Source organism: Serratia sp. Res13-Sevr-LER1-36-b (assembly GCF_015673035.1).
GTDB classification, from domain to species: domain Bacteria; phylum Pseudomonadota; class Gammaproteobacteria; order Enterobacterales; family Enterobacteriaceae; genus Chania; species Chania fonticola_C.
In genome coordinates this window covers 171445-347957 of sequence record NZ_JADACK010000023.1, presented here as the reverse complement: position 1 = coordinate 347957, position 176513 = coordinate 171445, and the positions used below count along the sequence as shown (strand labels likewise).

Genomic DNA, 176513 nt, shown 5'->3' with positions numbered 1-176513 from the left:
AGGGAGAGGGAACCGAATGTGCCACCAATTTACTTCTATATCTGAATTCAACCTTGTATTGGCTGAGGTATGAAACGCGCCACATTCTACTCCTGCACCCGAACGCTGCTCCGGAACAGCTCCCTCTCCCTGTGGGAGAGGGTTGAGGTGAGGGGCCGCAAACGCCTCAAATTAGCTTAGAAGCGCACCTCGCCACCAAACAGATAAGTTCGACCGCGGGCGGTGTTGGCCGCAGTGGCCTCATCCCCTTGGATCGGCAGCATATTCAGCTTGTTAAGCGCATCGGAATAGCTTTTATCCATCACGTTTTGCACGCTGAATTTCAGCAATAGGTTACGGTTTATCTGATAGGTGCTGTACAGATCGATAACGGTGGGAATATTTGGCATCTCCTGTTTCATCAACTTCCCGGTTTGCTCACTCATTTCAAAATCAGGAGAAAGACGGCGAGCCTTGCCGGTATATTTGATGATGCTGCCCACGGTCAGCGCTTCGTCAAAGAAACGCAACCCGCTATCCAGCGTGAAATACATGTCCGGCAGTTCGTTGATATCTCCCGCACCAAAGTAGCTACTGGCGATAGAGGTAGGCTGGTCGGTATGCTGTTTGCTAAATGAGGCACGGGCAAAACCGCGGCCAGCATCATAGTTGGCTTCCAGCTCCACCCCGTGGGTACGCACCGGCGTCAGGGAATTGACGTAGATATACATGTTATCCGAGAACTCTTCGCTGGCATCGCTCCAGTCATTCTGCAAGTTCTCACCCAAACTACACTTGCGGCCATTTCGGCACACCATGTAAGACTCGCTGAAGATATAGTTTTTGATTTTACTGGTGTAAACCACCGCCTTAAAGCGCAGGGTATCCTGCTTGAACAACAGATCGTTGCCGCTGAGGTTAAAGCCGGCCTGCCAGGTTTCTGCACGTTCGCCTTTCAGGAACGGGTTCATCGAAGCGCCTCCGGAGTTAGAGAAGAACACTTCCTGGATGTTGGGGGCACGCATCGATTTGCTGTAGCTGGCAAAAGGTTGCAGCCAAGGCGTGACCTGCGCAGACAGCATCACCGAAGGGTTAAATCCGTGCTCCTTCAGGTCGATGTTGGCACTCCCCTGCGGAAAACACTCCACCCGCAAATCACAGGCCGGTTTAAAGCCAGTGAGCTTGTTGTTGGCATAATTGAGATTGAGATCGAGCTGGTAGATATCACGGTTGAGTTGCAAGCCAGTGTACAGGCTGGCGATACGCTGGTCGCCCGACGGGGCAAAGGTGTTGTTCTCGATCGCCTCATGCGCCGTCTGCGGATCCTCAATCTGCGATTCGACGTGCTTTTCGTACTGGTTGCGCATCAGTTTACCGCCGTAGGTGAACGCTACGTCGGTCTGCCACAGGCTAAAACGGCTGGTATTATTGATATCCAGGGCGTCGGAGCGGTTTTCCGCATTGGTATTAAAGAAAGTGAACAGTGAATCACTGTCATACTTCTGATTACCCTTGCTGTGGCTGGCGGTCATATTCAGATCCACCCACTCAGAAAATGGCGCGTAGTGATATTTGAGATAAAAATCGTTGCTGTCGATATCGCGGCGCGAGAATTTATTCTGGTAAGTTCGGGCGGATAATTCAATGCTGTGATATTCGTTGGGCTTGATATCCACCTTGAACAGCTGCGATTTGGGGTTTTGCTTCATAAACTCGTCGTAACCAAAATCTTCACTGCTCACGCCGTCGCCGTTGTTGAAGTTGGAATAGATGGAGCTGCCGCTAATGGCAGCCATCACGCCCAAGCTGCCGGTATCGGTAAACGCAGCCCCCTTGGCCCCAACGGCGATCATACCGCTGCGGCCAATGCCGTTACTGCCCACGGAGAACTTGGTGCGCACGCCAAACGGATTATCGGCAAACACCACATCATCCACGCCGATAGTGCGGAAGTTGGCGCTGCCAGCCAATGCGTTCACCCCAGATGCACCGCTGTTCTCGCCACGCGCCACGTCGACCCCAACAATAAAATTCGGATCGATCAGCACGCCGGATTGATTGTTGGTAGAACCATGGGACATCACGCCAGAGGTCGAGGTGCCAAAATAGCTCTGGGTAATGCCATCAACCATGGTATTTACCCGGCCAAAACCACTCATCCCACGGATATTGACGCTGACCGCCCCTTGGCTGGGATCGATTTGAGTGAAGGTGCCGGGCATGCTGCGCAGGATATTATCTATCGACTGTAGATTTTTATTTTCGTCGCGCGAGCTGAATGCCCCAGGATTTTCCAATGCCTCCTGTTCGCTGTTATTAGTCGCCGCCGAAACGTTCAGCGGGCTGAATAGCGCTTGGCCTTTATTTTCTGCAGCCAACAGCGGGCCAGACAACACCATACCGGTGCCAACCGCACCAATAAGCAGTTTAAATTTCATATATCCCCTAAAGTATTGCTATCAAAATCAGTGAGTGATCAATGCTCAGCAGAAAATACCGCCAGGTAGGCGGAAATTAATTATGGTTATTATCTGCCGCGCAGCCATTAAGCTGCGCGGCCAAGAGCCTTATTTTTGCGTTTTTTCGTCCATTGCTAAAATAAAGCTGTATTCCAGCGCGCTATTTTCCAATCGACTCAAGCGGCCCGATTTCCCCCCGTGGCCCGCCGACATATCCGTGGACAGCAATAACACCGCATCCCCCTGCTGGAATTGGCGCAGCTTCGCCACCCATTTGGCGGGTTCCCAATACTGCACCTGTGAATCATAAAGTCCGCTGGTGACTAACAGATTCGGGTAGCGCTGCGCGCGCACATTATCGTACGGACTGTAGGACTTGATCAGCGCATAGGGCTGCGGCTGATTGGGGTTGCCCCACTCTTCGTATTCACCGACGGTCAACGGAATGCTGTCATCCAGCATCGTCGTCAGCACATCCACAAAAGGCACCTGAGCCACCACCGCGTTATACAGTTGGGGAGCCTGATTGATCACCGCCCCCACCAGCAAGCCTCCGGCACTGCCTCCCATCGCGTAAACGCGCCCCGGCTGCCCGTATCCCTTATCGATCAGCGCCTGAGTGGCATCGATAAAGTCATTGAAGGTGTTTGGTTTGTTCGCCAGTTTGCCCTGCTGATACCAGTCTTGCCCAAGCTCACCACCGCCGCGTACGTGGATCAACGCATAGACGAAACCGCGATCCAACAGGCTAATGCGGTTGGCGCTGAACGCCGGGTCCATACTCATGCCATAGGCACCGTAGCCGTACACTACCAACGGACTTTTGCCAGGTTTGAATTTGGCGCTGTTGTATACCAGCGAGACCGGCACCTTTACTCCGTCGCGGGCGGTGATCCACAAGCGCTCACTGTGATACAGGCCTGGTTCTACGCCCTTCACTTCCTGTCGTTTCAGCAACTCGCGTTTACCGCTGTTGAGATCCCATTCATAGGTGCTGGTTGGCGTGGTCATGGCCGAATAGCCATAGCGCAGACGGTCACTTTCCGGGTCCGGGTTGTAGCCCAGCCAGGCCATATAGCTGGCATCATCAAACGCAATGCTGCGTTGCTCGCCCCCTTGCCAGGCAATCTGCCGTAAATGCACCAGGCCCTCACTGCGCTCTTTCACCACCAACCAGTCACGAAACAGGGCAAAGCTTTCCAGCTCACCGTTTTCCTGTGGAGCGATCAGCGGCTGCCATGGCTGGCTCGCGGACGCAGTCTGGTACAAACCAAAGTGCGGGCTTTGATGATTGGAACGCAGATAAAACTCACCGCGATAATGGTCGAGGTAATATTCGCGCCCAGTCTGACGCTGGGCAAAAAGTTGTACCGGAGTTTGCGGCCGGTTGGCGTCGAGCAGACGCACTTCGGAAGTGGTATTCCCGCTGATGGTGACAATCACGTAATCCCGCGAAGAGGAGAGACCCAAGCTCAGGTAAAATGCCCCATCGTTTTCCTGATACACCAGCTTATCGGCCGCAACCGGCGTACCAAATTGATGGCGGTAGACCTGATAGGGTGACAGCGTTTGGGGATGATTGCGCACATAGAACAAGCTGTTGCCGTCGTTGGCCCACACCATATTGCCCGAGGTGTTTTCAATCACCTCTTTGGCCCAAGTGCCGCTAGCCAGATCGCGCAGGGAAATGCGGTACTGCCTGCGCCCTTGAGTATCCTCCGCCACGGCCAGGCGGCGGTTATCTTCACTGACCGCCATTCCCCCCACGCGGTAATAATCTTGGCCCTGGGCGCGCTGATTGGCATCCAGCAACGTCTGCCAGGCGGAGCCATCCGCCACGGCCTGCCGCTGGTAGACGGCAAACTCCTTACCCGCATCAATGCGTTCCTGGTAGCGGTAGCCATTGAGCTGGTAGGGAACCGAGCGATCTTCCAGGCTCATGCGGCCCAGCATTTCGTGATACAACCGATCGCGCAGCGTCTGATACGGCTGCATCACCTGTTCGGTATAACGGTTTTCCGCCGTCAGATAAGCCAACACCTGTTTATTCTGGCGGCTATCATCGCGCAGCCAATAATAATTATCGATTCGTGTTTCGCCCAGGGCGGTTAATTTATGTGGAATAATTTCAGCCTGGGGCGGCTGCGCGGCCACCTTGGTGGCAAAGCTTAATACCCCCATAGAAATCAGTAAATAAGTCACCAAAGGCCTGCGGCAGCGAGCCGATTGAACAGGTAATGTCATAACCCCTCACAATAATTTGAGCGTAGCAACCCCCTCTCCTATTGCGTACAACAAGAGATAACGCCTGATGGGTAAATACTTTTTGGCTGGCTTACAACAACGCCAGGTTAAAATCCACTGCCATGGTCACGGCAATCTTGCCTTGGCGCAGCATTTCCGCTGGTGGCGAAGGTAACGGCTGCGCACGCAATATCACCGCCAGCGCTTCACGATCTAACGACGCGGTAGCGGAGGGCGTTTTCAGTACGACATCGGCCACTCGCCCCTGAGCATCCACCACAAAACTCACCACCGGTGCCCCCGAACGCTGACGCCGTTTGGCGTCTGCCGGATAGCGCTTCACTCGGTTGAGCATCCCTTTGACCTGGCTCTCCCAGGAAAGCTTGGCCTGTGCCTGCGCGGTAGAATCGCTGTTTAACGGAGCCGCCACGCGCTGTGCCAGGTTTTGCGCCTTGGGTGCCGCCGTGCTGGCTGCTGCGGAATGCGTGACGTCTTGCTCTTTCTCCATCGGAGTTGGCGGCTTTGGCGGCGCTTTACGCTGCTGCTTATGCGCATTTTTACTGCGCTCGGCCACCACAATTTTTGCCGCCTCGGCACGTGCCAGTTCGGGCATCTCCGGCTCCCGCTGCTGTTGCGCAGGCTGTGCTGCGGAACTGTCCGCTTGTTGCTGCAACCCCAGCGGCAACGGTTTAGGCTGGCTTGGCGCTTCGATCTGCGCCGCCCAACTGAGCATGATCGCCGGTGGCGGCATCAGCACCGGCGGCAACGAAGTTTGCGGCCAGTAAAACAGCCATACCAGCGCCAGATGAACGCCTAGCGCATACAGTAAACCACGCCCCCAGCGCGGCTGCGGCAGAGCAGCCGCCTGAGTGCTATAAGGCTGACTAAACATAGGGATAGTAGATTACCTAATTGCGAATGATTGCAGATCACATTTGCTAATGATAATCATTTGTAAATGTTAATGACAGATCTTTTCGCTATCCTGACGTAATCATTTTGCGGTTGGCGTGACCCACAGGTAATCCGCCAAGGGCCGATCGATTGCCACGCCCTGCTCTGCCAGCATCAACACCGTAAATTTGGCACCGGGCTGCAGATCCTGGATATGCAGCGGCACACCGACCGTTCTGGAGGCGTGATACCCCCCCACCATCAGCAGTGCAGGGGTGGGTGCAGCCAGTAAACTTTCGGCCATACGGCGATCGCGCTGCTGCTGAATAGCGAGCATGGCATGCAGCTGCACCTCATCAATTTTGCCGTCATGGGAATCACGGATGGTGGCAGCGAGCGCCTGCTGGACTTCTGGGCGCACGGAAAGCTGGCCTTTGGGGAATTCGGGCCGCTGATAAAACGCCATGATTTCGCTGCGATCGAGGTTGGCGGATAATAGAGGATAAGGTGCACGTATCGCCGCCATTACCACGTCACCATACAGTGACCACTTCCAACTGGTTTGCCAGGCTGTCAGTTCAGCTACGCGGCTATCACGTACCGTCGGTTCGGTTTGCAGCCACTGCTTTACTTCATCCACTTTGCCCTGCTGGCTGGGTGTGATCATCTCCATCAGCACGCTGCCCTGCGGTCTTAGCTTAGGTAATTGCTCTACCAGCCACAGTTCGATCAGGTGGTGATAAGGATTGTCGTGCTTTTCACCCACGATCACCCGTGGCTGATCTGCCAGGCGCGTCAGTAACTGCTGCGGCGTCAATATCTCGCCACTGCGTAAATCAACAATCTTGCCTAGCGTGGTAATGTCGCTTTTCGGGGGAGAGGTCGGCCCCTGGCTACAGGCCGTAAGCACCAACGTTGCAAACAATATCAGAAACTTCATGTTGTCTTTCCTTACACAAAAGTGGCGACATTATAGATAATAATTATCATTTGCATATAGAAATTGGCAGCACCTGGTGGCTGACACCTGTTTTTTCGTTACCGTGTTTTGAGTTACGTTGATTTCGCGTAATGGAACGGGTATAACTGATAGCCATTTAGACGTCTATACGGATAGAGTGTTATGCAACCTGCCGCTGAAGGGCAATTCAAACGCACCATGAAAGCCCGGCATTTGGTGATGCTGTCGCTGGGCGGCGTGATCGGTACCGGTCTGTTTTTCAACACTGGCTATATCATCTCCACTACCGGTGCACTAGGCACCCTGCTGGCCTATTTGATTGGCGCTGTCGTGGTCTATCTGGTCATGCTGTGTCTGGGGGAACTTGCCGTCGCCATGCCGGAAACCGGCGCATTTCACGTCTATGCGGCACGCTATCTTGGCCCGGCAACCGGCTATACCGTTGCCTGGCTGTACTGGCTGACCTGGACCGTCGCGTTGGGTTCCAGCCTGACAGCCGCCGGTTTCTGTATGCAATACTGGTTTCCACAATCACCGGTCTGGTTGTGGTGCCTGATTTTCTGTCTGGCCATTTTTCTGCTCAACGTCATCACCACCCGCTTCTTTGCCGAAAGTGAATTCTGGTTCTCGCTGATCAAAGTGATCACCATTCTGGCGTTTATCGTGCTGGGTGGTGCAGCCATGTTTGGCCTGATCCCGATGAAAGACGGCACGCCAGCGCCCTTCCTGAGTAACCTGACCTCATCGGGTTGGCTGCCCAATGGAACGTTACCAATTCTGATGACCATGGTAGCCGTCAATTTCGCCTTCTCCGGTACTGAGCTGATCGGCATTGCGGCGGGCGAAACCGAAAATCCGGAAAAAGTGGTGCCCTGGGCCATCCGCACTACGGTGGTCCGCCTGATGGTGTTCTTTATCGGTACGGTATTTATCCTGGCAGCGCTGATCCCTATGGAACAGGCCGGGATCGTGAAAAGCCCGTTTGTTCTGGTCTTTGAGCGTATTGGGGTGCCTTATGCCGCCGATATTTTTAACTTCGTGATCCTGACCGCCATTCTCTCGGCCGCCAACTCCGGGCTGTATGCTTCGGGGCGCATGCTGTGGTCGCTGGCCAATCAGCGCACCATGCCTGCCTATTTTTCACGAGTGAATGCGCGCGGGATCCCGATGAATGCATTGACGTTCAGCATGCTCGGCGGCGTGCTGGCCCTGTTGACCAGCGTGATCGCTCCCGATACGGTGTTTGTGGCACTGTCTGCCATCTCCGGCTTTGCGGTCGTTGCCGTCTGGCTGAGCATCTGTGCCGCCCACTACGTTTTTCGCCGCCGCTATCTGCGCAGCGGTCAACCGATTGAAGGGCTGAAATACCGTGCACCAGGCTATCCGCTGACGCCTATTGTCGGCTTTGCGCTGTGTTTATTAGCCTGTATCGGTCTGGCATTCGACCCAGAGCAACGCGTGGCACTGTATTGCGGCCTGCCGTTTGTGGCGATCTGTTATCTAGCCTATTACCTGACCCGGCGTTCCGGGCAGAAAAACCTACTGAACACCGGAGAAGAACATGTCGGTTAACAACCCTCTGGCCGCCTTGCTGGCCGATAACCGCACGTTGATTTTGGACGGGGCAATGGCCACCGAACTGGAGGCCCGAGGTTGCGATCTCACCGATCCGCTGTGGTCGGCAAAAGTGCTGATTGAAAACCCGGAGCTGATTTATCAGGTACATCTGGATTACTTCAATGCAGGAGCACAGTGCGCCATTACCGCCAGCTATCAGGCCACGCCCCAAGGTTTTTTACGCCGGGGCCTGGATGAGGCGCAATCGTTGGCACTGATCGCCCAAAGCGTCCACCTGGCACAGCAAGCGCGCGCCGATTATCTGGCCCAGCGCCCGCAGCAATTGCCTTTACTGGTTGCCGGTTCGGTCGGCCCTTATGGCGCCTACCTGGCAGACGGCTCTGAATACCGTGGCGACTACCATCTGCCGCAAGCAGAGATGATCGCGTTCCATCGTCCGCGTATCACTGCTCTGGCCAATGCTGGAGTGGATCTCCTGGCATGTGAAACGCTGCCTTCGTTCGCCGAATTACAGGCCCTGCTGGCGCTATTGGCGGAATTCCCAGCACTGGGTGGGTGGTTCTCTTTCACTCTGCGCGATAGCCAGCATCTAAGCGATGGTACACCACTGGCCGTCGTCATGGCTGAGCTTAACGATAACCCACAGGTGCTGGCAGTAGGCGTCAATTGTATCGCGTTGGAAAACGTCACCCCGGCGTTGCAGCAGCTTGCCGCGCTGAGCAATAAACCGTTACTGGTTTACCCAAACTCCGGCGAACACTACAACGCGGTGAGCAAAACCTGGCACAGCTGTGGTAACCACCAGCATCATCTGATTAATCAGTTGGCCGATTGGCAGCATGCCGGGGCCCGCTTGATTGGCGGCTGTTGTCGAACCACGCCTGCCGACATTCAGGCGATTGCCGAACGCTGCCACGCATAAAAAAACCCCCTGTGGCCGAAGCCGCAGGGGGTCTCTTTCACGCTATCACAGCGGTTGGGTTTGTGCTTCTACGACTGCCAATGCCACCATGTTGACGATACGGCGCACCGAAGCGATCGGCGTCAGGATATGTACCGGCTTGGATACGCCCATCAATACCGGCCCTACCGTTACCCCTTCGGAAGACGAGACACGCAGCAGGTTGTAGCTGATCCGTGCCGCTTCCATACTTGGCATGATCAGGATGTTGGCCGCGCCTTTCAGCGGGCTGTCCGGCATCAAATCGTGGCGGATACTTTCCACCAGCGCGGCGTCACCGTGCATCTCACCGTCGATCTCCAATCCTGGCGCCATCTGATTAACCAGTTCCAGCGTTTTACGCATTTTGCTCGCCGACGGGCAATTGGAAGAACCAAAGCTGGAGTGGGACAACAGCGCCACCTTCGGTTCAATCCCGAAGCGCCGTACCGTGTCTGCCGCCATCAGGGTGATTTCCGCCAGCTGTTCCGGCGTTGGGTCATCGTTGACGTAGGTATCGGCGATAAAGGTGTTACCACTCGGCAGCAGTAAGGCGTTCATCGCCCCTGCCACATGCACCCCTTCACGGAACCCGAACACCTTTTCCACCACGTCATAATGCTCGTGGTAGCTGCCGATGGTGCCACAAATCATCGCGTCAGCCTCACCACGGTGCAGCATGATGGCCGCAATCAGCGTCGGGTTACCTATCACCGCACGGCGAGCCTGCTCCTGGGAAACGCCACGGCGCTTCATGATCTGGTAATACTCCCCCCAGTATTCATTAAAACGCGGATCGGACTCGTTATTGACCACTTCAAAGTCTTTGCCCGGCGTCAGCTGCAGGCCGAGTTTCTTCAGGCGCATTTCAATCACGCTTGGGCGGCCCACCAGGATCGGGTAAGCCAGCCCCTGCGATACCAGCTCTTGGGTGGCATGCAGGACGCGCTCTTCTTCACCTTCGGCCATTACCACGCGTTTCACTTCTTTCTTCGCCTGGGAGAAGATCGGCTTCATAAACAGGTTGGTTTTGTAGACGAACTCGGTCAGTTTCTCCACGTAGGCATCAAAGTCTTCGATCGGGCGCATCGCCACGCCGGAATCCATGGCTGCCTTGGCTACTGCCGGGGCGATTTTGACAATCAGGCGCGGGTCGAACGGTTTGGGAATGATGTATTCCGGGCCAAAGGAGAGGTCCTGATCGCCATACGCCGAAGCCACCACGTCGCTCTGTTCTGCCAGCGCCAGATCGGCAATAGCGTGCACGCAGGCCAGCTTCATCTCTTCGTTGATGGTCGTGGCCCCCACATCCAGCGCGCCACGGAAGATGAACGGGAAGCACAGCACGTTGTTCACCTGGTTGGGATAATCAGAACGGCCGGTACAGATGATCGCATCTGGGCGCACCGCTTTCGCCAACGGCGGCAGAATTTCCGGTTCCGGGTTAGCCAGCGCCATGATCAGTGGATCTCTGGCCATGGTTTTCACCATGTCCTGCGTCAGCACGCCAGGGCCGGAGCAACCCAGGAAAATATCGGCATTGGGAATGGCATCCCCCAGCGTACGCTGGCCGTTATCCGCAATGGCATACGCCGCCTTGGTTTCTTCCATCTTGGCGTCGCGGCCCTGATAGATCACGCCTTTGGAGTCGCAAACGGTGATGTTCTGCTTGCTCAGCCCCAACGCAACCAGCAGGTTCAAACAGGCAATCGAGGCCGCACCGGCTCCCGATACCACCAGGCGTACGTCGGAGATGTTTTTCTTCACCACCCGCAGGCCGTTGAGCACCGCAGCGGTGGTAATAATCGCCGTGCCATGCTGATCGTCATGGAACACCGGGATCTTCATACGCTCACGCAACTTCTTCTCAATGTAGAAGCACTCGGGCGCTTTGATATCCTCCAGGTTAATGCCGCCGAAGGTCGGTTCCAGCGCAGCGATCACGTCAATCAGCTTGTCAGGATCGAGTTCATCGACTTCGATATCGAACACGTCAATACCGGAAAACTTCTTAAACAGAACCCCTTTACCTTCCATGACCGGCTTACCGGCTAGCGCACCGATATTCCCCAACCCCAGCACCGCGGTGCCGTTGGAGATCACCGCCACCAGGTTACCCTTGGCGGTATATTTATAAGCAGCCAGCGGATCGGCGGCAATTTCCAGGCAGGGAGCAGCCACGCCCGGCGAATAGGCCAAGGCCAGATCGCGCTGTGTAGCTAGCGGTTTAGTCGGCGATACCTGGATCTTCCCTGGGACCGGAAACTGATGGAAATCAAGGGCACTCTGTTTGAGCTGTTCGTCCATTATGGGTTCCTTTGCTTTCTTCTTTTATGTTGAGGTAAGGCTTTATCGCTGAACTAGTATAGTGAGAGAATCGTCACAAACTTTGAAGCGTGCCATAACCTTGGGCGAAACTTGTAAATAAAAGTTAAAAGGAAGTTAAGCGAACAGAAAAGCAGCAGTTTTGATCACCTCAGAAGTCACCGTTGACCGCTCAAGCCGGATAATCTTTGAACGGTAATTGGAAATGTGGCCCATCTTTCAGCGTTTTCCATCCCCCGCCCCACTCGACATCAACACCGCACTCCAACCCGGCACGCCGCACAGCCGACGCGATCTGGGCATAGTAATCCCATTCCCAAGACACCGCCCCTAAAGGCATCGCCACTACGTCAACCGCATGCCCGGTAAGATGGCGGCTTCTTAGCGTTTGGCTTTTCCCCTCACGCAGCAAATCCCGTTGGCGGGCCATGGAGCGCAATCCTTCGGTGACGGTGAACGGCACCAGCGAATAACGCAGCGCCAAACGCATCACCCGCACCAAATCGGGATGTACCCCGATCAGGTTTTTCTCACTGCGCGCGTTGAATTTAATCTCCGTATTTTCACTTATCATTGTTAAATCCCGTTTTTTTTCCAATAAATCGTTTAATTAAATCGCCAAGGTAATCCGCACCGAGAAAACCAATTAATACGCTGATGGCATTAGCCCATGCCAACTCCAACCCCATCAGCGATAACAGATCGCGAATGGTTAATGCCAACAAGGCACAAATACCGGCGTTTAATAACCGGCGGCGTGATGGCATATTCAGATAGGCGCCTTTCAATAACGCCATAGTGCCCGCTAAAAGGGCATTAAAGACCGGTTGCAGATATTCACAGACTCGCTGAATGATTGCGCCAACAGCGTCTGGCTCAAAGCTGGACATGGCTCCTCCTGGTTATTATTAGCCGCATGAGCTTTTCAAACGCTCAATAAAATTAGGCGACGTGAACTATCCAACCGAATGACTGGAATAGCATCAAATGCTATCGTTCTTTAATAATTGGATAATTCAGAAGGTCAATTATACCGACAACCTCAGCGCTGTCGTTTGCTTTGCGTTGTTAGAGCGCTCACCGAACAAGGGCCGGAGGTCAGTTTTACCAGAAGGGGGGAATCGCAAAGGGTTCAACCTGACGCAGTTAAACCCTTTTTTACCGTAGCGATTACTGTGACATATTAAGAATGGTGCGGATGTTGAGGGCACTGGTCGCGATAATATCGATCGCCCCGGTGCGCAGCGCGCCCAGAATAGCCAACGCTTTGGTATTCTCAGAGGCAATGGCGATCACACAAGGGATTTTCCGCAGTTCATCAATGCTCAGGCCAATGACGCGATCGTTCATCACCGTATCCACATGCATCCCCTGCGCATTGAAAAAGTCATAACCGGCGATATCACCGATCACTCCCTGATTCAGACTGGCATCAATGATCTCGTGGGGAGTAAACCAGCCAAGTTTTACCATGTAGCTGTTTTCATTCATATCACCAATGCCCACCAGAGCCACATCGGCCTTGCGCGCCCGATCCAGGGTTTCCTTGATGGTGCCGTTTTGCATAAACGCCTCTTTCAGCGCCCGGTTTTCAACATACGCCGGGGCATACAGCGTCTCGCTGCTACCACCAAACTTCTTCGCCAAACGGCGGCTGATGTGATCAGCATTTATAGCGTCACCAGGGCGATGCGTTCCCCCAATGCCACAGATAAATTTACAGCTTTTTGGTGCCACGCTGCCCACATGGTCGGCGATCGCAGCCACGTTACGCCCTTGGCCAACCGCCAGCACCATATTATCTTTCAATGACATAGCCAGATAACCGGAAACCAATGCTGCTACCTGACGCCGCTGTTCTTCCTCATCCTGATGATCCAGCGCGATTAATGCACGGCTGAGAGAGAAACGCTCCAGCATTTGCTGCTCCAGCCGGGTACTGAATACCGGATGATAACGGACGGTAATCTCAACAATGCCTTCTTCTTTGGCCCGCTTGAGTAGACGCCCGACCTTAATCCGCGAAATACCGAACTTTTTTGCAATCTCCTCCTGAGTGATTTCGTCCTGATAATAAGCCACGGCAATTTCAGTCAGCAGTTCGTTATCCTGGGATCCTGTTTTTTTTTCCATCCGTTACACGTTTCCCCACGGCAGATTGGTCTTTTTCAATAGAAAATGGGTTCAGCATGCCGAACCCAGCTTATCGCATTGCCCGCTAGTATAACCTGTTCAGGCGGCAACGGTATTCAAGCGTTGTTCTACCGCATCAGCCAGTTGGCATAAAAGTAGACAACAGGATACCGCACCGGCATCCAGCGCACCGCGCGAACGTTCACCCAACCGACTCGCGCGGCCAATCTTGGCAACCAGATCGCGGGTTGAATCACGCCCGACAACGGCAGCTCGTTTCAGCTGTTCCAGTGATTCACTGAAGCTATCGCCGCGCCGAACCGCCTGCTCAAACCCTTCGATCGCAGGGATCAACGTATCCATCAGACACTTGTCGCCTACGCCAGCGCTGCTGATGTCTTGCAGTTCAGTGAGTCCATTGCGTAACATAACCAGAAAAACCTGTTTATCCAGCACCGCTTTATCGCGCACGCCGTCGGCCATGCCCATGAACAGACTGCCATACAGCGGCCCCATCGAGCCACCAATCCCCTCCATCAGCGCGTCCGCTACCGCGTCGAAAGCCTGTGCCAACGACAGATTTTGGCCCTTGATGGCCTCGCCACATAAGGTGAAGCCTTTTGACATATTAATGCCGTGATCGCCGTCGCCAATCGCACCATCTATCTCACTGAGATACTCGCGATTGCTGACAATCACGCCAATCAGCGCCGTGACGATCTCATTGCCATACTGCGTCGAAATTTGTGTGGTCATGATTCACTCCACCTGGGTTAGGCCCAATGAATGAGCGGGCATATCAAGCAACGTTTTCAATTGGTCGTCGAGCTTCATCACGGTTAGCGTCACTCCCATCATTTCCAGTGAGGTAAAATAGTTACCCACATAGCGACGGTGAACCTTGATGCCACGCTCCGTCAGCCGCTTTTCAACCTCGGCATAATAGATGTAGAGCTCCATCACCGGCGTGGCCCCCAGGCCAGAAATCAGCAAGGCGACTTCCTGCCCCTTGTTCAACGGCATATCATTGAGCACAAAGTCGAGCATGGTGCCAGCCATCGCGGACGCCGACTGGATCGGTGATACCTCAATCCCAGGCTCGCCGTGATGACCAATCCCGATCTCCATTTGGCCATCGGCAATATGGAAGTTGGGCTTACCTACCGCAGGGATGGTGCAAGAGCTGAGCCCGACCCCGATCGAGCGGCAATTGCCAATTGCCTTTTGCGCAGCAGCGATCACTCCGTCAAGATCGTAACCTAACGCTGCGGCAGCAGCCCCGATTTTCCACATTAGAATTTCACCGGCGACGCCACGGCGCTTTTCAATTTCACTGGCGGGCGCAGAGGCAACATCATCATTTGCCACCACGGTTTTTACCGCGATACCGGCGGCGCTGGCCTTCTTCATCGCCATTTTGACGTTCATATTATCGCCAGCATAGTTGCCATACAGGCAGGCGACTCCTGCCCCGCTGTCCGCGGCCTTGAACGCATCTAGAAATGCCCCCGCCGTTGGCGAAGAGAAAATCTCACCGATGGCTACAGCATCGAGCATGTTCTTGCCAACATAGCCCAGAAACGCTGGCTCATGCCCCGAGCCCCCACCGGTAACAATACCTACCTTGCCTTTGATCGGTGCCGCAGGGTATTTGAGGACTCGTGCATTATCGGTCGCGGTGAAATATTCCGGATGAGCCTTCAGATAGCCCTGAATGGCATCTTCCACGACGTGATCGGGATCGTTAATGATTCTGTTCATCATGGCCTCTCTTTTGCCTGAGTATCGAGTTATTGAATGGTGTAACCGCCGTCAACCACCAGATTGCTGCCGGTGATCATGCTGGCCGCATCGCTTGCCAAGAACAGCGCGCTGGCGGCAATATCCTCGGGTTCGGCAAAGCGCCTTAGGGGAATTTTCTGCTTCATTTGTTCCGCAACCTCACCTGACCATGCTTTGCGCCCCAACTCGGTCAGCACCACCGTGGGCGAAATGGCGTTTACCCGCACGTTGTGCGGCCCCCATTCCAATGCCAGAACCTGGGTCAAACCAATCACGCCGGCCTTGCTGGCGCAGTAAGCCAGATGATTGGGTAAGGCGACTACACCGGCCTGCGAGGCCAGGTTGATAATGCTGCCACTGCCCTGACGAATAAAATAGTGACCCACGGCCTGACTGGTAAGGAACACCCCTTTCAGGTTCACCGCCATAGTGTTATCCCAAGCGTCTTCGGGCAGTTCTTCCGCCGGATACAGCGCGACGATCCCGGCGCTATTGACCAGCACATCCAGCCGCCCGAAATACGCATTGGCCTGCGCAACAGCCTGTTCTACCGAGGCTTTGTCGGTAACGTCCATCACGATGCCCAACGCCTGCTGCTCATCCAGCTGTTGGGCAATCTGCACCACCTGTGCAGCACGATCCAACAGCACAACCTGCGCACCGTTTTGCAGATAGCATTTGGCAATAGCCAGACCTATTCCCGCCGCGCCGCCGGTTATCAACGCCACTTTCCCTTGCAAGGCTCCCTTGCTTTGACCAGTAATCATAGAAAACTCCCTCAAACGGTTAGTTACGCCAAGCTGTGATGATTTTCTTCCACGGCGGCAGGCACGGCTTTAGGCAAGGTGACATATTTCATCAATACGCCGCTGAACAAATACAGGCCGGTGAAAATCCAAATCACCCCACTGCTCCCCAAGCTGCCAATAAACAACCCTACCACTGCCGGACCAACGAAGGTGCTCAAACCCGCACCGAGATTCAGGATCGACATGGCGGCACCTTTATTCTCCGGGGCCAACGTTGGCATAATGGCCGAAAGAGGCACAAAGGCGGCCAGGCAAGCACCGAATAGCCCGGCGGCCACGACGGTCAGCAGAAAATTGGGGCCAAGGAAATAAGGTACGTAATAGAACAACAGCGTGGTGACGGCGCAGCCGACGCAACCGAACCACATGACGACGTTACGCCAACCCAGGCCGTCGCTGATCACCCCAAAGATCAGGTTGAAGATAATGTTCACCGTCCACAGTGCCGCATACATCTGTAGCCAGTCAGTGCGGCTAAACCCGATATCCATCATGTACATCGGCATAAACACCACGAAGCCATACGCCGCAGAGGTATTGATGGTACGGACAATGCCACCCAGGCCGATTTTCGGGTTCTCAAACGCAATGGTGATCCCCTTTAGCACATAGCTGAGAGAGGCTTTTTGCTTGTCCCCCACGTCGCTATGGCCAGGGGTGCGGTTAAGCATCAGTGCGATCATCGCCCCGAGCACCACAAAGATTAATGCGCTCCATAAGGTGTGAATTTCCCCCAGGAACGGCAGCATGATGCTGGAGTAGAGCACGCCCAGTACGCTCAACCCACCGCTGTAGACAAACCAGAAAATCCCCACGGCGGAACCCAGCCTTTCCGGCGGGGCCTCATAAGCGACCCATACCAGAAAACCATAGGCAAACAGGGGGTAGCCCAGCCCGCGCAGAGCATAGGTCGGTATCATCACCGACAGGTTATTACTGGGTAATCCCCACACCAGAAAACACACCGAGCCCAGCAAGAACAGCAACAATCCAGCCAGCATGACGCGGCGAGCGGTAAAGATTTCTGCCAAAACGCCGGAAAACCAGGCGGAGATTGCCGCAGCAAAACCGTAAACGCTAAACAACAGCGCAGATTCCTGAATGGTTAAGCCTTTGCCGATCAAATAGGGTGAAAGCCAGCCTTGTTCCAGCCCCTCCCCCATCATAAAGACCAACACACCGGCATAACCGAGCATTAATTTTGGTGACAGACCAATGCGATGAATCAGTCCATTCAGCATAAAACACCCCAGCACATTGAATTGTGGAGGTGCAGGCTAGCCCGCACCCGAAGAATGATGCAGGCATTACAGATTTGGGTTGAGCACCACTTTGATTGAGCCGATGCCCCGTTTCATCATGGCGAAGCCTTCAGCAAACTGCTCGAGTGGCAACGTTTGAGTGACGACGCCTTTGGTGGGCAGATCGCCATTGCGTATCCCTTCAATCACCAACGGATAACAATAAGGACCCAGGTGCGACCCGAGCACGTCCAGCTCCTTACGATCGCTGATAATGCTCCAATCGACGGTCACCGGATCTTTAAACACCGAGAACTCGACAAAGGTGCCCAATTTGCGGATCAGCATCAGCCCCTGTTCGACAGATTGCTGCGCGCCGGTGGCTTCAATGTAGATATCGCAGCCGTAGCCTTCGGTCATGTCCTTAACGATCGCCATCACATCATCGCGCAGTGGGTTCAGCACGATGTCAGCACCAAATTCTTTCGCTAACGCCAGGCGCTCGTCAGACAGATCGAGCACCACCAGCTTCGATGGGCCAGATTTTTTAATCGCCCCGATCATCCCTAACCCCAGCGTTCCGGCCCCGGCCAGCACCACCACGTCACCCAGTTTGATATTGGCGCGCTGTACCGCATGGAAAGAACAGGCATAGGGTTCGATCAGAATGGCGTCCTCGATCGGCATATCCGCAGGAACGTGGTAATTGATGGCCTCTTTGGTGAACTTCATGTATTCCGCCATACCGCCATTAACGTTCTTCTGGAAGCCGTACAGATCGTGTTTCTCACACATCCAATACTGGCCACGGTTACAGAAGCGGCATTGCCAGCAGGGGACTATCTGTTCAGAGATCACCCGATCGCCCAGCTTAAATCCCTCAACGCCTTCACCATATCCCACTACGTGGCCGATAAACTCGTGGCCAGGGATCATCGGCGCTTTGATATAAGCCGGTTGTTTTTCATCCCCCCAAAAGCTGGCGGCCCCTTCAAACGCTTTAACGTCACCGGCGCAGATGCCGCAGGCTTCAACTTTCACCAGGATCTCTTTCGGGCCAATTTTCGGTACCGCCACAATCTCTAGGCGATAGTCCTTCGGGGCATAGGCCACCACCGCTTTCATGGTTTCAGGAATGCCTTCGGCCATGTTTGCCGCTGTTACGCAGTTCTGACACATAGTTCTATCCTCGGGTAGGGTTTATTTTTATGATCATAAGTACACACAAAGAACAAATAAACACTACATACTCTCAACATGTTTGCCCACCACCAACCTTTGAAATTGTGATCCTGCTCAAGAAGCCCCCTTAAAGTCATCAAAAAGGCCTTTATACCGATTTATTCGTGACGTTAATCACCTTTAGTGACCAAACACTCTTAATAAAAACAAAAACAAATGAACATCAATTGAACATTTGATAAATGATGGTTATGGTAATAGCCATGACGCGCCACCGGGGATCGTCAGCCTTACCCTTGACCAGCAGGAGATGTGTTATGCAGCCTATTGCGATTGGCGCCGATGATGCCGCCATTGAACTGAAGAATGTGATCGTTGCTTTTCTGCAACAACGCGATATTTCGGTCACCGACTACTCACCGGGAAGCGATACGGCCCCCGTCGGTTATCCCGATATCGCCTTTCAGGTGGCACAGGGCATTAAGGATGGGAAACACCTACGTGGCATTTTGCTGTGTGGCACTGGTATTGGCATGAGCATTGTGGCCAACAAGGTCCCGGGGATCCGTGCGGCACAGTGCCATGACACCTATTCGGCACAGCGCGCACGTAAAAGCAACGATGCACAAATCATCACGCTTGGCGCACGCGTTATTGGCCCGGAACTGGCGAAATCGATCGTCGACGCCTGGCTGGGCTCTGAATTTGAAGGAGGGGGATCGGCGCCCAAGGTGGCAAGAATAGGCTATTACGAACAGGTCGTTGGCCAACGCTGAACCCAATGCCGATAAAGCGTCAATGCGTGGGGGCCCGTAGCAAGCCTGCATTTGCGCCCCCCATTGTTTCTATCCATTGCAACAATCAGAAAAAGCGTATTTCATTCATCAGCCATATGATGCATGGTGTTAACCATAATGAAATACGTTCTCATTTACTGTTATGACTTTGGGCAAGGAGCTTATAAATGAATCAATTAGACGCACTCAAACAGTTGACCGTAGTCGTTGCCGACAGCGGTGATATCGAATCCATCCGCCAGTTCGAACCGCAGGATGCCACCACCAACCCTTCGTTAATCCTCAAGGCCGCGGCGCTGCCGCAGTATAAATCGCTGATCACCGAAGCGCTGGAGTACGCCCGCCAGCAAGGCGGCAGCAAAGAAACCCAACTGATTAACGCCAGTGACAGACTGGCGGTGAATATCGGGGTAGAAATTCTAAAAAGCGTGCCGGGCCGTATCTCCACCGAGGTGGATGCCCGCTTATCCTTCGATCGCGGTATGTGCGTGGCCAAAGCACGCAAGCTGATCGGCATGTATCAAAACCAGGGGATCGATAAATCCCGCATTCTGATCAAGCTGGCAGCCACCTGGGAAGGGATCAAGGCGGCCGAAGAGCTGGAAAAAGAAGGCATCAACACCAACCTGACGCTGCTGTTCTCCTTTGCTCAGGCCCGTGCCTGCGCCGAAGCCGGTGTCTATCTGATTTCGCCGTTCGTTGGCCGTATCTACGATTGGTATCAGGCCAGACAGCCGATGACCGATTACGATGCCGAGCAGGATCCGGGCGTGAAATCCGTACGTACCATTTATGAATACTACAAACAGCACCGCTATCAGACCGTGATCATGGGCGCCAGCTTCCGTAAAGTTGAGCAGATCCTGGCGTTGGCGGGGTGTGACCGTTTGACCATTGCGCCAAACCTGCTGGAAGAGTTGAAGCAAAGCAATCAGCCTATCGAACGTAAACTGACACCGTCTACCGAAGGATTTTATCAGCCTGCGCCACTAGCCGAGGCTGAGTTCCGCTGGCTGCATAACCAGGATGCCATGGCGGTTGAGAAGTTGGCCGAAGGCATTCGCCTGTTCGCCGTCGACCAGCAGAAGCTGGAAGATATGCTGATCGCACAGCTGTAAGACGATGATAGAAAAGTGAGATCGGCAAAGCAATTGCCCCTCACCCTAACCCTCTCCCACAGGGAGAGGGGACCGATCGAGTTCGTTGATTACTCTGTGTAATACCCTATCTTTCTTCTTCCTAATCCCTTACGTGGCTCGAAAATTCGGCGATACGCATTGGATTGGGGGTCGCTCGAGTTTGCTGAGATTATCTATTTACCTGCAAAAGAGCTGGGGCAAACAGCTCCCTCTCCCTATGGGAGAGGGTTGGAGTGAAGGAAACTACTCCATCACCCGGTGGATCTGCAAATACTGTAACAGCATGATGGTTTTACCATCTTTGAGGCGGCCGTCGGCGATCATCGCGATTGCCTCACCAAAGGGCAATTCCACCACTTCAATATCTTCATCCTCGATGCCACCACCGCTGGTTTGCCGTTCATCATCCTGGTACTCGGCAATAAAGAAGTGGAGTATTTCCGTCACGCCACCCGGTGACATGTAGGCCTCAAAGATCTTTTGCACCTTCGAAACCTGAAAACCGGTTTCTTCTACCGCTTCACGGCGGGCGCACTGTTCAGGCTGATCGTCATCCAGCAGCCCGGCGCAGGCTTCCAACAACATGCCCGTGGCATTGCCGTTGACGTAGGTCGGCATGCGGAACTGGCTGGTCAGCACCACGGTGCCCTTGGCGCGGTTGTACAGCAAAATGGTCGCCCCGTTGCCCCGGTCATAGACCTCGCGCACCTGTTCGATGGTTCCGCCATTTTTACGCTTTAACTCAAAGGTATATTTATTCAAAACGTACCAGTTGTCCGATAACAGCTGCTTTCTGATATTTTCAATTTTTGACGACATTTTCCCTTCTTCCGTTAGCCAACGCACTGCAACCTTTGGCCACTAGCAAAGCGCAGCCACGGCGGATTTGCAACAAAAAACCCCGCAGGCCTTGCAGGGCTGCGGGGTTGATATCCACCGGAGTTAGAATCCGTTAGGGATCCCGTGCATGTCCGGCAGTTTATGTGCGATCCCTTTATGGCAATCGATACAGGTTTTGCCTTCGGTGATGGCTTTATCATGCATCTTGGCCGCCACGGTTTTCTGCGCGGTGAAATCCATATACTCGAAGTTGTGGCAGTTACGGCACTCCTGCGAGTTATTGGCCTTCATACGCGCCCATTCGTTGCTGGCCATGGTCAGACGATGCTCTTCAAACTTCTGCGGCGTGTCGATAAGGCCAAACGCCTTGGCGTACAGCTCTTTACTGGCCTTCAGCTTACGCAGCATCTTTGGTGCCCACTCATGCGGAACGTGGCAATCCGGGCAGGTGGCCCGTACGCCACTGCGGTTGTTGTAGTGCACCGTCTCCATATACTCTTCGTAGACGTTTTCACGCATCTCGTGGCAGCTGATACAGAATTTTTCGGTGTTGGCCGCTTCCATACCGGTGTTGAAACCGCCCCAGAAAACGATCCCGGCGACAAAGCCCAACAGCAGCAAAGTCCCCAGGGCCAGCCTGCTCGGCCTGCGCCACCAGCGCCATAGACGGCGGATCGGTCCGGCCTTTTTCTCGGATGTTTCGTTCTTACGTTCGGCCATAGCTCCCCCGCTTAGTGCCCAAAGCCCTGCATAGGCTTGAAATCATTGCCGATGATAGGTGCAGCATCGGTTTGTGGTACGTGACATTGCAGACAGAAATAACGGCGTGGAGCGACTTCACCCAGCACCTTGCCATCACTGTCCATAAAGTGTGTCGGGCTGATACGCGGTGCGCCGGTGGTGCGATAGTGCTCCACGCCGTGGCACTGCAAGCAGCGGTTAGTGTTTTTGCTAATCTGGTAGCCGTCGACACTGTGCGGGATCATCGGCGGCTGGTTGACATAGTTTAGCGCCATCTTTTCCTGCTGCTTGGGCATTTTGATCTGCCCTTCAGCCGTGCCGGAAACCTCTGGCGATTGCTTGAGATCGACATCACTGGCGGCAAACGCGGCACTGGCAACTACCAGTGTTAACAGCGCGCCCCACAGGGAAAGCTGCTTTTTCAGGACATTGCTGGTCATTTTTTGGCTCCCGAATAATGAAATTTGCTCTTAATTTCGAATACGTTTTCTGCACAAACGTCGATACAACGTCCGCAGGCAATACAGGCATCACTGGCAACCCGTGGTGTACCTTTTTTTACTAATAACGGCTCACGCAGGATCTGCGGTTCTGGGCAAACATGAAAACAATCCATGCAGCGAGTACAGTTGTCACGCTTCTCCGCACTGATCTGCACCACACCCTGGCTACCAATGACGCCATACAGCGCTCCCATTGGGCAAAGATGGCCACACCAGCCGTGTTCGACCACCAGCAGATCGAACAGGAACAGCGCCACAATCAGCCAGATGCCTGCACCAAATGCGGCACCCAACCCTTTCAGCCAAGCTAACACGCCCTCCCCACTGCCGTGGATCAGCCCGCGCCCCATCAGGGCAACCGGATTAATCCATTCCCAGATCAGCGTGCCACTCACGGCACTGCCAACCAGTACGACAAGCAAGATGCCATAGCGCAGGGAACGAGGCAGGCTGGCCGATTGGCGCAAACCTAACTTGCGCCGTAGCCAGGCCGCCAGATCGGTCACCGGGTTAACCGGGCAAACCCAGCCGCAAAACACCCGATTACCGATCAGGCCATAGATCAGCACTACTACCGCGCCTACCCACACCAACCAGGCTGGCCAATGCCCGGCCAACAGGCTTTCCAGCATCATCAACGGATCCGTTAATGGAACCGTCTCCGCCAATAGGCTGGCGCTGTAGTTGCCCCGCAGGATCCAGATGCCCCACAGCGGCCCCGAGAGAAACATCAACAAGATCAACAGTTGGCTGCAACGGCGCAGGATCAGGAAGCGGTTGCTACGCAACCAGCCATGGCGCAGACGGGCATCACGCCCGGCTTCAGCGACTGGATTAGCCATCATTCACCTCCCTTTACGCCGCGTGCCGGCAATGTGAGGCCTTCCGGCACCAGTGAATGCCCTGCACGCTGCTTTTCCTGCCAGCCCCAGCGATAGTGTTCACCTAATTGACCACGCGCCAGTTCCATCGGTAACACCTTGATCGCCGCCTGCTCAAGCACACAAGCCTGCTCACACTTGCCACAACCGGTACAATCCTGGCTGTGAACCGTCGGCAGAAACATGGCGTGCTTGCCGGTACGCTCGTTGTGTTGCAGATCCAAGGTGATGGCCTTGTCGATCTGCGGGCAAACGCGGTAACACACGTCGCAACGCAGCCCCTGCCAGTTCAGACAGTTTTCATGATCCAGCAACACCGCCAGCCCCATCCGCGCCTGATCGATATCCGTCAGGTTCGGATCCAGCGCACCGCTCGGGCAGGCCACCACACACGGGATGTCTTCACACATCTCGCAAGGGATATCCCGCGCCACAAAGTACGGCGTTCCCGCCGCTCTCGGCGACAACAGCGTCGCCAGTTTCAGCGTCTGGTACGGGCAGGCTTGCACACACTGACCACAGCGAATGCAGGCGCTATCAAACGCCCCCTCGGCCAGTGCTCCTGGCGGCCGCAGGGCCAGGCCATCACGTGCCTGAGACTGCTTTTGTTGCAGCCCCAGCAGTACGCCTATCCCTGCCAATCCCGCCACACTGCGAGCCGCATCCCGCAGGAAGCGACGCCGAGCCGGTGTTTTATCTCGTTGCTGGCTCATTCCGTTGGCCTTATACCTTCTCCAGTTTTACCGCACACTTCTTGTAGTCGGTCTCTTTCGACAGCGGATCGGTGGCGTCCAGCGTCAGATTATTGACCAACTGCGCGGCATCAAAGAATGGCATATACACCAGACCTTTCGGCGGGCGGTTACGGCCACGGGTTTCGACAATGCTCACTACTTCACCACGGCGTGACAGTACCTTCACCTTGTCGCCACGGCGTAGATTGCGGCTCTTGGCGTCCAGCGGATGGATAAACAGCACCGCCTCTGGGAAGGCTCTGTGCAACTCTGGCACCCGGCGCGTCATCGAGCCGGTGTGCCAATGTTCCAGCACGCGACCAGTGGACAACCACAGATCGTATTCCTGATCCGGGCTTTCTGCCGCAGGTTCGAACGGCAGTGCGAAGATCACCGCTTTGCCGTCTGGCTTGCCATAGAAGCGCACGCTTTCACCGGCTTTCACGTAAGGATCGGTTCCTTCACGGTAGCGCCACAAGGTTTCCTTGCCATCCACCACAGGCCAGCGTAAACCGCGCGCCTTATGGTACATATCAAAGGCGGCCAGATCGTGACCATGGCCGCGGCCAAACCCGGCATACTCTTCAAACAGCCCTTTCTGGATGTAGAAACCGAACTCGCGCGACTCGTCGTTCAACTGGTCGGCCGGGATCTCTTCCAGCTTGTACTTGTTCACTTCACCATTGACGAACAGCACGTCGTACAGGGTTTTGCCACGGTATTCCGGCTTCTGGTTAATCAGCTCCGCTGGCCAGACTTCTTCCACCTTGAAGCGTTTGGCAAATTCCACCAACTGCCACAGGTCCGACTTGGCCTCGCCCGGTGCTTTCACCTGCTGATGCCAGAACTGAGTGCGGCGCTCAGCGTTACCGTAAGCCCCTTCTTTCTCTACCCACATCGCCGTAGGCAGGATCAGGTCGGCAGCCAATGCGCTCACCGTTGGGTATGGATCGGAAACCACGATAAAGTTGCGCGGATCGCGCCAGCCTGGCATGCGTTCTTCATTAATATTTGGCCCGGCCTGCATGTTGTTGTTACACATCACCCAGTAAGCATTCAGCTTGCCGTCTTTCAGCGCACGGTCTTGCGCAACCGCGTGCAACCCGACTTTTTCTGGGATGGTGCCCGCTGGCAGTTGCCATTTCTGTTCGGCAATCTGGCGGTGTTTCTCATTGGTCACCACCATATCTGCTGGCAGGCGGTGGGAGAACGTCCCCACTTCACGCGCGGTACCGCAGGCGGAAGGTTGGCCAGTCAGCGAGAATGGCCCGCAGCCTGGCTTAGAGATCTTACCGGTCAGCAAGTGTAGGTTGTAGCAAAGGTTATTAGCCCAGACGCCACGGGTATGCTGGTTGAAGCCCATCGTCCAATAAGACACGACCTTCACATTCGGGTCGGCATACAGTTTTGCCAGCGCTTCCAGTTGGTCTTTTGGCACGCCGCTCATTTCGGCGGTCTTTTCCAGCGTGTATTCTGCCACAAAGGCTTTGTAATCTTCGAAGCTCATCGGCTCCGAAGCATCGCTGCCTGGGTTCTTCGCCGCTTTCTCCAACGGGTGGGTTGGGCGCAGGCCGTAACCGATATCGGTCACCCCTTTGCGGATATTGACGTGCTGCTTGAGGAAATCCTGGTCAACCGCGTTGTTCTGAATAATGTAGTTGGCGATGTAGTTCATGATCGCCAGATCGGTCTGCGGGGTGAACACCATGCCGTTATCCGCCAGCTCGAAGCTGCGGTGTTCAAAGGTGGAAAGGACCGAGACGTTGACCTTGTCGTTGCCCAGGCGGCGGTTGGTAATGCGCGACCACAGGATCGGGTGCATTTCCGCCATATTGGAGCCCCACAGCACGAAGGCGTCGGCCTGCTCGATATCATCGTAGCAGCCCATCGGTTCATCCATGCCAAAGGTGCGCATAAAGCCGACCACGGCAGAAGCCATGCAGTGGCGAGCGTTTGGATCGAGGTTGTTGGAACGCAGACCCGCTTTGAACAGTTTGGAGGCCGCATAGCCTTCCCATACCGTCCACTGGCCGGAGCCGAACATGCCTACCGCCTCTGGCCCTTTTTCTTTCAGTGCCCCTTTGAATTTCTCTTCCATCACATCGAAGGCTTTTTCCCAAGTGATGGGAGTAAACTCACCTTCTTTGTCATACTGCCCGTTCTTCATGCGCAGCATTGGCTGTGTCAGACGATCCTTGCCATACATGATCTTGGGCAGGAAGTAGCCTTTAATACAGTTTAAACCCCGGTTAACCGGAGCATCCGGATCGCCCTGCGAAGCCACGACCCGGCCATTTTGGGTACCGACCAGAACACCACACCCAGTGCCGCAGAAACGGCAAGGTGCTTTGTCCCATTTGATTTCGTCACCGCTGCCGACCACGGCTTGGGCGACCGTTGGGATCGTCAGCCCGGCAGCTGCGGCAGCAGCCGCGGCAGCGTTCGCTTTCATGAAGTCTCGACGACTGAGTTTCATGGCATTACCTCACCTTGCTCATCCTGCTGGTGATAAACCAGCGACACTGCCAACACGCCTTCCAGATTGCGCGCCGACTCAATTTTTTCCAGCAACGCCTGGGAGCGTGCTGCTTGCATAACGACGACCAGCTTGCCCTGCTGTTGATCCTGTGCCGGAATTTCCGTATCAGGGATTGCCAGCAGCGCCGAGATCAGCGCCGGGAATTTGTCAGGCCGGGCCTGCACCATCAACCCGCTTACGTGCCATTCACTGCTCATTATTTTCACTCCGGGTTATTGCAATCGCCGAGGTCGGGCAGCCGGCAACGCAGGCACCACAACCATTGCACGCCGCCGCCTCGAGCGCCGGTTGGGCTATACCGCCTAACCGTGGCCGAAAACGGATTGCCTGCGTTTCACAACTGTCCTGACAGCTGCGACATTCTACCCCCTGCATCGCCAGGCAAACGGCCGAAAACGACGCCACTTGTTGCCAGGGTTGGTGCTGGGGTGGGTAAAACAGTGGGGCTTCGCAGGCATCTGCGCATTGTCGGCAAAAGGTACATTCCGCACGTTGGAAATCGATTTCGGGATAACCGCCACTGCCGCTGATCAATACACCGGTTTCGCAGGCGTTAACACAGGCCTGACACCGGGTACAACCCGCAAGGAAGAGAGGGGCTTCACGCGACCACGGGGGACGGATCGCATCAGTTTGATGACGCCATTGTCCGCTGAGCAATCTGCGTCGCGACAATTCGGCCATTCGGGTTATCCTTCAAAGTTGGCAACACGCGCGCGTGTAAAAATTATTTAGTGTGACTTTATTATTGTTTGTCTCGCACCTCGGGTAAGAGGCAAGGATAAAATAGGCTTATCGGAGGGGGTAGATAATCACCCTAAATAGGTAAAAGTAGGTATTACTTGCGCCAGATCAATCACTGATAGCCGATATAGGGCATTTTGCCAACGGTAGGCCGCCCAATCGCTATTTACTTGATTATATAGCGAAGATTGGTTTTGGCGGTAAATCGGCCGTTTGTTCAAAATCGCCATGCTTTTTGCCAGCAAAAGTTATAATTTGACGGCGCATAACACTCCGGCCAATAACCATAAGGACGCTTAATTGCTCGTAAAACGCTCAGTGACAGGCAGCCTGGCGAAGGCGCTGATAGCTATCGTGATCCTTTCCGTGCTGTCCACCGGACTGGCACTGACCACCGTGGCCGGCAGCCTGCAAGATGCCGAAGCGATCAATATCGCGGGATCGTTGCGCATGCAGAGCTACCGGTTGGCGTATGAGCTCACTAACGGTTCCGCTGAAGTGCAGCAGCACCTGGTACAGTATCAGCAGTCGCTGATGGCTCCGGCCCTGCTTAAACTCGATCGATTTTATGTGCCTGATGATGTGCGGCAAAAATACCTGACGCTGCGCCAAGCCTGGCTGGTACTGGAAAAACAGATCCTGGCCGGAAACCCGGAAAACTATCAGGCTAACGTGGCCAGCTATGTCAATCAGATCGATCATTTTGTCTTGGCTTTGCAGCGCTACTCTGAACAAAAGCTGACCATCGTAGCGACGATCAGCGTGATGGGCTATATCGCCATCATTGCCCTGGTGCTGTTCTGCATCCGCTTTATGCGCCGCCAAGTGGTCACTCCGCTCAAACGCCTGGTGGACGCCAGCCTGCGTATGCAACAACGTGATTTTAATCATCCGCCGCTCGACGTTTCATTGCCAAATGAACTGGGCGTCCTGTCGCAGACCTTCACCACCATGTCTGGCGAATTGGCGAAGCTCTACCAGTCACTGGAACAGAAGGTGCAGGAAAAAACCGAGCGGCTACAGCAGGCCAACCGCACGCTGGAGGTGCTCTACAGCTGCTCTCAGGCGCTGAGCGTTGGGCAGTTGGATCAGCGGGCGTTTGAGAAGGTCCTGCATATCATCAAGCTGAGCGAACAATTACATTGTATCCGGCTCAATGTGGAAGACAGCCTCAGCCAATGGCAGGTCAGCAGTGGCGAACCCGTGGCGGAGCTGGCCTGGCATTCGCAGGTGATTATGCAAGACAACAAACCCTTGGGTAGCCTGAGCTGGCAACATGAGCAACAGCCGCCCCACCCGCACCTGATGCAAAGCGTGACCAATATGCTCAGCCGCGGGGTTTACTTTAACCGCGCACAAAAGCAGCATATGCAGTTCCTGCTGATGGAGGAACGCGCCACCATTGCCCGTGAACTACACGATTCGTTAGCCCAGGCCCTCACTTTCCTGCGCATCCAGCTTACGTTGCTCAAACGTACTCTGACCGGTCATTCATCGCAGGCAGATGAGATCATTGATGATTTTGATCGGGCGCTGGCGGATGCCTATCGCCAATTGCGCGAACTGCTGGCCACCTTCCGGTTGAGCATTCAGGATGCCGATCTGAACGCCGCGTTGCAGCAGGTATTGGAACCATTAAAACTGCTGACCAGCGCACGGATTCAGTTACACTGTCGGTTAGCCTCACAGGCGTTGAATGCCCAACAACAGGTTCATGCGCTACAGATCGTGCGTGAAGCCGTGCTTAATGCCATCAAACACGCCGATGCACAGGAAATTGTGATCCATTGCGAAGTCTCCGCCAGCGGCGACAACGAGATCACCATTTGTGACGACGGCTGCGGCATCGACAGCCTGGATGAACCGGAAGGCCATTACGGGCTAACCATTATGAGCGAACGCGCATCGCGCCTGAACGGTACGTTACATATCAGGCGTGGCAATGCCGGGGGCACGGAGGTCTGTCTTAGCTTCCCGCCCTAAGGGCTAACAGCATTGCACGGCGGCCATTCGAGCCGAGCGACAATGCTAATTACTACTATATTTTAAGAGTCAGCTTTACTGCCGGCAGTACGCAGTGGCTTTACTCGCTACAGGGAGCAAGTTTTATTGTGATGAAAAATTACCGAGTAATGATCGTGGACGATCACCCGTTGATGCGCCGTGGTATCAAACAGTTGCTGGGGCTAGATCCTACTTTCACCGTGGTGGCAGAAGCCAGCGGCGGTGCTGAGGCGATCGCCCTGGCGGCTCAGTTCACGCCAGACGTGATCCTGCTCGATCTGAACATGAAGGGTCTTTCCGGGCTGGATACGCTGAAAGCACTGCGCGATGAAGGGGTAGATGCACGCATTATCGTGCTGACCGTTTCCGACTCCCGCAGCGACGTCTATGCGCTGATCGATGCTGGCGCCGACGGCTACCTGCTGAAAGACAGCGAGCCTGAACAGTTGCTGGAGCATATTCGCCAGGCCGCCGAGGGCCAGAACGTGATTAGCGATGCGGTCGCGGACTATCTCTCGTCTCGCAGCGAGCAACACGATCCCTTTGCCGCTCTGACCGAGCGTGAACTGGATGTCTTGCAGGAAGTGGCGCGCGGTATGTCAAACAAGCAAGTCGCGGCGCAGTTGCATATTTCTGAAGAGACGGTGAAAGTGCACATCCGCAATATGCTGCGCAAGCTCAACGTGCGTTCGCGCGTGGCAGCAACCGTGATGTATCTGGAAGCGAAAAGCCAGTAATGCTTCCCCGGCACGCCGGGGAACATTCAACCAATGGCCGCCAGCAGCATCTCATGATGCTGATTAATCCAGCTTTGGCTTAGCGGGCCCCAGTTTGCCAACTGGTAATAGCCATCGTTATTACGCTTCCCCTGCTGCACAAACTGCAACTCCAGGCCCAGGCCTGGCAAAGCTTTGAGTACATCCTGCAACGTACGGCGCGGCCAACCGGTCAGTTCCATCAGGCGCGGAACGTTAGGGCGCTCATTGCTGCTGATCAGCCAACACAGATAAAGACGACGAGCAAATACCGGGTTAATTTCCATGCTTAACTCCTGCTGAGGAAAACGTCCTGATTATTTCACCGTAACGCCATAAAATCGCCATAATGACGCATTTCGTGGTGGTGCAATGTGTAACTGTAGATTTCTACTACTGTTATTTACATTATCTCCTTTTTTTCTCCACGCTTTATCTGCGCTTGACGAGTAAAGTGCAGTGGCACCTTTGGGTACAATCAAATCCTGCGATAGCCCGGCCACCAGTCAGCGCCAGGCGTAAGCATAACTGATGCAGTCAAAAATAGAATAAGTCACAACGAGGTTCATGCCGCATGGCCAACTTTTTTATTGATCGCCCGATTTTTGCCTGGGTTCTGGCAATTATTCTTTGCCTGACGGGGACGTTGGCGATTTTTTCTCTGCCTGTCGAACAATATCCGAACCTCGCTCCGCCAAACGTGCGTATCAGCGCCTCCTATCCGGGGGCATCAGCACAAACGCTGGAAAATACCGTTACCCAGATTATCGAACAGAACATGACCGGCCTCGACAACATGATGTATATGTCGTCCCAGAGCACCAATACCGGCCAGGCCTCGGTTACGCTGACCTTTGATGCAGGCACCGATCCCAACGAGGCAATGCAACAAGTACAAAACAAGCTGCAGGCCGCCATCAAGCGGTTGCCACAGGCAGTACAGCAACAAGGCGTAACGGTGTCAAAATCGGGCGATACCACGCTGATGATGGTGGCCTTTGTCTCCAACGATGGCAGCATGGATAAGCAGGACATCGCGGACTACATCGTCTCCAACCTGCAAGACCCGCTCAGCCGTATTAACGGCGTGGGCAGCATGGATGTTTACGGTTCACAATACGCCATGCGTATCTGGCTGGATCCGAACAAGCTCACCAGCTACCAGCTCACCACTCAGGATGTAGTCAACGCCATCAGTTCACAGAACACCCAGGTGGCAGTGGGCCAGTTGGGCGGCTCCCCTTCTGTGGATCAGCAGGCGCTAAACGCCACCATCAATGCTCAATCCCAGTTGCAAACGCCGGAGCAGTTCCGCGAGATAACGCTGCGCGTCAATCGGGACGGTTCCCTGGTCACCCTCGGTGACGTTGCCACGGTGGAATTGGGCGGGGAAAACTATAACTACCTCAGCCGTTACAACGGCCTGCAGGCCGCCGGGATGAACATCAAGCTGGCTTCCGGTGCCAACGAATTGCAAACCGACCAGTTGGTGAAAGCCAAGATTGCCGAGCTTTCACAATATTTCCCGCACGGGCTGGAAGCCAAGATCGCCTATGAGACGACGCCGTTCGTGCAGGCGTCGATCCATGACGTGGTAAAAACCCTGCTGGAAGCCATTTTGCTGGTGTTTTTAGTCATGTACCTGTTCTTGCAGAACTTCCGCGCCACGTTAATTCCCACTATCGCCGTTCCGGTGGTGCTGTTGGGCACCTTTGCCATCCTTTCGGCCTTTGGCTACAGCATTAACACCCTGACGATGTTTGCCATGGTGCTGGCGATCGGCCTACTGGTTGATGACGCCATCGTGGTGGTGGAAAACGTGGAACGCGTGATGAGCGAGGAAGGTCTCTCACCCAGGGACGCCACCCGTAAATCCATGGGGCAGATCCAGGGCGCGCTGGTGGGGATAGCCATGGTGCTTTCGGCGGTATTTATTCCCATGGCCTTCTTCGGCGGCACCACCGGCGCCATTTATCGCCAGTTCTCGATCACTATCGTTTCCGCAATGGTACTTTCGGTGCTGGTCGCCATGATCCTCACCCCGGCCCTGTGCGCCACTATTCTCCAGCCGATCGCCAAAGGCCATCATCACGGCAAGCGCGGTTTCTTCGGCTGGTTTAACCGCATGTTCAACCGCAACACCGAACGCTATGAACGTGGGGTAGCGCGCGTGCTGCATCACAGTGTCCGCTACATGGTGATCTACCTGTTACTGCTGGCCGGTATGGCAGTGCTGTTTATCAAACTGCCGACCTCGTTCCTGCCGCAGGAAGATCGTGGCGTGTTCACCGTGCAGGTGCAGTTGCCTGCAGGCTCCACACTTCAGCAAACCACCAAGGTGGTGGAAAAGGTCGAGCACTACTTCCTGACCGAAGAGAAAGCCGACGTGCTGTCGGTGTTCTCCACCATCGGTGCCGGGCCAGGCGGCAACGGCCAGAACGTCGCACGCCTGTTCTTGCGCCTGAAGGACTGGGATCTACGCAGTTCGGGAGCCAATAGTTCGTTCGATATCATCGAGCGTGCCACCAAGGCCTTTAGCAATATCAACGAAGCGCGCGTGATCGCCAGCAGCCCGCCAGCGATCACCGGGCTGGGGAACTCTTCGGGCTTCGATATGCAGTTGGAAGACCACGCCGGGCTGGGGCATAGCAAACTGATGGAGGCTCGCGATCAATTGCTGCAGTTGGCTGGGAAAAACCCGCAGCTATCGCGCGTGCGCCATAATGGCCTCGATGACAGCCCGCAGTTGCAGATCGACATCGATCAGCGCAAGGCACAGGCACTGGGCGTGTCGATCGACGATATCAACAGCACCTTGTCAACCGCCTGGGGCTCTACCTACGTCAACGACTTTTTAGACCGCGGGCGAGTGAAGAAAGTGTACGTTCAGGCCGGAGCGCCCTTCCGCATGCTGCCAGAGGACATCAACAAGTGGTACGTGCGTAACAACAGCGGTGGGATGGTGCCCTTCTCCGCCTTTGCGACTTCCCATTGGGAATATGGTTCACCGCGTCTGGAACGCTACAACGGTAACTCCACGGTAGAAATCGTGGGCGAGGCCGCCTCGGGCGTCAGCACCGGTACCGCGATGGATGAAATGGAAAAACTCGTCAGCCAGCTACCGACCGGTTTCGGCCTCGAATGGACCGCAATGTCCTACCAGGAACGCCTGTCCGGTTCACAGGCACCGGCGCTGTATGCCATCTCGCTGTTGGTGGTATTCCTGTGCCTGGCTGCCCTGTATGAAAGCTGGTCGATCCCGTTCTCGGTCATGTTGGTAGTGCCGCTGGGGGTGATCGGCGCCGTTACGGCCACTTGGCTACGAGGGCTGGAAAACGATGTGTACTTCCAGGTGGGACTGTTGACGATTATCGGGCTGTCGGCCAAGAACGCTATCCTGATCGTGGAATTTGCCAGCGAGCTGAACAATAAAGGCCAGGATTTGATGGCGGCAACGCTGGAAGCTTCTCGCCTACGCTTGCGCCCTATCCTGATGACCTCACTGGCGTTTATCTTCGGCGTTCTGCCAATGGCCATCAGTTCCGGTGCAGGTTCTGGCAGCCAGCATGCGGTAGGCACCGGGGTGATGGGCGGTATGATTTCCGCCACCGTTCTGGCGATTTTCTTTGTCCCGCTGTTCTTCGTATTGGTACGCCGCCGCTTCCCTGGTAAAGCGCTGCCTCACCATCACGATAGCCAATAGCAGACGTAAAAAAAGCAGCTTCGGGAAACCGAGGCTGCTTTGCTAAAGACTTAATATTGTTACCCAAGGTGCTTTAAATAAAAACAAACCAATTAGCCTTATTCAAGCTTTAAACCCTACATGGTGTTAGTTAGTTACCTAACATCTCATCAATAAAGTCTTTCCAATTTGTTAACTCACGATCAACCATAATACTGACTACCTCCGTTTATTGGACGCAGGGATTCTACGCCGGTTTTTTGACCAAGTGAAGCCTTTTGGGAACGATGCCAGTCAAGAAAATCCAGGAGTGGAGCATATTTCCAGATTAATCAAAAACCTACCCTTTCTTTAACGTTCTGGAAGGTTTACGGGGTAGCGGATACCTACGTTAAGTTGAATTTATCCTACACAATCAACACGACAATTTTAATGTGCTACAAACAAGATCATTCCAATATAGTCACCTGCATCATCCTGTTATTGATACACTCCTTTATGTATGGCTTGAAATTGCACCTTAGATAGCTATCCTAACATTTCATTAATATGAAATAAGGATGGAACCCATGAAAAAAATAACTCATAAAAAGGCGGTCAACGTTATTGGCGGTAATCATTTGGTGTGTGGTAACACACGCTACTTATGGATAAGAAATGACGATGGCAGCGGCAACTATGTCTGCATGAAGAGGGATGAATGCAATATACCTGGTGATGACAAATTCGGTAACCCGCAAATCCACTTTAACAGAGTCGCCGCTTCATTCTGTGGGCGATAATTAACATCCGTTAATTTATCCGGCGTCTTTTTATAGACACCGGATGTTCAACGTTCAGCCTTACCCAAAAATGCGTGAGTGATTATTGATTTAAAGTAATCATGACGTGTCGCTATCCCTCTTTTTCCGGTTGCCTGCGCTTGAGAATACGCTGATACCATGGCTGAGGCACGGGGTGAACAATATGTCGCAGCGCTCGGGCGTAATCCATCACCAGCCCTGGTGTCCAGGCCATTGAGAGTGCCCTTCTGCGTACCTGCGCGGCAATCCACAGTTCCGGCATGGTCAAAATACGTAATGTGCCCAGCCAGCTTTTACTCTGTTTGGCAAGCACACCATCCAATGAGGCTTCCAAGGCATAGGCAACACTACTGGAGCAGTTACGCGACGTCAGATTGTAGATTTTAGTCAGCTGATAGCCGCTCCAAAAACGTAGCAGCGCCGAGCTGTTATAACGGTGAAACTGGATCTGCCGATTCGAATCGCACCAGTTGGCCGCCTCGGTAACATAGTCCGGCTGGAAAGTGCCGGGCACGTCATTTTCTCGCGTCGCCTTCAACACATTGAGAAACTCTGAAGGAGAACGATCGATATCTGCCGCTGGATACAGGCTGATATAGATGCTCGGTACCAGTTCCAATGCAGCATGTCCGGTGGAGATAACCCCTTGAGCATCCACTGCCGCGATATAGCGATTAATGACTGGCCGGGGGATTGGGGTCGCACTCGCCGTTCCTTCCGGGGTCCAGATATGGACGGTTAAAGGCTGTTTAAAATCAATGCTGGGGGCAACCACCTCGGCTGGCCGAGCCGCCGATTTCTTTCCAAAGACGTAAAATATCTCAGTAGGTACCAACAATTCAAACACCGAGGTGCCGTCCCTTAAAAGGTTGGCCCGCCTGGCTAATTGCAGGATATTGATGCCACTGACAACCATCAATGTGCCCAGGAAAAACGATATGGTGGCCTTGTAATGCACCGGATAGGGGCTAAATATGAGCATGGCGAACAGTATCTGAGCAATGCCGCTGACCAGCGCATTCTTCCAGCGCGGAAACCGCACGATCCAGGCAGAAGCGATCATAAACAAGCCAATAACGAAATAGGAGAAACCGAATATGATTGCCAGTAGCAAATTACTGTAGGGTTTGTTCGCCAGGATCAGCAGTGCGACAACACAAAAGATCCCGCCCTTGAAATAAAGCACCGCTTTCTGCGCCCCAACCCCGCTGGAGGCAATACTCAACGTGACCAGGCTCTCCAGAAGCATCAGGGCACCAAAAACCTGTAAGGGAAAATAGAGCACGCCATCAAGGCCATCGATAAAGATACCGATCCCCATAAGCCCCCAGATAATCCCGATTACGCCCAAAAATTTGGCTTTGGAGCGCACAAAATCAACGCCGAATAATAACAGGGCAATCTGGATCACTGCTGCAACTCTCCGCAATATGCAAATAATAGGTTCATTTAACTGTCCTGGTGATAATGGCTTGCTTGCCAGTTGCCGACAATAATGCTCTGTTCTTCCTCATCCAGCAGGACGCAGCTGTTATCCACCAACGTCAACCACTCGCCCTTTGGCATCTGGATACGGAATACCAACGGGGGACGGGGCTGCGGGCTATCATTGAGGAGCCAATGGTCACGCAGCTTGCCTTGATCATGCGGATGAACCCATTGCATGACGTCATCCATGGTGTCTAGCTTGCTGGGAACCTGCTGCTCAAACAAACTACCGAGCTCATCTTCCCAGTGCAAAATCCCGGTCCGCGGATTGAGGCTATAAATCACCCCCTTGCCGGTTATCCGGCCGGTATCTGGGTTAAAACTGTTGGTCGAGTGCTTCAACACCCTGATAAACACGATCAACAACGCCGTCGCGGAAAGGTAGCTCAAGGCTAATAACAGAGACTCATTGAGATGTAAGCCCTTTAGAAAAAAGGGTCCATGCTGATGATTGGTATAGTAAATCACTCCCAACCCAAGAGTGATAAGCGCGAGAGAGCCCCCGCGATTTCCCCAGGCCACAGAAAGCATAATCGCCAGAATAATGGGGAGGCATGCCAAGGCAAAGTAGAGCGCAGCAGCATTGTGTTGCAGCCAGAGAAGGGGGTAACCAAAGATAAACCAGATCGAAACACACAGCAGCAGCCAAAGTGCCCCACCCAGAAGGCCCGTTTGCAGATTGCAACTGGCAGGTTCCAAGCGCCGATTGACAAACCCCATAATAACGGTTGTGGCAAAGATAATGCCGGTAACATCAGCGATAAAGTTCTGCCAGAACAAGCTGAACAAAGGCTGCTGGTGGATTAGGGCATAACCCCCACCAATAATTAACGCATCCAGCCCGCTGAAGACCAAGGTTGCAGTGATACAGATTAAAATAGTATGGAGATCGTCATTAAGCCGTGCAAAGCGTCGAACGGCCCAGGCGACCGCTACGTTGGCTGGCATGGATAGCAGGGCATCGATCAGTGATATCAATGGTTTGTGCTGCCAGCCCTCCGTCAACAACAAGCTCGCCAACGTCAAAATGACGAACAGGGTTAAATAACTACGCCAGCGGGACAAAAGAAAGGCGGCAACCGCAACACCAGAGGGAAACCACACGATTGCGATCGGCGAGTTAGGGTCGTCAAATTTTAATGAGATCAATCCGGCGAGGTAATAGATTATCCCCCACAGCAGCAGGGTGAAAAGTTGTCGAACATACGATGGTACGTGGGGTGTCATTTTTTACTCACTGATATGCACGCAGGCATTTTGTGAAAAATATCACGTGTTGCCGTCAAGAAAAGCCTGATTAACTATAGGACATTCTACATCAGCATGATGTGAACGTACTATTTCAAACTCATCGGAGATCTATCCAGGTATATATTTCTTTGCGGATGAATAGCAGAGGAGTAACGTTGATGCAGGATTTAGCAAAACACCGTTGAAAGGGAAAATCATGTCTTCGAGTATCACCATCGAGCAGTTGAAACAGCAAGGCCGCTACCCGGAAGCCACTGAGCTGGCCCAACAGATGCTGCAACAGGCACCGTTGGATGGCCAACTGCATTACCAACTGGCATGCCTTTACGATGTGCAGGGCTTTGAGCAGCAGGCGATCCCCTGCTATCTCGCCGCCTTGCAGCACGGCCTGCCTGCACAGTTACGCCAGGAAGCCTGGTTGGGTCTGGGTAGCACCTATCGCGCATTGGGGGAATATCAGAAATCGCTAGCCGCTTTCGACGACGGGCTAAACGAGTTCCCGCAGGCCAAAGAGATCACACTGTTCCGCGCCATGACGCTCTACAATCTGGGGGAAACCAAACAGGCGGTGGCGGATCTGCTGATCCTGTTGGCTGAGACCTCTGCGCATACGGAAATCAGCAGCTACCAGCGTGCTATCCAGCAATATGCTGCGGATTTGGATCGTATTGGCTGAGGGGAAAATTATGGAGATCATCACCGATCCGCGTAAATGTCATATCGACTGGCAACAGTTAGGCGAGTTGCTGGCCGCTGCCGGGCTGGGTGAGCGTGATACGCAGGTCTTACAGAAGGTGTACCAAAATAGCCAATTCTGCTATTGGGGCTTTATTGAGGGAGAGCTGATGGCCACCGCTCACGCCATCAGTGACATGACCTCGGTAGCTTATCTGGCCGATGTCGCCATCCATCCGCACTTTCAAGGGCAAGGTTATGGTCAGCAGTTGATGGATCGCGTCATGCAAGATCTGGCCCCGTTAGGTAAAGTGTTTATTTATTCGGTGCCGGACAAATTGGCATTTTATAAGCGATATGGCTTCCACGATCTGACTACCGGTATGGTGTATGCCGATGGAAGCGCGCTGGAGCGGTTACAAAATAGCGGGTATGTGCGTTGAACATCAAACACCTAAATAGTGACTCCTAATAAGCCTGGCGTATGGATAGCATGAGTAACGATATTAAACACCACCCTCAAATCGATAGCATGAAAATGACTGAGCATAAGGATCACACGATGAAGTTTTTCATTCTGCTACCATTGGTAATATTAAGCATTACTAATGCAGTGCCTCCTCCATCCCACCTGAAGTGAAAGGTTCGCAATGGCAATACGTCGATGGGATTCCGATCGTAGCCTTGTTTTGATGGACGCCAAGAGAATAGCAAAAAGTACCGGCACTAGCGGAACCTATATCTTGCGCACGGTAACGATAAAGCCATACTATCTGGATGATGGCCGAAACTACAGCGACTCGTTAGAGCAATACCAGATAGAATGTCAGAGAAAAACTATCAACTTACTTTCTTACAGCTTATATCAGTTTCAATGCCTAGCTCACATTGACGTTTAGCATTTTCTCCTTAATGAAAAACCACATCGATTTAATATAGAACCTCATTGGTGTTATATAATATGATGGAATGATTAACATAAGAAACATGAAAATAATAATCCCTAATGCTGGGGCACCATTTTTAAGCGTGGTACTAATCGTGAAGATTGTTAATATCACAGTTAAAGTAACGCTCGTCCTGAATGTCCTTTTCCCTACATCCCTTACCGAATAGATAAAATCAAGGTTGAAGATTTTAGCATTGGCTTTTGCCTGCTTGATTTCATGCCGGGTAAAACCTGACTCCAGCAGCAATCTACTCGTCGTTTTAGTTTTTCTACTAATAGATTTCATTTCTAATACAGCTTTGGTTAATTAATGAATTAAAATAAATTACATTATAAGCTTATTTATGTAAAGTTTAGTGCTAAATCTTTATGGTGTAGCTGTACTGGCGAGGCCTCAAAGACAGATTTATCGCTCTGAGATCCTACACTAAATAACTTCCCCCATACCACTGAAGCCTGAGGCAATACTGTTATAAACGATAACTCCCCCACCCAATCAATACACCCCATGAATGTATTCGAACTAATTTAATTGCACGGCGAATACATAGCATGCTTTAGATACTGGATTTAAAATCAGATCCTATGTATTATAAATTTTTCTATACTTAATGTAAGGGATTTACATGGCTAATATAATTTACGGAACCATCCAGGGTGACAAGCAAGGGCTGATCTCTGCGGGGTGCTCAACTCCGGATTCAATAGGCAATAAGTATCAAAAAGGACATGAAGATCAGATCTTCATCCTCGAATTGCTCAATCTTATGACCCGTGAGAGTAACGTGCAACTCCACCCGTTGCAAATCAGAAAACCCATAGATAAAGCCACTCCACTCCTAGCCTTGGCAATGAACCAGAATGAACGTTTAACCTGTGAGTTTGTCTTTTACAGAATGAATGCATCTGGTGGGCTGGAAATTTTCTTTAAGATAAAACTAACGGGAGCGACGTTAACTGAAATCAGAATGTTTAGCCCTAACTCATTAACGCATAATGAGGTTCAATCTGATGAAAGTATTTCCATCAAATATGAATCTATCACTTGGGAACATGTTATGGCAGGAACAAGTGCTTATAGTATCTGGGATGATAGGGTGTATTAATTATGGGTACGACTGCAATAGCTCATTTAAAGTATGACTTAGATAGACATGCTGTGGACCTAAGACGTATTGCTACTTTAGCCTCTGCTTACTTTATGCCCGACTATCAGACAAGAAGAGAATACCTCAGGGAAGTTGAGGAGTTTATAAATAACATCAATCGTAGATTTAAGAATACATTTGATATCAATGAACGCATGAGATTAATTTATGAAATGCGTGCTGAAAGTGAGTTGGCCAGTCAAGAATATCAGATTTTAAGACAAGGTAATTATACAAAATACCTCATTACTGACATATACGAAGATCAGGGAGTTATCAAATATGCGAAAATAGGTTGGGGAGTCGCCACCGGTACTGGTCAAGCTGTGGGTGGTGCATTGATGGCCAATCTTGGTCGCAAGCTTCATTCAAGAAAACTGAAAGGCTATGGTGTTATATTATTTGCTCATGGTCTTAACAACGCATATGAGTCAATATCCCCTATCATATATGAACATGAGCATAAAGACTCTGGTTTTCTCAGAGATATCTATAGAAATGGAGCCGGATTAGTCGGTTTGAACCAAAAATATGGTGACTTAGCTTATAGTGCAGTTGATTTCACTATCACTGCATATGCAGGGTATCGCGGCTTAGTTTTGAAGAACCATGGTGATAGACTCGCAACAAGTGCGTTGTTTGAAAAGCCTGGTACCGGCATGATGTTCAGAAATCTCAAACCTGATTATAGACCCAAGTGGGATGGTAAAGGTACTCCAATGAGAATTGTCATGGTAGGTACATCCGTTGTTAAAGCAAAGATTCTATTTTTTGATGGTACATACGAGCTGAATGATGAATAATAACAAAATTCATTTATCAACGTATTCTACTTTTGGCGGTGACACTCGATATAAGAACATACGGAATCGAAGTCTAATCAATTTTGCTGTTAGCAAGAGACTTAGCTTCATTCCTCTGCTATTAATCCAGATATAAAACAAAATAAAAATAACGAACAATACTAAATAGAAGATAGCCTGATTTATATCATCACTAAAGAAGTAAGCTCCAAACATCATCACAAAAAAAACAGAGGAAAGAAATATCATATTTCCACCGCATAGCTCTGAAACTAGCAGAATGTAGTTTTTTAATGATTCATCATCAGTTGTTTTTACTCCTTTCCCATAGGTTTCATTCTTTTTATCCCTATACTGATTTTTTAATTTTAGTAGCTCTTGGTAAGTGAATCCATTCTTCAAAATTAATTCATTGATTTTCATAGTATTATTACTATCTTATTGTGACTGGCATTCTATTATTCTAACTTAATTGATTGCTATATAACAAGCAAAACCTAAAGTTTCAATTATGTTTTTTTAGAAATAAGCATTCATCATAATAGTCATTTATGTACAATAACCACATAGTATCAGTATAAAAACCTGTACCATACTGTAACTTTCGCTAACTGCGATACAGGTCGAACAATTCAGTAATAAGTACTGAGTGGAGCTTTACCTTTCACTCTAACAAACGAGTAAAAACTTGCCTAAACCAGACGTATTCTGTATGTATTGGCCTTTAAATACAAACCTCTCTCTGTCAATGATGAGCACATCGTTGTCTGGATCTATACCCCGTTTTCCCGCATTATCTGTGCTATCACCGTGCGGTATAAGTTAGTGATCTACTCTTGTGCCACTCAGTACAGATTTTGACGATTAAAAGGTAGCTTTTACGCCATGACAGACAAACCGCAGCACACCTCGCTGACCATGTTCGGCATCAAAAATTGTGACACCATCAAAAAAGCCCGCCGCTGGCTGGAAGAACAGGGAGTGGCTTACCAATTCCACGACTACCGCGCAGACGGCTTGGACGAGCAGCTGTTGCGTGATTTTGTCGCGCGCCTGGGCTGGGAACCATTGTTGAATACCCGTGGAACCACCTGGCGTAAACTGGATGAAGCCCAGCGCAATGCCTGCGACAATGCCGATGCCGCCATCGCCCTGATGCTCGAGCAACCGGCCATGATCAAACGCCCCTTGCTGGACGATGGTAAAGGACATGCCCTGCTAGGTTTCAGCAGCGAAAGCTATCAGCAATTTATTACCGAGGTTAACTCATGATCTGCCCTGTTATCGAACTGGCGCAACAGCTTATCAAGCGCCCTTCCCTCAGTCCGCATGACGAAGGCTGTCAGGAGCTGATGATCGCCCGCCTGAAAGCGATTGGCTTTACCGTCGAACCGATGAACTTTGGCGATACGCAAAACTTTTGGGCCTGGCGCGGCCAGGGCAGCACGCTGGCATTTGCTGGCCACACCGATGTGGTGCCAACCGGCGACGAGAAAAATTGGGATAACCCGCCGTTTGAACCCGTCATCCGCGACGGCATGCTTTATGGTCGCGGAGCCGCCGATATGAAAGGTTCCCTGGCCGCCATGGTGGTGGCCGCAGAACGCTTCGTTGCCGCCAACCCCAACCATCAGGGCCGCCTGGCGTTTCTGATCACCTCAGACGAAGAGGCCAGCGCCACTCATGGCACCGTGAAGGTGGTCGAAGCCTTGATGGCTCGCAATGAACGCCTTGATTATTGCCTGGTCGGCGAACCTTCAAGCACTGAGCGGGTCGGAGACGTGGTGAAAAATGGCCGCCGTGGCTCGATCACCGCCAATCTGCGTATCCATGGCGTTCAAGGACACGTCGCCTATCCGCATCTGGCGGATAACCCGGTTCACCGGGCTATGCCAGCGTTAAACGAATTGGTCACCATTGAGTGGGATCAGGGTAACGAATTCTTCCCGCCAACCAGCATGCAAATTGCCAACGTGCAGGCTGGCACTGGCAGCAACAACGTGATCCCCGGTGAAATGTTCGTGCAGTTCAACTTCCGCTTCAGCACCGAACTGACCGACACCCTGATCAAGCAGCGGGTGCAGGAACTGCTGGATCGCCATAACTTGAATTACAGCATTGATTGGTGGTTGTCTGGCCAACCTTTCCTAACTTCACGCGGTGCCTTGGTCGATGCCGTGGTGAATGCGGTGGAACACTATGCCGAGCTCACTCCGCAATTGCTGACTACCGGCGGTACCTCTGATGGCCGCTTTATCGCCCAGATGGGAGCACAGGTGGTTGAGCTGGGGCCGGTCAACGCCACCATCCATAAAGTGAATGAATGCGTACATGCGGCCGATCTGCAGTTACTGAGCCGCATGTATCAGCGTATCATGGAGCAACTGGTCGCATGATCAGCGCAGAAATGCTCACCGGGCGCTCGACGGAGCATCTCGCCGTGCTGAGCGGTAATCATCGGCTGCAACCCGCTGCGGTGGTGGCCTTTCAGGCCATGCAACAGGCGGCTAAAGCGGCAGGCTTCGATCTGCAACCGGCCAGCACCTTTCGCGATTTCGACCGGCAACTGGCGATCTGGAATGGTAAGTTCTGCGGAGAGCGGCCAGTATTAGATCACAATAGCCAGCCGATGGATATCCAGCCATTGTCCACCGCCGAGCGTTGCGAAGCCATTTTGCGGTGGTCGGCCCTGCCGGGTGCCAGCCGTCATCACTGGGGCAGCGATCTGGATGTTTACGATCCGTCGCTGTTGCCAGTTGGGCAAAAGTTACAGTTGGAGCCGTGGGAATATGAAGCTGGTGGTTATTTCCATCCGCTAAATCTCTGGTTGACTGCACATATGGCCGAGTTTGGTTTCTATCGCCCGTTTACCGCCGATCAAGGTGGAGTGGCGATGGAACCCTGGCATTTAAGTTATCGCCCGTTGGCGCAGGAGGCCGAGCATTTACTGACGCCCGAGCTGCTGCTGGCGGCCTGGCGAGATAAGGATGTTGCTGGCGCATCTTGGCTCGCAAGCCATCTGCCCGCGATATTCTCGCGTTTTGTTCGCCCTGAAGGAAAGGTGTAAACATGCATTGGTTAGCTGACTACTGGTGGATAATCCTGGTGATATTGGCAGGCATTATCATTAGCGGGATCAAGGAATTACGCCGCCTGGATCATCGAAAATTTCTGGCTAACAAGCCTGAATTGCCGCCCCACCGCGATAACAACGCCAAGTGGGACGACGAAGACGACTGGCCGAAAAAGCCATAACCTCAGGGCGCACATAGCGCCCTGCTGTTTATTTAAAGGCGATCAGATCGCCCCGTTTACCAAACATCGCCTCTTCCCAATAGCGCTGTGGCACGTAGTAATGCAAACGCTCCAGAGCAGCATTCATCATGCCCGAGCTGATTGCATGCCCGACGCCAGGCTCAATATCCAACGTCACGTCTGCGCCAACGGCCTGTAACTGAGCCTCAGCCGCTTGCGCATATTCCGCAGCAATAACGCCGTCCGTCTCACCATGGATCAGGTGTACCACGCTGTCACCAAAATCGGCTTGCGGTAACTGGGCAAAACGGCCGCTGAAGGCCACTACCCGCCCGGCCAGTTTGGCTTCGGCTTTCAACCCTTCCAGAGCCATAATCGAACCCTGCGAAAAACCAACCAGCGCGGTGCCCGCGTAGCTCACGCCGCTGTGTTGCTGCCAGTAACGCACGGTTTCAACAAAGGTTGGCATCACTTCGGCAATACGCTGCGCGCGGTTGTCTTCGGTGATCCCCTGAACCGAGAACCATTGACGACCCTCACCGTTACCAAAAGCGAATGGGCCACCAATGCTCACCACCAAGGCCTGTGGGAAATCTTTGGCGAAGTAACTGCCGATCTCCCCCATCGCCACCGGGTTATCCCCCACGCCATGAAACAGCAATATCAGTTGCTCTGCCGGTGTTGCGGGGCTTTGGACAACAAAATGCGAGTGTTTCATAGTGGACTCCTCAGGTTAGATACATCCGGGACTGACCCGGCAACTGCCCCTTACTATACGCCGTGGAGAAATCAGGAAAATCGGGTTTTATTGAACAACTCTTTCCATTTATTGCAACGACTGCGCCCACTCCTGCCAGTAACGGCAATGTTGCGCATTAAGTTGTTGCAACGCCTGCCCAGCCTCTTGTCGCCAAAGCCGCAGCAAGGCTTTTTGGCCACTCAGGCCATATTGGACAGCGCACTGGGCCATGGTTTGTTGTTGCTGCAAATGCGCGCGCAATGCCGCACAGGGCAGTGAGCTGGTCAACAGCAGACGTTGTAGCGCCCCCAGGCTGGCCTCCAAGGGCCGATGGGCAAAGGCAAAACCGGCCAGCTCGCGCCAATCTTCTTCATTTAATAGCGGATCGGTATCATCGTCGAGCTCTAGCAACAGATCGCTACGTTGCCGCAACCAGCGCCAATCCCGTGCCAGATGCTTATGCGCCGCATGGCAAAGCGCCTTCCCTTGCTCGCTGATGGCCAGCAACGCCATGGCGCTATAACAGCCGCTGCTGGCGTCCGGTTTGTTGCCAATCCTCACCAGGGTGAAACCACAAGATTGCCAGAACCGCCACAGCGGCTCGGTATAGCCGAAGCTGACGGAAAGAAAATCCAGCCCCTGCGAGACACGTTTTTGCTGTTCCACTAACCGGCTGGCGATCCCTTGCTGGCGTAACTCCGGCAACACGGCGATACGGGTAATGCGACGGGAACGCAGAGTGGGTGCCCACCATTGGCCGCTATGTGCCGCCAAAGATTGAGCGACCAGATTGCCACGTGGCCTTCTGCGCCCCGCCCACACCTCATGGGCCAGTTCAACCGATAAGCCGCCCTCATCCACCAGCCACAGTGCCCCGACCACCTCATCCTCCAGCGATGCCGCACTGAAGTGCATCCCGGGCGCATCCATCAGGCGGCGTAAATCCAGCGGAGAAGTTCGATAGTGTGCGCTACAGAGCAACGCATAGAAACGCCGTAACCGTTGAGGATCGGCACACAGTTCTGCCTGCTCAATAGCACCAAAAGTGGGTGACTGCCCGGCCACTGCCCATACTGGTTCCTCGTTGAACAGCAAGGCATGATCGATAATCCGCTCCAGGGCATCGCCCGCTGCCCAACGCATCGGTTGCTGCAAGCTTAGCGGCTGCCACTGTGGCAAGGTGGCGCAGAACTTCAGTAAAAAACCGCGCCCCGTTCCTTCATATCCCTGCACCGTAGTTGTCAGCAATACGCGTGGGAAATAGTCCATTAACTGTTGCAGTAAAGGTCCTGGGATCGCTGCGGCCTCATCCACCAGCAGCCAGCCAACACCCTCTGCACCATGTTCAGCACAATGCTGTAGCAAAGCATCCGTTGCCCAAAACTGGGCCCGTCCTGCGGCCCACTCGCTGGCAACGTCGGTTGCAGCTCGGCTCGGGCCGGTGATCCAACAGGTTAAGGTGCTGCTGGCCATCAACATACCTGCTACCGTCGATTTCCCCCGGCCACGCGCAGCGGTTAATACCCAGATCCCAGACTCGGCCGCCAACAAGCGGGCCAAAATGGCCTGCTGTTCCTCACTCGGATTACCCTGAGGAGCCAGCCACACTGGCCGTGATGGCAAGGGAGCCAGGCACAAGGGTTCACCTTGCCGCCAGATAGACACTTCGCTATCGGCCAGCAATTGTTGTTGCAGATGGTGGATAAAATGGGGCGTAGCGATCGGCTGTGGGCAATCGCTCCAGCGCAGGCTGTCACTATCTGGCTGCTGCGGCCAGCTTTGCCAAGGTGGCACCAGCAACAGTAACCAGCTACCGGCTTGTAATGTCCCGCATAGCTGGGCCAGCGCTTCAACGTCCAGCCCTACTGACGCATCAAACACCGCATGCAACCGCTCTTGCCCCAGCAAGGTTCTGACCGCGTGACTCGCCAACGCATCGATTCCTGCGGGCGCGTCATTACCGACCCAAGGCCAGTCACCCGGCAGCTGTACCGCCAGTTGCTGCGCCTGATCCCGGCACCATTGCGATTCGCCGCTGATCACCAATAGCCGCCGAATACCCTGCTGCTGCATGCGTTGTTGCATTTTTTGTAACATGAATATTGAGGCCTGAAAGCAGAGTGCCGGGCTCTAGGCACCGGCACTGAGTAATATCAACGGGAGGCGAAGGTGTTGCAGGTGTTAGGGTCGCCGCTATCGAACCCTTGCTTGAACCAGGTATAACGCTGCTGCGAGGTGCCATGCGTAAAGCTGTCCGGCACCACTCGCCCCTGGCTTTGCTGCTGCAAACGGTCGTCACCAATCGCCTGTGCGGCATTCAGCGCAGCTTGCAGATCGCCCGCTTCCAGCATCTGCTGTTTCTCGGCGTAATGGCCCCAAACGCCAGCGAAACAGTCGGCCTGAAGCTCCATTTTCACCGACAGGCGATTAACCTCTGCCTGGCTAGCGCCTTGCTGCATCTGGCGAACCTTGCGCTCAATCCCCAGTAGATTCTGCACGTGGTGGCCCACTTCATGCGCAACCACATAGGCCTGAGCAAAATCACCGCCCGCACCCAGCTTGGTTTTCATATCCTGGTAAAACGAGAGATCGATATAGACCGTATCGTCCGCCGGGCAATAGAATGGCCCCATTACCGATTGACCGGTGCCGCAGCCGGTTCGCGTCGCGCCCCGGTACATCACCAGCTTGGGATCCTGATAGTTTTTCCCCATCTGCTTGAAGATCCCCTGCCAGTTATCTTCGGTAGAGGCCAGCACCACCGAGGTAAACTTGGCCAGTTGATCGTCTTGCGGACTGATGCTGGCGCTTTGCTGTTGAGACTGTGGGGAGACATCTCCGCCATTCAGCAGCGGAGTCAGGTCTACCCCGTAGTAACCGGCAACCAGCACCACTACCAGAATGATCAGGCCACCTTTGCCGCCGATAGGTATCCGGGGACCACCACCGCCGCCCAGACCGGAAGATTGCCCACGGCGATCCTCGACATTGTCACTTTCTCGACGCCCTTGCCAACGCATAAATAAACTCCAGAGATGATTTTTAATAATCGTAGGAAACTTGCCCTGGTTACTATTATAAGGCGTTCGTGGCGGATGGAATGCAGTAATTTTCTGGAAAGTGGTGAATGAGGGATGAGAGGCTCGGTTCGATGCTTTGCCCCTTACTCTGCACTCTCCTACCGGGAAAGGGCTAGAGTGAGGGGCATTATTTAACGATTAGTCCAGCTTCACGCCGATACGGCGGGCGACTTCTTCGTAGGCTTCAATCAGGCCACCCAGGCTCTGGCGGAAGCGGTCCTTGTCCATCTTGGCCAGGGTATTCTTGTCCCACAGGCGGCTACCGTCCGGGGAGAATTCATCGCCCAGCACCACTTCGCCGTTGAACAGGCCGAACTCCAGCTTGAAATCTACCAGGATCAGGCCAGCATCGTCAAACAGCTTGCTCAGCACGTCGTTAGCCATGTAGCTAAGCTCGCGCATACGCGCCAGATGCTCTTTGCTCACCCAACCGAAGGTTTCGCAATAGGATTCGTTCACCATTGGGTCGTGCATCGCGTCGTTCTTCAGGAACAGATCAAACAGCGGTGGGTTCAATGGCAAGCCTTCTTCGATACCCAAGCGCTTGACCAAAGAGCCCGCAGCGCGGTTACGGATCACACACTCAACCGGTACCATCTCCAGCTTTTTCACCAGCACTTCGTTATCAGACAGCAGGCGTTCCATCTGCGTTGGGATACCAGCCTCTTCCAGCTTGCTCATAATGAAATGGTTGAACTTGTTGTTCACCATCCCTTTGCGATCGAACTGCTCAATGCGCTGACCATCCAGTGCTGACGTATCGTTACGGAATTCCAACACCAGCAGATCCGGGTTTTCGGTGGTGTAGACGGTTTTTGCCTTGCCGCGATACAGTTCAGCTAGCTTTTGCATCTTAACTTACTCCAATGAGATGGTACCTTCCGGCTGCCAGACAGCCTACTGGGCACAAAATTGACCTGATAAGTTCTTTGGTTTGCTGATAACTATTGTGCCAAATCTGTGACGCAAACGATACCGTATCAGCAAAACAAAAAGGGGCCGTAGCCCCTAGATGTATTTATTTAACGCTGGTTTTACTGAAAGCCGTCTGGAGCACCGCTACCAGCGCATCGTTCTGCGACTGGGTCAACGGCTTACCTTTGGAATCGATAAATTGCAAACTGGTACGGTTATTCAAATCACCGACCTGCAGTTTGTAATCACCCTCTTTCAGTTCAGGATCTTTCGCGCCCAACGCATCCCAATCACTGCTGCTCAGGGACTTGTAGGTTACGGCGACGCTACCCTGCGGACGGCTGCGGTCACCCACTTTCATCCCCAGTTTTTCCAGTGCCGGTGGCAAACGATCCCACACTACCGTGTACGGCGCACGTACGATCAGCGTCGGCAAACCGGTGTCATCCGCGCCGCTCTGCACGTCCAATACGCCAATACGGTTGGCTGACTGGCTGCTCGACAGGTTGTCCTGCTTGTCCAGGCCTTCAACGATGGTGTTCATCATCATACCGTTGTAGCGCTGAACTTCAGAAGGATCGGTAACCTTGTCGGTTTGCCCCTGCTGACGCAGTTCAAGGGTTTTCACCACCAACGCTTGCTGGTAACCCTGTTTCTGTACCGTGATCTGGTAGCGGCCTTCGTACTGGTTGTCTTCATCCAGACGGTTCCACTTCACCCAGTCGGTGGTCAGCGTTTGGCTGGCATCCGTACGTGAGGCGATCGGAATGTTTTTGCTCTGCAACAGGCTGGCTACGCGCGACCACAGGTTATCGTTCTGCGGGCTGCTTTCCAGCAGCAGCGTGCCGCTGTCACCCGCATATTGACCACGGGAACCGCTCAACAGCGCCAGCGGTTGTACCGGTGGCCGGATATCCAGTTGCTTGCCAACAGCGCCTTTCTGCGCGTTTGCCGGAACTTCATAATTACCGGTTTGTACCGGCAGGATCAGGCCGGACGGCGCACTCAGCGGTTTGAGCGGTGCGGCGTCAAGATAGGCCTCATCGCCGCTAACCTGGCGTTTGTAGCGCTGATCGGTAGAACAAGCCGCCAGCGTCATCACCAGCGCTAATCCCACGACCGTTGCTAGCGTCGACTTTTGCAATGAATAAGCCATCAAATCTCCCTAAGAGTTACAGCAAACCGGCGCTTTTCAACGCACGCTCCACGACAGGACGGGCAGCGTCGGTCAACGGCGTCATAGGCAGACGCATCGTATCGGTTGCCATCAATCCCAATGCCTTACAGGCCCATTTCACCGGAATTGGGTTTGCTTCTACGAACAAATCCTGATGCAAAGGCATCAAGCGCTGATTCAAACGGCGGGCTTCGGCAAAATTGCCTTGCGCCGCCAGGCGGCAAAGTTCGACCATTTCACGCGCTGCCACGTTGGCCGTCACGGAAATCACCCCTTTGCCACCCAGTTGCATGAAGTCCAGACCGCTGGCGTCGTCGCCGCTCAGCAAAATGAAGTCTTCATCATCAACCAGCACTTGGATCTGACTAACACGACTTAAGTTCCCTGTTGCCTCTTTAACGGCAACAATATTCTTAATTTTGGCCAAACGAGCGATCGTTGGCGGCAGCATGTCACAACCGGTGCGTGAAGGCACGTTATAGAGGATCTGCGGCAGATCGGTGCTTTCGGCAATGGCTTTGAAATGCTGGTACAGGCCTTCCTGGGTCGGTCTGTTGTAGTAAGGCGTGACCGACAGGCAGCCCACGACACCGGTATTGCTGAAACGCTGCGTCAGTGAGATAGCCTCGCTGGTAGCGTTGGCACCGGTGCCGGCAATCACCGGAATACGGCCTGCGGCCAGTTCCAGCGTCTGCAAGACCACGTCCACATGTTCGTCATGGGGCAGCGTGGCGGACTCGCCGGTAGTTCCTACGGAAACGATCGCCGCAGTCCCACTGGCTACATGATAATCAATCAGTTTTTTTAGGCTCGCACGATCGACAGCACCTTTGGTGTCCATCGGCGTAACCAGTGCAACAATACTTCCCGTAAACATTGGCCGTCCCCTTCACAAACAAGTTACCCATGGTACTTTTGTCACCTATCCAAAAGCAAGCAAACAACGTGTCTAAGCGCTTGGCAGGCGGTTTTTTTTGTGTTTACCATGGTAACCCCATTCAGTACGACAGGAAGCTGCATTTTGCCTAAGCCTGATGAACACTATCTGGTGATCACCGCACTGGGCGCCGATCGCCCCGGTATCGTCAACGCCATCACCCGCCACGTCAGTAGCTGCGGGTGCAATATCGAAGATAGCCGTCTGGCCATGCTGGGTGAAGAATTCACCTTCATCATGCTGCTTTCAGGTAGCTGGAACGCGATTACCCTGATCGAATCCACTTTGCCGCAAAAAGGCGCCGAGCTGGATTTACTGATCGTGATGAAACGCACAAACTCGCAAGAAAGACCGCCAATGCCAGCTACAGTTTGGGTACAGGTTGAGGTAAAAGACTCCCCGCATATCATCGAGCGGTTTACCGGCCTGTTTGATTCGAGCCAGATGAACATTGCCGAGCTGGTGTCACGGACTCAGCCAGCAAAAGGTGAGCAGCCCTCGCAGCTCTATATTCAGATCACCGCCCACAGTTCCGGTGGCCAGGATGCAACAAATATTGAACAAGCCTTTTATCGCCTATGTACAGAATTGAATGCGCAAGGCAGTATTAGCGTGGTGAACTATCCACAGCATGATGAGAGAGATGGAGAGTAGTTATGAGCCCATTGAAAGCCGGTGATACAGCGCCGAAATTTAGTTTACTCGACCAGGATGGCGAGGAAATTAATTTGGCCGACTTCCAGGGACAACGAGTACTGGTTTACTTTTATCCCAAAGCCATGACGCCAGGTTGCACCGTGCAAGCCTGTGGGTTACGGGATAACATGGATGAATTGAAAAAGGCGGGCGTCGAAGTGCTGGGCATCAGCACCGATAAACCCGAAAAGCTCTCGCGTTTTGTTGAGAAAGAACTGCTCAATTTCACGCTGCTATCCGACGAAGATCATCAGGTAGCTCAGCAGTTTGGCGTTTGGGGCGAGAAAACCTTCATGGGCAAAACCTATGACGGTATTCACCGTATCAGTTTCCTGATCGGCACCGACGGCAAGGTTGAAAAAGTGTTCGATGATTTCAAGACCACCAATCACCACGAAATCGTTCTGAACTACCTGCAGCAGTAAAGGGTAAAGCGCAGCAGCATCGGTTGCTGCGCTTTATTTTTCTCACTTCACCTCATCACCCACATCCACCAGCATGTCATCCGGCCAGGCGTGGATCACGGCTTTCACCAGCGTCGCCAACGGGATGGCGAAGAATACGCCCCAGAACCCCCACAGACCGCCGAAGATAATCACCGAGAGAATGATCACCAGCGGATGCAGGTTAACCGCCTCGGAGAACAGGATCGGCACCAGCAGGTTGCCATCCAACCCTTGCACCACCAGATAAGCGATAATCAGCGTCCAGAAGTCGGCACCAATGCCCCACTGGAACATGGCCACCACCACCACCGGGATCGTCACCAGCACCGCGCCGATGTATGGGATCAGCACCGAGAGGCCGACCAACACCGCCAAGAGCAGGGAATAACGCATATCCAGGATGAAGAACACCAGATAGGTCGCCACCCCGACGATCACCATCTCCAACACCTTGCCGCGAATATAGTTGGTGATCTGCTGGTTCATCTCGATCCATACCTGCCCTGCCAACCCACGGTTGCGCGGCAGCACGCGGCGTACCGCATTGATCATCTGCTCTTTGTCCTTCAGCAGGAAGAACGCCATCAAAGGGACCAGGATCAGATAGATGGCCAGAGTCAGCAGCCCAACCAGTGAGGCCAGCGAGAATTTCACCACCGATTCTCCCATGCCCGACAGGCGTTCACGCAGGTTCTGCGCCATCATATCAATGATGCCCGCATCCACCAGCGCCGGGTAGCGTGTCGGCAAGGTCGCCGCATAGTTGTAGAACTGATTGAGCATGCCCGGTAAATCGGTCATCAGGTTGATGCCCTGCTGCCAGGCGGTTGGCGCGACCACGAAGACCAACAGCATGGCAATACCGCCAAACACGATCAGCATGATACTTGCCGCCCAGGTACGCGAGCATCCCAGGCGCTGAAGGCGCGCGGTAGGCCATTCCAGCAGGTAAGCAAGCACCAACGCAACCAGCAAGGGGGTCAAGATACCGTGCAAAAAATAAAGGATGCAGAACCCGGCAACCAGGATCACCAGCAACGCAATAGCCTGCGGATCGGTGAAACGACGTCGGTACCACTGTAATAACAACTCCAACATCAGAGATTGCTCCTTATGCCATCAATGGGGGGGTGAGGCTCGCTAATCCCTGTGCAGCCGAGCGGGTATGACATGATTTTTAAATAATTTTAGCCCGGTTATCACCGCGCAGGCGTTTCAATGTGGGTTGTGGCTGGCTATGATGTGATAGCGTTTTTGCCGCTTAAGCGCACAACCCCTGAAAATGTATTTTTGTGAGCCAACGCACTTTCGCGATGATTGTACTGGAGAGTCTGGCATGGAAGAAGAACTCTTATCTGATGCTGGCGTCTTAGTTGATGACTTTATTGAGGGAATGACCTGACTATGACCATCCGGTTGACTAAAACAGCGCTAACAGTCCTGCTGCTCGGCTCGCTTTGCACCTCTGCGTTGGCTCCGGTTAACGCCCAAACGCAAGACCAACTGCCGGATATGGGGACTTCCGCAGGGGGGACGTTGAGCATCGGCCAGGAACTGACCATGGGCGATTTTTACGTGCGGCAGCTACGCGCTAGCGCCCCGTTGATCAACGATCCGCTATTGACCCAGTATATCAACCAGTTGGGTAACCGGCTGGTCGCCAGCGCCTATTCGGTACGCACCCCGTTCCACTTCTTTCTAGTCCGTAACGACGAGATCAACGCCTTTGCCTTCTTCGGCGGCAACGTGGTGCTGCACTCGGCCCTGTTCCGTGAAACCGACAACGAGAGCCAACTGGCCTCGGTCCTGGCGCACGAAATCTCACACGTGACCCAGCGCCACCTGGCCCGCGCAATGGAAGACCAGCAACGCAACGCGCCACTGACCTGGGTGGGCGCACTGGGCTCTATCCTGCTGGCGATGGCCAACCCAACCATGGGTATGGCGGCGCTGAGCGGTACGCTGGCGGGAACGCAGCAGGGGATGATCAGCTTTACCCAAGCAAATGAACAAGAGGCCGACCGTATCGGTATTCAGGTATTGCAGCGCGCCGGGTTCGATCCCGAAGCGATGCCAGACTTCTTGCAAAGGCTGGCCGATCAGTCCCGCTATGCCTCAAAACCCCCGGAAATGCTGCTGACGCACCCGTTGCCAGACAGCCGGCTTTCGGACGCCCGCAACCGCGCCAACCAAATGCCACGCCATCTGGTGCAATCCAGCCAGGACTATCTGCTAGCGCGGGTACGTACGCTGGGCATGTACAGCTCGGAAGGCTATGGTCTGAGCCAAGACCTGCTGGACACTTACAGCAAAGGCAACATTCGCGAGCAAATAGCCGCCAAATATGGCCGGGCGATCCTGTTCTATGAAGCCAAGAAATACGACGAAGCGCGCAATCTTATTCAGCCGCTGCTGGCAAAAGAACCGAAAAACGTCTGGATGCTGGATCTGCTGACCGACATCGATCTGGGTCAGAATAAGGCCGCTCAGGCCATTGCTCGCCTTGAGGCGGTCAACGCGGCGCAAAGCAATAACCCGGTGTTGCTGCTCAACCTGGCGAACGCCTACGTTGAGGGCAATCAACCCGCTCAAGCGTCAAAAATTCTCAACCGTTATACCTTTGCCCATCCGGACGATCCGAACGGCTGGGATCTGTTGGCTCAGGCCAGTGCCGCCCAGGGCCTACGTGATGAAGAACTCTCCGCTCGGGCAGAAAGCATGGCGCTGGCTGGCCGTCTGGATCAGGCGATAGGCTTGCTCAGTAACGCCAGCTCATTGCAAAAGCTGGGCAGCCTGAAACAGGCTCGCTATGACGCGCGGATTGACCAACTGCGTCAGTTGCAAAAAACCTTCAGCAAGTTCCAACGCACTTGATTTGAACAAGGAAAGAGAAAAGTTGAAAAACGTCACTATTTATCACAACCCACGCTGCTCAAAGAGCCGTGAGACATTGGCACTGCTGGAACAGCACGGTGTCGAACCGCAGGTGGTGCTGTATCTGGATACACCGCCTTCCGTCGCCGAGCTGAAAAAGCTGTTGCAAGAGCTCGGTTTCACTTCAGCCCGCGAATTGATGCGCAAGAAAGAAGATCTCTACAAGGAGCTGAAACTGGCGGATGAAACCCTGAGCGAAGAGCAACTGCTGCAAGCGATGGTGAGCAATCCGAAACTGATCGAACGCCCAATCGTGGTCAAAGGCGGCAAAGCCCGCATTGGCAGGCCACCGGAGCAGGTGCTGGAGATCTTGTGATCCCGTGACGGCAAGCCGGGCGTTATTCGCCCGGCGGCTTTATTTACAAAGGTTTATGCGCTGTTTCCCGGGCAGCGAGCAGCGCCCACAAGGTAATTAGCAGTGCCAGCACAACGTAAGCCGAAATGGCCAGCGTGCTGTTAAAAGAAGTGAATAACGAAGCAATGATCAACGGCGCAAAGCCACCACCCACGATCCCCGCCAGAGTATAAGCCAGCGAAGAACCAGCATAGCGCACCCTGGTCGGGAACTGTTCGGTGATGAAGGCCGCCTGCGGGCCGAACATCGCCGCATGGATCAGCAAGCCAATCACTACTGCGGTACAAATCAACACCGGTTGACTGCTATCGAGCAACACGAAGAAGGCAAAAGCCCAGACTATCCCCGCAAGTGCCCCGCCGATATACACTGGTCGGCGGCCTAAGCGATCGGATAAGGCGCCAAACATCGGTACGGTAATCGCGTTGCCGATCGCCCCCAACATGGTGGCAGTCAGGGCCAGTGGCCGTGGCAGGTTCAGCACCGTAGTCACGTAAGTCAGGGTAAACACCACCACCAAGGCGTACAACACGTCGGAGCCAATGCGCGAACCACCGGCGATCAGCAGCGAACGTGGGTGTTGGGTGAAAACCTCGCGGATCGGCGAATGGGTAACATCCTTCGACGCCTCCAATTTCAGGAACGCCGGTGTTTCCCCGACCCCACGGCGCAACCACAGGCCAAAGACCACCAGCACCAGGCTCAACAGGAACGGAATACGCCATCCCCACTGTTGGAAATCGTCTGCCGACATCGCCATGGTCACCAACGCGATCAGCCCGGTGCCAATTAGCGAACCGCAAGAGGGACCAACTTGCGCAAATGAGGCGTTACGCCCACGCTGATGTGGCTTACCGTGTTCCATCGAAAGCAGCACGGCTCCAGCCCATTCCCCACCCAGCGCAATGCCCTGGATAAAGCGCAGTGCCACCAGCAACAGCGGGCTCCAAATCCCCCAACTTGCATAGCCGGGCAGTAATCCCATCAGGGTGGTAGTCACGCCCATGATCACCAGCGTGGCAACCAGCACAAAACGCCGTCCCAGTACGTCACCAAGATGCCCAAAAACGATGCCGCCGATGGGCCGTGAAACATAGCCGACCGCATAAGTGGAAAACGCCAGAATGGTGCCGACCAACGGATCGAATGACGGGAAGAAAACATGGTTGAAAATCAACGCCGCCATGATGTTGTAAACGGTGAAATCATACCACTCCAGCGCGGTGCCTATCGAACTGGCTGCCGCCAACCTGCCGGTTTTAGGAGGATCGACGGCGTGATCTTTCACCGATAAGTCCACAATCGGCGTTTCAGAGGTGGACGTATTCATGATGCCAGCTCCTGTGAGGTCAGTTGCCAGCCAAGTGCGTAATGCACTTCCTCGCCAGCAGGGATTTTCAACGTGTGGCAAGCCAGCTCACTCAACCGCTGCCCCGCCTCTGCGCTACTGCTTTCGATCAATACCATCGGTAACAGCTGACGATTTTCCCGCGACTCTTGCGGAAGCGGTGAACTGAGCTCGGCGTTTGGCAACAGCAGGCTGCTGCGCACAAAACCCGGCTGTTCAGCCAACAAGGAACCCAGGTGCTTAACATCGTTTTTCAGAACATCCTGCTCACTCACTGCCAGCGTGATGATGCTCAGATGGCTACCACTGCCCTGGCCGGTGACGGCTTCAACCGTGCAGACCCGGCGCATGGGATCGCGCATCTTGCCCAGGCAGGCAACCGACCACGGCGTCTGTTGGGTAAAAGCGTTGCGATAGGCCTGGGAGGTAAAACTGGCCAGAGAGGCGGTTTTATACAGCCCGAGGTATTTGCGCCCACCCTGTAGCGCCTGATAGCGCGTACCGGATAGAAAACCGGGAACACGCACCCGCTCTTCCACGTGTTCACGGTCGTACCACTGATTGAAATCCGCCTCATCCTGCGCGGCGACATCCGTTGCAACAAACAGCATTCCGTTCGGGGAACCGATCATGGGTATTCTCCTGGTAGAGTCAGTAAGGCAAGGTGGCACCCTGCCGAAAAATCACGCGCCGGCAAGGCAACGTTCGATTGCCAGCGCCCAACCCAGCAGCGCCTGGTCATGCATGGGTAACCCGGCCACCATCAGGCCGACGGGGGCCTCACCTGGCCGCTGGCAGGGTAGTGATAACGCACAGCCGTCGAGGAAGTTGATGACGGAAGGATTACGCAGCGCGGCACCGTTGGCACGAAAGTAGGCTTCGTCGTCCTCTGCCAGTTCGGCAATGGTTGGTGCTATCAACGGCGCGGTTGGCATCAGCAAGGCGTCAAAACCCTGCACCTTGGCTGTCACCCGTTGTTGCCAACTGGCACGCAGCTGCCGTAGCTGCTGAAGATCGCTCTCGCCCAACGGCTGGCCACGGCGAATGCGTGACAGCACCCGGGGGTCATAACCCTCGGCATATTCGGCAATCAACGGCTGGTGCCAATGCCAAGACTCCAGTGCCGTAAAACCACCGGCACCATTGATCTCTGCCAATTCTGCGAATTCGCTGCAAGGGATAGCTTCAATCTGCGCACCGGCCTGGGCCAAACGTTTCAAGGTGCGCTCAAACGCCGCTGCAACCTCTTCGTCCAAGCTATCCAGCACTAACGTTTGCGGGACGGCAAAACGTGCACTCTCCAAGGATTGTGACTCAGGCCGTAGCGCTTGCTCGGCGATCGCCGCATCCAGTGCGATACAGCTGGCAACGTCATGAGCAATCACCCCAATAGAGTCCAGCGACGGCGACAACGGCAGCAGTCCACCGCTGGCCATTCGACGGGCGGTAGGCTTATAACCGGTCAAGCCACAGAAAGCGGCCGGAATACGTACCGATCCCCCGGTATCACTGCCAACAGCACCGCAGCACATACCGTCAGCTACCGCGACCGCCGCACCGGAAGACGATCCACCGGGGATACGGCGGGCGGCCCGATCCCAGGGATTTGCAGGGGTACCAAAATGCGGATTGAGTCCCAGCCCGGAGTAGGCGAACTCGGTCATGTTGGTTTTACCGATCACCACCGCTCCCGCCTGCAACAGACGCTCCACTGTCGCAGCGTGCTTCTTGGCCACCGCAGCATCAGCCAGCACCCAAGAACCGGCGGTAGTCACCTGCCCGCTCACGTCAAACAGGTCTTTGATCGAAACCGGCACGCCATCCAAAGGGGACAGCGGTTTGCCTACTGCACGACGTTGGTCAGCCGCCAGCGCCTGCTGTTGTGCCCAATCGGCATACACCTGAGTAAAAGTACGCTCCCCTTCCCCTTGCGGATCGGCGATCTGCGCCAAGGCACCGGCGATCAACTGCCTGGAAGTAAACTCTCCACTGGCCAACCCGGCTGCGGCCTGCACAAGCGTTAACTTAGCCATCACGCCACCACCGGCAGTTCGATACTGCGATAGCTATGGGCGATGGTGCGCCCCAACACCTCATCCACCAGTTCCATACGGAATTCGGCTGATGGTCGGATCCCCCCAATCGCCGCGACCGTGCCACAGGTCATTGCCAGCCCGTCACTCGGTAGCAGGGGAAGCGCCATGCCGCTTTCTGGCAGTTGCTGCCCACCAAGATAGCGTTCGAGCAAATCACCGGGAGTGCGCAGGCTGGCGAGAGTCCCCTGCTGATAAAGCTGAAACGCGCCATTTTCCTTAACCCATGAACGCAGGATCAAGGAGTCCCAGTGATCGCTCACTTCGTGTAACGGCCAGGCAGCACGCGCTACCGGTTTAACGCAGATCTGCTTGGACAGTGCTACGCTGTGTACTTCCAACTGACGATCGGTATGATCGGACGCTAATGAGACATACAGCTCGCCGCCATGGCTGAAAATGAGCGGTTCCGCTTCGCCGGAGGTCGCCTCGCCGATCACTTCGATGCAATCGCCTTGGCTAAGTTGATTAACCGCCACACGGTAAAACAGCGGGACGCTGCTGGGTTGAGGGACACCCAGTTCGGCAAGCTCCTGGATATGATGTTGAATTGCCTTATAATCACGACCGGTCCAGCCAGCGATGACCAGATGATCGATGTCAGCATCCAACGTCTTGGCACTACAGGTTTCTGGTAAAGTAAAGGTCAGCCTCATGGCAATTGTGTCCCTTTGGTTAAAATGGTGTGAAATTTCACTATATCTTCAGTTAACAACTAAGCGACTGTCATGTGACGTTTTTGTGTACCATGTCTAAAAATTTCTTCTTGCAGGAGTAGTATGTGAAGACCATTGACGCAGAAGATCGAGGGTTCCCGGTAGCAGAGGAAGCCGGTTTGTCGCTCAATGAAGTGGCTTACCGCCGCTTCAAGCAGGCATTGGTGACGTTAAGTTACAAACCGGGTGAATACCTCAATACCGCGCAGGTAATGGGTGAGCTGGATATGGGCAGAACGCCGATCAATCAGGCGATCCACCGTCTGGCGAATGAGGGCTTGCTGCAGGTGATCCCGCGCAAAGGGGTGATGGTCTCGCCGCTGTCGATAGACGATGCGTTAGAGTTGATTGATGTCCGGCTGGCCAATGAAATGCTGTGTATGCGCCTGGCCAGTGCCAAGATCACCCAGCCACAGGTTGCCGCGCTGAACGCGCTGAACCAGCAGATCGAAGCCGCTTGCTTGGATCGTGACCGGGTGAGGATGATGACGCTGGATCATCAGTTCCATCAGGAGCTAGCGCAGATTGCCGGGAATAACATGTTGACGGATATTCTGAGCGTACTGCACGCCAGAGCTCAACGTTTCTGGGCCAGCACGCTGTCGCGAGAAGGGCATATGCAGGAAGTTATCGATGAACACCGGGCGATTATCAGCGCGTTGGCCGCACAGGACAGCGACGCCGCCGCCAGCGCTGCACAGGCTCACATCCTGTCATTCCGCAGCGCGTTATTGCACGAAGGCTGAATAATCTAAAGCGTGGTGACGGGCTACAACCCCAGGATTTCCTTCACAAACGGAATGGTCAGCTTGCGCTGTGCCGTGATCGACGCGCGATCCAACTGATCGAGCGTCATAAACAGCGTGCGCATTTCACGATCCAGACGCTTGAGCAGGAAACGGCCCACGTCTTCCGGCAGCTCGAAACCACGCAGTTTGGCGCGCAACTGCAACGCCTGTAGTTTCTCTTCGTCCGACAGTGGCTGTAGCTTGTAGATCTGCCCCCAATCCAGGCGCGAGGCCAGATCCGGCAAATGCAGATTTAGCTGGCGCGGCGGACGATCGCCAGTGATAAACAGGCGGGTGCGGCCAGTTTCCAGAATGCGGTTATAGAGATTGAAAATCGCCATTTCCCATTCCTCATCACCGGCAATGCATTCGATGTTATCGATGCAGACCAACGCCAGCTGTTCCATGCCGTCCAGCACTTCGGGCACAAAATAGGCGCGCTTATCCAGGGGCACATAGCCTACCGCTTCGCCACGCTGCGAGAGTTCGGCACAGGCCGCATGCAGCAAATGGCTGCGTCCCCCGCCTTCGCGTGACCAGAAATAGATGTAGCTACCATGCTCCTGACGGACTGCGGATTGGATCGCGGCTAACAAGGATGGGTTCTCACCCGGATAAAAACTGGCAAAAGTTTCATCATCGGGTAGATAAAGTGGCAGTGAAAGCTGTGCCGGCGTATTCAGAAAAGCACCTCAACCAAAACTGGCAGGAAAACGCGAAGAGTCTACCACAGAAAGCAACCGCTGTTGAACCCGCCATGAGAACAACGCAATTTAGTTGCCAAATTTGTCTTATACGGCAAAGCTGTTCTAAGATAAATCGCACAAATTGAAGATGACCGAAAGGAGTTAGACCGTGAAAGCGTGGAATAAAGTGCTATTGGCCTCAATGGTAGGTTTACTGCTGGTGGGCTGCGATGATGCCAAGGTCGATTCCCATCTGGATAAGGCCAAAGACAGTGCCGAACAAATGAAAGATGCGGCGGAAAAGAAAGCGGATCAACTGACCGACGATGCCAAGGCTAAAGCGGAAGAGATCAAACAGGCCGCGGCGGCCCAGACAGAACAGTTGAAGGACCAGGCTTCCGCCATTAAAGATGACGCCGCCAAGCAGGCAGATGCCCTCACTGATGATGCCAAGGCCAAGGCCGCCGCGATCAAACAGGATGCAGACAAACAAAGCCAGCAGTTGATCGATCAAGCCAAAAACATCAAGGCCGATGCAATTAACGGAGCGAACGATCTGGCGCAACAGGCCAAGGCAAAAACCGAGCAGCTCAAGAACAGCATGGACAATAAGGCTCAACAAGCCGACGGTAAACCCGAACAACCGGCCCAGCCCGCCAATCAATAAACAGAGTTGCTCTGTATGGGCGCAGCATTTACTGCGCCCGCTTGGCTACCCGCCTAAGTTGTCTATCAGCGTGATGATGGATAATTTAAAGTCTTTTGGGACACGCCGACTTAGTCAGCAGAATATGCATTTGCGAAAGCAGAGCAAAACGGGGGCTTCCAGTATCAAGATCGTACTTTGCATGTAGCGCAGGGGGGAATGCTCAGGACGTACGTCGCCAGTCAGAATACTTCCGAGTAACCGACACTAAACCCGCTCGGATTTTTCATCTTATATGCCCCCCGCATTGGGCAATGAGTTTGCGGCGGATTATACTAAATCGGGATAAGACTTTACATGCGCTGGGAATAATCCTATCCTTATGGGTGGCATTCATTACTCAGAGGATTGAGATGGTTGGTTACTATTTGATAGATAAAAAGATAGTTTACAATATTGATCACGGGGAAGTTTTCAACCTTAATGAGCCAGAAGTAAAAGTAAAGCTTTCTAACCCTGCGGCTAAATGTTTACAAAAACTCATTGATGCCGAACATCAAATTGTCTCTCCAGATGAGCTTATCGATGATATTTGGGGACAGAAAGGCGTTATTGTAGGCACTAATACTCTATATCAGCACATCTATATCCTGAGAAAACACCTTTGCTCACTAGGGTTAGATAAAAATATTATTAAAACAACTCCGCGCTCCGGGTTCAATATCCCGCAAGAATTTACTATTGAGCCCTTTCAGGATGAAGTTGAATACGTAAAACAAGAAGATCATCAAGAACAACAGCAACAGGTGGAAGAACAACCGGTATTAATAATCAATGAGTTACCAAAGAAAAAAACCGGTTTTATAAAAAAACGCAGCATCTATTTTATGGCGATGGTTTTCATCCTCATTATTGGCTCATCAATTTATATTTACAACGCCAAAGAACCTTTAGAGGTCGATTACACATTAATAGGGAAGTATCAACATTGTGATATTTATGGAGAAGATGGGAAACTCACTCTCTCATATATCAAATCAAGAATTGACACTCACAACATACAGTGCAATAACGTAGAGAGCCAGTCTTTGTATTATTTTGTAAATACCGAAATAAAAAGAGAATCAATTTTCTTATGTGATAATCGCATTGATGGTAATGCTAGAAGTAATTGTAAATCATATCATTGGACTGGCTATGAAAACTAAATTCATTATTCCATTAGTAATTTTGACCAGTGCTATTTTGGCCGCTGCGTATTACTTATTTTATTTGGAAAACAAAACAGAAACTATCTCTTGCGAAACTAAACTTTATTACAAATTTTACAAACCCAACCCCGAAGTAGTCGCCAACTACAATATAATTATAAATTTAAAAGGCGACAGCGATAAAGATGATGGAAGAGGTAAGTTCTCAATAACTGCAAACTTTAATGATGGGAAGAACACTTACTTTATCAGACGTGATATCATCGTCAGCTACCAAGTTGACGATAATGGTTTGTATTTTTTTAAAACCCTCTATATCAATAAATATGCCAGAGACACCATCCCTGAAAATATCGAAAAACGCATTGTGCCAGATGTTTTTTCTAAAATAAACAGTTTGTCAGGCTACACCATACGCCCGGCAGGTAAGCAAGGGTACTTTATCTATGAAACCGATATTCCGGTTTTTTACTGTAATCGGTTATAACCAGGCAACCGTTGGCAGAAGTACTTGCCTGTTGCCCAATTATCCGTGCCTATAGCCTGCAGCAAGCAGGCTATAGTGGACCTAGAAGCACTCAAGAAACATCGCCTGGCCATGAAGCCAATATTCCCACCGTTAAGGTGAATAATATTGGCACAATCATCAGCAGGCCCGCTCTATCAGCAAGCTAATAGAGCTTTGCCGATTATTTTTGGTCCAGTCGCTCTTCTGGCACATCGATCACTTCTTCTTCCTTGCGGTATAGGCTAATCAATTTGAACAGCAGGCTTAGACCGATACCGACGATGGTCGCCAATGCCATACCTTTCAGCTCCGCTGCACCGATATGCACTTTCGCGCCGCTAACGCCGATAATCAGGATCACCGAGGTCAGGATCAGGTTCTGCGCCTTGTTGTAATCCACCTTGGACTCGATCAATACGCGGATACCCGAAGCGCCAATCACGCCATACAGCAACAGGGAAACACCGCCCATTACCGGCACCGGTACCACCTGGATCGCCGCCGCCAGCTTGCCTACGCAAGAAAGCAGAATGGCCAGAATTGCTGCTCCACCGATCACCCAGGTGCTGTAAACCTTGGTAATGGCCATGACACCGATGTTCTCACCATAGGTGGTGTTAGGCGTAGAGCCGAAGAAGCCGGAGATCACGGTGGAAATCCCGTTGGCAAACATTGAGCGGTGGAGGCCAGGATCGCGCAGCAGATCTTTTTTAACGATGTTTGCCGTGACTACCAGGTGACCAACGTGCTCAGCAATTACCACCAATGCCGCAGGCAGAATGGTGAAGATGGCAAACCACTCAAAGCGCGGCGTATAGAAGGTCGGCAAGGCAAACCAGTGTGCGTCACGGATTGGCGTCAGATCCACCACGCCCATAAAGAACGACAGCGCATAGCCTACCAACACACCAATCAGGATCGGGATAATCGCCAGGAAACCGCGGAAAAGCACCGAGCCTAATACGGTAACACCCAGCGTCACCAGTGAAATAGTGATGGTCGTGCTGTCTGCGGAGGTGCCTTCCGCCGGTAACAGCCCGGCCATGTTGGCCGCCACGCCCGCCAGCTCCAAACCGATGACGGCAACGATTGCGCCCATCGCCGCAGGCGGAAACATCACATCCAACCAGCCGGTTCCGGCCTTCTTGACGATCAGCGCGACCAGGCAGAACAGCACGCCGCACATGATAAAGCCACCCAGTGCAACCTCATACCCCAGCGGCAACAGCAGCAACACCGGTGAAATAAACGCAAAGCTGGAGCCCAGATAGGCCGGTATCTTGCCCTTACAGATAAACAGATATAGCAATGTCCCCACGCCGTTAAACAGCAGTACCGTCGCCGGGTTGATCTTGAACAGGATCGGCACCAGCACGGTGGCCCCGAACATGGCAAACAAATGCTGGAAGCTGAGTGGGATGGTCTGGAACAGCGGCGGGCGTTCACTAACGCCGATGGCGCGACGGGTCATGGGGTGTTTTTCCTCTGAGTTAATATCAGTTGTGTTGGCTTGGTGATCAATGCTCAATGGATTGTCAGGGTTGGCAATCCAAAGGGCATTAAAAAGCCGACTCTCAGGTCGGCTTATTTATTATTTGGTACCAAATATCTTATCGCCTGCATCACCCAGGCCAGGCACGATGTACCCTTTGTCATTCAGACATTGATCGATCGAAGCGGTATACAACTCAACATCTGGATGCGCTTTCTCCAGCGCGGCGATCCCTTCAGGAGCGGCGACCAGCACCAGCACCTTAATGCTGCTACAACCGGCTTTCTTCAGGAGGTCGATAGTGGCGATCATCGAACCACCGGTAGCCAGCATTGGGTCAACCACCAGCGCCATGCGCTCGTCAATGTTGGAAACCAGTTTCTGGAAATAAGGGACCGGCTCCAGGGTTTCTTCATCACGATAAACCCCAACCACGCTGATACGAGCGCTCGGTACGTGCTCCAGCACCCCTTCCATCATGCCCAGACCGGCACGCAGGATTGGCACTACGGTAATCTTTTTCCCTTTAATCTGCTCAACTTCAACCGGCCCACACCAACCTTCGATGGTAACTTTCTCTGTCACCAGATCGGCGGTCGCTTCATAGGTCAGCAAACTACCCACTTCAGAAGCCAGCTCACGAAAGCGTTTGGTGCTGATATCGTGTTCGCGCATCAGACCAAGCTTGTGCTTAACCAGCGGGTGTTTCACCTCAACGATCTTCATCATTTTTCTCCTATTAAGGTGGTTGACGGCCAAAAAAATCGCCGGATTATACCGCCTTTTGCTTCCGACGCCACTACCAATAGCCGGATCGAGATCAACAAAAGCGTGATCAACAGTATAGAAGACGAAAAGTTCGAGCGGGCTCACATGGTTCTCGCAAACGTTTGCTTGCGCTGTTAGAATTGCCGCGCCTGGTTCCGGCACCACCGCCGGAAGCACCGTTCTCAAACCGCAAACCGTCGTGGGGATCGCGCAGTGACCGACAAAACCTCTCTCAGCTATAAAGACGCAGGTGTCGATATCGATGCTGGCAACGCATTGGTAGACCGCATCAAAGGTGTAGTGAAACAGACCCGCCGCCCGGAAGTGATGGGTGGACTGGGCGGTTTTGGCGCCCTGTGCGCGTTGCCGCAAAAATACCGCGAGCCGATACTGGTTTCCGGCACCGACGGCGTGGGTACCAAGCTGCGTCTGGCGATGGATTTAAAACGCCACGACACCATCGGTATCGATCTGGTGGCGATGTGTGTTAACGATCTGGTGGTTCAGGGCGCTGAACCCTTGTTCTTCCTCGATTACTTCGCTACCGGCAAGCTGGATGTGGATACCGCCGCCAGCGTGATCACCGGGATTGCCGAAGGGTGTAAACAGTCCGGCTGTGCGTTAGTGGGTGGCGAGACCGCCGAAATGCCCGGCATGTACCACGGTGAAGACTATGACGTCGCTGGTTTCTGCGTGGGCGTGGTTGAGAAATCCGAAATCATCGACGGCAGCAAAGTACAGTCCGGCGATGCGCTGATCGCTCTGGGCGCTTCAGGCCCGCACTCCAACGGTTATTCGCTGGTGCGCAAGATCCTCGAAGTGAGCAAGACCGACCCCACCACCACTGACCTGGCAGGCAAACCGCTGGCAGATCATCTGCTCGAGCCGACCAGGATTTACGTCAAATCGGTACTGGAATTGATCGAGAAAGTGGAAGTGCACGCGATTGCTCACCTGACCGGTGGCGGCTTCTGGGAAAATATCCCACGTGTGTTGCCAGAAGGGATGCAGGCGGTGATCGACGAGTCGAGCTGGCAGTGGCCTGCCGTGTTTAGTTGGTTGCAGCAGGCAGGCAACGTGAGCCGTCATGAAATGTACCGTACCTTTAACTGCGGTGTCGGTATGGTGATTGCGCTGCCACAGGAGTCGGTAGAAAAAGCCATCGCAATATTGACCGCCGCGGGTGAAAAAGCCTGGCAGATTGGTAAACTGACCGCTTCTTCTGACGAACAACAAGTGGTCATCCAGTGATGAAAAAGATTGTGGTGTTGGTCTCCGGCCAGGGGAGTAATCTCCAAGCACTGATCGATGCCTGCCAACAGGGCCGGATTGCCGCCACTATCGTGGCGGTATTCAGCAATAACGCGCAGGCTTATGGCCTGCAGCGTGCCGAAGAGGCTGGCATTGCCGCTCAAGCGCTGGATGCCAAAGCCTTTGCCGATCGCGAAGCCTTTGACGCCGCGTTGGCGCAGGCTATCGACCAATACCAACCCGATCTGGTGGTGCTGGCCGGTTATATGCGCATTCTCAGCAACGCCTTTGTGCAGCACTATGCCGGGCGCATGCTGAATATCCACCCTTCCCTGCTGCCGAAATACCCTGGGTTGCATACCCATCGTCAGGCTATCGACAACGGCGACGCCGAACATGGCACTTCGGTGCATTTCGTCACGGAGCAGCTCGACGGTGGCCCGGTGATCCTGCAAGCCAAGGTACCGATCTTCCCCGGTGACGAGGAAGATGAGATCATTGAGCGGGTGCAGACCCAGGAACACACCATATATCCTCTGGTGGTGAGCTGGTTTATCGAAGGGCGGCTGGCAATGCGCGATAACGCCGCCTGGCTGGACGATGAACGCCTGCCAGCGCAAGGTTATGCCGCCGACTGATCCGCAATTTAACCGCAATCTAAACGGTGCCTTTCACGGCGCCGTTTTTTTTCGCCTTGAATCTGCTCCTGGGGTTATACTTTTGCCAGATTACTGATACCTAGGAGAATGTATGTCGAGTACCACCAACGTCAGGCTGCGCCCGCTGGAGCGGGAAGATCTGGCGTTTGTTCACCAGATGGATAACAACGCCAGCGTCATGCGCTACTGGTTCGAAGAACCTTATGAAGCCTTTGTCGAGCTCTCCGATCTGTACGATAAACACATTCACGATCAGAGCGAACGGCGTTTTATCATCGAGCATGAAGGGGCCAAGGTCGGGCTGGTTGAACTGGTAGAGATCGACCATATCCACCGCCGCGCCGAATTCCAGATCATCATCGATCCGGCGCATCAGGGCAAAGGCTACGCCAGCACCGCCGCCAAACTGGCGATGGACTACGGCTTCTCGGTACTTAACCTGTATAAGCTGTATTTGATCGTCGATAAAGAAAACCCGAAGGCGATCCATATTTACAGCAAGCTGGGCTTTGAGGTCGAAGGCGAATTGATTGACGAATTCTTCGTTAGCGGTGCATACCGCACCGTGCTGCGCATGTGCATCTTCCAGCCGCAGTATTTAGCGAAGTTCAAGACGGCCCAGTCTGGTGATAAGCCATTGATCAAATAACAGCCAATCGGGGAGATATTATTCTCCCCGAAAGATGCAGAATTACTTCGCGCCCAGATAATCCCATTTCCCCACTTCCACACCCTGATTACGCAGGATGTTATAGGCGGTGGTCAGGTGGAAATAAAAGTTGGGGATGGCGAAAGTCAGCAGGAAATCTTGCGCGGTGAAGTGGAAGTCACGCGTTTTGCTTTTAATCTCAATATTGCGGTCATCGGCCTCGGCAAAATCTGCCGCCTGGAAGCCCTGCACATAGGCGATGGTTTTTTCGATACGCTGGTACAGTTCGGCAAAGCTGGCTTCGTTATCCGGCATGGACGGTACTTCCTGCCCGGCTAATCTGGCCACTGCGCCTTTGGCAGCATCGCTGGCAATTTGTACTTGCCGCAGCAGTGGAAACATATCTGGCGCCAGTCGAGCTTCTAACAGCACGCTTTCAGCCTGCTGCTTCTGCTGCAAGAACTGCTCACCTTTTTTCAGTAACGCCGACAGGATCTGCAAACCACGGACAAACTGTAATGGGGAATGGGCATAAATCGATAAAGACATACAACCTCCAGATGTGAGTGACCAGCCATCTTACGCCGGTTGCCGGAGTAATGTCGTTCAGTTGTTTGACAGAGTGTGTCCGCACCCCCATATTCATGCAAAAAATCTATTTAACATTAAAAATCATATAAATAGTCAATTTTTGTGACCCTTTGAGAATATCCTTGGTTGGCCAAGCGAGTGGTGAATTAGCTCGCATTATTAGGTATCATCACTCGCTACTACGGATAGCCCTGCAGGAACCGTCACGCTGGCTGCCGCCTGGCATCCCGCACTTTCGCGGCGAATGGACTTCTAACGGCCTGAAAAACATGCGTAATTACAACTTATTATGGTGTATATGGGGATTATGGACACTGTCCATCGTTCTCTGGCTGACAGGGATCAGCTTCACCGGTATCTACTTAAAACGCGCGCTGCTGGCCGCCTTGGTCCTGGCACTGTTGGCTACGCTGGCGTTTATCTACAAAATAACAAGGATGGATCAAATGCTGTCATTCAATAAGAAAAATAAAGCCGTTAATGAGGAAAAAGCGCAGGAGCTGATCGATCAGCCCGTGCCTCAGCCGGCTGCTCACTCTGAGCCAAACGCCCTGCCTGAAGTTGCCGACGCCATCAAGCCAATCCGTGCCAAGAAGGACACCTTTATCTCCAATGGTGCGCTGTTCACCGGTGTGATCGAAGGCGATGGCAATATCATTGTCGAAGGCCGGGTTGAGGGAAACATCATTTGCAGCCACATGGTGCGCATTGAAACCAGCGGCCATGTCAAAGGCGAGATCCGCGCCCAGCAAATCATGATCAATGGCCCCGTTGAAGGCCGTTGCTTCGCCGACTCGCTGTCAATCCAGCCGAAGGGCAGCATGCGCGGTGATATTTTCGCCGACGAAATCTCCATCGAGAAAGGCGGCCTGTTTATTGGCCAATCGCAGTTGATGCAAAAAACGCCTCCACAGGCCCAGCCCGCTCAGGCAAAAGTGACCGCACTGAAAAAGGTTGAACCTGAACAACAGGAACAACCGACCCCGCAGTCGAGCAAGCATGCCAATTAAGCTCCTCGCCCGTCAGCCATAGCGGCCAGTAATGTAATCCTCTGTACGGCGTTGGCGTGGCGAAGTGAAAATCGCGTCGGTATCGTTATATTCCACCAGCGTCCCCTGGTGGATAAACGCCGTATAGTCGGAAACCCGCGCGGCCTGCTGCATGTTGTGGGTCACCAGCACCACGCTGTAGCGCTGTTTCAGCACCGAAATCAATTCCTCGATGGTTAAGGTGGAAATCGGATCCAGCGCAGAGGTCGGTTCATCGAGCAGCAACACTTCCGGTTCAACCGCGATCGCCCGTGCAATCACCAACCGCTGTTGTTGGCCGCTGGATAGGCGGAACGCATTTTCCCGTAACCGATCTTTCACCTCATGCCACAGCGCGGCGGCACGTAAGGATCGCTCCACGGCTTCATCCAGAATGCGCCTGTCACGGACGCCCTGTAAGCGCAGGCCGTAAACCACATTTTCGTAGATCGATTTCGGGAACGGGTTTGGCCGCTGAAATACCATGCCCACGCGCCGCCGCAAAGCGGCAACGTCAATCTGCGGGCCGGAAATGGTTTCGCCATTAAGTTGCAGTTCGCCGTCAATCCGGCAGCGATCCACCAGATCGTTCATGCGATTAAAGCAGCGCAACAGCGTCGACTTGCCGCAGCCAGAAGGACCGATCAGCGCCGTCACCCGGTGTTTGGGAATACGCAGCGAAATATTGTGCAGCACCTGCTTGTCACCATAAAACAAATCCAGGCCGTTGACCGCCAGCGCGGTATGCTCATCGGCAAGATGCTGGACGTCCAACCGAGGTAGGCTGCCCGGCGTTATCAGACTCATTTGGCACTCCCCAAAAGATTTAACCTTGTTATTGCGACCATGCTTTATACCGTTCCCTTAGCGAATGCCGGATACCCATTGCCGTCAGGTTCAACCCAACGACAATTAACACCAGCAGGAATGCCGTGGCAAACACCAGTGGCCGCGCTGCTTCTACGCTGGGGCTCTGAAATGCCATATCGTAGATCTGGAAGCTCAGGTGCATGAATTTACGTTCCAGGTGCAAATAGGGGAAAATATCGTCCACCGGCAGCACCGGTACCGATTTCACTACGCCAACCAGCATCAGCGGTGCCGTTTCCCCCGCCGCACGTGCTACGGCCAGGATCAGGCCTGTCATCATCGCCGGTGCCGCCATCGGCAGCACGATCCGCCAGAGAGTTTCCGCCCGGGTGGCTCCCAGAGCCAATGATCCCTGGCGCAACGAAACGGGAATACGCGACAACCCTTCTTCAGTAGCGACAATCACCACCGGCAAGGTCAGCAATGCCAGGGTCAATGCGGCCCACAGTACGCCCGGTGTGCCGAACGTCGGGTTCGGCAAGGAGTCGGCATAAAACAGCCGATCGAGCGACCCCCCTACCATATAGACAAAGAACCCCAGACCAAATACGCCGTAGACGATCGATGGCACCCCCGCCAGATTCACTACGGAGATGCGGATCAGCCGCGTCAGCAGATTATTACCGGCATACTCGTGCAGATAGACGGCGGCAATCACGCCAAACGGCATCACCACGATCGACATCAGGATCACCATCAACACGGTACCAAAGATCGCCGGGAACACGCCCCCTTCGGTATTGGCTTCCCTCGGGCTGTCGGTCAGGAATTTTTGTACTTGCTTGGTCCAATGCGCCAGCTTCTGCCCGCTGCTCATGTCGTTCGGATACCAGGCATCGCGCACCTGGCTCAGGGGAATGGTATGAACCTGCCCATGCATGTCGCGCAGCAGCAAGGCATCACGCTGGCGATCGCGTTCCAACCCTTGCAGTTTGCCTGCAAGCTGGCGGTATTGGCGTTGCAACTCCTGCCGCTCGGCACGGATAGAGGCTTGCCAGCGCGCATCCAGCTTATTCTCACGCTGCAGACTCTTTTCATGCAGGCGTAAATGCTCAAACTGTTCGTTAATCCGTGCCATGTCGCGGAACTGAATATCACGCGCCTGTCGCGTCAGCGCAGCAATCTGCGGCAAGCGCTGTTGCAACGCCTGGCTCAGATCGCTGCCGGTCAATGGTTGACCATCTTCCAGTAAGCCAGCCAGGTAGCCGTACGCGGTGCCATTGCTGTTACGCTCCAACACCAATAAATCGCGAGGGGTAGTCATTCTACTGACGTCACTGGCCAGCAAAGTACGGAAATCCTGCCCTTCGCTTTCCCGGTTCCCCACTTTGATCAGGTAGCGGATAAAGCTCTGAGCTTCCCCTGGTGGCAACGCAACACCGGCGTCTTGCAATTGCTGGCGCGAGATCGTCTGCCGTTGATATAGCTCACCCACCACCGATACCGGGCCTGCGGCCGTCTGATTCAGCTCGAACTGATAGACTGGGCTGGGCCAGAAATAACGTGTCCCCTGCCCGGCCAGCAGCAGTAAAATGCCGATCAGCGCCAGCAGGCTGATGGCCACCGATGCCGCCGTCAGCCAAATCCACGGGGAGCCGCTTTTCACCCAGCTTCTCATGGTGTCTCCTGGTTCAGCGTATAGCGCTTACGCAAGCGTAAACGTACCGCCTCCGCCAGCGTGTTAAACACAAAGGTAAAGATAAACAGCACCAGCGCGGTCAGGAACAGGACCCGATAATGGCTGCTGCCCGTGACGGCCTCTGGCATTTCGATGGCGATATTGGCCGCCATCGCCCGTAAGCCCTGGAACAGGCTGCCGTCGATCAGCGGCGTGTTGCCGGTGGCCATCAGCACGATCATGGTTTCCCCCACCGCGCGGCCAAAACCGATCATCAGCGCAGAGAAAATACCGGCGCTGGCGGAAGGCAACACCACGCGCAATACGGTTTGCCACTGGGTGGCCCCCAGGGCCAATGAACCCCGGCTAAGCGAGGCTGGCACGCTGAACAACGCATCCTCTGCCAGCGAAAAGATAATCGGCACCAGTGCGAAGCCCATCGCCACGCCCACCACCAACGTGTTGCGCTGATCGAAGTCCTCACCCAACCAGAAATGCAGCGGTTCAGCAAACAGCTTAAGCTCCAGCCAGGGTCCTACGGCAAGCGCCAGCCAAACGGTCAGCACCACCACCGGTAACAGCAACAGTAAATCCCAACCCGGTGACCAAGGCCGCCTCGTAAATCGGTTAACCAGCCAACTGCATAACAGCACGCCCCCTGCCAACAAGAACGGCAAAGCCAACACGGCCAGCAGATAACGCTCGATCATCGGTGCCAGCCAGATACCGGCCACCAGCCCAATCACCACCGTTGGCAACGCGCCCATCACCTCGACCGCCGGTTTGACGACCCGCCTTAACCCTGCCGACATAAAGCAGGCGGTATAAATCGCCCCGGCCAACGCCAGCGGGATGGCGAATAACATGGAGTACGCCGCCGCCTTGAAGGTGCCAAAGATCACCGGCATCAGGCTGAATTTAGCCTGGTAGCTATCTTCACCCGAGGTGGATTGCCACACATAGGCCGGCTCAGGGTAGTTCTCATACCACAGCCGCTGCCACAGTGAACGCCAGGTGACGTCTGGATAGAGATTATCCACAGCATAATGCTGCCAACCCTGGGCCGTTTCCAGCAACAGACCGTCGCCACGCGGGGCAAACGCCATCTGTTGTACGTTGGCGGGAAGCTTGTCCTTGAGCAACGGCTTGGACTGAATACTGGAAAACAAGGCGAACTCGCCCTGCGGCTGCAAGGTGGCGAATACCCGCCGATACGGCTCGGCGACCAACAACTCCTGCGTGGTAGTCTGATGGGCAAATTGCTGTATCGGTGCTAACTGGTAGCGCTGGTTTTTCTCCACGTCAAACCATTCACGCAGGCTACCGTCGCCAGCCTGGATCAATAATGCGCTCCCCCCTGGCAACGCCGTCAGGCGATAGGGAAGATGTTCACCCAAGGTTCGCGTCTCTCGCAGCTGCGGCTGTGCCCCTTCAATCTGATAGCGGGCCAGTTGGTTGCCGGTTAACAGATAAAGCTGGCGGCCATCCGGCGTTAGCAACAGTTGTTGTGGCGCGGCTTCCAAAGGGATTTCCGTGGGGTGGCCCTGAAGCGTCGGGCTGAAACGCCCAAACAGCAACCGGTTGTCGTCCGTTACCGCCGCCAGCAGGAAGTTGCCGCGGCGGACTTGTGCCAGGCTTAGCAATGTCAGTGCATGCCCATGGGGATCAAACGCCAAGGGCTCCTGCCCCAGCGGAAAGCGCCACTGCGGTTCACCACCGCCCGCCGGTGCAAAATCGGCCTGGGCAACCATCAATCTGCCATCCGCACGCGCCAGAGCAAACAGGTCACGCTCTCCAACCGCCTGGGCCAATAATGTAGGCTGGCTCAATAGCGTTTGCTGTGCAGGGTTATTGCTCGGTGCCTGCAACGGATAAAAATGCCCTTCCCCCTGGCGATCGATGCGATAACCAATACGCTGCTGAACGTCCATCCCGATGGCCAGCGCTGGGGAGCTGTAGCTCATTGGCAATACGCGCGAAGTGCCTAGCGAGGCCGGTTTAAACAGCGGTAAAACCGAAAGCAAGAGATAGACAAAGATCAGCATCAGCGTCATCAATACCAGCAGCCCGCTGACGGTCACGGCCCCTTGTACGCCACGATCAACGTGCGCACGCAGGCGATCCCGGGGATGTTGGTTAAGCGTTGTCTGTGCCATTTGCCTGTCGTCGGTTCCGTTGTCGGGCTTGCACCCAAAGATAACCGGGCATCTTATGTCAGTTTTGTGACGTTTGCATGACAAAGTTACCGGGTGCCATGATGGAGGAATAACAATTTGCGGCGGGCAATGCGGCGGGATAACTCCGCAGATATGTTGGACATTGTTGTCAATCTCTCGCAATAATGAAGAAGGACACTAGAGCGGTATTCGGCGATAAGTCCGATCCTTTTCTAAAATTGAACTGGAGTAGCAATGGGTCAGGAAAAGCTCTACATCGACAAAGAATTAAGCTGGTTATCCTTTAATGAACGCGTGTTGCAGGAAGCCGCAGATAAGAGCAATCCCTTGATTGAGCGCATGCGATTTCTGGGCATTTACTCCAATAACCTGGACGAATTCTATAAAGTCCGCTTTGCCGATCTGAAACGGCGCATCTTGATCAGCGAAGAACAGGGTTCAGGTGGCGCTTCACGTCATTTGCTGAAAAAAATTCAGGCCAAGGTGCTGAAGACCGATCAGGAGTTCGACAGCCTGTACAACGATCTACTGCTGGAGATGGCGCGCAACCAAATCTTCCTGATCAACGAGCGCCAGGTGTCAGAGAACCAGCAAATCTGGCTGCGGCAATACTTCAAGCATCATTTGCGCCAGCACATCACGCCGATCCTGATCAATCACGACACCAATCTGGTGCAGTTCCTGAAGGACGATTACACCTATCTGGCGGTGGAGATCATTCGCGGTACGCGCATCGATTATGCGTTACTGGAAATTCCGTCCGACAAAGTGCCCCGTTTCGTCAATCTGCCGCCGGAAGCCCCCCGCCGACGCAAGCCAATGATCCTGCTGGATAACATCCTGCGCTATTGCCTGGACGACATCTTCAAGGGCTTCTTCGACTATGACGCGCTCAACGCCTATTCGATGAAAATGACGCGCGATGCAGAATACGATCTGGTGACAGAAATGGAATCCAGCCTGTTGGAACTGATGTCGTCGAGCCTGAAACAGCGCCTGACCGCCGAGCCGGTACGCTTTGTGTATCAGCGCGATATGCCCAACGAGATGGTGGAGCTGCTGCGTAACAAGCTGGGGATTTCCAACTACGACTCGGTGATTGCCGGTGGCCGTTACCACAATTTTAAAGACTTCATCAGCTTCCCGAACGTCGGCAAGGCCAATCTGGTCAACCGCCCGCTACCGCGCCTGCGGCATATCTGGTTCGATAAATTCCGCAACGGCTTCGATGCCATCCGCGAAAAAGACGTGCTGCTGTACTACCCATACCACACCTTTGAACACGTGCTGGAGTTGCTACGCCAGGCGTCGTTCGATCCCAGCGTGCTGGCGATAAAAATCAATATCTATCGGGTAGCCAAAGACTCTCGCATTATCGAATCGATGATCCATGCGGCGCATAACGGCAAGAAAGTGACCGTGGTGGTGGAGCTACAGGCACGCTTCGACGAAGAGGCCAACATCCACTGGGCCAAACGCTTGACCGAGGCCGGGGTGCACGTGATCTTCTCCGCGCCGGGGCTGAAAATTCACGCCAAACTATTCCTGATCTCGCGCCGTGAAGGTGACGATATTGTGCGCTATGCTCATATTGGTACCGGCAACTTTAACGAAAAAACCGCCCGTATCTACACCGACTACTCGCTGCTGACCGCCGATTCACGCATCACTAACGAAGTACGCCGGGTATTCAATTTTATTGAAAATCCGTACCGGCCGGTCTCCTTCGACAACCTGATGGTTTCGCCGCAGAACTCCCGCCGCATGCTGTACGATCTGATCGATCGTGAAATTGCCAACGCATTAGCCGGTGAAAACGCCGCTATTATGTTGAAAATAAATAATCTGGTGGATAAAGGGCTGGTAGATCGGTTATATACCGCTGCCGCTGCCGGCGTGAAAATCCGTCTGTTGGTGCGCGGCATGTGTTCGCTGATCCCCAACCTGCCGGGAATAAGTGACAATATTCAGGTTATCAGCATCGTCGACCGTTATCTGGAACACGATCGGGTGTACGTTTTCGAAAACAAAGGTGACAAACGGGTTTATCTCTCTTCCGCCGACTGGATGACCCGTAACATAGATTACCGTATCGAAGTAGCAGTATCGCTGCTGGATCCGGCGCTCAAGCAGCGCGTTCTGGATATTCTGGAGCTGCTGTTTAGCGATACGGTCAAGGCCCGTTATATCGATAAAGAACTGAGCAACCAGTATGTACCGCGTGGCAATCGCCGTAAGGTACGTGCACAGGTGGCCATTTATGAGTATTTAAAAGCTCTGGAACAACCGGACAACTAGGCCAGCCACTATGCCGCTAAAAAGCACTGCAACCAATAATAAGCCACAGGAAATCGCTGCCATCGATCTTGGCTCGAACAGTTTCCATATGGTGATCGCCCGCGTCGTTAACGGCGCCTTACAGGTGTTAGGCCGTTTAAAACAGCGGGTACACCTTGCCGATGGATTGGACAGCGAAAACGTGCTCAGTGAAGAAGCCATGGAGCGGGGCCTGGCCTGCCTGGCGCTGTTTGCCGAGCGATTACAGGGTTTCCCGGCGGATAACGTTACTATAGTGGGTACCCACACCCTGCGTCAGGCGGTGAATGCCGAGGTGTTCCTCAAGCGGGCGGAAAAAGTGATCCCTTATCCAATCGAAATCATCGCCGGGCAGGAAGAGGCCCGTCTGATTTTTATGGGGGTCGAACATACTCAGCCGGAAAAAGGCCGCAAGCTGGTGATCGACATCGGCGGTGGCTCTACCGAACTGGTGATCGGGGAGGATTTCGAGCCTCTGCTGGCAGAGAGCCGCCGCATGGGTTGCGTGAGCTTTGCCCACCTGTTCTTCCCTGAAGGGGAGATCAGCAAAACCAACTTTAAGCGGGCACGCCTGGCCGCCGCACAAAAATTGGAAACCCTGGCCTGGCAATACCGCATCCAGGGCTGGCAATATGCTTTGGGGGCATCTGGCACCATCAAGGCCGCTCACGAAGTTTTGGTGGCCATGGGTGAAAAAGACGGTTTGATTACCCTTGAACGGCTGGAGTTGCTGGTTGAGCAGGTGTTGCAGTTTAAAAACTTCAGCGCCCTGAGCCTGCCGGGCCTGTCGGAAGATCGTCAATCGGTATTTGTGCCGGGGCTGGCGATCCTGTGTGGGGTATTTGATGCGCTGGCAATCCGCGATCTGCGTCTGTCAGACGGTGCCCTGCGAGAAGGCGTGCTGTATGAAATGGAAGGCCGCTTCCGCCACCAGGATATTCGCAGCCGCACGGCCAAAAGCCTGGCCGATCACTATAATATTGACCGCGAGCAGGCCAAGCGCGTGCTCGATACCACCGAGCTGTTGTACGCTCAGTGGATGGCGCAAAATACCAAACTGGTGCAGCCACAGTTGGAAGCGCTGTTGAAATGGGCCGCCATGCTGCATGAGGTGGGGTTGAGCATCAACCATAGCGGTATGCACCGCCACTCCGCCTATATTTTGCAAAATACCAACCTGCCGGGCTTCAACCAGGAACAGCAGTTGCTGCTGTCGGCGCTGGTGCGCTTCCAGCGTAAAGCGATCAAGCTCGAAGAGTTACCCCGCTTGAACCTGTTCAAGAAGAAATATTATCTGCCGCTGATCCAGTTGTTACGCCTCAGCACCCTGCTTAACAATCAGCGTCAGGCCACCACTACACCGGAAACTCTGCGCCTGACAACCGATGATAATCACTGGACGCTGCGCTTCCCGGTAGGCTATCTGACACAGAACAACCTGGTACAGCTCGATTTCGAGCGTGAGCAGGAATACTGGAATGACGTGGTTGGCTGGAAACTGGTGATAGAAGAAGAAGGCGAGCAGGACGCAGACACAAAACCTGCGGCGTAACCCACACCGTATTCAGTACGTTTTGATTGAGCTCCTAATGAAGTATCCAGCCGTTTGTTCCCCTCACCCCAACCCTCTCCCACAGGGAGCGGGTTGGGGTGCTAGGTTGGCGTGTGCTGCTTCGGTATCTACGGAGTAAGAAGAACGAGGATGGAGTATGGCGCAGAAAAATCAGCGTACTCGATCGGTCCCCTCTCCCTGTGGGAGAGGGTTAGGGTGAGGGGCATACTCTCAGTCAGACTCCTCGTCTTCCGGCAGTGCCTCCATCGGCACTAGAGACGCCAACAACTGGGGTTTACCGATAAAGTAGCCCTGCATATAATCCACGCCAAGACTTTTAAGCGCATCGCGCTGCTCGGCCGACTCGACGTATTCCGCCACAATCGACAACCTCCTCATCAGCGCCACCTTACAGATTGACGAAATGATCTGGTAATCCACCTTGCTGGTCAGCATGTCCTGCACAAAACTGCCATCGATCTTCAAGATATCGACATGCAGCTCCTTCAGGCGATCGTAGGTGGCATAGCCGGTGCCAAAATCATCCAGGGCAATGCGACAACCTAACTGACGCAGCTCTTTCAGCGAGTTCTTGGCATATTTCACATCCTGCACCAGATGAGACTCCGTCACCTCCAGCACCAGTTGATAAGGCTCAATCTGGTATTGCCGCAGGGCATCGCGCACGTCTTGGCACAGGCTTGGGCGACATAGCGAGGACGGTGACAGATTCACTGCAAAGCGCGCGCTAGGCATACCTTCGCGATGGAGCTGCATAAACTGCAGGGTTTGGCGCAGTACCCACATATCCAACTGGTAAGCCAAACCAAATTCATGCACCACCGGTAGAAATTCGTTGGGAGGAATGACGTTACCTTCATCATCCAGCATACGCAGCAGGATCTCATGGTAAGAATCGCCGCGAATCCCGACAATCGGTTGAGCCATCAACATGAAACCGTCGTTATCTAGCGAGCGTTGCACCCAGTGTAACAAAGCGACTTTGCGCTTGATTTCATCCTGCACCACATGATGACCATTCTGCACGTTTTCAGGCCGGCCGCTGGTCAGCGACATTTCCGCCAACGAGCTCAATTCCCCCAGTAACAGATGCAGGTGTTCCACTTCCGAATAGACTCCACAGTAGCTAATTCCCAGCGGTGGATGGATTGGCAGACCGTTCCACACCAGACGAAACTTCTCCAGCGTACTCTGGATTTTGGCCACTCGGGCCTCACCGTCAGAACCGTTGAGCCGCAGCACCAGATCGTACCCCGGCAGATGATAGACGTCTTCCCCTTCCTCCAGCACCGTGCGCAGGCTACTCGCCAGCTTCTGTTTGAAGCGGATGCGCAACTGCATGCCATAGTTCCGGCTGAGCAAATCCAGCTCGGAAATCCGCAGGAAGCACAGCGTAGAACGCGGCACCTTGGCCAGATCGCGCTTCAATGCGCGCAGGTTGGGTAAGCCGATGACCGGATCTTTCAGTGAGGCATTTTGCGCCTTGGCATGATCCATCCGCTGGCGAGTATGCACTGCAGAAGTCAGCAAAATACTGAGAGTGAACGCCAGCATCATTGACGAGATCATGGTCAGGTTATGCAGCAGGCTGTCCCATTGCACATAACCCGGATAGTTAAAGAACAACACCAGCAGGGTTGCTGCCCAGATAATACAGTTGAACAGGTAACCAAAGCGCATAGCGCTAAACAGCATCACCGGCAGTAACAGCGTCAGGCTGTAGTCGGGCACCTGCATCGCGTTGGTATCTGCCGTGTGGTAGGCAAGTACCACCACCAAGGCAATCAGCACCACCAACCACAGTTGCAGTTCACTCTTTTTGACCGACGGCGCCATCTCACGGCGGACCCTTCCCAACAGTACGCGGGCAAATTTGGGATTCTTGATGATCCGTAAGGCGAAATAGAACAACTGCATGGAAGACAGGCAGCCAATCAGGATGGCCTGGAAATTGATCAGTGCGTGTAGGTGATTACCGCTACCGGAAAGCATGCCGAGCTCGTCCGGCAACAAATCGAGACCGATAACCAGCTGTAAACCAAATATAAACAGCACTGGCGGCATCAGGACCAGCCAAATCAGCCGGTATTTACCCAGCTTCAACTCGGTGAGCCCCACACACCAGCGGCGCTGCGACTGGCAGCGATAGCCCCACCAGCAAATGCTCAGACATCCCACATACAGCAACGTCATGATCACGTCGACATCATTGCCGGAACGGTTGGAGTAGCGGATAAGGATAGCCAAAGCGATGCCTGGCATGGCACGCCAGTCATAAACCATCAGCAAAGAAAAACAGACCGCCAGCGGTAGATAGACCAGATACACTTTGCCATCAGGCAGCATCAGGCGTGGCGATAGCCAGCCTGCAAGCGGCACCAGTAGCAGGCTCAGCACTATTGGCTGCCCCCACCAACGGTCACGTAAATTATTCCAGAACTTTAAAATACCCATCAAGACACTGTATCCGCTAAGGCGTGATTCACTTCGTCGCTTAAGCGTTTTAAATCGCAGAAAAGGCAGGATCCGATCCCACCACAAAACCATTCGGGGAACAAGCTGAGACATCCGGTTCCAGCATCAAGAATGGCTGTGAATTCTATTCTCTGCGATAGCTTAAGATTTGACCACGATCAATTAATAGAGAAAAGGCTAAGAAAAATCCATACAACACTCAATAGGCCGATAATAACCTATTAATACACAACAAAAAATCAGACAAAATCTATATCCCGTCCATTTCGAGTGACCGCTTAAAAAGTGGTGGACATAAACCCCAGCTAAATTGCTCAGTCAAACGCACGGAAATAAATGGACATCTTTTGTCATCAGAGCCTAGAATTCCATTTACAATTTAAATCAATGTTAGCTATGGCAGGCATGCGTCAAACAACGGTAATCGCTACCATCATTTTCCAGGGGCAGCCCCAAAACGGTGCTTGAACAATGCCAATGGGAAAAACCGACGGGCTCAATCAACCATGAGAAAGACCACAACCGGTCGCATGACCAAAGTCGTGCTGCTGATCAGTTTCATCATTCTAGTCGGTCGCCTGCTGTATGCTGCCATTGCCGCTATTCCCCATCATCAGGAAAAAAGATCGCTGCCTGAACCGCAGACCCAGGAAGCCCGCGTGGATAATCGGTGATTATCTTGCCCTACCAAGCGACCCTCACCCTGAGTCACTGGCACGCCAAAGCTGCTGACCCTGCACCATCAGATTGATAAAAATCACGCCAACTGCCGCTATGCTCTATCTTTTAAAGATAGTCTAAAAGGAACCCGGTGTGCCAAGTCAGCGTTAAGGAATTCCATGTCCGCCGCAACACATAACGTCAAAAAAGTCGCTGAGTATCGTCAGCGCATTCTAAGCCTACTGTTAAATAATACCCCTTTGGTTGACGGCATTCTTGGCCGCTCAGGGGATGAAAAACAACTCAGCGAAGGCGAACTGCTTAATCATACCGCCGAAATCACCCACTTGCTGCAAGATATGCACGCCGCTGACCTCGCGGACCTGCTAGAAGCATTGCCACAAGATGAACGCCTGGCGCTGTGGCGGCTGGTAGATAACAACAAGCGCGGCCAAACCCTGGTAGAAGTTGCCGAACCCGTCTGGGATAGCCTGATCGAAGAGATGAGCGATAAAGACCTGCTCAAGGCGATCAAAACCCTGGATGTCGATGAACAGGCCTATCTGGCGCAATACCTGCCACGTAACCTGATGGGCCGCCTGCTGACCTCACTGGAGCCAGAGCAGCGTGAGCAGGTGCGCGAGATGGTGCATTACGGCAAGGATACCGTCGGCTGGATGATGGATTTCGAGCTGGTCTCGGTACGCCCGGATGTCTCCTTGGGGGCCGTACACCGCTTCCTGCGTCAACGCAAAACCATCCCGGACGCCACCGATAAGCTGTTCGTCACCGATCGCAAAAACACCCTGTTAGGCGAACTGCCGCTGACCGCGATCCTGCTTAACGATCCACAAACCCCGGTGTTTAAGGTGATGGACAGCGATCCCACCACCTTCCAGCCGGAAGACAAAGCCGAAGCTGCGGCCAGCGCGTTCGAACGTTATGACCTGATCAGCGCGCCGGTGATCGATGCCAAAGGCAAACTGATGGGGCGGTTAACCATCGAAGAAATCGTTGACGTGGTTAACGAAGAAAGCGACACCACTCTGCGTCGTATGGGGGGGTTAAGCCCGGAAGAAGACGTGTTTGCCCCAGTCAGCAAGGCGGTGAAAACCCGTTGGGCCTGGCTGGCAATCAACCTCTGTACCGCCTTTATCGCCTCCAGGGTTATTGGCCTGTTTGAACACACCATTTCACAATTGGTAGCGCTGGCCGCCTTGATGCCCATCGTCGCCGGTATCGGCGGCAATACCGGCAACCAGACCATTACCATGATCGTGCGCGCGCTGGCGCTGCATCAGATCGAAGAGGGCAATATTTCGCGCCTGTTGTTCAGAGAGCTGGGCGTAGCCATCATCAACGGGATCGTCTGGGGTGGCATCATGGGGCTGGTTACCTATCTGCTGTATGGCGACCTGGCAATGGGGGGCGTGATGACGCTGGCCATGATGCTCAACCTGCTGGTCGCCGCGCTGATGGGGGTGATCATACCGATGACCATGCTCAAACTGGGCCGCGATCCTGCCGTGGGCTCCAGCGTACTGATCACCGCCCTGACCGATACCGGCGGCTTCTTTATCTTTCTGGGGCTGGCGACCGTGTTCCTGCTTTAGTCAGTGTCGCCGATAGCTAGCGCGGGTTTCCCTTGCGGAGGAAGTGCCGAATCGCAACGGTGTGTCTTGATAGAGGTTGGGTATATACTTGGATAGGTCTTCCTCGTCCGCTGTACTTCCCTATGGCGGCAGGGTTTAGTGGTCGATAGCACAAAGTGAAGGTTACCGATGGATCTCAGCGCAGCGCAGCACCCACTCAAAGCTAAAGGTTCCTTGTTCACCCACTCGTTGCTGAGCGCACTGATTGTGTTTCTGCTGGCCTATCTGTGCCTGACGCTGTCAGCAGAATCCAGCCACTTTACCCCGCTGTGGTTCCCGACTGCCGCCGTTATTATGCTGATGTTCCACCAGCCACCGCGCAATTGGCCATTGCACTTGATCCTCAGCGGGATCGGCATGTGTATTGCCAGTTTCCTGCTGTTCGGCCTCAGTTGGTTCCCGGTCAAACTCACGCTGATTAACCTGCTGGAAGCCACCGTCTGTACCCTGCTGTTACGGCGAATACTGCAGCCGAACGATCCGTTAAACGACTTGGCAAGCTGGTTGAAATTTGTTTTCTGCGCCGTGATCTTCATGCCTATGTTCAGCGCACTACTGGCGGCCACAGTAGCACCGGAGCCAGGAGAAACCTTTTGGCAGCCCTTCAGCACCTGGTTTATTTCCGAAGCGATTGGCGTACTGGCTCTGGCGCCGATCGGGCTGGTTTATCGCCGCTCAATGTTAAGAACGCTAAACCTGTTTGAACTGCTGCTGGTATCGCTGGGGACACTGGTCTTCAGCTATCTGGCACTGCTCAACCTTCCCTTCCCGTTTACCTTTATCATCCTGCCGTTGCTGTGGGCAGCGATCAGCCTGCCGCGGCTCGAAGCCTTTATCATCTGTTTTACTACGACCCTGATGATTACGGTGATGATCTCGCTCGGGCTGTTGCATTTTCAGGATAGGGGGACGTTTTTAAGCGATGTGACAATCTACCTGCCACTGATGTTGATCCTGATCCCGGCACACTCCATGGCGATGGTGATGCATGCTTTCCGGGTGGAAAAAGAGCATATCGTGGAAAGCGAAGCGCGTTTCCGTAATGCGTTGGAGTATTCGGCCATCGGCATGGCGCTGGTATCACCAGAAGGTAAATGGTTACAGGTTAATCAGGCGCTGTGCAAGCTGCTGCGCTATCCCCCAGAAACCCTGCGCCACCTGACGTTTCAAGAAATCACCCATCCCGATGATTTAAATGCCGATCTGACACAGTTACAAGACCTGCTTGATGGGCACATCAGCAGCTACACCATGGAAAAACGCTATATCCGTAGCGACGGTGAGAGCGTCTGGACACTGCTGGCGGTATCCCTGGTGCGCGATCCGCAGGGCCAACCGCTGTACTTTATTTCTCAAGTTGAAGATATCAACGAACTAAAGCGTACCGAAGCGGAGAACCGCAGCCTGGTGGAGCGCATAACGCTAGCCAATCAGGCTGGCGGGATCGGCGTGTGGGAATGGATGCTGGCTGGGGATAAACTCACCTGGGATAAACGGATGTTCGAGCTGTACGAACTGACGCCGGATCAACCACCCACCCTGGCACTGTGGAAGTCATTGCTGCTGGAGGAGGAGCGTGAGCGCATCGGGCGGCAAATGGCAACGCTTACCGACCAGCACCGGCCGTTTGTGATGGAGTTCCGCATCAAGACCCGGTTGGGGGGAATACGCCATATTCGCGCCCAGGGTAATACCATTTTCGATGAGCATGGTGAGCCAAAGCGGATGATCGGTACCAATATCGACATGACGGAAATCAAATCGCTGGCCGAAGCGCTGCACGAAGAGAAGGAACGTTTGCACATTACGCTCGACGCCATTGGCGAAGGGGTGATCTCCACCGACCGCGAAATGCGCATCACCTTTATGAACCCGGTAGCGGAACAAATGTGCGGTTGGCCGCTGGAGATGGCGCTCGGTATGCCGATCAACGGCGTGGTGCGGATGACCAACGGCAAGGATGGCCCAGAGATAGAAAATCCGGTGAAAAACTGTCTGCAAGAGGGGCCCCCTCTGCCAGCAGAATACGCGCTGGTACTGCACAGCCGCGACGGCCGCCGTTTCGATGTACAGGAATCGGTATCTCCGCTGAAAACCATCGAGGGCGGAGTGATGGGGGCAGTGATGGTGTTGCAGGATGTCAGCGCCTCGCGGGAACTGATGAAAAAGCTCAGCTACAACGCCTCACACGATGCGCTGACCAACCTGCAAAACCGTACCAGCTTCGAAAAGCGGCTGAAGGGCGCGATTGCCAGCGCGGCCGAAAACCAGCAACAGCACTCGCTGGTGTTCCTCGATCTCGACAGGTTCAAAGCGGTTAACGATAGCGCCGGACACGCGGCAGGCGATGCCTTGCTCAGGGAGATTGGCCAGTTGATGCAACGCCAACTGCGTAACAGCGACTGCCTGGCACGGCTCGGTGGCGACGAATTTGGCCTGATCCTGTTCGACTGTTCGTTGGAACAGGCCAAGTTGCTGATGCAACAGATGATCGAGCAGATCGGCGAACACCCATTCTGCTGGGCAGGCAAGATTTATCATGTCGGTGCCAGCGCGGGTATTACACCAATCGGGGCCAGCAGCGGTAAGAGCAGCGAGCTATTGGCACAGGCCGATATCGCCTGTTATACCGCCAAGCACCAAGGCCGCGGCCAGGTTTATATCTATGAAGCCCGGCAAAAACAGCAGATGGAGCGGCAGCATGAGCTGCTAACGCGCCAGGAAGTGCTGAATATTATCGATAATCAGCAATTGCTGTTACGCGTCAGGGCAGCCTCGCCGCCTAAAACGCCGCAGGCGGCCTGCTTCTATCAGTTAAAGCTGCACGTTCGCCCCCCCGATGACCGCCTGCTGGCCTCCGAGTCCTTCTTGGCAGCTGCCCAGCTCTACGGTTTGCTGCCAGATGTCGATCGCTGGTTGGTAAGCCAGGTACTGGAAAGACACGCCGAAGCTCTACGCCGCAAGGGGCTGGCCATTGCGCTGCCATTGGCCACCGACAGCGTACTAGATAGTGATTTTCAAAATTATTTGCTGGAATCACTGGCGGCTTCCGTGCTGCCGGCCAGCGCGCTGTATCTCATGGTGGACGAGACTATCGTGCTCGATCACCCAGAGGATGGCGGTGCCTTTATGCGCCGTTTGCAGCAGATGGGCTGCAAGCTGATCGTCAATGGTTTTGGCCGCAACCTGAACACCTTCGATCAGTTAAACGGCCAGACTATCGATTACATCCGCATTGACGAACGTTTTATCACCGACGTCCACTGCAATCAAATGGATGAGCTGATGGTTTCAATGATCCATGGTGCAGCACATCGTGTAAATGCCCAAACCCTGGCTGGACCAGCACATCAACAGGTTACGCTAAGTGCGCTGATTGCCATCGGGGTCGATCTGGTAGACGGTGACACCATTGCACTGGAGCTACCGCTGAGCGATTTACTCAGCGGCGGCTACTTCGGTATTCACTGAAGGTGTCCAACGATCGTTATGCCACAGATGCAAGGTGGCGTAGGACCGCCAAGGCCGCCAGCGTTCGGCATAGCGCTCAATCTGGCGCGGCGTCATGCCGGGGAAACGCTGTTTGATCAGATAGTCCCCCGCCAGAAAAACGTCCGGCCATGACCAGGCCCGCATAGCAATATAGCTGGCGGTCCAACTGCCTATCCCCGGCAGTGCGGTTAACTCTTTGATACCCTGTTCGATATCCAGCACGTTATCCAGTTGCAAACGCCCTTCTGTCACCCTGCGCGCAATTTCAATCAGCGCCGCCGCACGCTTCAGTTGTACGCCCAATGGGCGCAGCTCTTCCGGTTGCAGTTGGGCAATCCGCGCCGCCTGCGGAAAAATATGAGTGATATCGCCATACGGTTGCTCCAGCGCCGTTCCCCAGCGTTCGGCCATCCGTCCGGCAAAGGTAGCCGCCATCTTGACGCTGACCAACTGACCCAATACTGCACGCGTAGCCTGCTCAAAGCTGCTGACGCAGCCTGGCAAACGTAAACCGGGCGCATCCGCCGCTAGCGCGCCTAACGCCTCGCAAATGCGGTCCGGCGCGGCATCCAGATCGAACAGTTGGCGAATGCGCCGTAGGACTTCGGTCGTCACTCGGCTAAGTGACGGAGCAATTTCCACCCGCACCCGGTTTCGCGCCTCTTCCGGCTGGACGCTCACCCAACCGCAATATTCGACGCCCCCCTGATCCACCGCAATCGAACGGCAGTATTGTTGACCGATAACGCTTTCCACGCCGCTGACCGCACGCGTCTGTAAGAACCCCAGCATACGCGGCCAATCGTAAGGTGGCCGATACCCCAGATGAAACACCAGCCCGCTGGTGGCGGCACGCTCACTACGGCCAGCAGTGCTGCGCAATACCGAAGGGATCAGGCGATAACGGGCTTTAAACAGCTCATTGAAACGCCGCAGGCTGCCAAATCCTGCGGCAAACGCCACCTCGCTCAAGGGTAAATCGGTATCCGCCAGCAGCCGTTTGGCCTGCAACAGACGGTGCGACTGGGCGTAATCAATGGGGGAAGCGCCGAACTGCTCGGCAAAAATGCGCCGCAGATGGCGATCGGAAATCCCCAGTCGGGTAGCCAGTTGTTCACAGCTGTGCTCTGAAAGATAGCCCTGCTCGATCAGTTGAACCGCAACCTGAGCATAGCGATTGCCCAGATCGATCAGCGCCAGCCCTGGAGCCAATTCAGGGCGGCATTTCAGGCAGGGGCGAAAACCGGCCAGTTCGGCGGCGGCAGCGCTGGGGTAAAACGTACAATTTTCGATTTTCGGCGTCCGGGCGCTACATACCGGCCTGCAATAGATACCGGTGGAGGAGACACCGACAAAAAATCGTCCGTCAAACTTACGGTCACGCGCACTCAGCGCGCTATACAGCGCCTGTTGTTGATTCTTCATGGCATCGCTCGGAGTCAGTTTTTTGTTCATTATGGCGTTCGGACCTGTGGCTGACGTGCGGGAATCGGACATTAACCTGTTTGATATCGCTGCCATCAAGTTAACCATGCCGCCGCGATTGCCGCTAAATTTTTCGCCAGTTAGCCGCCCACTCGTTGCTCGGCAGACCAGTCTCGGGTAAAGTCGCCCCCCTTCATCGGCATGGGGAACGAAAAATGTTTATTGGCTTCGATTATGGCACTGCCAACTGTTCTGTCGCCGTTATGCGCGAGCAGGGCCCTGAATTACTGACGTTGGAAAACAACGAACCGTATCTCCCTTCGATGCTGTGCGCACCGACGCGTGAGGCGGTGAGTGAGTGCCTGCATCGCCACTGGCAGGTGCCAACCGGCAGCGAGGAAAACCAGCAGTTGCTGCGCCGCGCCATCACCTTCAACCGCGAAGAAGATATTCCGGTCAACGGCGACAGCGTGCTGTTCGGCCTGCAGGCGCTGGCTCACTACATCGAAGATCCGGAAGAAGTGTATTTTGTCCGCTCGCCGAAATCCTTCCTCGGGGCTAATGGCCTTAAGCCACAGCAGATTGCGCTATTTGAAGATCTGGTGTGCGCCATGATGTTCCACATCAAGCGCCAGGCGGAAGGCGTGTTACAAACCAGCATCGATCAGGCCGTCATTGGCCGCCCGATCAACTTCCAGGGCACCGGCGGTGAAGAGGCTAACCAGCAGGCGCAGGGGATTTTGCATCGTGCCGCACAACGGGCCGGTTTCAAAGAGATCGAGTTCCAGTTCGAACCGGTTGCCGCCGGGCTGGACTTTGAAGCGACGCTAAGCGAAGAGAAAACCGTGCTGGTGGTCGATATCGGCGGCGGAACCACCGACTGCTCGGTGCTGCTGATGGGGCCACAATGGCGCGATCGTGCCGAACGCCAACAGAGCCTGTTGGGGCACAGCGGTTGCCGCGTGGGCGGTAACGATCTGGATATCATGCTGGCGTTCAAACAGTTGATGCCGCTGTTCGGTATGGGCGGTGAAACCGAGAAAGGGATCGCCATGCCTGCATTGCCTTACTGGAACGCGGTAGCGACCAACGATGTCCCGGCCCAAATCGATTTCTACAGCACGGCCAATGGCCGTATGCTGCGCGATCTGATCCGCGACGCTGCCGAACCCGAGAAGGTGAAACGTCTGTTGAAAGTACATCAGCAGCGCCTGAGCTATCGGCTGGTACGTGCGGCGGAAGAGAGTAAAATTGCGCTATCTGGTCAGGCAAGCATCAGCGCCCAACTGGATTTTGTGCAGCCGGAGCTGGCAGAGATGATCAGCCAGGAGCAGTTGGCCGATGCCATTGCCCAACCTCTGCTACGTATCCAGGAACAGGTTAGCGCAGCCTTGGCCACCAGCCAAAGTAAGCCGCAGGTCATTTACCTGACCGGTGGTAGCGCGCGCTCACCGCTGCTGAGAACTGCACTGCAACAGCAGTTGCCAGGGATCCCGATCGTCGGTGGCAACGATTTTGGCTCGGTCACCGCCGGGTTGGCACGCTGGGCGCAGACGCTGTTTCGTTGATTAACGCAGGGGCGGCTAACGCCCCTGACAATGGAGCATTATGGCTATCATCACTGGTGAAACACCCAGATTGCTGCTGCGCAGTTGGCAAGATAGCGATCTGCCCGCCTTTGCCGCGCTCAACAGCGACCCTGAGGTGATGAAATACTTCCCGGCAACGCTAAGCCACGCTGAAAGCGACGCTCAGGCCAATCGCATCCGCCAATTTATGCAACAGCACGGCTGGGGATTGTGGGCCGTCGAGGTGAAGCATCAAGCCGCCTTTATCGGCTTTGTCGGGCTAGCCATTCCTGGCGACGATTTGCCCTGCTCGCCCTGCGTGGAAATTGGCTGGCGGCTGGCGCAGGAGCATTGGGGCCAAGGCTATGCCAGCGAAGCGGCTCGTTGCGCGCTGGATATCGCTTTCAATAGGCTGCAACTGTCAGAAGTCGTGTCCTTTACTGCTGAAATTAATCTCCCTTCCCGCCGAGTGATGGAGCGCATCGGGATGACCTTCAGCGGTGAAACCTTCGAGCATCCCCGTTTACCTCTGGGCCATCCACTACGCAAGCATGTGTTGTATCGTAAGCTGTCGCCAAACACGTGATGGTGATGATAACGCATTGAATAATATTTGATGTCAGGTGTCTTACCAGGCACTTGCCTCATCCAGCGTCTTGATATCCTCGGCGGCCAATTGCAGCCGTGTGGCACTCACCAACTCATCCAGCTGCGTTAACGAGGTGGCGCTAACGATTGGTGCGGTGATGCTTGGCCGAGCAATCAACCAGGCCAACGAGATCTGTGCGGGCGTGGTCTGGTGTTTCTCTGCCAGCAGATCGAGGGCCGCCAGAATGCGGAAACCGCGCGGATTCAGATAACGCGACACAATGGTATCCCCACGCTGACTCTTACCCACATCCTGTGCGCTACGATATTTGCCAGTGAGGAAACCACTGGCCAGTGAGAAGAAGTTGATCACCCCCAACCCCTGTTGCTGCGCCACCGCTTCCAGCGCCTGCTCATAACCTTCACGGGCATACAGATTGTATTCCGGTTGCAGGGTTTCATAGCGCGCCAGTCCGTTTTCCTTGCTGACTTTCAGCGCTTCCACCAGCCGGTCTGCCTGATAGTTGGAAGCGCCAATGGCTCGCACCTTCCCGGCCTTGATCAGTTCATCAAACGCCGCCAGCGTTTCCGCCAGCGGGGTGTCCTGATCGTCATCATGGGACTGATAAAGATCGATATAATCGGTTTGCAGGCGGCGCAACGAATCCTCTACGGCCTGACGAATATAGCGTGGTGACAAGCCTTGCTTGCCCTCACCCATCGGTTTTCCCACCTTGGTAGCGATGATCACCTGGTCGCGTTTGCCGCTTTTCTTCAGCCAGTTACCAATCACCGTTTCTGATTCACCGCCTTGATTGCCCGGCGCCCAGCTCGAATAGACGTCGGCGGTATCGATAAAATTCAGCTGATTGGCTACCAGAGCATCCAGCAGGCTGAAAGACGTGGCTTCGTCTGCCGTCCAGCCAAAGACGTTGCCGCCAAAGGTCAGTTGCGGGACCTGAATGCCTGAACGGCCCAACGGTTTCTTGCTCATGATGTGGCTCCTGAGGGAAAAGAAAAAATTCGCCCTAAATTATTAGCGCGAAAACGGCTGGAACGCTAAAACGAATCGGTTATATGTCAGAAAATGTCTAGCTAAGCGTTGTTTGGGTTAAATATACATTCTCCGCCGATAAACCTGACGCTTCCTCCATATTTCCTTCATTTTTACACCGTGGCGGCTCGCTAAACTAGTATCCTGTAAGGAGTATCACTTTTGGCAACTGATTGCCCGCACGACTGTCTCTGGAGAGAATGCCCAACGCCATGAATACAAAACCCAAACGCCGCTCATTGCTCCTGCGCCTGCTAGCCATAGTTATCGTGGTGCTTGCCGCCATTCTGATCTGGCGTCACTTTAGCGCGCCACAGGCTACCGATGCAGTGCCGGGTGCGCAGCAGGCAGGTTCAGGCCCAGCAGGAGCCGCAGGCAGAACCGGTAGTAGACGAGGGGTTCCTATGTCCCCAGTACAGGCCGCCACCGCCACAGTGCAGAGCGTGCCGCGTTTCCTTTCGGGATTGGGCACCGCTACCGCGGCCAACACCGTGACCGTCACCAGCCGCGTCGATGGCCAACTGATGGCGATCCACTTCACCGAAGGCCAACAGGTCAAGGCGGGAGACCTGCTGGTTGAGATCGACCCACGCCCTTACGAAGTGCAATTAACTCAGGCTCTGGGGCAGTTAGCCAAAGATCAGGCGACGTTGGCCAATGCCAAACGCGACCTCGCCCGTTACCAACAGTTGGCAAAAACCAATCTGGTATCGCGCCAAGAGCTGGATACTCAGGAGTCATTGGTTCGCCAGACCGAAGGGGCTATCAAGGCCGATCAAGGGGCGGTGGACAGCGCCAAACTGCAAATAACCTACAGTAAGATCACCGCACCGATTGATGGCCGCGTGGGCCTTAAGCTGGTTGACGTGGGCAATTACATCGCCAGCGGCAGCACTACCGGCATCGTGGTGATCACCCAAACACATCCGATCGATGTGGTTTTCACCCTGCCGGAGAGCAATATCGCCGATCTGGTGAAAGCGCAGAAAGCTGGCCCCGTGAGCGTAGAGGCTTGGGACCGCACCAACCAACAACTGTTAACCACCGGTGAGTTATTGAGCCTGGATAACCAGATCGATACCGCGACGGGCACCATCAAACTGAAGGCTCGCTTCGACAATCAGGACGACGCGCTGTTCCCGAATCAGTTCGTTAACGCCCGGCTGAAGGTTGCCACCCTGCAAAATGCGGTGGTGATCCCTACCGCCGCGCTGCAAATGGGTAACGAAGGCAACTTCGTCTGGCTGCTGAGCGCAGACAATAAGGTCAGCAAACATCGGGTTACCGCCGGTATTCAGGATAGCCAGCAGGTGGTCATTAGCGCCGGTGTCAATGCGGGCGACCGCGTCGTCACCGACGGGATCGACCGCCTGACCGAAGGCATGCAGGTTGAAGTGGTGGCGCCTCATCAAGCGGCGGCCACCACGACTACAGAGCAACCGAAACACCGCGCTAAACCTCAGGGGAATTCCTGATGCAGTCGATGTCCCCCCATAGCGGCGGTGGGCCTTCCCGCCTGTTTATTCTTCGCCCGGTAGCCACCACGCTGTTTATGCTGGCTATCATGCTGGCCGGGATCATTGGCTATCGTTCACTGCCAGTTTCTGCCCTGCCAGAAGTGGATTACCCAACCATCCAGATCGTCACGCTCTACCCTGGCGCCAGCCCGGATGTGGTTACCTCGGCAATCACCGCGCCGTTGGAGCGGCAGTTCGGCCAGATGTCCGGCCTTAAGCAGATGGCCTCGCAGAGTTCCGGTGGAGCCTCGGTGATCACCCTGCAATTCCAGCTTGAACTGCCGCTGGACGTTGCCGAGCAGGAAGTGCAGGCGGCCATCAATGCCGCCACCAACCTGCTGCCCAACGATCTGCCCTACCCGCCGATTTACAGCAAGGTTAACCCGGCCGACCCACCGATCCTGACGCTGGCCGTGACCTCAACCGCCATGCCGATGACCCAGGTAGAAGACATGGTGGAAACTCGGGTGGCGCAAAAGATTTCGCAGGTTACCGGGGTCGGTCTGGTCACCATTTCCGGCGGCCAGCGTCCGGCCGTACGGGTGAAGCTCAATGCCACGGCGGTGGCCGCCTATGGGCTGGATAGCGAAACCATTCGCACCGCCATCAGTAACGCCAACGTCAATTCGGCCAAAGGTAGCCTGGATGGCCCGACGCGTTCGGTTACGCTCTCTGCCAACGATCAGATGAAAACCGCTGAGGATTACCGTCAGCTGATTATCGCCTATCAGAACGGCGCAGCCATTCGCCTGCAAGATATCGCCACCATTGAGCAAGGCGCGGAGAACAACCGCCTGGCAGCATGGGCCAATAAAGAGCAGGCCATCGTGCTGAATATTCAGCGCCAGCCAGGCGCCAACGTGATCACCACCGCCGACAGTATTCGCGAGATGCTGCCAGAGCTGATCAAGAGCCTGCCAAAGTCGGTAGATGTGAAGGTGCTGACCGATCGCACCACCACCATCCGGGCCTCGGTCAGCGACGTACAGTTTGAGCTGCTGCTGGCGATCGCCCTGGTCATCATGGTGATCTACGTCTTCCTGCGTAACGTACCCGCCACCATTATTCCGAGCGTGGCGGTGCCGCTTTCCCTGGTGGGCACCTTTGCCGTCATGTATTTCCTCGACTTCTCCATCAACAACCTGACGCTGATGGCGCTGACCATCGCCACCGGCTTTGTGGTGGATGACGCCATCGTGGTGATCGAGAATATCTCGCGCTATATCGAAAAAGGTGAAAAACCGCTCGATGCGGCGCTGAAAGGGGCTGGAGAGATCGGCTTTACTATTATCTCGCTGACCTTCTCGCTGGTGGCGGTGCTGATCCCGCTGCTGTTTATGGGCGATATCGTTGGCCGTCTGTTCCGTGAGTTTGCGGTGACGCTGGCAGTGGCGATCCTGATTTCCGCGTTGGTGTCGCTGACGCTGACGCCGATGATGTGCGCCAGGATGCTTAGCCACGAATCGCTGCGTAAGCAAAACCGTTTCTCCCGCGCCTCCGAGCGTTTCTTTGACCGGGTGATCGCCCAATACGGCGTGTGGCTGAAAGTGGTGTTGAACCATCAGTGGCTGACGTTAGGCGTCGTCTTCGGCACCATGGCGCTGACCGTGTTGCTGTATCTGCTGATGCCGAAAGGCTTCTTCCCGGTGCAGGATAACGGCATCATTCAGGGCACGCTGGAAGCGCCGCAGAGCGTTTCGTTCAGTAACATGGCCGAGCGCCAGCAGCAGGTGGCAGCCGAAATCCTCAAGGATCCGGCGGTAGAAAGCCTGACGTCCTTTGTCGGCGTGGACGGTAGCAACGCTACGCTCAACAGCGGCCGTTTGCAGATCAACCTTAAACCGTTGAGCGAACGTAGCGATCGCATTCCGGCGATCATTACCCGCCTGCAGCAAAAAACGGCGCAGTTCCCCGGCTTGAAGCTGTATCTGCAACCGGTGCAGGATCTGACCATCGACACCCAGGTGAGCCGCACGCAGTACCAGTTCACCCTCCAGGCGATGTCACTGGATGAACTCAGTTTGTGGGTGCCTAAGTTGATGGCCGAATTGCAGCAGGCGCCGCAACTGGCCGAAGTGACCAGCAACTGGCAGGATCAGGGGCTGGTAGCCTATGTGAATGTCGACCGAGACTCGGCCTCGCGCCTTGGCATCACCATGAGCGATGTTGATAGCGCACTGTATAACGCCTTCGGTCAGCGCCTGATCTCCACCATTTACACCCAGGCCAACCAATATCGGGTGGTGCTGGAACATGATGTCTCCACCACGCCAGGGCTTTCCGCGTTAAACGATATCCGTTTGACCAGCAGCAACGGCACCATCGTGCCATTAAGCACCATCGCCAAAATAGAAGAACGCGTTGGCCCGCTGTCGATCAACCATCTCGATCAGTTCCCGTCGGCCACCGTGTCGTTTAACGTGGCCGGTAATTACTCGCTCGGGGAAGCGGTAGAGGCGATCACTCAGGCTAAGAAAGACCTCAATATGCCCAAAGACATCACCACCCAGTTCCAGGGGGCCACGCTGGCATTCCAGGCTGCCCTTGGCAGCACACTGTGGCTGATCCTGGCGGCGGTGGTCGCGATGTATATCGTGCTGGGCGTGCTGTATGAGAGCTTTATCCACCCGGTGACCATTCTTTCGACCCTGCCCACCGCCGGTGTCGGGGCCCTGCTGGCGCTGATGCTCTCCGGCCATGAGCTGGATGTGATCGCCATTATCGGCATCATCTTGCTGATCGGCATCGTGAAAAAGAACGCCATCATGATGATCGACTTTGCGCTGGCCGCCGAGCGTGAGCAAGGGATGACGCCGTACGATGCCATCTATCAAGCCTGTCTGCTGCGTTTTCGTCCGATCCTGATGACCACGCTGGCGGCGCTGCTGGGGGCATTGCCACTGATGCTGAGTACCGGCGTCGGAGCCGAACTGCGCCGCCCGCTGGGTGTCTGTATGGTCGGTGGCCTGGTGATGAGCCAGATCCTGACGCTGTTCACCACGCCGGTGATTTACCTGCTGTTTGATAAATTGGCGCGCAATACCCACCGCCAGCCAGAACCGCAGGAGCTGTCGTGAAATTCTTTGCCCTGTTTATCTACCGGCCGGTTGCCACAACGCTGTTGACGCTGGCGATCACCATCGCCGGGGTGATTGGCTTTCGGCTGCTGCCGGTTTCGCCGCTGCCGCAGGTGGATTTCCCCGTCATTCTGGTCAGCGCTTCGTTGCCTGGCGCCGATCCAGAAACCATGGCCTCCTCGGTGGCTACACCGCTGGAACGGGCCCTGGGTCGGATCGCCGGGGTGAATGAAATGACCTCGACAAGTTCACTTGGCAGCACCAGGGTGATCCTGCAGTTCGATCTCGATCGCGATATCAACGGGGCTGCGCGTGACGTACAGGCAGCGATTAACGCCGCCCAAAGTCTGTTGCCTACCGGGATGCCAAGCCGCCCCACCTATCGCAAGATCAACCCATCCGACGCGCCAATCATGATCCTGACGCTGACTTCGGATACCTACAACCAAGGGCAGCTGTATGACTTCGCTTCCACGCAGCTGGCGCAAAAAATTGCCCAGACGGAAGGCGTAGGGGATGTCTCGGTCGGCGGCAGTTCTCTACCTGCGGTACGCGTGGAGCTTAATCCCGGCGCCTTATTCAATCAGGGGATTTCACTGGATGCGGTAAGGCAAACCATCGCCAACGCTAACGTGCGCCGCCCGCAAGGCGCGGTGGATGACCCACAGCAGCGCTGGCAGATCCAGGCCAACGACGAATTGAAAACCGCGGCGGCTTACCAGCCGTTGGTTATTCACTATAACAACGGCGCGGCGGTACGCCTGAGCGACGTGGCCAACGTCATCGATTCGGTCCAGGACGTTCGCAACGCCGGGATGACCAACGCCAAACCTGCCATCATTCTGACCATCAGCCGTGCTCCCGGTGCCAATATCATTCAAACCGTGGATCGTATCCGCGCCGAGTTGCCCGCGTTGCGGGAGAACATCCCCGCCTCGATCGAACTGAGTATTGCCCAGGATCGCTCACCGACGATCCGTGCCTCGCTGGCCGAGGTGGAGCAATCTTTGGTAATAGCCATCGGGCTGGTGATCCTGGTGGTCTTCATCTTCCTGCGCTCTGGCCGCGCAACGCTGATCCCGGCAGTGGCCGTACCGGTTTCCCTGATCGGTTCCTTCGCCGCCATGTATCTGTGCGGCTTCAGCCTGAACAACCTGTCGCTGATGGCGCTGACCATCGCCACCGGCTTTGTGGTAGATGACGCCATCGTGGTGCTGGAAAACATTTCGCGCCACGTCGAGGCCGGGATGAAACCGATCAAAGCCGCCCTGCAAGGGGTGCGAGAGGTCGGCTTCACAGTGCTTTCCATGAGCGTATCGCTGGTGGCGGTGTTTATCCCCTTGCTGTTTATGGCCGGCTTGCCAGGCAGGCTGTTCCGTGAATTTGCCGTGACGCTTTCGGTGTCGATCGGGCTTTCATTGCTGATTTCACTGACGCTGACGCCGATGATGTGCGCCTATCTGCTGCGCTACCAGCCACCGCGCGAACAGCGGCGTATTCGGGGTTTTGGCCGCATGTTGCTGGGTTTGCAGCAGGGCTATGGCCGCTCGCTCAACTGGGTATTGGGCCATTCCCGCTGGGTAATGGCTGTGTTCCTGGCCACTATTGCCCTCAACGTCTGGCTGTACATCAGTATTCCAAAAACCTTCTTCCCCGAGCAGGATACCGGCCGCCTGATGGGTTTTATCCAGGCCGACCAGAGCATTTCATTTCAGGCAATGCGCAGCAAACTGCAAGACTTTATGAAGATCGTGCGGGAAGACAAGGACGTGGATAACGTCACCGGTTTTACCGGCGGTTCGCGCACCAACAGCGGCTCGATGTTTATCTCCCTCAAACCGCTGTCGGAACGTACCGATGATGCCCAGAAGGTGATCGCTCGCCTGCGTGCCAAACTGGCGAAAGAACCGGGGGCTAGCCTGTTCTTGATGGCGGTACAGGATATCCGCGTCGGTGGGCGGCAGGCCAACGCCAGCTATCAATACACGCTGTTGGCCGACGATCTTGGCGCACTGCGCGAATGGGAGCCGAAGATCCGCACCGCGCTGGCAGCGTTGCCGGAGCTGGCGGACGTCAACTCCGATCAGCAAGACAAAGGCTCTGAAATGGATCTGACCTACGATCGCGAGACCATGTCGCGACTGGGCATTTCGGTCAACGACGCCAACAACCTGCTCAACAACGCTTTCGGACAGCGCCAGATTTCCACCATCTATCAGCCGCTCAACCAATACAAAGTGGTGATGGAGGTGGCTCCGCCCTATACACAGGACGTGAGCTCGCTGGACAAAATGTTTGTGATCAACAGCAGCGGCCAGCCGATCCCGCTGTCTTACTTTGCCCAATGGCGGCCAGCTAACGCACCGCTGGCGGTGAACCATCAGGGGCTGTCGGCAGCCTCCACCATCTCATTCAACCTGCCGGACGGTGGCAGCCTGTCCGAGGCGACGGCAGCCATCGAACGGACCATGACGCAATTGGGAGTTCCCTCCACCGTGCGAGGTTCGTTTGCCGGTACCGCACAGGTGTTCCAGGAAACGTTGAAATCACAGCTGTTCCTGATCGCTGCGGCCATCGCCACGGTGTATATCGTGCTGGGTATACTGTATGAGAGCTATATCCACCCGCTGACCATCCTGTCTACTCTGCCTTCTGCCGGGGTCGGGGCACTCTTGGCACTGGAGCTGTTTGACGCACCGTTTAGCCTGATTGCGCTAATCGGTATTATGCTGTTGATTGGTATAGTTAAAAAGAATGCCATCATGATGGTCGACTTTGCCCTGGATGCGCAACGCAACGGCGGGATCAGCGCCCGTGAGGCGATCTTCCAGGCCTGCTTACTGCGTTTTCGCCCCATCATGATGACGACGTTGGCGGCGCTGTTTGGCGCCTTGCCGCTGGTTCTGACCAGCGGCGACGGGGCAGAGCTGCGACAGCCGCTGGGGATTACCATCGCGGGTGGGCTGCTGATGAGTCAATTGTTGACGCTGTATACCACGCCGGTGATCTATCTGTACTTTGACCGCTTACAGATGAAGTTCCGTCGCGGTAAAAAACTGACGCCGCTGCCTCACTGATCGGCAGCAACGCGGGAGATAAAGGGCCTATAAGATGAACATCAAACCCAGCGCCCCGCCAGGATCCACCTCGGTGCGATGGCAGCTGTGGATCGTGGCTTTCGGCTTCTTTATGCAGACGCTGGATACCACCATCGTCAATACCGCGTTGCCCTCCATGGCGGCCAGCCTGGGGGAAAACCCGCTGCGCATGCAATCGGTGATTGTTTCCTATGTGTTGACGGTCGCCGTAATGCTACCTGCCAGCGGCTGGCTGGCGGATCGGGTTGGCGTCAAACGGGTGTTCTTCAGCGCCATCGTGCTTTTCACGCTCGGGTCGATCCTGTGCGCCCGTTCGGAAACCCTGAATGAGCTGGTGGCCTCCCGCGTGATACAGGGCATCGGCGGCGCGATGATGGTGCCGGTCGGCAGGCTGACGGTGATGAAAATCGTCCCGCGTGAACAGTATATGGCGGCGATGACCTTCGTCACCCTGCCCGGCCAGATAGGCCCGCTGATGGGGCCTGCATTAGGGGGCTTTCTGGTGCAATACGCCAGTTGGCACTGGATCTTCCTGATCAACATTCCCGTGGGGATCGCCGGAGCGATTGCCACCGCGCTGCTGATGCCCAATTACACCATGCAGACCCGGCGTTTCGATATCAGCGGCTTTATCATGTTGGCGATCGGCATGGCTACGCTGACGCTGGCGCTTGACGGGCATAAAGGCATGGGGCTTTCCTCTGCCACCATCGCCGGGCTGGTGGCAATGGGTTGCGCTGCGCTGGCTGGCTACTGGTTGCACGCCCGTGCTAACAGCCGGGCACTGTTCTCACTGCGGTTATTCAAGACGCAAACCTATCGCGTCGGCCTGACCGGCAGCCTGTTGGGGCGGATTGGCAGCGGTATGTTGCCCTTTATGACCCCGTTATTTCTCCAGGTGGGCATGGGTTTTTCCCCTTTCCACGCCGGGTTGATGATGATCCCGATGATCATCGGCAGCATGGGCATGAAGCGCATCGTGGTGCAGGTGGTTAACCGCTTCGGTTATCGTAATGTGCTGGTGGCCGCCACGCTGATGCTGGCGCTGGTCACCCTGAGTTTTCCGCTAGTGGCGATGCTGGGCTGGGTTTATCTGCTGCCAGTGGTACTGTTCTTTCAGGGCATGGTTAACGCCCTGCGTTTTTCCGCCATGAATACCCTGACGCTGAAAGATCTGCCCGATCGGCTGGCCAGCAGCGGCAACAGCCTGCTGTCGATGGTGATGCAGCTATCCATGAGCCTGGGCGTCAGCATTGCCGGGATCCTGATTGGCAGCTTCGCGCATCATCAGGTGGTGGCCGATAGCCCGGCTATCCACAACGCCTTTATCTACAGCTATGGCTGCATGGCGCTGATTATTGCCCTGCCGGCGCTGGCTTTCGCTCGCGTACCGACCGACATCGCCCCCAACCGCACGTTGACCAAAGAGCCGGGCACCGGCTCCACGAGGACACAATGAGAATTGGCATAACCGGCAAGCTGTTTATGGCGATCTTCGCCACCTGCATGTTGGTGTTGATCACCATGCACTGGGGCGTACGCGTCAGCTTTGAACGGGGTTTTATCGATTACATCAAGCACAGCAATGAGCAACGCATCAGCATGCTCGGCGACGCGTTGGAAGATCAGTATCGCCGCCACGGCAACTGGGAATTTCTGCGTAACAACGATCAGGTGGTGTATCAGATCATGCGTTCGTTTGAGCAGAACAGCGACAGCAGCCACAATCTGCCCCCCAAGGGCTGGCGCACCCAATTCTGGGTGGTGGACAGCCAGTATAACCGGCTGGTGGGTCATTCCGGTCCGATCCCTAAAGAGAGCACCCGCCACCCGATCCACTACAACAATCAGATCGTCGGTTGGGTGGTAGCTACCCCGCCGGAAAAACTGACGCGCAATGCCGACATCAACTTCGATCGCCAACAGCGGCGCACCAGTTGGATGATCGTTGGGTTATCCACCTTATTGGCAGCGGCAGTGACCTGGCTGATGTCGCGCGGCCTGCTAGCACCGGTTAAACGCCTGGTGGGCGGCACCCATCGGCTGGCTGCGGGTGATTTCAGCGCTCGGGTAGCGGTTAGCAGCCAAGATGAGCTGGGCCGGTTGGCGCAGGATTTCAACCAGCTTGCCACCTCGCTGGAAAAGAACGAACAGATGCGGCGGGCGCTAATGGCGGATGTTTCCCACGAGTTGCGTACCCCACTGGCAGTATTGCGTGGCGAGTTAGAAGCGCTGCAAGACGGCGTTCGCCAACCCACACCGGCTTCACTTAGTTCGCTACAGGCGGAAGTCTCAACCCTCACCAAATTGGTGGACGATCTGCACCAGTTATCACTCTCCGATCTCGGTGCCCTCGCCTACCGTAAATTGCCGGTGGATTGCGTGCATCTGGTGCAGATCGCAGTGGCGGCCTTCCGTGAACGTTTTCATGCCAAGCAGTTGGAAATCGTCACCTACCTGCCGGAACAGATGCCACTGTTTGGCGATCCTGACCGACTGCTCCAGTTATTCAACAACCTGTTGGAAAACAGCCAACGCTATACCGATGCCGGTGGTCGGCTGGAGATTGGTATCGAACGCCTGCCGGGAACGGTGCGGATTTACTGGCAGGACAGCGCCCCAGGAGTGAACGACGAGCAGTTGGCTCTCATCTTCGAACGCTTTTATCGCACTGAAGGTTCCCGGAACCGCGCCAGCGGCGGTTCGGGGCTAGGGCTCTCCATCTGTCAGAACATTGTGGAGGCACACGGCGGCGAGATCCGTGCACAACACTCGCCTTTAGGCGGCGTGCGCATTACAGTAGATTTCCCCATCTCTGGTGAATAATAAGGTTGTTTGATGGAAAACCAAAATCAGCCACTACAGATCATGATTGTGGAAGATGAACCCAAGCTGGGCCAGCTGTTGGTCGATTATCTGCAGGCGGCTGGCTACGCCACCCGCTGGCTGAGCAACGGCAGCGAGGTGATCCCGGCGGTGCATGAGCAGCCACCGGCGCTTATTTTGCTGGATTTGATGCTGCCAGGCTGCGATGGCTTAACCATTTGCCGTGAGCTACGGCGCTTTACCGACATCCCCGTCATCATGGTGACCGCCAAAATCGAGGAGATCGACCGGCTGCTGGGGTTGGAGATCGGGGCGGATGACTACATCTGCAAACCTTACAGCCCGCGCGAAGTGGTTGCCAGGGTGAAAACCATTTTGCGCCGTTGCTATCGGCCCCAGGAACATAGCGATGATGATTCACTGTTGCATATTGATGAGCCACGCTTTCAGGCCAGCTATCAGGGCCATATCCTGGATCTGACACCGGCGGAATTCCGCCTGCTGAAAACCCTGGCCTGCCAGCCGGGCAACGTGTTTTCACGCGAACAGTTGCTGAACAATCTGTACGACGATTACCGGGTGGTAACCGATCGCACCATCGATAGCCATATCAAGAATCTGCGCCGCAAGCTGGAGCTGATCGACGGCGACAAGGCGTTTATCCGTTCGGTTTACGGGGTGGGCTACCGCTGGGAAGCCGAACAGTGCCGGTTGGTCAATGGGTTGTGACGCTTACTGCGTCCAGTCTTCCACCTCAAGCTCCGCGACCATAGTGAAAGCCCGATCGCTAGTCACTATGGTTGCACCACCGCTTACCGCATGTGCGGCAATCAGCTGATCCAGCGCCCCCAGCGGTCTGCCTTGTTTTTCCATGCTTGCGCGCATGACTCCATAGCAATGTGCCGCCGCAGAGTCCCAGGAGTAAACGGTGACGGCGTCCAGGAACATCATCACCGTCTGTTTTAGCGCCATGTTCTGCCGCTTGGCTACGCCATAAAGCAGTTCTGCCTGGGTGATGCTGGAAATGCACACCGACGATGGCGGTACCCGCCCCATCGCCGCAAGCAGCCGGGGATGTTGACGAAAAAGCAGGCTCACCGTGTTAGTGTCGAACATATTTTTTATTCGCATAAGGAATGCGGATATCAGCCACCCTATCCTCTCAACGTAGCAAAATCATCTGCCGTCGAACGTTTTGTGCCAACGATGCGAACCGTTACGCAATCGCCAATGCAACCAGGGCAACCTGCCCCCAGGCCAACCTGGCCAGGAGCACAAAAAGCCCCCCATTTCTGTGCACTGGTACGCATTACTTCACCGTTAAAAAAACGCTTGCTGAGACATTAGCTACACTTATCTCACTTATTGGCACTAATCAGGAGCAGGACCATGGCAAGCGGACATTATGAGCTGACAAAATCGAGCAACGGGCAGTATCACTTCAACCTGAAGGCCAGCAATGGCGAGATCATTCTCTCCAGCGAGATGTATGCCAGCAAAGCCTCGGCGGAAAACGGGATTGCGTCCGTGCAAACCAATTCGCCTCATGAAGCGCAGTTTGAAGTGAAAGTCAGCAGCAACAACAAACCCTATTTCGTGCTGAAAGCCAAAAACCATCAGGTGATTGGCACCAGCCAGATGTACAGCTCGGATAGCGCAGCGAAAAGCGGGATTCAGTCGGTGATCAAGAATGGCCCTACAACAGACGTGCGTGATTTAAGCGTATAAATCTCATCAGGCCTGCGCGCGGTATCCGCTACCGCGCGGTTTTTCTGATGATGAAGATCAATCTCCCTTTAAAATTTCCGGTTAATTGCTGATTTCTTGGCGGGCTGCCGCTACAATCCCCCGCTTTCACTGCGCCATTGAGTGGCGCGGTGCTGACCTGAAATCAGACCGAGAATCACTATGTTTACACCAGAACTCCTCTCCCCGGCGGGAACGCTGAAAAACATGCGTTACGCCTTTGCCTATGGGGCCGATGCGGTTTACGCTGGCCAGCCGCGTTATAGCCTACGGGTACGTAATAACGAATTTAACCACGAGAACCTGCAGCTTGGGATTAACGAAGCCCATGCGCTAGGCAAAAGGTTCTACGTGGTGGTTAACATCGCGCCACACAACGCCAAACTGAAAACCTTCCTGCGTGACCTGAAACCGGTGATCGACATGGGCCCGGACGCGCTGATCATGTCCGACCCCGGTTTGATCATGATGGTGCGCGAAGCCTTCCCGCAGATGGACATTCACCTCTCGGTGCAGGCTAACGCGGTGAACTGGGCAACGGTGAAGTTCTGGCAGCAGATGGGCTTGACGCGAGTGATCCTTTCCCGCGAGCTGTCGCTGGATGAAGTGGCGGAAATCCGTAGCCAGGTGCCAGAAATGGAGCTGGAGATTTTCGTGCATGGCGCACTGTGCATGGCCTATTCCGGCCGTTGCCTGCTTTCCGGTTACATCAACAAACGCGATCCCAATCAAGGCACCTGCACCAATGCCTGCCGCTGGCAGTACAAGGCAGAAGAAGGCAAGGAAGACGATACCGGCAGCATCGTGCATCTGCATGAGCCTATCGCGGTGCAAAACGTTGAGCCGACGCTGGGCATTGGCGCGCCAACCGATAAAGTCTTTATGCTTTCCGAAGCGCAAAAACCCGGCGAGTACATGAGCGCGTTTGAGGACGAGCACGGTACCTACATCATGAACTCAAAAGATCTGCGAGCCATCCAGCACGTAGAGCGGCTCACCCAGTTGGGCGTACATTCGCTGAAGATTGAAGGCCGTACCAAGTCGTTTTATTACTGCGCCCGCACCGCACAGGTTTATCGCCGTGCCATTGACGACGCCGTTGCCGGTAAACCCTTCGATCCTAGCCTGCTGACCACGCTGGAAGGCCTGGCTCATCGTGGCTATACCGAAGGTTTCCTGCGCCGCCATACGCACGATGCCCACCAGAACTATGATTACGGCTCCTCCATTTCCGAACTGCAACAGTTTGTCGGGGAATTTACCGGGGTGCGCCGTAACGGCTGGGCGGAAGTGGATGTAAAAAATAAATTCCTGGTCGGCGACAGCGTAGAGATGATGACGCCAGGGGGTAACGTGTTGTTTACTCTGGAAAGCCTGCAAAACAAGAAGGGCGAGACGATCGATGTCGCGCCGGGCAACGGCCATATCGTTTATTTGCCGATCCCCGAGGATATCGACCTCAATTATGCGTTATTGATCCGCAATTTGCCGCAGGACGATAGCCAGAACGGTTAAGATGTTTATCGCCACCCACCTGGGTGGCAATTTTTGGCAAATATTAGAATCAGATCACATCAATTAGCGCGCAGCTTGGTTATTATCAGGCTGCTTAAAACTAATAACGAAAATATTTGCATAGCAATACTAGGAACCACCTCCTTAGCCAGCCCAATCTCCCTTGGGTTGGCCTTTTCTTTTTTATCCCCTTTAATTTCAATCAGCTGCAAATTTCATTGGTATTTTTAGGATATTTCTTGCATTACGCCAAGCGGCGTATCATTTTCCCTGCAATATATAAATTATTCTATAGCGATTAATAAGGTCGTTAATACCAACGCTTAACTCGGGTGAGAGAAAAGTATTACCCCCATTGGGCATTGACTATATAAATACCCTGTAGCAGCCAAACTCGGCATTACCTGAATATTCTTATGGCCCGCCGCTGGCTTGTGGTTTATCGTTAACGGCTTGGGTTAGGGGTTTAGCTACATGGCAACCCATCTGGCCACCCTTTGACAGCCGATTCGTTTTTCGCCACAAGGATCAGGAATGCACCAATATGCACCAGCACTGCTTATCATCAATGGTAAAAGTTCCGGCAACGAGGAAGTTCGCGCAGCGGTGAACCAGTTGCGTAATGAGGGCCAGACCCTGCATGTCCGCGTCACCTGGGAACTGGGGGATGCCGCTCGTTATGTCAAAGAGGCTAGCCAACTGAGGGTTGAAACCGTGATCGCCGGTGGTGGCGACGGCACCATCAACGAGGTCGCTGCGGCATTGGCACAACTCCCCGCAGAATCTCGCCCAATACTCGGCATACTACCGCTGGGGACCGCCAACGACTTTGCTACCGCCTGCTCTATTCCCCTACAGCCAGATTTGGCCTTGCAGTTAGCCATCAAGGGCCGAGCGGTGCCGATCGATCTGGCCAAAGTCAATGACGAGCGCTATTTCATCAATATGGCAACCGGCGGCTTTGGCACCCGCATCACCACCGAAACCCCGGAAAAACTGAAGGCTGCGCTGGGGGGCGTTTCTTATTTCATCCATGGGCTGCTGCGTCTGGATGCACTGAAAGCCGACAACTGCGAGATCCGCGGGCCAGACTTCCATTGGGCCGGAGAAGCGCTGGTGATCGGTATCGGCAACGGCAGGCAGGCCGGGGGTGGGCAGAAGCTTTGTCCTGGCGCGCTGATCAACGATGGTTTATTGCAGGTTCGCCTGCTCACTGCCGAAGAGTTGCTGCCTACGCTGGTCAATATCTTGTTTAGCGGTGAGGAAAACAGCAACGTAGTTGATGCCTCATTGCCATGGCTGGAAATCACCGCGCCACATGAAATAACCTTTAACCTTGATGGCGAACCGCTGAAAGGTCGTGATTTCCGCATTGAGGTGCTGCCTAATGCTATCGAGTGCCGCTTACCGCCAAATTGCGATCTGCTAGGATAAGCAAATAAGCCGCGTGCTCAGATCGAGCAGGCTTTAGCCCGACGTAACTCCCCTCACCCTCTCCACAAGGAGAGGGGACGGTACGTGCTACAAATCAGCATCCACACCTGACCTTATCACCAAATCAGCTCCCTCTCCCTGTTGGAGAGGATTGGGGTGAGGGGCTGGTGCGACAAATTAACTTCCGCTCCTGAACACACCTGCGAACCAACTTCCCTCTTTTTACCTCAAGATAAAACCACCTCCCCATGCCTGCGATCCACCAATAAATGTGATCTTCAGCGGCAATTCTCACAAATCATACTTGTATGGTAGTTAGTTCAAGGTTAATTTCCGCCCATACGTTATCAGCAACAACAGGATGTGGAAGTCATGAAAATTGTTAAAGCCGAGGTGTTTGTCACCTGCCCTGGGAGAAATTTCGTCACCCTGAAGATCACTACCGACTGCGGGCTAACCGGGATCGGCGATGCAACCCTGAACGGCCGTGAACTGCCGGTCGCGTCTTACCTGGAAGACCACGTCTGCCCGCAGTTGATTGGCCGCGATGCTCACCAGATCGAAGATATCTGGCAGTACTTCTACAAAGGTGCTTACTGGCGCCGTGGCCCGGTGACTATGTCGGCAATCTCTGCGGTGGATACGGCATTGTGGGATATCAAGGCCAAAGCGGCCAATATGCCGCTGTACCAGTTGCTGGGTGGTGCTTCACGTACCGGCGTCATGGTGTATTGCCACACCACCGGCCACTCGATTGACGAAGTGCTGGACGATTATGCCAAGCACAAGGAGCTGGGCTTCAAGGCGATCCGCGCTCAATGTGGCGTACCTGGGATGAAAACAACCTACGGCATGGCCAAGGGCAAAGGCTTGGCGTATGAGCCTGCGACCAAAGGTAACTGGCCGGAAGAGCAGCTGTGGTCAACCGAGAAATACCTCGATTTCACCCCTAAACTGTTTGAAGCCGTGCGTGACAAATTCGGTTTTGACGAACATCTGCTGCATGACATGCATCACCGCCTGACGCCGATCGAAGCGGCCCGCTTTGGCAAAAGCGTTGAGCAATATCGCCTGTTCTGGATGGAAGATCCTACCCCGGCCGAAAACCAGGAGTGCTTCCGCCTGATCCGCCAGCATACCGTGACCCCGATTGCGGTCGGTGAGGTGTTCAACAGCATCTGGGACTGCAAACAGCTGATTGAAGAGCAACTGATCGATTACATCCGCACCACCATCACCCACGCCGGGGGCATCACCGGCATGCGCCGTATCGCCGATTTCGCTTCGCTGTATCAGGTGCGTACCGGCTCACACGGCCCTTCCGATCTTTCACCAATCTGCATGGCGGCGGCGTTGCACTTTGACCTGTGGGTGCCGAACTTCGGCGTGCAGGAATATATGGGCTACTCCGAACAGATGCTGGAAGTGTTCCCACATAACTGGACGTTTGACAACGGCTATATGCATCCAGGCGAAAAACCAGGGTTGGGCATCGAGTTTGACGAAAAACTGGCTGCCAAATATCCCTACGATCCAGCCTACCTGCCGGTAGCGCGCCTGGAAGACGGCACCCTGTGGAACTGGTAAACCGAGGAATTACTATGAAAAGCATTACTGTTCAACAGCCAGGGCAATTGGTGATTGAAGAACGCCCGATGCCCTCACCGCAGCAGGGTGAAGTCCGGATCCGTGTGGCTAGCGCCGGGATCTGCGGTTCCGACGTGCATATCTACCGTGGTCATAACCCGTTTGCCAAATACCCGCGCGTGATCGGCCATGAGTTCTTTGGCCATATCGACGCTATTGGCGAAGGTGTCGACCCGTCACGCATCGGCGAACGCGTGGTGGGCGATCCGGTCGTCAGCTGCGGCCATTGCTATCCCTGCTCGGTGGGCAGGCCAAACGTCTGCACCGAACTGCAGGTCATTGGCGTGCACCGTGACGGTGGATTCAGCGAATATGTGACGCTACCGGCTCAAAATGCCCATCGGGTGCCGGACAGCATTCCAGACAACGAAGCCACGATGGTCGAACCCTTCACCATTGCTGCCAACATCTGTAGCCAACTGCAACCGGGCCCGTTAGATGTGGCATTAGTGTATGGTGCCGGGCCGATGGGCCTCACCTCTATTCAGGCACTGCGCGGCGTTTACGGCGTTAAACAGATTGTGGTGGCTGACCGTATCGATGAGCGTCTGGCTATGGCCACCGCCAACGGCGCGGATGTGGTAATCAACAACAGCCAGCTTGATTTGACCAACGAGTTACAAAAACTCGGCATCCGGCCAACGCTGATCATCGATGCTGCCTGCCACCCGGCCATTCTGCCGGAGGCGATCGGCTTGGCTTCTCCCGCCGCACGCATTGGCATTATGGGCTTCTCTGCCGAGCCCTGCGTGATCAGCCAGCAAGCCATTACCAGCAAAGAGATCTCGATTTACAGCTCCCGCCTCAACAGCAACCGCTTCCCGCAGGTGATTGCCTGGATGACGCAACGCCAGATCCAACCAGAGAAGTTGATCACCCATCAGTTTGCGTTTACGCAAGTGCTTGAAGCAATGGAGATCTTCGAAAAAGACCAAAAGCAGTGCTGTAAGGTTTTACTGAAATTCTGACCTGACCACTTTCCAGCTATGGCCTGCTGTAGCTGGAGAGAAACAGGGGCTTCTGACCCTAATCTTTGCCGTCCTTACAACAACAATTTGCAGAGAACAGAACAATGATGAACGCAAAAATTGACAACACTCAGCCGGAAAGAAGTACCTCGGATCTGATCAAGGCGGCCGTTTCCGGCTGGCTTGGTACCGCACTGGAATTTATGGATTTTCAGCTTTATTCGCTAGGGGCAGCATTAGTCTTCCATGAAATATTTTTCCCGGAACAGTCTGCCGCCATGGCGTTAATCTTGGCGATGGGAACCTACGGCGCGGGTTACATCGCCCGTATTGCGGGTGCCTTCTTCTTTGGACGCATGGGGGATACCATCGGCCGTAAAAGGGTGCTGTTTATTACCATTACCATGATGGGGATCTGCACCACCTTAATCGGCGTGCTGCCAACCTATGCGCAAATCGGTATTTTCGCCCCTCTATTACTGGTGTTACTGCGTATTATTCAAGGGCTGGGTGCCGGTGCGGAAATATCCGGAGCCGGAACTATGTTGGCGGAATATGCGCCTAAGGGTAAACGCGGGATTATCTCTTCCCTGGTTGCCATGGGCACCAACTGTGGCACGCTGTCGGCAACCGCCATCTGGGCCGTCATGTTCTTCTTCCTGTCTAAAGAAGAGCTGCTGGCCTGGGGCTGGCGCGTACCTTTCCTGGCCAGCGTGGTCGTCATGCTGTTCGCCATCTGGCTGCGTATGAACCTGAAAGAGAGCCCGGTGTTTGAGAAGGTTAACGACGACAGCACCACCGCAACATCGGCACACGCCGTGGCTGACAATACCCATTCGCTGTCGGCGATGTTCAGCAGTAAATCCTTCTGGCTGGCTACCGGGCTGCGTTTTGGCCAGGCAGGCAACTCCGGTCTGATCCAGACCTTCCTGGCCGGTTATCTGGTGCAAACCCTGCTGTTTGAGAAGGCTATCCCAACCGACGCCTTGATGATCAGCTCCGCCATTGGCTTTATTACCATCCCGTTCCTTGGCTGGCTCTCCGACAAGATCGGCCGCCGGGTGCCTTATATCCTGGTCAATATCTCCGCCATCATTCTGGCTTACCCCATGATTTCGATGATTGTGGATAAGACCAATGAGGTGAACGTGATTATGGCCTCGATCATTATTATCCATAACGTCGCGGTGCTGGGCCTGTTTGCGCTGGAAAACATCACCATGGCGGAAATGTTTGGTTCACGTAACCGTTTTACCCGCATGGCGATCTCCAAAGAGGCCGGTGGTTTGGTGGCGGTCGGCTTCGGCCCGGTATTGGCCGGTATCTTCTGCAATATGACCGACTCCTGGTGGCCAATCGCCGTCATGATGATCGTTTACTCCGTTATCGGCTTGCTGGCAGCGATATTGATGCCAGAAGTCAGAGACCGCGATCTGAGCCTGGCGGAAGATGCTGCAGAAACCCCAGCGCTGCCGATAGCCCAACGCGTCAGCAGTCATTAATCCCCTTCAATTCTCTGCCGCAGAGAAGGTTCTGCGGCAATCAGACCATTACACAGTGAGTTTTAACATGGATACCAAGCTGTTAGCCGCCAACGCCATTGTTCCGCAGTACGATCGTAGCAAACTGGTTCCACGCCTGGTTCATCTGGGCTTTGGTGCCTTTCATCGCGCCCACCAGGCGCTATACGCCGATATCCTGGCACAGGAGCACGGCAGCGACTGGGGATATTGCGAAATCAACCTGATCGGTGGCGAACAGCAAATCGCCGATCTCAAACAGCAAGATATGCTCTACAGCGTGGCAGAGATGTCAGCCGATGCCTGGCAATGCAGAGTGGTGGGCGTAGTAAAACAGGCGCTACATGCGCAAGTTGACGGGCTGGACGCCGTATTCCAGGCCCTGGCCCAGCCCGAAGTGGCGATTGTGTCCATGACCATCACCGAAAAAGGCTACTGTCATTCCCCCGCCACCGGCCAGTTGCAGCTGGATCATCCGTTGATTATGCGGGATCTGGCTAATCCGCATCATCCGCAGAGCGCCGTTGGGGTCATCGTCGCAGCCTTAGCTCAGCGTAAAGCGGACGGGCAACCTGCGTTCAGCGTAATGTCTTGCGACAATATGCCGGAAAACGGCCATGTCACCCGTAACGTGATCACCGCCTATGCCAAAGCGCTCGATCCGGCGTTGGCAACGTGGATCGAAACCCACGTCACCTTCCCTTCCACCATGGTCGATCGCATCGTGCCAGCCGTGACACCAGACACCCTGGCCCAGGTCGCACAGCAAACCGGCGTGCAGGATCCGGCAGCCGTAGCCTGCGAGCCGTTCCGCCAATGGGTGATTGAGGACAATTTTGTCGCGGGCCGCCCGGCATGGGAACAAGCCGGTGCCGAACTGGTCAGCGATGTTTTGCCGTTCGAAGAGATGAAGCTGCGTATGCTGAACGGTAGTCACTCGTTCCTGGCCTATCTGGGTTATTTAGCCGGTTACCAACATATCAGCGACTGTATGCAGGATGCGCATTACGTCAATGCCGCCCGCCATCTGATGCTGGCTGAGCAGGCTCCCACGCTGAACACCCCGGGCACCGATCTGGAGAAATACGCCGATTCCCTGCTGGCACGCTATCGCAACACGGCGTTGAAGCACCGCACCTGGCAAATCGCCATGGACGGTACGCAAAAGCTGCCGCAGCGCATGCTGGACTCGGTGCGCTGGCATCTGGCCAACGGTAGTGATTTTGACTGTCTGGCGCTGGGCGTAGCGGGTTGGATGCGTTACGTCGGCGGTAAGGACGAACAGGGTCAACCGATCGACATCAGCGATCCATTGCGTGAGGAAATTGCCCGTCAAGTCGCCAACAGTGCTGAAGGTGAGCCTCGCGTGATGGCGTTACTGCAAATGACCTCGGTATTCGGACGCGACCTGCCGGATAACCAACGTTTCGTCAATGCCGTGACCAACGCTTATCTGGCGCTGTTGGCGCGGGGAGCGAAAGCAACGGTGGCAAGAGTGCTGGCGCGCTAAGAGCAAAGCATAGAATGCGGGTGGATTTATCCGCCCTCTTTCACGGGTTAATCTGCTAGTATGGTGGCATTCACTACTACTCTCATATATTGATTATCGCCATGTCAGAATCGTACGTCCTCACGAATAATGTCCCGGTCAATCAGCAGATCTATCGTTTCCTGCGCAAAGATATCGTCGATTGCACCATCCCTCCGGGCACGTTGCTTTCCGAGAAAGAGATCTCCACCCGTTTCAGCGTTTCACGCCAACCGGTGCGCGAGGCCTTCATCAAACTGGCTGAAGCGGGGCTGGTGCAGATCTTGCCGCAACGCGGTACCTTCGTGATGAAAATTTCCGCCAAACGAGTGGCCGACGGGCGCTTTATCCGTCAGGCGGTGGAATGTGCCATCGTGCGGCGAGTTGCCACCACCATCACCCCCGAGCAGTTGATGACGCTGGAGCATAACCTGCATCGCCAGGAGCTGGCGGCACAGAATAATCAGATCCGTGAGTTTTTGGCGCTGGACGACGAATTCCACCATCTGCTGACGCAAATGGCCAACTGTGCCCTGGCGTGGGAAACCATCGAGACCATCAAAGCGACGATGGATCGGGTGCGCTTCCTCAGCCTGAGCGAAGTGTCACCGCCGGAGAATCTGATCCACCAGCATTACCGTATTTTTGAGGCGCTGAAAGCCCAGGATCCAGATGCGGCGGAGCGGGCTATTCACGAGCATTTACAAGAGATGATCTATTCGATCACCCCGATTGCCCTGCAAAACACCGACTGGTTTGAAGCCGAGTAAGAACTGTTCCCCTCTCCGACCAGGAAAGGGGACACCATCAACAAGCGCTCACTCGCAAATTTTGCCTTCTAAATAGCATTTCTTCTCAATCGCATCTATTGTCTCTTCGCATCATCAGGTTTTGATTAGTATCTTTTGCATAGCTTCAATCACCGCTTTTGACTACGCCGGTGGCCAAATACCCAGAGTTACCGGTGTATAGGAAGCTTTAACGGGAGTGAATCATGACGGATATTGCACAATTGTTAGGTAAGGAAGCGGAAGACCTTCTGCAACACCGCTGCACCACCATCCCTGCGGAAAATCTGTACCTGCCCGGTGGCGACTTTGTTGATCGGGTGATGATCGACAACAACCGCCCAAACAGCGTGCTGCGCTCAATGCAAACCTTGCTCAACCATGGCCGCCTGGCGGGCACCGGTTACCTATCGATCCTGCCGGTCGATCAAGGCGTGGAGCACTCTGCCGGGGCCTCGTTTGCCGCCAACCCGCTCTATTTTGATCCGAAAAATATCGTTGAACTGGCGATCGAAGCCGGGTGTAACTGCGTGGCATCCACTTACGGCGTGCTGGCTTCGGTCTCCCGCCGCTACGCCCACAAGATCCCGTTCCTGGTCAAACTGAACCACAACGAAACCCTGAGCTATCCAACGCAATACGACCAGACCCTGTATGCCAGCGTTGAGCAGGCATTCAATATGGGCGCGGTGGCGGTTGGTGCAACCATTTACTTCGGTTCAGAGCAATCACGCCGCCAGATTGAAGAGATCTCGATCGCCTTTGAGCGCGCTCACGAACTGGGCATGGTGACCGTTTTGTGGGCCTATCTACGTAACCCTGCGTTCAATAAGGATGGCGTCGATTATCATTCCAGCGCCGATCTGACCGGCCAAGCCAACCACATTGCGGCCACCATCGGTGCCGATATCGTTAAACAGAAAATGGCCGAGAACAACGGCGGCTACCGTGCGGTGAAATTCGGTTATACCGACGATCGCGTCTATGACAAGCTGACCACCGATCACCCAATCGATCTGGTGCGCTACCAGTTGGCAAACTGCTATATGGGCCGTGCCGGTTTAATCAACTCTGGCGGCGCGGCAGGGGAAAATGACCTGCAAGAGTCAGTGCGTACCGCCGTGATCAACAAGCGGGCTGGCGGGATGGGTCTGATCCTGGGGCGTAAAGCGTTCAAGAAATCGATGAAGGATGGCATCGCCCTGATCAATGCCGTGCAGGACACCTATCTAGACAGCAGCGTCACCATCGCTTAATCATTATTTATCAAATCATTAGTCTTCAAGGCTCAGCTCTGCTGGGCCTTTTTCATGTCCTCCCCCCTTTCTTCTTTCATAATTAATTACTTTTCTTTCATCTTTAACTTTCACAATAAAATATTTATCTTTCAAAGTGTGATCCATTTAAAACAAAAACCGCAGCAAAGTGGTTACTGTAAGACCCATGGCGACAGAGCCGCACGTCGCTCCAGGCCATAGCATCCATCACAGGAGAAAAAAATGATTGAGCTAATAACCCACGGAGCCGAATGGTTTATCGGCCTGTTCCAAAAAGGCGGGGAAGTGTTTGTCGGTATGGTGACCGGCATTTTACCGTTGTTGATCAGCCTGTTAGTTATCATGAACGCGTTGATCAACTTTGTTGGCCAGGAACGTATCGAACGTTTGGCACAGCGCTGTGCCGGTAACCCGGTTTCACGCTACCTGCTACTCCCCTTGATCGGCACCTTTGTGTTTTGTAATCCGATGACGTTGAGTCTCGGACGTTTTATGCCAGAGAAATATAAACCCAGTTATTACGCCGCAGCCTCCTACAGTTGCCACTCCATGAACGGCCTGTTCCCCCATATCAACCCTGGCGAACTGTTCGTTTACCTCGGAATTGCCAGCGGTTTGACCACGCTTGGCCTGCCGTTGGCTCCTCTGGCAGTGAGTTATTTCCTGGTTGGGCTGTTCACCAACTTCTTCCGCGGTTGGATCACCGATCTCACCACCAGCGTGTTTGAACGCAAGATGGGCATCCAACTGGATCGCCAGGTTCAACTTTAATTTGTGGAGCGCAGCATGAGTGCTTATATCCGTATTGAGAAAGGTGCTGGCGGCTGGGGTGGCCCACTGCAGTTACCTATCGAGCCAGGTAAGAAAATCGTCTATATCACCGCCGGTACCCGCCCGGCGATCGTCGACAAACTCAGCGATTTAACCGGCTGGCCTGCGGTAGACGGTTTCAAAGAAGGCGAACCACCGGCGGAAGAGATTGGTCTGGCGATTATTGACTGTGGGGGGACGTTGCGTTGTGGCATCTACCCTAAACGCCGCATCCCGACCATCAATATTCATTCAACTGGCCGTTCTGGCCCGCTGGCGCAGTTTATTCTGGAGGATATTTACGTTTCCGGCGTACGGGAAAACAACATCAGCCTGATTGAAGTTGCACAAGGATCTGAAACTCCTCCGCCCACCGAAAAACAGCCACAACCAAAGGTGCGTGACTACGATACCAGCAAAAAAATCACCGAACAGAGCGATGGCCTGTTGGCAAAAGTCGGGATGGGTATGGGGTCAGTTGTAGCGGTGTTTTTCCAGGCCGGACGTGACACCATCGACACCGTGTTAAAAACCATTTTGCCGTTTATGGCCTTCGTCTCGGCGCTGATCGGCATCATCATGGCCTCTGGTCTGGGTGACTTTATCGCCCACGGCCTGACGCCGCTGGCCAACAGCCCAATCGGCTTGGTGACATTGGCGCTGATCTGTTCCTTCCCCCTGCTTTCACCGTTCCTCGGCCCTGGCGCCGTCATCGCTCAGGTCATCGGCGTGTTGGTGGGCGTACAGATTGGTCTTGGCCATATCCCCCCTCAGTTGGCGCTCCCGGCGCTGTTCGCCATTAACGCCCAGGCCGCCTGCGACTTTATCCCGGTGGGTCTGTCCCTGGCAGAGGCCAAGCAGGATACGGTGCGTGTCGGCGTCCCTTCGGTATTGGTTGGGCGCTTCCTCACTGGCGCACCTACGGTACTGATCGCCTGGGCCGCATCGGCCTTTATCTACCAATAAATTGCCCGGAGGAAAACCATGAGCACCATTTTCCAGACCACGATCACCCAGATTGGCGGCTGCGCCCGTGACGCACTGTTGGACAACATGCTGATCACCTTCCGCGAAGGCGCACCGGCAGATATTGAAGAGTACTGCTTCATCCACCAGCACGGCGAGACCGCCGGTGAATTACAAACCGGGGGCGTAATGGAACTTGGCGACCGGCGCTACCCCATCACCGCTGTCGGAGAGGTTGCCACCCAGAACCTGCGCGAATTGGGCCATATCACCGTACGTTTTGATGGAGAAACTCAGGCCGAATTCCCTGGCACGATCCACGTAACAGGCAGCACGCCCGCTGATATCCCGTTAGGCAGCACACTGAAATTTATCGCATAAGGAGTAGATCATGTCTGAAGTAGCTGTAGTGATTGGCGGTGGCCAAACGTTGGGTGCTTTCCTGTGCCATGGCCTGGCTGAAGCGGGTTATCGCGTTGCGGTCGCCGATTTGAATGCCGACAACGCCAATCTGGTGGCACAGCAAATCAATCAGGAGTTCGGGGCCGATCGCGCCATCGGTTTCCAGGCCGATGCCACCGATGAGACCAGCGTTATCGCGCTGGCTGGTGCGGTTGACCGGGCTTTCGGTCAGACAAACCTGTTGGTGTACAGCGCCGGGATTGCCAAAGCCGCGCCGATCACCGATTTTCCACTGGGGGATTTTGACCGCTCCTTGCAGGTGAACCTGGTGGGTTATTTCCTGTGTGCCCGCGAGTTCTCTCGCCTGATGATCCGCGACGATATCGCTGGGCGCATCATTCAAATCAACTCTAAATCCGGCAAGGTCGGCAGCAAGCATAATTCAGGCTACAGCGCCGCCAAGTTCGGTGGCGTTGGATTGACACAGTCGCTGGCGCTCGATCTGGCCGATTACGGGATCACAGTGCACTCCCTGATGCTCGGTAACCTGTTGAAGTCGCCGATGTTCCAGTCGCTATTGCCGCAATATGCGCAGAAGCTGGGGATCAAGCCTGAAGAGGTCGAGAAGTATTACACTGATAAGGTTCCGCTGAAACGCGGCTGTGACTACCAGGACGTGCTGAACACGCTGCTGTTTTATGCCAGCGATAAAGCCTCTTACTGCACCGGCCAGTCGATCAACATTACCGGTGGCCAGGTGATGTTCTGATTTACGGGTTGGGAATAAGGGCTAACTAGAATATATACCTAACAGCCCCTCCCCCCCCCTCTCCCAATGATAGACCAGAGGCATCATGGACACTTGCTTGGGGGAGAGGGAGCCAGTTCGGTGTCGCGGTAAGGTGCTGGAGATCATCTGTGGCATAGGCTCAATGGCTAGGTACGAAAGTTAATTCGTAGCACGTACAGTCCCCTCTCCCTGTGGGAGAGGGTTAGGGTGAGGGGACGATCACCGGACTCTCACTTTTATTTTCACACAGGAGAACAACCGTATGACCAGCGCACTAGTTACCTTCGCCGTTATCGCCTGGCTGATGCAAATCGCCCTGGGTTGGTGGCAGCTCCAACGCTTTAACCGCGCGTTCGAGAGCCTGTGCCAGTTGGGCAGCGTGGGCGTTGGCCGTTCTGGGGGCAGGTTCAAACCTCGCGTGGTATTGGCGCTGGCGTTTGATGCCCAACAACGAGTCTGTGGCAGCATGCTGATGCGTGGCCTGACCATCTTCGCCCAGCCGAAACAACTCACGCAGTTACATGGCATGCACCAACAACAACTCTGCCCAGATGTGATCTTCCCTGAGGATCGGGCATGTCAAACTGCACTATCGTTAGCGATCGCACCGAAATCATGATATTTTCACATTAAAAGACATTACCTTTCATAGTGAACTATATCACCGAGAGGAATGGTCAACTCTTGTGAACAGGGATCTCTATGAAACCAAAGCAGCGGCAAGCCGCTATCCTCGAATACTTGCAGCGGCATGGCAAAACGGCAGTGGATGCCCTGGCAGAGCATTTCTCCACGACCGGCACCACCATCCGTAAAGATCTCACCTTGCTGGAAGAAGAAGGCGAGGTGATCCGCACCTATGGCGGCGTGGTGCTTAGCCGTGACGATGGCGATCAGCCCATCGATCGTAAAACCCATATCAACACCGAAAAGAAACGCCAGATCGCCTATGCGGCCATCAAGCTGATAGACGATGGTGATTCACTGATCTTTGACGCTGGCAGCACGGTATTGCAGATGGTGCCGCATTTGGCGCAGTTCAATAACATCACCGTGATGACCAACAGCCTGACTATCGTTAACGCGCTGGTGGAACTGGATAACGATCAAACCATCCTGATGCCCGGCGGCACCTACCGGAAAAAATCCGCCTCCTTTCATGGCAGCCTGGCGGAGTCGGCATTTCAGCAGTTCAGCTTCGACAAGCTGTTTATTGGGGCCGACGGTGTCGACCTCAATGCGGGTGTCACCACCTTTAATGAGGTGCATAATGTCAGCAAGGCGATGTGTGAAGCCGCCAGCCGCATTGTATTGCTGGTCGATTCCTCGAAGTTTGGCCGCAAAAGCCCTAACGTGGTGTGCGATCTGAGCGTCGTGGATACTCTGATCACCGATAACGGCATCAACCCGGATTACCTGGCTGCGCTACAGGCCAAAGGTATCAATATCATACTGGTAGGAGACCCCCTTGATGAGTAATGCCACTGCCCTGCTCAACTTTGCCCGTGAAACGCTGGAAATTGAGCTGACCGAAGCGCAGCGCCTGCTGATACGCCTGGATGACAACTTTGTCCAAGCCTGTGAACTGCTGCTCAACTGCCGTGGCAAGGCGGTGATTTCCGGTATTGGTAAATCCGGCCATATCGGCAAGAAGATTGCCGCTTCATTGGCCAGCACCGGCACCCCGTCGTTTTTCGTCCATCCGGCGGAAGCCTTGCATGGCGATTTGGGGATGATCGGCGCCGAGGATGTGGTGATCTTCATCTCCTATTCCGGCCGCGCCAAAGAGCTGGATCTGATCCTGCCGCTGCTGGCAGAGAGCAAGATCCCAGTCATTGCCATGACCGGTGGCAAAGAGTCGCCACTGGCGCTGGGTGCTGCCTGTACGTTGGACATCAGCGTTGAACGTGAAGCCTGCCCGATGGGCCTGGCACCAACCTCCAGCGGAGTGACTACGCTGATGATGGGGGATGCATTAGCGATGGCCCTGATGCGCCAGCGTGGTTTTAATGCCGAAGACTTTGCCCGCTCCCATCCAGGTGGCAGCCTGGGTGCTCGCCTGCTAAATCGCGTCCATCATTTGATGCGTACTGGCGATCGCCTGCCGATGGTGCAAGAAAGCGCCAACGTGATGGAAGCCATGCTGGAGTTGAGCCGTACCGGACTAGGCTTGGTAGCCGTATGTGATGCACAGCAAAAAGTGGTGGGCGTGTTTACCGACGGTGACCTGCGCCGCTGGTTGGTGAAGGGTAATAGCCTCAATGATAGCCTCAGCCCGGCGATCACTCGCCCCGGCTACCGCTTGCCAGAACAGTGGCGTGCCGGGGAAGCCCTGGAAGCGCTGCACGAACAGCACATCAGCGCCGCTCCGGTGGTAGATATCGATGGTGTACTGGTAGGGGCAATCAACCTGCACGACCTGCATCAGGCCGGGATCGGCTGATAGTAGCAAACCTCTCAAGCAGGGGCGTAGCATGCTACGCCCGCTTAACGGCCTTGGCGCGTAGCTTTGCCCCTCAGCAGCGTTACTTCCAGTCTGGATTACCCTCAAACTGTTTCTTCAGCAACGCTTTCATCTGATCATCCGGTTTACCCAACCATTGATATTTGGCGTATTTCTTCGGATGGTCAATGGCCTGCGGCTTATTGGGCACTTCAACCCGCACGCCCCAAGCCTGGGACTTGTCTGCTTTAAAAGCCACAATCATAAAGTTATTGGCGCAGTCATGCGGCTTGCAGATGTTACCGATCTGGTAGCTTTGCCCTTGCCAGGTGACGGTTTCGGCTGGTGTGGAAGTGCCGATCCCTTTGCGCGCCCAACCCGGTAACTGTGCCTGGCCCTTCACCATATTTTTCCAACTGGTTTGGTAGCCCGGCTGCTGGATCAGATCTGAAGCAGTGATAATCTGTTCGGCAAAACTGCCGGTGCCAAATCCAAGCAGGGCCGCAACCAGGGCTTCCAGCAACCTCTTTTTTCCTATCATGGTCTTCTCCCTCGGTAAATCAAAAGCGTAGCTCCAAGTAGCTCAGACCACAATTAAACGGGAAAGTTGGCCCAGCGTTTTTCGTCAGACAACCTGCCAGTACCCTTTTTTGGTTGCCCCAACCCTGATTAACCGCTTTCCTTCTTGGAGCACCTTGAGGCTTCGCTCAATGGTACGGCTGCTCATCGCCAATGTTTCCGCCAATTGGGCAATGGTGACAGAGGGGTTGGCAGCAATAATGGCCAAGATACGTTCAGTCGTTCGGCTAAGCGGTGGTAAATTTTCTTCCGACATTTCTTCCGACATTTCTTCCGACATTTCTTCCGACATTTCTTCCGACATTGTGGCAGGTTTCCCCTTCTGCCCGCCAATACCTTCAGCTAATGCCGCCACCAGTTTCTCCAGCATGAAGTCAATAAATGCGGTGCAATCGCTAGCCCGATCACAGACTCCCAGGACTCGGTAATAGTCCTGCTGCTGATTATGGATCAGGGTTTCAACCGGTAACCATGCTAGCTCTGAACGCCATTCACTGAGGATCAACGTTTGCCATAAACGCCCCATTCGCCCATTGCCATCGGCAAACGGATGAATAAATTCGAATTCATAGTGAAAGATAGAGCTGGCGATCAGTGGATGAATATCGGTGTGCTTTAACCACGCCAGCAGATCGCCAACCAAACGCGATAGTTGGTTGGCAGGTGGTGCCATATGGATAAGTTGCTTATCCCTATATACCCCAACATTACCGCTGCGTAGCTGCCCCGGAGCATCGACCAGCCCTCCCATTAAAAAGCCATGTGCCACCAACAAATCCTCAAGACGATGGCTTTGCCAGCTTGGCAATTTTTCATAGGTAAGAATGGCGTTACGGACTTCCTGAATATCTTTTGCCGGTGCCAACACCCGCTTACCGTCCATAATTGCAGTCACCTGCTCAGTAGACAGGCTATTATGCTCAATGGCCAATGACGCCTGGATGGTGCGGATACGGTTCTCTTTGCGTAACAAAGGTGAAGATTGTCCAGCCTGTGCAGCCCAATGCCCCAATAGCTCACCCACCTCAATCACCTGATTCAGGATAGCTGGCGTAATGGTATAAGGTGGTTGATAACCAGCCATCTTGCTTCCCTTTGTTAGCACAAATCAATCAGCCTGGGCCCCATTGGGCTTGGTTCCCGATCATGGGGGGCTTGGTGGAAAATATCAAGCAATTGACCAACTAGCATCGGCTAATGGAAAAGTTGGCTCACCACCAGGCATGGAAATGATGCACCGGCCCAATACCCTGCCCCACCTCCAGGCTATCGGCCTGCTGTAAAGCCAGTTGCAGGTAGTTTTTTGCCGCTGCCACGGTATCGGCCCAGCTCTGGTGGCGCGGGCGCAAGGCTGCCAGTGCCGCAGATAAGGTGCAACCGGTGCCGTGCGTATGCCTGGTCGCTATGCGCGGCGCACTAAAGCGCTGCTCAAAGCCGGGAGTAAATAACCAGTCTGGGCTTTCCTCTTCACTTAGATGCCCCCCCTTCATCAACACCGCCTGACAGCCCATCGCCAACAATGCCTGGCCCTGCTCACGCATTTGTGATTCGTTTTGTGCCGGAGCGCAGGCCAGCAAAGCAGCGGCCTCTGGCAAGTTCGGCGTGATAATGGAAACCAATGGCATTAGCTCATGGCGGATGGATTCCACCGCTTCCGGTGCCAGCAGCGGGTCACCACTTTTAGCCAGCATCACCGTATCCAGCACCACATAAGGCAGCTTGTAATGGCGTAGGCGCTCGGCCACTGCCCGCACGATATCGGCATTAGCCAACATGCCGATTTTAGCGCTATCGATACGCACATCGCTGAGTACCGAATCCAACTGGGCAGCCACAAATGCCGGTTCGATATGATATACCGACTGTACGCCACGGGTGTTCTGCGCCACCAGCGCGGTGATCACGCTGGTGCCATAGGCCCTCAACGCGGAGAAGGCTTTCAGATCGGCCTGAATACCGGCTCCGCCGCTAGGATCGGTGCCAGCGATGGTGAGTGCGTTAATTCGTTTCATAGCAGATCCTCCCTCCGCAGTTGGTAGAGGGCATCCAGAAAGGCGGCAGTAAAGCTGCCAGGGCCAGAACACTGCGCCGTGGCCCTTTCACCACATAGCGCCATCACGCGGCAAGCGGTGGCAACGTTATCCAGCCGATCGCCCGGCAAACTGCAAAATGCTGCCACAACGGCAGAAAGCGCGCAGCCCGTACCCACCACGCGCGTCATTAATACATCACCCCCCGTGACGGCCCAGTCTCGCTCGCCATCGGTGATGTAATCTGTCTCTCCGGTGACGGCCACAATGGCCCCGCAATTACGCGCCAATACCTGTGCTGCGGGTAATGCCACCAGCGAGTCATCCTGGCTATCTACGCCACGGGCGCTGGTCTGCAGGCCGCTCAATGCAATGATTTCCGACGCGTTGCCACGGATCGCCGCTGGCCGCAAGGTGAGCAAACGGCGGGCGAAGGTAGCGCGATATTCCAATCCCCCAACGGCAACCGGATCCAGTAACCAGGGTTTTTCAGCACGATTGGCAGTCTCTATGGCGGCTAGCATTGATTCTGCTCGCGATGCGTGCAGGGTGCCGATATTGATCAACAGCGCATCGGCCATGCGGCTGAACTGCGCGGCCTCTTCCGGCTCCACCACCATCGCGGGGGAAGCACCAAGCGCCAGCAGCACATTGGCCGTCAGCTCTTGCACCACTTCGTTGGTCAGGCAGTGGATCAATGGAGGTTGGCGTTTAAATTGGTTAAAACAGGCCGCGGCACGGGTGCCGGGTAACACATCAGGTCGAGTAAACATAATGCTCCCAACCGGCGTTCAAGAAGGCGGGTACCGGCTGAGATACCGCGACATCCCTACGCTGGCATAATCCAGATCAAGTCATTTGGCGTTGTCTCATTAAACACCAATACGTCTCAAATACCAACAAAATCAATACTAAAACAGATAGATACTACATCAATATGTCTCATGAGAACTCTAACAATCCCAACAGCCTTTTGGTATAATTTGGGTACATAGGAAAAACTGGATTATACCAATGCTAAAAACAAAAACCGAAGTTCAGCGTTTCTCTGTTCCAGAAAGCAAAACCATGAAAAAGGAAAACGTGTTCAACAACGGGCTAACAGGTTTGTATCTGGTCGCTCGCCGAAACCCCTCTGGCGTTATCACCAAAAGTTGGAGATACATTCATGGCAAGTTCGACATTACGTTAGGCACCTTCCCTGCCAATACTCTAGAGGACGCTCGCCAATGGCACTGCCTACAAGTTGCTAAAGTGAAACGAGGCATAGCTCCGGGCAGAGGAGACGCTAGTGTACCAGTAGACATGAATGCTCTCTTCACTGACTGGTTGAAAACAAAATGCCCAGAAGCCTCGAAAGCAAATAGGCAATCCATCTGGAACAAGCACTGTAAACCCCTTTACGATCTGCCACCTAACAACCTGACCTATCAGCATGTGTACTCGCTGCTCATCGCTCTGGGGCCAACCAATGCGGCACATAGAGCATGCCAGATTGTTCGTGCCATGATGTTATACGCCTTCCAAGCTCATGGTATAGAAGGCCAACCAGGGCAGCCAGTATACGTTCCTCAGAAATTATCTGAAGTACATGATCGAAAAACCGTGGCTGCCGTTATCGGTAAAATTCGTGAAAACTGCCTGAGTACAAAACAGTACCATACTCTCTGGCACAACCTTGGCGATACTCCATCACATGCAGCAATGCGTTTTCTGATGGTCACGGGGGCCAGGAAAAGTGAAGTAACGAAGATGACATGGTCCGAGCTGGATCTGGACGCTCAAATCTGGACTCTGCCCGCCACGAGAACAAAAACCCGGCAAGAACGAATCTACCCTCTTCCTGTGGTGCTGATTGAGTTGTTAAAGGAATGGTCTTGGACTCGAAAAAACAGCGATAGCCTTGTTTGGAGTTACATTGGTGAGACAACGATGGCACATTCAGCAGAACGCTTACGCCCTATTGTTGGCAATGATTTCACGACACATGATATTCGTCGTAGTGCCGCGTCGTTGATGAGTGGTGAGGCAGGCATTGATCCGATGGTTGTTGATCTACTGCTGGGGCATAGCGTTAAGGCGGTAACGTCCAAGATTCTTGCGACTTACCAACCTAAGGCTTTTCAGGAAAATGTGAACGCTGCCTGGCCTGTTTGGTTTAAGTGGTTTCAGCGGGAGATTATTGGTTAGGAAGTAACTTCATTCCGAAGAGATGATGCATTGGTGTGTTAATGCTGATAATTAACGATTATTTATTGAAAAAAGGAAAAAGTTGTTAACCATGATATGCCCTGCGGAGGCGGCAGCGTCATGGGAAGAGATAGACGTTGATAACAAGCTTTGGACTATCCAAGCATCACGGATGAAGATGAAGCGTGAACACGCGATTCCTCTCTAACCACAGGCGTTAGCAATTCTGAAAGTGATGAAACCGATTAGCGGGCATAGAGAGCATGTGTTCCCAAGCATAAAATCACCGCACACCAAACCAATGAACAGCCAGACGGTCAACGCAGCGATTAAACGTGTTGGTTTTGCTGGTCGCCTGGTAGCACACGGATTCCGTTCGATTGCATCAACAGCGCTAAACGAACAAGGTTTTCCACCTGATGTGATTGAAGCAGCTCTCGCCCATATTGATAGCAATGAGGTTCGCCGTGCATACAACCGAGCAACCTACTTAGAGCAACGGCGCGAAATGATGGATTGGTGGGGTGAGTTTGTTGCATCAACTGTTGAGAAAAGAATCGGATAACCCTCATAATTGGGAGTTGAAAATGAGTATAATCACTACTTAGAGCGCTTTAGCACTGTATATAAAAACAGATAAAAATTAAAAATTTTGCTTGTTAATTACTCTATTAGTACTTTGCAAGATAAGTTTCGTTTGGTATTGTTATTGTCAAAGAAAGCTTATAAGTATGGCAAACTGCTCAACGCACCGGCCAATACCAAAGGGAAGTTTATATGGATATCTTTGATAAAACTAGTGCAGATAAAAAGTCCATCGGTTTTTTTTATCAGGACTATGTAGCTTTAAAATATTTATTAGAACTTAAACCTGGAGAAAGTATAGGTATAGAAGTATTTGATGACATTCATCTTGAAAATATATCTGGTGATAAAATATTAATTCAAGTGAAACACACTATAGATTACACCAATAACCTTACCAATAAGGATGGTGACTTATGGAAAACCCTATATAATTGGTCGGAAGCTATAAAGGTAATCAACGACAGAGCGGTTAGCCTTATTTTTTATACTAATAAAGCACTGACACAAAGAGATGGCATAGTCCAACTATTAGCGCAAAGCCAAAAAGATATAGAGAAAATAAAAAAAGAGGTCAAAATAATAAAAGAATCATATAAAGGCAAGAGTGATGAACTATATAAACACCTGACAGCCATTGATTCATTAACCAATCTACAAGCAGAAAAACTTTTTAAAAGCATAACATTCATTCATAGTGATCTAGAAATAATTGAGCAGATAAAAACATTACTTCAAATGTTTTCCATCCCAGAAAATAAAATCGATGATACATTTCATAGTATTTCCGGGGCACTTGCAGAGTATAAATACAAACTCATAAAAAACAATAACAAAGTCATCATCTCATATGATGACTTCAGAAAAAAAACAGGTGCCGACAGGATAATTCAAATATCAAGAAACTGCATCAATAACTTTGACCAATATTATAATTTTGAATCTGCGTATCCAACCGATTTAGATAAAAGGACCTCATACAAACAACTTCAAGATATAAACTTCAACTCTAACAACGCAGTGCAATTCATTAATTACATGGCAAAAACAGATGCATTCTTCCAAAGTCTAATTAATGATGGTGAACTCACGAAGAAAGAGCTTGAGTTAATATATCAAAAAGTATTTTCTGAGTGGCAGGTTAAACATGCATTAGAATATTTAGGTAGTGATTACAGTGTGATATGTGATTCACACATTGATATTGCCACGGCGTTATATAAAGAACTAATAAAGTGTAATATCTGCATCGAGAATAATGACTTACCAAGAGAAATGGTAATGGGTTCATTCTTGAAGTTATCGGACAAACCAGATATAGGATGGCTTCAGCACTGGGAGAGTTTATATAAATGAATATATATAATAATGAATTATTAGGGATGCTCTCTTTACAGGAGGTTATATCTATAACTGGCGGTTCTAAATTATCAAATGCAATGCTAATTTTACCCATTATCTTTCATAAAAAAAGCTTGAATTATTTAGCACATAAGCGTACAAAAACAATATCCTTTCAGGATTTATTATTAACCAAGCCTGATATTTTAGTCTCTTTAAACAAAAGGTATTTCAATTTCTTACCCACCACAATAAATTGCATATCTCTATCTATAGAAAATGGCATTCTTGAATTAAAAGATGGTGAACTATTATTTCTTAGTCGATTAATTGATGAGAATGCATTCTCCCAATTGGGTAATAGAGCAATTAAAATACAATCAGCTTCGAAAAACTTAGCGACAATGTTAATGGATTCATCTAGCAATATATATGACTTATGTGGGATTAAATTATAATGCAAATTACTAATATATTAATATGGCAAAACGATAATATCTTACGCAACTTTGAATTGGAAGAAAATAAAGTTAATGTGATTACTGGTGATTCAGGAACAGGCAAGTCATCTATACTCGCCATTATAGACTATTGCTTGCTATCATCTAGTTCAGATGGGATATCAAAGACAAATGTAGATAATTATGTCAGTTGGTATGGCGTAAGATTTAAAATCAATGAAAACCATCTAATCATATGCAGAAAGGCCACCCATCTTGAAGATGATGGTCTTGTATATTTCGATAAAAATGGTAAGATTCCAAGCCACCCTGAAAATAACATTAAAATTGACTCTTTAAAGAATCAATTAAACTACGAATTTGGCATCAATAGCTCATTAAAGATACCTTATGGGGGAAGTACTATTCAGCAAGGCTCAAAAGTATCATTCAGATACTTCATCCCTCATTGTCTCATAAGTCAAAGTACATTGACCTCTGATGAACATTTATATTGGAGAATTTCAGACTTAAAGATAAAAGAACGCATTGACAGAACTTTTGATATGTCAGTAGGCAGTGAAAATGCTGAAACAATGATAATTCGAACACGAATAGAAGAATTACAAAAAAAACTGGCAAGATTAGAATATAAGCAATCTAGTAGTCAAGAATCATATCTAAATTTCGAAGATGAAATAGAGAGCTTATACACTATATCTTACCGACTTGGATTAATGGAAGAGAGAAAAAACTCACAGTTAACCATAGCTGATAAATTTAACTCCTTAAAAACTGTTTCTAAGTACAAAGACCTTGACGAAATACCAAAAGTTAATGAAAAAGCCAGATTGGAAAAAGAATTATTTTTACTTAAGAGTGAACTAAAAAGTATTAATGAATTCATTAGAAATAGCGATGAGTATAAAAAAAGCCTAAAAGAAGGACAGGACTCTTTATTAATAGCTAAATATCTAGATGAGAATTACAACCAAATAATATATAGCAAAAACATATATGATATTGTTAGTTCATTACTCTCTCAAAGCCTTGAAATAAAAAAATCCATAACACAAAAAGGTTCTAACTCTCTAATATCAAAAACGAAAGAGAAGAAAAAAGAGTTAGAGATAAATATAAAAAAAATCCAAAATAGAATAAACGAATTCAATCCAAATGAAAAACCTTCATCAAGTGAGATATATAGATTTATTGGCCATTTGGGTGCGGAAATAAACAGAGTAAATATAAATCCAAAGCAGGACTTTACAGATGATATTGAAAAAATCAATAATCAAATTGAGAGTTTGAGTAGTAAGACGAACGATAATGACATATATAAAGCATTTACTATAAACACTCTGAATGATAATATAAAAAACATACTCACTAGAATGCCTTTAAAAGGGTTTGAACACGCCATTCCAATGTTCAATAAAAGTAGAAAAACTGTTGATTTAATCAATAAAGGGCAAGTGGAAAAGATGATTGATATAGGTAGTGCATCTAACTTCATGTATATACATGTAGCTTATTTCCTTGCCCTTCATCAATTAGCTAGAGAAAGAACAATTGCATGGATGCCGAAATTTTTAGTTATAGACCAACCAAGCACACCATATTTTAGTACCAATGGTAAAAAGTCAAACGATTTTGACAGTTTAGATGCAGCCTTGCACGAGTTAAACTTATTTATAGATAGTATGAAAATTCACGGCGGTTTCCAAATAATTCTTTTGGAACACATTGAAGAAAAGTATTGGCTTGACAGAAAATTACATAACTTCAGGCTGGTAGATAAAGAATTCCGAAAAGACTATGGATTAATCCACCACGCAAAATAATTAATATGGCCGATTTTCAAATCGGCCATATTAAAAAATATTGCGCACATTATTTTTTTGCCAAAAAGCAATAACGCCGTTCCACTCCAAAATCGTTATCTATCCGGTGGTAGTTACGTTGCGGATAGCAGCTTTCCCGATGCCGTAGATAGATTTTAGCAACTAAATACCTACGCCAAATAGTAGATCACTGCAGGGAACTCAATCCGGTTTGAGCGTTCTGATCAATCGCCAAAAAGAAACAAATCACCAACCGGACTGAGCGATACCGATCTTTCAGGAAGAAAACCTGACAGGTACGAAATGAGTCCAAACACGCAATAACCGAAGGTGTAGTTGAAAGGTTTCACCCAGTGATACCATTACCCAGTTGTAGTAAAAAGGCTCTCGATAGTCCCGTCTGTTAGCGCAGGCGGGATTTTTCGCGTTCAATTTTTTACTGATTTCGTATTCAAATGTAGACCACAAACTGGAATGCTCCAATAGGCGCTTCACAGCCTGGATATTGCGATCTGGGGACTTCATCATGTTGGTAGCCATCGTATATCGGAAGCGTTGGGGACTGACAACAAAACGGCACTCTTTGGAAATACGGCGGAAAAAAGCACGGATAGGGTAAATCCCCATATCTGTCATTTCCCCTTCCCATTTTGCCCCACGCGCCACATCAAAACGGTTTACGTTGAACAGTTGTTCTACTCTACACGGAGAAAGAGCAATTCGTATTTCCTTCACGAATAAGCCATAAACCCGTTCAGCAGTCTTCGCTGACCCTTTTTGCTAGCAAGTTGCGTAAAAAAGGAAAAATGCTTGATATCCCCCACTGGACGCCACGCGACCTACACCGAACAGTTCGTACAGGCTTGGCTCGTCTTAAATGCCCCAGTGAAGTCGCAGAGGCTGTTTTAGGCCATACTCGCAAAGGTATCGAAGGCACCTATGACCTCCACCGCTACGAGGATGAGTGTAAGACCTGGCTGCAAAAATGGGCTGACTACCTCGATACCTTGAAGGTATGATTTTTCAATTCTGAGTATCTTCAGATCGTTTCCTGGTATAGAAATTATTCATCGTTTGCTTGTTGACTTGAACATGGCGACGGCTACGCTGCCATGCTATCCAAGCCACCAATTCTTCGTACCCTTGCTGCTTCATCGTCAACGCAAAGCTATCTCGCCAACGATTGAGTAACAACATTTGTACCCCTAGTTGGCGTTGAATATCCGAAATGGTATCTCCCCGTACCAGGCAATCGACATAAGATGACCAGAGTCGCATATGATAGTGCTTTCTCAGCGGTGTATTGGCTAGCAGGTTGAAGCCTTGCTGACAGCCTGTGCAATAGAACTGCGGGCGGGCATGGATACGGTAGCAAGATTGCCCACACTCCGAACAATCAGCCGTTTGGCTGAACTCAAGTTCATTTAGCCAGGCTTTGAACTGTTCACACTGCTCATTCACCTTGTCGGGTGGTTCAACAAATTCCCGCTGCTGACGTGGGAACCACCACGCATACAACGCGGGATAGTCCACACGCATTATCTCGGCGATGACATTATCACGATGGTAAACACCAGCTATCGAAATATTCAGGCGTTCACTCATCTTGGCGGTGGTCATCCCTGAAAGGCGATAAGCAGCAATATGGGGCCACAAAGGAATAAACTCCTGCCGACATCTTGCTAGTGGCGTTCCATACAAGCGATTAAATCCTCCATCACAGCTTTTACACCGATAGTTTTTGATGGTTTTGTCTCGTTTGCTCGCCCGGTTGTCTACCCGAAACGACTTGTGGCCGCACTTGGGGCAGCACTCCGGCGTTTCAAACGGGAAATGCTTCAGATAGTGGATCAGGCGATCGGCCTCTTGATGTAGAGACTCTGGTAGATAAAGGTAATAGTTGATCTCGGTTTCATGAATCACGTTACAAATCTCGTTTATTCTTTACAGCTATGGCCTACCGAGGGGATAGCTACGGGAGCGTAATACCCCCGTTATCCCGAATGAGTTGTACTATGCCGACTAGCTATCAAACGTGCTCCACAACTGGTTTGGTCTCCTTCACGAGCGACATTTTTCCCACTAACGCTAAATCCTTGAGCATGACCGACAATGACTGTTGAGCCATGTTGCGGGCACACGACGGTATCTCCTTCACAGGCGACCATGGCCCCCTGATTTTTAAAGCCTGAACAGGCAGTAGTAACAACTCCGCCATGATCAGTTTTATCGCCAAGTACAATCAATGGTTTAGACATGATAATCCTGTTCTCTGAGTGATTTTTCTACGGATAGGTATGAACCGGGTTTCCAACAAAGGTAAGTACTTTCCCATCACGCTATTTGATTTGATCATTGCATGAAAGATTGTTGGAGATGATAAACCCTCAAGGAGATCTCTTTTGCCGCCAAGCAGTTGTGCCAACGTGGGCGTAGAGGATCATTGAAACAATAAGCCCCATCATAATATTGGGCAATGGTTAGCAGTAGGTGGGCATGAGCATCGCCGTTTACTGGCAGGGCTTGAGTACTGATCTTGTGCAAAGCCTGATACATCGCAGAGAATTCTTCGAAATCAACGGGCATATAGCTTCTCCCTTCTGCGACAAAAAGTTTATTGATTGCCAGAGAAGGCTCGTGCCACTGAGGTTGGTTGGTATCTGGCTGATGTTGGGGTACCACAATGCTGAGGATCAGTGACATTTGTTCCTCAAACCAATCCCGAGTCCAATCTTGTTGATACTCAATCAGATAGCTATGGATCGGATCATCATCGGCTAAGTAGAGAGCATTCAACTCTTGAAGGACAATCTGTTTTAAAGTGTGAAAACGACTATCTTGCATGAAGAAAGAACCAAAACAGAGCCTGGCTGAGCATACCCGCATTGCCAACAATTGGCTTGGGCGGCCATTGTCCTCAGTCCACTGATAACTCTGTGTGACTGCCTGTGCCAGAGCCTCCTCGGTGATGTTATGCATGGCTATCAAGGCCGAGAAGTTAGCCGAGAGATTTTCTACCCCATTGGTAACGAAATCCCGCGTTCGATTGTCATAAATAGTGTCATGCATAGCAGACGTTATTTTCATTTTTCGTTACCCCCCGGTAGCTGTTGTAAGGACCGTTAAGTCAATTACTTAAATAAATCAGGCAAGAAAGCCAACGCTGGATTAGCTTCTTTTAATTTATCCATAACAGGCTGGAACCACTCCGGTTTATGCCACTGGCTGAAATCGGGGCGATGATCAATAGCCATCGGGGTTTTCAACAACGGGTGATCAATTTCTGGTGTGGTTAACCCATGACGTGCCCGGAAGTTTTTTACTGCCTGATATTCGAAAGGCCAAAGTAATAACACTGGCTGTTCAATCTCATGGCCGGTAATGCTGCTTTTATTGTTATCCAAAAATAATGACGACCATTTTAGATGGTTATCACAAAGCTCCATCAACCATTCTTTAACAATATTCTCATCTTTTTCATAAAGCGCTTCTTGACAGAAACGCACATAGAAAGGATCTGTTGGAATATTAACTGAATGCCAGTCAATGGTTTGTTTATGCTCGCTAGCCATCATTTCAATAGCAAGAACACCTAATCTTTGAGGCGTTGGCGGAACAACATTTCCTTCACCATCCCCTCCCCACGCCAATGATTTACTCATTTTACCATTTAACAGACTTTCCTTGATTTTCGGATAGCAATGTTCGATTAAATTAAATCTATTACAAGCAAATGACATCAACAGCATTTCACCTTGATAGGCCAAGCCATTATTGAATCGTTCATTTTTATTGTTATAATAGTCACAGCAAATACCGGAAATTGATGTCATGTAATATTTGCATAAGAATTCATTTGATGTGCTATTTGGGGGTGTAAATACATCACTAAGGTAAACCGTACCATAAAGACTTTTACCTAAATCTAATGAAGTTGCAGTGAATGATAAAATCTTCTCCTTTCCTGAGTCCAAACTATCTTGAATGTCATCAACGATATCACTTTCAATATTATTGATGTATTCATCTTTTTTTTCACTCTTTACAACCTGTCCGATGATTACATATTTTTCAATTTCATTTAAATTAGGCATTGTTATTCCCCTCACTCTTATTTTATCTCATTACAAACAATCATTGTACTATATTTTTTATTTGCTGCGAGATTAAAACCTTCTATCAAACCGACATTTGCAACATATCCTTTTAGTTCCAATGGATTATTGCCTATTTCTTTTATGATTTTTCTAAACTCCTTAAATTGTTCTGGTGTGAGATTATAGCGATTAAGGCCGCGGAAGTCAGAAGTTGCATCCTTTAAATGTTTTAATAAGTTTGTGAAAGGATCTTTCTGTTCATCACTCAACGATGGTCCCTTTGGTGTACCATGATCAGTAAACCCTCCTCTTAATGTTGCTTTGGCATCCAAGGTGATCCACCGTGGGGGCGGAGGTGTTGGGATGACTTCACAAAGAAAATCCACACCGTGTCCACTTTTATTTTGTATTGCCCAAACTTTATCTTTCAGTATCGTTTTACCACTAAAGCTTTTAAATGATTGCGCAGTAGCTCGACCTCCGACCTTAAAGAACATTTTATCATGTAATACACCTTGAAGGGCAAAGTTCATGATGTGCTGTTCTGCAATATAACCCGTGTACTGGTTTAATTTAAGTGCAGCAAGGCCTTGGTAAAACTCTTTTTTCTGCACATACTCCATCAGTTCTTTACCCGACAGATTTATTTCTACATGCGCTTTTAACAGCTTTCCTTCTTGAGTCAGCTCTTTAGTGTTGGCCAAGATACGCATCACCGTTGAGCCATTGGGAAGTGGGCCTAAAAATTCAATCTTTGCTCCACGCACATTCTCAGTGAAAAATTTAGTGATAGCTCGCATCGAAGGATGATGCTGTAATCTTAATCGTTCAGCAACAGCATGGTTAGCAGCCTTCTCTTTATTCACTATTTCCATGATGACTTTTGGTGTTGATGCCATAATTCGTTATCCCTTATTAACGAGTTTAGAGCAGGCTATTGCCCGCCTAAAGAGGCTGCTTTTTCATAAGACTCTACTGGTTTTTGCGTCAACGTCCCGCTTTGTAATACATAAGTCATGCCTCCCCCTGCGATACCTGAACCCAGCGTTGTCAAAATTTTCGTCGACGGACGTTTGCCGAAAGTCATCATCATGTTCAAACCGTGAAACGTGTATTCAATCATACGGCTGTTATTGCCCGTTTGTTTATCAAGCATTTTGGCGGCTTCTAACAGCGGGTTGTAACCTTTTTCGCGAACGCCTAAAAAACGCACAGCCGCATCGGTGGCATTACTGCTTTCCAGAATGATCATCCCTATATAGGCAGCGCGGATCAGTTTTGCGCCCCCTGCAACGACCGCTCCGACGCCACTGACAATAGCTGCAACAGTGATGAGGATTTCAACCGCGGTTAATGTTTTGTCTGTCCACCAATCAACGGTATTGTTTAGATCCACCGTTTGATAGATTGTATCGATCAGCAAGTCGGCCAGTTCATCAAGCGTTTTCTTCGATACGGGTGAGGGCTTGCCGACATAAAGTCCGCTCATGACCGTTTCGGTAAATTCTTGTGCGACAACGATTTCAAAATTGTCATTACAAAATGTTGATCCGCGCCGAAACACATTATCACCGTACTCTGGCGCTACAGGTGACCTACCGACAACATAAACAGTATGGTCAAGTCGCTGATGGAAAGTCACCTTGAACTGGGCGCTCTTCATAGGCACTTGTTTGCCATTCAGGGTCACATTCCATTTTCCTTTGTTATCTTCCGTGCGGCTAGCCAGTGAGAACAGGGCTAAAAACGTGGCAAACTCTTTTTCACCCACTTTTTGGCGCACTTTGTCAAACAACAGATCCATATTACTGATTTCTTGCGCAACCATGTGTATTGCCTCTGGCTTCGAGGCTTGGCTGTTATTCTTTATATGCGCCATCAGTGAGCTGTAGGATGCGCCCATGGGCAAGGCTTCTTCTTGCGCCAATTTAGTGGGATCCTGTGGGTCGGGGAGCTCTTCCATGACCATATCCAGTGGGCTGGCTATGTTTTTCAATGCCTGCTCCGCCTCCTTTTTATCATCAATTTGCATGATAAAATCCAGTACCTGACAAGGTGCTGTCTGAACCTGTTGGCTGACAGGCTCATCTGGGAAACTTGCGGTGGTTACAGCCGCTGGCTGCTGGTAGTTTTGCAGCCTTGGAAAGGACGGTTTTTTTACATAGGTATTGTCAATCGCAGTCTTTTGCCAAATTGGCTTTGGTTCCAGTCCCATAACGTATGCTCTCCTAGCGTGGCGTACTGACGGGCAGTAATATTGCCCGATTCATATCAAGTGCCTTGTCCCCTACTGGACTCAGATAATCACAATCTGCCTGCCATCAAGATCTTCCGCAATCACCCGAGTGAGTCCATCAGTAAACTCAATAAAGGTTTGGGCAGGTAAAAAAGGCAGCAGGGTTTTCACCGTATTGGGGGCGTAGTAGCGGAACATAAGCCAACGCGCCTGAACCTCGTCATAGACCTGATTGAATTTTCTCAAGTGGTGACTTACTACGGGTAATGGTAAGTAGCTGCGCAGAAAAATCCCCCAGTTTTTGCCCCATCCTTCAGCCAGTAACCATTGGGTGAAGTCACTTTCTGGTTCCAGGCGAACCAGATAAGGGGCATGAAAGGCAAAACGTTCTGCGCTGTCTCCCTTCCATAAGCAGCTCCATTCTGTTTCATAAGCCTCCAGCAGGACGGCAATATCTGAACGTTGCAACGCATCAATCACTGCGTAGGTATGACATGGGGCCGAGGAAGATGCACTGATCACTTCCCTACCCTGAGAAGAGAAGGGGGCCACTGCTCCAAACAGTGTTTCTTTGATTATCGCTTGTGCTTCGTTGGCATCTTCAGGCAACGCTATGCGGCGCAATCGTTGATTGTTACTGACCATTTTTAGCTGCCTCTTCTGCCGCTTTCTTCGCTTTGGCACAAATCTCGCAGAATGGCGCACCTTCCTGCACCATCGCGGTAAGTGCTTCTATCTGATCCGCACCGCCAGATTTAACTTCTACATTGGGGGCAGCCAAGATAATTTGCTTCCCTTTGAGGGTAATGCCACTGGAATCAATAGTGATACTGCCTCCGGGGCCTGCCAATGTGATAGTTTGGTCGGCATGCATAACGTAAGTAGGAGAGCGAGAGAAGATTTTGCTTTTCACTATCTCGTCGTAGACGCCTTCAATTTCAAGCCGGCTGTTACCCCCAATCTGCTCAATGGAGTCGGCGTAGATAACGTTCTTTTTCGAGCTGTTGACGACCAAAGTACGGTTATTCTCTACCTGTATTTCCTGATCTTTCATTACCCTGATAACAGCGTTATTACCTATGGTTTCAAAATGATCTCGCCCTACGTTAGTGCGTTTGTCCTGGCCGATTTCTTCCTGTTGGTCAACGCCGACAGATTTGGTACGGTTGTGGCCGATAGAGTGGAACTGGTCGTTGAGAATTTCTGTACGGTGATCTTTTTGCGCATGCATGTAGATCTCTTCCCGCGCTTTCTCATCCTCAAAACGCAGTTCGTTGAACCCTTCACCTTTATGGGTTTTGGACCGTATCGTCATTTGGGTTTTTGTTGCGGGTAAGTCACCGGGGGTCTGATTGTTGACATGATAAGTACGCCCGATAATCACCGGTTGATCGGGATCACCGTTCAGAAACTCCACGATAACTTCATGACCAATGCGCGGAATGGCTGACATTCCCCACTTTGTGCCTGCCCAGGGTTGAGACACACGAACCCAGCAGGAACTGGTATCATCTGTTATGCCTGAACGATCCCAAAGAAAACGCACCTTGACCCGGCCAAGCTCATCGCAATAGATTTCTTCAGAGGATGGACCCGTGACAATAGCAATCTGTGCACCATCAATGCGTGGTTTGGGTAGTGAAAGCGGACGCCACGTCTGGTCATTGGGAATAAATGCAAACTGGCTGGTTATGGTTGTACCTTGCCCTCCCGAGACAGTCTCCAGAGCCTGAGGTTGTTGCCCGGTATGGATGGCCTGGGTGATTTGCCAACGGGTATTCAGTGTGTCTAGCGGATGGTTTTCCAGGGTAAAGCGCACACCGGGTTGCAGGGCAGGACAATTACTCGCCCCTTCGCCCTGATGGGCGTCATTGCGCAATGCCTGAATGCGCCACTGGGCAAACTTTTCCCCGCTCGGACCGGTATTTTTATAGCGACCAGGGTAATCATAATGCAGATACTGGGTGGACTGGTGTTCATCATCTCGAGCATAGTCGCGATACTCTGCTGCCCATTCGGGATTTTTGAAGGTGTAATCTTTCAGCAACACGTCCGAAGGGCGCACACTTTCCCGGCGCTTGAAGGTGGTGATACAAGGCTCATCGAGTGAGGTTTGTGGCTGGTCTGGGTAGTAGGGGAGCGTCGGCCCATCATTCACGATAATGTTATCATCGGCAAAGACCAGCGTGTGCTTGCCATTCTCATGCTCAAAGAAATAATAAATGCCTTCTTCTGCCGCCATTCGATGAAGGAAATCCAGGTCGTTTTCGTTATATTGGACACAAAACTCTCGGGCTGCGTGCGTGTAACGAAAAGCATGAGCATAGTCAATGATGTTATTTTCTTTCATCAAGGTTTCCAGAATTTCTTGAAAACCCTGTTGCTGGAAAATGCGGGAATTTTGCCTTAACCCTGCTCGCCAGAGCGCGGGGCGCACACTGAGCCGGTAACGGGTTTGATGAAGTCCGGTATCGCCTTGCTCAACGGAAGTGACAATACCATTAACGATACGCTGCACTTCCGTTTCACGCCAAATGGTCAGCGTAGCGGTTTTGTCCAGAATTGAACGAAATTCCACACTGGGGCTGGCACTGGCAACATCAAGTTCGAGTGTGAAGAGTGTTGAGAATTGCTCGTGCAACGTAAAACCCGCTACCACGAAGGTTTTAGGCGGCAGGTCCCCCACACTCACAGTAAACCGCAGGCCACTCGCATCCATGTTCATATTTCCTTATTGATGGCGTGAATACATCCCGAACGATACAAATAAAATACTTATGATATATAAGACATTTTAATGCATGGAGAAAGCAGCAACAACCTGTATCTACGCATTCAGTGAGACCTGTCTCGGTTATATCTCGTTATAACCGAGAGGATAGCGTGGTAGGCAGGGACCTCTTCTACTGGTGAATGGCTTTATTCTTCAAGACAATCTTCAAGAATGGATGCTGCCAATCCCCCTGATAAATTTTTGTGGAAGATACAAACCCATCATGCTCTAACGCGCAAACAAGCCCCGGATGTTCGCGTACAAACTGATAGACGGCCCGACTTTCCAGCCCTTGCAACATATGAGCCAGTAGCTTGCGGCGCATCGCGTCACTCCGCCAACGCTTGCCAACCTTAAGGTCTTTATAAGTACAATTGAAGGTCTGGCCCACTGCGTTAGTGACACATTTCCCGTAGCGGTTCGTCCGGGCTGTTGCCTGGTAGTGATCGAGTAACCTTGCCAAATCAGCTTTGAGTGGCTCTAAGTGCTCACGCCAGCGCAACAGAATACGTTTGGCTTTGGACGGTCCGAACGCCTTTCTCAGCAGGCGGACAGTCGCGCTTTTGAATGAGAGACTAACATACCCAGCGTTGAACACGCTGGCATAGCGGAACTGTTTAACCAAAGCTTCTTCTACCTTCAGAACCTTGCAGATCACCTCTGTGTCAAGAAGCTGTAAGTTGCGGTCCGAAACGCCAATCGACTGTAGTTCACGGCGGAGGAGCTCAAGCTGGCACCCCTTAATGTCGTAGTTGTAACCCCGCGCAAGACAGGTCCACTTCATGCCGGATGGCAGGCTTTGGAAGCCAGTACCCACCTCGAACGAGCGTCCGCCAATCTTGGCCGCTTTATACGATTGCCTATATGCAACAACCAAAGGCGTGTGTGTAATCAGCTCTACGCCCACCTCTGCCAAATGAGACAGGAAATTGCGATAAAACATCATATTAACGCTGGAATGGTGCTCGTCTACGTACTGCCGGAGTGCATCAAGATTGATATGCAGCGGTTCTACATTGCCCCACACGGTTTTCAAGAGGTTCCTGAATGGCTCGTTCGGGATATCGCGCTTTGACCATTGATGCTTCACTGCCTGGCAGCCACGGCTAATGGCTTGTCCGATCAATTCATCAAAAGAGTAGGTTTTGCGTTTATTGAAAATATTCGTCAAGTAACTTAGGCGATCAGTCCGGCTGAGATACTCAGCGCGATCCTTGGTGAATAAGCTGTGCAGGAACTGCTTAGATACCGCGAACTCCCTGCATTTACGCCCAGAATGTGTATAGTCAATGATCTTGACTAACCTGGCTTCCTCAATCAACTCCAGAGCACGAGTATGCGGCAGATCTTTTGGTTGCTTAAACACACGCGGAAGCTCACGTTTACCGAGAGTCTCTGCTGGCAAGGGTACAGAATAAGTCCAATCTTTGTCACCTTTGAAGCGAGCCTTTTTACGGGTATTCCGGCTGACCGTAGAACAACAAATAAGATGTTCAAGGAATCGGGCAATATCACCGTAATAGGGTCGCCGTAAATGTTTCGGCCCATAAAAAGGAATGTTGAATACAGCCTTAATAAATGCCTCTAGCGTATACAGAGTTACCAGGATATTATTCTTAGTGAGATATGCTTTCATATATAAACGCCTGCTGATTGAAGGAAAGCGGGTGAGCTAACGCCACTTATTTACAGTTGGTAATTACGCAGGCAAAAAAATATGATAATGATAATGTTATGATGATAGATAATGGAGGCTCAGCCTCCTACACAGCTTAAGGCTGATATAACGCCAATGCTGGATAATGGCTATAGTATGGGGAAGCCATATATATGATACATACTGTTATATGCATCTATAGAGTATGTGCACGTATCTATATACCACCTAGATACAAATATCAGACAAATAACAACCAGCTTATAATGGGACTAGATAATACCCCCCTTAAAACCCTTTGTAGATATATCTACTCTCAGAGTTAGATAGCCTACCAAGCTTATAGAACCCCATTATTTCTGATGTTTACCAATTTTAAGATCGCTATTTCGCTTAAAACCGCGATTTGACGCATTTACAGGGAAATTATGATCTTTGTGAGCGAAAAGAAATGAATCTCCGGTTTTCCCTAGCCATTGTACGAGATGCCGATTTACTGCTCATCTGATGGGTGATTTGACCAGTCTGCAAGCAGAGAACATGCATCAAATCGCCGAGTTGAAGCACCATTTTTTGCCAGATTAAATAAAATAAGAACTCATATTGGCTTCTAAAAACTGTAGATAGCTGGGTTCTATCGGATGATATCAATCTGGGTGGGTATGTAAGAGAGTGAGATCTAGCTGCCCAACCAACAGGCTGTCCAGCGGTCTAATAGGCGAGTTGATGACGATACGTTGCGCTTTAAGCACCGTATTTTTGCAGATCACAAAAAGTGATTCTGAGTGGAGAGCTACGAAACTGCGTCCTGCGAACCGCTTCTGCTGGTACACGCCAATCACTCAATCACTTTTTGACTATGCCCAAAATGCAACGGACAGCCAAGCAGCAAGCTCTGAGTAGTGTTGATCTACCTACTACTACCAATTGATAAGCTTAATGTCTCTGCGCTACATTTACTGGCTTCTTCCCTCGATCTTGGCTAAAACCTCGTTAACAAACCTTGTTGCAGGCCATGAACCTTACTTGTTAAAACAGCAGCCGTTTTAGTCTGCAATCATCGGAGAGTTGAATCTGTAACACAGCGCTGGCAGTGTGGTATTTTTGAATCCTGGGCGAATCACTTTGTGGGATACCAATGAACAAACTTATTTTTCACCGCTATCATGGGCTAGGTAATGATTATCTAGTATGCCGACGTAGTGTGGCGGATCGTCTGAGCAATCAACAAATACAACGTATCTGTGACCGTCACTATGGACTTGGCTCTGACGGGTTACTTATCGATATCGACGATCTTGATGTTCCCACGTTACGTATAATCAACCCCGATGGCTCCGAAGCTGAGAAGAGCGGTAACGGTCTGCGGATCTACGCCCGCTACTTGTTTGACATAGGTCGAGTCAAGCACTCCCCCTTCTTTGTGAATACTCTCGGTGGTCAGGTGCGTTGTGAAGTTACAGAAGGTGCGCATCAAGTTATCGTTGATATGGGGCAAGCCAATTTTACCCCTGCTGCGTTACCTGCTTCGGTAGAGGGAGAAGAAGTGCTGGCATTACCACTACTGATTGATGGGCATAAGCTGACTGCATCCTTGGTGTCGATGGGCAACCCGCATTGCGTTATACAGGTGAAAGAATTGGATCTTGCTTTAGTGCAGGAAATTGGCGGAAAAATTGAAACAATGCCCATCTTTCCTAAACGCACGAACGTTCAGTTTGTAGAGGTTCAGGATCGCAGTAATATTCGCATTGGCATATGGGAACGCGGTGCTGGTTATACATTGGCATCGGGAAGTAGCAGTTGTGCCGCTGCCAGTGCAATGCGTAAACTCGGGCTGGTTGATGATAACGTTACCGTACATATGCCCGGTGGGCGGTTGGCTATCAGTTTCAGTGGCTATTTTCAGGTTAAAATGTGCGGCCCGGTACAGAAAATATCAACCTCTATGCTTGATGAAGATTGTTTTTTTGATATGCAACCAGACATAGGACAACAATGAAAATACCCCTCCTGTTTCATGTTAATTAAGCCAAACAAAAAGATGGAGTAGACAATCTACTCCATCGGCCAGCATTTTATTTAGTCATTCAATAAATCAATGAATTTGTCATAGACAAAGCAATAACGACGGTCAATAACTTCGTCTCCATAACGAATTTGTACTGTACTGTATTCTTTTTGGCTATCAGACAGCAAAACACCTCGCTGAGTCAAAGCCTTGAGTACAACCTTACGTGATTTAAGGCTCATGGTGTCATTAATCAATTTAGCATCAACCGCAAGTACTGTTTTCCCTTTCACCTGACAAAGAACCGCTGATGCACCTTTAATCAAGTCTTTACTTAAGTCACCATTTTTGATCAAATTCAATTGTCCCCCTGATTTCAGAATGCTAATAACATCAGGTGGTAACAGCATTGAAAGAGCTGGCTCCGGTGAGCATGGCATATTCATTGAATCAAGATAGCATTTTGAGATACCCTGCATCACATCACTTTTATCAAAAGGCAAGATCTTATATTTGATAGCCAAACAACCGCTAACGTAGGCCAGAGCAAAGCGTTTGGCGATACGCATATCAATACCAGAGTTACGGTTTACCTTATGTTTATTCAGAAAGAATTCGATCCCTTTTTCTAAGTACGCTTCAAGTTCATCATGATCATTCTGAATATCAGCAACCAGACGCTTCAGGAACGCGGGTTTAGCTGCCCCATAATAGCGATGAGTGACATCCTTAACCATGTGTGCAAGTTCATTGCTGGAAGTCATACCTTCTGGTAATGACTCGAAGATCCCCATACTACGACCAGCATCAGCAGGAACATCGATCATACGCACATTCTCACCCTCTAAGCGCTCAATTTTACCGATTTCAGTATGTTGAGCAAAGCTAAGTTCACCCGTGCTGAAAACACCCAATCTCCATTCAGCTACGTTATTCGCGTAAAGTGGCGAACGTGCTTTGCCTTTACCCTCTGTCAACATGTGAACACGGTTTGTGATGATTTTAGCCGTCGTGATCAAATCTTTATCCAACAGTTTGCTTTCATCAAGGATCAACGTGCTGTCATTGTGAGCCACAGCAATTTCTTCAAGACTTTTGTCAGTATTGTTCCAGGACGTAACAATAAAGTTTGGTGCACCTGCAACGGAAGCTAGAATGTAAGTAGGAGAGCTTTTATCCATGTTGCTTGTACCCCAGAGATGGAAGCCGCCTCCTGCCATATCCAGAAGTTTGAGCAATAATCCTGAAAATGCGCTACAAATAGCTAACATGATACGGGTGCTATTTAATGCATAGACAGCGACATTAATTTTCCATTCTTTCAACGTACCTTGCTTAGTTTCGTTCGGTAACTGCTTTTTCGCATCAGGGTGCAGTACAGGCTTATCTCCCTTAATTTCACCAATCACTTTATCATTGACACGCAAGTAAACATCACCGCAATAACCGGGTTTATAACGCAACAAGATAAACTTATCTATTTTCTTGGTAACCTCTTGGAAAATAAGTTCCATTTTCTTTTTCGACAAGCTAGGATCACATCCTGCTTTGAGCAATAGCTTTTTCAGTTCATGCTCACTTACCAAAGATGCTGCTGGAATGACAATCAAAATACTTTTACCGCTATTCACGCTACGTATTTTAACTAAGCGAAACGCAGTATCTGAAGGAGATAACATTCGAGACTTGGCTATTAACTGTACATCGATTTTTACTTCATCATTATTAAATTTGTTTTGTTTATTCTTCACTGTTTATTCCTCTTTATTGATTATTCACGCACTCACCCAATCATTTTCATTGTTTAAGTGCGTGACAGTTCATCTACTCAATTAATCTGAATAGTGTTATATCTATTTCAATCCAACAGTAGGTTTAACGCGTCTGCATAACGGTTATTACTATCTATGCGGGGTTATTGCGTTTAGCTCATTAACAAATGGTCACCATACTTCCTTACTTTATACATAAAGGTTAACCCTGCCATTCCGATTGCATCCAACATTATCAGAGAATCAGTATGCTGCTTACTTAATAATCTGTATTTCCTAGTCCAGCGTTTTCTTTTCCTCTCTTTGCCATCTAGTATATAGATATCATTATATTGGATAGATTCAACACGCCACCAAATGGCTTTAAATCGATAACTTATCTGACACTCAGGCTCCTTCAATTTACTTGATAGCATCGGGCGGTTGATCACTCCCTCTCGTATATTCATGTTCTTTTTGTTTTTCAACTTAATGCGAAGCTTTTTGATGGCCTCTTTATCATTGGGAATAATCAAGTGGAAGTGTGGCATCCACTTCTGAATATCCTTATGGAAATCCATTTCGAACCCACCGATTACCATTCCTTCAAAGCCACTTTCTTTGAGCCAACGCCGGAGTCGTGCTTTTAAAGCGTCTGGTCTCCATTCCAGTAATTCACCATCACTGATTGCATCTTGATAAAAGATTAATGTTAGTCCCCTCCATCTTTTTCTCTTCTTACATAATTTCATTACCTCCCTGATCATTATAAGCCGATGACGTCTGAAACATTCAGGACAAGCGGCACTGCCACATGGATAACGTGGTTCGCATTCCCATAGTTTCTTAAACAATACTTGGTAGATTTTGTCTTTACGTTTCTGTAATGCCTTCTCTCTTATAAGCCTCTCGGCGTGTACCTCCTTTACTGTTTCGAATTTTGGGATTGTCTTGGCGAACTCTTCAAGTTCATCATTCAATTTTGCCAATGGCATTATTCGACGTATTTTCATCCAGTTCCTTATTTACTAACCGTTGGCCGCTCCTCAATCCAGCGTTGTACATCCTCTTCCCTCCAAGCAATCGCCCGACTCCCTGTCAATGACACTTGATAAGGGAAGCGTTTTGCCTCGATAAGACGGTACAAAGTCGCCCTTGAGATGGCACAACGGTTTAAAACTTCCTTTATTTTTAGTAACTTGCTCTCTCTCATCTCTTCCCCCTTGTTCGCTGATGAGGAGATAATAACGATATTTTACGAATGGTCAATCTGGGCTACCAGCTAAAAACAAGGTGTGCTTCTCACACATAATATTAATTAATTGTGGAAATATCACCAAGATAGAATATACTTACAAAGATGTGAGAAGCACATGATAAAAAAACAAAATTAAAGTATATAACTCTAAGCAAGGGAAATATCACAGGGTATGACAATGAAAAATCCCGTTAAAAATAGAATCACGGTCAAAAGTGTCACAAAAAAAACCAATACTAGTTTCAAGCCAACTGCCAAGATCATTGATACACGGGGGAGGAACGCTAGTTACAAACGAAAAACTGAGGAGGTTTATAAAAAATCAGGATTTACAGCCACCAAGCTACGACTGGGTAAGGATGTCATGGATAAGCTGGGTGAAATCTACGAAGACCTGCTTGGCGAAGAGATCGATCTAGAACATAAAGATCTTGAAGCTCTGAGCAGAGTGGTTAGCTACTGCATCAGCAAGTGCTATAAAGAGATGCACATAAAGAAGGGCAAAGGAGAGTTGCCAGACATCACTCCTGCGAAAACGAACAAGGCACAACAATTATATGACTTGTATCAAGCGGTTTCTTTTCAGGAAGCTACCGGCCATTCTTTAGACGAGATATCCAGAGAGATGACGTCGTGGAAAAGAGAGCAGTTTTCCCCCCGTGTAACAAGATCCGGACAAGGAAAAATTGGCAATGAATTCGAATGGTCTCGTCAGAAAATAGAACCACTGCTTGATATTCATAGTGTGAATGATTTAATAGAAAAGTTTAACAAAAGGAAAGTAAAAAAAATCACCAACATTTTAAGCGCTGAGAAGCCATGATTTTGGCCCCATCGCCACGGTGATCGTATCGGGCAGTGGTCGATATCTCGCTGTGACCAGCCAATTGACGCACAGTATTGATATCAACTCTCTGCTCCAGCAGTTGAGTAATGAACGTACGACGCAAGTCATGGGGTGTAAACTCAGTCACGTTGGCGGTGGTTCTCAGTTGTTCCAGGATCGCCGTCAATCCTGCTGTGGTTAACGCACTGACTGCCGGCTGTCCAGATCGATACACTTTAGTGAATAGGGCGTCCCCCTCACCTTTGGCGGCTATCCATGCTGACAGTGCCTTGGCTACAGCAGGAGCCACATGAATTTCCCGGTACTTGCGTCCCTTCCCTTGTCGGACAATCAATAGACCATCCGCATAGTCACCCTCCTGAAGTTTGACCAGTTCGCCAGCGCGTAATCCAGCCCCGCACAAAGTCAGCAGGATAGCTGTATCTCTACATCTACGAGCGGGTTCACCGTGGCTTTTGGCCGCTTTCAGAAGTAGCCGGACCTCATGCCTACTTAACGCTCTTCCCTGCCGTATCGGATCGCCTTTAACGCGTTTGACAGCCTTGATACGTGCTAGGGTTTCCGCATCCAATCGATGCAAGTTGAATGCTGTCTGTGCCAGTGATCGCAATGCTGCCAACGCCATATTGACCGTTGCAACGGAGTAACCTTCATCCAGCAGGCAAGCGCGTATTTTAGCCACCTTGCCATAGTCTAGTTGTTCCCAAGGGTAAGACTGCGCGGAAGATCGTTTGCTAAGTATACGAGCACTACGATTGAGCAAACTGGTGATACCGCCACGGCCTGATATCGCTAAGCTGTTGATGTAGGCATCAAACACGGTGGTCGCTGTATTTCTCTGATTAACGTTCAGTTTAAGCTTGAGCATAGCTAACTCGTGATAACGTACATTAAACCAAGTAACCGGACTGCCTACAGCAGCAGCCCACGCTCTGCCATTGAGACGGTTTGTGTACCGGCAACAATGAAGTGGTCTAGCACCCGCACATCAACCAGTTCCAACGCAGATACAAGCCTTTTGGTGATCGCCAAGTCTGCCTGGCTGGGTTCCGGCTCACCGCTGGGATGGTTGTGGACGAGTATCAACGCTGCTGCATTATGTCGCAGACATAGCTTCACCACTTCTCGGGGATAGACGTTAACGCCGTTGATAGTGCCCCTGAACAGCTCCTGGTAAGCCAGAATGCGTTGCTGGTTATCCAGCAATACACAGCCGAATACTTCATGCTCTAGTGGTGCCAGTTTGAGCATGAGGTAATCCCGCACATCTATCACCGACAGCAGTTGTTGCCCACGAATATAGCGGTTCTCGATGATGGCTTGTGCCTGCTGTAGGATCAGATCTTCATTGCAGCGATTAGTCATATCAGAACTCCCGTTCAACAAAGTAGATACAGTCAGGGAAAAGTTGGCGTGCGCTGTTACCGGGCTTGAGTGACCAACTTTTTCGTGATGATTTTCGTTTGCCGCTGCTATCGAAGAAGTAGAGGTATTGACTGTCTATGCGGGTGATGACTGACCAGTGATGTTGATCGCTAATCAGGATGAGGCGGGAAAAGTCACTGTGGTTGAGGTATTCGGCTATCTCGGTGAGGATGCGCTGGGTGGTTAATCGCTTAAGTTCTCGGAAGGGCTGGCTGATTGTGGTGGGGAAGTGCTTGTGGTAGTACCCTTGCCGCAATACCCGGTCAATCAAGTAATCCATTCGGGTTTCATCAAGGCCGTGGGTCAGCCATTCCTCTAACGGCCATTCATAACTGTATTCCCGCAACAGGGCGCGCATCAGTGGTTTTCTCTTCACTCTGCCATCAAATAGGTAGCCCATCATATTCACCAAGCTGTACGCCCCACACAAACAATCCAGGTCACCCTGTTGGGATGCACAGATCCCTCTATCCTTGACCACAATAGATACCCCAAATGGATTCAATTAATTTAGATTTCCCAAAGGAACTGGACAGTATAAACGTCCATGTCGTAATACTGAATAAAGTTGGATTGCCATAATTCAAATAGCTCGCAGCCAGCTTTATGCCCGAGGTCGCCTAACCCAGCATGGAATGCATATTGTTGCGACCAGCTAAAATCAATTTCCTTTTCCAGTTCAGGGTAAACCCGGCCCATATAACCAAAGTCAGTAACGTAATCAAAAAACCAGCGTTCTTCTTTTCTGATTAGCCGGATTTCCACTGGATGATAGCCACCAAACTCGGCACTGTAGTCGGGGTCTCTAAAAATAAATGACGCAGCTTTCAATTCTTGCTTTATTGGCGGAGCCTTGTCCATTTCTTTAAATAATAGTTCAATCAACTTTTCATTAACGGGAAGCCTATAGCCTTCCTGATGGATAATATTCATAAAGTTTCCACTTAAGTTAAAATAGTCGATGAGTCGAATTAGAAATACAGTTACACCTCCCGTTAAGGATTAATTAAATATTATTGGTTTGCGTGGCTGGAAATAATCACTTTACCACAATGACATTTTATCAAATAATACGTGTCATGGCAAATAGTTTCAATGTGAAACTATTAATTAAATAATGACTTGGGAAGGGGCTAAATTAACTATTCAGACCAGATTAGGCGTGTGAAATAGAGGTTAAAAGTTGCTGGCGCTGTTCCTCAGAAAGCGTCATCAACTGACGTGCCAACATCATCACTTCTGGCTCCATATTAGTGGTTAACATCAAATCATCGGCTACCTGTTCCAATGCCTGCTTTAGCAGCCTGTCACGGGATTGTGGCTTCATGGTCTTGAACAGTTGCACCCAGAGGTTAAGTTGCTCATCGCTGCCATAGGGTGAGGCTATTTGCGTTTTCTGCTGCTGCTCCACACGTTCACTTTGCAACGACATGCCCGCCGCACGGATATGATACTCAAAGCCCTTATGTCCAGTTCTCTTTCTCTTGATGTCAGGGTGCATAGCCGCCAGTTTTTCCAGACGCAAGCGGCAACCTTTTGCGGTGCCTGGCATACCCGGTTTCCCGACAAATGCGGGTGCTGAGAGCCATTGATCATCATCCAAGTGGGTTTCTTGCGGCAAATTATTTTCCATAAACTTTAATCCAGATATCAATGCGTTAAAAAGAATCGGCAAAATAACTCACAAAAGGAACTTGATAAGTATCTTTTATTCGCATTTAATGTCCATGTACTGATACAGAGGAGTTAATATTGTGAATAACCACGTAGCATCGCAAAAAAAGTCCCCTAAGGGAAGGCTGGAGGATTGGCATCGGGCTGACATTGTGGCGGCCTTGCATAAGCGGGGAGTGAGCCTGTCGCAGTTATCACGCGAGCAGGGATTGGCTCCCCGCACACTCAATAATGCATTCAGCCAACACTATCCCAAGGCGGAACGCCTGATAGCCGGGGTATTGGGCATGACACCTGAACAGTTGTGGCCCAGTCGTTATCTCAACAAGGCACCCTCGATTCATGCCAAAAAGGGATAGCAATGGCGACCACAATCACATCGGTAACTGAGAGCTTTGAATACTTCTTCCACTCGCTATACCGGCAAGAGTTTGTCAAAACACTTCGTCTGAATGAATGCAGCGAAAGAGAACTACTTCCCTTGGTTCGTTGCTACCTATTAGGGTACTTTGCCGATGCGGTATCACCTGAGGTGCAGGGGAAGCTACCGGGGACGATAACAGGGAATGGCTACATTGATTTTGTGATTGATGATGTGGCGGTTGAGTTTGCGGTACGCAAGCCCATGGCGGCGAAATCCACCGTATCAGCCACCGTCAACAGCACGGAAATGAAGAAGCTAATGAAATATCCCGGCAAGGCGTTACTGGTCTTGTTCGACTTCTCAACCACACCCTATACAGAAGCTCAGATAGAAGCTTTCCGTGATTGGCCCTCACTGGGGAAAGGCAACCATAAGAAATCAGCTTTCAACGTGGCTTACTTTTATGTGGAGAAACGCAAGCCGCTGACACTGGGGAGATTCGTTAAAAACATCCGTATCAACTGACAAGGAAGCACGATGAAAAACATGATATTAGCGGTCTTGGCTGGCAGCTTGTTTTGCAATATAGCGGTAGCCGCCAAAATGGAAGGTAAAACCTTTATCTACCAGAAACCCGATGGTGAAATCAGGCTGTCGGCAGTACCGGGTAATGGGCAACAGGCAAAATTCTCGATTAACACCAATGTGGATATGCAAGTTTGTGAAGTGGAAGGGATCGCCACTGCTATTGCTGAGACAGCAGAGCATACTACCTTGCAATGGCGAGATAAAGAGCAATGTTTGATTACCCTGACATGGGGCCAGAATCGCGTTAATGTCCAAGCTACAGAGGAATGCAATAGCTATTGTGGCATGAATGCCGGGAACTCATTGTCTGGCGTCTATAAGTAAACTCATTTTTCAAATGGCAATGTGTAATTAATTACTTATGCAAACCAGCATTTTATATGAGGGGTCATGCCAACTGACTTAAATAAAGACTCACTATTAGATCCACTTTATGACCAAGCACTTAATATGCTCGTCAGTGGTGAGTTGGAAAATAAAATCACAGCCGTTCAACATCACTTCAAGATTGGGTATAACCGGGCGGCTAATCTGGTTGAGAAAATCAGGCAGGATAACGTTTTATTAATTAAGGATAGATAATGTCTTTTATCGATAAACTAAAAGAAAATCAGAAAAAGAATGAAGAGGCAGGCCGTAATGATCTTAATGCGGTCAGACAAAAGCTACTCAGCGGCGACTATGGACTAACAAAGACAATCTGGCTATGGTGGTTTATTCCTGCCGTGTTATTGTCAGTGATGGAGTACTTTTCTGAATCAGCAGGGACAATTCTCAGGATCGACATTGCGATGTTGGTTTGGAGTGGTCTGATGTTCTTTTGCATTATGAGAACAACAGCTAATAAACTGTGGAAAGTGTTGGCACTACTAGTTACCGGTGTTGATTGCCTGTTTTCTCTATTAGGCGTGGCATCATTCTTCCTGTGAGCGTTCTGATGAAACTGAGACTACTCTTCTCATGCATTGCCTTGATTAGCCTGTCTGGCTGCGATTCAGGTACACCAAAGTGCAACAGTGATGAGGCTAAAAATCTGGTGGTTGATATTGCCACCAAGGAAGCGGCTAAGACGTATTACAAACTGGATGGTGTGACAATCTCGGTGGAGAATGTCAGAACCGTAGAGCACCAAAGTAAGCTTGATGTGTACCAGTGCGCTGCCGATTTAAAGTTCGCCAATGCTGAAAAAGCCAACTCAATCCCCATCACTTACCGCATTCAAAAGACCGATGACAATAACGGTCAGTTTTATATTAACGTATTCGGTTTATAACGTATAGGCGGCTGTCCATTGGATGGCCGTCAGATCATTTATACCCACCTGTATTTTACCTCCCCCCTTCTAATTATATGAGAACAGCCACATGAAAACCTATTATGTAGAAGGCAATGTTTGCTATTTATATTTTTTAGTGCCTCCATTACTCGAAATGCCTGAGCACGATCTCGAAGTGAATATATTTACATGTAACCCGGAAATGATAGATGAAAGTAAGTTACCCGGTTTCGAAGATGAGGTTTTATATAAAAAGATATCTTCCGCAGAAGAGTATGAATTACCTGATCGCTACGTAGATTTAAATGTTATCATTATAGACAGCAAAGAAAGTGAAGAGTTTATTGATATTGCCAGCACACTAAAAGCCATCAATTTTGTTCTGGTGCATCCAGACTATCATTTGACAAGAGACATTCCAGACGCACATTTTATCCCGTGCTGGGATAATCCACCTCGTGTATTGTATCATGTGATTTGTGCTGCATTTTATACCGGTGTGCTTTGTAACGCTTCTAATACTAATTAAGGTGGTACGTAATGCCCTCAATAAAATTAAAGATAATCATCACAGCTATCATCACGATTATCATTGCTGTTCTTATCTGGTTGTTTACGCCCGAAGAGAGGACACCAGAAACGCCATCCAAAGCTAATACCCTTTACGTCCAATCGAGTTTACCGGGTGAATGCCGGGCAATCATTACCCCTATCTTGGATAACGTAGCATCAAAACCCAGCGAGATCTCTTGCAAAGTGCAACTGCGTTCAAATGATTAACTAATTGTATTTAAATAAAATACAGGTGGCTTTTTATGACCACCTGTTCTTGGCATTTTATTTTAATCTGTCAGATCTGTGCTTTTTTATTTTCAAAAAGACCATCTTTCTTGCATCATACGTGATTAGTAAAGAAATAGTCTGAGTAAAGAGAGACGTGACGAAAAATAAAAATATCACACTAAATATGCCAAATGCCCATCTTTGTTTTGCTACTAAGGTATCGATGTATTCTAATGACCTTTGGCTATTAAAAGATTCACAAATTATATCTATAGTTTGGGGCGGTAGTTTTATGACTATGTCAGTTTTCTTCTCGCATTCTTGTGGTGTTATAACCCAAGAGTTTTCCCTGCCACCTAAAACGTTATACTCTATTGCCTCTTTTTTATTAAACCAAAACCAACCTGTATTATTGATGTTTATTAATCCTGCTGGTTTAATAGCTACAACCAGTGCTGCAAAGAAAAGAAAGAGGGGGAGGAACAGAGATAAAAAAGTTAGTGTTGGTATTACTTTGTTGATTTTCTTTATCTTCAATGTATCGATTATAAGATTTCGTTTAAGTTTTGCGATGATTCTGAAGTTTAACTCATACTTTTTAATCCAATCCTCGAACTTTTTCTTTTGTTTTATCGATACAGCATCAGTATTGTAGTGGTAATTAAATTTTTCTATTTCAATTATGTCATTAATGAAGTCATGTTTGCTTTCTTTTTTATAGCCAAGCCAAAAGGCCCAAAATCTATTTACTATGGAAAAACCTGATTTCGCTTTACGCTTAATGTAATAAAGAGATGATATCATCATTATAAAGATGAATGGAAATAGAATGAACTTGTTATCTATAATTGATAATAAAGGGGAAATAAACGTATCGAACTGTGTATTCACAATGCTATATCCTTATATAATATGAGATGTGGCAATATTCTAACTCCTCTTGGTTCCAAAACTGGGTAGTGTTGATCGCCCATTCTCCTCAACCAACAGAGTTAACCCTTCGACATGCCATACAGATGTTATCTCGGCCCGATCTCTTTTGGAACCTCATTGATAAATGTTCAACGTTAAGGCGTTAAACATGATATCACCGCACCAGACCTGGTCAGGCTCCGTTACTGCGAACTGACGCTCCAGTCTATTTGGCAGACTTATGTGCTCCTGAGTCGATTTTCTGTAGGCATGTTTTCCCGGCTGGCAGCTACTCAGACCCAGCGCTTTCATTATCTTGCTTGCCCGGTACCGGCTTAACGCAAGTCCCTACGGAGCTGTCTTGCCCATGATTCGAGTGCCGATGTGCTGACATTCATGGCTTGGCTAGCTGCGCGGAATGAGTAGCCCTGGTCAAGGATAAGTTGAGCGCATTCAAGTTTAAATTCAGCAGAGAAAGTCCGCCTCGTTTTGTTAGTCATTTTGTCACCTGTTTAGTGGTTGAGGTGATGATATCACCTCTATTCAGGTGGCCAAATTCACTATGCCACTACAATCACCATGTCGACGTCGTTATTCTCAGGTGCAACCCGCCGTGCAGGAATAAAGGCAGCAGGAACAGCAACGGTGGCGTCATCTTGATGATGTTTGAGCCAGTAATAAAAGGTAGCGATATTCAGGTCATGCAGCCGAAAATAGTGTTTTTTAGACATTCCACTCTGTTGCCAGGCGTCAAGATGTTGCTGCCGTTCACTGCGAGAATACCGTATTGTCATCGTTCACCTCAGGTAGATTGTATCGATGAGGTCAGCATGCAATAGCGGAATGTCGTTAACAATGTGAGTTCACCGTCCGGTTACCGTCAAAAGGCCCTTATGGGGTTCCTACGCCATGAATGAAAAGTGCATAATAACGTCAGAGGGCGTAGGCTGGACGGGAATAGTAATGAGCGCAAACTAATTCGAATTATAAATCAGTTCAGTGTACAATCCTTTAAGTCCATCAAGCGATAAAAACTGAGACGGCCTAGCCTTCTTTAATTCATTTTGAAAGTTGTATCTCTCACTCGAATTAACTAAAACAACGCATTTTTTAGCACGAGTTATACCAACATAATGCAGATTTAGGCACTGCTCATAATTTGTAAACACCTCATCATAAGAACCCTTTATAAACTCACGCCTAGGCAAAATCCAGTCGTAAAGATCAAGGTGAAACACATAATCAAACTCCAGACCTTTTGATTTATGCAAAGTCATTATCTGCAACTCATCATCTCTCACCGGAAGATAATTATTAATCATCATTTTGCTAGCTATGATTTCATTAATTGCATCGATATGATTAGAGTATATTTCGCATCCAGTTAATTCTTTAATAACGGCTCTAATAGCCGGAATCAAATTTTCATACTCAACAGTTCGTACATTCCCAATAGATCTTCTTAAGGACTTCATCTCCAACTTGCTTAATATTTTATTTTTTGTACCATCTATGATGCCTTGGGCTGTCGCATTATTATTATAACGGTACATCATAAGGTATTTTATCAAGGCTGATGTGTCACCGCTAATTTTAGATAACGAATCATCTAAATAAGCTCTACTCTTAGTTTTAACTAAGTTAGAAATCATGCTGACTGAACCATTAGTCGCTAATAAGATAGCAATTTCGCTTTCTTTTTTTATTTTAAACCTCACTTTAATACCCTCTATTTGTGAGTCAATCCATGATGCAATCTGACTCTGATTGCCGTTTATGCATATTCTCTCAACAAAATTGCCTTCACTTTTCAGCAATGGACAACCCTTATCAATAAGTCTACTCGCGTAATTAACTATAGAAGAGTGAGATCTATGATTTAAAGTTAGCTTAAATGGTTCAAAACCGCTCCCCTTACCAGTAAGTTCAATGAGGTATTCAGAACTTCTTCCTGCGTAAGAGTAAATAGCTTGATCAACATCACCTACAGCCGTTGATCTGATACTTAGACTTGAAAGATATAAAAATATAGCATGTTGTACATAGCCTGCATCTTGATACTCATCTACATATAGAGATATATATTTTGAAGAAAAACACCGATTACATGCTAATGATTTAATTAAAATGTAATAGGCAAGTAATGGGACGAACTCCAAAACTATAAATCCCTTAAGGTATAGATTCTGCATTTTAGAAAAGTCATAATTACCGATATCAGCGCAGATTGATTTCATATCACAATACTCAGATAAATACTTCTGCCAATCTATTGACAAAGCATCAAGCTTAATAGTGTTTATGGTTTCTACTTTCCCCCACAAGTGAGAAATATACTTATATATTATCTCAGTTAGATAAAACTTATCCATAGTTCCAAAGAAACTTGACTTAATATTCGATAAATATTTGCCACATCTTTTTTTTAACTCATCACTTGCTTTATTTGTATAAGATATTGCTATGACACCTTGATAATCATTGCAAGATGAAAGGTCATTGATAATCCTCTCAATAATAACTGCTGTTTTCCCACTTCCAGGACAAGCAGTCAGCACCATATGTCCTGGATGATCAATAGCATTTTTTTGTTCATTCGTGAGCTCTATTTTCATATCTCCTCCTTAGCTAAACTTACCGCTAATTGTAATGGTTTTATGAGCTCACCATCTCTTAGCCTTTTAAGGCTATCACTATTTCCTTTTAGGAACTCCCTCATTCTAATTGCTTTTCTTCCTCTAAGATATTTTGCAGCATCTTCATCATTATCGACTCCTGCATAGTCCCTTAACTCTTCACCAAGCTCGATACTAACATCATGCTCCAAATCGATATGTGATACAAATACATTCCTTACATTCAATAATTCATTATATTTCTCTCGCTCACTCAACAATTGCGACTTAGTAATTACCACATTGCTTGGTAATAATTTAGTTGAACCAATAAGTGACAGCGCACGGTTTAAACCTGCATATTGCCATTCTTGTTTTTTAGGGATTTTAGAGCAATCATTATCTGTTCTTACCACCCAATCTATTTCAAATGCGTCGAGTATTTTTTTATAAACTTCAAACTGGATACCATCAACCGATAACAAGCTTACATTATAAAAATCCAGATCAATTTCATTTGATGAGGCCAATTCTTGGTAGAATAACAATTCAGAGGGACCTTCCACTAAAAAAACCACTTTAGAAAAGAAGGCTTCAGCAGGTATTATGCTTATTCTATAGCCCATTCCATCCCATGCATTACTTATGCAATTAGAGCACCCCTCACTAGCAGCATATGATTCACCGTCTTTATGATTTATCTTAATTATCGAATCAGGTTTATAATTCACAGCTATTTGTGGCGAATGCGTGGTTACTATTGATTGACCAGGCAATTTATTAATTAGGTATTCTGATATCTTTCTCTGCTGGTGAGGATATAAATGAGATTCAGGTTCTTCAACACAATAAATAACCACTTCATTCTCAACATCATGTTCACGAACACTTTTTGCTTTCCAAAGGGCTAACAATATCTGATTATTAAACCCATCGCCACCTAGCATAACTTTTTTACCATTAGAGTTTGAGCTCAACTCTAATTTTTCAATAAACTGATCAATTCCTATAGCCCCAGAGTCTAATTGTACTATATGTTTCTCGTTGTTATATGAAAGTTTTTTCAACTCATCGTTGAGCTCTTGAGTTGCCATAGAAACATAACTAATCTCTTTGACTTTATTATTTACATTATCCAACAAACCGGTTAATTCTGAAAGTAATCCTTCATCCTTTTTTGATTGTTCTTCGCTCCTACTTTCTTGGGCTAATCTTAGTAAGTGTTTTTTTTCGGTGGAGATATACTTTAATAAATCCCTCTGGGAATTAACATATCTCAAGTTAAGATGCTTCAAATAAAAACGACTATTAACCTCGTTAAAATCATCAAGTTTGTGACCAATGTATAGTTTATAATCTAACTTTATCCTGCTAGCAACATATCTTATAAATGTTTTTCCATCATCGCTTACGTAACCACCTAATCTTGAAAGAACAGCGTCTTCTTTCACATCTCTAAATTCAATAGTAATTTCAAAAAATTCACTTTGCTCACCTTTACTATTAATATGAAAATCGCTACTTTTTGGTTCAATATCTAGCTCTGATAAACTTTTATCCAAAAGTATCCTTAATGAATATATTAAATTAGTCTTCCCAACATCATTACTACCAATAATTAAAGTCGACTTGTTGAATTTAATATAACTATCAGAATAGTTCCTAAAAGACTTCAAATAAACATTATCGATGTACATTTAATTTCCCTCAAAAAATGTTGAATACCATTGAAACATTTCTCTTCGTTGTTCTAAATACTGAGCATGATTGTAGGTACCGCGAATGCTATTTTTATCCACATGCGCCAACTGCATTTCAATCCAAGCAGTGTTGTAACCTTGTTCATGCAAAATAGTAGATAAAGTATGCCTAAAGCCATGACCGGTAACACGCCCAGCATAGCCAATGCGTTTGATGAGTTGATTAATGCTTGCCTCACTCATCGGCTTGTTCGGATCGTTCCGCCCCGGAAATACATAACGATAGTTCCCTGTCATCATTTGCAGTTCATTCAGTATATCTAACGCTTGTTGTGACAAAGGTACAAGATGAGAGGGGCGCATTTTCATTCTTTCGGCTGGAATTTCCCAAATAGCGTTAACTAGATCAAATTCTTGCCATAATGCAGCTCTCAACTCTATGGTTCTAACCCAGATAATCATTAGTAATTTAGTTGCTAATTGAACTAATTTGCTACCTGAGTAGGCTTCCAGTGCAACGAGAAAATCAGGGATTTCACTGGCGGCCAAGAATGGAAAATGGTTGGATTGGTGAACTTCTAATGCACTGGAGAGATCGGCGGCAGGATTAAAATCGGCACGACCTGTCGCAGTTGCGTAGCGGAAAACCTCAGAACAACGCTGCCGAACTTTGCGCATTTTCTCTAATGCACCACGGGCCTCTATCTTACGAAGCACATTAAGCAGCTCAAGAGGCTTTATTTCTGATATGGGCCTTTGTACTACATAAGGGAAAATATCGTTTCTGAAGGCTTCCATGATGTCAGAGGCATATCCAGCCGACCATCCGGCCGACTTCAATTGATGCCATTCCTTAGCAATCACTTCGAACGTGTTTCCATCCCCTACTTGTTGAGCCAGTTTCTGCTCTTTGCGGACTTCACTCGGATTGCGTCCCTCGGCAACTAGCTTTCGAACTTCATCATGTTTTGTTCGCGCCTCAGCCAGTGTGACAGTAGGATATACACCGAAGGAAATCATCTTTGGTTTACCGGCAAAGCGCTAGCGGAAACGCCAGCTTTTGCTGCCGTTGGGTTCAACTAAAAGAGATAAGCCCAGACCATCGCCAAGTATATAAGATTTGGTATCTGACTTGGCACGACGTATCTGCATATAATTAAGGCGCATGTGTATAGAATTTCCAGACCGAACAGAGTTATACACGATCCTACACACATTTAACTCTGGATTCTACCGAGCACCCTCGGATACATACGGACAATAAAACCAGCATCAACATGTTTTAAATGGTTTTTTGACTTATTCGGATACTCTAGGATGTTGAGATGGTGCCGACAATAGGAGTCAAACCTACGACCTTTGCATTACGAATGCTAGCCAAATCAAAAAATGAGTACACATATGAGTACAAACATAAAACAATATAGAATCAATGGCATGATAACTAAATCATAGTCCAACACCCAACTTTAACACTAAACAAATCAAGTAATCAGCCCACACCTGTAATCACTCCTCGCACTTAGAACTGGTTACATACCTCCCCACACAACCACATACATTTCCTGTTTTGCGCGTCAGCACCTGCCATATAGCCCTTTCCTGCGAAACCAAAGAGACCCTTTTACTGGGTAAGTGACCTGAAAAAAGCAAAACATGCAGGTTAATCTGTATAAAATCGCTCTGGGTACGCAGGTGGGTACATAGATCACCTTCCCCTTGCAGGTACTAGCTGAAGCATAATCCAGATCAGGTAATACGGGTAATTTCTCAGCCCCTAAGGGCACCCCGAGTCGACGTTTGCCATTATTAGCGCTGCCGCCAGTGAGGTCAATCACGCGATAGTGTCAAAAAATAAAAAGGAGACGCCGTCCCCCCCGGATAATGTATAGTTTGCGTTTGACGGGGAAACCATGCTCACTCACTCATCTATCCGCCTGAACAAATACATTAGCGACAGCGGCATTTGTTCTCGTCGATCTGCCGACCGCCACATCAAGCAAGGCAACGTTTTCATCAACGACAAGTTAGCCTCCGTGGGCGCTCAGGTATTGGTCGGGGATGTGGTGAAAGTTAACGGCCAGCCGATCGAACCGCGTGATGCGGGCGATCTGGTGCTTATCGCTCTGAATAAGCCTGTTGGCATCATCACCAGCATGGGGAAGCACGTGCGGGATAACATTGGTGATTTCGTTAATCACAGCAGACGCGTCTTTCCCATCGGACGCCTGGATAAAGACTCCCAGGGGCTGATTTTCCTGACCAATGACGGCGAACTGGTCAATAAGATCCTCCGTGCTGGCAACAATCACCAAAAAGAGTACCTGGTGACCGTCAACAAACCGGTGACCGATGAGTTTATTCAGGGCATGAGCGCAGGCGTCCCCATCCTGGGCACGGTGACTCAAAAATGCCTAGTGGAACAAGAAGCCCCGCAGGTGTTTCGCATCACCCTGGTGCAAGGGCTTAACCGCCAAATCCGCCGCATGTGCAAATATTTTGGTTATGAAGTCACCAAGCTTGAGCGCGCACGTATTATGAACATCATTCTGAAAGGGTTGCCGCTAGGCGAATGGCGGGATTTCACCGCTGAGGAACGGAGCGAGCTATTTAAGCTGATTGAACACTCCTCGTCCGAGGATATTTTCGCCCAGAGGGTCGGCGGCCAAGCATAACCGCCTCATCATCATTCAATTGCGGGAAAGCACCCGGCACCACCCAGTTGTAATGCGGTGCAAGTGAATCCCTGACGAAAATTATTTATGCGTAACAACCGGCGTACAGCTTGGTGCGCTCAGCGTTGGGGCCGACAATAGAAGACCCGGCATCATCATCGAAGAGCAGTCAAAAATTCGCCCTTTCTCAGTAGTAGCTCGGTAAGAAAGTTTCTGTCCACCCAAGGCATCAGGTTGGGCGCTATTAACATTGGTCACGGTAATTTCATCCGATGATCCCAGACCCAGCATTTTAGCTGTTTCCGCCTGCAACAGCGGTATTGCCTGATCGGTTTTCAATGTTGAACAACCCGCCGCCAATAGCGTAACAGTTAAAGCGATAAACATTCTTTTCATAAATCATCCTTTAAAACCAAACAGAATCCTGATGGGTCTCTATGTTTTTCAGCGTATGAACTCCCGCGTAATATATTTCTCCGCCATAAATAAAGGAACCCTCCTAAGGTAGGGTATGCTCACGCTATATTGTGTGATGGGCGAGCAACTGATCTTGCGGCAATCGTTGATTAACCTGATACAAAATACACTGCGTTACTCCAGGAATGGGGCGTACTGATAGCGATCCGTCCTCACTTAGCGGGTCTGCAATTTTCTTGAAAATCTGCACCTTCCTGCCTTTACCTCTCCTTGCGTTCGAAATTGCAATCAACCTCTCAAAACAGCCGATAATTATCAGTTGATCTTGTTTTCATTCGGCTCTATCTTCTCGCATCCGGGTACATGAAGCGGCTCGCTGGATGCGGTCTATCCCTCCTCCCCTTTCCGTCTACCAAACGGATTTATGACTCTTTTCTTGTCAGAGTTACCACACGGCATTTGATAACTTTCGGTAAACATGAACTCAACGGTTAAAGATACCCTGGCAGCACGTGACGTCACCCTCACCCCGTGGACAGGCTTTTACTTCCTGCAGTCGCTGCTGATCAACTTCGCCCTCGGCTATCCATTTAGTCTGCTGTATGCCGTGGCCTTCGGCTGTGTGTTACTGCTGCTGTGGCGTCTCAGCCCACGCTTGCAAAAGAGTGTGATCGGGCTGTTTAGCCTCATCGCTGCCATGTACTTCCCGTTTGCTCAGGCCTATGGCTCGCCCAATTTTAATACCCTGCTGGCGTTACACTCGACCTCGGTGGAAGAGTCCAGCGAGATATTGACCATCTTCCCATGGTACAGCTATCTGGTGTCCCTGTTTATTCTGGCTCTGGGCATTATCGCGTTGCGCCGTAAGCCAACCCCAAAAGGCGCTTGGAACACCTTCAACAGCTTATGTCTCACCATCAGCGTGGTCTGCTTTTTTGTCACGCCAGTACAGAATCTGGCGTACGGTGGCGTGTTTAAATTGACCGATTCTGGTTATCCCGTGTTTCGTTTCGTCAGGGATGTGATCGTCAATAACCAGGAAGTGATTGATGAAAAAGCCCGTATGCAGGCGTTTTCGCAGCTGAAAGATTCCTGGAACGTGCTGGCGGTGAAACCGAAATATCACATCTACATGGTAGTGATCGGCGAAAGCGCACGGCGAGATGCCTTAGGTGCGTTTGGTGGGCACTGGGACAATACCCCCTTTGCCAGCCACGTAAACGGCTCGCTGTTGCTTAACTATATTGCGGCCAGCGGATCAACACAGAAATCGCTCGGCTTAACGTTAACCCGTGTCATCAATGGCAAACCGCAGTATCAGGATAACTTCGTCACGTTGGCCAATCGGGCAGGGTTTCAGACCTGGTGGTTCTCAAACCAAGGCCAAATTGGTGAATATGACACCGCTATCGCCAGCATTGCCAAACGTGCCGATGAAGTGCAGTTTCTGAAAAACGGTGATTTTGAAGCGGATAAGAATACCCATGACGAAACGCTGCTCAAGATGACCGCCCAGGTTTTTGCCGCCCCACGCAGCACTAACCCGCAGTTGATCGTCTTACACCTGATGGGTTCACATCCGCAAGCCTGCGACCGGACTCAAGGGAAATACGTGGACTTTGTGCAGTCCAAAGAAACCTCCTGCTATCTTTACACCATGACGCAAACTGACAGCCTGCTGAAACAGCTCTATCAGCAGTTACGCGATACCGGGGAAAGTTTCTCAATGGTCTACTTCTCCGATCACGGCCTGGCGTTTAAAGAGCGCGGTACCCAGGTGCAATATCTGGCGCACGATGACCAGTTTCAGCAAAATTTTCAGGTCCCCTTTATGGTGCTTTCCAGCGATGACACCGAACACCGCCTGATTAAAGCCCCGCGTTCAGCCAATGATTTCCTGACCTTTTTCGCCTCGTGGACCGGGATAAAAACCAAAGAGCTAACGCCGAAATATTCGTTTCTTTCCGAGCAAAAAGCCGCCCCCATCTATATCACCAACTTTAAGCTCAAGAAGGTGGACTACACCCATTTGCAGACGGATATCTTTGAAACCCAAACGCGCTGAAGTGTAACAAGGTAGCCTTTGCATCTCGGGCCACTTCGTCTGTAATATGAGGCAGTTAAAATGAAAAGAGCCTGTTGACCAATGAAAAAACTGACTTTTCTACCCCTCACTTTCCTGACACTGGCGCTGGCGGGTTGCACCAGTGACTACATTATCACGACTAAATATGGCGATATCCTACAGGCCCATGGTGAACCTGACACTGACCGCAATAGCGGTATGACCAGCTATACGGGCATGAACGGCGACTATCATCTGATCAATACCAATGATATTTCAGGGATAGTCAAAAAATAGCCTTTCCTGCGGCTGCATGACTTTCACGCCCACTATGCGTAAAGCCTTGCCATGGATTGCAGCAGTTGCATTTTTTATACAGGCCCTTAGAAACTAGCGACCTGTTCGTTGTTAACGCCCCCGATAAAGGTTATACCCCATCTGCTGGGCAACAGCCGCAACCATTTTTTGCCCCCGTACGCTGTTACCAACGGGATCAAGAGGGGGTGAGAACGCGGCAATCCCCATTACGCCGGGCACCACGGTCAAGATACCGCCTCCAACACCACTTTTACCTGGTAAACCAACGGTATATGCCCAATCGCCAGAACTGCCATACATCCCTTCCATCGTCATTTCTGCCAAGATAAAGGGCGTGTTAGACTCTGTCAGCACTCGCTTTTTGCTGACGGGGTTGATACCACCGGCGGCAATTGTCGCCCCCATCGTGGCCAATTCAATGGTATTAAGCAGCGTTGAGCATTGGCGGGTATACACATCGCAGGCTTCCATTGGATCGCAGTACATCGCATCAGCGCTATAGAGTAACCAGGCGATCGCACGGTTATGGAAGTTGGTCGTTTGCTCTGAATCATTCACCTCGTCAGAGAGTGCGATCTGTGCCCCCGCTAGCCGCTGTTGCATATCAAGAATACGCAACCAGCGGTTTTCCCGGTCACTCGCTTTCACTAAGCTCACCGTTGACATTGCCCCGGCATTCACCAGCGGTGAGAGGGGTTTACCTTTATGTAGCTCCAGAGCAATCACTGAGTTAAAGGGCAAGCCAGTGGGATCGGCACCAATCTTGTCCTGAACCTGTTGTGGGCCAACATCTTCCAACGCCAAGGCGAGCGAGCACACTTTGGAAATTGACTCCAGCGCAAAGCGAAACTCCGCATCCCCCTGAGAAATGATATCCCCGTCGACGGTCACAATCGCCAAGGCGGCTAAATGGCTTGGCACGCTCGCTAAAAAAGGGATATAGCTGGCATTCTCGCCGCCACTCAATGTGGAATACTGCGCATAGGCATCCGATGCCACCTGTTGAAGACGTTGTAAATCGATAGTCATGTTGTTGCCCCCCAGACTGAATTTGCGGAGTTGGGAGATAATACTCCCAACCCTTGAAAGAAATATTAAGGTTTTGGCACCTGAGCGGCTGTTACAGCAGGCTCAATAGTTCTCATCACGCCAATGGCTATGCAAAGCCACCATCAGGCCCAGCCATTCTAGGCCCGCCCACTTAAACATAGCGTAATAGGCAACCAATGAGCTCTGGGTGAGGTTGATATCGGGTTGAGGGCCCCAAAAAACCGCTAGCGTGCCTAGCACAAAGGTTACCCACTGCTGCTAACATAATGGCGATAGGATAGTTTCAATAGCGATGTGACCAGCTCTACCGGCATAAACGGCAATTATCATCTGATCAGAGTGAAAAAATAGCGGCTGTCTGAGTTTTTATCTTCTCAACCGTAGCGGCTTTCTTGTTTATTCGAGTTAACCAAACAAATAGAACTTTCGCTAACCAGGCTTGAATAAGCCTGGCTGCGATAATGTTGAAGCGATATCCGCCCTTATTTAGCCGCCAGCTTACACAGCGTTAACGCCACGTTATAGGAAGCCTCGAACGACTTAAGGGGTAAAAACTCGAACCGAGAATGGAAGTTGTGCGCGCCGGTAAAGAAATTGGGTGTTAATAACCCCTTGGCGGACAACGCAGCACCGTCTGTACCGCCGCGCATCGGGATGACTTTAGGCTCTATGTTCAACTCGGCCAGTGCGGCAAAAATCAAATCTATGGCCCGGCGGTCATCGGTGATGGCATTGCTGATATTGCTGTAGGTATCGGTGATGTGATACTCCACGCGGGCAGTAGGATATTGCACAGCAATCTTCTCTGCTACTTCACCAATCTGCTGTTTGCGGCGCTCAAAGTTCGCCAAATCGAAATCACGGATATTGGCTTTCAGCAGCGCTTCGCTTTGCGATGCCTGCATGCCGTTAAACCAGATATAACCTTCGCGCCCTTCGGTATGCTCAGGAGTCTGCTGGCGATCGAAGTGGCCGATGTAATCCATCGCCATCAGCAGCGGATTCACCAGCACACCTTTAGAGGACATCGGGTGACTGGTCACGCCGGTAAAGCGCAGTTCGGCGCTGGCGGCGTTGAAGTTTTCATACACCACTTCACCCAATTCGCAGCAGTCGATAGTCCAGGCAAAGTCGACGTCGAAACGCGCCAGATCCAGCGCTTTGGCGCCACACAGGCCAATCTCTTCGTCCGGTACAAACGCCACCACGATATCGCCGTGTTGGTCCTCTGCGGTAAGGTTTTCCAACACCGTCATCACTACCGTGACGGCCGCTTTGTTATCCGCCCCCAACACGCTGGTGCCATCGCTGAAAATAATCTCTTCCCCCGGATAGGCTTTGATTTCCGGGTGTTCAGCGGTGCGTAGCCAGATATCTTGCTGCGCGTTCAGGCACAAGTCCTCACCGGTAAAACGCAAGATTTGTGGATGGATGTCCGGCGATAAACCAACGTCTACGGTATCAATATGGGTGATGAATCCGATACGTGGCGCACCGGGTACGTTGCCTTTTTTCACTGCGGTGACGGTGGCATGTTCGTCAATAACCACATTATCCAGGCCGAGTTGGCGTAGTTCCTCAGCCAGCATCTCCGCCATGGCGAACTGACCAGGAGTGCTGGGCAAAGTACTTACCGCTGGGTTGCTCTGGCTGGTGACGGCCAGGTAGCGGAAGAAACGTTGGGTTAACTGCGTGGCGAGCGGTGAAGACATTATGTTGTGTATGAACGCATCCCGTTTGCAAGGCTTCCATGGCTAGGATCACCAGAGCAATCTTTCAGAATTCACCCTTTTGTTAGAGTTTATTTTTGCCAACTACTGCCTTTACCGAGGCTAGCGTTGACCTCATTGTTATCGTTCGATGTTGTTTGCTGACAATGTAAATTTAATGTTATTTATTAAGCGCTTTAGTACAAGCTTTATTTTTCAGTGGTAGGCTCACCAACAGGAAGATAGTGATGATAATTAAAATTACAAAGCTTGCGCTGGCCATAGCAGCGCTCTCAATAAGCTCTGGGGTAGCAGCAAAAACGTTAGTCTATTGTTCAGAAGGTTCACCAGAAAACTTTAACCCGCAACTCTACACCTCCGGGACCAGCGTCGATGCCAGCGCGGTGCCGATCTATAACCGACTGGTGGATTTCAAAGTCGGTACCACCGAACTGCAGCCTAGCCTGGCAGAAAGCTGGGACGTCAGCGAAGACGGTAAGGTGTACACCTTCCATTTGCGCCAAGGAGTGAAGTTCCAGAGCAACAAATATTTCAAGCCAACGCGCGACTTTAACGCCGATGATGTGATCTTCTCGTTTATGCGCCAGAAAGATCCAAACCATCCCTATCACAACGTTTCCAACGGCAACTACTCCAACTTCGAAAGCCTGGAGTTCGGCAAGCTAATCACCGCCATCGACAAGGTTGATGACCATACCGTGCGTTTCACGCTGGCCCATCCGGAAGCGCCGTTTGTTGCCGATTTAGGCTGGTATTTTGCCTCAATTCTCTCTGCGGAATACGCCAATAGCATGTTGAAGGCGGGCACGCCAGAGCGTGTGGATATGGAGCCGATTGGCACCGGGCCGTTTGAATTGAAGCAATATCATAAAGACTCCCGCATCCTGTTTACCGCCTTCCCTGATTACTGGCAGGGCAAAGCGAAAATCGACCGTCTGGTTTTCTCCATCACGCCGGACGCGTCGATCCGTTACGCCAAGCTGGAAAAAAATGAATGCCAGGTGATGCCGTTCCCTAACCCGGCAGACCTGCCACGCATGAGGGAAAATAAAGACATCAACCTGATGCAAAAAGCGGGCTTGAACACCGGCTTCCTGGCGTTTAACACTCAAAAGGCCCCGCTGGATAACGTGAAGGTCCGTCAGGCATTGGCGCTAGCCATTAATAAACCGGCAATCATCGAGGCAGTATTCCAAGGTACTGGCACTGCGGCGAAAAATATACTGCCTCCGGGCGTGTGGAGTGCCGATGCGGATTTGAAAGACTACGATTACGATCCGGAGAAGGCCAAAGCCCTACTGAAAGAAGCTGGTTTCGCCAACGGTATGACCATCGATCTGTGGGCAATGCCGGTTCAGCGCCCGTATAACCCGAATGCCAAGCGCATGGCCGAGATGATCCAGGCCGACTGGGCGAAAGTGGGCGTAACGGCCAAAGTGGTCACCTTTGAGTGGGGCGAGTACCTGACACGGGTGAAAAACGGCGAGCACCAGGCCGCACTGATGGGCTGGACCACGGCAACCGGCGACCCGGATAACTTCTTTGGCCCGCTGTATAGCTGTACGTCAGCCAACGGCGGCTCTAACTCGTCGAAGTGGTGTTATCAGCCGTTTGATAAGCTGATCCTGGAGGCTCGAGCCGAAAGTAATCACCAAAAGCGCGTTGATCTGTACAAAGAAGCCCAACAGATGATGCACGACCAGATGCCTGCGGTGATGATTGCCCACTCGACGATTTTTGAGCCGGTGCGCAAAGAGGTCACCGGATACGAAATCGACCCGTTCGGCAAACACATTTTCTATCAGGTCGATGTGAAATAAACGCTGACGCTTGAACGATGACTCAGGGCTTCAAACCGAGAGGGATGAAGCTTTTTTTTGGCGAAAAGCTCATTCAAGGTATGTTGCCTATTAAGCCCCAAAAAACTCGAATAGTATGATGTTTGAAGAATAAAACCGCCATCGCCTGTGATCCAGAACCTATATTTAATTAATGAGGCCTGCCTTTTTCGGCCAGGGTTCCACAGGGAGAAAAGTATCAACCACTTATTCGGCCACCAATGGCTGCTGGCAATGACGTTGATCACCAGCGCCAATGCGGCTCCCACAACGCCACCGGATCCGATTGTTCTGGCGCAGGAGCAATTGGCCCAGATTGCTGCCTACCAGTGCAGGATCGACTCCCGTTCGGCACAAGGCGATCGTACCCTGATGCGTTACAGCTACCGTAAGCCGGGCTATGTGCGGATGGATTTTAGCGAACCTCATCGCGGTGCCGTGCTGATCTATGATCCCGACAGCGGTAAGGTGCGCGTATGGCCATTCGGTATCGGCACTCTGCCAGTGTTGAGCCTGTCCCCCAGCAACTCGTTGGTACAAGGCCCTAATGGCCATCGCGTAGACCAATCGGACGTCGGCACCTTGCTGCGTAATATTCGCCACCTCCAGCAAAGGGGGAAAACGACCGTGATCGGCAAGGAAGCCCTGGCAGGCCAAGCCGCTTTACATGTCACCATCCTTGGAGCGACAGGGGTTAGCATCGATGGCGTTCACCGTTATGAGGTTTGGCTAGAGGATAGCCACGGCTTCCCAACCAAGGTGGTCAGCTACGATAGCAACGATCGAGAAATGGAAACCGTGATGATGGATGCGCTGGTGTTCAACCTGCATTTTCCCGCTGACTTCTTTACCCCTTAAGGCAGAACCTGATATGGCCGAATACCAGTTAACCACCCTCTGGCGCATCAAAGCCCCGTTACCAACGGTATGGGAGGTGCTTTATCATCCCGATATCTGGCCAAGCTGGTGGAAAAACCTGTTACAGGTGATTGAGATAGGCAAAGGCGATACGCTCGGCATCGGTGCGTTGCATCGTTATACCTGGCAAGGCGTACTGCCTTACCGCATCACCTTTGATATGCATATCGTGAATATTGTGCCGTTACAGTTACTGGAGGGGCAAGCCAGTGGCGAAGTAGAAGGGGTCGGCCAATGGCTGTTAAGTTCCGATGGGGTTTATACCCTTGCGCGTTATACCTGGCATGTCCGAACCACTACGCTCTGGATGAACTGCCTGGCACCGCTGGCGGCACCGTTATTTCGCTGGAACCACGATGCGGTGATGCGGGCCGGAGCCAAAGGATTGGCGCAACGGCTGGGTACCAGCGTTGAAATGAGTTGATTGTCAGCTATAGTGCTAGCAAATCATCAGGAACCGCCATGCACATAAGACCTTACCAAGAGGCCGATCGCCCTTTCCTACGCAGCCTGTATCTGACCGCCCGCCAAGCCACCTTTATCTGGCGTGATACGCGAAATTATCGGCTGGAAGATTTTGATCGCTCAACGATTGGCGAAGAGATCTGGGTAGCCGAGCAGGACGGCAAACTGCTCGGCTTTGTCTCGATTTATCGCGCCGAAAATTTTATTCATAATCTGTATGTCGACCCCCTGTTGCCGCCACAGGGCGTGGGCAGCGCGCTGTTGCATGCCGCAGAGCAGACGTTTACCTCAACCGGCTCGCTCAAGTGCCTGGTGAAAAACGACAAGGCGCTGGCGTTCTATCACAAACACGGCTGGCAGATCGTCTCCACCGGTGGTGACGGCGGCGAAGAGTATTACCTTTTACATTCACCGAAAGGATAGCGTTGTTCTTAAGCTTGCGGTTTCAGCACAATGGAACAAGCGTATCTGTCCGCCGGATGGATAGACACCGTCGTTTCGAACGTTTCACCATGGCGATCAACGTAACGACGAACAATCCTCAGTGCGGGTGAGCCGGGTTCAACGCCAAGCACTTTGGCAATTTTCGGCGATACGCCAACGGCGGTGATGGTCTGCCGAACCTCTTCACTCTTGACCCCATAATGTTTTTCAATCAGCTCGCTGATCAATGCGTAGGGATCGCTGCGCACCAGGCGACGTATCTTGTCATAAATAAGTCGGGTATAGCTGTCTGTCCAGCAGATGGGGGCGTCTTTCTTTGCGCCGTCTTCACGGATACTGGCGATATGTAACCAGCGCGATCCTGGCGCACCACCGATCACTTGAGATAGCTCCTCATCAGCCACCACCTCATCAATCTTTTTCACCACCCGAAGGTTATTGTTGGCCAGGAAAAGCAAATCTTCCAGGCTGGCCAGCGGGTGATTCATAGCGCTGTCTGATTTTTTTTCCACTATCAGCGTGCCAATCCCCTTACGCCTGACGATCAACCCCTGCTCGGTGATATCACGCAAGGCTTCACGAATGGTATGTCGGCTGACATCAAACTGTTCGCACAGCTCCATTTCAGGTGGCAACAGCGTACCTACCGGGTACTTACCCGAGGCAATGCTTTGCACCAGCTCACGAGCAATACGTTTATAAAGAGATTCTTTCATAGCGGTCTGGCCGTTACTCCCGAAAAATTTTCAGATCAACATCACAAAGTTGTAGCAAGACAGCTTTGCTCAAATGTCCGTACATTATATATTGTCCGTACATATCAAATGTACGGACATTTAAAGTAACCTGAACAGCAAGAGTCCTCGTTTCCTCGCGCCTCACGAGCTGCTGTTTAGCCACCTGTCCCTATATGACATATGAAATAAATCTTACCACCATTCTTACACTCAGGGAGGCAATATGGCTTCTAATGTTCTTGATTCTATTCTGTTCCGTGACGCTTTTGGTACCCCGGAAATGCGTGCCATTTTTGATGATCGCGAGTTGGTGCGCAAGTACGTCGAGGTGGAGGTCGCTCTGGCCAAAGCCGAAGCCCGCTGTGGGGTGATCCCAGTGGAAGCCGCAGAGGAAATTGCGGCCAGCTGCAGTGCTGACACGCTGGATTTTGACCTACTGCGTCATGAAACCGAAATCGTTGGCTATCCCATTTTACCGTTGGTGCATCAGATATCGAAGCAGGCTGGCAGCTCAGGGGGATACGTTCACTGGGGGGCAACGACACAAGATATTATGGATACCGCAGTAGTCCTGCAAATCCGCGATGCATTCGAACTTATCGAAACCGATATCAACGAACTACGCCGCATTCTGGCTGACATGGCACAGCGCTACCGAACCACCCCAATGGCCGGACGCACCCATTTGCAGCAAGCCTTGCCGATCACCTTCGGCTATAAGGCAGCAATATGGCTCAATATGTTTGATCGGCACGCCGAACGCCTGGCGCAAGCCCGCCCGCGCGTCCTGGTAGGCCAATTCGCCGGAGCCGCCGGGACGTTGGCATCGCTGGGGGATAAGGGGCTGGTTGTGCAGCAGGCGATGATGGAAGAGCTGAGGTTGGGCACTCCGGACTCCACCTGGCATGTAGCACGCGACGGTTTTGCCGAAGCCGTTAACCTGTTGGGCCTGATCACCGGATCGTTGGGCAAAATCGCCTATGACGTCATGCTAATGGCCTCAAACGAATTCGGCGAACTCTATGAGCCCTTCGTCAAAGGCCGTGGTGCCAGCAGTACCATGCCGCAAAAACGCAATCCCATATCCAGTGAGCTTATGCTGGCCTGCGCCAAAGGAGTTCGTCAGCAGGCTGGGTTGATGTTGGATGCGATGGTCCAGGATCTGGAGCGCGCTACCGGGCCCTGGCATGCCGAATGGATAGCCATCCCAGAAAGCTTCATTCTCAGCGCCGGTGCACTGAAGCAGGCAAGATTTATGCTCGGTGGGCTGATTGTGGATGAAGCTGCCATGGCAAAAAACCTGGACATGACGAATGGGTTGATCGTAGCCGAAGCCGTGATGATGGGGCTTGCACCTTATATTGGCCGCCAGGATGCCCATGATGTGGTGTATGACGCCTGCCGCATTGTCAATGAACAGGGAGGACGCCTCGCCGATGTGCTGAACGCGTTACCGGCCATTGCCAGTCGTCTGCAGCCAGAGCTGATTGAGCAGCTTACCGACCCGACCAATTATTTGGGTATGGCACCGCAAATGGTGGATCGGGCAGTACAGCAATCAGCCAAACAGGGCTAACGCATCCGCAGGAAATTCAATCCTTGTATAAGGAGATAATTATGTCAGCAGGATCACCCGACAGAAAGAAAAAAGCTATCGCCACCCTGATCCCACTGCTTTTAGGCTTGGCGATCTGGCTTTACCCGGTCCCCGAGGGATTAACACCGCAGGCTTGGCAGATGTTCGCCATCTTTGCAGCAACTATTGCGGCTATTCTGACTCAACCACTGCCCTCCGGGGCAGTCATGCTGGTCGCGCTTTGCGTAGCCATTTTTACCGGAACCCTGACGGAGGCTAAAGCCTTATCCGGCTTTGCCAGTGGGACAGTATGGCTGATTTTCTGTGCTTATATCCTGTCACTGGGGTTCGTTACCTCCGGCTTGGGCAAGCGTATCGCCTATAAAATGCTGTCACTATTTGGTGGCAGCAGCCTGGGGATTGCCTACTCGCTAGGGGTATCCGATCTGATTATGGCTCCGGCCATGCCATCGGTAACCGCCAGATCGGGAGGCATCATCTTTCCCATCGTACGCTCTATCAATGAAGTCTTAGGATCAGCTCCAGGTAAGAGCGGTAAAAAGATCGGCGACTTTCTGATTATGGTGTGCTTCCAGTTCACCCCCATTACCGGGGCCATATTTCTGACGGGTATGGCGGCGAACCCACTGGTGGGCAGCCTGGCAAAAGATTCGTTGGGGGTAGAAATAACCTGGGGTGGCTGGTTCGTGGCCGCGGTCGTTCCCGCCATGGTGTGCTTTTTCCTGATGCCACTGCTGGTCTATAAGATCTTGAACCCGGAACTTAAAAAGACCCCGGAAGCGAAAGACATGGGACGCCGTGCTCTCAATGAGCTGGGCGCTATGTCAGGCGTTGAAAAAAAGGTCGCGCTGGGTTTTATCTTGGCGCTGCTGGGCTGGGGCACCAGTCTGCTGACAGGATTATCGGCCACCACGGTAGGGCTGGGGTTGGCTGCCTATCTGTTTGCTACTCATGCCGTGAGTTGGAAAGACCTGCTTAAAGATCAGGCCGCGTGGGATACGGTGATCTGGTTCAGCGTCATCATCAGCCTGGCGGGCGGGCTATCCAGCCTCGGTTTTATCAGTTGGATGACCACCAAGCTCGAAACCACTATTAGCGGTTTTGGCGCAATGCAGACGTTTGTCATTCTGGGGATACTGTATATTTATGTGCATTATCTGTTTGCCACGGCCTCCGGCCATGTCGCTGCACTGTATGCACCGTTCGCGGCTACCGCTATCGCTGCTGGCGCGCCACCGATGATGGTTGCCATCTGTTTTGGTATTTTCAGCAATTTGATGTGGGGAAATACCGAATATGGCGGCGGCCCTGGCCCCATTTACTTCGCTCAGGGATATTTTGAACGGCCACGTTTCTACAAAATCAACTTTTGCGTGGTGACGTTCAACGTCATTCTGATCTTCGTTGTCGGCCTCGCCTGGTGGAAATTGCTAGGGTACTATTGATTACTATTACCGAATCAGGCGTCATGGGCATAGCGCCTGATTCATTCAGTGCATTCACTCCCCATAACCAACCAAGGAATAGCCATCGTGGATCCGGCTGGCGTCAATACAGGGATAGACACCTACCGCGCACAAACAAAGCGCTACGTACATCTGCTTTTTGCCCTTCAGGCGATAGGTGCATCCTCACCTGCGATTATCATCTCACTGGGCGGATTGGTGGGTGAGACATTAAGCAGTAATAAAGCCTTATCCACGCTGCCGGTCAGTCTCTTCAACATTGGCCTGGCCTTGTCCGTGTTACCTGTAGGAGCCCTGATAGCCCGCTTTGGGCGCGTTAACGCCTATACCCTTGGTGCGCTCAGTGCGTTCATCGGTGGGATAATAGCTGCATGGGGCGTCATAAACGGCTCCTTCATCCTGTTCTGTCTGGGCTGTCTGATGGCCGGGGGTTACGCGGCGTGCGTGCAAAGCTACCGTTTTGCGGTAACGGATTATGTCACCAAACCTGAGCAACCCGTGGCGATCTCCCGGGTTATGCTTGGCGGACTGTTGGCAGCAGTGATTGGCCCACAACTGGTGATCTGGACGCAAAACCTGTTGCCAGTTCCCCTGTCGGCCAGTTTCCTCGGGCAGTCTCTGCTGGCGTTGATTGCGTTGCTGCTTTTATGGCAAATGCGGCGCATGACCGCTCGCTTGGCGGCTCAACAAAACCCGCTTTCCGACCCCGTTCAAACAACATCAACAGATAAAATTCGCTCTCTGGGGGAAATCGCTGGTTCATTGCGCTTTATCACCACCGCAGTGGCAGCCTTGGTCTCTTATGGGCTGATGACGTTTATGATGACCGCAACGCCGCTGGCGATGATCCATCACGGACACAGCCTGTCTACTGCCACATTAGGTATCCAATGGCATATTCTGGCCATGTACGCGCCGGCGTTTATCACTGGCCGGCTGATATCGCGTTTCGGGCCACGTAACGTCTGCGCCAGCGGGCTATTGCTGACGGCCTGCGCCGCTGCGGTTTCCATGATAGGCACCGAGGTCATCTGGTTCTGGGGAGGATTAATTCTGCTTGGCGTCGGCTGGAACTTTGGCTTTGTCAGCGCGACCGTCATGCTGAGCGCTTGTTACACACATCAAGAACGGCTGAAGGTTCAATCACTGAATGACTCTTTTGTCTTCGGCACCACCGCATTAGCCTCTCTGTTATCTGGGCAGATGATGCATATTCTCGGCTGGTTCTGGCTGAATATGCTGGTGTTTATCCCAGTCGTCATTGCGTTGGGATTGTTGTTTATCCAGGGTATGGCGGAAAAAAAAGCGGCAGCATAACCCTGCGCTGGCGTATGGAAGGGTCAACGGCAATATTTCAGCGTGCGCCACCAAAACAGCAATGCCACCAGGCTTACCGAGCCGCCCAGCCAGCATACGCCATGCCACCCCGCCCACGCATAAATATGGCTACCGGCAAACGCCCCCAACCCACTGCCGACGGCATAAAACAGCATGTAGCACCCAACCAGACGACTGTGGGACTGCGGATGCGCAGTGAAAATCATACTCTGGTTGAGGACATGGATTGCCTGCCCGGCCAGATCCAGCAAGATGATACCGCCAATCAGGTACGCCATTCCTCGCTCCATCAACCCAAGCGGCAACCAAGCGATCATCAGCAACAACAGGCACATCCCGCTAGCTAGCTGCCCCCAGCCTTGGTCAGCTAGATGCCCGGCCCTCATCGCCGCCAGCGCACCAACTGCCCCTACCAACCCAAATGCACCAATGGTCGAATGAGAAAAAAGAAATGGGGGCTGGCTCAAGGGGAGAACCAGCGTGCTCCAGAAGATGCTGAATGCCGCGAACATCAGCAACGCCAACATACCGCGTACCTGCAAAATCCGGTCATGGCGCAACAGGCCCAGCATTGAGCTCAGCAGTTGCCAATAGCTTAACTTCAACTCGCAAGCTGGCTGCTTTGGCAATAAACGAGCCAGAACAGGAAGCAATATCAGGGTAATCGCCGCTGAGAAAAAGTAGACCGTTCGCCAACCGCCGATATCCGCCAGTAACCCAGAGAGAGTGCGCGCCAGCAGTAAACCCATCACCACTCCGCCCTGAGCGGCCCCCACCACGCGTCCACGTTCCTGCGGGGAGGCCAACGTAGCGGCAAAGGCGATCAATCCCTGCGTCATCGCGGTTCCCAACAGCCCCACCAGCAGCATGGCCGCCAGTAGTGCCAGACTACTACTAGACACAACAACCATCAGCAAAGCAGCAATCAACAGTATTTGCTGCACCGCCAGCAGGCGATGGCGATCCAGCAAATCCCCCAAAGGAACCACCAATAACAGCGCACAGGCACAACCGATCTGGGTCGCCGCGATCACCATCCCTACCCTTGCCAGGCTGATATTAAAATCCACCGCAATGGCATCAAGCAGCGGTTGCGCGTAATAAACATTGGCCACGCTGAAAGCGCAGGCTGCTGCCAACAGCAGCACCAGTGACGAAGGTAAAAGCTCAACAGATTGCGAGCGGAAGGCTTCCAGCGGTTTATCACTCATCAAGCGCCTCATTAAAAGTGGTTTCATTATTAAACTCAATGCACTTTAGTGAAAGAGGTTTTATAATGCAACCAGAATAATTCTGGAGCCGCAGCATGAAACGAAAAAGCCTTGAGGATGCTCAATGCCCGGTAGCACGAACCTTGGATGTGCTGGGTGACTGGTGGTCACTGTTGATCATCCGCGACGCCTTTGACGGTATTAGCCGGTTTAGTGAGTTTCAAAAGAATCTGGGGATGGCAAAGAATATTCTTTCCACTCGGCTACGCACGCTGGTCACCCAGGGGATTTTGCAAGTGAGCCCTGCCGCCGATGGTAGCGCCTATCAGGAGTATTTGCTGACCGATAAAGGCCGCGAAATCTTCCCGATTATCGTCGCACTGCGCCAATGGGGAGAGGATCATCTTTTTGCGGCAGGAGAGGACTATTCACGCCTGGTGGAAAACGACAGCGGCCAGCCAATACCTCGCATGACGCCAATCGGCCATGCAGGGCAAGAACTCAACCTACGCAATACCCGGGTTGTCAAAGTAGATGAGAAATAAAAATGCTGAAAGTCATTGCCGAAGATTTTATCAAGGTTGAAGCGATAGAAACGGTGTTACCGCTTTATCAAGAGTTGGTTGAAGCCACCAAGCAGGAACCCCGCTGCATAGCCTATGATCTGTATGTCGATCAAAAGGATGCCGGGCACTTTATCTTTATCGAAGAGTGGCCCGATCGCGCGGCGTTGGAGGCTCACTGCGCGAGTGAACACTTTAAACGCCTGGTGCCGCTGATTGATCAGCATACGCGTAAAGAGGCGACCTATATATTGATGGATCCCTTTGTCTAACAGCATGATTACAGCCCATGTGCTCCTTTGGCTAGTTATTCGTACAAAAATAAAGTTAAGCAGACCAACAATATGCCAATTGGCAATACCGTCAAAAATACCGTCAACAGGTGTGAGTTAGTCAAAAGTCATAATAGAGAAAAAACAAAACCCCCTGTAAAAACAGAGGGTTAATATCAAACTAAATGTTTCAGTGCAGGGAGGAAATCGACTGAATCATTCCCATTCGATCGTCGCCGGTGGCTTCCCGCTGATATCATAAACCACACGGGAAATACCGTTGACTTCGTTGATGATACGGTTAGAAACACGGCCAAGGAAATCGTACGGCAGGTGTGCCCAATGCGCGGTCATAAAGTCGATGGTTTCTACCGCACGCAGAGAGACAACCCAATCGTATTTACGGCCATCGCCCATCACGCCAACGGAACGCACCGGCAGGAACACGGTGAACGCCTGGCTGACCTTGTTGTACAGATCGGCTTTGTGCAGCTCTTCGATGAAGATCGCATCGGCACGGCGTAGCAGGTCGCAATACTCTTTCTTCACTTCGCCCAATACGCGCACGCCCAGACCTGGCCCTGGGAACGGGTGACGGTACAGCATGTCGTACGGCAGGCCCAGCTCCAGACCAATCTTGCG

162 protein-coding genes, 5 pseudogenes and 1 riboswitch (1 of these 168 running past the window's edge) are annotated in these 176513 nt (G+C 51.7%); of the genes and pseudogenes, 84 read left to right on the top strand and 83 right to left on the bottom strand.

Going from position 1 to position 176513, the window contains the following annotated elements; translation table 11 throughout:
- Positions 1-176 precede the first annotated feature (176 nt).
- From IMQ33_RS19250 to IMQ33_RS19235, 4 genes are all read right to left on the bottom strand, one after another.
- A complete protein-coding gene (locus IMQ33_RS19250) occupies positions 177-2378 on the bottom strand; it encodes a TonB-dependent receptor domain-containing protein (RefSeq protein ID WP_370571851.1) in 2202 nt (733 codons plus the stop codon).
- Positions 2379-2546: 168 nt separating this feature from the next.
- Positions 2547-4682: a S9 family peptidase gene (locus IMQ33_RS19245; RefSeq protein WP_196061702.1), complete on the bottom strand. Its 2136-nt coding sequence runs from the start codon at positions 4680-4682 to the stop codon at positions 2547-2549.
- Between the two features lie 91 nt (positions 4683-4773).
- Entirely contained in the window at positions 4774-5574 is an 801-nt protein-coding gene (locus IMQ33_RS19240) for an energy transducer TonB (RefSeq protein WP_161712087.1), read from the bottom strand.
- 102 nt (positions 5575-5676) lie between these two features.
- Complete coding sequence (locus tag IMQ33_RS19235) at positions 5677-6516, bottom strand: ChaN family lipoprotein (protein WP_186581127.1); 840 nt, start codon at positions 6514-6516, stop codon at positions 5677-5679.
- 183 nt (positions 6517-6699) lie between these two features.
- Between IMQ33_RS19235 and mmuP the strand changes: the two genes are divergently transcribed.
- Both mmuP and mmuM read left to right on the top strand, forming a co-directional pair.
- The gene (gene mmuP, locus IMQ33_RS19230) at positions 6700-8109 is read left to right on the top strand and encodes an S-methylmethionine permease (protein ID WP_024527100.1); all 1410 of its coding nucleotides are present in this window, start codon (positions 6700-6702) and stop codon (positions 8107-8109) included.
- Complete coding sequence (mmuM, locus tag IMQ33_RS19225) at positions 8099-9037, top strand: homocysteine S-methyltransferase (protein WP_196061701.1); 939 nt, start codon at positions 8099-8101, stop codon at positions 9035-9037. The genes mmuP and mmuM overlap by 11 nt, the downstream gene beginning before the upstream one ends.
- Before the next feature lie 45 nt (positions 9038-9082).
- On the opposite strand, the gene maeB is transcribed toward mmuM, so the two are convergent.
- From maeB to IMQ33_RS19180, 9 genes are all read right to left on the bottom strand, one after another.
- Complete coding sequence (maeB, locus tag IMQ33_RS19220) at positions 9083-11362, bottom strand: NADP-dependent oxaloacetate-decarboxylating malate dehydrogenase (protein WP_065686505.1); 2280 nt, start codon at positions 11360-11362, stop codon at positions 9083-9085.
- A gap of 190 nt (positions 11363-11552) precedes the next feature.
- The gene (locus IMQ33_RS19215; protein WP_098930219.1) at positions 11553-11954 is read right to left on the bottom strand and encodes a M15 family metallopeptidase; all 402 of its coding nucleotides are present in this window, start codon (positions 11952-11954) and stop codon (positions 11553-11555) included.
- Complete coding sequence (locus tag IMQ33_RS19210) at positions 11944-12270, bottom strand: phage holin, lambda family (RefSeq protein WP_065686507.1); 327 nt, start codon at positions 12268-12270, stop codon at positions 11944-11946. Before IMQ33_RS19210 ends, IMQ33_RS19215 begins: the two co-directional genes overlap by 11 nt.
- 280 nt (positions 12271-12550) lie before the next feature.
- On the bottom strand, positions 12551-13513 hold the full coding sequence (locus IMQ33_RS19205) for a sugar-binding transcriptional regulator (RefSeq protein ID WP_024527097.1): 963 nt from the start codon (positions 13511-13513) through the stop codon (positions 12551-12553).
- A 99-nt stretch (positions 13514-13612) separates the two neighbouring features.
- Positions 13613-14269: a dihydroxyacetone kinase subunit DhaL gene (gene dhaL, locus IMQ33_RS19200; protein WP_196061700.1), complete on the bottom strand. Its 657-nt coding sequence runs from the start codon at positions 14267-14269 to the stop codon at positions 13613-13615.
- Between the two features lie 3 nt (positions 14270-14272).
- The gene (locus IMQ33_RS19195) at positions 14273-15274 is read right to left on the bottom strand and encodes a dihydroxyacetone kinase subunit DhaK (protein WP_196061704.1); all 1002 of its coding nucleotides are present in this window, start codon (positions 15272-15274) and stop codon (positions 14273-14275) included.
- Positions 15275-15303: 29 nt separating this feature from the next.
- The gene (locus IMQ33_RS19190) at positions 15304-16062 is read right to left on the bottom strand and encodes an SDR family oxidoreductase (protein ID WP_098930215.1); all 759 of its coding nucleotides are present in this window, start codon (positions 16060-16062) and stop codon (positions 15304-15306) included.
- Positions 16063-16085: 23 nt separating this feature from the next.
- Complete coding sequence (locus IMQ33_RS19185) at positions 16086-17345, bottom strand: MFS transporter (protein ID WP_098930214.1); 1260 nt, start codon at positions 17343-17345, stop codon at positions 16086-16088.
- Between the two features lie 66 nt (positions 17346-17411).
- Complete coding sequence (locus IMQ33_RS19180; RefSeq protein WP_065686511.1) at positions 17412-18524, bottom strand: alcohol dehydrogenase catalytic domain-containing protein; 1113 nt, start codon at positions 18522-18524, stop codon at positions 17412-17414.
- 320 nt (positions 18525-18844) lie between these two features.
- Here IMQ33_RS19180 and rpiB point away from each other — a divergent pair, with 320 nt between their 5' ends.
- Positions 18845-19303, top strand: coding sequence for a ribose 5-phosphate isomerase B (rpiB, locus tag IMQ33_RS19175; RefSeq protein WP_173408915.1), 459 nt, complete (start codon positions 18845-18847; stop codon positions 19301-19303).
- Positions 19304-19491: 188 nt separating this feature from the next.
- On the top strand, positions 19492-20442 hold the full coding sequence (gene tal, locus IMQ33_RS19170; RefSeq protein ID WP_024484505.1) for a transaldolase: 951 nt from the start codon (positions 19492-19494) through the stop codon (positions 20440-20442).
- Between the two features lie 264 nt (positions 20443-20706).
- Here tal and nudK read toward each other — a convergent pair whose 3' ends face one another.
- From nudK to napF, 8 genes are all read right to left on the bottom strand, one after another.
- A complete protein-coding gene (nudK, locus tag IMQ33_RS19165) occupies positions 20707-21282 on the bottom strand; it encodes a GDP-mannose pyrophosphatase NudK (RefSeq protein ID WP_173408914.1) in 576 nt (191 codons plus the stop codon).
- Between the two features lie 123 nt (positions 21283-21405).
- Positions 21406-22023 carry a cytochrome c-type protein NapC gene (gene napC, locus IMQ33_RS19160; RefSeq protein WP_161712092.1) on the bottom strand — a complete coding sequence of 206 codons (618 nt, stop codon included), beginning with the start codon at positions 22021-22023 and terminating at the stop codon, positions 21406-21408.
- An 11-nt stretch (positions 22024-22034) separates the two neighbouring features.
- Positions 22035-22484, bottom strand: a complete 450-nt coding sequence (gene napB, locus IMQ33_RS19155) for a nitrate reductase cytochrome c-type subunit (RefSeq protein WP_021178725.1) — start codon at positions 22482-22484, stop codon at positions 22035-22037.
- Positions 22481-23389 carry a quinol dehydrogenase ferredoxin subunit NapH gene (gene napH / locus IMQ33_RS19150; RefSeq protein WP_173410130.1) on the bottom strand — a complete coding sequence of 303 codons (909 nt, stop codon included), beginning with the start codon at positions 23387-23389 and terminating at the stop codon, positions 22481-22483. Before napH ends, napB begins: the two co-directional genes overlap by 4 nt.
- The gene (napG, locus tag IMQ33_RS19145) at positions 23389-24141 is read right to left on the bottom strand and encodes a ferredoxin-type protein NapG (RefSeq protein ID WP_021807091.1); all 753 of its coding nucleotides are present in this window, start codon (positions 24139-24141) and stop codon (positions 23389-23391) included. The genes napH and napG overlap by 1 nt, the downstream gene beginning before the upstream one ends.
- Positions 24142-24151: 10 nt before the next feature.
- Positions 24152-26638, bottom strand: coding sequence for a nitrate reductase catalytic subunit NapA (gene napA, locus IMQ33_RS19140; RefSeq protein ID WP_065686516.1), 2487 nt, complete (start codon positions 26636-26638; stop codon positions 24152-24154).
- On the bottom strand, positions 26635-26901 hold the full coding sequence (gene napD, locus IMQ33_RS19135; RefSeq protein WP_166735081.1) for a chaperone NapD: 267 nt from the start codon (positions 26899-26901) through the stop codon (positions 26635-26637). The genes napA and napD overlap by 4 nt, the downstream gene beginning before the upstream one ends.
- Positions 26888-27385 (bottom strand): ferredoxin-type protein NapF, encoded by a 498-nt coding sequence (napF, locus tag IMQ33_RS19130; RefSeq protein WP_021807093.1) that lies wholly within the window; start codon positions 27383-27385, stop codon positions 26888-26890. The genes napD and napF overlap by 14 nt, the downstream gene beginning before the upstream one ends.
- A gap of 360 nt (positions 27386-27745) precedes the next feature.
- Here napF and narQ point away from each other — a divergent pair, with 360 nt between their 5' ends.
- Positions 27746-29428: a nitrate/nitrite two-component system sensor histidine kinase NarQ gene (gene narQ, locus IMQ33_RS19125; protein ID WP_065686517.1), complete on the top strand. Its 1683-nt coding sequence runs from the start codon at positions 27746-27748 to the stop codon at positions 29426-29428.
- Positions 29429-29553: 125 nt separating this feature from the next.
- Positions 29554-30186, top strand: a complete 633-nt coding sequence (narP, locus tag IMQ33_RS19120) for a nitrate/nitrite response regulator protein NarP (RefSeq protein WP_024484513.1) — start codon at positions 29554-29556, stop codon at positions 30184-30186.
- A gap of 26 nt (positions 30187-30212) precedes the next feature.
- On the opposite strand, the gene IMQ33_RS19115 is transcribed toward narP, so the two are convergent.
- Positions 30213-30491: a helix-turn-helix domain-containing protein gene (locus IMQ33_RS19115; protein WP_024484514.1), complete on the bottom strand. Its 279-nt coding sequence runs from the start codon at positions 30489-30491 to the stop codon at positions 30213-30215.
- Positions 30492-30778: 287 nt separating this feature from the next.
- Between IMQ33_RS19115 and acrD the strand changes: the two genes are divergently transcribed.
- Positions 30779-33907, top strand: a complete 3129-nt coding sequence (gene acrD / locus IMQ33_RS19110) for a multidrug efflux RND transporter permease AcrD (protein ID WP_186528674.1) — start codon at positions 30779-30781, stop codon at positions 33905-33907.
- Positions 33908-34037: 130 nt separating this feature from the next.
- Here the strand turns inward: acrD and ypfM are convergent, their stop codons facing one another.
- Positions 34038-34097: a protein YpfM gene (gene ypfM, locus IMQ33_RS26435; protein WP_138106377.1), complete on the bottom strand. Its 60-nt coding sequence runs from the start codon at positions 34095-34097 to the stop codon at positions 34038-34040.
- Positions 34098-34455: 358 nt separating this feature from the next.
- On the opposite strand from ypfM, the gene IMQ33_RS19100 reads away from it, so the two are divergent.
- Complete coding sequence (locus IMQ33_RS19100) at positions 34456-34668, top strand: DUF4762 family protein (RefSeq protein WP_196061699.1); 213 nt, start codon at positions 34456-34458, stop codon at positions 34666-34668.
- Between the two features lie 112 nt (positions 34669-34780).
- On the opposite strand, the gene IMQ33_RS19095 is transcribed toward IMQ33_RS19100, so the two are convergent.
- Together IMQ33_RS19095 and IMQ33_RS19090 are read right to left on the bottom strand one after the other, a co-directional pair.
- Entirely contained in the window at positions 34781-36100 is a 1320-nt protein-coding gene (locus IMQ33_RS19095; RefSeq protein WP_065686520.1) for an HdeD family acid-resistance protein, read from the bottom strand.
- 38 nt (positions 36101-36138) lie between these two features.
- On the bottom strand, positions 36139-37404 hold the full coding sequence (locus tag IMQ33_RS19090; RefSeq protein ID WP_065686521.1) for an MASE1 domain-containing protein: 1266 nt from the start codon (positions 37402-37404) through the stop codon (positions 36139-36141).
- Between the two features lie 220 nt (positions 37405-37624).
- Between IMQ33_RS19090 and IMQ33_RS19085 the strand changes: the two genes are divergently transcribed.
- The 4 genes from IMQ33_RS19085 (at position 37625) to IMQ33_RS19070 (ending at position 41003) form a co-directional block, all read left to right on the top strand.
- On the top strand, positions 37625-38104 hold the full coding sequence (locus tag IMQ33_RS19085; RefSeq protein WP_196061698.1) for a tetratricopeptide repeat protein: 480 nt from the start codon (positions 37625-37627) through the stop codon (positions 38102-38104).
- 10 nt (positions 38105-38114) lie between these two features.
- On the top strand, positions 38115-38546 hold the full coding sequence (locus IMQ33_RS19080) for a GNAT family N-acetyltransferase (protein ID WP_196061697.1): 432 nt from the start codon (positions 38115-38117) through the stop codon (positions 38544-38546).
- Between the two features lie 1132 nt (positions 38547-39678).
- A complete protein-coding gene (locus IMQ33_RS19075; protein WP_024484521.1) occupies positions 39679-40158 on the top strand; it encodes an Hcp family type VI secretion system effector in 480 nt (159 codons plus the stop codon).
- A 2-nt stretch (positions 40159-40160) separates the two neighbouring features.
- Positions 40161-41003 (top strand): DUF4225 domain-containing protein, encoded by an 843-nt coding sequence (locus IMQ33_RS19070; RefSeq protein ID WP_065686524.1) that lies wholly within the window; start codon positions 40161-40163, stop codon positions 41001-41003.
- 9 nt (positions 41004-41012) lie between these two features.
- Here IMQ33_RS19070 and IMQ33_RS19065 read toward each other — a convergent pair whose 3' ends face one another.
- On the bottom strand, positions 41013-41426 hold the full coding sequence (locus IMQ33_RS19065) for a hypothetical protein (protein ID WP_074031448.1): 414 nt from the start codon (positions 41424-41426) through the stop codon (positions 41013-41015).
- 462 nt (positions 41427-41888) lie between these two features.
- On the opposite strand from IMQ33_RS19065, the gene IMQ33_RS19060 reads away from it, so the two are divergent.
- The 4 genes from IMQ33_RS19060 to IMQ33_RS19045 are packed head-to-tail and all read left to right on the top strand — an operon-like array spanning position 41889 to position 44258.
- Complete coding sequence (locus IMQ33_RS19060) at positions 41889-42275, top strand: ArsC family reductase (protein ID WP_024484524.1); 387 nt, start codon at positions 41889-41891, stop codon at positions 42273-42275.
- Positions 42272-43399: a succinyl-diaminopimelate desuccinylase gene (dapE, locus tag IMQ33_RS19055; RefSeq protein WP_065686525.1), complete on the top strand. Its 1128-nt coding sequence runs from the start codon at positions 42272-42274 to the stop codon at positions 43397-43399. Before IMQ33_RS19060 ends, dapE begins: the two co-directional genes overlap by 4 nt.
- Entirely contained in the window at positions 43396-44070 is a 675-nt protein-coding gene (locus tag IMQ33_RS19050) for a M15 family metallopeptidase (RefSeq protein WP_098930195.1), read from the top strand. Before dapE ends, IMQ33_RS19050 begins: the two co-directional genes overlap by 4 nt.
- Positions 44071-44072: 2 nt before the next feature.
- Entirely contained in the window at positions 44073-44258 is a 186-nt protein-coding gene (locus tag IMQ33_RS19045; RefSeq protein WP_021178743.1) for a YpfN family protein, read from the top strand.
- 28 nt (positions 44259-44286) lie between these two features.
- On the opposite strand, the gene ypfH is transcribed toward IMQ33_RS19045, so the two are convergent.
- The 6 genes from ypfH to dapA all read right to left on the bottom strand — a co-directional run bounded on the left by ypfH (position 44287) and on the right by dapA (position 51046).
- Positions 44287-44976, bottom strand: coding sequence for an esterase (gene ypfH, locus IMQ33_RS19040; protein ID WP_065686527.1), 690 nt, complete (start codon positions 44974-44976; stop codon positions 44287-44289).
- Between the two features lie 108 nt (positions 44977-45084).
- A complete protein-coding gene (locus tag IMQ33_RS19035; RefSeq protein WP_196062102.1) occupies positions 45085-47094 on the bottom strand; it encodes a tRNA(Met) cytidine acetyltransferase TmcA in 2010 nt (669 codons plus the stop codon).
- Positions 47095-47150: 56 nt separating this feature from the next.
- Positions 47151-48017: a neutral zinc metallopeptidase gene (locus IMQ33_RS19030; RefSeq protein ID WP_024527070.1), complete on the bottom strand. Its 867-nt coding sequence runs from the start codon at positions 48015-48017 to the stop codon at positions 47151-47153.
- A 198-nt stretch (positions 48018-48215) separates the two neighbouring features.
- Positions 48216-48929, bottom strand: coding sequence for a phosphoribosylaminoimidazolesuccinocarboxamide synthase (gene purC, locus IMQ33_RS19025; protein ID WP_021178747.1), 714 nt, complete (start codon positions 48927-48929; stop codon positions 48216-48218).
- Between the two features lie 166 nt (positions 48930-49095).
- The gene (gene bamC, locus IMQ33_RS19020; protein ID WP_065686529.1) at positions 49096-50148 is read right to left on the bottom strand and encodes an outer membrane protein assembly factor BamC; all 1053 of its coding nucleotides are present in this window, start codon (positions 50146-50148) and stop codon (positions 49096-49098) included.
- Positions 50149-50164: 16 nt separating this feature from the next.
- Complete coding sequence (gene dapA / locus IMQ33_RS19015; protein WP_021807111.1) at positions 50165-51046, bottom strand: 4-hydroxy-tetrahydrodipicolinate synthase; 882 nt, start codon at positions 51044-51046, stop codon at positions 50165-50167.
- Positions 51047-51154: 108 nt separating this feature from the next.
- Here dapA and IMQ33_RS19010 point away from each other — a divergent pair, with 108 nt between their 5' ends.
- Together IMQ33_RS19010 and bcp are read left to right on the top strand one after the other, a co-directional pair.
- The gene (locus IMQ33_RS19010; RefSeq protein WP_071784392.1) at positions 51155-51760 is read left to right on the top strand and encodes a glycine cleavage system transcriptional repressor; all 606 of its coding nucleotides are present in this window, start codon (positions 51155-51157) and stop codon (positions 51758-51760) included.
- Between the two features lie 2 nt (positions 51761-51762).
- Positions 51763-52227 (top strand): thioredoxin-dependent thiol peroxidase, encoded by a 465-nt coding sequence (gene bcp, locus IMQ33_RS19005; protein WP_021178751.1) that lies wholly within the window; start codon positions 51763-51765, stop codon positions 52225-52227.
- 42 nt (positions 52228-52269) lie between these two features.
- On the opposite strand, the gene IMQ33_RS19000 is transcribed toward bcp, so the two are convergent.
- On the bottom strand, positions 52270-53346 hold the full coding sequence (locus tag IMQ33_RS19000; protein ID WP_065686530.1) for an AI-2E family transporter: 1077 nt from the start codon (positions 53344-53346) through the stop codon (positions 52270-52272).
- 306 nt (positions 53347-53652) lie between these two features.
- On the opposite strand from IMQ33_RS19000, the gene IMQ33_RS18995 reads away from it, so the two are divergent.
- Both IMQ33_RS18995 and arsC read left to right on the top strand, forming a co-directional pair.
- Positions 53653-55122, top strand: coding sequence for a M48 family metallopeptidase (locus IMQ33_RS18995; RefSeq protein WP_196062103.1), 1470 nt, complete (start codon positions 53653-53655; stop codon positions 55120-55122).
- Between the two features lie 22 nt (positions 55123-55144).
- Positions 55145-55498 carry an arsenate reductase (glutaredoxin) gene (gene arsC / locus IMQ33_RS18990; RefSeq protein WP_065686532.1) on the top strand — a complete coding sequence of 118 codons (354 nt, stop codon included), beginning with the start codon at positions 55145-55147 and terminating at the stop codon, positions 55496-55498.
- 43 nt (positions 55499-55541) lie between these two features.
- Here the strand turns inward: arsC and IMQ33_RS18985 are convergent, their stop codons facing one another.
- From IMQ33_RS18985 to IMQ33_RS18970, 4 genes are read right to left on the bottom strand one after another with little or no spacing between them, the layout of a single operon-like run.
- Positions 55542-56867, bottom strand: coding sequence for an MFS transporter (locus tag IMQ33_RS18985; RefSeq protein WP_196062104.1), 1326 nt, complete (start codon positions 56865-56867; stop codon positions 55542-55544).
- The gene (locus tag IMQ33_RS18980; protein ID WP_065686534.1) at positions 56864-57517 is read right to left on the bottom strand and encodes a DUF4286 family protein; all 654 of its coding nucleotides are present in this window, start codon (positions 57515-57517) and stop codon (positions 56864-56866) included. The genes IMQ33_RS18985 and IMQ33_RS18980 overlap by 4 nt, the downstream gene beginning before the upstream one ends.
- Positions 57518-57568: 51 nt before the next feature.
- Entirely contained in the window at positions 57569-58918 is a 1350-nt protein-coding gene (locus IMQ33_RS18975) for an amidase (protein WP_196062105.1), read from the bottom strand.
- Positions 58918-59634 (bottom strand): DUF2848 domain-containing protein, encoded by a 717-nt coding sequence (locus tag IMQ33_RS18970; protein ID WP_065686536.1) that lies wholly within the window; start codon positions 59632-59634, stop codon positions 58918-58920. The genes IMQ33_RS18975 and IMQ33_RS18970 overlap by 1 nt, the downstream gene beginning before the upstream one ends.
- A 125-nt stretch (positions 59635-59759) precedes the next feature.
- On the opposite strand from IMQ33_RS18970, the gene IMQ33_RS18965 reads away from it, so the two are divergent.
- Entirely contained in the window at positions 59760-60440 is a 681-nt protein-coding gene (locus tag IMQ33_RS18965) for a GntR family transcriptional regulator (RefSeq protein WP_098930181.1), read from the top strand.
- A 23-nt stretch (positions 60441-60463) separates the two neighbouring features.
- Here IMQ33_RS18965 and hda read toward each other — a convergent pair whose 3' ends face one another.
- The gene (gene hda, locus IMQ33_RS18960; RefSeq protein WP_024484905.1) at positions 60464-61165 is read right to left on the bottom strand and encodes a DnaA inactivator Hda; all 702 of its coding nucleotides are present in this window, start codon (positions 61163-61165) and stop codon (positions 60464-60466) included.
- 172 nt (positions 61166-61337) lie between these two features.
- On the opposite strand from hda, the gene IMQ33_RS18955 reads away from it, so the two are divergent.
- The 4 genes and pseudogenes from IMQ33_RS18955 (at position 61338) to IMQ33_RS18945 (ending at position 63512) form a co-directional block, all read left to right on the top strand.
- Complete coding sequence (locus IMQ33_RS18955) at positions 61338-61835, top strand: E3 ubiquitin--protein ligase (RefSeq protein ID WP_065686538.1); 498 nt, start codon at positions 61338-61340, stop codon at positions 61833-61835.
- A gap of 25 nt (positions 61836-61860) precedes the next feature.
- Positions 61861-62029 (top strand): annotated as a pseudogene (locus IMQ33_RS26240) (IS200/IS605 family transposase); the annotation flags it as partial.
- A 198-nt stretch (positions 62030-62227) separates the two neighbouring features.
- A complete protein-coding gene (locus IMQ33_RS18950; RefSeq protein WP_196062106.1) occupies positions 62228-63022 on the top strand; it encodes a winged helix-turn-helix domain-containing protein in 795 nt (264 codons plus the stop codon).
- Positions 63012-63512 carry a hypothetical protein gene (locus IMQ33_RS18945; RefSeq protein WP_098930173.1) on the top strand — a complete coding sequence of 167 codons (501 nt, stop codon included), beginning with the start codon at positions 63012-63014 and terminating at the stop codon, positions 63510-63512. The genes IMQ33_RS18950 and IMQ33_RS18945 overlap by 11 nt, the downstream gene beginning before the upstream one ends.
- Before the next feature lie 202 nt (positions 63513-63714).
- Here IMQ33_RS18945 and uraA read toward each other — a convergent pair whose 3' ends face one another.
- The gene (uraA, locus tag IMQ33_RS18940; RefSeq protein ID WP_065686548.1) at positions 63715-65004 is read right to left on the bottom strand and encodes a uracil permease; all 1290 of its coding nucleotides are present in this window, start codon (positions 65002-65004) and stop codon (positions 63715-63717) included.
- Between the two features lie 120 nt (positions 65005-65124).
- On the bottom strand, positions 65125-65751 hold the full coding sequence (gene upp / locus IMQ33_RS18935) for a uracil phosphoribosyltransferase (protein WP_024484908.1): 627 nt from the start codon (positions 65749-65751) through the stop codon (positions 65125-65127).
- A gap of 255 nt (positions 65752-66006) precedes the next feature.
- On the opposite strand from upp, the gene purM reads away from it, so the two are divergent.
- From purM to speG, 3 genes are all read left to right on the top strand, one after another.
- A complete protein-coding gene (gene purM / locus IMQ33_RS18930; protein WP_024527056.1) occupies positions 66007-67044 on the top strand; it encodes a phosphoribosylformylglycinamidine cyclo-ligase in 1038 nt (345 codons plus the stop codon).
- Positions 67044-67682, top strand: coding sequence for a phosphoribosylglycinamide formyltransferase (purN, locus tag IMQ33_RS18925; protein WP_065686549.1), 639 nt, complete (start codon positions 67044-67046; stop codon positions 67680-67682). Before purM ends, purN begins: the two co-directional genes overlap by 1 nt.
- Positions 67683-67794: 112 nt before the next feature.
- Positions 67795-68352: a spermidine N1-acetyltransferase gene (gene speG, locus IMQ33_RS18920; RefSeq protein ID WP_098930169.1), complete on the top strand. Its 558-nt coding sequence runs from the start codon at positions 67795-67797 to the stop codon at positions 68350-68352.
- A 42-nt stretch (positions 68353-68394) separates the two neighbouring features.
- Here the strand turns inward: speG and IMQ33_RS18915 are convergent, their stop codons facing one another.
- The gene (locus IMQ33_RS18915) at positions 68395-68901 is read right to left on the bottom strand and encodes a DUF1993 family protein (protein ID WP_024527053.1); all 507 of its coding nucleotides are present in this window, start codon (positions 68899-68901) and stop codon (positions 68395-68397) included.
- 311 nt (positions 68902-69212) lie between these two features.
- Here IMQ33_RS18915 and IMQ33_RS18910 point away from each other — a divergent pair, with 311 nt between their 5' ends.
- Positions 69213-69953, top strand: a complete 741-nt coding sequence (locus tag IMQ33_RS18910; protein ID WP_230326735.1) for a polymer-forming cytoskeletal protein — start codon at positions 69213-69215, stop codon at positions 69951-69953.
- Positions 69954-69965: 12 nt separating this feature from the next.
- Here IMQ33_RS18910 and pstB read toward each other — a convergent pair whose 3' ends face one another.
- Genes pstB through IMQ33_RS18895 form a run of 3 tightly spaced genes read right to left on the bottom strand, consistent with a single transcriptional unit; the run spans position 69966 to position 74615 of the window.
- The gene (pstB, locus tag IMQ33_RS18905; RefSeq protein ID WP_065686551.1) at positions 69966-70778 is read right to left on the bottom strand and encodes a phosphate ABC transporter ATP-binding protein PstB; all 813 of its coding nucleotides are present in this window, start codon (positions 70776-70778) and stop codon (positions 69966-69968) included.
- 28 nt (positions 70779-70806) lie between these two features.
- Complete coding sequence (gene pstA, locus IMQ33_RS18900; RefSeq protein WP_161739020.1) at positions 70807-72459, bottom strand: phosphate ABC transporter permease PstA; 1653 nt, start codon at positions 72457-72459, stop codon at positions 70807-70809.
- Positions 72456-74615, bottom strand: coding sequence for an ABC transporter permease subunit (locus tag IMQ33_RS18895; RefSeq protein WP_196062107.1), 2160 nt, complete (start codon positions 74613-74615; stop codon positions 72456-72458). The genes pstA and IMQ33_RS18895 overlap by 4 nt, the downstream gene beginning before the upstream one ends.
- Before the next feature lie 255 nt (positions 74616-74870).
- Here IMQ33_RS18895 and ppk1 point away from each other — a divergent pair, with 255 nt between their 5' ends.
- Together ppk1 and ppx are read left to right on the top strand one after the other, a co-directional pair.
- The gene (ppk1, locus tag IMQ33_RS18890; RefSeq protein WP_021807129.1) at positions 74871-76934 is read left to right on the top strand and encodes a polyphosphate kinase 1; all 2064 of its coding nucleotides are present in this window, start codon (positions 74871-74873) and stop codon (positions 76932-76934) included.
- Between the two features lie 10 nt (positions 76935-76944).
- Positions 76945-78504, top strand: a complete 1560-nt coding sequence (gene ppx, locus IMQ33_RS18885; RefSeq protein WP_065686555.1) for an exopolyphosphatase — start codon at positions 76945-76947, stop codon at positions 78502-78504.
- 231 nt (positions 78505-78735) lie between these two features.
- On the opposite strand, the gene IMQ33_RS18880 is transcribed toward ppx, so the two are convergent.
- A complete protein-coding gene (locus tag IMQ33_RS18880; RefSeq protein WP_161712113.1) occupies positions 78736-80979 on the bottom strand; it encodes an EAL domain-containing protein in 2244 nt (747 codons plus the stop codon).
- A 527-nt stretch (positions 80980-81506) separates the two neighbouring features.
- On the opposite strand from IMQ33_RS18880, the gene IMQ33_RS18875 reads away from it, so the two are divergent.
- From IMQ33_RS18875 to IMQ33_RS18865, 3 genes are all read left to right on the top strand, one after another.
- On the top strand, positions 81507-81674 hold the full coding sequence (locus IMQ33_RS18875) for a YfgG family protein (RefSeq protein ID WP_065686557.1): 168 nt from the start codon (positions 81507-81509) through the stop codon (positions 81672-81674).
- A 165-nt stretch (positions 81675-81839) separates the two neighbouring features.
- Positions 81840-83273, top strand: coding sequence for a magnesium transporter (gene mgtE, locus IMQ33_RS18870; protein WP_021178779.1), 1434 nt, complete (start codon positions 81840-81842; stop codon positions 83271-83273).
- Between the two features lie 168 nt (positions 83274-83441).
- A complete protein-coding gene (locus IMQ33_RS18865; protein ID WP_196062108.1) occupies positions 83442-86783 on the top strand; it encodes a diguanylate cyclase in 3342 nt (1113 codons plus the stop codon).
- Here IMQ33_RS18865 and alkA read toward each other — a convergent pair.
- Positions 86751-88259, bottom strand: a complete 1509-nt coding sequence (alkA, locus tag IMQ33_RS18860; RefSeq protein ID WP_065686559.1) for a DNA-3-methyladenine glycosylase 2 — start codon at positions 88257-88259, stop codon at positions 86751-86753. The genes IMQ33_RS18865 and alkA overlap by 33 nt on opposite strands.
- 185 nt (positions 88260-88444) lie before the next feature.
- Here alkA and yegD point away from each other — a divergent pair, with 185 nt between their 5' ends.
- Both yegD and IMQ33_RS18850 read left to right on the top strand, forming a co-directional pair.
- Positions 88445-89797: a molecular chaperone gene (gene yegD, locus IMQ33_RS18855; RefSeq protein WP_173408896.1), complete on the top strand. Its 1353-nt coding sequence runs from the start codon at positions 88445-88447 to the stop codon at positions 89795-89797.
- Between the two features lie 40 nt (positions 89798-89837).
- Positions 89838-90383 carry a GNAT family N-acetyltransferase gene (locus IMQ33_RS18850; protein ID WP_230326736.1) on the top strand — a complete coding sequence of 182 codons (546 nt, stop codon included), beginning with the start codon at positions 89838-89840 and terminating at the stop codon, positions 90381-90383.
- Positions 90384-90425: 42 nt separating this feature from the next.
- On the opposite strand, the gene IMQ33_RS18845 is transcribed toward IMQ33_RS18850, so the two are convergent.
- Entirely contained in the window at positions 90426-91379 is a 954-nt protein-coding gene (locus IMQ33_RS18845) for an aldo/keto reductase (RefSeq protein ID WP_196062109.1), read from the bottom strand.
- Between the two features lie 272 nt (positions 91380-91651).
- Here IMQ33_RS18845 and IMQ33_RS18840 point away from each other — a divergent pair, with 272 nt between their 5' ends.
- The 6 genes from IMQ33_RS18840 to baeR are packed head-to-tail and all read left to right on the top strand — an operon-like array spanning position 91652 to position 102686.
- Complete coding sequence (locus tag IMQ33_RS18840) at positions 91652-92914, top strand: MdtA/MuxA family multidrug efflux RND transporter periplasmic adaptor subunit (RefSeq protein WP_196062110.1); 1263 nt, start codon at positions 91652-91654, stop codon at positions 92912-92914.
- On the top strand, positions 92914-96033 hold the full coding sequence (locus IMQ33_RS18835; RefSeq protein ID WP_196062111.1) for an MdtB/MuxB family multidrug efflux RND transporter permease subunit: 3120 nt from the start codon (positions 92914-92916) through the stop codon (positions 96031-96033). The genes IMQ33_RS18840 and IMQ33_RS18835 overlap by 1 nt, the downstream gene beginning before the upstream one ends.
- Positions 96030-99110: a multidrug efflux RND transporter permease subunit MdtC gene (gene mdtC / locus IMQ33_RS18830; protein WP_065686564.1), complete on the top strand. Its 3081-nt coding sequence runs from the start codon at positions 96030-96032 to the stop codon at positions 99108-99110. Before IMQ33_RS18835 ends, mdtC begins: the two co-directional genes overlap by 4 nt.
- Positions 99111-99144: 34 nt before the next feature.
- A complete protein-coding gene (locus IMQ33_RS18825; RefSeq protein ID WP_065686565.1) occupies positions 99145-100590 on the top strand; it encodes an MFS transporter in 1446 nt (481 codons plus the stop codon).
- Positions 100587-101957: a two-component system sensor histidine kinase BaeS gene (gene baeS, locus IMQ33_RS18820; protein WP_065686566.1), complete on the top strand. Its 1371-nt coding sequence runs from the start codon at positions 100587-100589 to the stop codon at positions 101955-101957. Before IMQ33_RS18825 ends, baeS begins: the two co-directional genes overlap by 4 nt.
- Positions 101958-101969: 12 nt before the next feature.
- Positions 101970-102686: a two-component system response regulator BaeR gene (baeR, locus tag IMQ33_RS18815; protein ID WP_065686567.1), complete on the top strand. Its 717-nt coding sequence runs from the start codon at positions 101970-101972 to the stop codon at positions 102684-102686.
- A gap of 3 nt (positions 102687-102689) precedes the next feature.
- Here baeR and IMQ33_RS18810 read toward each other — a convergent pair whose 3' ends face one another.
- The gene (locus tag IMQ33_RS18810; RefSeq protein ID WP_196062112.1) at positions 102690-103073 is read right to left on the bottom strand and encodes a type II toxin-antitoxin system VapC family toxin; all 384 of its coding nucleotides are present in this window, start codon (positions 103071-103073) and stop codon (positions 102690-102692) included.
- A 273-nt stretch (positions 103074-103346) separates the two neighbouring features.
- Here IMQ33_RS18810 and IMQ33_RS18805 point away from each other — a divergent pair, with 273 nt between their 5' ends.
- From IMQ33_RS18805 to gutQ, 16 genes are all read left to right on the top strand, one after another.
- Positions 103347-103685: a YegP family protein gene (locus IMQ33_RS18805; protein WP_196062113.1), complete on the top strand. Its 339-nt coding sequence runs from the start codon at positions 103347-103349 to the stop codon at positions 103683-103685.
- Positions 103686-103865: 180 nt separating this feature from the next.
- Positions 103866-105218 (top strand): tRNA 5-hydroxyuridine modification protein YegQ, encoded by a 1353-nt coding sequence (yegQ, locus tag IMQ33_RS18800; RefSeq protein ID WP_021178794.1) that lies wholly within the window; start codon positions 103866-103868, stop codon positions 105216-105218.
- A gap of 534 nt (positions 105219-105752) precedes the next feature.
- Positions 105753-106652, top strand: a complete 900-nt coding sequence (yegS, locus tag IMQ33_RS18795; protein ID WP_098930147.1) for a lipid kinase YegS — start codon at positions 105753-105755, stop codon at positions 106650-106652.
- Positions 106653-107024: 372 nt separating this feature from the next.
- The gene (gene manD / locus IMQ33_RS18790; protein ID WP_024486179.1) at positions 107025-108239 is read left to right on the top strand and encodes a D-mannonate dehydratase ManD; all 1215 of its coding nucleotides are present in this window, start codon (positions 107025-107027) and stop codon (positions 108237-108239) included.
- 14 nt (positions 108240-108253) lie between these two features.
- Entirely contained in the window at positions 108254-109267 is a 1014-nt protein-coding gene (locus IMQ33_RS18785) for a Zn-dependent oxidoreductase (RefSeq protein ID WP_065686570.1), read from the top strand.
- Between the two features lie 107 nt (positions 109268-109374).
- Positions 109375-110769 (top strand): MFS transporter, encoded by a 1395-nt coding sequence (locus IMQ33_RS18780; protein ID WP_186528785.1) that lies wholly within the window; start codon positions 109375-109377, stop codon positions 110767-110769.
- A 67-nt stretch (positions 110770-110836) separates the two neighbouring features.
- Positions 110837-112297: a mannitol dehydrogenase family protein gene (locus IMQ33_RS18775; protein ID WP_196062114.1), complete on the top strand. Its 1461-nt coding sequence runs from the start codon at positions 110837-110839 to the stop codon at positions 112295-112297.
- Positions 112298-112398: 101 nt separating this feature from the next.
- Complete coding sequence (locus IMQ33_RS18770; protein ID WP_024527027.1) at positions 112399-113085, top strand: GntR family transcriptional regulator; 687 nt, start codon at positions 112399-112401, stop codon at positions 113083-113085.
- A gap of 224 nt (positions 113086-113309) precedes the next feature.
- Positions 113310-114359: a class I fructose-bisphosphate aldolase gene (fbaB, locus tag IMQ33_RS18765; RefSeq protein WP_065686572.1), complete on the top strand. Its 1050-nt coding sequence runs from the start codon at positions 113310-113312 to the stop codon at positions 114357-114359.
- Between the two features lie 243 nt (positions 114360-114602).
- Positions 114603-115151, top strand: coding sequence for a PTS glucitol/sorbitol transporter subunit IIC (locus IMQ33_RS18760; protein WP_021178802.1), 549 nt, complete (start codon positions 114603-114605; stop codon positions 115149-115151).
- Positions 115152-115166: 15 nt separating this feature from the next.
- On the top strand, positions 115167-116156 hold the full coding sequence (locus IMQ33_RS18755) for a PTS glucitol/sorbitol transporter subunit IIB (RefSeq protein ID WP_161740643.1): 990 nt from the start codon (positions 115167-115169) through the stop codon (positions 116154-116156).
- Positions 116157-116174: 18 nt separating this feature from the next.
- Positions 116175-116537 carry a PTS glucitol/sorbitol transporter subunit IIA gene (srlB, locus tag IMQ33_RS18750; protein WP_021178804.1) on the top strand — a complete coding sequence of 121 codons (363 nt, stop codon included), beginning with the start codon at positions 116175-116177 and terminating at the stop codon, positions 116535-116537.
- Positions 116538-116547: 10 nt separating this feature from the next.
- Positions 116548-117327: a sorbitol-6-phosphate dehydrogenase gene (srlD, locus tag IMQ33_RS18745; RefSeq protein WP_196062115.1), complete on the top strand. Its 780-nt coding sequence runs from the start codon at positions 116548-116550 to the stop codon at positions 117325-117327.
- A 283-nt stretch (positions 117328-117610) separates the two neighbouring features.
- Positions 117611-117967 (top strand): transcriptional regulator GutM, encoded by a 357-nt coding sequence (gene gutM / locus IMQ33_RS18740; RefSeq protein ID WP_196062116.1) that lies wholly within the window; start codon positions 117611-117613, stop codon positions 117965-117967.
- 83 nt (positions 117968-118050) lie between these two features.
- Positions 118051-118827, top strand: a complete 777-nt coding sequence (locus tag IMQ33_RS18735; protein WP_021178807.1) for a DNA-binding transcriptional repressor — start codon at positions 118051-118053, stop codon at positions 118825-118827.
- On the top strand, positions 118820-119791 hold the full coding sequence (gene gutQ, locus IMQ33_RS18730; RefSeq protein WP_196062117.1) for an arabinose-5-phosphate isomerase GutQ: 972 nt from the start codon (positions 118820-118822) through the stop codon (positions 119789-119791). Before IMQ33_RS18735 ends, gutQ begins: the two co-directional genes overlap by 8 nt.
- Before the next feature lie 82 nt (positions 119792-119873).
- Here the strand turns inward: gutQ and IMQ33_RS18725 are convergent, their stop codons facing one another.
- From IMQ33_RS18725 to thiM, 4 genes are all read right to left on the bottom strand, one after another.
- Positions 119874-120332 (bottom strand): inhibitor of vertebrate lysozyme family protein, encoded by a 459-nt coding sequence (locus IMQ33_RS18725; protein ID WP_196062118.1) that lies wholly within the window; start codon positions 120330-120332, stop codon positions 119874-119876.
- Between the two features lie 84 nt (positions 120333-120416).
- Positions 120417-121454, bottom strand: a complete 1038-nt coding sequence (locus IMQ33_RS18720; RefSeq protein WP_196062119.1) for a Fic family protein — start codon at positions 121452-121454, stop codon at positions 120417-120419.
- A gap of 127 nt (positions 121455-121581) precedes the next feature.
- Positions 121582-122382 carry a bifunctional hydroxymethylpyrimidine kinase/phosphomethylpyrimidine kinase gene (thiD, locus tag IMQ33_RS18715; RefSeq protein WP_065686577.1) on the bottom strand — a complete coding sequence of 267 codons (801 nt, stop codon included), beginning with the start codon at positions 122380-122382 and terminating at the stop codon, positions 121582-121584.
- Positions 122379-123173 carry a hydroxyethylthiazole kinase gene (thiM, locus tag IMQ33_RS18710; RefSeq protein ID WP_196062120.1) on the bottom strand — a complete coding sequence of 265 codons (795 nt, stop codon included), beginning with the start codon at positions 123171-123173 and terminating at the stop codon, positions 122379-122381. The genes thiD and thiM overlap by 4 nt, the downstream gene beginning before the upstream one ends.
- A gap of 241 nt (positions 123174-123414) precedes the next feature.
- On the opposite strand from thiM, the gene IMQ33_RS18705 reads away from it, so the two are divergent.
- The 5 genes and pseudogenes from IMQ33_RS18705 to IMQ33_RS18685 all read left to right on the top strand — a co-directional run bounded on the left by IMQ33_RS18705 (position 123415) and on the right by IMQ33_RS18685 (position 128800).
- On the top strand, positions 123415-124590 hold the full coding sequence (locus IMQ33_RS18705) for a tyrosine-type recombinase/integrase (RefSeq protein ID WP_196062121.1): 1176 nt from the start codon (positions 123415-123417) through the stop codon (positions 124588-124590).
- Positions 124591-124669: 79 nt separating this feature from the next.
- Positions 124670-125155: pseudogene (locus tag IMQ33_RS18700) on the top strand (tyrosine-type recombinase/integrase); the annotation flags it as partial.
- Positions 125156-125367: 212 nt separating this feature from the next.
- On the top strand, positions 125368-126531 hold the full coding sequence (locus IMQ33_RS18695) for a hypothetical protein (RefSeq protein ID WP_196062122.1): 1164 nt from the start codon (positions 125368-125370) through the stop codon (positions 126529-126531).
- On the top strand, positions 126528-126974 hold the full coding sequence (locus tag IMQ33_RS18690) for a three component ABC system middle component (RefSeq protein WP_196062123.1): 447 nt from the start codon (positions 126528-126530) through the stop codon (positions 126972-126974). Before IMQ33_RS18695 ends, IMQ33_RS18690 begins: the two co-directional genes overlap by 4 nt.
- Complete coding sequence (locus tag IMQ33_RS18685; protein ID WP_196067764.1) at positions 126974-128800, top strand: DUF3732 domain-containing protein; 1827 nt, start codon at positions 126974-126976, stop codon at positions 128798-128800. The genes IMQ33_RS18690 and IMQ33_RS18685 overlap by 1 nt, the downstream gene beginning before the upstream one ends.
- A gap of 276 nt (positions 128801-129076) precedes the next feature.
- Here the strand turns inward: IMQ33_RS18685 and IMQ33_RS18680 are convergent, their stop codons facing one another.
- The 10 genes from IMQ33_RS18680 to IMQ33_RS18635 form a co-directional block, all read right to left on the bottom strand.
- Complete coding sequence (locus IMQ33_RS18680) at positions 129077-129535, bottom strand: site-specific integrase (RefSeq protein WP_196062025.1); 459 nt, start codon at positions 129533-129535, stop codon at positions 129077-129079.
- 288 nt (positions 129536-129823) lie between these two features.
- A complete protein-coding gene (locus tag IMQ33_RS18675) occupies positions 129824-130723 on the bottom strand; it encodes an IS1 family transposase (protein ID WP_196062026.1) in 900 nt (299 codons plus the stop codon).
- 71 nt (positions 130724-130794) lie between these two features.
- Positions 130795-131058, bottom strand: a complete 264-nt coding sequence (locus IMQ33_RS18670; protein WP_196062027.1) for a PAAR domain-containing protein — start codon at positions 131056-131058, stop codon at positions 130795-130797.
- Between the two features lie 94 nt (positions 131059-131152).
- On the bottom strand, positions 131153-131887 hold the full coding sequence (locus tag IMQ33_RS18665; RefSeq protein WP_196062028.1) for a hypothetical protein: 735 nt from the start codon (positions 131885-131887) through the stop codon (positions 131153-131155).
- 44 nt (positions 131888-131931) lie between these two features.
- Positions 131932-132894: a hypothetical protein gene (locus IMQ33_RS18660; protein WP_196062029.1), complete on the bottom strand. Its 963-nt coding sequence runs from the start codon at positions 132892-132894 to the stop codon at positions 131932-131934.
- 17 nt (positions 132895-132911) lie between these two features.
- The gene (locus IMQ33_RS18655; RefSeq protein WP_196062030.1) at positions 132912-133796 is read right to left on the bottom strand and encodes a hypothetical protein; all 885 of its coding nucleotides are present in this window, start codon (positions 133794-133796) and stop codon (positions 132912-132914) included.
- Between the two features lie 35 nt (positions 133797-133831).
- The gene (locus tag IMQ33_RS18650; RefSeq protein ID WP_196062031.1) at positions 133832-135112 is read right to left on the bottom strand and encodes a hypothetical protein; all 1281 of its coding nucleotides are present in this window, start codon (positions 135110-135112) and stop codon (positions 133832-133834) included.
- Positions 135113-135193: 81 nt separating this feature from the next.
- Entirely contained in the window at positions 135194-135778 is a 585-nt protein-coding gene (locus tag IMQ33_RS18645; protein ID WP_196062032.1) for a DUF4123 domain-containing protein, read from the bottom strand.
- Positions 135768-137852: a type VI secretion system tip protein VgrG gene (locus IMQ33_RS18640; protein ID WP_196062033.1), complete on the bottom strand. Its 2085-nt coding sequence runs from the start codon at positions 137850-137852 to the stop codon at positions 135768-135770. The genes IMQ33_RS18645 and IMQ33_RS18640 overlap by 11 nt, the downstream gene beginning before the upstream one ends.
- Positions 137853-138036: 184 nt before the next feature.
- Positions 138037-139542, bottom strand: a complete 1506-nt coding sequence (locus IMQ33_RS18635) for a hypothetical protein (protein WP_196062034.1) — start codon at positions 139540-139542, stop codon at positions 138037-138039.
- A gap of 1159 nt (positions 139543-140701) precedes the next feature.
- Between IMQ33_RS18635 and dapF the strand changes: the two genes are divergently transcribed.
- On the top strand, positions 140702-141565 hold the full coding sequence (gene dapF / locus IMQ33_RS18630) for a diaminopimelate epimerase (protein WP_196062035.1): 864 nt from the start codon (positions 140702-140704) through the stop codon (positions 141563-141565).
- 80 nt (positions 141566-141645) lie between these two features.
- Here dapF and IMQ33_RS18625 read toward each other — a convergent pair whose 3' ends face one another.
- The 3 genes from IMQ33_RS18625 to IMQ33_RS18615 form a co-directional block, all read right to left on the bottom strand.
- The gene (locus IMQ33_RS18625; protein WP_370572193.1) at positions 141646-143325 is read right to left on the bottom strand and encodes a DUF927 domain-containing protein; all 1680 of its coding nucleotides are present in this window, start codon (positions 143323-143325) and stop codon (positions 141646-141648) included.
- A gap of 173 nt (positions 143326-143498) precedes the next feature.
- Positions 143499-144338, bottom strand: a complete 840-nt coding sequence (locus IMQ33_RS18620; protein ID WP_196062037.1) for a hypothetical protein — start codon at positions 144336-144338, stop codon at positions 143499-143501.
- 8 nt (positions 144339-144346) lie between these two features.
- Complete coding sequence (locus IMQ33_RS18615) at positions 144347-144538, bottom strand: AlpA family transcriptional regulator (protein ID WP_196062038.1); 192 nt, start codon at positions 144536-144538, stop codon at positions 144347-144349.
- Between the two features lie 223 nt (positions 144539-144761).
- Between IMQ33_RS18615 and IMQ33_RS18610 the strand changes: the two genes are divergently transcribed.
- Positions 144762-145406, top strand: coding sequence for a hypothetical protein (locus IMQ33_RS18610; protein WP_196062039.1), 645 nt, complete (start codon positions 144762-144764; stop codon positions 145404-145406).
- On the opposite strand, the gene IMQ33_RS18605 is transcribed toward IMQ33_RS18610, so the two are convergent.
- From IMQ33_RS18605 to IMQ33_RS18585, 5 genes are all read right to left on the bottom strand, one after another.
- Positions 145375-146298, bottom strand: a complete 924-nt coding sequence (locus IMQ33_RS18605; protein ID WP_196062041.1) for a site-specific integrase — start codon at positions 146296-146298, stop codon at positions 145375-145377. The genes IMQ33_RS18610 and IMQ33_RS18605 overlap by 32 nt on opposite strands.
- Positions 146299-146342: 44 nt before the next feature.
- On the bottom strand, positions 146343-146795 hold the full coding sequence (radC, locus tag IMQ33_RS18600; protein WP_196062043.1) for a DNA repair protein RadC: 453 nt from the start codon (positions 146793-146795) through the stop codon (positions 146343-146345).
- 1 nt (position 146796) lies between these two features.
- The gene (locus IMQ33_RS18595) at positions 146797-147258 is read right to left on the bottom strand and encodes a hypothetical protein (protein ID WP_230326727.1); all 462 of its coding nucleotides are present in this window, start codon (positions 147256-147258) and stop codon (positions 146797-146799) included.
- 107 nt (positions 147259-147365) lie between these two features.
- Complete coding sequence (locus IMQ33_RS18590) at positions 147366-147788, bottom strand: DUF2787 family protein (protein WP_196062046.1); 423 nt, start codon at positions 147786-147788, stop codon at positions 147366-147368.
- Between the two features lie 223 nt (positions 147789-148011).
- On the bottom strand, positions 148012-148488 hold the full coding sequence (locus IMQ33_RS18585; protein ID WP_230326725.1) for a hypothetical protein: 477 nt from the start codon (positions 148486-148488) through the stop codon (positions 148012-148014).
- A gap of 121 nt (positions 148489-148609) precedes the next feature.
- On the opposite strand from IMQ33_RS18585, the gene IMQ33_RS18580 reads away from it, so the two are divergent.
- The 7 genes from IMQ33_RS18580 to IMQ33_RS18550 all read left to right on the top strand — a co-directional run bounded on the left by IMQ33_RS18580 (position 148610) and on the right by IMQ33_RS18550 (position 151286).
- Positions 148610-148888 carry a helix-turn-helix transcriptional regulator gene (locus IMQ33_RS18580; protein ID WP_098930109.1) on the top strand — a complete coding sequence of 93 codons (279 nt, stop codon included), beginning with the start codon at positions 148610-148612 and terminating at the stop codon, positions 148886-148888.
- 2 nt (positions 148889-148890) lie between these two features.
- Positions 148891-149418 carry a hypothetical protein gene (locus IMQ33_RS18575; protein ID WP_196062047.1) on the top strand — a complete coding sequence of 176 codons (528 nt, stop codon included), beginning with the start codon at positions 148891-148893 and terminating at the stop codon, positions 149416-149418.
- Positions 149419-149430: 12 nt separating this feature from the next.
- On the top strand, positions 149431-149805 hold the full coding sequence (locus IMQ33_RS18570; RefSeq protein WP_196062048.1) for a hypothetical protein: 375 nt from the start codon (positions 149431-149433) through the stop codon (positions 149803-149805).
- Between the two features lie 66 nt (positions 149806-149871).
- Positions 149872-150063: a DNA translocase FtsK gene (locus tag IMQ33_RS18565; RefSeq protein ID WP_196062049.1), complete on the top strand. Its 192-nt coding sequence runs from the start codon at positions 149872-149874 to the stop codon at positions 150061-150063.
- Positions 150063-150410 (top strand): hypothetical protein, encoded by a 348-nt coding sequence (locus IMQ33_RS18560; RefSeq protein ID WP_196062050.1) that lies wholly within the window; start codon positions 150063-150065, stop codon positions 150408-150410. Before IMQ33_RS18565 ends, IMQ33_RS18560 begins: the two co-directional genes overlap by 1 nt.
- Before the next feature lie 8 nt (positions 150411-150418).
- Positions 150419-150754, top strand: coding sequence for a hypothetical protein (locus IMQ33_RS18555; protein ID WP_196062052.1), 336 nt, complete (start codon positions 150419-150421; stop codon positions 150752-150754).
- A 91-nt stretch (positions 150755-150845) separates the two neighbouring features.
- Positions 150846-151286 carry a hypothetical protein gene (locus IMQ33_RS18550; protein ID WP_196062053.1) on the top strand — a complete coding sequence of 147 codons (441 nt, stop codon included), beginning with the start codon at positions 150846-150848 and terminating at the stop codon, positions 151284-151286.
- Between the two features lie 308 nt (positions 151287-151594).
- On the opposite strand, the gene IMQ33_RS18545 is transcribed toward IMQ33_RS18550, so the two are convergent.
- The 6 genes and pseudogenes from IMQ33_RS18545 to IMQ33_RS18520 form a co-directional block, all read right to left on the bottom strand.
- Positions 151595-152431: a DUF6216 family protein gene (locus tag IMQ33_RS18545; RefSeq protein ID WP_196062054.1), complete on the bottom strand. Its 837-nt coding sequence runs from the start codon at positions 152429-152431 to the stop codon at positions 151595-151597.
- A 186-nt stretch (positions 152432-152617) separates the two neighbouring features.
- A pseudogene (locus tag IMQ33_RS26230) lies at positions 152618-152989 on the bottom strand (transposase); the annotation flags it as partial.
- Between the two features lie 23 nt (positions 152990-153012).
- Positions 153013-153246 (bottom strand): hypothetical protein, encoded by a 234-nt coding sequence (locus tag IMQ33_RS18535; protein ID WP_196062096.1) that lies wholly within the window; start codon positions 153244-153246, stop codon positions 153013-153015.
- Between the two features lie 180 nt (positions 153247-153426).
- Positions 153427-155067 (bottom strand): UvrD-helicase domain-containing protein, encoded by a 1641-nt coding sequence (locus IMQ33_RS18530; RefSeq protein ID WP_196062057.1) that lies wholly within the window; start codon positions 155065-155067, stop codon positions 153427-153429.
- Positions 155064-156764 (bottom strand): ATP-dependent endonuclease, encoded by a 1701-nt coding sequence (locus tag IMQ33_RS18525; RefSeq protein ID WP_196062058.1) that lies wholly within the window; start codon positions 156762-156764, stop codon positions 155064-155066. Before IMQ33_RS18525 ends, IMQ33_RS18530 begins: the two co-directional genes overlap by 4 nt.
- Positions 156765-157934, bottom strand: a pseudogene (locus IMQ33_RS18520) (tyrosine-type recombinase/integrase).
- A 530-nt stretch (positions 157935-158464) separates the two neighbouring features.
- A riboswitch (TPP riboswitch) is annotated at positions 158465-158568 on the bottom strand.
- A 112-nt stretch (positions 158569-158680) separates the two neighbouring features.
- Between IMQ33_RS18520 and rluF the strand changes: the two are divergent.
- Positions 158681-159442 carry a 23S rRNA pseudouridine(2604) synthase RluF gene (gene rluF, locus IMQ33_RS18515; protein ID WP_173408884.1) on the top strand — a complete coding sequence of 254 codons (762 nt, stop codon included), beginning with the start codon at positions 158681-158683 and terminating at the stop codon, positions 159440-159442.
- A gap of 81 nt (positions 159443-159523) precedes the next feature.
- Here rluF and IMQ33_RS18510 read toward each other — a convergent pair whose 3' ends face one another.
- Positions 159524-159838, bottom strand: a complete 315-nt coding sequence (locus IMQ33_RS18510) for a hypothetical protein (protein WP_065686580.1) — start codon at positions 159836-159838, stop codon at positions 159524-159526.
- Between the two features lie 499 nt (positions 159839-160337).
- Between IMQ33_RS18510 and IMQ33_RS18505 the strand changes: the two genes are divergently transcribed.
- Positions 160338-161924: a phosphoethanolamine transferase gene (locus IMQ33_RS18505; protein ID WP_196062059.1), complete on the top strand. Its 1587-nt coding sequence runs from the start codon at positions 160338-160340 to the stop codon at positions 161922-161924.
- An 81-nt stretch (positions 161925-162005) separates the two neighbouring features.
- Entirely contained in the window at positions 162006-162221 is a 216-nt protein-coding gene (locus IMQ33_RS18500; protein ID WP_098930089.1) for a YgdI/YgdR family lipoprotein, read from the top strand.
- Positions 162222-162332: 111 nt separating this feature from the next.
- Here the strand turns inward: IMQ33_RS18500 and glsA are convergent, their stop codons facing one another.
- The 3 genes and pseudogenes from glsA to pepT form a co-directional block, all read right to left on the bottom strand.
- Complete coding sequence (gene glsA, locus IMQ33_RS18495; RefSeq protein ID WP_196062060.1) at positions 162333-163271, bottom strand: glutaminase A; 939 nt, start codon at positions 163269-163271, stop codon at positions 162333-162335.
- A gap of 135 nt (positions 163272-163406) precedes the next feature.
- Positions 163407-163575, bottom strand: a pseudogene (locus IMQ33_RS26225) (amino acid transporter); the annotation flags it as partial.
- Positions 163576-163774: 199 nt separating this feature from the next.
- Positions 163775-165004 carry a peptidase T gene (gene pepT, locus IMQ33_RS18490; protein WP_065686586.1) on the bottom strand — a complete coding sequence of 410 codons (1230 nt, stop codon included), beginning with the start codon at positions 165002-165004 and terminating at the stop codon, positions 163775-163777.
- 245 nt (positions 165005-165249) lie between these two features.
- On the opposite strand from pepT, the gene IMQ33_RS18485 reads away from it, so the two are divergent.
- From IMQ33_RS18485 to IMQ33_RS18470, 4 genes are all read left to right on the top strand, one after another.
- Complete coding sequence (locus IMQ33_RS18485; RefSeq protein ID WP_098930083.1) at positions 165250-166842, top strand: ABC transporter substrate-binding protein; 1593 nt, start codon at positions 165250-165252, stop codon at positions 166840-166842.
- Between the two features lie 252 nt (positions 166843-167094).
- On the top strand, positions 167095-167718 hold the full coding sequence (locus tag IMQ33_RS18480) for a DUF1571 domain-containing protein (protein ID WP_196062061.1): 624 nt from the start codon (positions 167095-167097) through the stop codon (positions 167716-167718).
- A 13-nt stretch (positions 167719-167731) separates the two neighbouring features.
- Positions 167732-168202 carry an SRPBCC family protein gene (locus IMQ33_RS18475; RefSeq protein ID WP_196062062.1) on the top strand — a complete coding sequence of 157 codons (471 nt, stop codon included), beginning with the start codon at positions 167732-167734 and terminating at the stop codon, positions 168200-168202.
- A gap of 38 nt (positions 168203-168240) precedes the next feature.
- Positions 168241-168666, top strand: coding sequence for a GNAT family N-acetyltransferase (locus IMQ33_RS18470; protein ID WP_196062063.1), 426 nt, complete (start codon positions 168241-168243; stop codon positions 168664-168666).
- Between the two features lie 8 nt (positions 168667-168674).
- Here IMQ33_RS18470 and IMQ33_RS18465 read toward each other — a convergent pair whose 3' ends face one another.
- On the bottom strand, positions 168675-169403 hold the full coding sequence (locus IMQ33_RS18465; protein WP_065686591.1) for a GntR family transcriptional regulator: 729 nt from the start codon (positions 169401-169403) through the stop codon (positions 168675-168677).
- A 244-nt stretch (positions 169404-169647) separates the two neighbouring features.
- Between IMQ33_RS18465 and IMQ33_RS18460 the strand changes: the two genes are divergently transcribed.
- The 3 genes from IMQ33_RS18460 (at position 169648) to IMQ33_RS18450 (ending at position 173804) form a co-directional block, all read left to right on the top strand.
- The gene (locus IMQ33_RS18460; protein WP_196062064.1) at positions 169648-171000 is read left to right on the top strand and encodes an adenylosuccinate lyase family protein; all 1353 of its coding nucleotides are present in this window, start codon (positions 169648-169650) and stop codon (positions 170998-171000) included.
- Between the two features lie 41 nt (positions 171001-171041).
- A complete protein-coding gene (locus tag IMQ33_RS18455; RefSeq protein WP_065686593.1) occupies positions 171042-172466 on the top strand; it encodes a DASS family sodium-coupled anion symporter in 1425 nt (474 codons plus the stop codon).
- 87 nt (positions 172467-172553) lie between these two features.
- Positions 172554-173804, top strand: coding sequence for an MFS transporter (locus IMQ33_RS18450; RefSeq protein ID WP_253083137.1), 1251 nt, complete (start codon positions 172554-172556; stop codon positions 173802-173804).
- Between the two features lie 23 nt (positions 173805-173827).
- Here IMQ33_RS18450 and IMQ33_RS18445 read toward each other — a convergent pair whose 3' ends face one another.
- Positions 173828-175036 (bottom strand): MFS transporter, encoded by a 1209-nt coding sequence (locus IMQ33_RS18445; RefSeq protein ID WP_196062065.1) that lies wholly within the window; start codon positions 175034-175036, stop codon positions 173828-173830.
- A gap of 95 nt (positions 175037-175131) precedes the next feature.
- Here IMQ33_RS18445 and IMQ33_RS18440 point away from each other — a divergent pair, with 95 nt between their 5' ends.
- On the top strand, positions 175132-175581 hold the full coding sequence (locus IMQ33_RS18440; RefSeq protein ID WP_065686595.1) for a helix-turn-helix domain-containing protein: 450 nt from the start codon (positions 175132-175134) through the stop codon (positions 175579-175581).
- A gap of 2 nt (positions 175582-175583) precedes the next feature.
- Positions 175584-175871: a putative quinol monooxygenase gene (locus IMQ33_RS18435; RefSeq protein WP_196062066.1), complete on the top strand. Its 288-nt coding sequence runs from the start codon at positions 175584-175586 to the stop codon at positions 175869-175871.
- Positions 175872-176087: 216 nt separating this feature from the next.
- Here the strand turns inward: IMQ33_RS18435 and guaA are convergent, their stop codons facing one another.
- Positions 176088-176513, bottom strand: the 3' portion of a protein-coding gene (gene guaA, locus IMQ33_RS18430) for a glutamine-hydrolyzing GMP synthase (protein WP_065686599.1). 1152 nt of this gene lie beyond the right edge of the window; 426 of the gene's 1578 nt are visible here — the last part of the coding sequence; the start codon falls outside the window, past its right edge — the gene reads right to left on this strand; the stop codon is at positions 176088-176090.

Bases quoted from the DNA above. Each gene is read 5' to 3' on its own strand.
- IMQ33_RS19250 (WP_370571851.1), bottom strand. From the start codon at position 2,378: ATGGTGTTGTCTGGCCCGCTGTTGGCTGCAGAAAATAAAGGCCAAGCG.
- IMQ33_RS19245 (WP_196061702.1), bottom strand. From the start codon at position 4,682: ATGACATTACCTGTTCAATCGGCTCGCTGCCGCAGGCCTTTGGTGACT.
- IMQ33_RS19240 (WP_161712087.1), bottom strand. From the start codon at position 5,574: ATGTTTAGTCAGCCTTATAGCACTCAGGCGGCTGCTCTGCCGCAGCCG.
- IMQ33_RS19235 (WP_186581127.1), bottom strand. From the start codon at position 6,516: ATGAAGTTTCTGATATTGTTTGCAACGTTGGTGCTTACGGCCTGTAGC.
- mmuP (WP_024527100.1), top strand. From the start codon at position 6,700: ATGCAACCTGCCGCTGAAGGGCAATTCAAACGCACCATGAAAGCCCGG.
- mmuM (WP_196061701.1), top strand. From the start codon at position 8,099: ATGTCGGTTAACAACCCTCTGGCCGCCTTGCTGGCCGATAACCGCACG.
- maeB (WP_065686505.1), bottom strand. From the start codon at position 11,362: ATGGACGAACAGCTCAAACAGAGTGCCCTTGATTTCCATCAGTTTCCG.
- IMQ33_RS19215 (WP_098930219.1), bottom strand. From the start codon at position 11,954: ATGATAAGTGAAAATACGGAGATTAAATTCAACGCGCGCAGTGAGAAA.
- IMQ33_RS19210 (WP_065686507.1), bottom strand. From the start codon at position 12,270: ATGTCCAGCTTTGAGCCAGACGCTGTTGGCGCAATCATTCAGCGAGTC.
- IMQ33_RS19205 (WP_024527097.1), bottom strand. From the start codon at position 13,513: ATGGAAAAAAAAACAGGATCCCAGGATAACGAACTGCTGACTGAAATT.
- dhaL (WP_196061700.1), bottom strand. From the start codon at position 14,269: ATGACCACACAAATTTCGACGCAGTATGGCAATGAGATCGTCACGGCG.
- IMQ33_RS19195 (WP_196061704.1), bottom strand. From the start codon at position 15,274: ATGAACAGAATCATTAACGATCCCGATCACGTCGTGGAAGATGCCATT.
- IMQ33_RS19190 (WP_098930215.1), bottom strand. From the start codon at position 16,062: ATGATTACTGGTCAAAGCAAGGGAGCCTTGCAAGGGAAAGTGGCGTTG.
- IMQ33_RS19185 (WP_098930214.1), bottom strand. From the start codon at position 17,345: ATGCTGAATGGACTGATTCATCGCATTGGTCTGTCACCAAAATTAATG.
- IMQ33_RS19180 (WP_065686511.1), bottom strand. From the start codon at position 18,524: ATGTGTCAGAACTGCGTAACAGCGGCAAACATGGCCGAAGGCATTCCT.
- rpiB (WP_173408915.1), top strand. From the start codon at position 18,845: ATGCAGCCTATTGCGATTGGCGCCGATGATGCCGCCATTGAACTGAAG.
- tal (WP_024484505.1), top strand. From the start codon at position 19,492: ATGAATCAATTAGACGCACTCAAACAGTTGACCGTAGTCGTTGCCGAC.
- nudK (WP_173408914.1), bottom strand. From the start codon at position 21,282: ATGTCGTCAAAAATTGAAAATATCAGAAAGCAGCTGTTATCGGACAAC.
- napC (WP_161712092.1), bottom strand. From the start codon at position 22,023: ATGGCCGAACGTAAGAACGAAACATCCGAGAAAAAGGCCGGACCGATC.
- napB (WP_021178725.1), bottom strand. From the start codon at position 22,484: ATGACCAGCAATGTCCTGAAAAAGCAGCTTTCCCTGTGGGGCGCGCTG.
- napH (WP_173410130.1), bottom strand. From the start codon at position 23,389: ATGGCTAATCCAGTCGCTGAAGCCGGGCGTGATGCCCGTCTGCGCCAT.
- napG (WP_021807091.1), bottom strand. From the start codon at position 24,141: ATGAGCCAGCAACGAGATAAAACACCGGCTCGGCGTCGCTTCCTGCGG.
- napA (WP_065686516.1), bottom strand. From the start codon at position 26,638: ATGAAACTCAGTCGTCGAGACTTCATGAAAGCGAACGCTGCCGCGGCT.
- napF (WP_021807093.1), bottom strand. From the start codon at position 27,385: ATGGCCGAATTGTCGCGACGCAGATTGCTCAGCGGACAATGGCGTCAT.
- IMQ33_RS19115 (WP_024484514.1), bottom strand. From the start codon at position 30,491: ATGGAAATTAACCCGGTATTTGCTCGTCGTCTTTATCTGTGTTGGCTG.
- acrD (WP_186528674.1), top strand. From the start codon at position 30,779: ATGGCCAACTTTTTTATTGATCGCCCGATTTTTGCCTGGGTTCTGGCA.
- IMQ33_RS19100 (WP_196061699.1), top strand. From the start codon at position 34,456: ATGAAAAAAATAACTCATAAAAAGGCGGTCAACGTTATTGGCGGTAAT.
- IMQ33_RS19090 (WP_065686521.1), bottom strand. From the start codon at position 37,404: ATGACACCCCACGTACCATCGTATGTTCGACAACTTTTCACCCTGCTG.
- IMQ33_RS19085 (WP_196061698.1), top strand. From the start codon at position 37,625: ATGTCTTCGAGTATCACCATCGAGCAGTTGAAACAGCAAGGCCGCTAC.
- IMQ33_RS19080 (WP_196061697.1), top strand. From the start codon at position 38,115: ATGGAGATCATCACCGATCCGCGTAAATGTCATATCGACTGGCAACAG.
- IMQ33_RS19075 (WP_024484521.1), top strand. From the start codon at position 39,679: ATGGCTAATATAATTTACGGAACCATCCAGGGTGACAAGCAAGGGCTG.
- IMQ33_RS19070 (WP_065686524.1), top strand. From the start codon at position 40,161: ATGGGTACGACTGCAATAGCTCATTTAAAGTATGACTTAGATAGACAT.
- IMQ33_RS19065 (WP_074031448.1), bottom strand. From the start codon at position 41,426: ATGAAAATCAATGAATTAATTTTGAAGAATGGATTCACTTACCAAGAG.
- IMQ33_RS19060 (WP_024484524.1), top strand. From the start codon at position 41,889: ATGACAGACAAACCGCAGCACACCTCGCTGACCATGTTCGGCATCAAA.
- dapE (WP_065686525.1), top strand. From the start codon at position 42,272: ATGATCTGCCCTGTTATCGAACTGGCGCAACAGCTTATCAAGCGCCCT.
- IMQ33_RS19050 (WP_098930195.1), top strand. From the start codon at position 43,396: ATGATCAGCGCAGAAATGCTCACCGGGCGCTCGACGGAGCATCTCGCC.
- IMQ33_RS19045 (WP_021178743.1), top strand. From the start codon at position 44,073: ATGCATTGGTTAGCTGACTACTGGTGGATAATCCTGGTGATATTGGCA.
- ypfH (WP_065686527.1), bottom strand. From the start codon at position 44,976: ATGAAACACTCGCATTTTGTTGTCCAAAGCCCCGCAACACCGGCAGAG.
- IMQ33_RS19035 (WP_196062102.1), bottom strand. From the start codon at position 47,094: ATGTTACAAAAAATGCAACAACGCATGCAGCAGCAGGGTATTCGGCGG.
- IMQ33_RS19030 (WP_024527070.1), bottom strand. From the start codon at position 48,017: ATGCGTTGGCAAGGGCGTCGAGAAAGTGACAATGTCGAGGATCGCCGT.
- purC (WP_021178747.1), bottom strand. From the start codon at position 48,929: ATGCAAAAGCTAGCTGAACTGTATCGCGGCAAGGCAAAAACCGTCTAC.
- bamC (WP_065686529.1), bottom strand. From the start codon at position 50,148: ATGGCTTATTCATTGCAAAAGTCGACGCTAGCAACGGTCGTGGGATTA.
- dapA (WP_021807111.1), bottom strand. From the start codon at position 51,046: ATGTTTACGGGAAGTATTGTTGCACTGGTTACGCCGATGGACACCAAA.
- IMQ33_RS19010 (WP_071784392.1), top strand. From the start codon at position 51,155: ATGGTAACCCCATTCAGTACGACAGGAAGCTGCATTTTGCCTAAGCCT.
- bcp (WP_021178751.1), top strand. From the start codon at position 51,763: ATGAGCCCATTGAAAGCCGGTGATACAGCGCCGAAATTTAGTTTACTC.
- IMQ33_RS19000 (WP_065686530.1), bottom strand. From the start codon at position 53,346: ATGTTGGAGTTGTTATTACAGTGGTACCGACGTCGTTTCACCGATCCG.
- IMQ33_RS18995 (WP_196062103.1), top strand. From the start codon at position 53,653: ATGACCATCCGGTTGACTAAAACAGCGCTAACAGTCCTGCTGCTCGGC.
- IMQ33_RS18985 (WP_196062104.1), bottom strand. From the start codon at position 56,867: ATGAATACGTCCACCTCTGAAACGCCGATTGTGGACTTATCGGTGAAA.
- IMQ33_RS18980 (WP_065686534.1), bottom strand. From the start codon at position 57,517: ATGATCGGTTCCCCGAACGGAATGCTGTTTGTTGCAACGGATGTCGCC.
- IMQ33_RS18975 (WP_196062105.1), bottom strand. From the start codon at position 58,918: ATGGCTAAGTTAACGCTTGTGCAGGCCGCAGCCGGGTTGGCCAGTGGA.
- IMQ33_RS18970 (WP_065686536.1), bottom strand. From the start codon at position 59,634: ATGAGGCTGACCTTTACTTTACCAGAAACCTGTAGTGCCAAGACGTTG.
- IMQ33_RS18950 (WP_196062106.1), top strand. From the start codon at position 62,228: ATGGTTGGTTACTATTTGATAGATAAAAAGATAGTTTACAATATTGAT.
- IMQ33_RS18945 (WP_098930173.1), top strand. From the start codon at position 63,012: ATGAAAACTAAATTCATTATTCCATTAGTAATTTTGACCAGTGCTATT.
- uraA (WP_065686548.1), bottom strand. From the start codon at position 65,004: ATGACCCGTCGCGCCATCGGCGTTAGTGAACGCCCGCCGCTGTTCCAG.
- upp (WP_024484908.1), bottom strand. From the start codon at position 65,751: ATGAAGATCGTTGAGGTGAAACACCCGCTGGTTAAGCACAAGCTTGGT.
- purN (WP_065686549.1), top strand. From the start codon at position 67,044: ATGAAAAAGATTGTGGTGTTGGTCTCCGGCCAGGGGAGTAATCTCCAA.
- speG (WP_098930169.1), top strand. From the start codon at position 67,795: ATGTCGAGTACCACCAACGTCAGGCTGCGCCCGCTGGAGCGGGAAGAT.
- IMQ33_RS18915 (WP_024527053.1), bottom strand. From the start codon at position 68,901: ATGTCTTTATCGATTTATGCCCATTCCCCATTACAGTTTGTCCGTGGT.
- IMQ33_RS18910 (WP_230326735.1), top strand. From the start codon at position 69,213: ATGCGTAATTACAACTTATTATGGTGTATATGGGGATTATGGACACTG.
- pstB (WP_065686551.1), bottom strand. From the start codon at position 70,778: ATGAGTCTGATAACGCCGGGCAGCCTACCTCGGTTGGACGTCCAGCAT.
- pstA (WP_161739020.1), bottom strand. From the start codon at position 72,459: ATGAGAAGCTGGGTGAAAAGCGGCTCCCCGTGGATTTGGCTGACGGCG.
- IMQ33_RS18895 (WP_196062107.1), bottom strand. From the start codon at position 74,615: ATGGCACAGACAACGCTTAACCAACATCCCCGGGATCGCCTGCGTGCG.
- ppk1 (WP_021807129.1), top strand. From the start codon at position 74,871: ATGGGTCAGGAAAAGCTCTACATCGACAAAGAATTAAGCTGGTTATCC.
- ppx (WP_065686555.1), top strand. From the start codon at position 76,945: ATGCCGCTAAAAAGCACTGCAACCAATAATAAGCCACAGGAAATCGCT.
- IMQ33_RS18880 (WP_161712113.1), bottom strand. From the start codon at position 80,979: ATGGGTATTTTAAAGTTCTGGAATAATTTACGTGACCGTTGGTGGGGG.
- IMQ33_RS18875 (WP_065686557.1), top strand. From the start codon at position 81,507: ATGAGAAAGACCACAACCGGTCGCATGACCAAAGTCGTGCTGCTGATC.
- mgtE (WP_021178779.1), top strand. From the start codon at position 81,840: ATGTCCGCCGCAACACATAACGTCAAAAAAGTCGCTGAGTATCGTCAG.
- IMQ33_RS18865 (WP_196062108.1), top strand. From the start codon at position 83,442: ATGGATCTCAGCGCAGCGCAGCACCCACTCAAAGCTAAAGGTTCCTTG.
- alkA (WP_065686559.1), bottom strand. From the start codon at position 88,259: ATGAACAAAAAACTGACTCCGAGCGATGCCATGAAGAATCAACAACAG.
- yegD (WP_173408896.1), top strand. From the start codon at position 88,445: ATGTTTATTGGCTTCGATTATGGCACTGCCAACTGTTCTGTCGCCGTT.
- IMQ33_RS18850 (WP_230326736.1), top strand. From the start codon at position 89,838: ATGGCTATCATCACTGGTGAAACACCCAGATTGCTGCTGCGCAGTTGG.
- IMQ33_RS18845 (WP_196062109.1), bottom strand. From the start codon at position 91,379: ATGAGCAAGAAACCGTTGGGCCGTTCAGGCATTCAGGTCCCGCAACTG.
- IMQ33_RS18840 (WP_196062110.1), top strand. From the start codon at position 91,652: ATGAATACAAAACCCAAACGCCGCTCATTGCTCCTGCGCCTGCTAGCC.
- IMQ33_RS18835 (WP_196062111.1), top strand. From the start codon at position 92,914: ATGCAGTCGATGTCCCCCCATAGCGGCGGTGGGCCTTCCCGCCTGTTT.
- IMQ33_RS18825 (WP_065686565.1), top strand. From the start codon at position 99,145: ATGAACATCAAACCCAGCGCCCCGCCAGGATCCACCTCGGTGCGATGG.
- baeS (WP_065686566.1), top strand. From the start codon at position 100,587: ATGAGAATTGGCATAACCGGCAAGCTGTTTATGGCGATCTTCGCCACC.
- baeR (WP_065686567.1), top strand. From the start codon at position 101,970: ATGGAAAACCAAAATCAGCCACTACAGATCATGATTGTGGAAGATGAA.
- IMQ33_RS18810 (WP_196062112.1), bottom strand. From the start codon at position 103,073: ATGTTCGACACTAACACGGTGAGCCTGCTTTTTCGTCAACATCCCCGG.
- IMQ33_RS18805 (WP_196062113.1), top strand. From the start codon at position 103,347: ATGGCAAGCGGACATTATGAGCTGACAAAATCGAGCAACGGGCAGTAT.
- yegQ (WP_021178794.1), top strand. From the start codon at position 103,866: ATGTTTACACCAGAACTCCTCTCCCCGGCGGGAACGCTGAAAAACATG.
- yegS (WP_098930147.1), top strand. From the start codon at position 105,753: ATGCACCAATATGCACCAGCACTGCTTATCATCAATGGTAAAAGTTCC.
- manD (WP_024486179.1), top strand. From the start codon at position 107,025: ATGAAAATTGTTAAAGCCGAGGTGTTTGTCACCTGCCCTGGGAGAAAT.
- IMQ33_RS18785 (WP_065686570.1), top strand. From the start codon at position 108,254: ATGAAAAGCATTACTGTTCAACAGCCAGGGCAATTGGTGATTGAAGAA.
- IMQ33_RS18780 (WP_186528785.1), top strand. From the start codon at position 109,375: ATGAACGCAAAAATTGACAACACTCAGCCGGAAAGAAGTACCTCGGAT.
- IMQ33_RS18775 (WP_196062114.1), top strand. From the start codon at position 110,837: ATGGATACCAAGCTGTTAGCCGCCAACGCCATTGTTCCGCAGTACGAT.
- IMQ33_RS18770 (WP_024527027.1), top strand. From the start codon at position 112,399: ATGTCAGAATCGTACGTCCTCACGAATAATGTCCCGGTCAATCAGCAG.
- fbaB (WP_065686572.1), top strand. From the start codon at position 113,310: ATGACGGATATTGCACAATTGTTAGGTAAGGAAGCGGAAGACCTTCTG.
- IMQ33_RS18760 (WP_021178802.1), top strand. From the start codon at position 114,603: ATGATTGAGCTAATAACCCACGGAGCCGAATGGTTTATCGGCCTGTTC.
- IMQ33_RS18755 (WP_161740643.1), top strand. From the start codon at position 115,167: ATGAGTGCTTATATCCGTATTGAGAAAGGTGCTGGCGGCTGGGGTGGC.
- srlB (WP_021178804.1), top strand. From the start codon at position 116,175: ATGAGCACCATTTTCCAGACCACGATCACCCAGATTGGCGGCTGCGCC.
- srlD (WP_196062115.1), top strand. From the start codon at position 116,548: ATGTCTGAAGTAGCTGTAGTGATTGGCGGTGGCCAAACGTTGGGTGCT.
- gutM (WP_196062116.1), top strand. From the start codon at position 117,611: ATGACCAGCGCACTAGTTACCTTCGCCGTTATCGCCTGGCTGATGCAA.
- IMQ33_RS18735 (WP_021178807.1), top strand. From the start codon at position 118,051: ATGAAACCAAAGCAGCGGCAAGCCGCTATCCTCGAATACTTGCAGCGG.
- gutQ (WP_196062117.1), top strand. From the start codon at position 118,820: ATGAGTAATGCCACTGCCCTGCTCAACTTTGCCCGTGAAACGCTGGAA.
- IMQ33_RS18725 (WP_196062118.1), bottom strand. From the start codon at position 120,332: ATGATAGGAAAAAAGAGGTTGCTGGAAGCCCTGGTTGCGGCCCTGCTT.
- IMQ33_RS18720 (WP_196062119.1), bottom strand. From the start codon at position 121,454: ATGGCTGGTTATCAACCACCTTATACCATTACGCCAGCTATCCTGAAT.
- thiD (WP_065686577.1), bottom strand. From the start codon at position 122,382: ATGAAACGAATTAACGCACTCACCATCGCTGGCACCGATCCTAGCGGC.
- thiM (WP_196062120.1), bottom strand. From the start codon at position 123,173: ATGTTTACTCGACCTGATGTGTTACCCGGCACCCGTGCCGCGGCCTGT.
- IMQ33_RS18705 (WP_196062121.1), top strand. From the start codon at position 123,415: ATGCTAAAAACAAAAACCGAAGTTCAGCGTTTCTCTGTTCCAGAAAGC.
- IMQ33_RS18695 (WP_196062122.1), top strand. From the start codon at position 125,368: ATGGATATCTTTGATAAAACTAGTGCAGATAAAAAGTCCATCGGTTTT.
- IMQ33_RS18690 (WP_196062123.1), top strand. From the start codon at position 126,528: ATGAATATATATAATAATGAATTATTAGGGATGCTCTCTTTACAGGAG.
- IMQ33_RS18685 (WP_196067764.1), top strand. From the start codon at position 126,974: ATGCAAATTACTAATATATTAATATGGCAAAACGATAATATCTTACGC.
- IMQ33_RS18670 (WP_196062027.1), bottom strand. From the start codon at position 131,058: ATGTCTAAACCATTGATTGTACTTGGCGATAAAACTGATCATGGCGGA.
- IMQ33_RS18665 (WP_196062028.1), bottom strand. From the start codon at position 131,887: ATGAAAATAACGTCTGCTATGCATGACACTATTTATGACAATCGAACG.
- IMQ33_RS18660 (WP_196062029.1), bottom strand. From the start codon at position 132,894: ATGCCTAATTTAAATGAAATTGAAAAATATGTAATCATCGGACAGGTT.
- IMQ33_RS18655 (WP_196062030.1), bottom strand. From the start codon at position 133,796: ATGGCATCAACACCAAAAGTCATCATGGAAATAGTGAATAAAGAGAAG.
- IMQ33_RS18650 (WP_196062031.1), bottom strand. From the start codon at position 135,112: ATGGGACTGGAACCAAAGCCAATTTGGCAAAAGACTGCGATTGACAAT.
- IMQ33_RS18645 (WP_196062032.1), bottom strand. From the start codon at position 135,778: ATGGTCAGTAACAATCAACGATTGCGCCGCATAGCGTTGCCTGAAGAT.
- IMQ33_RS18640 (WP_196062033.1), bottom strand. From the start codon at position 137,852: ATGGATGCGAGTGGCCTGCGGTTTACTGTGAGTGTGGGGGACCTGCCG.
- IMQ33_RS18635 (WP_196062034.1), bottom strand. From the start codon at position 139,542: ATGAAAGCATATCTCACTAAGAATAATATCCTGGTAACTCTGTATACG.
- dapF (WP_196062035.1), top strand. From the start codon at position 140,702: ATGAACAAACTTATTTTTCACCGCTATCATGGGCTAGGTAATGATTAT.
- IMQ33_RS18620 (WP_196062037.1), bottom strand. From the start codon at position 144,338: ATGAAAATACGTCGAATAATGCCATTGGCAAAATTGAATGATGAACTT.
- IMQ33_RS18615 (WP_196062038.1), bottom strand. From the start codon at position 144,538: ATGAGAGAGAGCAAGTTACTAAAAATAAAGGAAGTTTTAAACCGTTGT.
- IMQ33_RS18610 (WP_196062039.1), top strand. From the start codon at position 144,762: ATGAAAAATCCCGTTAAAAATAGAATCACGGTCAAAAGTGTCACAAAA.
- IMQ33_RS18605 (WP_196062041.1), bottom strand. From the start codon at position 146,298: ATGCTCAAGCTTAAACTGAACGTTAATCAGAGAAATACAGCGACCACC.
- radC (WP_196062043.1), bottom strand. From the start codon at position 146,795: ATGACTAATCGCTGCAATGAAGATCTGATCCTACAGCAGGCACAAGCC.
- IMQ33_RS18595 (WP_230326727.1), bottom strand. From the start codon at position 147,258: ATGATGGGCTACCTATTTGATGGCAGAGTGAAGAGAAAACCACTGATG.
- IMQ33_RS18590 (WP_196062046.1), bottom strand. From the start codon at position 147,788: ATGAATATTATCCATCAGGAAGGCTATAGGCTTCCCGTTAATGAAAAG.
- IMQ33_RS18585 (WP_230326725.1), bottom strand. From the start codon at position 148,488: ATGGAAAATAATTTGCCGCAAGAAACCCACTTGGATGATGATCAATGG.
- IMQ33_RS18575 (WP_196062047.1), top strand. From the start codon at position 148,891: ATGGCGACCACAATCACATCGGTAACTGAGAGCTTTGAATACTTCTTC.
- IMQ33_RS18570 (WP_196062048.1), top strand. From the start codon at position 149,431: ATGAAAAACATGATATTAGCGGTCTTGGCTGGCAGCTTGTTTTGCAAT.
- IMQ33_RS18565 (WP_196062049.1), top strand. From the start codon at position 149,872: ATGCCAACTGACTTAAATAAAGACTCACTATTAGATCCACTTTATGAC.
- IMQ33_RS18560 (WP_196062050.1), top strand. From the start codon at position 150,063: ATGTCTTTTATCGATAAACTAAAAGAAAATCAGAAAAAGAATGAAGAG.
- IMQ33_RS18555 (WP_196062052.1), top strand. From the start codon at position 150,419: ATGAAACTGAGACTACTCTTCTCATGCATTGCCTTGATTAGCCTGTCT.
- IMQ33_RS18550 (WP_196062053.1), top strand. From the start codon at position 150,846: ATGAAAACCTATTATGTAGAAGGCAATGTTTGCTATTTATATTTTTTA.
- IMQ33_RS18535 (WP_196062096.1), bottom strand. From the start codon at position 153,246: ATGACAATACGGTATTCTCGCAGTGAACGGCAGCAACATCTTGACGCC.
- IMQ33_RS18530 (WP_196062057.1), bottom strand. From the start codon at position 155,067: ATGAAAATAGAGCTCACGAATGAACAAAAAAATGCTATTGATCATCCA.
- IMQ33_RS18525 (WP_196062058.1), bottom strand. From the start codon at position 156,764: ATGTACATCGATAATGTTTATTTGAAGTCTTTTAGGAACTATTCTGAT.
- rluF (WP_173408884.1), top strand. From the start codon at position 158,681: ATGCTCACTCACTCATCTATCCGCCTGAACAAATACATTAGCGACAGC.
- IMQ33_RS18510 (WP_065686580.1), bottom strand. From the start codon at position 159,838: ATGAAAAGAATGTTTATCGCTTTAACTGTTACGCTATTGGCGGCGGGT.
- IMQ33_RS18505 (WP_196062059.1), top strand. From the start codon at position 160,338: ATGAACTCAACGGTTAAAGATACCCTGGCAGCACGTGACGTCACCCTC.
- IMQ33_RS18500 (WP_098930089.1), top strand. From the start codon at position 162,006: ATGAAAAAACTGACTTTTCTACCCCTCACTTTCCTGACACTGGCGCTG.
- glsA (WP_196062060.1), bottom strand. From the start codon at position 163,271: ATGACTATCGATTTACAACGTCTTCAACAGGTGGCATCGGATGCCTAT.
- pepT (WP_065686586.1), bottom strand. From the start codon at position 165,004: ATGTCTTCACCGCTCGCCACGCAGTTAACCCAACGTTTCTTCCGCTAC.
- IMQ33_RS18485 (WP_098930083.1), top strand. From the start codon at position 165,250: ATGATAATTAAAATTACAAAGCTTGCGCTGGCCATAGCAGCGCTCTCA.
- IMQ33_RS18480 (WP_196062061.1), top strand. From the start codon at position 167,095: ATGACGTTGATCACCAGCGCCAATGCGGCTCCCACAACGCCACCGGAT.
- IMQ33_RS18475 (WP_196062062.1), top strand. From the start codon at position 167,732: ATGGCCGAATACCAGTTAACCACCCTCTGGCGCATCAAAGCCCCGTTA.
- IMQ33_RS18470 (WP_196062063.1), top strand. From the start codon at position 168,241: ATGCACATAAGACCTTACCAAGAGGCCGATCGCCCTTTCCTACGCAGC.
- IMQ33_RS18465 (WP_065686591.1), bottom strand. From the start codon at position 169,403: ATGAAAGAATCTCTTTATAAACGTATTGCTCGTGAGCTGGTGCAAAGC.
- IMQ33_RS18460 (WP_196062064.1), top strand. From the start codon at position 169,648: ATGGCTTCTAATGTTCTTGATTCTATTCTGTTCCGTGACGCTTTTGGT.
- IMQ33_RS18455 (WP_065686593.1), top strand. From the start codon at position 171,042: ATGTCAGCAGGATCACCCGACAGAAAGAAAAAAGCTATCGCCACCCTG.
- IMQ33_RS18445 (WP_196062065.1), bottom strand. From the start codon at position 175,036: ATGAGTGATAAACCGCTGGAAGCCTTCCGCTCGCAATCTGTTGAGCTT.
- IMQ33_RS18440 (WP_065686595.1), top strand. From the start codon at position 175,132: ATGAAACGAAAAAGCCTTGAGGATGCTCAATGCCCGGTAGCACGAACC.
- IMQ33_RS18435 (WP_196062066.1), top strand. From the start codon at position 175,584: ATGCTGAAAGTCATTGCCGAAGATTTTATCAAGGTTGAAGCGATAGAA.